This is a genomic window from Paenibacillus sp. FSL H7-0735 (assembly GCF_038008505.1).
GTDB classification, from domain to species: Bacteria; Bacillota; Bacilli; order Paenibacillales; family Paenibacillaceae; genus Paenibacillus_AQ; species Paenibacillus_AQ odorifer.
Map to the genome: position 1 here is coordinate 230686 of NZ_JBBOZH010000001.1, position 230686 is coordinate 461371.

The window sequence follows — 230686 nt, forward strand, 5'->3', positions numbered from 1 at the left end:
TATTGAGAATAGTTCTCATATAAAGGAGAAGAGTCAAATGGAAAAAGTGCTGAGTTTGGATGAATCTATATTCGAGATGGTATCACGGCATCCGGAGGTCATCGAGATTATGGTAGAGCTGGGCTTTAAGGATATTGCCAAGCCTGGCATGCTGCAGACCGCTGGCCGTTTCATGACCTTATCCAAAGGAATTAAGCTGAAGAAAATGGATCTCGAGCACGTGAAGGTAACTTTTGAACGTCATGGTTTCGAGATTATTTAATAAAGGAGTGTTAATATGAGCGAACTAATTAACAACCGTGAAGTTGATGTGCCGGAACAGACTCGTCGCCAGGCTATGCTTAAGGAAATTATTAAAGAGCTGCATGCAGGCAAAAGTGTAGAAGAGGTTAAGGCGCGGTTCGCCGAAGCTGTGGGTGATGTTACCGTAGCGGAGATTTCCGCGATGGAGCATTCATTAATGACCGAAGAAGGAATTCCGGTATCCGAGGTCCAACGTCTTTGTTCGGTGCATACAGCCATCTTTAAAGGCTCTATTGAGCAGATTCACCGCTCGTCTAAGCCCGAGGAGCAGCCAGGCCATCCAGTACACACCTTCAAATTGGAGAATCGTGAGATCGAAAGACTTGTTAACTTCCGCATGGATCTGCACGCAACAAAGTTTCAAAAGAACGATAGTGAGGAATTGATCTTCAAGTTGTTGGAGGATCTTAGCTTGCTGCTGGATCTTGATAAGCACTATAGCCGAAAAGAAAATCTGCTGTTCCCATACCTCGAAAAATACGGCATTTATGGCCCAACCAAGGTAATGTGGGGAGTGGATGATAATATCCGCCGTATGATTAAAGAGGCAAAAGCAGCGCTCAGCACTTATAGCGGAAACGCAGCAGAAATAGGCGTTCAGCTTGAGGAGATCATCAAGGAAGTTAATGAAATGATCTTTAAGGAAGAAAATATTCTACTGCCCATGGCCCTGGACAAACTGACGGAAGATGAATGGGTCAAAATCGCCCGGGAGAGCGATGAGATCGGGTTCTGCCTAACCGCACCGGAGCAGGAGTGGATCCCTGAGCGGGCTGCAGAGCCGGAAGGCGCAGTGCCGGAAGAAACAGAAGGAGCGACGCCGCAAGGCGGGTTCATCCGTTTTGAGACAGGGTTGTTGTCACTGCATCAGCTCGAGACCGTACTCAACCATCTGCCTGTAGATCTAACCTTCATTGACGAGAATGATGTCGTTCGATATTTTTCACACGGGAAGGAACGTATCTTTGCTCGAACTAAAGCGGTTATCGGCCGTACAGTACAGAACTGTCATCCCCCGCAAAGTGTTCATGTGGTAGAGAAGCTTTTGGAAGACTTTAAGGCAGGTCGTAAGGATGCTGAAGACTTCTGGATCAACATCAAGGATAAGTTTATCTACATCCGTTACTTCGCTGTACGAGACGAGTCAGGCCAATATATGGGCACGCTAGAGTTCACACAGAATATCGCTCCTATCCGAGCACTAGAGGGACAAAAGCGCATTTTATCAGAATAAATCGGTACGTTGGGTTATTTTCCAGATAATAATATAGGTACAAGACTCTCTTACTTAGGCGTAAGGGGGTCTTTTTAGAATATAATAGAGTATACTCTTAAAATAAGGAATTCCCGGGTGTGTTGTCTTTCCTTGACCACAGAGAGGGCTTCTATTATAGTTGGTACTTAGGATTAACTATTTTAGTATAAAAAAAGGTGGCTTGTTACATGTCTGAGAATATCTACGTTGGCGTGGATTTGGGTGGAACTGCAATTAAGGTTGGAATCTGTAATGCTGAAGGTACCCTGCTACATACTTATGAGGGACCTACAGGAACTGCAGAGGGTGTCGATACTGTTATCGATAATATCGAGAAGTATGTACGCCAAATTGTGGAGGATTCCCCGTACTCTTGGGATCAGCTTGCAGGTGTAGGAGCGGGTGTAGCCGGGTTCACAAATATTCGTGAAGGAATCATCATCCTTGCGCCTAACATAGGATTTAGAGATGTGCCGATCCGTTCCATTTTGGAAGATCGTTGGAACAAGCCTGTCAAAATAGACAATGATGCGAATGTGGCTGCACTGGGGGAAGCTTGGAGTGGTGCGGGACGTGGCGTTGATAACTGTGTCTGCTATACGCTTGGAACAGGTGTCGGTGGCGGAATCATTATTAATGGAAAGATTTATCAAGGTTTTGCGGGATTAGCTGGTGAGCTTGGACATATCACAGTAGTGCCGGATCTGGAAGCTATTCAATGCGGCTGTGGCAACATGGGCTGTCTGGAAACCGTTTCCTCCGCTACAGGTATTATCCGCATGGCTAATGATGCAGTAGCTCGTGGCGATCGTACTTCCCTCTCTATGGTAGAGAAGATTGCTGCGAAAGAAGTCTTTGATGCGGCTAAGGCTGGCGATGAAGTAGCTATCCGTATAGTAAATCGTGCAGCGTACTATCTGGGTAAATCCATGGCTTCTGTTGCGGCTGTGCTTAACCCTGAAGTATTTATCGTTGGCGGCGGCGTGTCTAAGGCTGGAGATATTCTATTTGATGAGGTTCGTCGTGTGTTTGCGAAATTGACACCGGCTCCGCTTCAAACTGGTGTTTCGATTATTCCAGCTGAGCTTGGCAATGACGCAGGTATTGTTGGGGCTGCCGGCCTTTTGCTGCGTTCTTAAAAGACGGGAAGTATTCATATACTAAATCTAGGGAGGGGACGCTTTTATGACCGAATTGGACAATACCCCAACGGCTGGAGCCACCCTGATTATTATTACGGGAATGTCAGGTGCGGGGAAGACAATTGCTGTACAGAGTCTGGAAGACCTAGGGTTCTTCTGTGTCGATAATTTACCACCGGTGCTGATTCCCAAGTTCGCAGAGCTAATTGAACAGTCGAAGGGTAAGATTGCCAAGGTAGCCCTTGTAATTGACCTGCGTGGTCGAGAATTCTTCACTGCTTTGTCTGAGTCTCTTGCCTATATCAAGGATGAGTCAACCATTGGCTGTGAGATCTTGTTTTTGGATGCTACAGATTCAGTACTTGTTCAGCGTTACAAGGAAAGTCGACGTCATCATCCATTAGCACCTAAGGGGCTGCCGCTTGATGGTATCAAGCTAGAACGTAAGATGCTTGAAGAATTGAAAAATTCAGCTACGTTATGTTTAGATACCAGCAGTATGAAGCCTGTGCAGCTTAAGGAGAAGATCATTTCACGGTTTTCGCATCTAGGAAAAAGTACGCTTTCCGTCAATATTACATCCTTCGGATTTAAGTACGGTATCCCTATTGATGCAGATCTTGTCTTCGATGTCCGCTTCTTGCCTAACCCACATTATGTGGACCATCTGCGGCCTAAAACCGGCCAGGATAGTGAAGTCTACGATTATGTAATGAAGTGGCCTGAAACACAGGTGTTCCTGACCAAACTGCTCGATATGCTTCATTTTCTAATTCCGCAATATCGTAAGGAAGGTAAGTCCCAGATTATCATTGGCATTGGCTGTACGGGAGGTAAACACCGTTCCGTAGCCATATCCGAGTATTTGGGTAAAATGCTGGGCGTTAGCGAGACGGAATCCGTAACCGTTAGTCATAGGGATTCCGAGCGTGATCGGCACTAGAGAGAAGGGGTCATAGTGGCTGAAGAACAAAGACAGCGTCCACGTATCGTCGTTATGGGCGGTGGCACGGGGTTATCTGTCATGCTTCGTGGTTTAAAAGAGAAGCCATTAGATATTACTGCTATTGTTACCGTTGCCGATGATGGGGGAAGCTCTGGTATTTTACGCAGTGAACTGCAAATGCCTCCTCCTGGGGACATCCGCAACGTATTGACAGCTATGGCTGATGTTGAGCCGCTCATGGCAGAGATTATGAGATACCGTTTCAACACGGGTGAGGGACTAGCTGGTCATAGTCTCGGCAACTTGATTCTTGCTGCGCTCACGGATATATCTGGCGATTTCGTTACGGCTGTTCGGGAGCTCAGTAGATTATTCGCTGTTCGCGGCCGGGTATTGCCTGCGGCCGGTGAAGCTGTAATCCTGCATGCAGAAATGTCGGACGGCACGATTATCACAGGGGAGTCCAAAATCCCTGAAGCTGGCGGGATCATCAGACGAGTGTCCTTGGAGCCGCCAGATGTAGAACCGTTGCCCGAAGCGCTTGAGGCGATTCGGAATGCAGATGCGATCCTGCTGGGTCCTGGCAGTCTGTATACGAGCATTCTTCCCAACCTGCTTGTTCCGAAACTGGCAGAAGCGGTTGTATCTTCGAATGCTATCAAAATTTTCGTCTGCAACGTAATGACTCAGCCGGGTGAAACGGATAACTATACCGTCAGCGATCATCTTCAAGCTGTATATGATCATATCGGGATCGATTTATTCGATTATGTTATTGTTAATGACGGTGAGATTCCGGAACAGGTCCAGACGAAGTACGCCGAGAAGGGCGCGCGCCCGGTGCAGCTTGATAAAGAAGCGCTGGATGGCAATGGATACAAGGTTATAGCCGATAAACTGGTTTTATTCCGAACTTATTTGAGACATGATACCGATAAGCTTAGCCATCACATTTATCAGCTTGTGCAGGATTGGATAAACAGAAACCCTAGGGTATAACTTATAGATGAGAATGAAGTACTTATCAAGAAAGAGGTGAGACCCTTGTCTTTTGCGGCCCTTACCAAAAAAGAGCTGACGATGGTGGAGAGTGAACCCTGCTGCGAGAAGGCGGAAATGTCAGCGCTTATCCGTATGAATGGATCTGTGCAGCTTTCAAGCAAAAAGGTTATTCTCGACATTTCGACGGAGAACGCCGCGATTGCAAGGCGGGTATATTCTTTACTTAAGAAATATTACCAGGTCCATATTGAGCTACTCGTGCGTAAAAAAATGCGTTTGAAGAAAAATAACGTCTATATCGTCAGAATTCCAAACCGTGTACAAGAGATCCTAAAGGATCTTAGAATTGTGTCGGAAGGATTTATTTTTACCGATGGTATTGATGATGAGATTGTTGGGAATAACTGCTGCAAGCGTGCTTATTTGCGCGGTGCTTTTCTGGCTGGCGGATCGGTTAATAATCCGGAAGGCTCCTCCTACCATTTGGAGATTTCCTCGATGTATGAGGAACATTGTAAAGCATTAGTGGATCTGGCTGGGGAATTCCACTTAAATGCACGCTGTATTGAACGTAAAAAAGGATTCATTCTTTATATTAAAGAAGGCGAGAAGATCATTGAATTCTTAAGTTTGATTGGAGCGCATCAGGCGTTGTTCAAATTTGAGGATGTAAGAATTATGCGCGATATGCGTAATTCCGTGAATCGGATCGTGAACTGCGAGACCGCAAATCTCAACAAAACAATAAGTGCTGCGGTGCGGCAGATTGAGAATATCAAGCTGTTGCAGCGAGAAATGGGACTGGAGAATTTGCCGGATAAACTGCGTGAAGTAGCAGAAATTCGAATGGCGCATCCAGATATCAACCTCAAGGAGGTTGGTGAAATGCTCAAAGGTACAGTCAGTAAGTCGGGAGTAAATCATCGGCTTCGTAAGATTGATGAGCTGGCGGACAAGGTTCGAGGCGGCTAATTACTTTTTTTCTAGTGTGGTTTACGTTATAATGATATAATAATATAAAATTAATGTGAAACTTTTGGGGAGAACTCAATTAGGGGGTAAGCGTTTCATGACAAAGCACCCGGTAGTTGTTCGGTTGAAGACAGGGCTTCATGCCCGACCGGCAGCATTGTTTGTGCAAGAAGCTAACAAGTTTTCGTCGGAGATTTTCGTGGAAAAAGATGATAAAAAAGTAAATGCTAAAAGTATTATGGGGATTATGAGCCTCGCTATCAGTTCCGGCACGGAGATTTACATTAGCGCGGACGGTGCGGATGCCGATCAAGCTGTAAACGCTTTGACAAGTCTGGTCAGCAAAGAAGAGCTTGAGAACCAATAATAGGAAGACAACATCGTTTCTGCTAGGAAGACTTTATTTATCGCATGACCAAAAGCCCTTCGGGGCTTTTTTTAATACCAAAAAATAGATTGAGACGTGCAACATTTACCAAAATGACTCGTCTAGAGGATAATAACAAATCACAAGAAATGAAAGGGGCTGGCAAATATGAAAGGTTTATTGAAGAAAATTGGTTCAGTGATGATCGTAGGGAGCTTGTTAATTGGAGGGATCAGCATGAGTGGTGTTTTCCAAGGTCCTGCAAAGGCTTACGCAGATGAAGTGCAGAAAAATGTCGTTAGTGTAGTAGGTAAAGGCGAATTGTCCCTCAAGCCGGATATCGTATACTTGACCATCGGTGTGGATACTACGGCCACAACTGCGCAAGAAGCGCAGAAGACCAATGCCGCTAAAATTCAGAAGATTATGACTTTACTGAAGAATACTTGGAAAATTGCAGATAAAGATATTCAAAGCACGCAGTTTTATGTGCAACCCAATTATAGTTACAGCGAAAAAGAAGGACAGCAAGTGAAGGGGTACAACGCCAATCATACGCTGTTAGTGTCTTATAGAGATCTGACCAAGGTTGGTGAATTGCTGGACGCTGCATCTGCGGCAGGGGCGAATAATATCGGAAATGCACGTTTTTCTGTGGAAGATACTTCTGCATTTGAAGCTCAGGTGATTGAAAAAGCGATGGCGAATGCAGATGTTAAAGCAGGGGCTATTGCTAAGGCAGCTAAACGCAGCTTGGGTCAAGTGATCACGGTCAGCCAAAATGATGGCGATGTCACTCCGGTTTATTTTGAACAGAATCTAAAAATGAATATGGCTGCAGCAGATGCTGGTGCAAGCACATCCGTGCAACCCGGAGTAGTTAAAGTTACAACTCAGCTAAGCGTAATGTATGAATTGAAATAGTATCAGAACAAGGTGAATGCAGAGAGGAGAGGTGATCTTCCACTAGTAATAGTGGGGGGCGCCTCTTTTTTTGTGTAAGTTCTCTACGATTCTGTTTAATAAATTGGAAAGGAGAGGAAAAATAAGATGATGAATATTATTTCAAAAGAATCAGTACGCAAATGGGGCATAGGTCTGATGTCGGCAGGTTTATTGTTTGGTGGAGGTCTGCTGCCCAGCGAAACGGGTTATGCAGCAGCTAGTAAAACGGAGAATAAAGCTATTGATTCGCGTATCGTTTTAAAGGCAAACGGGATAAATTCGTTACAGGAAGGTATTTTGAAGGAAGGACAGGCCTGGATTCCCATAACTTTTATGCGAGATGTGTTGGGATTACCGCTTGCGTATGATAAGAAGGAAAATGCATACATGATTGGAAAAGGATCGGCCAAGGCGAAGTTGATGTTATCCAGTTACGGTACTTCTGTGTGGGTGAATAACTATTTCATTCGAGAGTATGAAGGGAAGTTAATTAATAATCGCCTCTACGTTCCATCAGGTTTGTTAAATGATTATATGGGTTATAAGGTAGATTGGAGTCGGGCCGCCAGTAAGCTGAATGTGGTGAACAGACCGCAGAACGCGCTGACGGTAACCACGGAAACTTATGCTAAAGATCGGACAGAAGCTTTTATTCAGCTTGATTATCCGAAGATCAGTGGATTGGGCAATTCCAGTGCGCAACAAGCTATTAATAATACTTTGAAGGAAAGTGTTATGAAATTCGCGGCGGGTGCAGAACAGGATATCTCCGATCGAGATGGAGCAGAGCCCAAATACACCTATGATTCAGGTTATGTAGTGACCTACAATCAGAATGGTGTGATCAGCATAGTGATGCATCAGTATAGCGATACGGGCGGCGCTCATGGAATGACTAACCGTGAGGCATTCACCTTCTCGCTTAAAGATGGTAAACGTCTATTGTTGGGCGACCTGTTTGGAGCTAATCCAAACTACAAAAAACAGCTGAATGCTAAGCTGAGCAAGCTGCTGAAGGCAGAGGATAGTTATTTGGGAGGATTCAACGGATTGAATACGGAGAAATATTTCTATCTGAAGGATGACAAGGTTGTTCTGTTCTTCCAATTATATGAGTACACAGCGTATGCTGCAGGCTTCCCTGAGTATACCTTTAGTTTCAAAGAGCTTTTGCCGGATGACAGCAGCCCGTTTGCTGGCATGAAATAAATGGAGATACCTCGTCTCCGCTAATGTCAGCACAAGGCATCTCCCCCTTACCGGAGTTGTCTCTAGTTCATATGCTAAAGGGAGTAACTAGTTTATGAACGGGGGAGAGCTATGGGCTACCAATATACTGCAATTGGCGATTCCTTGACGACTGGATTTGGTGCTCTGCCAGGTAACGGTTTTGTTCCGGTGTACCGTAGAATGGCAGAAGGGAGACTGCGGACTACTGTAGCCTCTACGAATTTAGGCGTGAACGGAATGACTACTTCAGAGCTGGAGCAGCGGCTGCGCGGAAATTCCATGATGCGTGAGGCCGTTCGAGAAGCCGATATCATCACTGTGTCTATCGGTGGTAATGATTTGATTCACGCGGCCAAATCAGCAGCAAGACAGCAAGGGAACTTATCCGCAGAACTGCGCAGATCGCTTCAGGAATGCAAACAAAATTTCTCTGCAATTATGAATATCCTTATACAATTGAAGGCGAGGACGCGTAGACCTTTTATCATTAGAATTGTGGGATTATATAATCCCTATCCTCAGGTGGTTGGTGCGACAGAGTGGGTCAGACAGTTTAATCAATACGCAGCACAGTACAGCAGCCGAGTCTGTGGATTTGCTTCGATTTACAGTGAGTTCGCAGGAAATGAGAGAGGGCTGTTATCCATTGATCATTTGCATCCGAATGGCCGGGGTTATCGCGTAATTGCCGAGAAGCTGGATGCACTAGGTTATGGCGGGCTGAATTGATTGGATTTAGGTCTTCTATAAAATATAAAGAGGCTGTGCCCTATCCGTTATGGTTAGAGCACAGCCTCTTTATATTTTTACTTTATAGCTTACACACCGCTAGGCAATGTCTTCTCGATTACTTTATCTACGATACCATATTCAGCCGCGTCTGCAGCAGTCATGAAGTAGTCGCGATCTGTATCCTTCTCAATACGTTCTAGAGGTTGACCCGTACGTTCTGCTAGAATACGGTTCAGCTTATCGCGCAATTTGAGGATGCGGCGGGCACGGATTTCAATGTCCGTTGCTTGACCTTGAGCACCACCCAGAGGCTGGTGGATCATGATCTCGCTGTTAGGCAGTGCGAAGCGTTTGCCTTTGGCGCCAGCGTTTAGCAGGAAAGCTCCCATGGAAGCTGCCATACCCACACAGATGGTGGAAACGTCTGGTTTAATGTACTGCATTGTATCAAAAATAGCCATACCTGCAGTAATGGAACCGCCTGGGCTATTCACGTAAAGGTGAATGTCCTTGTCAGGATCTTCGGCAGCCAAGAACAGCATTTGTGCGATGATAGAATTGGCTACCACGTCATTAACCTCCGTTCCAAGGAAAATGATGCGGTCCTTCAGCAGGCGGGAATAGATGTCATAAGCGCGCTCGCCGCGGTTGCTCTGTTCTACTACCATAGGAATATAACTCACGTGGAAAACCTCCTTGATATTGGTTCTTCAAATGTATTCATTTTTACTCTTGCCGTATTACCCACATGATAAACAAATTCAAACAAAAAGTCAAAGAAAGTCAAACTTATATTCAAAAAAAAGAGCCGACAAGCGGCTCTTTGGTTAAGTAGTAGTATAGGCACTACTAAATTATGTGCAAAAATGAAATTAATGGCGCGCCCGCCAAGAATCGAACTTGGATCTCAGGCTTCGGAGGCCTACGTCATATCCATTGGACCACGGGCGCAACAAAAATGATTATAATACAATTTTTACACAATTGCAATGTAATATTAATACTGGACAAGCGCTCTAGGGGCAGGCATCGGGCGCTATATCTTTTTCTGACCTTATTAATGTATAAGAAGACAAGTGCTTGAGAATTCTACTCTCGGAAGACTTGCGCTTCGAGCAATATTTGGTTAGAATATGGGTGGGACTTAAAAAGTTTACCCGGGACGTTTTGAGACCATGAACAAGGGAATAGAGGAAGACGAAGTTGCAGGAGTGAAAGTATGCGTAATTTATTAGATATCCAAAAGCAGCTTCTGCCTGATCTCATGGAAACCCTTAAGAGACGGTACACGATTCTTCATCAGATCATGCTGTCCGATATTATTGGGCGCAGAACGCTAGCCGCTTCGCTAGATATGACTGAGCGGGTACTGCGTGCCGAGACGGATCTTCTGAAATCGCAAGGGCTTATTGAGATCGAGAGTGTTGGCATGCGCATTAGCGCTGCTGGACGTAGACTGCTTGATTTGCTAGAGCCGGTTGTTAAGAGCCTATTTGGTCTGGATGAGCTGGAAGAGAAAATTCGAGCAACGTATGGTCTGGATAAAGTTATTGTAGTACCGGGTGATTGTGAGTCATCGCCGTTCACCAAACGAGAGCTTGGCCGGGCGGGTGCGAAAGCGCTGCTGAGTATACTTCGCGCAGATGATACAGTTGCCGTCACAGGTGGATCGACGCTTGCCGATATGGCTGATCAACTGACACCGCCGTTGTCCCTTTCCTATAAGAACGCTTGGTTTGTTCCGGCGCGTGGAGGATTAGGAGAGAGTATGGAGATTCAAGCCAACACGATTGCCTCAACAATGGCAAAGCGGGTTGGAGCCAACTACCGGTTGTTGCATGTCCCTGATTTGCTTAGTGGGGATGCATACCAATCGTTGGCACTTGACTCTAATATTGGAGAGATTGTACAAACCATCCGCAGTTCGCGTATTATTGTACATGGGATTGGGGATGCCATTGAAATGACCCGCCGCCGCAAACTGGACGAGGCTACAGTCTCGGAAATCCAGGGTGAAGGGGCAGTGGCCGAATCTTTTGGCTATTATTTCAATGAAGAGGGTCAGGTTGTCCATACCATGCTTACGATGGGTCTACGTCTAGAAGATATTATTCGGACAGAGAAAGTCATCGGTATTGCAGGAGGCAAACCCAAGGCCAAAGCCATTCATGCCATGCTGCGTTTCGGGCAGGAGAATATTCTCGTCACGGACGAGGCTGCCGCAGTAGAAATAGGCAAGGAAATTGACAATCAACTACAGCTATCTTCGTAGTTTTTAGATTGCAGGCAATACAACATACTTCTTGCATCATACTTAACATTGTTGTCATGACAGACCTCACCGTCTGTTTTGAATAAATAAAACGAATTCTAGGAGGAACTATTCAATGAGTGTAAAAGTTGGAATTAACGGTTTTGGACGTATTGGACGCCTTGCTTTCCGCCGTATTCAAAATGTAGAAGGTATCGAAGTGGTAGCAATCAACGACTTGACTGACGCTAAGATGCTTGCTCATTTGCTTAAATATGATACAACTCAAGGTAAATTCCAAGGTGATGTTGAAGTGCATGATGGCTTCTTCAAAGTCAATGGTAAAGAAGTTAAGGTTCTTGCTAACCGCAACCCTGAAGAATTGCCATGGGGCGACCTAGGCGTTGATATCGTACTTGAGTGCACAGGTTTCTTCACAACTAAAGAAGCAGCTGAAAAACACTTGAAAGGTGGAGCTAAGAAAGTAGTTATCTCCGCTCCAGCTACTGGCGACATGAAAACTGTCGTTTACAACGTTAACGATGACATTCTTGATGGTACTGAGACTGTTATTTCCGGCGCATCTTGCACAACTAACTGCCTAGCTCCAATGGCAAAAGTACTGAACGACAAGTTCGGTATCGTTGAAGGCTTGATGACTACAATTCATGCTTACACTGGCGACCAAAACACTTTGGATGCTCCACATGCTAAAGGTGACTTCAGACGCGCTCGTGCAGCAGCTGAGAACATCATTCCTAACACTACTGGTGCTGCTAAAGCAATCGGTCTGGTTATTCCAGAACTTAAAGGTAAATTGGATGGTGCAGCTCAACGTGTTCCAGTTGCAACTGGTTCCCTGACTGAGCTTGTAACTGTTCTTGATAAGAGCGTTACTGTTGAAGAAATCAACGCAGCAATGAAAGCAGCTTCCGATCCAGACACTTATGGTTACACTGAAGATGAAATCGTATCTTCTGACATCAAAGGTATGACTTTCGGATCCCTGTTCGATGCTACACAAACTAAAGTATTGACTGTTGGCGACAAACAACTGGTTAAAACTGTTGCTTGGTATGACAATGAAATGTCCTACACTGCACAATTGGTTCGTACTTTGGAGAAATTCGCTAAAATCGCTAAGTAATTGACTTGATATAAGCAACATCTATAGAGCGGAAACAGAAATTCCTTGTTTCCGCTCTTTCTAAATGTATTTCTTGTTTCCTGCTAGAAACAATTTTGGGTGTGGAGGAATTAATCATGAACAAAAAAAGCGTCCGTGATGTAGAAGTAAAGGGTAAGCGCGTATTTGTACGCGTGGATTTCAACGTACCTGTAGAAGACGGTAAAATTACTGATGATACTCGTATTCGCGAAACACTTCCAACCATTAAATATTTGATCGAGAACGGTGCAAAGATCATTCTTGCGAGTCATATGGGTCGTCCTAAAGGCGAATTCGTAGATTCCATGCGTTTGACTACTGCTGCTGAACGTCTGTCCGAGCTTCTTGGCAAACCAGTAGCTAAAGCTGACGAAGCAATTGGCGAAGCTGTAAAAGCAAAAATCGCTGAGCTAGGCGAAGGCGACGTACTTGTACTTGAGAATGTTCGCTTCTACCCAGGTGAAGAGAAAAACGATCCTGAACTGGCTAAACAATTCGCTGAACTGGCTGATTTGTTTGTTAATGATGCGTTTGGCGCGGCTCACCGTGCACATGCATCGACAGAAGGTATCGCTCATTTCCTACCGGCTGTATCCGGTCTTTTGATGGAGAAAGAATTGTCCGTTCTTGGTAAAGCTCTTTCTAACCCAGAACGTCCTTTCACTGCGATCATCGGTGGTTCGAAAGTTAAAGACAAGATTGATGTTATTGATAACTTGTTGTCTTTGGCTGATAACGTCCTGATCGGCGGTGGATTGTCTTATACATTCACTAAAGCACAAGGCTTTGAAATCGGTAAATCACTAGTAGACAACGACAAACTTGACGTTGCTCTTGGATTCATCGAAAAAGCAAAAGCACTTGGTAAAAACTTCATGCTTCCTGTTGATGTTGTTGTTGCTGATAAATTTGGTGCTGACGCTAACACTAAGATCGTTGATTACAATGAAATCCCAGAAGGTTGGGAAGGACTTGATATCGGACCTAAGACTCGTGAACTTTATGCCGATATTATCAAGAACTCCAAGCTGGTTGTCTGGAATGGACCTATGGGCGTATTCGAAATCGATAAATTCGCTGAAGGTACACTTGCAGTAGCAAAAGCTTGTGCAACTACTGAAGGTTACACTGTTATTGGTGGCGGAGATTCCGCAGCAGCAGCAGAGAAATTCCACCTGGCTGATCAAATGGATCATATCTCCACTGGTGGCGGTGCATCCCTTGAGTTCATGGAAGGCAAGGCGCTTCCTGGCGTAGAAGCACTGAACGATAAGTAAGACCTAAGAAGGAGGCAACATAAGTCATGAGAACACCTATTATTGCAGGTAACTGGAAAATGTTCAAAACAGTTCCTGAAGCAGAAAGCTTTATTGCTGAAATTAAAGGCAAAGCAGAAGTAGAAGGCGTTGAGACTGTAATCTGCGCTCCATTTACTAACCTGCCTGCACTTGTAGCAGCTGCAAAAGGTACTAACATCAAGATTGGTGCACAAAACCTACACTTTGAAGATAACGGTGCTTACACAGGCGAGATCAGTGGTGTAATGCTAAGTGATCTTGGTGTGGACTATGTTATCATTGGCCACTCTGAGCGTCGTGCTTATTTTGGCGAAACGGATGAAATCGTGAATAAGAAAATGCATGCTGCATTCCGTCACGGAATTACTCCTATCGTATGTGTTGGCGAAAAGCTCGAAGAGCGTGAAGCTGATCAAACTAAAGCAGTATGTAAAGTACAAACTGAAGCTGCATTCCAAGGTCTTAGTGCCGAGCAAGCAGCAAAAGTTGTTATTGCATACGAACCTATCTGGGCTATTGGCACAGGTAAATCTTCCACTTCCCAAGATGCTAACGAAGTTATTGCTTACATCCGCAGTCTTGTAAAAGATCTGTATGATGCAGCAACAGCTGAAGCTGTTCGTATTCAATACGGCGGCAGCGTGAAGCCTGAGAATGTAACTGAGTACATGGGCCAAAGCGACATCGATGGTGCGCTTGTTGGCGGTGCCAGCTTACAACCGGATTCCTTCGTTCAATTGGTTGAGGGGGCGAAGTAAGATGTCAGCTCCAAAACCCGTAGCTTTGATCATCATGGATGGTTTTGGTTTGCGTGGAACGACAGAAGGTAATGCCGTTGCTCAAGCCAACAAACCTAACTATGACCGTTACCTGAAACAATATCCTAACACTACACTCACTGCTTGCGGTGAAGCTGTAGGCCTTCCGGAAGGGCAAATGGGCAACTCCGAAGTAGGGCATTTGAATATTGGTGCAGGCCGGATCGTTTATCAGGATTTGACTCGTATCGATAAATCGATCCGCGAGGGCGAGTTCTTCGATAACGAAACCCTGGTTAGTGCAGTGAGAAATGCTAAGAACACTGGCAAAAAGCTTCACCTATATGCGCTTGTATCCGACGGAGGGGTACATAGCCATATTAACCACCTGTTTGCTATGCTTGACCTGGCTAAAAAAGAAGATATGCATGAAGTGTATATCCATGCTTTTATGGACGGCCGTGACGTAGCTCCTGATAGTGGGAAGAAGTTTGTCCAAGATCTAGTAGCTAAAATCGAAGAGATTGGCGTGGGTACAATTGCAACGGTGTCCGGACGTTATTACGCAATGGATCGTGATAAACGTTGGGAACGTGTAGAGAAAGCCTACCGTGCTATGGTTTATGGTGAAGGTCCTAAATACACGGATGCTGTGCAAGCCATCACTTCATCTTATGAAAACTCGGTATTTGATGAATTCGTTGAACCTAGTGTAATTGTAGACAGTGAAGGCAAACCTGTAACGGCAGTAGAGAGCGGCGATTCCGTCGTGTTCCTCAACTTCCGTCCTGACCGTGCTATTCAATTGTCACAAGTGTTCACGAATCAAGATTTCCGCGGTTTCGACCGTGGTCCTTTGTTCCCGCAAAACCTGCACTTCGTATGCCTAACTACTTTCAGCGAAACGGTACAAGGTTATGTAGCCTACTCACCGAAGAACCTGGATAACACATTGGGTGAAGTGCTTGTTCAACAAAACAAGAAGCAACTGCGCATCGCGGAAACTGAAAAATATCCGCATGTAACCTTCTTCTTCAGCGGTGGACGTGACGAGGAGCTTCCTGGTGAAACCCGGATCTTAATCAACTCTCCTAAAGTGGCAACCTATGATCTTCAACCTGAGATGAGCGCATACGAAGTGGCTGCAGCCTGCGTAGCGGAAATCGAAGCGGAAAGACAGGATGCTATCATTCTTAACTTTGCCAATCCTGATATGGTTGGACACTCCGGCATGCTGGAACCAACAATCAAGGCTGTAGAAGTGACGGATGAGTGTGTGGGTAAAGTAGTGGATGCGGTTGTTGCCAAAGGTGGCGTTGCCATTATTATCGCTGACCATGGTAATGCAGATATGGTATTTGACGAGAACGGTCGCCCGTTCACAGCTCATACAACCAATCCTGTTCCGTTCATCGTGACTACTGAGAATGTTGTATTGCGTGAATCCGGTATTCTTGCAGACGTAGCACCAACAATCCTAGATTTGATGGGACTTCCTCAACCTGCGGAAATGACCGGACAATCCATGATTGCTAGCCGTAAGTAAGGTAAGGTATAACGCCTTTGATTTTAAGCTATACAAGTAAGACCAAAACAATGTTAAAAGGAGATTAACTTACATGACTATTATTTCTGATGTATATGCTCGCGAAGTCCTTGACTCCCGTGGTAACCCTACAGTAGAGGTTGACGTTTATCTGGAATCCGGTGCTAAAGGCCGCGCTATCGTTCCTTCCGGCGCTTCCACTGGTGCTCACGAAGCTGTAGAACTTCGTGATGGCGACAAATCCCGTTACATGGGTAAAGGCGTTCTGAAAGCTGTTGAGAACGTAAATGAAATCATCGCTCCAGAAGTTATCGGTATGGACGCTCTTGACCAAGTGGGCATCGACAAATTGATGATTACTTTGGACGGAACTCCTAACAAAGGTAAATTGGGCGCTAACGCAATCCTAGCTGTATCCATGGCAGTAGCTCGTGCAGCTGCAGCAGCTTTGGATATTCCTTTGTACGTATACCTGGGCGGATTCAACGCTAAAACTCTTCCAGTACCAATGATGAACATCATCAATGGTGGTGAGCATGCGGATAACAACATCGACGTTCAAGAGTTCATGGTTCTTCCTGTAGGAGCTCCAAGCTTCAAAGAAGCTCTTCGCACAGGTGCTGAAATCTTCCACAACTTGAAATCCGTACTTCAATCCAAAGGCCTGAACACAGCTGTTGGTGACGAAGGTGGTTTCGCACCGAACCTTGGTTCGAATGAAGAAGCAATCACTACAATCATCGAAGCTATTGAAAAAGCTGGTTACAAACCAGGTGTTGACGTATTCTTGGGTATGGACGTTGCTTCCACTGAGTTCTACAAAGACGGTAAATACACCCTTGCTGGCGAAGGTAAATCTTACACTTCCGCTGAGTATGTTGACCTTCTTGCTTCATGGGTTGAAAAATATCCTATCATCACAATCGAAGACGGTATGTCCGAAGACGACTGGGATGGCTGGAAATTGCTTACTGAAAAATTGGGCGACAAAGTCCAATTGGTTGGTGACGACTTGTTCGTAACTAACACTGAGCGTCTTGCAACAGGTATCGAAAAAGGTATCGGTAACTCCATCTTGGTTAAGGTTAACCAAATTGGTACATTGACTGAAACTTTTGATGCTATCGAAATGGCTAAACGTGCTGGTTACACAGCAGTTATCTCCCACCGTTCCGGTGAATCCGAAGATAGCACAATCGCTGACATCGCTGTTGCGACTAATGCTGGTCAAATCAAAACAGGTGCTCCTTCCCGTACAGACCGTGTTGCTAAATACAACCAATTGCTTCGCATCGAAGATGAGTTGGGTGAATTGGCTCAATACAACGGCCTGAAATCCTTCTACAACCTCAAAAGATAATCTGCTTTTATAGCAGACTTCTAAGACCCGCCGTTATGGCGGGTCTTTTTTATGATTTGAAGAAGATAGACTTCAATAGGTTTATCCTTATCTTGCAAGAAAAGCTACGACTTAACAGTCTAAGCTGTTGTATTACCGACAGCGCTATGATAAAATAAGAATACTGTTTATGTATCGTGATAACCTAAATTACCATAGATAGTGATGCTTAGGCGTAGGAGGTGGAAGTGAATGGATATCTTTTTGAAAGTTGTGCTCCTGATTTTTTCCGTCGGTCTTATTGCGGTCGTTCTTCTGCAAAAGGGGAAAAGCGCGGGTCTTTCCGGTGCCATCTCTGGCGGTGCTGAGCATCTCTTTGGTAAAACAAAAGCTCGTGGTATGGAGCTCGTACTACAACGTGTAACTGTTGGACTTGCTGCTGGTTTCTTTATCATGGCGATTCTAGCTGCAGTTCTAATCGACTAAAAGATCTACCGTAAGCCCTCGCTCTGTTCTAAATGGAATAGAGCGGAGGCTTTTTTGTTATATTAAAAGGAGTTAAAAAGCACCTAAGGGTGCTTTTCTTTTCATATTCGCAAAGAAAAAGGCTGGATCGATAGGAAGTAAACCTGAAGTCGGCATGGATGTATTTCAGCATTTAAAGGAAATTTTGTACTGTGTTAACCTTTGGATGACAGTAACAGGGATGCGCAGGATTGATTTCGTGTATACTAGGGTATGAAGTAGTAAAGGTAAAATTTACTTGGCATTACTGCAGGGCAGGACAAGATATACATATTTGCCAGCGGCTTGAAGCCGCGGAGGGCTGGGGTGACGAACATGATAACACAAGAAATATTACTCGATTTCATGCGGGAAACTGCATATAAACCAATGACTTATGAAGAGCTGGTGAGTCATTTTGCTCTAGAGGATAGCGAGGGGTTTAAAAAGTTCGAGGAACTGCTGATTGAATTAGAGCAGGATGGAAGAATTGTATTAACCCGTACTGCACGTTATGGCGTGCCAGAACGGATGGATTTGCTGCGTGGACGTTTACAAGCACATGCGAAGGGTTTTGCTTTTCTAATCCCGGATGATCGTGATCATCCTGACGTATATATCCATGCAAATGATCTTAAGGGAGCTATGAATGGCGATATCGTTCTGATTCGTATTACCTCTAAAAGTCCGTCCGGCGGACGTATGGAAGGCGAAGTAGTACGTATTGTAAAACGTGGCGTGTTGCAGACGGTAGGTGTATTTCAGAACCTGGAGACCTATGGTTTTGTGCTGCCTGATGATAAGCGGATTAATCGTGATATTTTTATTCCGAAACAATCCTTTAAAGGTGCTGTTGATGGTCAAAAGGTCGTTGTGCGTATTGTGAGTTATCCGGAAGGCCGAGCAGCGGCAGAAGGTGAAATTATTGAGATTCTCGGACATAAGGATGATCCGGGTGTTGATATTCTTTCCATTATCCGCAAACATCAATTGCCTGAGGCATTTCCAGCTGAAGTGATGGATGAAGCCGATAGCGCTCCTGATTCAATTACAGAAGAGGAGATTGCGGAGCAAGGGAGACGCGACCTGCGCGGACTGAACATTGTTACGATTGATGGCGAAGATGCTAAGGATTTGGATGATGCGGTAAACGTACAGCGCTTGGAGAATGGACATTACAAGCTGGGCGTCCATATAGCAGACGTAGGTTATTATGTGCGTGAAGGCTCTGAGCTGGATAAAGAAGCCTATGACCGCGGTTGTAGTGTGTATTTGGTAGACCGGGTTATTCCGATGCTGCCGCACCGCCTATCGAACGGGATTTGCAGCTTGAATCCTCAGGTAGACCGGTTAACAATGTCCTGTGAAATGGAATTTAACGAGCAAATGAAGGTTGTGAAGCACGATGTCTTTACGAGCGTGATTCGCACCAAAGAGAGAATGACTTACTCCAATGTTCGTAAAATTCTCGAAGACGAAGATCCAGAGCTGTTGGAACGTTATAGTCCACTGATTGACGATTTCCGCCTCATGAAGGAATTGGCGATGAAGCTGCGCGATGCGCGGATGCGCCGGGGTGCGGTTGATTTTGATTTTGAAGAGAGCAAAATCATCGTGGATGAGAACGGCAAGGCTGTAGATATCGTGAAGCGTGAACGTTCTGTAGCGGAACAGATTATCGAGGAGTTTATGCTGGCGGCAAATGAAACAGTTGCTGAGCATTTCCACTGGTTGAAGGTTCCGTTCCTTTACCGGATTCACGAAGATCCAGACCCAGAGAAGCTGCAGAATTTCATGGCTTTTGCGGCCAACTTCGGATATCACGTGAAGGGCCGTGGCAATTCGGTTCATCCACGTGCTTTGCAGGATCTGTTGGAGCAAATTCAAGGCACAAAGGAACAAACGGTCATCAGTACGATGATGCTGCGTTCCATGAAGCAGGCAAAGTATGATGCAGAGAGCACGGGCCATTTCGGACTGGCTGCGGAATATTATTCTCACTTTACTTCTCCAATTCGCCGGTACCCCGATCTGGTCATTCACCGCGTAATGCGTGAAGTGATTGAGAATGGAGGGGCACTGACCCAGAAGCGGCATGATTATTTGTCTAGCCGGATGCCTGACATTGCTCAGCAGTCTTCGGAACGCGAGCGTGTGGCGGTAGAAGCTGAACGCGATACGGAGCAACTGAAGAAAGCAGAATACATGCAGGATAAAGTAGGCGAGGAATTCGAGGCTATGGTCAGCAGTGTGACCAGCTTCGGAATGTTCATCGAGCTGGATAATACCGTCGAAGGTCTTATTCGTCTCAGTGCAATGAGCGACGATTATTATCACTTCGACGAAGGTCATATGGCGCTCATTGGCGAGCGCACATCGCGTGTGTTCCGCATTGGTGACGAGGTGAAGATCCGAGTCGCCAAAGTAAATATGGATGACCACACGATCGATTTCGAGTTGGTCGACATGAAGCCACGCGCGCCTGGTGAGCACCGCGGCGGTGGCTTTGCGGGCGGCCGCGGAGGCAAGGGCGGCCGCTCGGGCGGCAGCTTCATTAAGCCGGCCGGGGGCAAAGGCGCCGCGGGCAAGGGACGCGGCGGTAAAGGCAAGCCGGGCGGCGCTGCTGCAGGCGTGGGCAAGGGCAAGCCGGGCGCAGGTGTGCGCGCCGGTGATGGACCGCGCGAAGCGGCCGGTGTTGGCGCAGCGGGCGGACGCGGTAAGCGGAAGCGCGGGCGCGAGGCCGGCGAGGATGCGAGCCGGGTAGTTGCTGCGCCGGGCGCAGAGCGCGGAGGCGAAGCCGGCGGCAACACAGGCGCGCCGCGTGAGCGCAGCGGCGGGCGAGGCCGCGGCGGAGACACCGGCGGTGCCGGTGGTGGACGCGGCATCAGCTTCGGCTTTGGCTCCGGCAAAGGCGGATACGGCGCTCCTGCGTCCGACTCCTCCGGCGGCGAAGCGCGGGGCGTGGACGGCAGCACGAAGTTCCGCAGCCGCGAGGATCGCGGGGGTAACTTTGGCGGTGGAGAAGGCCGTAACGGCGCTCCTACAGGCAAAGGCCGCCGCAAAAAGAAAACCAAGGGCGGGGTGTTCATCGGCCAGTCCGTGACACCAGGCAACGTAGAGACATCTGAGCAAGTCACTTCTAAACGAAGTGACAATAATGGCGGCGCTCCAGAAGGAGCACCACGTAAGCGTAAAAAGAAATAAATGACGGTTATGCGCTGCATAACTCTATAACGATACTAAGCACCGTCCCTCCTGTGGCGGTGCTTTTTAACTAATAATCAACTTGGTTAATTGCATTATGTGCAGTTAAATTTGGGTTATGTAGTAAAAGTGGTGGCTAATTGCATTTTGTACATCTAAATCTGATCAGTTACCCATAATTGGTCTGATTTCGCTTTTTTAGCTGCAGAAAGTGCAACTAATTAGTTTTTTGGCGGTGATAAGGCTTAAATAGTTGCACGAAATACATTTATATAGAAAAACGTAGGTGATAGCAAGTGAATAGGTAGAGGATAGGATAGGTACAGTATAGGATTGCACAGTATAGGTAAAAGCAGCACTATTTGAATAGGCGTCGAATAGATGTATATCCAAGAAGAGGGAAGCGGATAATTGAGAACAAATAGGTAATAAGTAAATAGGGTAGATGGATATAGATATGTGGAGATTAGTGGAAAAACTCCAGATCAACTCAGCTTAATGCTTTTTTGTAACAAATGCTAGATATTGGGTAATGTTACTGACAACTCTATGACAAATTAGGTGAAGTATATTTGGTTGAAGGTTCCTTGCGCTCATTTGATTCCATTTGTTACAATATAGATCAGACGTTCGATGGCTGTGTCGTTTAAGATTAGACAGACATGGTTACTTTAACTTATGAATATGATTCAAGGAGTGATTCTCATGGGTAAAAAAGCAGACGGGAAAGTACTTGCCCAGAACAAGAAAGCTTCCCATGATTATTTTATCGAGGATACTTATGAAGCTGGCTTGGTGCTGACGGGTACAGAGATCAAGTCGCTGCGTAATGGCCGCGCTAATATTGGAGATGCTTTTGCTACGATCCGTAATGGCGAGATTCAGATTCACAACATGCATATCAGCCCTTTTGAACAAGGTAACCGTGCCAATCCTACCGATCCCACACGCACACGTAAATTGTTAATGCATAAGGAGCAAATTCATAAACTGCTGGGCTTGTCCAAGCGAGATGGGTTTACGATTGTGCCACTTAAGATTTATGTGCGGAATGGCTATGCGAAGCTGCTGATTGGTCTTGGTAAAGGTAAAAAAGAGTATGACAAACGTGACTCGGCTGCCAAGCGAGATGCTCAACGTGATATCCAGCGTGTACTGCGTGATAAGCAAAAGATCGCCAGATAATCTGGGAGAACTAGACGATTCAAATGAGTTCCAGTTTCAACCTTCAATTCCTTTAACCCACGTGTTAAAGTGTTGATAAATGTGCTATACTGAGTAAGTAAGTTAGTTATTGCTTCGTTACAGTTTTCTTGAATAAGAAGCTGTAGATTGGATCTCTCTTGCTTGGAAGATCCGCTTGATCCGAAGCGCCCTTTTTAATGAGGGGCCGTTCTTGGATTCGACGGGGGTAGTTCGAGCATGAGTAGCGAGTAGTGGGGACGCGTCCGCTTCATCAACGCTAAAGCCTATTAAACGGCAAACAACAAAACAACTACGCTTTCGCAGCCTAAGAAACTGTGTGCGTGCTTCTACTCTGCATCGCCCATGTGACAGGGATAGGGGCTAACAAATAGTGGGATACGCTGTCTCATCTCCGCCTGCGGTGAGCTGAAGAAGACAATCAGGCTGACCCAACGTATAGCCGGTTACGGGGCGATACTCGGGTGACATCAAAACTGTGACTACACTCGTAGAAGCTTATGTGCCGTTATCTTCGGACAGGGGTTCGACTCCCCTCGGCTCCATATGGAGTTTTAGAAAAAGCGACCTTTAGGGGTCGCTTTTTTGTATCCTCATAATTAAAGTTAGGCAATGCCTTTTAATGATTTCAGCCAATTCCTCAAATGTGTACTTGTGGTTTATCATGTCTACTATGTGGTCTCGGAATGTTTGGTATGCATATTTTTAAACTGCAAAAGATTTCTCTACCACCACGAATACCATCCGCATGAGGATGGTTCCCATACTATGGTTAACGGTACCCTTTTGCAAAGTTTCTTTGTTATAATTATTATAATAAATCTCTTCATTGGCTGGTGATTATGAATGAGTGAGAAATTTTGGTTAGTAGTACAGTATCCTCTAAAAAGTGAAAAAGGAAGCCAACGTGATAACTGGTTAAGAGATAAAGTCATGGAATACCTGGACATATCTCTAGTAGATACTAACTTAGGTTGTGTTGATGGCTTTGATATGGGTAAATGCATTTCCGACCCGAAAAAATATGCTCTTAATATATTTTGTATCATTACGGAAGAAGAACGAAGTATAGCCTTGATAAAGAGAGTGTTAAAAGATAGCAGGCTTGATTATACTCGTATTAAAATTGCTACAATGCCCTATGGAAAAGAAGAAACATATAGTCTTAAATTTTCCTATAAAAAGGGTGTTACCGATTTTTCGCTATAGCACAGTTTTGAGTTTAGAATTACAACTACACCGTAAACAATTTTCTGGCGGGAGTCATGAATTTTGTGACATCAAAACTGTAACTACATTCGTAGAAGCTTATGTGCTGTTATCTTCGGACAGGGGTTCGGCTTCCCTTGCTCCATAAACAAAAACCCGCTGAGATAGCGGTTTTTTGCTGTTTAGTGATTGAATTGTAGACCGAATGCAGACAATGAATTATGGGGAACTAATATATTCATTTTTGTAGACATGTTGTCTACATCTAAAATTAGATCATTCACTTTGAAGTTAATAATTAGTGGCACATTTTCCGAAACTACATCTATAAGAGCTCGAACTGATATAAGATTAGATTATGGCATTAAGCACTCAAAAGCAAAAATATTCGGAGGAATTACTATTATGAGTTTTACTATTGATTATGTTAAAAACAAAAACAGAATTATTGTAACATCGGACGGTATGGAAGTTGAGGATGCCTTTGCGTACGCAGAACAATTTCCGAAGGTACTAAAGAAAACTAAGCGAGGGTTTACAGGTATGACTGTAATCACTGGTGGCCTGGTATTTAAGCAAGAAGTGATGGCGATTCTTGCTCCAACTGGTGAAGATGCTGTGAAAGCTGGAATCTCTACAAAACACAAATGGGTGTATGTTGCGCCTACAGCTTTCTACAAAACGCAAATGAATCGTATGTTTAAAGATATTGCAAACTTGTACGAATCGATAGAAGAAGCTGAAGCGTATCTTGATTCTGCAGGGAATTAGCAACTATAAAAAAACTTTAGTAAACCTTCTGGTAGTATACATAAGGTTCATCGTTCTTCATTCAACGTCGTGGTTGGTGGTCATAATTGTTGCTTGGATCCAGCCATCATCTGTAGCGCCAAGGGTACTTTCTGAATATTGAAGAAACGCTGTTAAAAACCGATATATTCAGGATTAACTTATATAATTGCATCACTATACTAAGGAGTTATCTTTGATCAGTCTCCTTAATCAGAATGACTTATCAAATATTGGTTAGAATGCTTCTAGGGGAATTCAAAACTGTAACTACACTCGTAGAAGCTTATGTGCCGTTATCTTCGGAGAGGGGTTCGACTCTCCTAGGCTCTATTCGAAAGACCCGCTGACAAAGCGGTTTTTTTCTTGTTTATGGACTAAATTGCAGTCAAGGGATAAAAGGCTAACCTAAGATGTGACGAGTACATAAGGAGATAAATGAAAACCAGTACACTTATGCTATAATTTAATAAAGTGCTTCTGTGCTTTTAGAAAAATTGGAATAAAGGATGCATTGATCAACCATGTATGAGAATCAGACTTCTATGCACCACAAGCTGTTTATTATCGGCGCAGGTGCTGCTGGATTAATGGCCGCTGTTACTGCGCGGGATATGGGTATCGATACTGCCATTCTGGAGAGTAACGACCGGATTGGAAAGAAGATATTAATGACAGGTGATGGCCGCTGTAACATTACAAATGAATCCACTGCAACGGGTACAGATGAAGCAATCGCTTTATCGCGTAAGTATCACAGTAATCAGCCCGGATTTCCACTTGCGGTAGTACAGCAATTTGGCATCCGTCAGACCATTGATTTTTTCTCCTTTCTCGGGCTTCCGCTTACAAGATTGAAGGATGGCTTGATGTACCCGATGTCGCTGCAGGCAGCAGCGGTGCTGGATATTTTCCAGCTTGCGCTGGAGGATCGGAATGTTCCGGTGTACCTCAATAACAAAGTGTTGGATGTTACTGTTTCGAAGAATCATCCGCGCTTCAAGATAAAATGCCAAACGGAGACAGAGGAGGAGGTTGTTTATACTAGCGACTATCTACTTCTATCTGCGGGTGGCCTTGCCGGTCCAAATGCGGGAAAAGAACCTCCTGGGTATACACTTGCTGAACGTCTGGGACACACCCTGATTGAGCCTTTACCGGCCATTGTGCAACTGAAGCTGCAATATCCGAATATGAGAGCACTGTCCACTATCAAATCTCAGGGACAAGCTCATATTATTGTAAACAGTAAAGTCATCGGCAGTGAACAGGGCGAAATTGCCTTTACGGACTATGGTATTACTGGTCCGCCAATTCTCCAGCTAAGCAGGAAGGCTGCGTATCATCTTGCAAGAGGAGAACAGGTGAAATTATCGGTGGATCTGATGCCTGGCCGCACGGAGGAAGAGTTAGTTGAGTTTTTAGAAAGGCTCTGGGAGACTTTTGGACACCGGACGGTTGCAGATTCTCTCGTTGGCATCTTTAACAAGAAGCTTGTTACGGTCCTACTCAAGGAGACCGGCTTAGATCAGCAGCCACAGCTGCTTTGCCAGGCTCTGTCGTTGAAAACTAAGGAGAAATTTTATCGAATCTTGAAGCGCTGGGAATTTAAGGTGACGGATACTAATGGCTTTACGAATGCACAAGTGACAGCTGGCGGCATCGATACGTCGGAAATAATCGAAGGAACGCTGGAATCCAAGCTAGTACCTGGGCTTTATTTGGCTGGCGAAGTGATGGATGTGGACGGAGACTTCGGCGGCTATAACCTACAATGGGCTTGGAGTTCCGGATATGTGGCCGCCATGGCGCTAGCTAAGTCAATTCAATAAATTTATTAGGAAAAGGGATGCATCAATTAACATGTATAAGGATCAGACTTCTAAGCACCACGAGCTGTTCATTATCGGTGGGGGTGCTGCAGGTCTAATGGCTGCAGTTACAGCGAGGGATCAAGGTATTGATACAGCAATTATTGAAAGCAATGACCGGCTGGGGAAGAAAATAATAACGACGGGTAACGGGCGTTGCAACATTACGAACCAATCCACCGCCACCGGTACGGATGAAGCGGCCGCTTTATCACGCAAGTATCACAGTAATCAGGAAGGATTCCCAATACATGTATTGCGGCAATTCGGTGTCCGCCAAACGATCGAATTTTTCTCCTCGCTCGGGCTTCCTTTTGTAAGCTTGGAGAATGGCCGGATGTATCCGATGTCGCTGCAGGCGGCTTCGGTGCCGGGTGTATTTAAGCTGGCGCTGGAGGATCGGAATGTTCCCGTATATTATAAACATAAAGTGTTGGATGTTACCGTTTCGGCGGGACATCCGCGGTTCGCGATAACCTGCCAGACGGAGACAGAGGAACAGGTTGTGTATACCAGCGACTATCTTTTTCTATGTGCAGGCGGCCTTACCGCTCCCAAAACGGGAACGGACGGCTCCGGTTATACGCTTGTCCAACGTCTGGGGCACACCTTGATCAACCCGGTGCCAGGCATTGTACAATTGAAGCTGGATTATCCGTATTTGAAGGAACTATCGGGCATCAAATTTGAGGGAGAGGCCCATGTTATCGTAAACAATGAAGTCATCCGCACTGAGTCTGGTGAGATTCTTTTTACGGACTATGGTATCTCGGGCCCGCCCATACTTCAGCTCAGCAGAAAGGCTGCGTATAATCTCGGAATAGGAGAATCGGTGACATTGTCGGTTGATTTAATGCCGGAGCGCACGGAGGAAGAGTTAATTGATTTTCTGGAGATCCACTGGGGGATCTTCGGACACCGGACGGTTGCCGATTCCCTTATAGGTATCGTCAGCAAGAAACTGATTCCAGTTCTGCTGAAGGAGGCTGGAATTGATCAACAGTTGCACCTGCTTTGTCAGGATCTTTCGTGGAAAACAAAAAAAATATTTTATAAAATCTTGAAGCGTTGGGAATTTAAAGTGACCGATACCAATAGCTTTACTAATGCACAAACAACAGCTGGTGGCATCGATACGACGGAGCTAACCGAAGGAACGTTGGAATCTAAGTTAGTCCCTGGACTGTATTTGGCAGGTGAGGTGATGGATGTCGATGGAGATTGCGGCGGCTATAACCTGCAATGGGCCTGGAGCTCCGGCTATGCCGCCGCGATGGCGCTTGCTGATCGACGTGCTAGCACCACGTAAGGGGGCAGATGGTTGCTGACTCTTAAACGATCACCTATTACTAGGCAGAGGTTTGCTGTAACAAGTCTGGTTTTAGTAATGTGAAAGCGATGAGGGTTGTTTCTCATCGCTTTTTTGTGATTTTTTAAAGTTTGGTGCTCATTTAAAAATGATTGTTGGGGTTTAGCGAAATATCAATATTCGTTGCTTAACTCTGATGTCTTCATTTTACCTCAACTTTATTGTCGTCCCTTTATTAATCCTTAAGTTTATCAATTAGAGCTAGTATTCGTCTATTTTTTGTATCTTCCTTTTTAGCAAGCTCAATATAATTAATCTGCTCTCGTTTAATGTAATCAGGCTGGTTTAGAAATGTATTCAGCATGTGGTACTCTTCAAGGTTTGTAGTAATGTAATCTGGCACAATCAGTTTACGATTTTCCTCGCATTTCTTAAGTATTATATGTAATGTATCACCGAGCTCTTTTTGTAATGCTCTTCGAATAAATTCGTTATAAACAAAATAATGCCCATTCTTTGACGGCAATAAAGTATGGTCAAATTCGTACCCGTCAACAGAGATTTGAATAGGTACTTTACCATTAGTATTGAATATCTCCCTTACTGAATAGGGGAAATAGACTACTTTCCATTTCATTTTACCTTCCAGCAGCTTTATCTCACTATCAAATTCATAAACCATATTAAATAACACTCCTCGTGGTAAAGAAGCTGATTTCGGTCACTCATTTTATCATAGCCACTTTGCTGTTTCTAGGTGATTCGAATTCAATATGCTGTTGCAATAACCTATATGATGTTGAACATGCCTTATCTGCATGAGGATAACATCAGTTTTAGTTATTTCTTCGTATAGTACACATGGTTCCAATAATCTGCAGTCAGTAAGTTCATCAAAAAAATTACGAGCCACACTCAATATCTCCTCTAGGTACGTCGTCATTTCCTCCTTAGTAGGGTAGTCAGAGCATTCCTTATCTAAGTCTTCTGTTATATCTTTACCGAAGTCAGGTATTTTGAATTCTTCATCCTTCTGCTGCCTAAACCAAAATTTCATGCTGGTTGTAGCGTGGAATATATGCTTCCAGTATTTATGCTTGGCATTCTTCCAAAAATGATCAGGACATACTTCGATAAGATTCTTCAGCATTTCTACGGTTGGATCAAACTGTCTTCTTAAAACAGCCACCATCTTATCACTCATGTTCATCAACTCACTTCTTGAATTTTAGAATCTTAACTTTATTCTTGTTCTCAGCAACCAAAACCTTCCATTTTACGATGGTGCATTTGGAAAAATTGTGAAATATGCTCAATCATAAACCCATAAAATGTAAAAATGTCACATCATAATTTAATGACACAGAACAGCACGGAGTGCCCTCTGATGAAGGTGTTCTAATCGATTTGAAATTAACGCATCAACACCTGGCGGATATGACAGGAACGGCGCGTGAGACCGTGAAAAAATCATTGCTTGGATTACAGGATGAGCAGTTGATACGTATTGATTAAAGGAAATACATTATGATGCGGCTCCATAGGTAGTAAAAGAAAAGACACCTTGAAGGGTGTCTTTTTACGTTATTGCAGCTTAAAAAGAAGATTCCAACAGTATTCCCGACTTTAATGAAAGTTCCCGGTTTCATTTTCCGTGAATTTGCCGTCGCTGTCATGCTGAGATTGCTTGCGGCGATCATTACGGGCTTGTTGCTGCTGTTGGGCTTCCAGGCTGTTTACGGGCGTGGCTTCCAAATCTTTTACAGTGTTGATCAGATTCTTGTCTGGTTTATTTGCGCTCAATTGAAAATTCCTCCTTGTTTACCTAATGGTTGTGAATTTTATTATGTGCTGGCTACTGTGTGGCTATTCGTGTTGTATGATCACAATCCATTCGCTGTCCTATAATCATTAGCTCAGAACACGGTTAGATATGGGAGATATGAGTAAATGATTGTTTCGGAACCTTTTTTAGTTTTGATATGTTGAACGTGTTCTGGTTCCAGAATTTGTATTATTTTCGAAGGGATACAGGGGCTAGATGCAGGATCTCTTTCTAAATATTTAGGAGGTGAAAAGAGAAACTTCATTTTTTGCAAGCGGTTACAATAATATCTGCAACAAATTAAAATCGGGAGGAAATAAAATGAAAAAAAGAGTTGCAAAGGTAACCAGTATTGTTGTGTTGTTTTCTCTTGCTCTTTCTTTAATAGTAGGTGGATGGACAAATACGGTGGTGCATGCTGCTGGTCTTGCGGTAACAGGCAGTGGAGGCTGGAATGAAACGGCATATGCGGAATGGTCACCTGTAAGCAATGCGACAGGGTATAACGTTTATGTTAAATTGGCAAGTGCAGCGGATTCTGGGTATCAACAAATTAATAATGAGTTAATCCGCAAATATTCTTCCTACTGGAGAGCAGATGCTGTTGGGCTTGCAGCCGGTAATTATGTGATGAAAGTTGAAGCTACCTTGTCAGGGGGTGGGACGGTAAGTGCGGTTTCAAATCCACTATCCGTAACGTCATATGACCGCTCAGGATTTGCTTTTTCGACTAGTTCGCAATATGGTACAGGATCAGGGGCTTATAATGAGAATGGAACCCTCAAGAATGGTGCTCAAGTGCTGTATATAACCTCTCAGAATGCGCAAACCGTAACCCTTGGTGTGAAAATCAACAGCTCCGGCGCTGTACAAACAGGGGTTGGCCTGGGTGGTATTCTGACACTGAGACAAAAAGGTTATGATACAACTCCACTTGCGATCCGAATTATCGGAAAAGTTACAGCTGCTGATCTGAGTGGACAGCTTAACAGCAGTGGGTATCTTGAAGTCAAAGGTAAAAACAATTATTCGGAAATGAATATTACTATTGAAGGTATCGGGAATGATGCTTACGCGTACGGTTGGGGAATGCTTCTAAGATATGTAGGTAATGTGGAAGTAAGAAACCTGGGTGTAATGTTATTCCCTGACGATGGCATTTCAATGGATTCCGGCAATATGAATGTCTGGGTGCATAATAATGATATTTTTTATGGAGCTGCTGGAGGCGATGCAGACCAAGCCAAGGGCGACGGTTCCACAGACCTTAAAAATGGATCCAACTATATTACAATCTCTTACAACCATTACTGGGATTCCGGAAAATCCTCGCTAGTTGGTTTGAGTGAGCCGGCTGAATTTTTTGTTACCTTCCACCACAACTGGTTTGACCATTCGGACTCCCGTCATCCGCGGATTAGAGTGGCTTCCGTCCATATCTATAACAACTTTTTCGATGGTATCTCCAAATACGGTGTGGGTGTAACTACAGGTGCTTCAGCTTTTGTAGAATCTAATTATTTTAGACATGCTAAGTTTCCAATGATGATCTCCTTACAAGGTACAGATGCTTTAGGGGAGGGCACGTTCTCAGGCGAAAATGGAGGTGTGATTAAAGCCTATAACAATCTTATTGTTGAGGCTTCAAGTCTCATCTATGCGAATTCAAACACAGGGACAGCTCCTGCTAATGTTACCTCATTTGATGCTTACTTAGCTTCGTCCAGAAATGAAACCGTCCCAAGCTCATACAAAGCACTAAAAGGCGGAACAGCCTATAATAACTTCGACACGAGCGTAAATACAGGAGTGAACGTATCTAATATTGATAACGTAAGCAATGTTGAACAGATTGTTATGGCAAAAGCCGGACGTCTGAATGGCGGAGACTTCACATGGCAATTTAATGATTCAGTGGATGACGTTTCGTATGCGCTGAATACAGCGCTGATGTCTGCAATCAGAGGCTACACAACGGGACTTGTCTCTGTAGGGGGGAATTCAAACCCAACGAACCCGACTCCGACTCCCTCAGTAACACCTACGCCAACAGTAACTCCTGTGCCAACAGCGACCCCAGCTCCAACAGCAACTCCTGTACCAACGGCGACTCCAGCACCGACGACAACGCCAGTGCCGACAGCGGGAGCAACCGTTCACAACTTTACTACTGATGGAACAACAAGCAGCTTCTTCAATATCCAAGGCAATCTCTCAACAAGTAAGGGAACTGTGGCATATCAGGGTTTAACCCTATCCCAATGTCTAAAAATTGAGAGTGCAACCAGCATTCAATTCACTTCTGCTAAAGCTTCAACGCTAACCCTAGTGTTCAACACAGAGGGAACGAAAATCAAAGTGGATGGAACAAGTTACCCTATAACCAATGGCATTGCCACTGTCTCTCTGGCCGCAGGTGCGCATACCATTACAAAAGATAGTACGGCGAATCTGTATTATATGAAGCTGGAATAGGGAACTGACCGCCTCTACTTTAATATGGAGTATCAGAAAAGCGACCTGTAGGGGTCGCTTTTCTTTGCTTTTTCTTATGGTCTTATTACTTGAGTTATTGTCGATTGAAAAACTATCAATTTTGTGTTTATTTGATTAATCTTTATCATCAACCAAATCAATAATCTCACGAATATCCTCAATATTTAAAGCTTCTGCAATTTTGCTTATATGACTAAAGTTAATATTCTCCCTTTTTCCATTAGCTAACTCACTTAATGCAGCATGTCGGACATCGGATATTCTGGACAATTCTCGTAGGGAAATCTTATGTTTTTTAGTCAATTCTGATATTTTTACTATAACTCTCTTTCCCACTTCTAATCGCCTCACTAACTCTGAGTTTTCATCTTGACTATACGCATAAGACGGATTTTCTTTTCATGAGAATAAACCTCTCAGTTTTTAAGAAAGCTGCTGTAAGTAAAGTAAAAGACATCTTAACCGTGTCTTTTACTTTACTATATAAGCACGTTTCAGCGCTTCAGGATAGTTGACCAGCCTATACTAATTCTCGGTTATTCCCCATACCGGTCAATCGCCATAGCTGCGGATTTCAGCATGCGCCGCTTAAGATGCTCACCCTCGACGATTTTTACGCGCAGGCCAAGAAAACGGATTTTGGACAATAGGAATTCGCTGTCGTCTCTCATGTAGATGACTTTGATTCGATAGATGCCCGAATTTTCATCAAAGGACACGGATTTATCAAAACAGGAAAAGGCGTACAGAATTCGGGACAGCTCAGCATTAAAGGTGGGAATGACTTGAATACATGCACATTCTTTCTGATCCTCTAATAATCGCGTTATTCTTGCTTTTAAGTCATCAATCCGTTTGGCAGGGAAGGGAGCTACTTCAACAGAAACAATGTTTTTTAGTTTAGTGGACATAAGAGAACGTTGCCGGGTGCTGTACCATTGCAAATACCACTCCCGCTTATACATGTTGTATTCCAGCTTATGAGGGAACCCGGTTTGGTCAGTTCGTTGGCCTCCATGCTTAATATGGAAAGTAATAAGGATCGCTTGATTCTGCATGATTATACGGCGGAGTGTACGAAGCATTGGGTGATAGACCTGCCGCTCTTTGCTTTTAGCTTTCTCCATAATAATTCCCTGCACTTCTGTGGACGCTTCTGCCTCCAATATGGAGTTCAATTCACTTAAGGTATCCAGTGTAAAAGCTGCTTCTGAGGCCGGGTGCATTAACATGGTTTTCAGCCAGGAACGTTCCTGGGAGGTCAGCGCTAATGAACCCACTTCGTCGAGGCGTGAAATGATTTGGAAGTTAAATATTTTCTCAAATGGATTCATAATAGCTGTGAATCTCCTTCCACTCCGCGATAAATTGCTTACGCAGCCAAGGGGGTTCTAATACCTCGCAGCTCGAACCAAAGCTTCGTAACCACGGCTTAATTTCATAAATACCATTCACTGTGATCTCATAAAGGAATGTAGAATCGGACTCTTCCGTAATTACTCCCCACTGTCCCTGCGCTTCAACCCGCTCCCGAATAAAATTAACACCAGAGCGATTGGGGTTATAAAATCTCGCAGCCACTTTAATTGCACTGGTGGTATCTATAACCCAGCTGTTTGTCATCTGCTCTTCCAGATTGCTGAGTTTCTGAGCAAACTCTGATTCTTCCACAGTGTCGCCCTCCTCAATTTGAGTAAGGCCCTCCATTCGGAATTTCATGATGCCCATACGTGAATTATGTCCGATTAAATACCAGCGCCCATATTGATGGTCATAGATGACGCGGAGGGGAAGAACGGTTTCTGTGACGCCCCTTGTTTCCCGCTCAAAGAGAGGATTGGTATTCTGAGAGGCGTAGTTTTTGCCCTTTTTAGGGGATAGATATAGAAACTTAATTTTTTTTCGCTGCTGAATCGCTGCAAAAATTGTGTATAGGTGTGCCTCGTCAAGAATACGTGAATGATAATTATACTTGTATCTATGGGTTTCCGTAGCTTCGGGGTTATAACCCCGCTTCCGCAGGACCTTTTTTAAGGTGTCGCGCAGCAGGTAACCTTGCACCGACGGAGTCTGCGTGTTGGCGATGACATCAACATAGTCGTAAAGATCCAAGAGCTGATCGCCCGATAATTGATCAATCAGATCGTTAGCAGCCTTGTATCGATAAGGACGGCCCTCATTTACACGAAGAATAACGCCAACTTCCTCAAGATATTTCAGATCTCCACGGATGGTCTTCTCATCGGGCATTGGACAATCGGTTGGCATTTGCTCACTGCAGACATCCTGTAGATCTTTAGCCGTTAGCTCCTGAGTCTGAAGCGCAGTTAATAGTAGAGTAAGCCGGATGCTCTCCGTTTCCTTAAGCGACTTCGCCCGGAACAAGAACAGGAGCAGCGGGTCGGCAGATTCATAATAGTTATAGCGGAGCCACTCAGAGAGTTCCGTTCCTTGTTCTGTAGGCAGGTCTTGTTGTAAGACGGTTACCATGCCCTTCAGGTTGCGCAGCGTTTTGTCATAGGTATGTACAGAAATGCCGAGACGATCGGCGAATTGTTGTCTGCTGTAAGCTCCCCCCGCTAAAGAGAGCATGCGAAGAAATTGAATCTCCTTGTCAAAACTTTCCCGGGCCATTTGTATCCCTCCAGCCTGTAGCGAATCCATTAGAAATAGTAGTACTTATTATATTAAGCACCAGAGTTGAATAAAATGGAAGTATTTTTGGCCGCCGCCATACTTCCGCCCTGTTCGTTACAGGGAAGATGAGCGAAGATAGATCCATGAAGCCGAAGCAATTCTGAAGAGGCGTTCGAATAGTATCAATGGTAGAGAATAGGGAAGTAACCGATCTGGAGGGATGAAGATGGATCCTATAAACAAGCTTATCTGTGAGCAGCTGGAACAGATTGAATATGAGGAGCAAGTTACAATATTGTATGCCTGCGAATCAGGCAGCCGGGCCTGGGGATTCCCATCGCAGGACAGTGATTATGATGTGAGATTTATTTATCTGCATAAACCGGAATGGTATCTATCTATTTTTGATAAGCGGGATGTGATCGAGCGTCCTATTAACAATATGCTTGATATCAATGGCTGGGATTTGCGTAAAGCACTGAATTTATTCCGGAAGTCAAATCCACCGCTGCTGGAGTGGCTGCAATCACCCATTCAATATGCAGAAAAGTACAGTATAGCAGAGAAGCTTAGAAGCATCTCCCCGTACACATTTTCGCGGAAGTCTTGTATGTACCATTATTTAAACATGGCAAGAGGGAACTACCGTGATTATCTGCAAGGCGAACAGGTCAAGATCAAAAAGTACTTTTATGTGCTTCGTCCCGTTCTAGCTTGTGAGTGGACTCACCGATATGGAGAGATGCCGCCGATGGAGTTCGATGTACTGGTAGAGCGGCTTATTCCGAAGGATGAAGAGCTGTGGCAGGTGATTCAGCAATTGCTGGCACGAAAAAAATCCGGTGAAGAACTAGACTACGGACCGCAGCTAACCGTGATTAACGATTATTTAGAAGAACAGTTCCAAGTGTTGGATAAGGTGGCGGCGTCCTTGAATGCTAAGGAGAACAACAGAGATCATCAGCTGGATGCTCTATTTCGAGAAGCTTTACAGGAAGTATGGGGACGGGCCCTATAGAAAGATTGATAGGAGGAAGATGGTAGTGGCTATTGTACAACTGAAATCTACGAATCCAAAATTCACTTTTTTAATTAAAAAAAATCCAGTGACAGGTATGCAGCTTCGTCCGGTTCGTCAGGGAGTGGCTTATGGATGGTATTCTGATGAGGCAACTTATAACGTTTATTTTAAGGATGCAGATAACGATATATCCTACAAGCAAAACGGAAGCGAGAGCTTTGAGTATTTAAATGTCTCCCGGTTTAATACACCTCTATTTCCGCTTAATGCGGTCAATGAGTTTTTCTCTACACCCTTCAAAGCCCAGGATGAACGGGATGCGGAAGGATATGAGCATTCTTTTTTCATTAATATGGTTCAGGTTGAGCGGATACACTATATTGAATTTTTCCAAAAGCATTTAAAGGGATATACCTTCTCCTTGCAGCATCAGGCACATAAGAGCTATTCACTGACGATTACCACACATAAAAGCTTGTATCACCTCTTGCATGTTGTTGGTGTGCTGTCCTTGTTCTTATCCATATTTGGGGATGAGTACATAGATATTTCGGATGCTATTTTGGATAAATATATCCGCAGCCTTAACGTCATTGATGCACCCTTTTATATAAGAAGTCTATTTGCAAGGAATTTCCTTACCTCAAAGGAACGGTTCAAGCGATATAAAGCCTCCATCGAACAAACGGACCAGTATTCTATTGGGCTGGAGTATGGCGGTACTGCGATGCAGCGGCGTACTTTTATTTCGAGTGTGCTTCCATTCAATAAGCCGATTCTGGACATCGGTTGCGGAGAAGGTTTCTATGCAATTCCGTTTGCCGGGAAAATAGAGAGTACCTATTATGCGGTAGATATAGCTGAGGAGCTGCTGGAGGTTGTGAATCGGAAAGCGAAAGCTAAGGACATTGATAACATTGCAACCTTTGGCTCACTGGACCATTTTCTGGAGTCGTACAACGGGGAGCAGGTTGATGTGATTCTAACAGAAGTTGTAGAGCACATGAGTGAGGGTGAGGCAGCAGAGCTTATTCAGCAAATAATCGGTAATGTGAATTTTCAACAGCTTATTGTGACCACACCGAATGCTGATTTCAATCGTTATTATGAGCTGGAAGGATTCCGGCATGAGGATCACAAGTGGGAAATGGGACAGCAAGCGTTCGGGCAATGGGTTTTGGATACGATTCAAGGTTTAGCAGTCGAGGTCGAATATTTGATGGTTGGTGACCGGGTTGGCGAGATCCGTACGACGCAATGCGCTATTGTGCGAAGAAAGGAGGAATAGACAGTGGAAATTCAAACACGTGTACATACCATATTTCTGCTTGTAGGAGCAACGGAATGTGGGAAATCGACCTTTGCTAAAGAAGTTCTGATCCCGCAGTTAAAACTAGAGGATGTTTCTAAAGGGTTACGTACGAATGTGCAGTACTTATCCTCGGATAGTATCCGTCAGGAGATATTGGGCTATGACTATGATAAGTACGATCAGGTTATGCTGGAGCGAGTTCGCATACCTTTCAATTATTGTTTGAGAGATTGAAGTTAGTCACTTCTTTTCCGATTAATGCGGAGTTTGTGGTGATGGATACCATTGGGCTATCCGAAGATTATCGTAGTAAAGTCCGTGAGATCGCCGGGCAAAATAATTACAATCTGGAGGTTATTCTGTTTGATTACCGCAAACGGGAGGATTACTACGCCTCAGAGCGCTCGAAGAAGCTGATCTCCAATCATTTAAACCGGCTCAGAAAAGAAGTCTTGCCTGTTCTGTCACGGGAAGGTTACAACAAGATTCATAAAGTGCGTGCTAAAGATTTTATTCTCGAGGGTGAAGGGATACCTAATCCGGACTACCGGGTGATTATACAGGATTGGGATACTTATGCATCTACGGTACTTCTACAAGCACAAGAGTATATTGTGGTTGGGGATGTTCATGAGTGTGTCGAAGAGCTTCGGGGACTATTACGTAATTACGGCTACCGGGAGCACGAAGGTAAGTTAAGTGCAACAGATAAGCTCAGTAACACACGAGTCATTCTTGCTGGTGACTGGATTGATAAGGGTAAAAAGACGCGGGAGACGATTGAGTTCTTATTTGATAACCGCGAGCATTTCCTATTTGTTATGGGCAATCACGAGAACTTTGTATACAAGTACGTAAAGGGGGAGATTCAAGGAACCGATCCGGAACTGCTAAGAACGTACTTTGATTCCACCCAAGTGCTTAAGGAGGATCCCGCGCTTTTTAGTAAATTTTCGGCTTTAGTGGAGCAATCCCAGCCCTTTTACCGCTATATCGGTATGCAAGGTCCTTCTTTTTATGTTACCCATGCTCCTTGCCGTAATAAGTACATTGGTAAGCTGGATACGAATTCACTACGCCATCAGCGTAACTTTCGGCTGGATCGTGAGGTTTCCTTTGAGGAACAGCTTGATTTCCTAAAGCAAGAGGCTGTGAGTAATCACCCCTTTCATCTCTTCGGACATATTGCAGCCAAGCAGACTTTTCGGATCAAAAACAAACTCCACCTTGACACAGGGAGTGCGCAGGGTAATGAACTAACTTCTGTTCGCATGTCGTTTAAACCTTTCTATAAAAGTCAAAAATCGCATGTGACTACGGTGCACGAAGAGCTACCTATCCTGTTCCGGGAAAAGCAAACCGTATCCTTGCTGGAGCTTGATTACGAGTCTGTGCGCAGACTGCAGTATTCCTCGCAGAACCGGGTCAACTTCATCTCCGGGACGATGTCACCTGCGGATAAGGATGTGGCTGCCGGTGAGCTTGAGTCTCTGCAAAAAGGGTTGGATTATTTTGCCGAACGTCGTATTTCAGAAGTCGTTCTGCAGCCTAAATATATGGGATCACGCTGTAGTTTGTACCTTTATCGGAACTTAGAGCAGTGTTACGCAATTAGCCGGAACGGCTATAAGGTTCAGGCGGTCGATCTGACGCCTATCTACGAACAGCTGCTTCATAAATTCGGAACCTATATGGCTGAGCAGGAGATCCGTGTGCTTTTACTGGATGGCGAGCTGCTGCCTTGGAAGGCGCTTGGGGATGGGTTAATTGAGCGTCAGTTCCGGCCAATTGGCAAGGCGCTGGAGACAGAGCTGGATTTCTTAAGACAATATGGATTTGAGGAGTCACTGGGTAAACTGATACAGGATTTTGAAGTAAGCGGGTTTGAACAAGACCAGCACCATATGTCGAAAGAGACGCTTAGCAATAACTATGGGTCTCATGTTTACCAGACTTTTAAGCATGTCCGTGACATAAGAGAATCGTATGTAGATCTTGACCAGCGTGACGAAGCCTACCGAGTATACAAGCAGCAACTGGAGCTGTATGCGGGTGATGCGGAATTAGCATACAAACCTTTTGCAATCCTGAAGGAAGTGCTGGAGAATGGCGCTGAACGGTTACCTGACGGCAAAACCTCCGAACTATACAGTTTTTTAAATGATGATGAATTTCTGGTTCTGGACTTGAAAGAGCCTGATGCTTACATCAGAGCAGAGGAGTATTTCGCAAAGATAACGGTAGAGAAACATATGGAGGGAATTGTAATCAAACCGGAGCAAGAACAGAAGGGGGTAGTCCCATACATGAAGGTCCGCAATCCGGGCTACCTGTCGATCATCTACGGGTACAACTACAAGTTTCCACATAAGTATGCCAAGCTGATGAAGCAGAAGAATATCGCTCCTAAGCTTCGTACGTCCTTAATCGAACACCGGCTGGGCAGACAAATGCTAGAAGTGAAGCTGGATGAGATCTCGTCTGACAACGAGGACTACAAGCAAATTGCAGCAAACTTGTTATTCGAGGTAACGAAAGAGAAAGAGATCGACCCGAGGTTGTAGAGGATTGTTACAGGCGAAGAAACTTGGTTTGCCAATTATGAGAATGAGTTCAGGCTGTCGGGAAGGTCCCGGCAGTCTTTTTTTCGTTCGGGGAGGAAGCGGAAACAGCTATCTTGCAACAAACAGACAAATTAATGCAAGAAAACGTAAGATAGTGGTCATAGGCCTTTTTTGATAATAATATGAAACCTGAGAGGAGGCAGCACAACTTGGAAATCATTTTTGAAGAGGACATAGAAATGGACCGGGGTACTACGAAAGTAACAACCCACCCGGCTGAAAAGGAACATTGGGCAAATATCGAAGTAGCCATTCAAACATCGGAGAAACGGATCATGGTCATCAACGCCAAAAATGATCGCAATGTCTCGATTGTATCCAGCTCAATCGCGGTCATAGAGCCGGAAGGCCGTATGTGCAGTGTACGTGTAATTACGGGAGAAATGTTTCTTCTTAATACACGATTGAAATTTGTTGAAGAAGTTCTGAATTCACCTCAGTTTATAAAAATTAATAATCAGACCATAATCAACACCAGCTACATAAAAGAGTTCTCAGCAACGGATAATGCGAGAATAAAAGTGATTCTGACGAATGGTTCTTGTTATTTTGTCAGCCGCTATTATATTAAAAATTTCAGGAGGAACTATCATGGTTAATCAATTAAAAAATTCATTTTTTCAGGTGTTTACTTTAACTTCTTTATGGATAACGCTACTGTTAACTGTGTTTTTCAAGGATCAATCTATTGATATGTTATATCTATGGCGTATTGCAGGTATCGCCATTATTTCCGCGGGGATATTCGGAGTGATGTACAATGTGTTGTGGAACTATTTCACGTTAAGACCGCTTTGGAATATTCTGATTTCTTCGACCTTCAGTATATTTGGCGGAATGGGAATGGTGTGGTTATTCTCAAAAGAAATGTTCAACTTCATAAGCCCCTGGTTGCCTGGAATGTTGTTGTTATCGGTTATACTGCACACTATAGCTTTCTATTTCTACGCCAGAATTAATAGCAGGAAACAAGCTGAGGAGTTAAATAAAATTTTGAAATAACCTTGTTCTAATTGTAAAAACAGGAGGATGCACCTTATCGGTCCGTCCTCCTATCTATTCCTCATAAATACGCTTTAACCCATAATAACGAGCACGTTGTTTTCTGGCGCCATTTTGGCGACGGGGATCAGGTTGCCTTGAATTTCTTCACCGTTAATAACGATATGGGTAACCCCTTTTTGTACACCTTTCTTGTTCTCCACCTGGATGTTCAGCTTCTTCCCACGGAATTCCCGGACCATGGAAAAGTCTGTCCAGTCGGAAGGAACACACGGGTTGAGGCGAAGGCCATCAAATTGCGGTTGAACCCCCATAATACCTTCCACCAAGGAGACCATCACGGTTGAAGCGGTGCCGGTCAGCCAGTGGACATGGGCCCGGCCTTGATATGGGCTGTCCTTGGACTCGACAAACTGGCCATGTACATAAGGCTCGAGTTTGCGGATTTCGGCCTTATCGTTCATGCTGGCCGGACTGCAATTCAGGAAGTATTCGAACGCGCGCCCACCGTTGCCAATCATGGTTTCCGCCAGAATGAGCCATCCCTGCGGCTGGCTGAAGATGCCGCCGTTTTCCTTAGTTGAGGCGTTGAAAAGAGCCATCAACGCTACTGGAAAACCGTATTCACGGAACGGTGGGTAGAATAACATAGTGCCGTAATCGGTCCGCAGATTCTCATACACTTTGTCCATGGAGAGCTTCGCCTGATCCGGGCGGGCTGCACCGCTTAATACGGCCCAGCTTTGCGGATTAAGCCAAATTTTGGCCTCATCATTCTCCCAGGAGCCGATGGTATAGTTGTCTTCTGTAAATCCGCGGACGAATTGATCGTTCTCCCAAGCGTGCTTTTGAATGTTATCGTCCAGCTCATCAAGCAGGCCCTGCGCCCATTGAATGTCTTCAGGCTTGTTCTTATTTTGTGCAATTTCCATGAACACCTTGAATGCCATATACAGCTGGAATGCGACGAACAACGACTCGCCCTTCGCTCCAAGCCGTAGACAATCGTTCCAGTCGGCATGAAGCCCAACCGGCATGCCGTGTGCGCCCATACGATCCAGACTGAACTGAAGCGCCTGGCGCAAATGCTCGTACACAGTGCCCTCACCTTTATCCGAATAAGGGATTATTTCATCTGTAAAATCCCAGTTGCCACTTTCATTCAAGTATTTAATGACGGTTGGGAACAGCCATAAAGCGTCATCGGCCCGATAATGGGGATGACCAGTTTCCCGTACATATTCCGGATCATCCGGTGTGCCCTCATGCCCAGGATTGTGGTCAAATTTCACCAACGGAAGTCCACCGCCGTTGGAAACCTGGGCGGATATCATCAGTCTAAGACGTTCAAGGGCCATCTCATGATCCAGATGAATGATGCCTTGAATATCCTGCACCGTATCCCGATAGCCCAGTCCATTACGAAGACCGGAGTATTGGAAAGAGGCTGCTCGTGACCAGATGAAAGTGATAAAGCATTGATATGCATTCCAAGTGTTGATCATGTTGTTCAGGTTATCGCTTGGTGTCTGGACCTGGAAGCGGTTAAGCTTGCTGTGCCAGAATGCTTTTAACTCTTCGAGTTCTTTATCTACCACGGACAAGTCTTTATAATGGCTGAGAATCTCGGAAGCGCCTTTCTCATCATACTGTCCCAGTAGAAATGCGATTTCTTTCTCTTCTCCCGGCTGCAAATCTACGTTAATCTGCAGGGCACCGCAGGAGTTAGTATTGTAGTTTAATGAATTGGAGCATTGGCCGTTCTCGACAGAGGCTGGATTGCCATAACTGCGGTAATCGCCTAGGAACGTATCCCGGTCACCGTCATAAGCGGTAACTTCTGCACCTGCAGCGCCGAAGAATCTCCAGGTCTGTTCTTCGGGGGTGTTTTCATTGATGACTTGAAGGATCATATTATTTTTATAGTAGGTCCGTGAAATAAACAAAGTGTACTGAAGGTTGACGGTATCCTGCTCGTAGTTGTTATTGTTGGTTAATTCAACAAATCCGAAGAGAGCCAGCTTGCGTGCTTTGGAGTCATCATTGCGCACCTTCATGCGCCACACCTCGTAGGTTTTGTTCAGTGGCACATAATATAATGATTCTGTATGGATGTTATCGTAATCCGAGACGAGGTTCGTGTATCCGGTTCCATGATGGCATACGGACTTATATTGCTCCAGATCTTTACCCACAGGCTGCCAGGAGCCGGACCAATAATCCCCGTTCTCCAAATCTCTCACGTAAATATAGCGTCCGGGCTCGTCCTTAGAGTTGAAGTGGTAACGGATATGCCGCCCATTTGCGCCAGATTTTACAAAGCTATAACCGCCTGCGTTACCTGAGATGATCGCGCCATATTCCGGCGAGCCGAGGTAATTCGCCCAAGGGGCAGGCGTATTCGGCTTGGTAATGAGGTATTCCTTGTTTTTTTCATCAAAATAACCATATTGCATAACCATTCCTCCTATTAAGTGGTTAATGGGTCAATCTATAAACGCGCGTTCACAAAGGGGTAAAATATCCATGTGTAATTTTATTATAAGATACTTTTAGTAAATCGATAACCCTATATTTTAGCGAAAAAACGAACAAAAATGCTAACTTTTTTGGTAGGTGTAAAGCGAAAGACACCTTGAAAGGTGTCTTTTTTTATTTTTGCGGCATGTCTACTCCACTAAAACACCATTAACAAACGTCATAGATTTATCTTTGAATTCAAGAATAAACTTGTTTGGAAAATCCAGATCGGTATGAATCTCCGTCCCCAACATAACTTTTTTTCCTACATCATCAAAGGGATTATGAAGTAAACCTCTAGGCGTATACCTAGTTTCAGAACCGATTACATTATTATTCTCATCGCGGATAAATTTAGTTTTTCCTGAGAACACGAGGTCCTTGCCATTTTCCAAAGTTAGATGAACCTCCAAACGATCCTTTGTCTTCTGATAATCTATGACTACATCTTTAGAGGATACAGGGAAACCGATAACAAAAAATCCAATAAGGGCCGTAGCCAGTATAAGTACCGATAAGACGGAAAAAATGAGAGTTTTTATATTCTTTTTTTTCACTTTTTTAAAATAATTGAGTTTGTTAACTTCCTCTTTATCAATAATAGGCACACTTAGATTTGCTGTGGCGGTCATTTCATTATAGGATTGAAGGCAGCTTTCACAGGATTGCAGGTGTTTTTCGATTTCTTCGTTACTATGTACAGAGGTTAGCTTTTCAATATAGGAAGGTAATAAATCCTGAATAATCTCGCATTTCATGAAGATCTTCCTTTCATCAATTTTTGTTTTCCACGGTAAAAGGTAACTCTTGCCCAGGTTTCGTCTCTTCCAAGAATTTCGCCAATTTCCCGAAAACTGAATTCTCCGGTTAAACGCAGATATAATACTTCTTTGGTATTTGGATCAAGTAAATGAAGTTGTTTAAATAAATCCATTTTGTCCTGAGCAAAAATGAACTGGGATTCTGTTGAATTTGCGTTAGCCAAAGAAGCGTCTTCTAATTCCTCAGACTTCCGCTTGCGCTGCTTGTCCAGCTCCTGATACCACACATGTTTAGCAATTTGACAGAGCCATACGTATACTTTGCAGGTCCCATCGTATTTGTCTATCGATTTTATAGCTCTATAAAAAGTTTCTTGGGTAATTTCTTCTGCCAGCAAGTGATTATGACAAAGGCTAAATACGAATTTATATACTTGGGTTGAATATTCCCTGTATAATTGCTCGTTGTCCTGCATCCATTCACCTCCTCAAGTTATATATCCGTAAAAAGCTATAAACGTTACAAGTTTTTTTTAAAAAATTTGATTTATACAATTATCGCTTTCATCCCCGGTATGTGAGGGAATTAAGGAGGTTCAGCGTTAAGGCTGGTTTCACAGTAGGGTTACCCTTTATAATTACATGAGATCTTATTGTACAAGTTACAAGGGGGTTCATATATGATAACAAAGGTAAACCGGCAGTTAAATGAGGGTCCTAAAATTCAAAAAGAACAAGAGCTTGTTACCAAAATGATTCGTATATATTGTAAGAAAAAACATCATCATAAGGGGTTTTGTGAGGAATGTCAGGAATTAAATGAGTATGCGCTGAAGAGGCTAGCCTATTGTAAATTTGGTGAAGAGAAAACAGCTTGTGCCAAATGTCCTGTTCATTGTTACAAACCGGATTATCGCCAAAGAATTAAAGGGGTTATGCGTTTTTCTGGTCCGTGGATGCTGCTCTATCATCCCATTGAGTCGATTAGGCATATTCCGCTACCCAATAAATTGAGAAAATAAGTGAAAACCGGACATCATTTGATGCCCGGCTTAATGTGTTTTTAGATATCATTCTCCCAGTTTTTCAGCCTTCACCAAAATCTCTCGCAAAACCCGGGCAACCCGGCTTTTTCTTCTCTTTACTTTTACACTTATCCGTCTTAACGACTCTTGGTATACGGCGGTATCCTTGGGTTCATAGAGCTGTTTGGCGGCAATCCGTAACGTTCTTCTCATTAATATTGCTGATGAACGGGTTAACTTCGTTCGGTATCCTCTGCGCAAGACCCGTAAAGTATGTTTATACTTCTCTAAGTCTTCGTTTGGGGGAACAAGGGCGAACAGATTTAGGGAGGAGTCATTGAACCCGTAGCTTTTGAACATGATTTTTAGATTCTCAATATTTATGAGGTTTCCTCTGAAGTGGGTTGGATGTTCTTGGTGAACGCCGACAACTTCTTTGATGCTGTGAAAAGGGATTTTTAATCGATGCAGTCGATACCCAAGGTCCCAATCTTCGAGTCCATAGAGGATAAACTGTTCATTAAAACCTCCAGCACGAGTTAATTGGCTGCGTCTTATGGACACACAACGTGTGACGAGTAACATCCAAGGGGCTACATCTGTGCTGGCAAATTGTTTTTTAGTATTTGGAGGAACTCTTGAGGGAAAGGTGACTTTTGATAACGTCTCCGTCTGCTGAAGGATATCATTGGGTGTGATTAATGGGATGATTTCAGTCGCTGATTCGAAGTCGGGATTCCATAAGTTAGAAGGCGAAAGTGTATTGCGGCAATGCTCTTTTTCTTCAGGAGAAAAGTCTGGGTAGTAGTGGGTATAAGCGTCATCCCATGAGTGTGGAATACCTGAAATTATGGACTTAGGATATTTACGGTGATACTGGTTTACGATCCTAATGAAGTCAGGGAATACTAGAAAATCCGCATCGCAGAAGATGACGTATTTCCCTTTTGCCTGACTCAGCCCCAGATTTCTCACGGCAGAACGGCCGCGTTGTTCCTGCTGAGCGACATAAATAAGCGGATAAGAAGTTTGAAAGCTTTCGACCATTTCCTTGGTACCATCTGTAGAACCGTCATCTGCGACGATCACCTCGAATCGATCCTTGGGATAGGTCTGTGTCTCGAATGAAGTGAGTGTAAGTAGCAGCTGCTGAAGTCGGTTATAGGTTGGAATTATGATGCTGTAACGGATAGCCAGAATGATCACCCCCACCATTTAATAAAAGCCCTTGAATAGGATAAATAATAACAATATATTCAGGGACTTTAGCCTGGTCTAGTCAAACGCCTTTAAGGATCGAAATAGGCAGTGGACAGGGGCCAATATGGGATGATCTTTAAAAAAGACAGCCCCTAAAGGAGATCTATCGATTCCTTTAGGGGCTGCTCCTTTTTATTTTCTATTTTCCACTAGGTAATAATTTATTCAATAAGATCGCTGCCAATGAAGCAGCTAGGATAGGTGAGCCTAATAAATACTGCACGAATGTAGGTAAAGAGTTCAAGTAGTCACCAGGAATGAGTACCAACGCCAAGGTGATGATCATAGGTAAGGCAATAATGTACATTTCTTTTTCGCCGATAGTTACATTCTTCATTACTTGCACACCATTAATTGCGATGATGCCGCAGATGATGGCGAAGACGCCGCCGATTACAGCGGATGGAATGGAAGAGATCAAAGCGGCGAGTTTACCAGAACAACCAAAGAGGACAAACCATCCTCCTACAGCGAGAAAGACCCGGCGGCTGGCAACACCTGTAATGGAGATGATCCCTGCATTAGTTGAATAACCTGTAACAGGAGTCGAACCGAGCACAGAGGCAATAAGACAGCCAATTCCTTCTCCAATTACGCCGCGGTTAATATTTTTGTCTGTCAAAGGTTTATTGATTACATTGCTGACCGCAAACCAGGTGCCTGTTGTTTCAGCCAGCAGCACGATATAAATAATAACCATGGTGATAATAGCTGAAAAGTTGAAGGAAAAGCCGAAATCAACAAAAGCGATCCGCGGCATGCTAAACCATTTAGCGTTGCTTATCGCTGAGAAATCTAAAACGCCCATAATATTAGCGGAAATACATCCGACTACTAACGCCATCATTACGGAAAGAATTCGGAAGATAGATCCTTTATTACGGAACAAAGTACCGAGAATCACAAAAATAAGCAGTGTAGCGCCTGAAATAAGGGCTAATAATACGTTTTGATTAATTGAAGCGCCGGAGGCTCCGTAGATATTATCTCTGATCGCAACAGGCAATAAAGATAGACCTACAATGAAAATGATTGTGCCTCCTACGATAGGTGGGATAAAGTTTTTGACGATTTTATTAAAAATTCCAGCATAGCCCAAAATAATAACCAGGATGGCCCCGATTAAGCTGGCACCTAACACGGAGCTCCAACCGAGCTCCCCGCCACCACTAGCCGCATAAATACTGACGATCGCACCAAGCGGAACATAAGAAGGACCTTGAGCGATAGGCAGCTTCATACAGAAATAGGTTTGCACAATCGTTGCAAGTCCTGCGGCAATAAAGGTGGATTGGATTAACGCGCTGGACTGATTGGGTTGTAAGCCGATTAACATCGCAATAAGGAATGGCACTACATAGACATCCATAGCCAATACATGTTGAAAACCGAGAATGACGGATTTACTAAATGAAACTTTTTCATCGGGTAGGACAGTTAATAGCTGTGATTCCAAATGTGCTTGCTCTTGTACGTTTGCTTGTGTTTTCACTCCGATGCCCACCTTAAGTTTTTTAGTTTAATTAATCTTTAACGCGAATGAACTTTTTCACCCTGTACCCAGACTTCACGGATATTTTCAGGCCGGGCCAGATACATTATCTTTTGAAAAATATCTTGCAAATCCTCATTCTCATCAAAGATGGGCAATTTCGCCGACGGTAATTTCGTATCAATAATTTGAACATCCCAGGTATAACCTTCTAGTAACCGGCCGATAGGTAAGCTTAAGCTTTCCCCGCCGCCAGCGGTAGCAAGATAAAAGGATTCATGGATCGTAATCCGTGATCCGGGTACTCCGCGATTTGGTGCAGACAGGGAAGGATTCACACCATCCTCCAGCATTCTTGAAGACATTACGGCTTGTCTAATGTTATCGAAGAGACTAGGTGAAAAACCTCCGGAAATATCAGAGCCTAAACCAATCTCCACGCCTTTGGCATGGAAGTCAGCGATCGGAATAACACTATTGGCAAAATACGCGTTGGATATCGGACAATGAGCAATTGCTGTTCCTGTCTCTGCAAACAAATTCACATCATCTTCATCTAAAAAATTACAATGTGCCATTACAGATTTATCACTGAGCAGACCAAAATCATGCAAGGCAAAAGCATCGTTCTTCTGGAACCGTTCTTGCACATAACCGTGCGCCCAATCACTTTCACTACAGTGCGATTGAACATACGTATCATATTTAGCGGCTAGTTCTCCCAAGCCTTGTAAAGCCTCATTAGTGCAGCTTGGAATGAACCTTGGTGTCACTACCGGATATACGCCTTGTTTAGTAGATTTAGCGAGTTCTTGTACAGCTAGTATAAATTCTTCCGTATCCACTAGTGCGGTATGGGTGTCGGAGTCGCGGTAATTCTCAGGATTTCCCTGCGGATCGTCCATAACCACTTTTCCAACGAGTCCACGTTGCCCTTTTTCCGCACATATTTTAGCCAATAATAAACTGGCCTCTTTATGCACCGTTGCAAAATAAAGTGCTGTAGTTGTTCCGTTTGCGAGCAAAGTGCCAACCACGTCATCGTAGACTTTTTTTGCAAAAGCCAGGTCCGAGAATTTAGACTCCAGTGGGAAGGTATAAGTATTTAGCCAATCATAGAGTGGAATATCTAATGCAGTTCCAGATTGAGCCCATTGTGGCGCGTGAACATGCAGGTCGATAAAGCCGGGCAAAAAATACTGGCCTTCAGCTAATACATGAAAATTGTCCTGACCTTGATAAGCATCAAGCAAGGGTTGATAGTCGGGGTGCTTCGGTGCAACAATCATTTCTATCATCCCATCCGTGTTGATACAGAAGAGATGGTCCTTTAAAATTTGAATTTCTTTTGGGGATAGGCTAGAAAATGAAGTGCCTAGGAATATTTGCATATATTTTCTCATGATTTCCGCCTTAATGTTCGTCTTTTGGTGTGCATTCGTTATTATAATCCGTGAAAAAGGATAAGTCCAGACCAAAAGTCGAATAAAGGCGTAATTGACGGATAGGAGGAGCGGAGGAATTGAAACCGAATATGACGCATAGACGTCATGTTCGCTATGCTAGAATACAGAAAAAGATAGGGGGAAGCAAAATGCCAAAACATGAATATAGAAAGCATGAAAAGGAGTTATATCAACCCAAAGCTAAGCCGCAATTATTAGAAGTTGGGAAACAGAAATTCATCTGTATAAAAGGTAAAGGTGATCCTAATCATGAGGATTTTTCAGAAAGAGTCGGGGTTCTATACTCTCTGGCCTATGCGGTGAAAATGATGCCTAAAAATGGATTTACTCCGGAGGGTTATTTTGATTATACGGTATATCCACTCGAAGGATTATGGGATTTGACAGAGGAAGGTAGAAATCACAAGGATTTAATAAAAGATGAATTACTATATACAATAATGATAAGACAACCGGATTTTGTAACAAGAGAGACGGTAGAAAGAGCTTTTGAGATAGTAAATAAAAAGAAACCTCACCCCCTATTGAAAGAGGCATATTTTGATGAATTAGAAGATGGCTTATCGGTGCAAATCTTGCATATTGGTTCATATGATAGTGAACCTGAATCATTCCAACAATTAAAAATGTTTATAGATGAAAACAATTATGTGCTAAAAACGCTTGTTCATAGAGAAATTTATCTGTCGGATGCTAGAAAAGTAGAACACGAAAAGTTGAAAACCATTTTAAGATATAGAATTAATAAAAAATAGCAGGTCGGCTTCGATTCCTTTACGGTTATAGGAAATGAATGCGGTTACCATCTTGTGATATAATAGATGAAATCGATCGATAGTTTGAGAAAATTGGATTAGGAGTGTTGCCTGGATGAGAAGATACAACATTTGGCGCCCGTTGATGTTAATTATTGTTGCTGTACTTACAAAAAGCTTGGTCACTAACCTGTGCATTTTGTTTGGTATGCAGGCTGAAGCAGCGAGTAGTATGGGAACGCTGGGCATGGTCATTGCCGGTTTAGTGATGTACAATCGCATGACAAATCGCCGTCGTAAATAAGGTGGCCGGATAGATTATAAACGTCTGGTTATTATGTTATAGTAAAGATTGAAATAAAACTTGTATCGACCTGAAAAGGAGTACTTCATGACACAGTTTGTCTACAAACAAATTATTGATGACTTAAAAATGAAAATTTTTGCTGGGCAGTTCCCCGATATGAAATTACCGGATGAACGAACGCTTAGTGAAACTTATCAAGTGAGTCGTAGTTCTATTAAAAGTGCTCTGACTAAAATGGCAAATGCCGGAATTATTTTTAAAAAGCGTGGCTCAGGGACATTTATAAATCCTTTATACATAAAAAATGAATCTATTTTTAACTACGAAGGCTCTAATTTAGGTGTCACCGACAATTTTCAAATGAATGGGAAGAAGCCAAAGATTAAAGTTCTGAAATTCGAGGTCATTCCACCAACGGAAGAACTGCAACGGGATCTGTTTTTAGGACCACATGATTTTGTATACAAAATCGTTCGCTTGCGTCTTTTTGATGATGAACCCTTTATGATTGAAACGGGTTATATCCCAATCAAAATCGTGCAGAACTTAAATCAGACTATTATTGAAGGATCTATCTTTAATTATTTGGAGGATTCACGGAACCTGGCGGTAACCAAATCCTTTTTATCGATATCCGCAGAACCCTCTGAGGCTACGGATCAAGAGCTGCTGCATTTGCAGGCGAATGAGCCAGTAAGCATTATGGAAGGGATTTTCTTTTTAGATAATGGCACACCCTTTGAATTCTCCCATATGCGTTTCCACTATAAATACTTAAAATTTAATACCTTTGTGTCCGTTCATTAAAAGTAAGACTGGGGAATTTTTCTCGGTCTTATTTTTTTTATTTTGCGCAAAATAGATGAAGGAAAAGCAGCAAATATCTCCCGCAAACTTCAGCCCATATTTTTACATATATATTAATATTGACGTATTTTTACAGACAATTGACACCGTTTTTCATACTATGTTCATATTTTCACAAAATTGGACCGTATCATTTGTTGAAAAGGTTGAATTAATTTTTGGCGGCGGTATGATGTACTTGTGGAAGAAATTACGGCAATGTAGACACAGAAAAAATTTTGGGGAGTGGAAGAAATGGTATTATCCATGGATGTTGATTACTCATCAAAAACTTATTTAGAGAAGCTTGATGCATACTGGCGCGCAACTAACTACATCTCTGTAGGTCAACTGTATTTGAAAGATAATCCGTTGTTAAGAGAACCGCTGAAAGAAGCAGACGTAAAGATTAAGCCAATTGGACACTGGGGAACTATTCCCGGCCAGAACTTTATTTATGCCCATTTGAATCGGGTCATTACTAAATATGATTTGAATATGTTCTATATCGAGGGTCCTGGTCATGGCGGTCAGGTCATGGTTTCGAACTCCTATCTCGATGGTAGCTATACTGAAATTTATCCGGAAATTACACAAGATATCTCAGGTCTGAAGAAATTGTTCAAACAATTCTCTTTCCCAGGTGGAGTTGCTTCCCATGCTGCCCCTGAAACACCTGGATCGATCCACGAAGGTGGCGAATTAGGTTATTCTCTATCCCACGGTGTAGGTGCAATTCTGGATAATCCAGATTTAATCTCCGCTGTTGTTATTGGCGATGGAGAGGCTGAAACTGGCCCATTAGCGGCTTCATGGTTCTCCAACCGGTTCATCAATCCAGTTACTGATGGTGCAGTTCTGCCGATCTTGCACTTAAATGGTTTCAAAATCAGTAACCCAACGATTCTGTCTCGTCAATCCAAAGAAGAAATTACTGCATACTTTAAAGGTATGGGTTGGGAACCGTTCTTCGTTGAAGGCGAAAATCCTGATCTAATGCATCCAGAAATGGCTAAGGTGCTTGATACCATCGTAGAAAGAATTGAAGCGATTCAAAAGAATGCACGTGACAACAATGACCTTACGCGTCCGGTTTGGCCAATGTTGGTCTTCCGTTCTCCTAAGGGCTGGACGGGTCCAAAGCAATGGGATGGTGTTCCGAATGAGAACTCGTTCCGTGCCCATCAGGTGCCGATTCCAGTGGATCAAAAGAATATGAAACATGCTCCAGCGTTATTGGAGTGGATGAACAGCTATAGACCAGAAGAATTATTTGATGACAATGGTCGTCTGAACGCTGAACTTGCTGAGATTCTGCCAACTGGCGACAGACGTATGGGAATGAACCCAGTTACTAATGCTGGCAACCAGATTAAAGATCTAAACTTACCCAATTTCCGTAAGTTCGCACTTGATAATTCCAAACCAGGTGAAGTAATAGCACAAGACATGGCCGTTCTGGGTAAATACATGAAAGATGTTATCTCTCTGAACGAAGAGAACCGCAATTTCAGAATTTTCGGACCGGATGAAACAATGTCCAACCGTCTGGGACCTGTCTTTGAAGTGACGAAACGTCAATGGTTGGATCAAGTGATTGAGCCGAATGATGAATTCCTAGCTTCTTATGGCCGTGTTATCGATTCCCAATTGTCTGAACATCAGGCAGAAGGTTTGCTTGAAGGTTACGTATTGACAGGTCGCCATGGTTTCTTTGCAAGCTATGAAGCTTTCTTGCGTGTCGTGGATTCGATGATTACTCAGCATTTCAAATGGCTGCGTAAAGCAACAGATCAAAGCTGGCGTGCGGATATTCCATCATTGAATGTGGTAGCAACTTCAACTGTATTCCAACAAGACCACAATGGTTACACTCACCAAGATCCAGGTTTGCTAGGTCACTTGGCTGATAAAAAACCAGAATTTATCCGTGAGTATTTGCCGGCTGATGCGAACTCCTTGCTGGCTGTCTTTGACACCGTCTTAAATGACCGTCAAAAAATTAACTTGATCGTTTCTTCCAAACATCCTCGTCCACAATGGTTCAGTGCGGATGAAGCACAAGAGCTGGTGGATAAAGGACTGAAGATTATTGACTGGGCAAGCACCGATCAAGGTGGAGAGCCTGATGTTGTCTTTGCTTCTGCAGGTACAGAACCAACTATCGAAAGCTTGGCTGCAATCTCTATCCTGCATGAAAAACTGCCGAACCTTAAGATTAGATATATCAACGTGGTAGACTTGTTGAAACTGAGAAGTCAAAAATTAGATCCGCGTGGCTTATCTGACGAAGAGTTTGATCAATTTTTCACAAAAGATAAACCAGTTATCTTCGCTTTCCACGGATATGAAGGTCTGATTAAAGACTTGTTCTTTGATCGCCATAACCATAACCTGCACGTACACGGATACCGCGAGAATGGCGATATCACAACACCATTCGATATGCGCGTATTGAATCAAATGGACCGCTTTGACTTGGCGAAGGAAGCTGTTCTGAGCTTGCCTAATGCTAACGACTATAAAGCGATCGCAGATGAAATGGATGCTATCGTTAAGAAACATCACCAATTCATTCGTGAAGAGGGTATTGATTTGCCAGAAGTAGAGAACTGGGTATGGAAAGCTTTGAAATAAACGTATAGCCAGTACCATAGGAAGTAATACAAAAAGACACCTTTAGAGGTGTCTTTTTATTTGTTCAAGTAACCATACAAAACAATTATAATCATTTTTTCATCTTTACCACTGTAAATATATGTGAGTAAATAGGTGGGTAAAGAAAGGGGAGAAATGTATGACATCTATTGATAAACTTCCCAAGTCTATAGAAATACAGCTTGCAGAACAACCTTTATTTCACTCTGTATCTGATTTAATGAAAGATGGGCAATTCGGTGAGCAGTGGCTTGTATTGACTGAGAAGGAGGTTTCCGTTTGGGGGACGGACGGGAAACTGGTCTCAAAGCTTCTAGTCTCGAATATTACCGATGCCCGGGTAGTAGGCGGGGTAGGCGGCGGTTCGTTGCTTGTGGATACCCAAGAGGGGCCGATTATACTTATACGTTATACAGCATCACTTACCTCTATATTTGGTTTTGCTGCTAAATTAATTGGCGCTGTAGCTAAAGGCGAGGAACGGCCAACCGCTTCTGAAAAAGAGTTTCCAAGAAATTGTCCAAAATGCCGCAATCCGCTGCCGGAAGATTCACAAGCTTGTCCGGTGTGCAAGAGTAACGGCAAGGTTCTATTTCGGATGTTGAGTTACGCTAAGCCTTATAAGATCCAAATGATCGCTGCGGCGATTATGTTGATTTTTACTACATTGGTAGAGCTTGTTCCACCATTTTTGACGAAGATGATCGTTGATAATGTGTTGACAGAAAAGGATATGGGCTCGACGCTTCTATGGATTGTGATTGGGCTAGCAGCCACGTCCTTAGTAATAACTTTAATGCAGACTGTACGTGGACTTATAGGGGTATGGATTGGTTCCAAAATCATGGGTGATCTTCGTCATGATGTGTATCATTCCTTGATGAAATTATCTTTATCTTTTTTCGACCGAAGACAATCTTCGCAATTTATTGGACGGGTGAATAATGATTCAGAGGCGATGCGGCAATTTATGACTGACGGTGTAATCTGGGTCTCGGGTGAATCGCTGCGGGTAATCGCTATTTTCACTATTATGTTCAGTATGGATTGGAAGCTAACGCTGCTTGCTATGCTGCCTATGCCGCTTATGGTGGTGCTGTCGACCGTGTTATGGCCGATGATTGGCAGACGTTGGTACCAGCAGTGGAGATCTATTTTTAGATTAAACGCTTTGGTTGGCGATTCTTTGCAGGGGATTCGTGTAGTCAAAGCATTCGGCCAGGAAACAACAGAGATGTCACGTTATACGGTCGCCAATAAGGAGTTGGTGCGGCATAATATTCGGATCGAAGGCTTATGGCAGGGGATGTTTCCTGCTTTTGCGTTGGTTGCTGGTGTGGGTACGTTATTAATTTGGTTTTATGGCGGAAAAACGGTGCTGGAGGGTCAATTATCCATCGGTACGCTAATTGCTTTGGTGACCTACCTTGGGATGCTTCTCGGACCTTTGCAGTGGGTGAGCCAAATGATCAACTGGGCCAGCCATGCGATTTCAGCAGCAGATCGGGTCTTTGAGATTATGGATACTCCGTCAGATGTGCCTGATACAGTAAATCCAGCAGCCATCGGCCGCGTAAATGGTGAGGTTGAGTTTAAGCGGGTTACTTATGGATACGAAAAACATCATCCTGTGCTCAAGAACGTGGATTTAAAAGTGGGTGCGGGCGAGATGATTGGTCTGGTCGGACATTCAGGTGCCGGTAAGTCGACGTTCATTAATATGATCTGTCGCTTCTATGACACAGATGAGGGAACCATTACCATCGATGGTGTGGACATCCGAAATATCAGCCAGTCAGATCTGCGTAGTCAGATCGGTGTAGTGCTGCAGGAGACGTTTCTATTCGACGGAACGATTGCTGAGAATATTGCCTATTCTAAACCGGACGCTACGGAATTAGAAATCATGCGCGCTGCAAAAATCGCCAACGCCCATGATTTTATCGTTCAATTGCCGGATGGCTATGATACAAGAGTTGGGGAACGTGGACATAAATTGTCTGGTGGAGAGAAGCAGCGAGTGTCTATTGCCCGAGCAATAATTCACGATCCACGAATTCTAATCCTAGATGAAGCAACAGCTTCTGTAGATACAGTGACCGAGCGGCAAATTCAAGAAGCGATCTCGCGACTGGTAAAAGGCAGAACGACATTCGCGATTGCCCATCGATTATCCACGCTAAGAAATGCGAACCGGCTTGTAGTGCTTGAACGCGGTAAGATCATTGAAGTGGGTACACATGAGGAATTGCTTGCTGCAGAAGGTGCTTACTTCAAGCTAGTTGAGGCACAGAAGGAAATGTCGCAGATTAAGGGGGTTGAGATGCATGAGTGATCCGAATCTTGTTAACGGGGAATTGAATCCTAAAGATCCCTATGAGATTAACATTCTTGAACCGGGTGCAATCTCTTTTAGCCGCAGTCAAGGTGGCGTGTTTCAAGGAGTAGTGGAGGGTCAGGTCTATGAGGAATTAATTCTTTTTCGTATATTTCCATTCCAATATACCACGGAGTATATTTCAGTTCGTAACTCCAAGAGTGAGGAGATCGGAGTCATTCGTGACATTGATCAGCTCGATGAAGAAAGTCGCGTGGAAGTGGACACAGAGCTCCGGCTGCGGTATTTTCTTCCGGTTGTAACCCGCATTGATTCTATTAAGCAAAAAGCAGATATGTGGATTTGGGAGCTGCAAACGAATCTGGGCCAGACCCGGATCGTTATGCGGAACCTGCACGAGCATATGCAATATCCAAGTCATAAGCGAATCATTCTTACAGATATCAATGGGAAAAGATGCGAAATCCGTGATTATCTAGCCCTGGATGTTCAGAGCCGGAGCAAGCTGAAGGATGTTTTATAGTCTAGTTGTGAAAAAGCTCCGCAGCCATTTGTTGATGGTCTGCGGAGCCTCTTTTTTTTATCCGTAGATTCTACGAAGGAAAAAATTGATGGCGTTCTCTCATTGGTATGGTAATATATTACAACCGGATCTTTTCCATATGGGAGGTATGTGAGTGAAGCGTAAATGGATCAATTCGCCGTACACCTTTGCTTTAGGGATGTTTGCGATGATGGTTCCAAGTCAGGCATTTAGTTCATTTTACAGTTACTTTTATGTAGAAAAATTAGGATTGGGCATTGGACTTGCTACATTAGCCAGAACAATCTTTCTGATCTGGGATGCGGTAAACAATCCGTTATTTGGTTATTGGTCAGATCGCACAGATACTCGTTTAGGTCGACGCAGACCATGGGTATTTGGCTCAATTCCGTTATTTATGCTGGCATTTGTACTGGTTTTCTCCCCTCCCGGCGGATTATCTGAGAATGGATTGTTCACTTGGTTTTTAGTCACACTTATTTTCTATGAGGCAGTCGCTACTGTGTTGTGGGTGAACTATGGAGCGTTACTCCCGGAGCTCTTCCGAGGAGACCGTATTCGGGCAAAAGCTTCCGCGATTCAGCAAGGCTATCAGGTCGTTGCTTTGTTAATCGGTACTGCCTTAACGCCAATTATTTTTGCAGCTATTAATTTCTCTAATATGGCTATAGTGTATGCCTGTCTCTTTGGAGTATTTATGTTTTTATGTATGATGAATGTCCAAGAAAAGAAGGAGCCCACAGAGCAGGAACCCTTGAAGTTGATTCCAGCTTTTCGGGAGACCATTCGGAATAAAAAGTTTTGGGTGTTTAATATTTCGAACTCTTTTGCTCAAACGGTGAATGGACTTGTAAGCTCGATGATTCCTTTTTATGCAAAATATGTACTTCATATCTCAGAGGCTCAGGTATCGATTTTACTCGCAGCTGTGTTTGTTTCGGTCATTCCATTAGTATTCGTGTGGTACTGGATGATTCGTAAGATGGACGGGGTCAAGGCGTGGCGGTTATCACTGATCTTATATGCGTTATCGGTAATTCCGTTATGGTTTGGTTATGATCTCTTAAGTGGTGTGGCTGCTGGCGTAGTTGTCGGTTTCGGATTAGCCGGATTTCTAGTGACCCCAGCAATAGTAGGTGGCAAGATTATTGATGAGGATGCGGAAAAAACAGGTCTGAGAAGAGAAGGAATCTACACGGCTGTAAGCGGATTCATTACTCGTTCAAGCGGGTTAATCTCTGCGTTAGCTTTTTTCATTGTAGGTATGATCTTTGGCTATCAAGGCGGTGATGACCCAGGGTCCAATCCTGAAGCGACATTTAGGTATTTAATAAGTGTGGTGCCATTATGTCTGTTGGCCATAGCTGTTGTCATATCCTTCACAATGAAATTTACATTTATGGACTCTTTGAGAGGTGAGGCTGACTATGAACAAAAAATTAATCATCAATTGTGATGATTTTGGACAAAGTCCCCCCATGAATCAGGCGATTAAACATCTGCTGGAAGAGGAAAAAGTATCCTCCGCAACGATTATGGCGGTGGCCCCTGGGTTTGAGGAGGCAGCTGCATGGTGTAGTCGCAGGCAACAACGAAATGTGGGACTTCACTTGACGATGACTAGTGAATTTGAGGCTTTGCGCTGGGCGAGCCTGACGGGAGAGACTTCTCTTCACGACGAGAGCGGACATCAATATAGGACGGTAAAAGAGTTCGAACAGGGAGCGCAGACAAAAGCCGTACTAAAGGAGATAGATGCGCAGTACGAGCGAGTAAAACAGTCGGGAATAGTGATTAGCCATGTAGACAACCACATGGGTAGTTTATACGGAATGGAAACAGGACGCAGCTTGCTACCGCAGACGTTGTGGAAAATTTCGCGCTGGGGATTGCCCTCACGATTCTTCAGATACATCCATGCTGAGGATCCGCTTTTGGCATCGCTGAAAAATATTAAACGACCAGTTGCCCTTGGAGCAGGGCTGGCGGATACGTTTGGGGTGCCGATTCCCGACTATTTGCTGTCGCATCCTTTTGGTGTAGAGGAAGGCGAGACGTATGAAAGTTTTAAAAGATCTATTATTGCTAAGCTGTATTCGTTGCCGGATGGCGTTAGTGAGACCTATATTCATCCCGGGATAGACGATCCATGGATGCAAGCAAATATTCCGCACTGGAGTAAGCGCGTTTGGGAGTATAAGTTGCCCTTTGATGATGATTTTACCTATGCCCTCAGTGATGCTAAGGTTGAATTGACGAATTATCGTTATGTACAGGAGCATCTAAAACGTCCACGGTTAAGATCTGCAGGCAGATTGTTAAAGAACCTGATAAGATTATGAGCAAAAATAAAAGACACCTTGAGGGGTGTCTTTTGATTATCCCATTAATCCTTTTAGCCCGTTAAGGAAGGGGGAAATAGATTTAATCATATTGTAGCCCATCTTCATAACCGGCATAGTTTTTTGTACCATTCCAATAAAGTTGCCGATTCCCCCGAACCCCCCAAATCCGCCAAATCCACCGCCTCCAGAACTGGAAGCCCCTGCTCCTGCGGAGCCTAGAGCGCCTCCACCCATTCCGAAAAGTGAGCCGAATAAGGGCATTAATCCTGATACGTTTGCTTTCCGAGAGCGGGAAGAAGAGTGTTTTTTTGATTTTTTGTGTTTATTTTTACGCGGTTTGGAAAGGGTCAGTCCATTCTTATCGAGGCCGGTTATCCATCCTACATACGTACGTCCATCATGTAGCGTAATGCATACGGGTCTACCTTTCAGCTGTTCAGCACGTTTGCGAATCTTCGTTGTATTTGCCATTTGCGGATCACCTCATTGGTCTATTTACTTCTATATTACTCAGATATTTTTGTGTTGCTTGTGCTGGTTCATCATAAAAAAATATTTGGGAGCAGTGATTCTGTATGTACTGCTGTCTCTGGGACTGCCTTATGGGGAATTTGCAATGGGAGGAAGGCATAGAATTATGCCTCCACAAATGAGAGTCGCGTGTGGAGTTTCAGTAGTGATACAGCTAATTGCCATCCTGTACTTATTGCAGGCAGGTAATGTGATCTCTATTGGATTACCTTTTGATAGAAGGGTATGTTATTTTTTCGCAGTCTATTTAATTCTTAATACTATAATGAACTTATTGTCGAGGAGCATGAAAGAAAAACTTGTGATGACACCCTTATCTCTAATAACTGCAATCTGTTTTGGGATTACTGCTATGAATGGGTAAAAAGTAGTGCCGGATATAGATTCGACTTTTCTAGACTTTATATAGGATTGTTTTTAGGACACATCTGGTGAAGATGTGTTCTTTTTGCATCTATTGACTCTTGACCTATAAAAACGGATTCATAAGTTTAGGTCTTTCTTCTTATGTTATTATATTTAACATTGTTTTATATTATTTTTACAATTATATGATAATTGGTTATGTTTGTGTGATATAATATCACAGAAATTATGTGAAAATGATAGGGAGGACTAATATTATTATGGGATGGAAGACACGATGGAATAAGCCGATTGCTTCTGTATTAGCAACTGCAGTGCTTTCTTTGCAGGTGTTTGGAGGTATTGGTTTGGGTGCAGCTTGGGTTACAGATAAAGCTGAAGCAGCATCCGCAGCCACAGCCAAACTCCGGCTGATGAGCACGACGGACGTGCACACCAATGTCTACGGCTGGGACTATTTTAAGAATGCAGCTTCAGTAACTGTAGGACTTGATCGGACAGCTACGTTGGTTACTTATGCTAGGAGCGAATATCCTGATAATAATCTTCTGCTCGACAATGGGGACTTGATTCAAGGTACGCCATTGGGTACTTACATCGCGAATGAAAGTAATTTAGTAGAATCAGAGACTAAGCTACACCCTATGATTGCGGCTATGAATATTATGGAATATGATGTTGCGACTTTTGGTAATCATGAATTCAATTATGGGCTGGAATTCTTAAATCGGACTATTAAGGGCAGTGCTAATAACCCATTGAGTGGTGCGGACTTCCCCTATGTAAATGCCAATATATATATTGATGATAAAGATGGTAATCCAGATAATGACGTAAATGCTTTTGAACCTTATGTCATTCTTGATAAAAAAATAGTGGATAGCGATAACCAGCTCCGGGATATTAAAGTCGGTGTGCTTGGTCTTGTGACCCCGCAGATTATGGAATGGGACAAGGTTAATCTGGAAGGCAAAGTCATTGCTAAGGACATTGCTGAAACAGCAGCAAAATATGTTCCTATCATGAAGAGTGAGGGTGTCGATGTAATCGTAGCAATGGCACATACCGGCTTCGATGCAACCGCAGTTGCGGGTACTGGTGCAGAGAATGCTATCAATCTTTTAAGTAAGGTTGACGGCATTGATGCGATTACCTTCTCACACACTCACAAAGTGTTCCCAACAGTTGATGATAAATCCCTTGACGCTTCTTTCAAGGATCCCCTAACAGGGCAGGCGTATAATAACGCTCAATCTGTTGTTGATAATGTTTATGGCCACATTAATGGGACTCCAGCCGTGCAAGCGGGTTATGGTGGAGGTTACTTGGGTCTGATTGATCTCAAATTGGTGGAAGTAGGCGGCAAATGGGAAGTGGACAAAGATAAATCCATCGCCTCAACCCGCTCCATAGCCAATGCTATACCGGATGCTGCTGTTGATGCTGCTGTTGCAGCAGATCACCAAGCTACTATTGACTATACAGGTCAAGAGCTAGGTGTTACTACCGCTCCGATGAACAGCTATTTTGCAATGGTTCAGGACGACCCTACCGTGCAGATTGTTACCAATGCCCAGAAGTGGTATGTGGAGAAGTATATTGATACCAATCTTCCACAGTATAAAAATCTTCCAATTCTCAGCGTAGGTGCTCCTTTCAAGGCTGGACGTAACGGTCCTTCAGAGTACACGAGTATTGAGAAAGGTCCACTGACTATTCGTAGTGCAAGTGACTTGTATTTGTATGACAACACGCTGAAAGCCATTAAAGTTAAAGGCTCTGTTGTTAAGGAATGGGTTGAAATGAGTGCGGGTGCGTTTAATACTATCAAAGTAGACAGCACAGCTCCACAAAGTTTGCTGAATGGGGAGTTTGCTGTTTATAACTTCGATGTTATTGATGGCATTAAGTACACAATCGATGTAACCAAACCTGCAAAATATACTCCTACCGGTGTTATAAACGATGCTTCATCGAGTCGTGTGAAGCAAATTACGTATAAAGGAAAAACATTGGATCCTAACCAAGACTTCATTGTTGTGACTAACAACTACCGTGCGAGTGGCGGAGGGAATTTCCCAGGTGTGAAGGGTTCGGAGATTCTAGTCGATTCCCAGGATGAGAATCGCCAGATCCTTATGGACTACATCAAAGAAGTAGGTACAATAGATCCTTCTGCGGATGGCAACTGGTCTTTGGCTCCACTTTCGGATAACGTAAATCTCACGTTTACTTCGTCACCAGAAGCGGCGAAAGTTATGCCGGCCAACATTAAGGACACTGGTGAAAAAGATGTTAAGGGATTTAGTATTTATAAATTGGCTCTACCAGCTAAGGACGTAGAAGTTCACCTTCTTGGAATTAATGATTTCCACGGTCAACTGGATACGGTGTCTGTCGTCAACAATAAGAATGTGGGGACAGCTGCTATTCTTGCGACTTATCTGAAAGAAACACAGGCTAAATACGATAATTCTCTACTCTTCCATAACGGAGATTCCGTAGGTGCATCTGCTCCAGTATCTTCGCTTGAGCGCGATGAGCCGACGATTGAGTGGATGAACTTGATGAGATTTGATGTGGGCTCCCTAGGAAACCATGAATTTGACCAAGGTGTCGATGCATTGATGACACAGCTTTATGGCGGCGTGGACCCTAAGGACAGCAATGTTACCCACAAGGGTACCAATTTTGATTATGTTAATGCGAATGCAGTGGATGCCAAAACTGGCGAGCCAATTATTAATCCTTATGTAATCAAAGAAGTGGGCGGTGTGAAAATTGGCTTTATTGGTCTTGTAACAAAATCCACACCAAGCAAGGTAGCGCCTTCCGGTACGGCCGGCGTGCATTTCCTCACGCCTGATGAGGAAGTGGCGGCTGTGGAGAAATACGCTAAGGAGCTTCAATCTAAAGGTGTTGAGACGATTATCGTGCTTGCACATGATCCTGCAACAACCAAAGATGGTGTGACTACAGGTGAAGCGGCTGATCTAGCCAATGCGCTTCCTGCGGAATCCCCTGTTGATGTTATCGTTGCTGGTGATAACCATGCACTTGCAAATGGAACAGTAAACGGCAAGCTGATTGTACAAGCTTATTCTTACGGTACAGCATTTGAGGATATCAAGTTGATCATTGATCCTAAAACAGGTGATGTGAAGGACAAGTCTGCTGTGGTAACTTCCACCTTCCATGAGGGTGTAACACCAGATCCGGAAAGTGTGGCACTGGTTAATGCTTACCTTGAGAAGCATCCTGAGCTTACCCAACCAGTAGGTACAACGGACGGAACTATCACTCGTACCGATGCTTACAATAATGAGGCTGCACTTGGGAATCTGATTGCTGACTCTATGCGTAATGCTGACTTCGGCGATGGTGCAAAAGCTGCCGATTTCGCCTTTATGAATCCAGGCGGTATCCGTGCGGACCTTCCAAAAGGTCCTGTAACCTTCGGCGATCTGGCTAAAATTCAGCCATTCGGCAACACGCTTGTGAAGCTGACACTAACTGGAGCGCAAATCAAAACATTGCTGCAACAGCAATGGAATGTAAAAGCTGATGGAACACCAGATATCAAAACGCTGCAAATTTCCGGACTGAAATATACAGCGAATATGTATCTGCCAGTAGCCGATCGTATTGCGAGCCTCACACTAACTGATGGAACACCAATTAATCCTACGCAGAAATATACAGCAGTAGTAAATAACTTTATGGCTGCGGGTGGAGATAACTACAAGGTTCTGACTCAAGCTAGTGATTCATTGGCTGGACCTATTGATTTGGACGTATTCTACGACTACATTGTAAAAACGTTTAATGGCAAAGAGATTAAAGCGGCCATTGAAGGACGTATTATTAATAAATTAAAGGCTGATTCGGGATCGGGCAATGGCAGTGGAGGCGGTTCTACCGGTGTAACTCCAACGCCTACTCCAACCGCGAAACCAACAGCAACACCAGCGCCATCAACAGCACCAACGGTAACACCTGCACCAACTACTGCGCCAGCAGCAAACTTCAAGGATCTGGGTAAGGTAGCTTGGGCGCAAGAAGCTATTGAAGCATTGGCTGCTAAGGGCATTCTGAAAGGTCTGGATGCAAATACTTTTGCGCCAACCAAAACAGTGACTAGAGCAGAGTTCGTTACGATGCTGGTACGCGCACTGAATCTTACGGGTTCAGCAACAACCAGTTCGTTCAACGATGTTAAACAAGGAGTTTGGTACACGGATTCTATCGCCCTTGCGGTGAAGGCTGGACTTGTACAAGGCTCTGGAAATGGCAAATTTGAACCGGGTCGTGAAGTGACTCGTGAAGAAATGGCCATTATGGTTGCTAACGCACTGAAAGACAAACTACAGCCGATTGATAAAAATGCAGCATTGGGTAAGTTTGCAGACAAATCCAGTATTGCTCCTTATGCACAAGAGGCTATCGCACAGCTAACTCAATTGGGAATCGTCAACGGTGTTGATGGTGGGAAATTTGCACCTAAGGGTATAGCTAATCGCGCTCAAGCAGCGGTTATCATCTATCGCATGCTTGGACAAGCATCATAATTCTATTGTTCTAACTAAAAGTGTATCGATGATCCTCGTGAGGGCATCGATACACTTTTTTTAAATATAAGAAAGTATAAGTGGCACCAATACTCTTATAGTCTTCCCTTTAACGCTTACTGTCCTTACAAGGACGCCGATGGCGCTTTTACTTGTTAAATTTGTTGTTGCTCTTTCTGTGAAATCATGTTAACTTATATTCTGCACTGTATTTTTTAATATTTTGTGCGGTCGTGGCGGAATTGGCAGACGCGCACGGTTCAGGTCCGTGTGGGCTAACCCCCGTGGAGGTTCGAGTCCTCTCGACCGCATACCTAAGTGCATATAAACAGGCAATACTTTTGAATCGCTCTTCAACCTGAAGAGCCTTTTTCTATTTATACGCATAATTCAATTTGACAAACTCTATGTAAAAGAAGTGAAGCAAAGATGGAGCCTAATGTAGGTGTAAATACGAAGCAAAGTGTGCGGTTTCTGGAAAAGTATTTCTCTGGTGAATCGATAGATTATCGTCAGATGATTGCTTTATTCATCCCTATCCTAGTGGATCAGGCCTTTGTGGTGGGTCTTAATCTAGTGAATACAGCTATGATAAGCTCGTCTGGTGTGGCAGCTATCAGTGCGGTCAATATGATAGATTCTCTTAATATTTTTCTCATTAGTGTGTTTATTGCCGTCTCAACAGGTGGGACGGTTGTTGTTGCGCAGTATAAAGGGAGCGGCAATGACCTCATGGTGTCAAAAGCTACGGCAGGTGCTACGTCATCTGTTTCGCTGATGGCATTTGCTATTGGGATGTTCGGAATTCTTTTTCACAATCCGCTGTTAAATTTACTATTTGGAGCGGCCTCACCAGAGGTTATGGAGAACGCCCGAATATATTTGATTGGGAGCTGTATCTCTTATCTTGGTATAGCTGTTGTGGAAGCGGTATGTGGTGCTCTTCGAGGAATCGGTAGAACGAGGGCCTCGCTTGTGCTTTCGCTAATTATGAATTTAACTTACGTCTTATTGAATCTCGTCTTTATTAACCTGTTGCATATGGGTGTTCTGGGGATGACCATTTCTATAAATATTGCTAGATACCTGGGGGCGTTCTGCGCACTTTATTATCTATTCCGACTGGACAACGATCTGCATATCCGTATTCGCGATCTTGTAGCGGTTAAGCTGTCTATGCTGAAAAAAATAATGTTCATCGGGATGCCGTTTGCGGCGGAGCAGATGTTCTTTAATGGTGGTAAAATTCTGACTCAGATCTTTATCGTTAGTCTGGGTACGTATGCACTTGCGACTAATGCGATTGCCTCCTCCTTTGCAGGGATTATGCAAATCCCCGGGAATGCGTTGTCCTTAACGATTATTACAGTGGTGGGACAATGTATGGGAAGCAATAATGTTAAGGATGCTCGAAAATTTATTAAATCATTCCTTGTCACCTCTTCTCTTTCCCTGGTGGTAATGGGGTTGCTGATTATGCCTTTTTTCAATCCATTAGTGTCGATGTTCCATCCTCCTGCTGAGATTGTGAGAGATATCTTCCTGATTGTGCTCATCAATACGATTGCGCAAATTCCGTTATGGTCCATAAGCTTTATTACACCTTCGGCGCTTAGAGCAGCAGGGGATTCCAAGTTTACCTCCATGGTTTCGATGCTTACGATGTGGCTGTTCCGTGTAGTGCTCGGATACATCTTAGGTATTGTTCTGAACTTTGGTATACTCGGCGTTTGGCTGGCGATGAATTGTGAGTGGGGGATCAGAGGTTTGATTTTCCTGCGGCGATTTATGGGCAAGAAATGGGTTCAGCATCGTGTTATATAATAGATATAAAAAAATCAAAGGACACCCTGAGGGGTGTCTTTTTTGCATGCTCTGATGAGTGCCTTTGGAGAATGCAGCTTGAGTATTTCTTGGGTAGCGGGGTAATAATATGTAGGAATTGCGTCTTTATGCTTACTAAAACACACAACAAGGAGTCTTGCACAATGTCACATTTCGTTAGATCCGTTACTTCACCAAAGAAATTTATCTCCGGCCATAACTTACTTTCAGATCTGAATGAGTATATTAAGGCGTTTGGCGATCATGCCTATGTGATCTGTGATGAGTTCATTTTGGAACGTGCTAAGAAAGAGGCGGGAAGTTCCATCGAAGGTGCGGGGAATAAGGCTACTTTTGAAAAATTCAATTATGAATGTACTCAGGAAGAGATTAATCGTAATCGGGAACTTGCCCGTAAAGCTGGGGCGAATATCATCGTTGGTATCGGCGGAGGTAAAACACTGGACACCGCAAAAGCTACTGCGTATTATGAGAAGCTGCCTGTAGTTATTTTTCCGACGATTGCATCTACTGATGCACCATGTACAGCGCTGGCTGTCATTTATAATAAAGATGGTTCATTTGATCAATACTTATTCCTCCCAAGTAATCCGGATGTAGTCTTGGCTGATACAGCGATTTTAGCTTCAGCGCCTTCCCGTTTTTTCGCAGCTGGAATTGGCGATGCACTGGCTACTTATTTTGAAGCCCGTGCTTGTTATGCCTCTAATGGTGACAATCTCGTACTCATGAAACCCTCTACAACGGGTCTAGGTATATCAAGACTTTGTTATGAAGCTCTACTTAAGAATGCGGTAAAAGCTAAACGTGCGGTCGATCAGAAACTCTATACACGCGCGGTGGAGGAAACCATTGAAGCGACAATTTATCTAAGTGGTGTGGGTGCTGAATCTGGTGGTCTGGCTGCCGCACATGCTATCCATAATGGGATGACAGCCGTTCCTTCACTACACAAAGCTCAGCATGGTGAAAAGGTTACGTTTGGTCTTTTAGCCCAGTTAGTACTGGAAAATGCCTCAAATGAGGAGCTGGAAACTGTCATTAAGCTTATCAAGGATGTAGATCTTCCGCTAACCCTCGCCGATCTGGGGTGTACGGAATTTATCGAATCCGAATGGCGCCAAGTTGCTGAAGCTGCTTGTGCAGAAGGAGACACAATGGGCAATATGCCGTTCCCGGTTACTCCGGAAGATGTGTACAATGCGATAGTGGTGGCGAACTCGCTGGCAGAGTCTTATAAATAACTAGCACAACTAATATGCAGTGATAATGAAGGCGCCCTTGGGGGTGCCTTTTATTTTTATAAAGGGAAAGCTTTTGAGGTATTGTAGTGGTAAAATTTTTCATATAGATATTGGCTTCGGCACTTAATCGCGGGATAGGGGGACCTACAGAAATAAGATTATTGCTAATCGCCCCGTTGCTGTGCCAATATCACTCTATATAATAAGGAGGAAAGATGAGAAAAAAACATTCAGGTTATCTAATCCTTATTATCATAATTATTGGAGCGGTAATAATAGCAGTAATTCACGGAAACTCGGAGCGTCAGAACAAGCGGGCAGCAGGAAGTCTTGGAATGGATTATGTGCGCAAAGAGTACACGGAAAGTGCGTCGTTGAGAGTTGCAACGATTTGCAAACCCTTATTTGGAGGGTCAGGTTATCAGGTAGTGCTCGAGGATTCAAGTGGGCAATCGTATTATGTCATTATCGTTCTCGGAACTACACATAATCTTGTCACTATGGACGATCTGACGAAAGAGGTGCGGGAAGGAACATCTGTGTTTCCGTGCCACCAATAAAACATGATAAATGAATAGGATCTCATCTATATGATTATTGGGAGGCACTCCTGCGGGGTGTCTATTTTTGTTATATTAAATTGAATTTTGTTATTTATTTTCGGAATAACTAACATATGTGCTAACGTAAAAGATAAAATAATTATAACAAAAGGCAATATTTTGATTGTTTTATGCCAATGTAACCGCTATAATCTTGCATATACCGGAATGTGTAACGAAATAAGGAGTTTTTGTTAGCGTTTGTTATCAATAACAAAGTTGGAGATGTGGAGGTGAATAGTTAGCGAGTAGGTCTGTAATTGTCTTCTATAAGGACAGATAGTTATTGGGTTCATAACAGCTGGTTGGCTATTCTTATTATCAAATCCATTTATTTTCGAAGGAGAATTAGGAATGAAAAAAGCGAAAAAGTGGCTGGGGAGTATACTTGCCTGTGCAATGATAATGTCTCCTTTCCCATCTGTAATTTCTGCAGCAGCAGCACCATCCACTGTTGGATTCGGTGATACAAAGGGTCACTGGGCACAACAAAATATTGCGAAGTGGGTAGAAAATGGCGTTTTAAACGGGTATCAGGATGGTTCTTTTCATCCCAATGAAGGAATTACAAGAGCTGAGTTTGCTACGATCTTGAATAAGGTATTCGGTTTCTATATGAAGTCAGATCAATCTTTTTCCGATGTAAAAGCAAACGATTGGTATGCAGATCAGCTTTCGTTGGCACGATATGCTGGGTATTATGAAGGCTACTCAGAGAATAAAGCACAAGCTACTGATTATATAACGCGTCAGGATGCGGTGACGATGTTGGCTCGGATATTTACTCTTCAAGCTACTGAAAGCGCTTCATCATTGAGTGGATTTAATGATTCCTCTCAGATTCAAGCTTATGCTAAGGATGCAGTTGATGCGCTCTCAGGATTGATCACAGGGTATGAGGATGGAACCTTTAAGCCGCTTGGAAGGATCACCCGTGCCGAAGTTATAACGTTAATTAATAAAATAGTGAAGAGTTATTACTCGCAATCTGGGAGCTTTGAAGGAGGAATAGTTTCTGGAAATGTAGTCGTTAATCATGATGGTGTTGTGTTAAAAAATGCAACGATAAACGGAAACCTGTATCTAACCGCTGGGATCGGTAACGGCGAAGTGACCCTTGAGGGCATTAAGGTTACGGGCACCACATTTATTGCAGGTGGCGGGGTAAACTCCATTCTTATTAAGAATAGCTCATTAGGCAAAGTAAATATAAATCGTAAAGAGGGTGAGGTTCGTGTCCTCACGAGTGGTACAACCCAAATCTCTCAGCTAACGGTAGATAGTCTAGCAAGGCTGGAGTTTGGAATTGGGACGATGATCACCACGGGAATTCTAAATAGAACTGTGGGACTGATCCTAGGTGAAGGCGCATCGATTGCAAATCTAAACGTTGCTGATAAAGCGACTGGAACCACCATTTCTGGTCAGGGCGACATTGCAAAAGCGGACGTTAAAGCAACAGGAGTAACGTTGAACGGTAAGCCCATTGCTCCTGGCACAATTGTTATTATCAAAGGCAATCAAGGTCCTGTAGCAACGGCTACCCCAGCGCCTACCTCGGCATCAGGCTCATCAATAACGCCGGCAGGTCCGACTAATCCAACCGCGGCACCTACAGCGACAGCAACACCAACAGCAACGGAAACACCGACACCAACGGCAACACCAACAGCAACAGCAACACCGACACCGACCGCCCCGACGGGTCCTGTGGGACGTATCGAGAATTTAGCGGATGTTGATGCAAGTAGTGAGACTAAATCACTATTCGCCTACTTACAGGATATCCGCGGCAGTGAGATCTTGTTTGGACATCAGCATGCTACTACAGAAGGACTTTCTATTACTGAAAAGGACGGAACGCAGTCTGAGGTTGAGAATGCAGTAGGCGACCTTCCGGGCCTGTTCGGCTGGGATACGCTTAGTCTTGAAGGTTTTGAGAAACCAGGCGATCTAGGCGCAACCAAGCTGGAGAATCGTGATAAATTAATCGGCGTGATGAAATCTGCTTATGAAAAAGGCGGCGTGCTTACATTAAGCTCACATATGCCGAACTTCGTCACAGGAAAGGACTTTTATGACACCAAAGGGAATGTGCTTACGCATATATTACCCGGTGGTGACAAACATGCAGAATTTAATGCATTCCTGGATATGATTGCGGACTTTGCGAATAACTTAAAAGATGATAATGGTAAAGCTATTCCGGTCATTTTCCGTCCATTCCACGAGCAAAATGGTGGCTGGTTCTGGTGGGGTGCACCTTACCGTACGAAGGAGCAGTATGCTGAAATTTATCGTCATACCGTTGAATATTTACGGGACAAAAAAGATGTGCATAACTTCTTGTATGCGTTCTCACCGGGAAGTCCGTTTAACGGCACAGATGCGACCTTCCTTGAGACGTATCCGGGAGATGACTATGTCGATATCCTGGGCTTCGATAATTATTATGACGGAACCACTGAGGGTTGGTTTGATTCAGTCGTGAAGGATGCTAAGTTGATCTCGAAGCTGGCGGATGATAAGGGGAAAATTGCAGCATTTACTGAGTTCGGTTATTCGGGTGTGAAGCCAACCGGCACGAAGGACCTGAAGTTCTTTACCAAGCTAATCACTGCGCTGCAGTCTGATCCGGATGCTAAACGGATGGCCTACATGCAGACTTGGGCGAATTTCAATACAGATTCTATCTTTGTCCCTTATAGAAATGCTCCAAACGGACTAGGGGATCATGAACTGCTCCCTGATTTTGTGGACTATTATAATGATCCGTATACAAGCTTCAGCCATGAGGTGGCTGTTGCGGATGCTTATTCGAAACAGGTAACTACAGAAGCCGAGCAACCTTTTTTACACATTGCCTCACCAACGGCAAACCAAACAGTGCCCACGACAAAAGCATCGACCCTTCGTGTTCGTGTGTTAAATCAAGACGTGGATAAAGTAACCTACCTGATTGGGGATGACACAACAGAGTACAGCATGGCAGCTGACGCAGAAGGTTTCTATTACTTGGCAGATTGGACGCCAGGTGTAGCCTTCGACGAATCTGGCGTGATGCTTACTGTTAAGTCCTATGCAAAGGATGGTTCTGTACTTTCACAAACGATCCAAATCTTTGTAAGTGACGTGCAGGGCAATGGGGATCCATTGGTTGTAGATACTTTTGAGAATTACAAAGGGAATGATGAATTACTTCGTGCGGCATTAAGTCCTGCGGGCGATCTAAATACGATCTCACTTGATGCGGACCATAAAAATGATGGCAAGTATGGCCTGAGGTTCGATTATAATGTGGATGGTCAAGGTTATACAGGTCGTACCAAAAACATGAATAATGCCGACTGGTCGGACGCCAACAAATTGAAGCTCTGGATTGCACCTGATGGCAGTGACCACAAGCTTGTTATTCAGGTCAATGCAAGCGGCATCTCTTTTGAAGCTTATCCTTCACTGGCAGGTACGACACCTGGCATGGTGGAAATTCCATTCAGCCAGTTCGCTCCAGCGCCATGGGATACAGGAAATGCTGGTAAAGTAATCACTAAAGAGAACCTTAAGGACATTCGGGCAGTGTCTATCTACGTAAATAAAAAGGACACAGTAGCAAGTACGTCTGGTACGCTGTACTTTGACGATATTACAGCGTTTAATGATGGAACGGGTGGCGTCCCTAACGGGGGCGAAGGTCCTGGCAGCACGCCAGAACAGGCGAAGCTGTTGTATGGCTTCGAAAAAGATACTCAGGACTGGACAGTAGAGCAAAATAATGCCAGTGCAAGCGCGGCAGTGATCTCGACTGATGAGGCTGCTGAAGGAACTCATTCGTTAAGCTCCTTGTTCTCACTCGATTCAGGTGGAGCTTTTGAGCTCAGCAAAAATGGCAGTCTGGATCTGAGCGCGGTAGATAAATTAAGCGCACAAATTAAACTGTCGAACGGAACAGCGGATGCACGTTTGTATATTAAGACGGGATCAACCTGGGCTTGGGCTGACAGTGGAGCTGTGAAAGTAGATTCGAGTGGATTTACTACGGTTTCGCTCAACTTGGCAGGTATTGCTGATCTTAATAGTGTAAAAGCCATAGGTATCAAGCTCGAGGGATTCAGCGGTACGGGAACTTCTACGCTGTATCTGGATGATGTTCGGACCCTGAAGAATGGTACCGCACCTGAAGCTGTCGTCTATGGCTTCGAGGACAATACACTGCAAGGCTTCAGCATCAATGTGGATGAAAATAATAAATATAATACAGCACTGGCCCAGAATCTATCGGTGAGCAATGCTGTGTATGCTGAGGGAACTCATTCGATGCAAGCGGACTTAACATTAAATGGAGGGCAATTCCAGCTGCGTCGTATGGTGGTTACCAACTTAGCGAATGCATCAACAATTACGCTTAAAATCAAGGTTGTACCTATTGATGCAAGCGATGTTAGCGGTGTAATGGCTCAGCTGTTCACCCAAAGTGGCTCAAGCTGGGGAACATGGACTGCTTCTACGGCTGCACCAGTAGATACCAATGGATTTACTACAATAACATTGGATATCAGCAAGGTAGCGGATCGTAATTTGACCCAAGCGATTGGCGTTCAAGTCATGACCACAGCAACCGATCCGGTGGGTAGTGCTACCGTATATGTGGACGAAATCACGATTAAATAGAAAGTAGTAAAGCCGGAAGCGAACATTTTACGATGTTCACTTCCGGCTTATTTATTTAGCATCAAATTTATTCATTTTAAGGTCTACGAGAATCTGCTTGAAATTAACGAAGCTTAATAGATCCGCCATCTACCATGATAGTCTGGCCCGTAATATAATCGGAATCTTCACTCGCTAGGAATACCGCAACACGACCAATATCACTTTCCAGTTCACCCAATCTTCTCAAAGGAATTTTTGAAATCATGTTTTGGTAATACTCAGGGTTTGCTTCTGCCCATTCAATCATGCCAGGGGAATTAGCAATTGGAGCAATGATGTTTACGTTGATTCCAAATGGACCAAATTCATTAGCGGCTACCCGGGTAATTCCACGGATGGCTTCTTTTGCAGCAGCATATGTTCCTTGATTGGTGTCACCGTTGAGGCCAGCACCCGATGCAAAGTTAATAATTTTACCTTGAGTTTCTTTTAAATAGGGTAGTGCTGCTTGCATGAAATAGAAGGTTGGATAGAAGCCTGTATCAAAAGATAAATCGAAATCAGCCTGTGTAGTTTCTTCGATAGATTTCATTCTGGATGCGTGAGCATTGTTTACTAAAATATCTATTTTTCCGAATTTATCAGCTACTTGTTTAACAAGGTGAGCTATTTTATCGTGTTCCTTGAGGTTCGCTTGAATAAAGATAGATTCAGGTTGATATTCTTGTAATTCTTTAATTGTTTCTTTGCCGGTTTCTTCATTGAGGTCAATAATGGCTACCTTAGCGCCTTCTTTAACAAAAGCCAAGGCCATTCCTTTACCAATACCGCCTGCTCCACCAGTAATAATAGCTACTTTTCCTGCAAGTCTGCTCATGTTGTGATCTCCTTTTTGTGAAAAAATGTAGTATCTAACTCTTATTCGAGGTAAGGTGTAATTGTTACTTCGACTATATATTACCCAAAATAGTAGCTATATTTACCATGAAGTAGAAACGGCATCATTTACCAAGATGAATATAGAGGGTGATGATGAATGTTTCAGCAGCTGATGAGGCCTATTCCGGCTCTTATGTAGATGTTGAGCGATTGAATTAAGCGGCGCACCAAGTGATGCTGCAAGTGATGCAATAAGTGAAGTATTTATAGAGTAATTAGGGAATTTCTCCCTGAAATTCAGAGATTTCTGTTCATCAGACTTATAATTAGGGAAAACTTACCTGATTTTCGGCCGATTTAGTAACTAATTAAGAAATCCCCCTAATTATTAGGGAAGAATTCCCTGATTTCGTTCATTTAGAGCGAATATCGGTTATTTTCAGGGAGTTTTTCCCTAATTAGTTTAAACCCTACCGCCTACGCCTACCGCCTACGCCTACCGCCTACGCCTACCGCCTACGCCTACCGCCTACGCCTACCGCCTACGCCTACCGCCTACGCCTACCGCCTACGCCTACCGCCTACGCCTACCGCCTACGCCTACCGCCTACGCCTACCGCCTACGCCTACCGCCTACGCCTACCGCCTACGCCTACCGCCTACGCCTACCGCCTACGCCTACCGCCGCTCACCGCCCCACCGTTCCACCGCTCACCGCCCCACCGTTCCACCGCTCACCGCCCCACCGCCCACCGCCCAACCGCCCACCGCCCAACCCAATATCATAGAACACTACGCGTAGTGTCATATGGCACAGTAAAATCCATTACTTTTCTTTTCAATTCCATTCCATAAAAAAGAAGCTGCCCCCAAGTAGAATTCACTACTTTTGAGACAGCCTCTGAATATTTATAAAGGTAACCCCATCGAGATTACCGCACCGCCATTTCTTCGGTTGCCGGCGCTGATCTGACCTCCACAACGCTCGATGATTGCGCGGGAAATAGCCAGTCCAAGTCCGGATTCTCCGTCTTTTCCTTTTACAAACCGATGGAAGAGATAGGGGAGCAGATCGTCCGAAATTCCAGGACCATCGTCACTTACGGATAACAGGGCCCGGCCCTCCTTGACCGAAACATGGATATAGATATGTTGGTTAGCGTAACGTGTGGCATTCGATACTACATTAAGAAGCGCCTGTAGCAGCTTATCTCTATCCGCACGAATCGTAAGAGAATCTTGATGATCGTGGGAGATATGGAGGGTTAATTCTTTTTTCATCAATAGAGGGTTCATTCTTTCGATGGTTTCTGTAAGTAGATCTTTTAAACAAATATCCGTAGGCTTGAATATATCTTCCTCGCTGTCCAGCTTCGCAAGTAAAGTCATTTCGGACACGAGCTTCTTCAAGCGGCTGCTTTCGCTCATGATAATGTCTAGCCCTTTTACTACATTCTCACCTTCAAAAACTCCATCCTTGATTCCTTCAGCATAGCCGGAAATGGACATTAAGGGGGTTTTTAATTCATGAGACGCATTCTGGAAAAATTGTTTCTGCACATGGTTAAAACGGTTCAATTCATCTGCCATGTCATATACCGATTGTGCGACAGAGCCAAGTTCCCCTCCTGCCTTAATTAATTTAACATCTGAGAAGTGGCGTTCTTTGACTTTGCGGAGTTCTTGTTGCAGCCTCATTAGAGGTTGAATCAGCTTCTTGGTGATAAATAGGCCAAATAGGAACATAAATGCTCCCGCTGCACTGAAAACGATCAGCAGTCTTCTGAGCAAAGCTTGTTCAATAGCAGTGACTGCGCTCATAGGGGTTAGTAAAGTTAGCGTGCCTATAGGTGTAGCCTTCACTTCAGTAATATACCGTGTATCTGTTCCATTCCAAATGTTCTGGAGCTCAGTGGCTTGGCCTGTGACACTCTTGGCATCGTAGTTTATTGCAATTGAACTCATCTCTGATGATGTGGACAAGACTTTTCCTGTCTCATCGCTAAGAATGGCTTCGACGCCTGCAGTGCTTAGAGAAGGTATGGTCACGGGCAGAGCTTCCAGCTGAGTGCCAATCTCCCCGATGTATTTACTTTCTTCAGTCAATGTAGCTGACATCGCTGCACCAATGGTTCTTAAATCCTCTTTTTGTGTTCCGACAAAATGGTTGAGCAGTACAAAATGGATCACGACAGCAGTAATAGATAGTAGCAATACCAATGCAATACTAAAGGCTAAATTAATCTGATGTGCTAGTTTCATTCGTATGCTCACCCCCATCTGTTCTCATGCGGTATCCGTGTCCCCATACTGCCTCAATGGGCAAATGCTCCAGTTTTTTGCGCATCCGTTTAATTAGATGATCCACGGCGCGATCACTTCCAAAATAGTCGTCTCCCCACACATAGCTCAGCAGCTCATCTCTTGTAAATGCCCGGTTAGGGGCATCAGCGAATACTTTTAGCATGGTGAATTCCTTGCTGGTCAAGTCCACCTCTTCACCACACCAGAATACACGTCTTTCTTCCGGCAATAGTAGAAGCTGGTCAATTTCAAGACGGGTGGAAGTGGCCTGACTGTTCAATTTTTCGGCCTGATTACTCATTTTGTACCAGCGTTGAAGCTGCCGTTTGATCCGGGCGACTAACTCACGAGGACTGAACGGCTTGACTAGATAATCGTCACTGCCAAGCTCCAATCCTAATATTTTATCCACTTCATTATCTCTTGCGGAGATCATAATGATCGGTAATTCGGCTTCGTTACGAATCCTTTTACAGAACTCATAACCATCCATGCCGGGGAGCATAACGTCGAGTACCCACATATCCGGGGGGTTTGTCTGCCACAAGGTCCATGCTTCCTCAGCGCTGCCAAGGCCGATGGTGTGGTAATTTTCTTTTTGTAAATAAGCTTCAACAAGATTGCGTATATGTTCATCATCGTCGACTACGGCAATGAGGTATGGATTATTCATTTCGGGTTACCTCCAAATTATTCTCCTACAAGTATATCAATCCAGAGGTGGGTAGGGGCGGCTGCCATCGTTTTTCCACAAATTAACCAATGTTCTGCCACACCCCTTTTGTAAGCTTGGTCTTGTAAGATCATTCGAATCGACGAGGAGTGTTGTATTTATGAATCAACAGATGTTATTTAAAAAGTTAGCGCTGTCCGCCCTGCTAGTGTCCGCCGTTGCTGCACCGTCTGCAACGAACGCAGCAAGTGGAGCACAAGACGGAAACACGAAAACAACGGCCGCAGCCGTGGTTACTGCTGCCTCTAAAGGAACAATTGCCACTAAAGTAACCACTATTGATTGGGTAGATCCCCTGGAGTTGGCTAAGACCTACGCACCTAATACCCAAGAAGACTGGAAGAACACCTTGGATCAGTATTATAAGGTTGCTGGATTTAGTGTAACCGCACTTGCCGAGCTTGTGCCTGCGGAACTGGTGGAGGGAGTTCAATTATCAAAAGAAATACTATCCATCGAAGCTCTACCTGCGGGATATATTGAAGCTGGTCGTAACCTTGAAGTAGTACCTGTAGTCGATGATATGAAGGTAGATAGCAATATCACTACTTCAATTAAAGCTGTAGATGCGACTTCAATTGCTATTTCCATTCCAGATCTTAGCGACGCGGATAAAGCTTTTTTCAAAGCCCAAGATGATCTGAATAGTGCCGCTAAATCCAAAGATGCGACTGTGATCAAGGAAGCTTTAGCTAATCTGTTGGACCAATATAAAGAGAAGATCAAGGAGCTTGAAACAGCCAAATAACGGCGATTAGCGAGGCTTGATACAGAATAGAGATACTGAAAAGGGTAAAGATAAAAGACACCTCGCGGGGTGTCTTTTTTGTATGCATATCAATCTTCACGCTTTGCCTTTGGCCCTTACTTGCTTCCGCCAGTTCACACCGATCACCCCGGCGATGATCATCACTGTACCAGTCCAATGGTACCATTCCAGTTGCTCATTCAGCAGAAGTACACCACCGAGAATAGAGACAACTGTTGAAAGACTGCCGAAAATGCTCACGCGTGAAGCTTCCATCCGTGATAAAGCATAGTTGGAGAGGAAGGAGGTCACGAGGGAGGAGAGTACGCCGAGATAGAGCATGGAGAATATGAATTTTGGCTCTTGAAAAGGTGTGAAATACTGATCCAAGGTTCCTGCCGAACCATGCTTAATGATCGCCAGTCCATTAAAAAATATAAATCCGAATAAAGTAATCATATAGGTAAGTTCTTTGGGACTCCAGGTACGTGTCAGCTTTCGAGCCGCAACATTATAACCGGCAAGGGATAAAGCTGAGATTAGGATGAGCAAGACGCCCCAAAGACTAGAAGAAGAGATACTCAAACCTGGAATGGCAAAGATAAGAATAATGCCTGCAACTGAGATTAATGTAGAGATCTTTTGGAAGCTGCTCGTGGTTTCCTTCAAGAACATCGCCGCCAAAAGGATGGTGAAGATGGGCATTGTCGCCTGAATAATACCCGCTACAGCGGAGGTTGTATACAGAAGTCCATACGCTTGAAGGGTGAAATACAACGCTGGATACATTAAAGCCAGTGGGATTATCACTGCTGCCTTGGATATTCCAAAATTCACCCGCCCCCACCCTGGAAAAGTAAATAAAGAAGCGGCAAGGAAAGATAACGTGAAGCGATGAGCTAGCGTATCAAAAGGATCCGAGACGGTTAGGGCCATTTTTACAAATATAAAGGAAAACCCGACAATAATAGCATTCAAGACAGCTGCTGCTATCGCTTTTTGAGTAGAAGATGTATTCATTAGTAAAGACCTCCAAAGTGTTGCGCGCATTTAGGTACCGGTCCTGTTCTGCTCTTTATTCTAAGGCTAGAGTAGCTGTGCTACAATGTAATTATTATTCATCTGTACCGGTACAGAATAAGCTTGGAGGAAGGTGAAAGGGATGTATAAGTATTCGGAGTTAATCAACGAGCTGGAATTGCAAATTGCCGAGGATACGTATCGTGAGGGAGATAAATTACCGTCTATCCGGGAGTTGTCCTTACGTTATGGATGTAGTAAAAGTACGGTTATTCGCGCGTTGCAGGATCTTCAGGACAAACATTTAATCTATGCCGCCTCAAAAAGTGGTTATTATGTCATGAAACGAAGCGGACAGCGAAAAGACGAAGGTGCACATTGGATCGATTTTACGGTGTCTGCACCCGACCCGGATATTTTTCCGTATCTGGATTTCCAACATTGTATTAATAAAGCGATTGATATGTACCGCAATGACTTGTTCATCTATGGAACGCCGCAGGGGCTTCCTTCTCTTATTCGTGAAATGCAGCGCCATCTGGCTTCTTATCAGGTATTTGCCAATCCGGATCAGATTTTTATTACCTCAGGTGTGCAGCAGGCGCTTGGCGTATTGACCCGAATTCCTTTTCCGAATGGCAGGCAGCGAGTGCTGATTGAGCAGCCGGGTTACCCGTTGTTTATGGAATATCTGAAGACGTATGGCATTGAGACAGAGGGGATAAAGCGTTCGGACGCTGGGGTTGACTTGAATGAATTAGAGCGGTTATTTAAGACAGGCCAGTTCAAGTTCTTTTATACCGTCCCGCGATTTCATAATCCGCTTGGCGTCTCCTATACCCGTACCCAGAAGAAGGCGATTGCTCAGCTAGCAGCTAAATACGATGTGTACATCGTTGAGGATGACTACATGGCGGACTTGGAGCAGGATGCAAAAGAGGATCCGATCTACGCTTATGACGATGCTTCCCATGTGATCTATTTGAAAAGCTTTTCCAAAATTATTTTTCCGGGCCTGCGTGTCGGTGTCGCTGTACTGCCAGAGGTCCTGTGTGACTCTTTTAACCGATTCAAAAGACTGATGGATATAGATAGCTCTATGCTGTCTCAGGCTGCCCTGGAGTTGTATCTGAAAAGCGGAATGTTCGAGCGCCACCGAAAAAAGATGCGTTCCTGCTACGAAAAAAGATCCACGCTGCTCCATGAATCGATTATGAGAGAGTTAGATACAGCAACAGCACAGCATTATTCTTACCATCCAACCGGCCAGCTTGGCGTGCATACGTATCTGAAGCTTGGTGACAGCGTAAAGACAGAACAGATGATCAAACGTCTGCAAAAAAAGTTCATTCGCATCGAAATGGCGGACAGCGGTTATTTGCCCTCTTTTAATAAAGAGAAGATTCTAAAGCTTAATGTATCCAGTGTAAAAGAGCCGGATATTCGCTCTGGCATTGAACAGGTAATGCAAGAAATACGCTGAGAGCGCAGCGATAAATCAGTGGATAATAATGGTGGAAATGCTGGGAGCCATCTATAATAAAAGGTCAGTAATCCCTGGTTTCTCTATAAATATCCGAACACATTTTCTGGTGCAATCTTCCGCCGAGTCATGCGGACCCAGATGACGTTATTTGCTATTTTTTAGCCTTTGGAGCAGAGTTTCGGACCCCAGCGCCGCTATTCAAGTAGAAAGTGGTCATATTGAGTGGTGTTCACGCTAACAACGGCTATGGGGTCCGATAGCACTCTAAAAGTGGGAAAAAGCCGCTTTTAAGGTCAGCTGTGTCCGATATCGAATTGGCTAAGTGCAAATTACCAAGATGCTTTATCCATCTTTGCTTGGGTAGCGAGTATCAGCAACAAGCAAATTGAAAGTTGTCGTTCCTTTCGGTACAATCCATTCCAACATCGTATGATTCCATCAAAAAGGGTGATCACTTGCGTAAAGATACGAAAACCATCGGCGAGGTGGCTAAGCTGCTGGGCACAACTATTAAAACCGTTCGTTATTATGACGATATCGATCTATTGAAACCATCCAGCCACAGCGAAGGCGGACACCGTTTATATACTCCTGAAGATATTTCCCGCCTGCGGCTGATCACAACGTTACGTTATTTGGATTTCGGCATTGACGAGATTCGCCAAGTTATCGCTGGAGAAATCCAGCTCACTACAGCACTCAACTGGCAGATTGAAGCTTTGGAGACCCAGGTCAGTACGCTGACCAATATGATTTCGATTCTGCGCCAAGCCCAAGAGCATGTCTCAACAGGTGATTCCATGGATTACATGAATGAGCTGGTGGACTCTTTGTCCATGAATGCTGATAAGCGAACCCAGTTCATCTCCAGTAAAATAGAAGAAATACAGCCGCTCGGTCAATTGCCGTCCGAATGGCGGGATACCTTTTTATATTTGTTCAATAAATATATTATGAATGAAGTCAAAGTGACAGCCGCGCAAACCGTAGCTTGGAACGAACTACAAGCACTTATGAACGATACACAGTACATGGAGGAGCTTGTCCGATTTGAGCTGCCTTTTTTCAATATGGTTAGACATCCCCGCGTTCCCGCTGCGGTTTGGATTCGGACGCTGGAGAATATCCGAATTCGGGTAGAAGCAGCCTTGCAACAAAAACTATCAGCAGACAGCGCTGTTGTACAGGCAATTGTTGAAGATTTTGTGATGATGTATGCAGGTCCAGAGCAGTTCCGCGATAAAGCTGCCTTTTTCCGCCAATATGCTCATTTGATGCAAACTGCTGTTACCGAACGGATAGAACGCTTTAATAAACTATGCTTGCTCCTCAATCCCAAATGGGATGTTATTGTGAGAGGCAACGCCTTGCTGATGGAAGGGCTAGAATGGAAGCTTGCGCAGGAGAATTCTCATTCCGCACCTTGTTGAAGTGTATACTTCGGATGGTCTCCCAGGTTGTTATTCAAATATTGCAAGGGCTGTCCTTTTAAATAATGGTCAAAAAAATCCAGCGTATACTCATTAATCAGCTCATGTGTTCCGCGCACATCCACATGTTCCATCCATTCAAACAAGGGGGTAAGCAGATATAGATCTGAGAAGCTTATGTGCTTGCTTTGTTTGAAAGTCAGCCAATAGTTCCCGCCTGCAGTTACTGGCTCATACCGGGCGAATAGCTCATTATAGTAGGCTGTAATCTCTTTCCTATCCGTCCGTAGTGCGGCGATTTCAGCATCGCTGGTTTGGTCTACTCCTTTTAAGGTGTCATCGGCACTCATGAGCAAAAAAGGTTTCTTCAAGCCGTCTGCAGGAATCCGTTTTTCACCGTAAAGTACCCCATCCATATCAATGCCTGCTTGTATTCTTTGATCATCCATCAGCATCTGCACCGTCGTGGCTCCCCCAAAGGAATGACCGAACATACCCATATGTTCAAGATCGATCCGGCCTGTAAACAGACCACTAGGATCGTCCGCAGATAAGGTCTCCATTTGATCCAGCACAAACTTAGCATCTTCTACCCAGACTTCATTACGCCGATCCATAAAAGAATACTTCATTTGCTCATAGCCTGTTTTTCCTTCTGAATCAAACGTTACCACAGACTTGTCTGGAAATACCGAAGCTACGCTGCTATAAGCATGTTCAATCCCTACGACAATATAGCCGTGGCTTGCCAATTGCTCGACTTGAAAGGTGTTCTGATTCTTGTAGCCCATAAATCCATGTGAGAAAAGAAGCACCGGATATTTAGTTTCCGTATCTGCCAAACCGGCATTCGCAATAGCGTGGGTGTTGGCCAGTTTTAATCCTGAGAATAAAAACTCCGGCAATTGTAAAAATTCATGCAGCCCTTCTATATACGGAGTAGGATCAGATAAATATGGCGCCGGGCTCCCTGTAGACTCTGAACTTGCTGGATACCAGATTTGCACCATTAATTCGCGGGAGTCACCGGATGTTTCTGTGAACTTTTCTTCCCGTGCAGAATCGGTCCAATGGTAGGTGACGGTTCCTATCTTGTAAGGACCTGTGGGCTCCGCAAAAGAAAATACAGGGAACAGGAGGGGCAGAGCAATGGAAACGGCAGCATAAACCGCCCCAACTCCAGTCAGCACTAGTGTTTTCCAACGCCGTTGCGGTTTTCTTGCTGCCTTTGCTGCGGATCGGAAGAAAAGTCTTGTTCCGCCCACGATTGCCCATAGTGTGATCAGATACACTGGAATCATCGGCCACCGCAACCCTTCCACGAATGCATGGATAAGCAGTAAAGCAGTAGAAATCCCGCCGCCGATCAGCCACCCGCGCTGTGTTTTGGGCCGTCCTAAGGTTAGCCAACCCAACAACAATACATTAAATAAGACAAGTGTGATTTCAAGTAATCTCATAATCTATAATCCTCCTTGGTTTTCTTTTCTGGCTGCTGTACTGAATCCAAGTATAAAACCTCCTGTTAGGGGAGAATCAATTGCTCGCTGTGACTTCACTATATTTAGAGGATTATTTAAGATTTATAACAAGAAAAAAAAGAGACCGGGTTCGGTCTCTTTTAGTTATTTCTCGATAGGAGGTATGAATTAATTCGCAAAAAAGTTCGGCAGGAACTCTTTATTAGCTTCCAGCATTTCGTCCAGCATCCGAATCGCTACGTCCACGGACGGAACAAGCGGGTGATGTGCGAGCGCCTGAAGGGCAAGGGCGCGATCTCCGGTTACAGCGGCGTCAATCGCCAGCTGTTCATAGGTTTTGACAGCATGAATGAGTCCTTTAGCCATGGTTGGAATTTTGGTCAGTGGCAGAGGTAGCGGGCCGTTTTTGGTGACCACGCAGTTCACTTCAATGCTGGCGTCATCTGGCAGGAAGTCCAATATGCCGCGGTTAGCGACATTTAGGGTCTGAATGTCGTTTGATCCGTTATGGAGCGATCTCATGAGATTAACAGCTGCTTCTGAGTAAAAAGCACCGCCGCGCTGTTCCAGCTGCTTCGGCTTCTCGCTTAGCTCTAGATTGCCATAAAGCTCGAAGAGCTCTTCTTCTACACGTTTGACGACTTCAGCACGGTTAATGCCTTGTTTATGGGATTCCATCTGCTCTTCGAGCATGGCATCGGTCATATAGAAATATTTTAAATAGTATGAGGGCAGTGCATGAAGGGATTGCAGGAATTCCGGGTTCCATTCTCTTGCCGGTACGTTCTTAGCGCTGTAGCTGGTTGTATCTGCAAGCATATCATCCAGCTTGTCTTCACCTTCAACATCGATACGAGTAATCCAGTGCAAGTGGTTGAGGCCCACAAATTCGGCATATACGCGGTCTGCTGCTACATTATATTTGGCAGAGACTTGCTTGATCAGGCCGATAGGTGCGTTGCACAGGCCAATACTTTTAACCTTAGAATATTTCAGAACGGCTTCGGTGACCATCCCAGCAGGGTTAGTGAAATTGAGCAGCCATGCGTTGGGAGCCAGTTCCTCGATATCACGGCATACATCCAGAATAACAGGGATGGTGCGCAGTGCTTTCATCATTCCCCCAGGACCTGTTGTTTCTTGGCCAATAACGCCATATTTGAGCGGAATCGACTCATCACGGGCACGGGCATCAAGCATGCCGACACGCATCTGGGTGCTGACGAAGTCGGCGCCTTCGATAGCTTTACGGCGGTCTGTTGTCAGATGAACCTCAATCGGAAGGCCGGATTTCTCCACCATACGTTTTGCCAAGTTACCTACAATATTCAGCTTGCGAAGACCAGGCTCAATATCTACAAGCCATAATTCGCGCACGGGAAGTTCTTTATAGTGAAGAATGAATCCCTCTACTAATTCTGGGGTATACGAAGAACCTCCACCGATAACTGCAATCTTTAATCCTTGGTTAGCTGCCAAGATTAATCACTCCTGTCTTGTAGTTTGTTTGATCGATTCATAATCCTGAAATTTCCGCATTTTGTCATATACTTCACTACTAAGGGCCAATCCATCTTGATCCATAGCTGACCATACTGCACCGACTACAGGCTCTGTGGCAAGGGTAACCACGGTTGCCTGAGGGGCTGCAGCATGTACAGCTTTCTCGATAGGCTGGCGAATCCAACCGCGATCCCCTCGGGTTAGCAGACTTCCTGCCAGCACCACATCGAAGGTCTCCTGCTCCATGCCTAGCTTGTGAATGATAGCTGCCGCAGACTTACCTAGTTCAACCCCTTGCCGATGTAAAATCTCCAACGCTACGGCATCGCCTTCAGCTGCTGCTTCAAAGAGCAGGCGAGCAACATTTACAGGGACTTTTTTCCAATGATCGAGGAAATCGTGAAACAAATGCCCAACTTCCTCATAACCTAGCATTTTTAGCAGTAAGCCTGTTAAGAGGGTGGGCTGTTCCCGGCCGTCCCAAGCTCGGATAACGGAACGAAACACCTCAATATTGAGTGCGCCACCTCCGCCAAAATCACCGTACATATAGTCAAAGCCGCCGCATTGATAATGCTCTCCCTGCAGGTTTCTGCCTGCTGAATTGGTGCCGGTGCCGCAGATGAGCGCGACACCATATGGGCGATTCGTTCCGGCGCGTAGACCGATCATAGTGTCACAGTTAATAGTGTATTTGGTGAATCCTATCTGGCGTATCATCGGATGGAGAATAGCGTAGTCGGCCTCGCGATCAGCACCGGCAAGTCCGAGATAGGTATGCTGGATGTCTTCCAACCGGAGTCCGGCTTCAGCCAGTGCCCCGAATGTGGCCTCTTGAATACTGTTGGCGGCCTCAAGGGCGCCTGTCTGGTGGTTGCCGTTACCGCTCTTGCCTTTACCAAGAACATTGCCATGTTCATCGCTTAGCAGAGCATAGGTTTTCGTGCCTCCCCCATCGATCCCCAAGTAGTAAGTCAATGGTCGTCACTCCTAGTGTATAAAATTTAATCTACTCAGCTCCGGTAGACTCACGTACGATAAGTTCCGGATCAATCCGCATCCCGGCTCCGCGTTTCATCTTTCCAGAGATGCGTTTGAGCAGCATATCCGCGGCTGCCAGCCCGATTTTATCCGCAGGCTGACGTATTGTTGTCAGATGTGGATGAAGCTGTGAAGCAATATAATGATCGTCATAGCCGACCACTGCCACCTCTTCGGGTACCTGAATACCCGCTTCCATCAGGGCATTGATGACTCCTAGCGCGATATTGTCATCCCCGGCGAATACGGCGGTGGGCAGCTTTCCTTCCTTCAGCCAACGTTTGCAGGTATCGTATCCCATCCCAATATCGAAATCACCTGGTACGATCTCAAAGGGGGTCAGCCCTTGTTCCTGAAGCGCCTGTAGGAATCCACTGCGCCGCTCCCGCGTACTCCGGAACATTTCCTGACCGCAGAGATGAGCGATTGAAGTATGTCCCAGCTCCAGCAGATGACGCGTAGCTGCATATCCCCCCTTGAAGTTGTCGATCGTGATGGAGTAGGTATCATTTTCGGGCTTCTGATTATCTATCAGCACATAAGGGATACCCCGCCGTTTTAACTCCACAATATAATTGTCCTCTTCCATCGGAGAGAGCAGAATTAAGCCGTCTACACGATCCTCCTGAATTAAATAATGGCTGTCATCCGATTCGATGCCTGTTGAGATAGATATGGCTAAAAAATAACCATGCATCGCTAATATTTCATTCAGCTCTTTGACCACTGCGTCAAAAAAGGAATCTTGCAGGGTAGTGACAATAATGCCGATAATTCCCGTCTTACCGCTTGCCAGACTGCGTGCCGCAGCATTAGGGCGGTAATCCAGCTCTTTAATTGCCTCCAGTACCTTTTGGCGATTATTCTCACGCACCGATTCGGCCCCATTTAACACCCGGGATACGGTTACAACGGATAATCCGGATTTTTTGGCTACATCAAAAATACTCACTTTCATCTTTAATTCTCCTCACGGCAGATTTTCCGATCCTGTTTTCTACTTTCAGTATACAGGGTTGGCAGACTGTCCGCTAAACGTATGATTTCACGCAGGTATACCGTCCCTAAAGGGGGCGGTATACCTGCCAAACAGTTATCGCTGAATGATCTCTGTAACCTTCTTCTGAATCGTCGCCATCACCTCTTCAACCGTCTTATGTCCAGTTTCTACTGGCTGCAATTCATTAATGAACATGTCATTAATTTGCGAGTAGTTGGTGATTAAGTGGTTATAGGATTCGAAGCCGTAGTTAACAGCACCCTCGTAGACATTTTTGATATCCTGTGGATCGATACCGTCAAAATGTTTATAGTAAGCTTCTGCAGCTTCGGTGTTGACTGGCGGGTTACCGCCACTAAGCTCAATGGATTTCTCTTGCACTTCGCTTGTGATCAGGTATTTGATCCATTCAAAAGCTTCCTTCGGATGTTTGGAGTCCTTCAAGATCAGCAGCGGATCGACATAAAGGGTGCTGCGTACCTTATCGTTGCCTCCCCATGGGACAGCAGCAACGCCAATTTTGAAGGGGAAGTCATTTGCGCCTGCAAGGTTCCATGAGCCTCCGATAGACATGCCGATTTTACCAGCAACAAAGGGATCACCGTTCTGTCCAGCTACGCTTTTGCTCCATTCGGAAGAAGGAGAGACTTTATCCTTAAAGACAAGATCAAAAAGCTTGTTGTAGGCAGCGATCACCTCGGAGGAGTCAAAATAAGTCTCGGAAGGCACGCCGCCATTAGTCCATGTATCTTCTGAGTAAGGCTCCGCTCCAAAATATAATGGCCGCATATCGCGTTCGGACCAAGTGAAGTCTACGCCATATTGAGTTTTGGCAATATCATCGGATACAAGCGTCATTTGTTTAGCTTCTTCGACCATTTTTTCAAACGTCCAGCTCTTATCTTCATAATCGCTTGTTGGATAAGTCAGTTTGGCGGCATCAAACATGTCTTTGTTATAGAGCATTAAGGTGACATACATATTGACCGGGATGCCGTAAGTGTGATCTTTAACCTTGTAGATGCCCATCAGATTCTCTGGGATGCTGTAATCCTCTGCCTTGAAACCATCCTCTTTCATAAGGTCGGTCATATCGAGCAACATACCCTTATTGTAGTATTCTGCGAAACCTCCATACCCCCAGTGACTTGTCACGTCGGGCGATTTGCCGCCGGCAATTAGCGTTTGCAGCTTGCTGTCGAACTGCTCATATGGCGCTTTTTCCACTTTCACTTTAATATTCGGATGCTGCTTCTCGAAATCAGGGATTAACTTTTCGACAAATGTGCGGTCTTCTGAATCTATTGTGTAATGGGTAATCGTTACCGTTTCTGCTTTGCCTCCAGAATTAGTAGAGCTACCGTCTCCTTCAGATAGGGCGTTACCCGCCGATTTGCCGCCGCTACAGCCTGATAAGGCTAGAACAACGAGCATGGTTGCTGCAAGTAAAAGTGCAATACTTTTCCTGTTCTTGTTCATTAGCTAAACCCTCCATGATTTCAAGTATATTTGGCCGCCTTATGGCGGATTATTACTTAATCCCTGTAAGTACAATCCCTTCGACGAACTGTTTCTGGGCTACAGCAAACAGCGTAACGATTGGGACCATAGCTAGAACCGAAGCAACCATTAGCAGATGCCAAGGTGGAATGCGGAACCTCGATGAGGTAAGAGAAGCCATCCCGACGGGTAGCGTGAACTTATCTGATGAGCTTAAGTAAAGCACTGGCGTAAGCAGATCATTCCAGTTGTAGATAAAAGCAAAGATAGCTACGGTTGCAAGTGCAGGTTTGGAGAGTGGGATTGCTATGGTAGCCCACATCCGTATTTCGCCACAGCCATCAATGCGTCCCGCATCAAACAGCTCTTCAGGCAATGTGGAGAAGAATTGGCGCAGCAGAAAAATATTATAGGCTGAGCCGAAGAAAGCAGGCACGATCAAGGGTAAAAAGGTATCGATCCAATTCATTTGCGAAAAGAGTACAAATTGCGGAATCATAATGGCTGGATAAGGTAACATCATGGTGCTAAGCAGCAGGATGAACCACACCTGATTACCTGTACCTCTGAATCTGGCGAATCCATAGGCGACTAGCGCCGATGAAATCAAGGTTCCCACAACACTAAAGCCGGCGATAATCAGACTGTTTTTATAAAGTGTACCGAACTGCAGAGTATCAAATATTTCTGTGTAATTGCTCCACTGCCAGCTCTCCGGAAGAAAGGTGGGTGGGAACTTCAGCATCTCACGTTTGGACTTAAGTGAAGTGGAGACCATGAAGAACAAAGGAAGCAGCATCAGAAATGTTGTAACTACTAAAGTGATAAAGCTGAAAATCTTAACAGGCTCCGCTTTCCGGCGACGTTTTGTTCCTTTAGTCCGGGGGCTTAGCGCTCTGACTGTACTCATTTGCGTCCGCCTCCTTCATAGTGAACATAACGGTTAGACAATTTCATAATTAGTGCGGTGCACAGCATAACTACGATAAGGAGCACCCATGCCAAGGCTGAGGAATAACCGGCACGATATTCTTTGAAAGCGCTGGTGTAGAGATTATAGACATAGAACCAGGTAGAGTAATTCGGCCCCCCTTGAGTCATGACAAAAGCTTGGGTAAAGACTTGGAAGGAATCGATCAGTCCCATAATTAGTTGAAAGAGCAACACGGGAGAGATCATCGGTAAGGTAATGTTCAGGAAGATTCTGAAGCGCCCTGCACCGTCAAGGTTAGCGGCTTCGATCAAGCTTGCCGGTACGCCTTGCAGACCTGCGAGGAATAAAATCATTCCTGAACCTGCTGTCCAGAAGGTCATGATGATCAAGGCATATAGCGCAGTGTCTGGGTTCATCAGCCAAGCCGGTCCATGAATACCGAACCAGGAAAGGATGTAATTGAAGAGCCCGATCTGCGGGTTGAAGATCCAGTACCACAGCAGGGACATGGCCACGCCGGATACCATGCTTGGAAAATACATTGCTGTTCTGAAAAAGCCGCGTAGAGGAATGGTCTGGTGGAGCAATAGCGCAAAGCCAAGACCGAGCGCAAGCTGGATAGGTACACCGATGAAGGTATATCTCAACGTGACAACCACCGATTTCCAGAACAGGTCATTGTGAAACATCTCTGTGTAGTTAGCGAGCCCGATAAATTTAGGTGGGTGTATGATGTCATAATCAGTAAAGCTGAAGTAAAGCGATGATAAGATAGGATACAGGGCGAATACTAGGAAGCCGATAATCCAAGGAGAAATGAACAGATACATGTAGAACGTCTGCCGCCTGTTCTCGCGATTGATCATGACACACCAACCTCTCGTTTTAAAAGTATAAGCGCTTTAACTTTTGATCATACTAACACTATTAATTAGCAATAATAGTAGGTGAAAAGTTATTAAAGTTTAACCGCTTTAACTTTTTGATTCGCTTTAATAAGCTTATCATAGAGGATGATCACTAAATAATCAACACTTATTTTAACTATAAAAGCGCTATCAGTCATTAAACGTAACATATATTCTGCGATTTTTGTGAAAAACGGACCTAAAACAAGATTGGAGGGATGAATGTGTTAACTATTATAACGTAATATTATTATTTTTTATTGATATTTCTCATGCTATGATTAGGTTTGGTCATATTTTGTTAGAAATGAGGAAACTGAATGACGACTAGACCTTACTTAAAAATGATCCAGCATTCTGTTACAGCCTCAGGGATTGGCTTTGAGGAAATTACACCGAATTTCGTATATAGAGCGACAGATGGAGTGAAATCATTTGTGATGGTAGACGCTGAAATCGGACTAAATAACAGTGCTTCTACGATCATTGCCATGAGTAAATCTCTAACTTATGATGTTTTGCATAAGGCGAATATCCCAGCCGTAGAACATATTTATTTGCCGCATCCAGACTCCAAATTTAGCAATTTGAATCCATATCCATTGGCTGAGCGTTATTTCCAAGCGTGCAATGGGGAGGTAGTTATGAAGCAGGATAACGGGGCGCAGGGAAATCATGTGTACAAAATCAATGAGATAGCCGATCTGCATGAAAAGCTGGATTTATTATTTTCTTTACAGCTTAATGGGGCAATAGGTCCTTATTATGAAGCGGAGATTGAGTATAGAATTGTAACTTTTAATTATCAGGCTCGTGTATTCCTTGGCAAAAAAAGAGTTCGTTCGTGGAAGCATAATTTGATTAACGGGGCTGTTACGATTGAGGTGAAAGATCAGGCCAAACAAGAGGCACTGGCGGAGCTGGCCTCCCGGACCTCTAAAGCGCTGGGCCTTGATTTCTGCTCAGTAGATATCTTAGAGACAAATCAAGGCTTGATGGTGATCGAAGTCAACCATAAGGTAATGTTAGATGAATATTGCAAGCAAAATCCAAGTGAAGTACCTGGCCTCTCAGACCTTTACAGGGAAGTTATTCTTCAGCGTATGAATCAGTTATAAGCCGATATTCAGCAGCGATTGTCCGAATAATCTTTTGGCATTTCCGATTAGAGTTTGCGTACCCACGATTACAATAATCTCCGAAGGTGATTGTTCTTTAACATACGTAAGAGCATCCTCTAAACAAGGGAATTCGGAACTTTTTTCGAGAAAACTTTTAGCGATAAGCAGGGCATCCGTAGGGAAAATTAGATGGCTTATATCGGGTTTGGTTACGATTAGTTGATCCGAGACTGTGCTCATGACTTCGATGACCCCTGTGTAATCTTTATCCTTAGGGACACCGATGATGGATGTGACGGTACGGCTGCGCTCAAGATTCACTAATTGAATAAGTTCAGCCAGATAGCTTGCAGAATCTCTATGAATAGCTCCGTCAATAATCGTCAGCGGGTCATGACAGATAACTTCACAACGGCCCGGCCATTGTAATTGTTTAAAACAGTGGTGTACGATCTCCTGATCCAAGGGTCCCCCTGTAATCTCTTCACAAAGTGACACTGCACTGGCAGCATTGACCGCTTGAAACTGTCCCAATAGCGGGAGGGTCAAGGCTGGATAAAAGGCTTGCTTCGTCCGGACATCAAAAGTAGTTCCGATAGAAGTGGTTGTGATAGATTCAGCTAGAAACTGTTCTTCATAATATTGTACAGGGTTGGAGGAAAGGTTGTCCTTCATGATCGCAAGAACGTCGGATTTCTGTTTGCTAACATAGACGTTTGTTGTGTTGTTTTTGATAATCCCCAGCTTGTGTAATGTAATGCTGTTCAGATCAGGTCCCAAATGGGCTACATGCTCTTCCATAATCGGGGTAATGACAGCCCAGTCATTGCTCAGGACATTGGTGTCATCAAATCTTCCTCCTCTACCGCATTCAATCACATTGATATCTGTACCCTTCTCTTTAAAGTACAAAGCTGCAATAGCCAAAGCAACCCCAACCGGACCTTGATATTCGTCAGCAGCAAGCTGCTCCTCAAGCTGGTGGAAGCCCCTGTGAATTACATTACCTAATCGTACAAAATCTTCAGTGGCTATTGCCTGCCCATTGATCCGGATTCTTTCGTTGAAATCTACCAGGTGAGGGGAGGTGAATAATCCCACTTTATATCCCAAGTGACTTAGCAGAGAGGAAATAAATCTAGAGGTGGAGCCTTTACCTTTACTGCCGGTGACCAGTATGTATTTTTGATTACGATCCGGACTTCCAACTGCATCCAGTAATGCTCTGGTGAACTCCGGTTTTCTAACTTCTTCATCCAAAGTCTCTGTAATGTTGTTAATGGCCCTTAGGTAAGAGCTGTAGATCATATCTTCTACTTGGGATTGTGAAGTGAATTCCACGGAAATCCCTCCATTTAATTAATTTTGGCGCGTTCCTCAGATAGTGTTGTGTAGATGATAATCGGAAGTAACACAAGAGAAATGATGACGGTCAGAGCGATGCTCCAGTTCAAATCTTTATATAGCTGTACTATGGTGAACAACAAAGCGATAACAGGTAAGACCAGTTTGTTTAAGTGCTTTAGGAATAAGGAGTACATACTTCTTTTTACGGTAACTGATGTGCCGATGCTTGGGATTTCTAACTCGTTACGCGATAAGGCGGTGATCCCGATAAATAAGTGGCTGTCGATAAATTTAAGCTGCTCATTATCCGCATGTAGCTTGACCGACTGGGCAATATGCTCCGTATCGATGTCTAAGATGGGGATGGTGATTTGTTTTGAATTATAGGTGATCACGATCTGATCTGTTTCTTCCATGCCTAGCAGTTTTCTAACATTCGGATGAATTCTGCATAAATTCTGGTGCTCATCAAAAGGGTAAGGATGGCCCACTCTGAGGGTGAGCTCTCTTTTGCCAATAAAAAAGTTCCCTAATGCACTTAAGGACCGTTGGATCAGTTGATTTATAAGTTTATGTATGCCTGGCTTGGGTTGAGAACGCGTCCTAGCGCGAGTAATGATTAATGGGTCATGCCCCTCGGAATGGGTTTCCAGCAATAACATGATGTATCTGTTGAAGTAAAGGGTATTCGGTTTGGCTGTGCTATCTTCTCGTAAAGTTAGGTTTACCCGGAAGCCATTTTTGGGATTGATAAGTTCTACTTGATTCGTATATTTACGGACGAGTGCTGGACAGGCTTTTACATAGGGTTTAGCAATCTCGTCCACTTTAGGAATTCCCCGAAGAACTGTGTCGTATTCTGGCTTCGTTATAGTTAATCCTGCAGTGAGGCAGTCCCCAAGCTTGTCCTTTGCCCGCTTGGATAATTGGATTGAACCTCTTGGCACCTCATCTGCCGATAAAATTAAACAGCTGACTTTCACACCATTCTCTGCTGTAAGATCAACGAAGATATGCTGGACTAAACCTAATTCCTTTAACTCTTCAGAGTTCATTGTGATTTCTTCACGAGGTTGAAGGCTTTGTTTGTCTAGAATAGTAAAGGTTTGCTCGATAATAATGTCAGACACCGCCCAATAGTTTAATGATTTGTTCAAGGGAATGAATGGTTTTTTGGAATAAATCAAACGCATTCGGGTTACGATAATTTCGATTAATTTCAATTTGAATACTTTGAACTAACAATTCTTTAGCGCAATATGAAGTAATCGTTCCAGGATGGGATGCGGAAAATGTATGATTTTGTCGAACTTTGGTAATACCATTATTGTTAAAGATGCCTACGACGTCATTTAAATTATTTTCTCGTATAGAGGTTCCGTACAGAGTCCCTAGATCAATATCAAACTCTCGAAGTTTGGAAGCCCCGTGCAGATCGATCACAAACTGAATGCGATGTTCTTTGACAAGCGCTCGTAGCGCAGCCTTATATTCTCCGCCTAAGATGTAATTTGGGTCTTCTTTGGAGAAGCTATTTGAATAAATACAGTAGCAATTAGTGAGCTTTTGTAACAAGAGGGCAAGGGAGCCTGTATACATGTCAGCTGGTTTTACAGCATGTTCTCGAAAATGGTTAATGGCATGTGGAGCTGAGACAAGTACAGGAAGGGAGCCTTCTACAATTGAGTAGGAGGGATCTACCCCGATATCGCCAAAATAATTATTATTGGAGAATTGTAGCTCATACTGTTCGATCAGAGATAAAATATGCAATCACCTATTCATAGTTATTTAATGGGTCTTAACCATTAGTATGTCCTAAGCATTCACCATTCATGAATAAGGATGATCCTATTATAACGCTTGCAAGGTTTGCCGTGGGCAGTTTTTCCATAAAATGATTCTAAAAGATTGGCTATTGAAAAGTTCAAAATGGTGTGCTAATATTTCAATTGAAAACGTTACCGATAAGGATACCGATAAGGATACCAAAAAGTGGGCTGGGGATTACTTAAGCAAATGAAAACGCTGACATAATTTTCACTAACAGCATCGGAACGTCTTCATGCGAGGTAATCTAATAAAAAGTACGAGGGGGAAGAAGAATGAAGAATATCAAAAAATATTTAGGGCTCATGTTAGTAATGTCTATGGTTGTTGTCTTAGCGGCAGGATGTGGGAATAAAGAGAATAATTCTGCATCCAATGATGGAAACGCTACATCTGGTAAAAAAGGGTCAGTTTATTTCTTGAACTTCAAACCTGAGATTGCAGAAATATATGAAAAGATCGCTAAGGATTACGAAGCAGAAACAGGAGTTAAGGTAAAAGTTGTAACAGCTGCTGCGGGTACTTACGAAACTAAATTGAAATCCGAAATCTCCAAGTCTGAAGCGCCAACTATTTTCCAAATTAACGGACCTGTTGGTTTTCAATCCTGGAAAGACTACACCTTGGATTTGAAAGATACTAAGCTTTACAGCTATCTGTCCGACAAAAGCTTGGCTGTAACTGAAGGTGAAGGTGTGTATGGTATCCCTTACGTAGTTGAAGGATACGGCATCATCTACAACGACGCAATTATGAAGAAATACTTCGCTTTGGCTGATAAAGCGGTATCGATCTCCTCCACAACTGAGATCAATAACTTCGACACTTTGAAAGCAGTAGTAGAAGATATGACGGCTAAAAAAGACCAACTGGGCATTAAAGGTGTATTCGCCTCCACTTCCCTCGCTGCTGGTGAGCAATGGAGATGGCAGACTCACCTTGCAAACTTGCCGCTGTATTATGAATTCAAAGACAATACTGAGTTTGACAACACCGTTCTTGCGGGTCTAGCTTCTAAAGAAGTTGAATTCAAATACAACGATAAATTTAAAAACATCTTCGATCTGTATATCAAGAACTCTGTAACTAAAGAATCCTTGCTGGGTAGTAAATCCGTAGCTGACTCCATGGCTGAATTTGCACTTGGTAACGCAGCTATGGTTCAAAATGGTAACTGGGCTTGGTCACAAATCAACGATGTTGACGGTAACGTAGTTAAAGCTGAAGAAATCAAATTCTTGCCTATTTATACAGGTATGGAAGGCGAAGAAAAACAAGGTCTGGCTGTAGGTACAGAAAACTATTTCGCAATCAACAGCAAAGTATCTGCTGAGAACCAACAAGCTTCTATCGCTTTCTTGGAATGGTTGTTCTCCAGTGAAAAAGGTAAAGCTTATGTAACTAACGATCTGGGTTTCATCGCTCCATTCAATACCTTTAAAGACAGTGAAAAACCAGCAGACCCACTTGCTAAAGAAGTATCTGCTTGGATGGAAAAAGATCTTACTTCTGTAGCTTGGACATTTGCAGCATTCCCAAGTGAAGAATTCAAAAACGTTTTTGGTGATGCCCTCTTGCAATACGCTCAAGGAAACAAAACTTGGGATGAAGTTGTAACCATCTTCAAGGACACTTGGAAGGCTGAAAAAGCAAAATAATAAATGCATGGAAAGATGCTTGAATAACACTCAGTTGTCATACAGATAAAAGCTTAGTGCCACTGGGCTCCCTCGGGATTCAGTGGCACTAAGCAACAATTGGAGTGGATCTTGCTACATCTGTTTCATCATTTTCCATACTGAGATAGGAGAAGACTCCATGGAAAAATCGATAAAAAAATATTTTGCTCTTTTTGCATTACCGACCATAATAGCCTTTGGAATTGCCTTTGTGATCCCTTTTCTGTTGGGTATATATTTGTCTTTTACAGAGTTTACTACAGTCAATGATGCAACATGGATAGGGTTTGGCAATTACGCTAAAGCTTTTTCGAATCAAGAGTTTCTAAATGCATTAGGTTTCACTGTTAAATTCACAGTTTTATCTGTTCTTACTATTAATGTGTTCGCCTTCATCTTGGCGATGTTGTTAACTAGAAAGCTAAAAGGTACCAACGTATTTAGAACGATCTTCTTTATGCCTAACTTGATAGGCGGTATCGTATTAGGATACATCTGGCAGTTGATTTTTAATGGGATTTTGTACAAATTCGGTGTCACTTTGACCTCTGATGCAACGTATGGATTTTGGGGACTAATCGTTCTTATGAATTGGCAATTGATAGGGTACATGATGATTATCTATGTTGCAGGTATTCAGAATGTTCCTAAAGATATAGTAGAAGCCGCAAGAATTGATGGAGCTTCACGTTCTAAGATTTTGCGTAATGTGACTATTCCACTCGTAATGCCGTCCATTACTATTTGTTTATTCTTAACCTTATCCAATTCATTTAAATTGTTTGACCAGAACTTAGCGTTAACCGCTGGTGCTCCTTCTAAGCAGACCTCCATGTTAGCACTGGACATCTACAATACATTCTACGGAAAATCAGGATGGGAAGGTGTCGGTCAAGCGAAAGCCGTCGTATTCTTTGCTTTAGTAGCCTTAATCGCCTTAATACAACTTGTCATTACTAGAAGAAAGGAGGTTGAGAACTAATGCAAAAGACTAGAGCAAAAGATTACTCCATATTCACCATTTTGTTGGTCTTGGCCATTGCGTTCTTATCTCCTATTTTTATTGTTCTGATGAACTCCTTCAAGGGTAAGTTCTACATTAGTGATACGCCGTTCTTATTCCCTAATGAGACTACATTTGTTGGTTTAAAGAACTATACTAGTGGTGCAGCAAAGATTGATTTCTTCAGTGCCTTCGGAATGTCCTTGTTTATCACGGTATGCTCGGTGGCTGTGATCGTGTTATTTACTTCCATGACTGCATGGTACATTACCCGGGTGAAGTCCAAATTCACAGGTATGATGTATTATGCGTTTGTATTCTCGATGATCGTGCCTTTCCAAATGGTTATGTTCACAATGACTAAGACTGCAAACGTGCTGCATCTCGACAATCCGATTGGGATTATCTTAATCTATTTAGGGTTTGGATCAGGGCTGTCTGTGTTTATGTTTAGCGGATTTGTGAAGTCTATCCCGCTTGAAGTTGAAGAAGCGGTAATGATTGATGGCTGTAATCCACCTCAGGCCTTCTTTAAAGTGGTATTGCCCATCCTGAAACCTATTGCTGTAACTGTAGCTATCCTTAATGTAATGTGGGTATGGAACGACTTCCTATTGCCAGACCTGCTGATTGGTACAGAGTATAAAACGATTCCTATTGCGATCCAGTACTTAAAAGGTGGATACGGATCGATTGACATGGGAGCTATGATGGCGATGCTGGTCTTAGCTATTGTGCCAATCATCATTTTCTACCTGACTTGTCAAAAGTACATCATCGAAGGTGTCGTTGCAGGTGCGGTTAAGGGTTAAGCTTGATCTACCTCGTTAAATAAATTAATATTCATGTAAGAAGCGAGTAGGGTGTTTTTCTTGATGGGTGACCATCAGGAATCCCCTGCTTTCTTATTTTGACTATGAAGTTGAATAAGGATTAAGGAGTTTGATAGATACTAACAAGTAAAGGATAGATAGAAATGGAGAGACTGACTATTATAGACATCGCCAAATTATGCGGTGTTGGCGTGACTACTGTATCAAGGGCTATTAACAATCATCCGGATATTAACGAAGAAACAAAAGCTATGGTTATGAGGGTTATCAAGGAAAATCATTATGTCCCGAACAACAGTGCAAGAAATTTAAAACGTTCTGATTCGAAAACGATTGCAGTATTGATTAAAGGGATATCCAATCCATTTTTTAGCCCGATGATCAAAGTGTTCGAAAAAGAGATCCAACGCAAGAAATACTCCTTCATCCTACAACGAGTTGATGAGAATCAAGATGAGATCGAAGTGGCGATTGAGCTGGAGAAAGAAAAACGGTTGAAGGGAATTGTCTTTTTAGGAGGGCTATTCTCACACTCTCAAGAGAAATTACAGCAATTAACGGTTCCATTTGTCCTTAGTACGATTGGGATGACGGAAGAGTTTGATTTGAGCGACTATTCTTCTGTATCTGTCGATGACTTTAATGAGAGTTATAAAATTGTCGACTATTTATGTAATCAGGGGCATGAGAAAATTGCGGTCATTACTGCACCAGAAGAAGATGTAAGTATCGGTAAGTTAAGATATGAAGGTTATAAAAAGGCTTTAGCTGATCATGGAATCACTTATAATGAACGGTTAGTGCGGCGGATGAAAGAAGATATCGACAGTTACAGCATGGAGAATGGGTATGCGGTTACAAAAGAATTGCTAGAGTTAGGAGAAGAGTTCAGCGCTATTTTCACCTTATCAGATAGTATGGCTATCGGCGCCTGTAAGGCGATATTTGAAGCGGGCAAGCGAGTCCCGGAAGATTACTCGGTTGCTGGTTATGACGGATTGGATATTTCCTTCTATTATAATCCTTCTATTACTACCATCAAACAGCCGGTAGTAGAGATTGCGGAAGCGACGATTAAGATTCTTTTTGATCTCATCAATAAGAAGGTTAATCATGCGCATCAGATTTTCCCGGCAGAATTAATAGTTAGAGAATCTACGAGGTCTTTATTGTAGTTTCAACAAGTGAGTATGTTTAAGTTTATTTACGAATCGGGGTGGGGAGATAGAACCGCAAGAGATTAAACCTAACGATATCAACAGCATCACACGGTTTCTCACCGCATTTGGTGATCCTACTCGGATTCGGATTGTTACGTTATTAGGGAATAAAGGTCGGCTGAATGTTGGGGAAATTGCAGGTGAATTCGAAATAAGCAGGCCAGCGATTTCACATCATCTCAAAATCCTACGGGATGCCCGCATTGTTGACCATAAAAAGAGAGGCCAGGAAGTCTATTACTGGCTGGCGCGTGAACGGCTAGCAACAAACTTTAGGGCGCTTGCTGATTTGGCAACGTCGTTTAATCATGGGGACTAAGCCATCTCAAGGGAATGGTTCAGTCCCATTTTAGGATAACCAGGCATTTACCATATCCGAGACGGGTTTATAGATAAATATCATCCATCCCAGTGGGTTAGAGAACGAAATATGTAACGCATTAATAAGACTGAAGAAAGTTCCCAGCAACAGAAGAAATGAGAAAATCCACATCTCCTTGATTAATTTTTTCCTCCACATCAGGGGAACTTCAATGGCTGCTATAATGGCTACAACTATGAGAATCACTACTATACCCAATATTCACAACCTCCCAAACCATCTAGTTTCGTGATATTAAGTCTTTGCTCAGTGCTCTTCTGAACATTACTGCGCTTAACAAAACCAAGTGTAGTAATAGGTTAACACTCGATACTCAAAGATTCCACCTACAGATATGCGCCTTGCGATGTTATACATGGTTTTGTTCACTCCAATTCATCACTTCGTCTCTTCTAGGAAAGAGTTAGTCACTTTCCCTAACAGGCGAATCTTAATATCCATCTTTACGCTTATTGGAAGGTTAACAAAGGTCTCATCCCAATTGTTTCGCAGTTTCTTCCACGCCTGCGGGTTAGAACGATGGATGATTTCGCCGAATCCAAAAATATCGCTTTTGTATTCATTCTGTACCTTTTTAATAGTAGTTTTAAATAAATTTTGGACTTTTTTATTGGCGATTTGTTCTAATTCGGTGATAGTTTTTGTGTCTGTCAGTTCTAGATTTCTACACTGAACCTCTCCTATATCTGATTCTATATGTTGCTCAATACTGACTTCTGGTTTGTCACTATGGATGCTGCCTTTCATTTTGGAACGGGCTTCAAATACATCAAGCGAAACCTTTTTACCTTCGGGACATTGGATATAGAAAACAGTGCTCTCAACTTTATTGGTTAAATAGTTATACACTTTTGATTCCTCAGGATTTAGCCAACCAATCAATTTGTCCTCCTTGAATACGGCCAATCCGGAGTATTTCAATTCTGTTGGAGAGTCTACCGTTTCAACATTATCCGGAGTTTCTCCTACATCTAGACTCCCCTCGATGACAACACCTGTTAAGACTGGATTCTTACCCCTACTCACAAGTTCTGTAATTAGTGTTCCTAATGTCACAGTAGATGTAGGTGCCCAATTTTTCTCCGAGCTTTCCAGACTGAAAAACAATCGCACGGCAGGAATCTTTTCAAGACTGGTTAATATTTTCAACGCATCTTCTGCCTTTGCATCCTTTGCTACCACTATAAAATAATCATTTCGCGTATCGGTATCTCTTGACATGAAATCAAGAACATCACTAATTCCCTCTTTAGCCAAATCCTCGCCAAGGACTAGGATTCGTAAATGAGAGATATAAATTTTACGTGGACTAACGGTTGTGATTTTCCTAAGGGCTTCATATACGGTATGCCCCGTCGCTTTGTAAAGGTTGACTGGTGCCTGAGGAGAGCCTCCCTTTGAGCCAGCGATTTGACTGGGTAAGACCACTTGTGCAGAAACTTGATATTGATCTCCAATTTTATCGATACCTATTCCTACAGCAATCGCAAGATCATTTAATTCTCGGCGGCTCCAGCAACCTGTTACAAATATTTGCATGAGAATAAGAACACAAATCAGAAGCGATCTTCGTTTCATGGTTTAATCCTCCGTTAGATCTTTCGGTATTCATGACTCCCAGCCCATCTTTAGCTTCTAGATTTTAAGCCTTTGCTCAGTGCCCTTCGAAACATCCCCACACCTAACAACACCAAGGGTAGAAATAACCCGAAGGTTATAACATAGTACACCCAATAATTATCGAATACTTTGTTGTAATAGGTGTAATTTGGCGCAATAAGAGGTGCTAGTGTAACCAAAATTAATCCTGTGGGTAGAGTTAGCACTCGGTACTCTTTTAGTTTGAATAATTGAGACAACCCCAGAACGAAAGCATAGAAGTATAAGGTAACTTCTATAAACAAGGTTAACATCCAAAGTAGTGCTATCATGGCTTCCACCCGCTCGAAGAAACCACCAACGGATATGCGCCTTGCAATGTTATAACTGGGATAGATATCCCTGGTTGTCAGATCCGGACCCAGCACTAATATGGAAATAGTGATTGTCAGGAAGATAATAATACCGCCTAAGAAACAGCCCTGTAATAAGCCTTTGGTTATCTTTTGTTGTTGGTGTACATAAGGGAGAAACATTAGAAAAAACAACCGGTTCTAAAAAGGTGTAAGCCGTAATGGAAATAGACCCTCTCACCACTGGTTTTATGCCATCCTCCAATATGGGCAGTAATCTGACAATCTCCATCTGAGGAATAATTGCGACCGTCAGAATCAGAAATAGGATAATAATCATAGGTGTAAAGATCTCTCCAGCTCTTCCTATGACTTCAATACCTAGTCGTGTAGCCATAATCACGATCACCATGAATAAGATTAAAACAGCCGGAATAGGGGTTCTCGGTAATATTTCGGATGTAACGAACTCACTGAGTTCTCGCATGCTTCCAACGGTGACGATAAGAAAATACATTAAGGTCAAAAGCGATAGAATAGTCCCAATCCATTTTCCAAAAGCCTTTTGAATCACTTCAATAAGCGTTAGTTTGGGGTACAACTTTGCGAACTTGCTGTACATATAGATGGCTAGTAAACCTACGATCATGCCAATTAATGCGGAAATCCAGGCATTTTGTCTGGCGTAGTGTGTAGTGGAAGGGGGGATTACGAGAATGGAGTCCCCGATCGTAAGGAACATAACCAGTATGGTAAGCTGGCGAGTACTTATTTTACCTTTTTCGAGCATGGCTTTGTTCACTCCAATTTATCACTTCATAGGTCAAGGTTTCAGGGGCTATTCCTCTGTGAGATCTCCCGGTTTTTCCGGTGGTGTGCTCTTTTCCCGAACGATATTTTTTTTATTGATTAGCTTAGGGCGGGTAAACATAGCCCAATGCGGCATTCGGAAAAAGGTGTCCTTTTGATCGGCGAGATTATAGGGAGCAAATGGGCTCAAATAAGGAACGCCAAAGGAACGTAAGCTGCACATGTGAAGAACTATCGCAATAACCCCGATGATGATACCGAACAAACCAAAAGATGCAGCAAGGAACATCATCGGGAAACGGAGCATTCTGATGGTCAGGGCAAGATCGAAGGATGGCAGCACAAAGCTGGAGATAGCAGTAATAGCGACGACAATAAGCATGGCAGCAGAAACAATGCCGGCATCAACTGCCGCAGTCCCAATCACCAGGGTACCTACAATGGATACAGATTGGGCTATGGTTTGAGGCATTCGTACACTCGCTTCCCTTATAATCTCGAAGGCAAGCTCCATTAAGAGTGCTTCAATAAATGCTGGAAGCGGTACGCCCTCCCGTTGTGCAGCTAGACTGATCAGCAGGGTTGTGGGCAGCATCTCCTGATGAAAGGTAGTAATAGCTACATACAAAGATGGGGCTAGTAGTGAAATAAAAATACTGAAGTATCTAAGCATCCGTACTAAGGTGCTGACATCGGCACGTTGATAATAATCTTCCGCTGTCTGCATGAAGGAAACGAATAAGGTAGGGACCGTCATTACTATAGGAGTCCCATCTACTAATATGGCTACTTTTCCTTCCATAAGAGCAGCAGCTATAACGTCAGGACGTTCCGTATGATGGATGGTTGGAAATGGGGTATAGGTTTCATCCTCGATTAATTCTTCGATATAGCCACTTTCCAGGATACCGTCAATGTCGATCCGATCTAAACGTGAGTGTACTTCTTGCAGAATCTCATCACTAACAATGCCATTGATGTACATGAGGGCTACGTCTGTCTGTGTTACACGTCCAATTTGCTGTGTTTCTAACCAAAGATTGGGGTCTTTTATTTTCCGCCGGATTAATGCGGTATTCGTGCGTAAGCTTTCTGTGAAGGCTTCCTTTGGTCCACGAATCACCGTTTCAGTGGCACTTTCCGTTACGCCACGGTCTTTCCAGTCACGCATGCCTATGGTGAACCCTTTGGTATATCCATTGAGTAAGAGGATCACATCTCCGGATAATAGAGAGGTGAATAAAGAATTGAACTCCGTCGCATCTTTAATATCCCCTACAGTGAGCATGTGATCTTTTAATAATTGATAGTTGGCTGTTTGTGTATCAAGACTTGGATCTGGAAGTTCTAAGATTAGTGATTCCAGAATGAAATCCTGAATAGCTTTACTATCCGCCAATCCATCTGTATAGAAAATAGCTGCTTTAATCTGGTGTTTGGAACCAATAAAGAATTCTCTAATCACAAGATCTGTACTATTGCCGAGTGTTGTTTTTATATATTGAATATTATCTTGAAGTTTTTCTTTAATAGGTTCCTTAGGTAATTCTTTAGTGGGGTTGGGGTGCCCTAATGAAGGGTTCTTAAAAACTTTTGTTATTGTTCTGTTCAGAAATCCCATAGTTGTTATCCCTCTTCCGCTGGTGCTGTAAATATAGCTATTACCATAATGAGGTGGGATTATTCTGAACCATAGATGGGTTCATACACACCAAAAAAGCCGCAGAGAGATTCTCTGCAGCTAGCTAGAAGCGCTTAATTAAGACTTTAAGACGTCCAATCGTTATATAAATGCTTCTCCGTTAGGATGGACAACAACTGAATACCAACCTCATTATGGCCACCTTCAGGGATGATCAGGTCAGCGTATTTTTTGGATGGTTCGATAAACGCTTCATGCATAGGTTTAACTGTACTCAAATATTGATGATGGATCGACTGGATGCTCCGTCCACGTTCTTCAATATCTCTAAGGACCCGGCGGAGAATACGCACATCAGGATCGGCATCCACGAATACCTTGATGTCGAGCATTTCACGGAGATTCTCGTCAGAAAGGACGTGGAGTCCCTCAATGATTACAATATTGTTTGGCTTCAGTTCTACCGTCTCTGTAGTGGAGCGGGCATGGACTGTAAAGTCATACACGGGAGCGAATGCGGTCTGTTCTTCACGCAGAGATTTAAGATGCTCAATGAGCAGCTCGTTATCGAAAGCGAAAGGATGATCGTAATTAATGGATTCACGTTCAGCAAAGCTGAGATGTGAGTGATCCTTATAGTAGTTATCTTGAGATATGAAAGTTACCTTTCCCGTTCCAAGACGGTCAATGACGGAGCGGGCTACGGTTGTTTTTCCCGAGCCGGTGCCGCCGGCGATACCAATAATGAGCATGTGATTCAATAACCCTCCCTAAGATTGCCGTTGCAATTCCAATATTGTAGCACAGCGCTCATGTTTTTTCACCTTAGATCGGGTAAAATTAAGATGGGATTTTTGGAAATTCGTCTATATTAGGGACAAGGCAAATCCGGAAGGGGTTATTCAACGAATGAACGGAAAAAAATCAGTACAAGAGGCTTTTAATGAAACGGCCTATCGAATCGCAGGGAATGGGAATAGAGATGTGCAAGTGTTGAAGGAAGCCTTGGCAGCCGTAGAGAACAGTATGGCATCTGATATCTATGGAACGGGCGAAGTGATTGAAGATTTCCAGACGAAAATGGCGAATATCCTGGGCAAAGAAACCGCAGTTTTCTTTCCGAGCGGAACGATGGCGCAGCAAATCGCTTTAAGAATCTGGTGCGATGAAAAAGAGGTGAAAAAAGTAGCCTATCATCCCTTATGCCACTTGGAGATTCATGAGCAGGATGGCATGAAGGAATTACATCATATTGAGGCTATCTTGCTTGCGGATAAGGACCGATTAATCACTTTGGAGGATGTGGCGAATCTAAAGGACGATATCGCTTGTCTGTTGCTGGAATTACCCCAGCGCGAGATTGGTGGTCAGCTGCCAGAGTACACGGAGCTTGAAGCTATTTCTGCTCATTGCCGTGCACGCGGCATTAAATTGCATTTGGATGGGGCGAGATTATTTGAGATTCTTCCGTATTACGGGAAGTCAGCAGCTGAAATCTCTGCACTCTTTGATAGTGTGTATATATCCTTTTATAAAGGAATTGGAGGAATCGCCGGGGCAATTCTTGCAGGCAGCGAAGACTTTACGAAGCAATCAAAGATATGGAAACGGCGGCATGGTGGAGACTTAATCAGCTTATATCCGTACATCATTTCTTCTGATTATTATTTCCGGCAAAGAGAGGGCAGGATGCAGCAGTATTATGAAGGCGCGAAGGAGCTTGCTGCTTGGGTTAATCAATGTCACGACGTAACCACTCTGCCCGCTCAACCTGTCTCCAATATGTTTCACATGCATTTTCAAATGTCTAAGGAACAAATTGAACCGATCCTGTCAGCGGTGTATGAGGCGACAGGAATCGGTTTAAGCGCGGGTATAAGAGCTACCGGGGAACATACTTCTTATTGTGAGATCAGCATTGGAGACAAGTATGCCGACATCCCAAAAGAAAAGCTTAGAGAGTTTTTTCTGCTGCTCGATAAGCTAATGAGCGAATCATCTGCCGAGTAGCGTACGGAGTAAGGAGATTCGTAATAATTGTTTTTTAATAAGCTTCATGCGAAACTCATTTTTTAATTGATTGTAGATCAGCGGGCAATGGTTAAGCGCCCAATGGTACATGAATTTAAAGTCTGTAGCATCTTTTGCAGAATTTAATAAATAGTATGAGATCGTATCGTAAGCATTATGGTTGAACCATTCCGTCATTTCCTGTGCGTTATATCCATATTTCTGCACGGCCATATTCTTAATGAGTTTCTTTTCTTCCAGATTCTCAATTAAGAATCCTTGGCTCAGATTAAAGGTGATATTGTTCCCGTGTATTCTGTACACGCCGGCAATCACATCAATGAAGCCCGCATCACCTACCAGCAGGGAACGCAAATAGATGGAAGCATCGTTGACCATATTCATATCTAGGATATCCATAGCCATTAAGGCCTCTCGTTTAAAAACAGTAGTTAAAGTAGAGGCGGGTTTTGGATATTCTTTTTTCTCAAAATTCATGAAATAATCGCGTTTCTTAATAATGCTGCTAAGCTGCAGATTGGAGATTTTTAGTTGTTTGGCTTTGGAATACTCCAGGAATACATTCGCAGCTACAAATGAAATTTCGGGATGAAGGAGATGGAAGCGGACCGCTTTACTGAAATAATTCATGTCGATCAGATAATCATCATCATCGAGAAAAAGAACATATTCCCCATCACCATGTGCAGCGAAAGCTTTTCGGCGATTATTTCCAGGTCCGCTATTGGTAGCATTGCGCATGTAAATGACCCGTGGCTCCGCCCCAAAGTGTTGCTGCATTAACTCTTCCGTGCCATCTGTAGAACAATCATCAATCACTGTAATCTCTTTATTGGGATAGTCCTGCATTAAGATACTTTGGATCGCTTGGTATAGGAATGCTTTTCTATTATAGGTAGTGATAATGACACTGATCTTGGGGGAATCGGCTAAGGACTGGACCGTTGGATAGGAAATTTCCGTATCCGAAATGCGGCTTTCCATTTTAACCAACCCCTGAATTAAACCATCGATATCGCTGGCCACAATGCTGAATTGTTCAGATAAATAGAATTTCAAGGTATCCTCTGAAGCCCTCCCCGTGAGATAAGCATGAATAACTTCAGATAAGGTTTCCAGATAAGGTTTGATTTGTACATTTTGTTCTTGATCTATGATCTGGCGGCATCTTTGCAATAGTTCTGTATCATCTATTTGGATGGTGGGTGAATGGTTTATTTCATCATTTAGGTCATTTAAAAAGACGTAACAGGCTTGCTGCAAAACCTCGCTATGATCCATTTCCAGTCCTCCTGTTGTGTTATTTGGATAAACCACTTACCTCAGGCTGAGCGTTAATTTTATTTTTGAGTTTATATCGATACTTTTTGAGATGTTCCCATGTATAGAGGAAGACTTCCCGTTCCATTAAAGAGCCGATCACAAAATATACAGGCAAGATCACTAGTCCTAGAAGTACACCCCAGATCATAAGCCCCAGATAGGAATGGATCGGGATGTCGATGGCGGTGGTGATGAGAATAATACCTACAAAAACTACTGCATTCGTGAGCCATCTTCTAAAAGTGACCCAAGGACTGCGGTCCAGTAAATGTTTGCTGGCATAGATTACAATATCTATGGAGCGGTATAAGAGGGCAGCTATCGTTCCCATTAGTACACCGTAAATTCCCATGAAGATTACCAAGACAATAGAAGCCACCAGATTAATGGCGGATTCCAGAATGGAACGGTTTTGTGTTTTTTTGAAATGTCCAGCGATGGTAATCACATTATTGGAAGACGTTCTGGCATTGGTTAATAATTTGATGACTACGAACAGGATCGGCAGCCACATATCAATGTAATTCACGTCGTTTACCCCAGCCGTATACAATTTCATAAAGGGTAAAATCAAAATGTAAGCCACCGTTAGAATCGAGAAGATAAGCCCCATAAAATACACTTCGTAAGCATCATAAAATTTAATAAATGCTTCTTTGCTCTCATGGTAGCTTTGCCCGAGGGCAGCCTTCACACTTCCGTTTATGGTCTGGACGATATTATCCACGATCGTAAAAATCATATTGTACATAACATAGATACTGACGATTTTTAGATTCGTAAAGATGGTTAATATAAGTACGTCCGTATTTCTAAACACCAAGTAGGAGATTTCATGGACTAATACGGAATTCTTTTGGCCAATAGCTTCATAGTCTGGTTTAAGATTCAGGTTGATCCACTTGTAATTCTTATTCATATAAATATAGAAAGCGATAATTTGAAGTAAGGTTAAGATAAAATAGGAAGCTTGAACGGCAATAATGTCCACACCTTGCAGTAATAACAGAATCCGGATCAGGCTGTTCATAATATTAGCTACAGTGACAATAGAAGTCTCTACATAGCTTTTTCCCTCCGCAGCGAGCAGGACCTTGAATTTTCCCTGAAAATAATAATTGATCGCTCCGCCCATCCCTGTAAGCAAAATAATGACCATAATCGATAATTTATCGATCTCAGAAGAGATCACCAGCGGGTACACGATGGCGAGTAGCAGTACGGCGAAGAAATAGTAAATGCCTGTTTTTTTATAATAGCTGGAGGTGGCAGCCAGAATAGAGTTAATATTGTTTTTATTATTCGAAGCTACCGGCTTATAAAGCGCTTGGATCGAGGCCGCTCCAACACCTGCTTCCAGCAGCGCCAAATAACTAATAATCTGCACAATCGAAGCGATCAACCCATTGGCCTCAGAGCCATAGTTGACCATTATCAGTCTGGGTATAAAAAAACCGAGGATGATCGTGATGAGTTGACTTCCCAGTCCAAAGGATAAGTTAAGAATGCTCCGCTTGGCTTTCATAACGAATCCCCCTTTCGTAAAGCGATAAATACGTATCTAGATGCTCGAAATGCCTTTCGGCTTGTTTTGCTTGCAGTGTGACATCCATAGAGCAGGTGATCATACTTTCAAAAATCTGTGCAGGCTGGACCTGTTCCAGCGTATTGAAATCGGCATACAGACCTGTGAACCCAACATCTTTCATTACATTGATCATTTTTTTGCTGTAGGCTACGGGGAATACCGGTTTATTAAATACCCAGCCCAGAATCATTGCATGGAATCTTGAAGCCACAATAGATCTGGCATTAGCTAACACGGACAATACTTCTTCCATGTTCGTTTTATATAAATGCACTTGCATAGCATCCTTGTAGGAGGGACCGATAAGGCGCTGAATCTCTTCAATTGCCAGTTGATCGCCTTCGTGTTCGCAAAATGACATGAAATGAACCGCATAACCTTTTTCAATGAAATAAATTGCGAGTTCTTTCATTTTTTCATAATAGAGGTTGTCAAAACCGTTCAGACCTTTCGCAGAAGGTTTAATAACGGATAAGACGATGTAATCCTCCGGTTCGTTTGGAATATCTGGCGGGTCTAGCTGAAAAATAATATCTGGGGCTAAGCGGACATTATCCAGATCCTTAAATAAATCATAAGAGTACTGTTCTCTGAAACATATATCTGTATAATCCTTGAAAATCCGCTTGTGCTCATCATAGTATTCTTGATTTGTAAAAGGGCCAAAATTAGATCCTAACAGATAGTAAGGCTTATTTTGATTACGAATGACTTCTGCATTCTTGAAATGCTCTGCCCAGTGGTCTGCCTCCATGAAAATCGAGCCGCCGATATGAACGACGCCATCGGAGTGATCTGCCAGATATTTGTGAGCCACATTATGTATCTTTAGCTTCCTGCAAATATAGCCAATGCCTCTTAGAAGAAGGGAATCGGAAGGATACACTTTGAGGTTAGGGATCTCTTTGAAACATAGTTTATAGAGGCGTGGTGCGCAGATTCTGAATCTGGTATCCGGATATCTTTCGCACAGCACCTTAATAAATAGATCATCGCCCAGATTAAATTCAGTATAGGCGTATATCAGCATTTTTTTCATATTCTAGATTCCTTTCGGGTTCCGTTCCCTTTAAGTAGGTTTCGCTTGAACCTGGATAAGCCTCTCTCCACAGAGATGAATCTGTGATATAGAAGCGGGGAGATTAAAAATGTTCTGATATAAAGGGTTAATCTGCGATTATCTCCTCTATAACGTCTTATGAGTTCATCCATTTCTTGATTGAGCTTGGGATAGGTATGGTTGATGTCACGAAGTAATTCCTGAATGCTTACCCCTTCCGTACCATTTAGACAGGTTTTGAGGTTGAAAAAGTAGTTCTCAATCAGCTCCCGGTTCATTAACAATGGGGAAATCGTATCTAGTTCAGCAAAGGGATAGGTTTTGAAATATTCATCCACCCTTTTAAAAGCATCCACTACATCAAATTTATTCACGTTATAGCTGTTGGAGATGGAGGAGTTTCTCTGTAAATAAAATGATAGTATATCCGGGATTGAGATGACTCTGGCCGCTCTGGACAAGGCTTTGTAGATGAACTCTTGATCCTCTCCATTCACACAGCGTTCTGTATAACCTAGCTCGTGGAGAAGTAGGAATTCTCGCTTATAAGCGATACTCCCTGTCCATATTCGCAAGCTCTTGTTCACGAAAATCCGCGCCAGTGCTTCACTTCCCGTCACGTCGCTGAAATCAGAGGTACAGCTCAATAGAGTTTCTCTGCCTTCGGAGACATGATTATAACCCCAGCAAATAATCTCGGGTTGTTCATCTTGGGTATAAGACTGAAGGGTTGAGACCAAGTCTGCGGAGACATAATCATCTCCATCTACAAAAAGAACATAATTACCTGTGGCTTCAGCTAAACCCCTATTTCTAGCCGCGCTTACTCCATGATTCTCCGTTCGAATGACTTTACAGAAAAGGGCGGGATTACGCGAAAGAATCTTTTCTATAACGTTGTAAGTGTTATCCGTAGAACCATCATCTACGATGATGACCTCGAAATGCGGATCGCTTTGGTCAAGGAGTGAATTGAATATAGGGGTTATATACTGCTCTATATTGTATACCGGGATCACAAGGCTTAGATTCATGGGCTCGCTCCTTTCCTGTGTAAAACGGGACGATAAGCTATCTTAAGCTTACCCCTCGTATGAAAAGATTGTATATACTACTTTAGTTTACTTATTGCTGGCTCTACTCGTTGTAGCATCATGTGAATAATAATTATTACAATATGTAAAATGAAAATATTATGGTTTGGTTTAACATAGATAGAAAGCCAACAAAACGTTCGAAGCGGAGGGATCTGGGATGCAGCTGCAAAAAATATTCGTGAACGGTGAGAGACTGAAGAATACAATCGAGGCATTTGCCGATTATGGGCGTACAGATAAAAATGGCGTGACCCGATTATCGCTGGCCGAAGAGGATATTAAAGTTCGGGAGTATTTTCGTGCCTGTTGTGAAGAGCTCGGAATGTCTGTGAAGATGGATGATATGGGGACGATGTATGCCACATTGGCAGGCGAAACTTCCGGGCCTCCGATTGTGATTGGCTCGCATATGGATACTGTGAAAAAAGGGGGCAGATTCGATGGCGTCCTAGGGGTTATCGCGGGTCTAGAGGTTGTGCGGACGCTTGTAGATCACGGGATTAAGCCGAAGGTTCCGGTGACGATTATGAATTTTACGAATGAAGAGGGGGCACGTTTTGAGCCATCGATGATGGCCTCTGGTGTGTTGTCCGGAAAGTTTGATAAAAGTGTTATGTTGAACAAAAAGGATCCAGCGGGCATTAGCTTTGGTGAAGCGCTGGAGAAGAGTGGATATAAGGGAGAGATGAGCAATCGTATCACCGAAGCCACCGCTTATTTGGAGCTTCATATCGAGCAAGGGCCTGTTCTTGAAAAAGAGGAGCTGGCGATTGGGCTGGTTGACTGTGTAGTTGGTATGGCCTGTTACGAGATTGAGGTGACGGGAGAATCCGATCATGCGGGCACAACCCCCATGGCGATGCGCAAAGATGCTTTGTTTGCTGCCACAGACCTGATTATTGAGCTGCGGAGCAAGCTGGGGGCGCTCGATTCCGAGCTTGTGTATACCATGGGCAGAATGAATGTGCTTCCTAATATCCATACCGTCATTCCCAATAAAGTGATTTTCACTATTGAAGCCAGACATAAAGATATGGAGATTGTGCGTGAAGTGGAAGCCATTATTAACGGTTTGCCAGAGCAACTGCTGGGTTGTGAAGTAAGCAAAACTAAGCTTTGGGGCCGAGATACGGTGTGGTTTGATCAGAATGTGTGTGATTTGGTGGAGCAAGCGGCTCAAACCTTAGGTTATTCCAGTCGAAAGATCGCAAGTGGTGCAGGGCATGATGCACAGTTCGTAGCCAGCTTTCTGCCATCCGCAATGGTGTTCGTGCCTAGCGTGAATGGTAAAAGCCATTGTGAAGAGGAACTAACCTCTTATGAAGACTGCGAAAAAGGGGTAAATGTAGTGTTAGAAACAGTGATGTTGTTATTATCAAGATAGTCCATGTAACTTAATATAACATTATGCGATATGGTAGTCGCTTTAATTTCATACAAAATCGTCAAAAAGGCACTCTATAGGGTGTCTTTTTTTATGAGATAATAAAGATGGTTGTGTTGAGTACCAAAGTGGTTAAAGATTAATGGGCAGTTAAGTCAGATCCTTTGTGTAAAAACACAATCATGGTAGATAATATTTTAATTTTTTAACAAAATGGGAATGCTAATCGTATGTTATTATTCTTTACATAAGGGATCTACATTAGATGGGAGAGATGAATGATGATTATCGGAGTACCTAAAGAAATTAAAAACAATGAAAATCGTGTTGCCATAACCCCTGCGGGTGTAGTTAGTTTAATTACTGAAGGTCATCAAGTGCTCGTAGAAGCTGGAGCCGGTGTGGGCAGTGGATTTCCTAACGAAGAGTATGTCTCTGCCGGAGCACAACTGATTGAGGATGCAGCAAAAGTCTGGAGCTCCGCTGAAATGGTGATGAAGGTAAAAGAACCATTGGCAACGGAGTACCCCTATTTCCGTCCAGGCCTTATTCTATTTACGTATCTTCATCTTGCTCCAGAGCCTGCCTTGGCTGCTGCGCTTAAAGACAAAGGTGTCTTTGCGATCGGATATGAGACGGTTGTTCATGGACGCACCTTGCCGCTGTTAACACCGATGAGCGAAGTAGCTGGCCGGATGTCCGTCCAATTGGGAGCGCAGTTCCTGCAAAAGAACTACGGCGGACAAGGTATTCTTCTTTCCGGTGTTCCTGGCGTTAGCCGAGGTAAAGTGAGTATTATTGGCGGCGGTGTAGTAGGTACTAATGCAGCTAAAATGGCTATTGGCTTAGGTGCAGATGTTACGATAGTTGACCTCAGTGCGGAGAGACTACGTCAATTAGATGACATTTTTGGAGCACAGATCAATACGTTGATCTCTAACCCTTATAATATTGCGAAAGCAGTGGCTGAAGCCGATCTGCTGGTAGGCGCCGTGTTAATTCCGGGTGCCAAAGCACCGAAGCTGGTTACCGAAGAAATGGTCAAGACCATGAAGCCGGGATCGGTGATTGTCGACGTGGCCATTGACCAAGGTGGCATTGTAGAAACCATCGACAGAGTGACGACACATGATAATCCCGTGTTTGTGAAACACGGCGTGCTGCATTATTCCGTGGCTAATATGCCGGGCGCTGTTCCTAAGACCTCAACTATTGCCTTAACAAATGTTACAGTTCCATATGCCCTGCAAATTGCCAATAAAGGTGTGATCAAGGCGATCCAGGATAATGACGGCCTAAGAAGCGGCGTGAATGTAGCCAATGGCAGAATCACCTGCCAAGCTGTTGCCGAAGCGTTGGGTGAGACACCTTATACGGTTGAGCAAGCCATGGAGCAGACTTTCACATTGATCTAAAATAGACACGTTCCATAATGGAATGAGCCAAACAGCAAGCTCTCTGGGGGGAGCTTGCTGTTTGGCGTTTCTTGGGGAGGAGATCGGGTGGAAGTTTGTCAGTACGGTGTTAAAGTAAATAGATTGCGTTTCAGTGTGATTAGATACATTAGGTGTTTGCTCGTGTGGTGTGATGGTGGAAAGATTACGTAGTGAAGTTGGCTAGATCAGGTGGAAGTTTGTCAGTACGGTATTAAAGTAAATAGATTGCGTTTCAGTGTGATTAGATACATTAGATGTTTGCTCGTGTGGTGTGATGGTGGAAAGATTACGTAGTGAAGTTGGCTAGATCAAGCTAATTTTGATTAGTTTTTGCTTCTGCGACGGTGAAAGCTTTGATGAGAGATGTTTAGGGAAATTCTCCCTAAAAAAACGCAAAAATAGCTTTAAAATGCTGTTATTAGGGAATTCCTCCCTAAAAAACGAGGAATACGCCTGTTTATACGCAAAACGGAAGAAAATCAGGGAGGATTTCCCCAATTATGATCGTGTGATGCTTAAAGTGCAGAATATTAGGGAGGATTTCCCTAATTATGATCGTGTGATGATTAAAACACAGAATTTCCGGGCGATGTTCCCTAAAAACCATCTATAACATTCGGTAAACACCAACAACTATTAAACCTTCCCAAACACCCGACAAAACTCCCCACAAAACTTCCCACACCACCCCCAACAAAACCCCCACCAAACATCCCCGTCCCAAACACCTTCCTCAACTAGCCGATCTCGTCCCTCACCTAAACCAGCTATTTATCTTATAGTCAGTTAGGGGGATGCATACTATAATGAAATCACTCTAGAGTACAGGATTTGGTTATTCTTCAGGTGGGAGTGAAGCTAGTGACAGATAAAGATCCATTATTTGATCGTTTTTTCGACAGTATGGAATCATTGGCGGATACGATAAGTGAATCGCTACAGTCTCAAGTTACCATCGAGGACAGCAATCATCATGTGATTGGCTACAGCTCGCATGAATTTGAGAGTGACTCCGCGCGGATTTCAACGATTATCGGGAAGCGTGTACCTAACGCTGTGATTATTGGCTTGCGCAAAAAAGGGATTATGCAGCAGCTGGAGAGCGCGGCACATCCCATTCGAATTCCTGCGGTGCTGGAGGTGGGACTTGGTCCCCGGCTGGCCATTTGTATCAAACATCAGAAGGAAATTCTCGGGTACATATGGGTAGTAGATACAGGCAACCTGGTAGAAGGGCATGCCGAAAATATCGTTGAGAAAGCGGCAGGTATCGTAGGCCGTTATTTACTTAAGCAGCGAGGCTGGAAAACGAAGCAGGATAAAACGCATGAGGATTTTTTCTGGAAGCTGATTACCTCCCACTACGACAACGAAGCAAATATTAAAAAGGATGCGGAATTTTGGTCCATTCTTTTGCCGGAAAAATATTATATTAGCGTGTTTGAGAGTGACAAGGTAATCGATGATCATTTAATACTCCGGTTTCGGCAGGTTGTGGCTTCTTATTCCGGCCTGCAATTATTATTTCTGACGGCTGAGCATAATCGGCTGATTATTTTGTTTTCTTTCAGCTTTGTGATCGAAGGGGCGGGTGGATTATCTTCATTCCTGCATAAAACAATGGAGGATATGTATAAGAGTGAAGGCTGCACACTGGCTGCTGGCTGTAGTCTCGATTACACTGAATATATGTCCGCGGCTATTGCCTATTGGGAAGCGGTATCCATTGTGGAGATCAAAAAGCTGCTGCCTTTTCATGGGCGGGAGCTGCTATTGTACGAGGAGATTGGGTTTTGGGCATATATACCGGCTATTATGGAGCAAAAGCGCAGTCGAATTCGTAAAAGCCCGTTGCTATATCCGCTAAAAGAACATGATCGCGAGCATAAAAGTGATTTTCTCAAAACCATCGCTGTCTATTTATCATTAAGCGGCAATTTAAAGGAATCCGCGGCTTTTTTACATATACACACTAATACATTGCTTTATAGATTAAACCGAATCGCAGAGATTACGGGCAAAAGCTTGAAGGATACGGGTTATCGGACTTCTATTTTCCTCGATATTTTGACGGAAGAGACACGGCAGCTTAACCAATGGTTTGTCGATGCCTGGGAATCATGAGAATTAAGCACCAACCCGGTGACGAACACGTACAATAACCTATATTTAGAACCTATAACATTGGAGGGACTAAGCATGGTGAAGGAAGTTCGTTCACCCGATGCCCTTGACTTTGAACGCAAAATGAGAGAAAGCATCGTGGAATCGGCTGAAGCTTTAAATGAAAGTGGAGTGGATTTTGCAACATTTGATGATTCCCGCTGTAATCCGCTGTTTTGGACACGTACAGAGATTGGTGGACTTCAGCTGAACGCTGGCGTGGAACCCACAGTGGGGATTAAAGATATTTTTCGGAATGGACATTTATATGCCTTCGAATGCGCGACAGCCATGGTTATTGTTTTGTATAGGGCGACAATTGAAGCTATAGGTGAAGGAGCCTTTAATAAGTATTTTAAGGACTTGTTCTTATGGGACTGGAATTATGATGAGAATTTACGCTTAATCACAAACTACAACAAGGACCACACGCAGCGGGGAGACGTTGTATATTTCAAGAATCCCGATCATGCTCCGAGCAAGCCAGAATGGCAGGGCGAGAATGCAATTAAGCTTGAAAATGATCTGTTCTACGGCCATGGCATAGGGATTACTACTGGAGAGATCATCATAGACTCTCTGAATCAGGAAAGAGTATATGGGAGTGATATCTCGGCCTATTTAACGGATGAATCGGTGCATCCAGACTTTAATTACTTACAGCGGTTATCTGCAGGAACGGTTTTACCGGCAGCCAACAATAGAAGCTTCCGATACACTGTATGTTCAAGAATAGGGTCTAGAAACTATATTTATAAGATCTAGCGTCTGCCTATTGTATACTTACTGAGCAATGCAAAGAGAGGGCACTTTTGTATTGTTCATTTTTTTATTCACAAAAGAAAGGGATAGAGCTTCAGATAACTCTGAAAACTCTATCCCTCTTTTTTAATTAAGGACTACCACGTCGTTTCTAATTTGTTATAGCTCAATAAAATCGTTGCGGAATTTCTCGAAATCAGATTTTCTGCATTCCAGCTCAAGGCGTGTGCCTGTTTCTTCATAGCTAGTAGATTGAACATGGGCATGTTCATTGAAATAAGAGACTACATTACCCCGATCAAATGGAACCAGAATCTCGCACTGGACATAGTCCGTAAAAACATGGCTGCGGATCAGAGCGGTAAGTTCAGCCATTCCACTATTTTGCTTGGCGGAAAGGTAGACATTGTCACCTTCAATTTGCGGGTAAGGCAAATCAGTCAGATCAGCCTTATTATAGGCATAGATCGTTGGAATCTGGTCAGCGCCGAGTGCTTTAAGCGTCTCATCCGTAACCGCCATATGTTGTTGATGCTGCGGATCGGAAATATCGACTACGTGAATCAATAAGTCCGCTTCGGTAACCTCTTCAAGAGTGGAGCGGAACGCTTTGACCAGATGATGGGGAAGCTGGCTGACGAATCCGACAGTATCTGTTAATAAAAAGGTTTTGTGATCAGGCAGCTCAATGCTGCGAACCGATGTCTCTAGTGTAGCGAACAGCATATCCTTGGCGAATACTTGTTTATTGGAACCTGGATGGTAAGTCTCTACCATGACATTCATTAAGCTGGACTTTCCGGTGTTCGTATAGCCTACAAGGCAGACGACGGGAACTTCATTTTTATGCCGTTGTTTCCGCTGGATTTGACGTCTTGCTACTTGTTGCTGCAGTTCAACCTGTAAAGCAGTGATCCGCTCTTCAATTCTTCTGCGGTCCAGCTCTAGCTTGGTTTCACCCGCACCTCTGTTTTTAAGTCCAGCTCCGCCACCTTGTCTGCCCAGCGACTCACGAAGACCTGTGAGGCGCGGCAGCATATATTGCAGCTTGGCTACTTCAACTTGCAGCTGTGCTTCCTTGGTCTTCGCTCTTTCCGCAAAAATATTCAAGATTAGAATGGTCCGGTCAATGACCTGACGGTCCAGTGCGGACTCCAAATTGCGGATCTGTGAAGGTGACAGTTCGTCGTTAAAAATAACAATAGGAGCATCGTGTGCTTCTAAAAGTGCCGATAATTCCTCGATTTTACCTGTCCCGATATAATGGGAGGGGTTAATTCGACTTGCCTTTTGACTAAGCTCTCCTACGACTTCAAGGTCACAGGCAGCTGCCAGATTGCTCAGCTCTTCCATCGAATAGGCGAAATTCGTTTCGTTCTGAAGCTGGACACCGACTATAATTGCTTTTTCTCGTATTTGTTCCATATATTTATTCATCCTCCAATAGTAAATAATAAACGCAAAAAAACACAGGCAATCTGCCTGTGCTTACGGTTCGTTAGAGGACGTCAGAGTTAGGGCCTTCCATAGGTAGAATGAATTAAACAACAGTCCAGTCGCAGGGAAGAGGCACTTTGATCCCTTGCGAGCAGCAGTTGGCTAATCGGCTTCTATGGATGTTCAATTCTTAAAGGAATGGAGGTGAAGAGAATCCTCCCTACACGCTGTTGTTAAATTATCGGGTTACCTTTAAAAATGGGTAGACCAATCCTGAGTCCTCTGCACATGGGCAGAGCTTTAGCGCTATTCAATTAGCCGCGCAAAGTTCTAACTCGGATAAAGTCTATCACACGTAACCCTCCGTTCATAAAAAGTTAAGTCGAGTTTACCACATTCGTTATTTAGTGGCAAATCTCTATTTAGGCTCTGGAACATCTCTTGTATTTTAATTACATCCAATAATTCTAAACAATGTTTACATATCATATATGAATTGATATATAGGAGGTGTGATGACATTGCCTGTTCTGTCCACAAACACCATTATTAATTTACCTGTCGACGGTACTCGGCCAATAGATCAAGTAGTGATCAAAGTTGTTAACAATGGATCGGCTGGCGCGTTTTGTTATATTACGGGCTTATCCAATAGTGTCAGTCCCCAGGCCATTTTTGTTGAAGAGTTATTTGAGCTGCAATATCAGGAGACCTTAAGCAAGACCTATGTCATGGTAGAGGATTTATTCCAATTTAATTTTGTATATTCGCAGGAGCAGATGAAGATTCAGGTTTTTCTTGTTGATGTGGACGGTGTATGGACCGCCGTTGATCTTGAAGTGTTTCAAGTGAGCCGGATAACTTCGGAAATACGTGATAACGTGTCCGTTACATCGACTGACTTCGCAGCAATCAGCTTTATGAGGCGTCCCGGCTTTGCTATTCCACAAGGTCTTGCGGCTGAGATTCGACCGGCAGCTTTAGATGTTATGTCCAAAAGACCAGTGCGCTATATGATCGTTGCAGGCGGGACACTTGATGGGACCTTCGAGAATTATCCTACACCGACTACGAATATTCCTGCCACGGACACGGCACTGCTAGTGAACTATACCTGCACTACGGTCACGGGTGGAAAAGTTATTATGCAAGGTACAGGATCAGGGATTTCTGGTGCGTATGCGAATCTGGCGGTCAATTTGCTTAATGAGCGACTCTCATACGAGTTCCATGATGAACCTGTCACATTGGTGGTAAACTCCCTCTCGGGCGGGGATGATCTCGCAGTCACCTTTAAAATGTCCGAGCAATGGTAATTATTCTTGTGAAAAAGGAACATTCGCATCTACGCGAATGTTCCTTTTGCTAGTCATTTAAGTCTCTACGCAAGGTAAAGAGATCTTTCAGAGCCTCAGTGGACAGCTCGGTAATCCAGCCTTCTGAGCTGGAGATCACATTGTCGCTGAGCTGCTGCTTATTCTCCAGCATTTCATCAATCCGTTCTTCGAGTGTACCCAGGGCGATGAACTTATGCACCTGGACATCACGAGTCTGGCCCATGCGGTAAGCGCGGTCAGTTGCCTGATTCTCCACCGCTGGATTCCACCAGCGGTCGAAGTGGAATACGTGATTAGCTGCAGTTAAGTTAAGGCCAACACCCCCAGCTTTGAGTGAAAGGATGAATACATTCGGCTGATCAGACGGCGGTGCGTCTGGGCGTGTAGACCCATCTTCCGCAGCAGGGGCTGGTGTCTGAAACCGCTCGATCATACGGTCGCGCGCCTGTTTGGAGGTGCTTCCGTTCAAATAAAGGACAGGTTCGCTCAGCTCCTGCTGGAGAACCGCCTGAAGCATTTTTCCCATACCCACATATTGAGTAAAAATCAGGCAGCGCTCGTCTTCCGCGCGCAGCTCCTTGACCATATCCAGCAGTCTTTCGAGTTTGGAGGAACGGTTAATAAGAAAGCTGGTATCCAGCTTGTTGTCCGTATCCAGTTCAGGGATAGCCTCTTTTGTTACAAGCATCGGGTGATCGCATAGCTGCTTAAGCCCGGTCAGAGCTCCAAGAATTGCCCCTTTGCGCTCAATGCCTTCCAGCTTCTTCATCCGTTCCAAGAGTCCGTTTACGGTCTGATCGTAAAGCGCTGCTTGCTCGGCAGTCAGATGAACATAGGTTTTCATTTCGTTTTTATCAGGTAGATCGAGCTGTATATTAGGGTCTTTTTTCTTGCGGCGCAGCATGAAAGGTTTCACTAGATTTTGTAGGTCCGCTGTACGTTTCGCGTCGTGTTCCTTCTCAATAGCATTCGTGAATCGGTCATTAAAAGACTTGGCGCTGCCCAGATAACCTGGGGTTATAAAATCATAAATGGACCACAGCTCGGATAATCTGTTCTCTATAGGCGTCCCTGTTAAGGCAACCCGGTGTAGTGCTGGAAAACTACGTACAGCAGCGGATTGTTTGGTTTGGGCATTTTTAATATTTTGAGCTTCATCCAGGCAGATCGTCGCCCAAGTGAATTCCTTCAACAGCTCCTGGTCAAGCGCGGCAGTCGCATAAGAGGTGAGTACCACATCGGCTTGCGAAGCTGCGCCATAGAAGAATCCTGCGTCCAGACGGCGGCTTCCGTAATGAAGCATAACATTCAACGAAGGCGCGAAGCGTTGCAGCTCCTTCTGCCAATTGCCTAACACGGAGGTCGGGCAGATGATCAATGAAGGCCAACCTGGTGGGTCGGTCTGCCGCCGGGCTGAGCTTGCATCCGTGTTCTCTTGGATGTGTAGCAGATAGGCGATGAGCTGTACTGTTTTGCCTAGTCCCATATCATCGGCTAGGCAGGCCCCCAGCCCAAAGCGGCGCAGAAAGGTCAGCCAAGCGAATCCTTCATGCTGATAGGTGCGCAGCTCCGCCTTAAGGCTTGCAGGTACGGGCGGCTTAGGCCATTCTGAGCGCTGGCCCAGCTGACCGATAAGGCTGATCAAATGCTCGTTCAGCTCTACCTCCAGACGCAGACGCGCGGCATCCTCTTGCAGCTGCTCTTCCGTAGCTTCAGCGTCTGCCTCTTCACCAGCTCCTAGCAAGTGGAGCTGAAGCACGTCTTGGAAGGACAAGCCTTGCGACTTGTCCATTCCCGCCATGGCTCTTTGGATTTGCGCCAGCAGAGCCGGATCGAGCGAGACCCATTTGCCCTTGAAGCGGACGAGCCGTTCCCCTCTTGCGACCAGCTCGGCAAATTCCGCTTCAGTGAGATCCGCATCGCCGATGGAGATTCGCCAATCGAAATCGATGATCGAATCGAGACCAAACAGCGACTCGCCGCTGCTGCGTTTGTCTTCGCCGGAGCTGATCTTTGCGCGCAGGCGCGGCTTTTTCCGGCTGGCGGCTTCCCACCACGCCGGCAGCAGCACTTGCCAGCCTGCTTCCAGCAGCCGCTGGCTCTCGGCCGTCAAGAACCGCCAGGCGATGGCATCGCTGAGCGGCTCGGCCAGCACATCGCCGCCCGCCGCGAAGCGCTCGGGCGGCAGACTGCCGCGGAGGCGCTCCAGCCATCCCGCGGCCCGTTCATGCACGTGAGCCGACCACGCGGCCGGCCACAAGCCGTACGGCTCGCCGTTATCGGCGAGCCTGATGGGAACAAGCGCGGATTCATCGCGCTTGTCCTGAAGGATCAGCTGCAGCCGCCAATAGGATTCATCCTCATCGGGCTCCAGTAGCTGTAGCGCGGGCCGGAAAGGCGCGGTGTCCGCCTTCCAGCCAATGGCGATAAGCCACGCGGCGGTATCCATGCCCGCTGCAAGTGCTCCGCTTCTATCGAAGAGAAGCGGGAATTCGCTGCGGAGGTCGCCGGCCTCGGCCTCCGTGCTGTAATAGCGCTGCGATACGGCGGCAGAGAACGCCGCACGTAATCCGCGGCTAAATTCGCTGCCGCCATTTAGCGCCTCAAGGGCTCCCTTAGCAGTGTCACTGTCCACTGCCACCTGCGCAAGAGCCCCTTCGTCCCAAGTCCATTGCAGCCTCCCGGCGCGGTAGGCTGAGATGTCGGGAATATACTGTTTGTGCTCCAGACATATTGCCAAAAGTGGCGCCAGTTCTGTGAGCTGGGCGGCATCGCCCTCCCAGCTCCATTCGATATGCGCCAGAAGCTTCTGCTCGGCAAAGAAGGGGATGACCTGCTCAGCAGGAAGAATCACTAGCTCCACGCCTTCGCCAGCTGGCTGCACGGTTAACTCCGTACCATAAAAAGACGCTTCATGCCAGGCGAAAAGCCGCTGCTTAAGCTGCAAGCCCGGCACGAGATCTTCGCGCTCATTCATTCCAAATATTAAAGCATCGCCATACTGGCTTAATGCAAGCCGGATGGTCAGCGTGCGTAAATGCATGTTCATGGTATTAGCTTTCCTTTCCGAAGCTCCTCTTGCAGCGCACGGAGCCTGCTATGCCTAATGGCGAAGGCAGTGAGGAACTCTTCCCAGCGTTCTTCTTGTTTCAGCTTTTTATACAGCTTGGATAATCGTTTCAATAATTTCACAGCCGCTTTGTAGCTATGTCTGTTCTTATCCAGCACAAATCTTTCGGCGGCCTGATGGTAAAAGGGCAGCAGAACCTCAGGCGCATTCTTTTCCACCGGTTGGAGGTCTTTGACACGAAATTCGGAGGGCTGTTTACCGATGGACAGATGATAATCCATCCAGGTCTGCCATTTCTCATAGGTGATTAGCTTCTCTTCATAGACTTCGCCAGAGATAGGTAACATGGTGGCTAGTGTATCCCACATTTGCGGCTCAGCTTCAGGCAGGTGACGAACAGCTTCTTCCCAACTGGTTGAATAGCTATTGAGATTATAGAGTCTGCTGCTCAGCAGTGGACCGATTTGAGCAAGCCAACCCACCAAACGGGACCAGTCCCCTGCATCCAGCAGCGGAGAGGTGAAGCTCATGAGCTCATCGGGATGGAGACCCGGGCGCTCGGCCGCTTTATTCAATAAGTCCCAAGCCTTCTGGTCATCCATCAGATAGTAATACATACGGCTCTGAGCTAACAGCCACGCATGTTGTGAAAGGGAAGCACCTAATTCACCCTCTGCTTGCTGCAGCTGTTCGATTTCATTCAGGTAAAGCTTAGTTCCACCTGTATTTGGATAAATCCAGTTTCTCCACAGCAGATCATAGCTAAGAGAAAAAGAGGGTTGATCCCGTGAGCGATCCCGTGACTCCGTCAACATCTCGCGCCGCAGATAAGATAAAGTATCGATGACATACGGCCATAGATCCTGCTCTTGCTCGGGAGATAGCGGGAGTGTCTTTTTTAATAGACCTGTGATTACTTCCTGTAGTTCTGAGACCGCTACCTGTGTGTAATAACCAAGAGAAGGGGCGTAAGCGGCCTGACCGACGGATTGCGCAGAAGGCTTAGCAAGCTTTTCCAACAGAAAAAGATGAGCATGCAGAGTGAACAGCTTCTCCGTTTCCGGAAGCATTTTCGGTTTGAATTTATTGATTGCAGACAAGGCCCGACTCACATATTCAGGATTTCGGGTGGTATGGGCTAGAGGGGAGACACAGAATTCAAAATACTCCCGCCACTCCGTGATTTTTCCGCCAGCAATGCGGTTGGCCATCTCTTTCATTTGCTGCTGACGAGTTGCATCGGCTCCAATAGAGGCATTTGTTGCTGTGCTTGATATTTTGGGCAAAAAGGATGCAGCTTTAGCGTTGGCCAGAACCTGTACAGATCTATTCTGTTGTTCGGCATAATTCAGCAGCACAGCAGCCATATGTTTGCAATGACCTGATACTGGACAATTACAATGACAATTGGTGAAGCCGTCGAGATCAATGGTGACGCGGTAATCCTCTCTACCTTCAACTAGAGCGTTAATCTTACGAGGCTCCGTCATGGTAAACGGCTGCACTCGATTTTGTTTATAATATTGGAACCCTCGCTTGAGGGTAAGATCATCGAAATAATAGGCGACATTTTGGATGAGCTTACTCCACTGCGTATCATCCATAGCATAGGTTGGTTGCATACAATTGGTCTCCTGTAACGAAAATGGTCTTTATTTGTCTTTCATTATATCACTTCTGCAGGCTTCATCTTTAAATCGTTAAATTTTGATAGCTCGTAAGGAAACTCCGTTTAAAAGCTGGCGTGGAGATGATTAGAAGCTAATGGCTTGTATTGAACGGAAGGTCTGAACATATAATAATCGTACTGCAAGTTGGGTCATGATTATATAGGTGTCATTTACGAAAGATCAAACAAAGGTCAAAATTGGTCAAATAAATAAAAAGAACTAATTTTCTCGTGCGAAATCAGTTAATTCGCCTGAATTTGAGCGATAATCGGCTTAAATCGGTTTTGTTATTCCTCAGTTAGGGGACTATAATAAGGTCATAGGTCAAATAAAGTCAAAGTCAATGAGAGGAGAATGGATAATGTTTGATATGGTTCCTTTTGGTAAACGTAGAGATGATGCTTTTGGTATGCTGGCTAAGTCTTTGAATGATGTTTTTAATGATGATTTTTTTGCACCGATTAAGAGTTCCACGATGTCCTTCAGAACAGATATTCATGAGAGTGAGCAGGCTTACCTGATTGAAGCTGAACTTCCTGGTTTGAAAAAAGAAGAAATCGACATTGATTATGCCAGTCCTTATTTGACGATTAAAGCGGTACGTAAGGAAGAAAATGCCGAGGAGAACAATGAACATCAGATTGTACGCAGAGAACGCCGATATGGTGAATATGTGCGCAGATTCTATGTTCAAGATATTGCAGAGGAAGAAATTCGCGCGTCTTTGAAAGATGGAGTGCTGAAGCTGGAAGTTCCCAAACGGCAAAAAATGCAAGGTAAACGCATCGAGATTCAAGACGGAGATTCTAATTCTACGGGTTCGCAGTCTGAATAAGCATAAATTAAGCGGGATGAACTTCCGCTCAGTCTTTTAGAGATGGCAGCGGGCTTTTAATATAGTGTTATGAAATAGAAGGCGCATTGTAGTGGAGGATTCCGGCTATGGTGCGTCTTTTCTCGGAGTGCAATGGTGGTCGGTATGAGATTAGGGATGGAAAGGAGGAAGCGCGAGTGGCTAGTAAAAGCTATTATGATGCTTTGGGCGTGAGCAAAAAAGCTACTAAACAGGAAATTAAAAAGGCTTATCAGAAGCTTGCCAAAAAGTGGCATCCCGATGTTAACAAAGCCCCTGAGGCAGAGGCGAAATTCAAAGAAGCAGCTGAAGCCTATGAAGTACTTGGTAATGAGGATAAACGAAAACTCTATGATGAAGAGCTGCTTTATGGAGCTCAACGTGGCAGAGCTAGTGGAGGGGCGGCGAGTGGAGCCTCTTCTTGGGATTCAAAATTTGGTGGAAGTGGAAGTGGAAGTGGAAGTGGAAGTGGAAGTGGAAGCTGGAACGGTGGGACTTATTCAACGGGAGGTTCTGGTATTTCGGAGGAAGATTTATTCGGGATGTTTTTTGGAAATCGGGGCTCGGCGGATCGGGCTGGCTTTGATTTTTTCTCGGGAAGTGGAACGGGGCGTGCGAATGGCAATCCGTGGGGCGAGGCCCGCAGTACTATGCAGGCGCAGCTGGATATTACCTTGGAGCAGGCTTATAAGGGCGCCACTGTAAGAGTACAGGTCAGCGACAAAACGGTGGATGTGAACATTCCGCCCAGATCCCATGAGGGTACAATTATTAAAATCGCGGGAAACACTCCGGGTGGCGATGTGCTGCTGGCACTTCATATTCTTCCTCATGATATTTATGAGATTCGCGATGGTGACTTATATGGCATGGTTGAAATTGCTCCTTGGCAAGCGGTATTGGGCGGAGAAGTGAAGGTTCCATTACCGGGTGGCGGCGCCGTGAAATTGAAGATTCCAGCAGGAATTCAGAGCGGTAAAACGCTACGCATCCCCGGCAAGGGCTTAAAACGTGAGAATGGTGCGAACGGCGATATTTTATTTGGTATTGAGATTGTTATCCCTGAACCCACCAGCGAAGCGGAGAAAAATCTGTACCGAAAGCTGGCAGACTCCAGCCCTTTCGAAGCCAGAGCTAAACGTCAAAACACTGGCACCCAGCGGCAGAAGGCGAAAGTGGGTAATTAATAGATAGGTAGAAGAGGTAGAGGTGAGGTGATTTCACTCGTTTGTGATCAACTCTGATTGGTGAATAAGGTGATTTGAATGCTAATTGCAGAACAGTAACTTATTTAGCCACTAACTATAAAAGAGCTTTTCGCTCAAACGGTGAAAGTCGGCACTATACTATGGTGGGAAAAGAAGTGTCTTCGAAAGTGCCTTCGAAAGTACCAAACTGGGATCGATGGTCGAAAAGAAAGTCAAAAGTGCCTTAGAAAGTGCCGAATGGGGCTCGATGTGCAAAAAGAGAAGCAAAAGTGCCTTAGAAAGCGCTGAATTAGGCTCGTTGTTCGAAAAGAAAGTCAAAAGTACCTTAGAATGTGACGAATGGGGCTCGTTGGGCGAAAAGAGAGGCAAAAGTGCCTTAGAGTGCGTCGAATGGGGCTCGATGTGCGAAAAGAGCGGTAAAAATCCCGTAGAATGAGCGCAAATCAGCTAGTTACTCGAAAAGAGCGGTAAAAATCCCGCAGAATGAGCGCAAATCAGCTAGTTACTCGAAAAGAGCGGTAAAAATCCCGTAGAATGAGCGCAAATCAGCCAGTTACTCGAAAAGAGCGGTATAAATCCCGCAGAATGAGCACAAAGCGTTTAGTTACTCGAAAAGAACGGTAAAAATCCCGTAGAACGAGCGCAAAACTGCTAGCTACTCGAAAAGAGCGGTAAAAATCCCGTAGAATGAGAGCAAACCAGCCAGTTACTCGAAAAGAGCGGCAAAAATCCCGCAGAATGAGAGCAAACCAGCCAGTTACTCGAAAAGAACGGTAAAAGTCCCGTAGAACGAGCGTAAACCAGCTAGTTACTCGAAAAGAACGGTAAAAATCCCGTAGAATGAGAGCAAACCAGCTAGTTATAAGAAAAGAACGGTATAAATCCCGTAGAATGAGCACAAAGCGTTTAGTTACTCGAAAAGAACGGCAAAAATCCCGCAGAATGAGAGCAAACCAGCTAGTTACTCGAAAAGAACGGTATAAATCCCGCAGAATGAGCACAAAGCGTTTAGTTACTCGAAAAGAGCGGTATAAATCCCGTAGATTGAGCACAAAACGGCTAGTTACTCGAAAAGAGCGGTAAAAATCCCGTAGATTGAGAGCAAATCAGCCAGTAGTCCGAAATCAACGGTATAAATCCCGCTAAATTAACCTATCCCCGGCCAAAAAGGCCGATTTAATATAATCACTCTTAAATAGAAAGGTGAGAGAGCTATGGATTTCAATAAATTAACTCAAAAGCTGCAGGAAGCAGTGGCTGCGGCGCAGTCGCTGGCATCAGACAGCGGTCATCAGGAGATCGATAATCTCCATCTGTTAAAAGCGTTGCTCCAGCAGCAAGAAGGATTGCTGCCAAGATTGCTGCAAAAGATGAATATCCCTGTGGCTGAGCTGATGCGCAGCACGGATGAATTGCTTCAACGCAAGCCGAGCATCAGCGGGTCAGGAGCAAGCACGGTACGGCGTTACGCCTCGCAATCGCTGATTCATCTGCTGGAGCAGGCGGAGAAGGAAGCGGCGAAGATGCAGGATGAGTTTGTTTCTGTGGAGCATGCTGTGCTGGCCATGGTGTCAGATTCGAGCGGGGAGAATCGTGAGCTAAGGGATCTTTTTGTCCGCCGTGGGCTGACCCGTGAGAAGCTGATGTCGGTGCTTGCTGAGATTCGTGGACATCAGCGGGTAACCAGCCGGGAGCCAGAAGCTACTTATGAGGTGCTGGAGAAATACGGCCGTGATCTTGTAGCTGAGGTTCGCGCGGGCAAGATTGATCCAGTCATTGGTCGTGATGGCGAGATCCGCCGAGTAATCCGGATTTTGTCCCGTAAAACGAAAAATAACCCTGTGCTGATCGGTGAACCAGGTGTAGGGAAAACAGCCATTGTGGAAGGCTTGGCACACCGGATTGTACGCAAAGACGTACCGGAGGGTCTGAAGGATAAGACGATTTTTTCACTGGATATGAGTTCACTTGTGGCAGGCGCGAAGTTTCGTGGTGAATTCGAAGAACGCCTGCAGGCGGTATTGAGAGAGGTTAGCGAAAGCAACGGCCGCATTATTCTTTTTATTGATGAGCTGCATACAATTGTGGGCGCAGGTAAAACCGAAGGCTCGATGGATGCGGGCAATATGCTGAAGCCGATGTTGGCCCGGGGTGAGCTGCATTGTATCGGTGCCACAACGCTCGATGAATATCGCAAATATATAGAGAAGGACCCTGCGCTGGAGCGCCGTTTCCAACAGGTGCTCGTGAGCGAACCCGATGTAGAGGATACGATCTCCATTTTGCGTGGTCTGAAGGAGCGGTTTGAAGTCCACCACGGGGTCAAAATCCATGACAGCGCCCTGGTAGCCGCAGGGGTATTGTCCAATCGTTATATTACGGATCGATTTTTACCGGATAAGGCGATTGACCTAGTGGACGAGGCTTGCGCCATGATCCGCACAGAGATAGACTCCATGCCGGGTGAGATGGATGAAGTGACCCGCCGCCTGATGCAGATGGAGATTGAAGAAGCGGCGCTTAAAAAAGAAACTGATGACGCCAGCAAACGCCGACTCGAAATATTGCAGCGCGAGCTCGCTGACCTGAAGGAGAAGCAGCTAGGGATGACGGCGCGCTGGGAGAAAGAGAAGTCGGCCATCCAAGGGATTCGCGACCTCAAAAAACGGCTGGAGCAAGCACGTAAGGATCTGGTCGATGCACAGGAGGAATATGATCTTAATAAGTCAGCCGAACTGAGCTACGGCATTATTCCTGATCTGGAGCGTCAGTTGAAAGCAGCGGAAGAAGCGGCACAGCAGGATCAGGATACAAGATTGCTACGTGAGGCTGTTACTGAAGAGGAAATCGCAGATATTGTCTCCCGCTGGACCGGCGTTCCGGTTAGCCGACTGGTAGAAGGCGAACGGGATAAGCTGCTGCGTCTGGAGGATACGCTGCATGAACGGGTAGTGGGCCAAGACGAAGCCGTCAGCTTGGTGGCCGATGCGGTGCTTCGGGCAAGAGCAGGAATCAAAGATCCGAATCGCCCGATTGGTTCATTCCTGTTCCTTGGCCCGACGGGTGTAGGGAAGACTGAGCTGGCTAAGTCGCTTGCGGTATCTCTTTTTGACCGCGAAGATGGCATGATCCGTATAGATATGTCGGAGTATATGGAAAAGCATAGTGTCTCCCGTCTCGTCGGCGCACCTCCAGGATATGTTGGATATGAGGAAGGCGGGCAGCTCACGGAAGCTGTGCGGCGTCAGCCTTATACTGTAGTGCTGCTCGATGAAGTGGAGAAGGCGCATCCCGATGTGTTTAACATTCTGCTGCAGCTGCTTGATGATGGACGGCTGACTGATTCACAAGGCCGAATGGTTGACTTCAAGAATACAATCATCATTATGACTTCTAATATCGGTTCACCTCATCTGATTCAAGGCACCGATGAAAAAGGTCAGCTCACGGAAGCTGCCAAGGATAGAGTGATGAAGGAACTGAGTGGTCATTTCCGTCCAGAGTTCCTGAACCGGGTGGATGACATTGTAATGTTCAAGCCGCTGACACTGGGTGAGATCAAGAAAATTGTGGACAAACTGGTGGATGGATTGCGTCTACGTCTGGCAGAACGGGAGATCGGGCTGGCATTAACTGAATCGGCGGTGCGTTTTATCGCTAAGGAAGGTTTTGATCCTGTGTATGGAGCAAGACCGTTGAAAAGATTCATCCAGCGCAGCTTGGAGACACGTGTGGCACGTGCGATTATTGCTGGTGAAGCCGCAGAGGGATCAGTTATTCAGGTAGATGAATCCGGCAACGAGCTTGCGGTAACCATTCTGAAGCCAGAAGTCGATGGGCCACAGAGTTCTGAATTGAGTTCTGAATAAAAAAAGCGTCCACAAAACCGTAACGGCTTTGTGGACGTCCTTTTTATTGTAAGCCTCACTCCACCCAAGGGATTAGATGAGGCTGTTCATCCAAGATGGACATATATTGCTCTTTCCAGCCGTATTTGCCGTCGGGGTCGAGGAGCATATAACGCAGATATTTTTCGAGCCGGAACTCGGCTTTGGACCAACCGAGATGCTTGAGCCGCAGGTTGCTTAGCTGATGAGACAGCTCGAAGATATTTTCCGGGAATCGCCCACAGTGCTGTGGGGATTCATTCCATACATAGTTGAAGTCTTCTTTATAGCGAAGCAAAAAAGGGCGGTAGTTCAGATGAGAGCGCCAGTAGGTATCCTCCCTGTAATGGTTCGCGTTCCATAAATCGTAAAGGCGGAAGCAGAACAGATCGACCCCATCAGCAAACAGCAAGGTATCTATATTTTCCGCGAAGCTGGCTTCAAAGATCTCATCCGCATCCAGACTCAGAATCCACTCGGGATTTGTCTTTAGGACTTCCTCCCACTGCTGTTTTCGCAGCTCAATTTCATTGCTGAACTTGGATTCGGTATTATGCATGAGATGAACGGGAATGCCGTCAAGTGCTTCCAGACAGACAGCTGCTGTATTGTCGGTGCTGCCGTCATCAATAATGACAGCCTCATCGATATATTTGCGGTGTTCCTCCAGAACCTGTCGCAGGAAGCGCCCGCTTTCATTTTTTACAACCATGGTAAGGGTTAGCTTGGGGCGTTTTTTGGTTATAGGAGCAGCTGCAGCCTCATTGGAATTTTCCTCGATGGGTGTGTGCGTCGAGTCAGCCTTTACCCCTGTTGTTTCCCGGATGAAATCTTCAACCTTGCTCAAATCACTATCTCTGTACAAATGAAGGGCAGGATAATGGGTATCAACAAATAGTGGAATGCCAAGGGCTGCGGCACGAATGCAGAAATGGCGATCCTCGCCCCAGTATGAAATGTTCCGGATCTGATTGTAGCTTACCCCGGCTTTTAACGCATGCTGGCTAATCAATGTACAAGCGCCGAGACCCCCCACTTCATAGATTCCAGGATTGCGGAGTTTGGCTATGAATTCATGAAATCTGCGGTTGATCTCCTCGGGTTGCAGTTTTTCGCCGGGAAGTATCTCCCACTGATTGTATTCGTCATGCATCCAGACCTGCGGCTGAAACATGGTATCTGGCTGCCACTGTGTCCAAAATACTTCTGAAATAATATCTTTGTTCGTCCCTATTAAATGTCTTAGCGTATCTGGGTGGAGGATGAGGTCAGAGTCGATCAGGAAGAGGTAGTCATAGTTCAGGGTTTGCGCTCGGTTAATCATGAGGTTTTTGAAGTTGGCGACTTTCCAGACTAAATCAGAACTCCAAAAGTGGGTCGTATCATTGCGAATGTACGCATCGTGAAAGCCGGAGCTTTGAATAAAAATATGCTCACCCTTGCTTTTGAATTCCTGGAGCAGCCGGCTGGACGCTTCATCATCATTGTCATCAATCAGATGGAAATCCAGTTCGATTTGCTCGATATTCAGGCGCAGCAGGGAATTCAGAAATTCTCGCAACACATTGGGCTTTTGATGGATCGGGCTGCCGATTAATACGCGTGTCTTATTCATTGCGGCCTCCTTGGGGGACTCTCCCTTTCTTCCGAGAGGTATAGGTATGTTCTCAATATATTTACAGTTAGATAGTAATAATCCTTATTTCGCAAAGTTCTTATAGTAAATGAGAAATGAGAGTTGGATAAATTGAACTTTTTAGATATATTAATTTTTATGGATCTGCTGTACAATTACCGGATAATTAGATAAGAATGCCAGCCAGATGAGCACAGGAATGAGACAATGGATAAATCACCACAAAAAGCTCAGTAGTTAATCAATCTGTTACTGGCCATGAATCCTCGTGCGGATGTGTTCTGGTATGATGCAAAGGGTAAATACCGACCTCTGCTGGATGGGGATGTTGAGGAAATATACGTACCGGAAGAGACAGCGAAGACTGAAGCTCATATTGGTGGCTGAACAGAGTTTAGGAGAGTAGTCACGATGAAGCTGGTCCATCAAGGTTTTTATAACGGTCTGACTTTCCAACGTGTGGTTCGTGGATTTATTGTCCAAGGGGGTATTGCGACCCTTGGCATACTGTATTCGGAAGAGTCATTTCAGGTATGGACCATGTGGATACTTTAAAGCGTGGGGATGAGTCATGAAAAAGGTCGGAATTTTCAGTTCCCTCAATATTACATTAATGTGAAATGCTATCCATTGTAATTCCTAGTATCCCGATATACAATATAAAAAACAAACAAAGACAATATAGACACGGGGGAGAAACTTATGCGTAAAGGATTATCTGGAGTTATTACTTTGGTTTTGTTAACATTTTTGATTAGCGCGTGCTCCGGGGGAAATAACGCCGCTTCCACAAATACAAATCAGACGCCTACGGCTACTGAAGGATCGACAGCAAGCACTGAACCAAAAGATGGTGGCAACTTAATTATTGGGGTCGCTGCAGATCCTGTCATTCTAAATCCGAACTATGCTGGTGATCGTGTCAGTCTGACGATTGACCAAGCGCTCTACGCGCCATTGTTCCAAGTGAATAACGGAGAGAAGACCTTCTACTTGGCAGACAGCCTGACACTTTCCGAAGATAACCTGACTTATACATTGAAACTGAAAAGTGGACTAACTTGGCATGACGGAGAAAAGCTTACAGCTGACGATGTCGTGTTCACGATTGATAGCATCCTCGATGAGAAGCAAAACAGCATGTTGAGAGCGAACTTATTCATCGGTGATAAACCCGTTAAGGCAGTTAAGGTGGATGATCTGACTGTAGAGTTCAAGCTTCCGCAGGTCAGCCCAGCTTTTGAAGCTACACTAGTGCAAGTATTTCCGATTCCAAAGCATATTTTTGAGAATGAGACGGATCTAGAGAAAAGCACCAAGAATGCTGCTCCGGTTGGATCTGGCCCATTTAAATTTAAAGAATACAAAGCAGGCGAATATGTTACACTCGAGAGATTTGATAACTACTTTGGTGGCAAACCACATCTTGATTCTATAACGTACCGGATTGCTAAAGATACGAATGCTGCGAATCTCGCACTTCAGAATGGTGAGATCAACATTAAATATCTAGATCCACAGGATGTTGGAACGATTGAGGCTTCGAACAATTTTGAAATCCTGCCTTATAGTGAAGGCCGATTGTCCTACCTGTTGTTCAATGCAAACAGTGATAGAGGTGCTCTTGCTAAAAAAGAAGTTCGTCAAGCCTTGTCTCTAGCCCTAAGTCGTGATGAAATCATTCAGGCTGCTTATACCTCTAACGAGTATGCAGACCCGGCGAAGTCCTTTTTGACTCCGGATGCATTGTTCTATACTAATGACGTACCTTCTTTTGATAATGATGTAGAAAAAGCCAAAGAGCTTCTGCAATCGGCAGGGGTTAGCGATCTGAAATTGAGATTGATTGTATCGAGCGGTAATAAAGCTCAGGAAGCCATTTCACTATACGTGCAGCAAAAGCTAAAGGCCATTGGCGCTGAAGTTGAACTGCAAAATATGGATGCCTCGGCATATGGTCAGAAATTCAGTGATATGAATTCAACAGATTTTGAACTTGCGATTGCAGGTTATATTATGGGTTACGATCCTGATGCTTACAGAATTTTGTATACATCTACTGCAGACTCTAACTACTCGCATTATAATAATGCTGAAGTCGATAAGTTGTTCAATGATGGTGCAGGAGAAGCAGATGTGACTAAACGTGGTGAGATCTATAAGAAGATCCAAGAGATCATTGCTGACGATGCACCGATTTATCCAATTGCTAATACTAAGACTATTGTAGCTGTCTCCAAGAACTACGGCGGTCTAGAAGAAGCAGTCTTGAAGCCTGTCGTTATTTTTGAAGATTTATCGAAAATCTACCTTAAATAAGAACGGGAAAAAATAAGCTGGTCAATCCAGCTTATTTTTTTACCGATATAGAACTGGGAGAATATACGTATGAGACAACTTATCGTCCGAAGATTACTGCAAACCCTGCCGATGCTGTTTTTTGTCTCGGTTGTGTGCTTTGCGATGATTAAGCTGGCTCCGGGGGATCCGGTACTATCCTTCGTTACGCCGAATATGCACGCGGATGATATTGAGCGCATCCGGCATAACCTTGGGCTGGATAAGCCAGCCTACATTCAATATTTTATATGGATCAAAGAAGTACTGCAGGGCAATTTCGGTTATTCCCTTGTGAATCATCAGCCTGTATTGGAGCAAATTCTAGAACGTTTACCTGCAACAGCAGGTTTGATGGGCAGTGCAATCGGCTTAGCCGTTCTGTTGGCGATCCCGATGGGTCTGCTTGCTGGAGCTAACCGGAACCGCTGGGTGGATAAACTAATTAACTTTTTATCCTATATCGGAATTTCAGTACCTTTATTTTGGCTGGCCATATTACTTATGTACTTATTTGCAATTAAGCTGCACCTGCTGCCTATTATGGGGATGCGAACCATTGGTGTGGAATCAGCGGTTGATGTATTGAAGCATGGTATTCTGCCTTGCGCCGTATTGGCTTTTGGATTTCTGGCCGGTTACGTACGATACATCCGCTCTAGTACGATTGGACAGCTAAAAGAAGAGTATGTGCAGATTCAATATGCTTTTGGATCCAGCAAGACAACGATTCTGTTCCGTCACGTGCTTAAGCATGTACTGTTGCCAGTAATTACATTGCTCGGGATGTCGATGGGTGATCTGGTGGCGGGTGCAATTGTAACGGAGACGGTATTTTCATGGCCGGGTATTGGCTCTTTAGGGATGACTGCGGTTAAAGGGATGGATTATCCCGTAATTATGGGAATAACTTTGTTCTCTTCTTTAATGCTGATCATCGGCAATCTGGTCGCGGATATTCTATATAGCTTCGTGGACCCACGAATTAAATTAACGAGGTGACCTCATGAATCGCAGTAAATGGAAAAGTGTTGGAGATGAGCTATTTACGAATAAATTGGGTGTCGCAGCCCTCATTACTTTAATCGTCTTCACACTAGGCTCTATATTTGCTTTTTTGTCCGGACATGATCCGAATGCAATGGATGTTTTGGCACGTTTGAAAGCGCCCGGAGCGGATCATTGGTTTGGTACGGATGATTACGGCCGGGATTATTTTGCCCGAGCTTTGTATGGCGGCCGGGTATCTTTGCTAGTTGGTTTTGCTTCAATGATCATTGCCACGGGTATAGGTGTGACGGTGGGCGTAATCAGTGGATATTTTGGCGGATGGATTGATAATCTATTGATGCGGATGCTTGATGTAGTGATGTCCATTCCATCTTTCCTTGTGCTGCTGCTGCTCAGCGTATTTCTGAAGCCGAGTGTAGGAAACATCATTTTAATTATTGCTCTATTAATGTGGATGAACATTGCCCGTGTGATTCGTGCGGAGACGATGACGATTAAAGAACGGGAATATGTACTATATGCAAAAGCTTCCGGCCAGAGCAACTTCGGAATTATTTGGCGTCATATTCTTCCGGGGCTAGTACCTGTTGTGATTGTAGGTGCGACGAATAATATCGCTTCCGCGATTATGATGGAGTCGTCCCTAAGCTTCCTTGGGTTCGGGGTACAACCTCCGAATGCCACTTGGGGCAGTATGCTTAACAATGCACAGGGATATATCGCTCAGGCACCTTATTTGGCATTGTTCCCGGGGTTATTGATACTATTAACGGTTCTGAGCTTTAATGTTCTGGGCGATATTTTGCGGGTTGGCTTTGAACCGAAGCTGATCCGAAGATAGGAGTGTGAAGACATCATGACGGAACGGCTATTGTCTGTTGAGAATTTGAAGGTTTCCTTCCAAACTCGAGATGGGGAGAATCAGGCAGTTCGTGGCGTTAGCTTTCATATAGATGCTGGAGAAACGGTAGGGATTGTTGGTGAATCCGGAAGCGGGAAAAGTGTAACTGCGAAGGCGATTATGTCGTTGATTACACCTCCGGGTAAAATTATCGCTGGAAATATTAATTTTCGTGGTGAGAATTTATCTAACCTTTCGGAAAAAGAGTGGAGAAAACTACGCGGCAACCGCATAGCGATGGTGTTTCAGGATCCCATGACTTCTCTTAATCCTGTGAAAAAAATCGGCCAGCAGCTTACGGAGGTCATCCGGCGGCATCGCGGCTTAAATAAGGAAGAAGCGCTCAAAGAAGCAGCAAGTATCCTGCGGCAGGTGGGTATAAATAATCCTGAGCAGCGGCTGCAGCAGTATCCGCATGAATTCAGCGGCGGGATGCGGCAGCGGGTCATGATCGCCATGGCTCTTTCCTGCCAGCCAGAGCTATTGATTGCGGATGAGCCGACAACTGCGCTTGATGTAACGATACAGGCCCAAATTCTTGATCTTTTTAAAGAGCTAAAAAATAATACCAGTACAGCTATAGCACTGATCACCCATGATTTGGGTGTGGTGGCTCAGGTATGTACACGGGTTATCGTAATGTATGGTGGACTAGTGATGGAGGAAGGTACGGTGGAGGATATTTTTTACCGCCCACAGCATCCTTACACGAAAGGTCTGCTTCGCTCGATCCCGAAACGTGACGGCAAATCGCGTGAACGTCTAATTCCAATCGAAGGCACACCTCCGGATTTGTTGAATCCTCCTTCTGGCTGTCCCTTTATGGAGCGTTGCCCTAATGCTTTTGCCCGTTGCAGCGAACGTCCTCCGGTAATCGAATTATCGCCCGGTCACCGTTCGATGTGCTGGTTAGCAGATGGTGTGCAGGAGACTTCAGCCGTAGCTGGCGTTGAAGGGAGCGGTTCGGTTGAGTGACAATAAGATTCTAGTAGACGTAAATAATCTCAAAAAACATTTCTCCAAAGGCAAGGATATGTGGGGACGCGATACATCGGTGCTTAAGGCAGTAGATGGCGTAAGCTTTCAGATTCGTCAGGGAGAGACCTTTGGGCTGGTTGGAGAGTCAGGAAGCGGCAAGTCCACGGTTGGACGCTGCTTGCTGCGCTTATATGATTACACAGACGGTGAAGTGTCTTTTGACGGGCAGCCGCTGAGCAAGCTTGGAGAGAAGCAGTTAAAACCTTTTCGCAGACGCATTCAGTCGATCTTCCAAGATCCCTATTCTTCACTTAATCCAAGCTTAAATGTGCTTGATCTGATCAGTGAGCCTATGAAAATCCACGGCATCCACGAAGGTGAAGAACGCAAAGAAGCTGTTGCGGCATTGCTGGAAAAGGTAGGTTTAAAAAGAGAACATCTCTACCGCTTCCCGCATGAATTCAGCGGTGGACAACGCCAGCGGATTTCGATTGCCAGAGCATTGTCCGTAAGACCTGAGTTTGTCGTGTGTGATGAGCCGATCTCAGCGCTGGACGTGTCTGTCCAGGCCCAGGTAGTGAACATGCTGGAGGATTTGCAGTCCGAATTTGGCTTGACCTATCTCTTTGTCGCACATGATCTGTCGATGGTACGGCATATTTCTGACCGGATCGGCGTGATGTATGGCGGTCGACTAGTAGAGGTAGCCGAAAGTGATGAGCTGTACGATAATCCTATTCATCCTTATACAAAGGCGCTGCTGTCTTCCATCTTGGAGACGGATCCCCGGCGGGCCAATCAGAGAATTATTTTAGACGGATACTCGCAAGAGTACGGCAGAGCTGAGACTTCTACACTACAGGAAGTAAGCCCGGGCCATTATGTTGCTTATGATTTTACGGTATGATTAGACTCTATATATAGATTGGGAGGGATCAGAATGTCAGAGAACTTAAACCGGGTAAAGTTATCCCAGTGGGATGCGTTATTGGTGGAATCACTCCGCTCCTTGGGGTGGTCTGATGAGGATATTCTTCGTAAAGTGGCAGAGGGCGATTTGCCCGTTGACGAGAGCGAATACCAATTTGATTATAAGCAGCTGACCACGTTGCAGTCAGAGCAGCCGGAGTTGTTCGGGCAAGCGGTGAAGACAGGCTATCAGATCAAATACAATACGATTCGTGGGATTCGCAGCTGGATATGGGTAGCTCTGGACAAAGAAGCGGCTCTGGAGCTTGAGGAAGGTAAGGAAGCCGCTGAGGTGGCTTTAACCTTGGCCGAGAAGGAACGTTTGGCCTCTGTGTTGTCCTTCGGTTGGCAGATCGAGAGCGATACGAAGGCAGCGGATGGAGATACAGCTGTCTACCGGATTGCGCCCATTGGACGATAAGCTGAATAGCTACAGTAAAAAACGATTGTTGCGGGGAAGGACTCCCTGTGCACAATCGTTTTTTTTTGTTATATTTCTCGCTTAAATGCTTATCATTAATATACGCTTACCGCTGGGTAAGCTACCTCATATTGTGCAGCCTCAATCCAGCTTCCTGTCTTAAAATCTCTGCCCCGGACAAGCACTTTATCGCTATACACTTCCACATAGAAGCCTTGGCTGCCCGTCTTATGTTTATCTTCATTAGTCCAAAGATAGGCGACAGAAGCAGCATTAAACATCGTTGCGATCTCTCCATGGCCAGGGAACATAGTGTTGTTTACCTCCAGCTCCCAATGGGTATGTCCAGTGAATAACAAGGTCTGGGGATATCTCGACAGAATTTCTTTTAATTCCTTATCTTGTGTGACACCATACCAATCTTGCGATTCCAGTGATCCGGCTACGGTGTCTTTAAGCGGTTGATGCAGGAAGAGAAAGATAGGCTGCTCTGGTGAAGCTTGCTCTCCAAGCTTATGCTCCAGCCAATCAAGCTGCTCAGAGGAGAGATCACAGAACTTGGGCAATCCTTGCTCCGTCCCTAGCAAAATAAAATGATAACCATTGATCCAGTGATCATGATAGGGTCCGGACATTCCGGTCTGTGACGTATACATTCCTAAACGTGATTCCCAATTTCCGAGCCCCACATCATGATTGCCTAAGGTAAAGGTAATCTCGGGCAGGTCGGTTTTATATTGTTTGAGGATACGAAGCATTTCTTCGTATTCAGCAGGGAAGCCGTGGTCTGTGACATCACCGATATGCATAATCCCGCTGCTGCCTTCCCCATGCGCTGCTATATCACGGAGTGCCAGCTCGAAGTTAAGATTGTACTCATGATTGCGGTCAGCAGTGACATGGGTATCCGTAATGATCTGAAAGGTGATAACTGGTTTATCTTCAGGTGATGTGTTCGTACTCATGTTTGGGCATCCTCCTTCATCTATGAACCTATCCAATACTGTTGCTGTTCGCTAATGCGTCTTGCCGCTAATGTTCAGTCCTATGATCCCGACAATGATGACGGCTATCCATAGTAGTGAGGATAGGGTTAGCTTTTCTTCAAAGAACAGGGTTCCTATGAAGGAAATCAGAATGATTCCCGCTCCTGACCATATCGCATAAGCTACGCCTACCTTAATCGAGGTGAGAGCATAATTCAGGGAGGTGAAGCTGGCTCCATAGAACAGGAACATAAGCACGGAAGGCCAGAGCTGGGTGAACCCCTGAGATATTTTCATTGAGATGGTCCCTGAGAGTTCGAACACAATAGCCAGCGTCAGAAACATCCATGCCCACATTCCTTCTATTCTCACAGGGAAGTAACCTCAATTCTGAGCTCAGCATAAGATTGTACAATGAGATCTGCATCCGGGAGAATATGTGTTGAAGCACTAGTACCTTCGCTTTCTGCTAGGCCGATAGCTACCTGTACACCCGCTGCTTTAGCCATTCGCATATCCCCGTTAGTATCGCCGATAACCGCTGTGTACGCGGGTTCCACGGCTAACCTTTTGCAGGCCAGCTGCACCATGTCGGGGAAAGGTTTACCCTGATCCACAAGATCTGTTCCAATTACTTCGGAGAAATAATGCCGTATGCCCAGCCATTGGAGATGTTTGTCTGCGGCCTCTGTTTCATCTGCGGTCACCACGGCGAGAGGGATGCCTGCACTCACGCACTCATCAAGAAAACGATGAAGTCCCGGAAGGGAGTGAACAGGGCGTTTCTCTTCTAACATAACATCCGCTTCGAGACGGCATTGATGGACAAGCTCCATGGACTCCGCCCAAGATAAACCTTGCAGATAATCCTGCCATGACAGAATGGCATAAAGATCACTCATAGTCCCCATAGCCAGCGGTCCGTTGCGATCATAATCGGTAATGCTCCCCTGGGCATTGTGTATAGTTCCCATTAATGCAGGGAGCTGCTCTTCTGCAATCTGTAGTCCTTTTTCCTTCATATACTTCGTGAATCTCTCTAAAAAACATTCGCCCCAGCTGCCCCAGAGGGATACGAACTGGAGCAGCGTACCATCCTTATCGAATAGAATAGCTGCTACAGTGTATCTGCCTTGCGGAGTGATGAGCTCAGACATGAAGTCCACCGCCCTTTATTTTAATTTATCAAGCGCTGCTTGTGCCGTTTCTTGTGCTTCCTTAAGTGCTTGTGCTGCTGGGATATTCTCAATTTGCACCTTATCTGCGGCGATTGTCAACGCATCGTTAATTTTGCCGCCAGTTGGGTCTTGGAAAGGTGCAGAACCATGAGAAGCTTGCATCAATGGGACCTTAATCTGTGGATTGCTTTCGCTGAATGACACAAATGCCGGGTCTTGCAATGCGGATTGGCGCACCGAAATATATCCCGTATTAATGGACCAGGACGCAGTATTCTCAGCATTTGTGAAGTAGGTTAGCCATTTCATAGCTGCTTCCTTTTCACTGTCGTTAGCTTTGGATAGAATGCCGGCCATAAGTGCTTGGGCTACGGGTTTGCCCTCACCGATCCCTGCCCAGCCTGGCTGCTCCATAGCCGAAACAATGCTGAAGTCCAAGTCTCCCTGATCGCCGCTGGAGCCGGTGTAGCCTGCGGATTGACCCTTCATTACATCGTCAATCGTCTTGTACCAATACTCCCAGCCTTGACCGCCGGAATGAATTCGCATGATCTTATCCTCGTGAATCCACTTGCGGAACAAATCCCAGGTTTCAATCCACTCTTTAGAGTCGACCATAACTTGTTTTCCATCCTCACTAAGGATAGTGCCTCCTTTGCTGAGTACGGCATCAATCATGTTCCCTGAACCCCACATAGGCTCCCAACCATAAAGGGTGGTTTTGCCGCCGTCCTTCACTGTCATTTTCGCAGCTGCGGCAGCTAGATCTTCCCAAGTCTTTAGTGTGCTCGCATCAATCCCATTCTTCTCAAAAACATCTTTGCGATAGTACATGACCTGCGTTGTTCCATACATCGGCAGGAAGTATTGCTTACCATCAATCTGGCCCTGATTTAGAAAGGTTTGGACAAAATCCTCTTTATTAAAATCTGGCTGCAGTGCCATAAGCTCGTCTATCGGAGCGAAATATCCTTTACGGGCCCAATCTACATTGGAGGAGAGAGCAGCCGCAGGCACTTTTCCTGTAGCGATAGCTGCTTGCAGCTTCTGTTCGGTTTCCGTGTAGTCTGCCTGCGCGATACCTTTGACGATGACCTCTTGCTGAGAGGTATTAAATTTCTGAATCAGTGCCTCCATATTCTCACCAAGCTTGCCGCCGAGACCATACCAGAATTCAATCGTTACCGGCGCATTTTGTGTGGGTGCAGCCTCTGTGGAGGGGGAGGAAGAAGCTCCATTTGCCGCTGTAACATTGCCTGTATTCGCATTTCCTCCGCAAGCTGTTAACATTGTAAATCCGGCAACCAAAGACAGGGTGGACAGTCTCTTCAATACGTTCATCATCATTCTCCTCTTATTAAAATAGAATTGTTAGCTTATCCTTTGCTGGAACCAGCGGTCATGTTGACACTTTGCATGATCGTTTTCTGAGCTAGTAGAAATACTAGCAGCAACGGGGCGATGGTGAATGCGCTAGCGGCCATGATCAGCGGCCATTTTAATCCGTAAGCACCTCCTTGAGTAAAGAAACTACGCAGACCCGCCGAGACTAGCTGGAGATTAGGGTCTTTGGTGATCAGCATCGGCCAGAAATAGTTATTGTACTGATCAATGAAGGTGATCAGGGCTAGCACAGCAAAGGAAGAACGTGTAATGGGGACAAGAATGGTCCACAGAATCCGCATATGTGAGGAACCGTCCACTTCTCCAGCCTCCACCAGCTCATGGGGAACCTGAAGGAAGGCCTGGCGAATTAGAAAAATGGAGAAGACACTTACACAGTTGGATAGAATTAATCCGGCATATGAATCCAGTAGATGGAGCTGGGACAATACCAAATATCCGGGAAGATAAACAGCGGTGGCTGGAACCATGTAGCCGAAAAGAATAACGCCTGAGAACAGCCCTCTGAAGCGGAATTTCATATGCGTAAGCGCATAGGCCATCATCCCGGAATTTATTACCTGCAAAATAACAATCGACACAGCGACAAATATGCTATTGCCCATATATCTGAAGAAAGGGGCTTCGTGCCAGGCGGCTGAAAAATTACTCCACAGCGGATCCTTAGGCCAGATTGTGGGCGGAGACTGCCAGATTTCATCATTGGTTTTTAAGGCGCTGGTGACCATCCAATAGAAGGGGAAGGCCATGATCAGTGCAATAGCTGTAAAAAATAGATGGCGGGTCAGCTTGCCCACGCGTACGATCGTTGCATTCATCAGTCGTTCTCCTTTACAGCAGTTGTTATTGATAATGGGTTGTCCGTTTACTAACCTCTAGCGAGACTACGGATAGCAGCATACATATAAATACCAGAACCATTGCGACACTAGAGGCTTCTCCAATCTGGAAGGCTTCAAAAGCAGACTGATAATACATATAGAGCAAGGTGCGTGTTGATCCTGAGGGTCCACCTTGTGTAAGTACGTTAATCTGGTCGTAAGCCTGTAACGCCCCGATGATCTGTACGATGAACAGAAACAGTGTCGTTGGTGAGATAAGCGGTAAGGTAATGCGGATGAACTTTTGAACAGCATTTGCTCCATCCAGTTGAGCAGCTTCCAGCAGATCCGTAGGGACATTGCGTAGTGCTACCAAGTAAAAAATCATCGCCCAGCCTACCGATTTCCATATCGTCACGAGCAGAACGCCGAGCAGCGCCCATTTAGGATCTTGAAGCCAGCCGATTTTTTCTAGACCTAATAGATCAAGTACAGTATTGGCAAGGCCGATTTCGGGTTCATAGATCCAGGACCACACAATGGATACAGCCACGGTCGGCGTGACCCAAGGGGAGAACAGCAATACCTGATAGAGGGTGGAGCCTTTCAGCTTCCCGTTCATCAGGAGTGCTAGTCCAAGTCCGATCAGAATAACGGGCAGCACACTTCCCGCACAGAATAACAGAGTCACTCTAAGTGCTTTATAGAAGGCAGGATTGCTGAACAGATCCAGATAGTTGGTTAGTCCGACAAAGGTTTTCTCGGGGCTCATGAAGTCCCATTCGGTAAAGCTGAGATAAAATACATAAAGTAATGGCGCTAGCCAAAATACAACGAATGGAATCATTGCCGGCAAGGTGAAGAGCACCGGTTTCAACTCCCCTATAAATCTCGAACGTTTCATTATTCTGTCGATACCCCATTCCATCTTCTGTTTTTTGCGGTATAATTCTGAGGAAAGCTCTTCCGTTCAAAAAAAATTGTACACTCATCGAGCAGCTGCGTGGTCAAGTGGACGTAAAGATCGATGCGAGATTATGTAAAAATTTAAGAGATTAGCGCAGGTAGTTGCTATTTTGTGTAAAATAGAAGGGTAGATTATAAGTGGAATGAAGGTGCAGCTATGAAACAGGTAGCCTTTGGTGAAGAGAATAAAGACTTATCTCCGCGCGAGCAGCTGCTGCGTCCGATGATCGATGCGATTGCTCAGACGATGGACCTATATGGTGCGAATTATTCATTCGGGCAGCTGTATGGAATTATGTTCTTTGAAGACCGTCCGATGACGCTTGAAGAGATGAAGAATGTGATGAATATGAGCAAGAGTAATATGAGCTATGGGGTCCGTTCTTTGATGGCTTCCAAGATGGTCACTAAGCTGGAGGAGAAGCGGGACCGAAAGGATCTGTATGCAGTGGAGACAGATTTCTTTCAGACCTTTAAGAACTTTTTTGGGATGAAGCTGCAGCGGGAGATTGATGTCATGAAGCAAGCCTTGGACGTTGTCATTCCTGAGCTGGAGGGACTGGTTCAAGCCGTGGATACGTCTGAGGAGGAGCGGCAATTCTGCCTGAAGGATCTGGAGAAGCTGGAGCATGCCGTTCAATATTATCATTGGCTGCAGCAGTTCGTGGACGAGCTTGGGGAAGAGAATTACTTCGCAGATAAGAGAAGGTCCTAGACCGTCTACAATCACATATAGATGTACATAATTGTATATAGATCTCCATTTTTGCGGGGTGTTCCTTAAGCCGGTTCAGGCTTGAGGTTCGCCCTCTTTTTTATGATAAAGAAACAAAAATAAGAAGAAAATGTAACCAATAGCAGGTGGAACTTCCATAAAATATATAGTTACATAGGGACAAGAAATGTTGTTAAGGAGATTCTGAGATTGAAAACGAAAAAAAATATGCTGCTTGTTATCATAGTTCTACTGTTAAGCCTTGCTGCTATTTTGAATACACAACGTGAACCTTCAACAATTACTATTAACGTAAATGGTCAAATGATAAAGACGATAGCTGCCAACCCAGCCTCGTCTGATGATCTTATGATCCCGAAGGCAGTAGCTGAACAGGCACTAAATACACAAATCGGCTGGCAGAAATCCGGACCGCTTCCGAAAGGCATTTACTACAGAGATCAGGTGGCTGTGCTGATGTATCATCATCTTTCCGAGAAGCCCATGCCACAGTTTCCTTGGGTGTTATCGGTTGATCGGTTTGACGATCAAATGAATCTGCTGAAGCAGGAAGGTTTTCATGTGATCACCATGGCGGAATACCGCGAATTTATGCTGAATAACGGCGCAGTTCCGGACAATGCAGTGCTGCTGACCTTTGATGATGGATATGAAAGTTTTTATGAATTGGCGTTCCCCGTTTTGCAAAAATACGGATATACAGCCGTCAATTTTGTTATCGTATCTACAATTGATCACCCAGATCCGAATAGCGTGCCGAAGCTCACTTGGGAGCAAATGCGGGAAATGAAGCATGCTGGGATGGGATTTTATAGTCATACCTATGATTTACACCATTATGGGATTGTGGATGCCGAGGGCGGGCAGCGGCCAGCTGCAAGTGCTTTGTTATATGTTGATGATGAGAACAGGAATGAGATGAATGTTGAATACTACAGCAGAGTTACACGTGATCTGGCCAAGGCGGAGCAAAGGCTGAAAGAAGAATTGGGCAATACGGATTCGGCAATTGCTTTTCCTTATGGGTCCTACAATGACAGATTGCTGGCTGTTTGTGATTCGCTGGGGATTTCACTGACCTTCAAAATTGAGGATGGGATTAACACTAGAGCGGATCGGAATGCCGCACGAATTAACGGGGGAAGTGAGACACTTACTGCTGCGTTGACGCTTGATCAGATGAAGCATATCGATTTGCCCATGGAATTGACCTTGAACAACCAAAAGGTGAATATGGTAAGGAATTCTCCTGAAATGAGGAAGGGAACCTTGATGGTTCCGTTTCATCAATTATGCAAAGATCTGCATATAGATATGAAATATGATCCGAAACGCCGAATCGTTGAATTGACTCATATGGATGCAGGAGCATGAAAAGTGTCACTTTTATTGATGATGAGATTACAAAAAGTGAGTAATTTCGTCATTTTAGGCGAATCACTAGTTGCTATAAGTGAATTCCTTACTGTAGACTATAAACAGAGTACTAATTGGTAGGCGAATGGAGAGAACTGATGGAATTGTTTAAGCGTTATTACGCAAATTTAACGGTCCGGCGTTTTTTGATTTTAGGATTGGTTGCTCTACTGCTATTCAGTATTAGAGATATGCTTAATTTGGTACTGTTGACGTTTTTGATTGCGTATGTAATGAATAGCTTTCAAGTGCTGCTCACGAAACGCATTAACAAATATGTAGCAGTTAACAGCAAAGTGATTATTGTTATTCTATACCTTGCCTTAATCGCTGTAATTGTCATAACCCTCGTTAATTATCTGCCTAAGGTTTTCATACAGATTAAACAGTTAACGAATTTTTTGACCAATTTGACCCCTGAGAACATCCCGCAGAATGATATTGTGCAGTATATATTCGCCCAGCTTAAGGATTTGAACTATCAGTCGTACATGAAAGACGGTATTGAATATGTCTTGAAAATAAGCAATTGGGGCACCAGCTTTGTTTTATCAACCATTTTGAGCTTTGTATTTATACTTGAGAAAAACAGGATCGTTAGCTTCACTTCCCGCCTTAAAGAGAGCAAAATCTCTTGGTTCTATGTAGAGCTTGAGTATTTTGGCAGAAAATTTATCTCCTCTTTCGGAAAAGTGATCGAAGCACAAATTCTGATCGCGTTGTTTAATACATGCTTTACGGTGATCGGACTCTGGATTTTAGGTTTTCCTTACCTTTTCGCATTATCCATTATGATCTTCTTGCTTAGTTTAATTCCGGTTGTAGGTTTTGTTATCTCGCTAATCCCACTTTGTATTATTGGTTACAATATTGGTGGCCTAGTCATGACGATATACGTACTGGCAATGATTGCCGTACTGCATTTTGTAGAAGGCTACTTCCTAAATCCTAAACTGATGTCATCCAAAATGAATTTGCCTATGTTCTATACGTTTATCGTGTTGTTATTCTCTGAGCATTATCTCGGGGTATGGGGTCTGATTCTGGGGATTCCGATCTTTGTATTCTTCCTTGATATTCTGGAAATTAACAGAGAGAACAAGATAGGAACTTAGGGATTCTGTTATAAAATAAGTATTAAACATTCAAAACCCGGCTAAATGGAAGGTCCATCTAGCCGGGTTTTTTGTGTATGTTACAGCGTCGCTGTATGTATTCCCTTAACCGAAGGAAGTATGGACACTATCTGAAACGATGTCCCTCAGCTCCGCTTTATATGCCGCATACTGCTCGGTTGTTATGCTTCCAGCGGCTAACCGTGAATCCAGTTGATCCGTTAGCTGGGCAACTTGTAGATCGATTACAGCTTCAATATCTTGGCCTTGTTCTGATGCAATATCTTGAAGTGACTTACCGTCATATATGGCCTCGTATAGATCCTCGTCCGTTGGCTGGTTAAGTACCTCCAATAATTCGTCTTGATCCGCGACCTCTGCGGTGGACCATTTTACAGGCGAACTTGCATTAGCGGTAAGACTAGTCCAAGCATTTCCAAAAGACATCACTACAACTACCGTTCCGACTATGATCACTCTTTTTATATCCATTAGAGTCCTCTTTTCTTGTTCTGCAATAACTTATCTTGCTTAAGCATCCGTCTAAAGTATCGTTTAAAATGGGTTCTAACTAGTTATATTGTAACCCGTGAAGCTGAACTGAAGCTTAAGCAATATTAAAAATAACCTAAAGATTTAACACGGCTATGATATAGCGATAATACACCACAGGTATACTTTCCAGATGAGCTTCAATGCATATTTATGCATTGAATCACAATCAAACAAATGGGGAGTGTTCGGAGTTTTGAGAATAACAGCAAAAGCTAAACGTTTTCTATCCAGCGTAATTGCCAGCAGTCTGATGTTTGGAATCATGGTTCCAGCAGGATATGCCGAGGAGCAGCAGCTGGAGATGGAGCAGACATCTTCCGAATTAGAGGCGCATTTTGATGAACAGGTTGAGCTCGACACGCTTTTAAGTCAACCGACTGTAATGGCAGATGTGTACGCGGTACCTAACCATCCAGGAGCATTACTGATTACAGAAGTTGTTCCGGATACTAAAAATGTAAAAGGGACAGATGGAACCTCTGTAGATGGTTACGAGTTTGTTGAGATCTACAATAATACGGACAAGCCGGTTAATTTTAAGGATTATTATTTCTTTTATAATGACAAAGATACATGGGCACCTAATGGTGATGCTGTAATACCGGCGCATGGAAATATTGTTTTCTGGATTATGAACGGCAATAATCTGAATGTTCCTACGGAGGATTTCATCAAAAACTTTAGTCCTTCTGCAGCTTTGCAGGAAGGAGTGAATCTGTTCCGGATCAACGGTGGCGGGGGGATGGCTAATACTTCTGCGCGTAATTTACAAATTAAAAGCAATGCAGGAGATACGCTAATTGTTTCTGCTTCCTATGGAAAAGAACAGGTGAAGGAGAATAACGGGATCTTCTATCAATATTTGCAGGCAGATAGCTCCGTTATGAACCTCATGGCGAATTCGGGAACGGTTGTGGCTACGCCTGGAACCGTAGAGGCAGAACAAGTGCCTGAGCTAGTTCCTGGGGACAAGCAGCCAGTGATTGAACATATCGCACAGAGTAGTGTTGATCCAGCCGATCTTCCTATCAGTGCGAAGATTACTAATCTGGAAAGCGGGGCAGATGGATCACTACCCGTAGTGAAGCTACAGTATGGCTCTCCTTCTCAGGTGAAAGATACGGTAATCACCATGACCTCAAAAGGTGGGGACGATTATGCGGCAATGATTCCTGCAGCTGCGCTGGAAGAGCCGGAGCTGCATTACAGCATCCGCGTTAACAATGTGACAGAGAGTTATTCTGTTCATGTGAATCTGCCGGCGTTCGATCCGAACAATGTGCCACCATTGTTAATCACAGAGCTGCTGCCAAACTCGACGAATGTAAAAGGAACGAGCAGCGACGCTTTTGAATTCATTGAGGTCTATAACAATACCGATGCACCAGTTAATTTCAAGGAATACAAGGTCTATTATCGTTATCCCGATAAAGGTAACGCTTCTGATGTGAAGTGGCCTTCGACACCAGAGAACTTTCTGATTCCTGCACAGCAGTCCGTGGTGTTTTGGGTTATTAATAGTGCAAATAGCACTTACACTGCTAATGATTTCAATACAGAATTCAACACAAACTTAATTGAAGGCACCAATCTCTTTTTGATCAAAAGCGATGGTATGGCGAACTCAGGCCGCCGGGCAGTCGTAATCAAAAGTAACACGGAGAAAGAAATTTCCTCCGCGTATTATGATGCAGACCTCACCTACGATGGTGGAGCTAAAGGTGACGATACTAAAGAAAATAAAGCCCTTCTATACAAGTATCCTGTCAATGGACTAAGCAAAATGCTCAAGATCAGTACGGGCTCAGCCGTTCCGTCACCAGGCCATACAGATGTAACACAACTTCCAAACACGCCGATCCATGTGGAGCCGGATACAGAGAAACCATCAGTAGAAGATCTGACGGGCGTAACGGAGATTGACCAGTCGATGGGTCTCGATTTGAAGGCTTTTGCTGATGACAATAAAGCTGTTACTTCTGTGGAGGTTAGAGTATCTTCGGACAAGCAGCCGGAGGCTGTTAGCCACAATCTATCCCAAGACTTCAACGACAGCTTGTATCACTTTAAATTGACCTCTGCTGATTTGATTGGCAGAAATGAAATTCAATATTACTTTGTCGTTTCTGATGGAACGAATGAAACACAATCTCCAGTAATAAAAGTAAAAGTTACAGGAGGACAGGATCAATCCCCACTTCGTTTGAACGTGAAGGAGGGGCAATTGATCAATGGTTCTGTGACCGTAAAAGGAACCTCTGCCACCGCTAAGGCTGATGATTTAGGCTTGAGCATCGACAGTTTGCTACTGGGCAATAACGAGGCATATACTGCACTTGAGAATGATGCCTACTTTGTATTTGAAGCCAAAAATGTGGATTATTATTTTAAAAATGCCATCACGATGGGACCGGAAGAACTAGGAGATGCCAGTATTCTGTATACCTTTCTGGACCCGATTACTACGTATACTACATTGACTTTTCCTATTTCTTCTGCCGCTTTACAAGTGGGTGCGGATAATGTGATTTACATTCGGGCGGGCTCTAAATCTTCCCCCTTTGATCCTCGTCCTGAGGAGAATAAGGATGATTTTGAAGTGAAAAATGTTCGTCTCCTGCTGGCAGACGGTACCGAAATTTGGGATCCGGCTTATGCAGAACGTGATAAGGAAATCAAGATGGGGGACAGCGCAGGTAAGCACGAATCCCTCGGCTTCCAGTTCGATCTGAAAGCGGATTTGTTCCGTTCAAAGGCGTATAACTGGAATACTAAAGAAGTACCTGACGGAGAACATAAAGTAACGCTTACCGAAGGTGGAACGAAAGTATCATCAAACGTGATTGTCGATAACACGCCACCATCCATTAAAGCATCGATAGAAAAAGGACAAACTTACCGTGGCAATTTTGAAATTGCTGCTGAAGTTAAGGATACCTATGCGGGTGTAGATAAGGTCAGTGTGAAGCTGGACGGTAATGTCATTGAACTGCCCTATGCTACTTCATCCGGGAAGTTATCCGCTGGGGATCATACGCTTTCTATCACAGCCTTGGATAAGATCGGCAATCAGGCAGAAAAGGTAATTGCATTCCATGTGCTGAATGAGAATCCATTTGCACCTCTGCTTATTTCTCCTACGAACTGGGAGACTGCTGTAGGTACTAATCCGACTTTAAAGGTTAAGGTTGAAGATCCTAATCAGGATAAGATAAACGTTACCTTCTTTAGAGGATTCAAGTACGATGCTAACCATCCAGAGCACGGCTTTGCTGGGTTTATAAACGCATCCGATACAGAGCCGCCGAAACAATCCGAACCTGCGGGCGAACAAGCGCTTAGCGGTGACGACTACAGTAAAATAAGTGCGGTGGACGGACAATATTTAATTAATGATGCTGTTGATCAATTCCCTTATCAGCGTTATGAAATTAAGCTGGATGAGTCGGTTAAGGCGTCAGATCGTGTAGATATTGAATGGAAAGGGAATTCGTTGCCGGGACGTAAAGTAAGTCTCTACGCTTGGAGCCCTGCTCAACAAAAATGGGTACAGCTGGATCATTTAATCGCTGGAACAGAGGATTTTGAGCTGAAATCCACGGTTACAGCTGGAGCATATGCTAATGGAAATAGCATTGCCGTAATGGTTCAGGACGAAATTGCTTCTGTGGCTAAGACAGCACCTACAGTAACACAAGATACGTATGATTTCTCTTTTGTATGGATGTCTGATACACAATATTATTCACAGAGCTACCCTTACATTTACCGTAAAAATGTAGAATGGATAGCTGACAACAAAGAGAGCTTGAACCTGAAATATGTAATCCATACAGGAGATGTCGTGGATAAATCCTATCAGGAGTATGAGTGGAAGGAAGCTGACCGGAACATGAAGGTTCTGGAGGAAGCTAACATTCCTTATGGTGTTCTTGCGGGTAATCATGACGTAGGCCATCAAACCGGGGATTACACGAAGTTCTGGGAGTATTTTGGGGAGTGGAGATTCAAGAATATGCCGACCTTCGGTGGCTCTTATGACAACAACAGGGGCCATTACGATTTAGTGTCTGCGAACGGAAATGATTTTGTTATTGTATACATGGGCTGGGGATTGGCTGAGGAAGAAATCGAATGGATGAATGAGATCGTTGCCCGTTATCCAGAGCGTAAAGCGATTCTTTGTCTCCATGAATATTTGCTGGTTTCTAATAACCGTGCACCTATTGCGGATAAAATTTTTGAAATGGTTGTGAAACCTAACAAAAACGTAATCGCAGCACTGTCCGGCCATTATCATGATGCTGAGCTTAAGGTGGACGAGCTGGATGATAACGGTGACGGTATTCCAGACCGCAGTGTCTATCAAATGCTGGCAGATTATCAAGGTGCTGAAGAAGGAGGCCTTGGCTATATCCGTCTGCTTCAGTTCGATGTTGCTAATAACAAACTTCGCGTGAAGACTTATTCGCCTTATTTGGATGATTATAACTACTATGATGAAGACGAATATCCAGGCAAAGATGAGTTCGTTCTGGATCTGGATCTACAGCCTGTGACTAAACGTGTGGCTACCGACTATATCGGAGTCAAGGTTTACAGCGATCAGGAAATTTCGGCCAATCAACAAGTAGAGAGTGGCGCGGAGACTCAGGTCATTTGGAGTAAGCTAAATCCGGATAGCTACTACCAATGGTACACAAAGGTTGAGGATGATCACTCCGGCAGTGTGCTTTCAGATATCTGGGGCTTTTACACTGGAAAAGAGGATGTGACGCCGACACCAGAGGTGACACCAACACCGTCGCCAGAGGTAACGCCGACACCTGAGGTATCGCCATCGCCAGAAGTGACGCCGACACCAACACCTGAGGTGACAACGGCACCTCCAGTAGTTTCACCAGTGCCAATAGTGACTCCAACGCCTACCACCACACCGGTAGCGGAAAAAGGAAACATTGAACTTACATTAGGAAGTAATGGAACGTATACAGCTGATCCGTCAGCCTTGAAGAAGCGGATAGAAGAAGCTGCTACAGGGGGAAGCCTAAAGATTAGCATAGGCGGAGCCGCTTCGGCTCAAGATCAGATTAGAATTGCTCTTGATGCAGCGAGTATACAACAGGCTATCGATAAGAAGCTGAACCTGAATATTGTGTCTTCTAACGTTACATTGAGCGTACCGACAAGCTCCTTACCAGCCATCCCGGCAGGCAGTGATCTGCTGCTACTAAGCATTGATATGAGTATGATTTCTGTACAGGCCAATGTCGCTGGAATGGGTCCAGCTAGAGCTACCGTTACGATGAACCTCAGTACATCAGCAGGCGGCAAAGAAACAGCTATCCATCAGCTTAAAGGTGCTGTTACGGTTACCTTGACGCTGACTAAGGAACAGTTTGCTAAGCTCGATACGGATTTTGCGGGTGTCTATTATGTAAATGGCAGCACGTTGGAATATTTGGGTGGAGTGTTTAAGGATAATACCGTTACCTTCACAACAAATCACTTTTCCTCCTTTGCGGTGCTGGAATACCATAAGCAATTTAGGGATACTGCTGGCCACTGGGCAGAGTCGTATATTTCCAAGCTGACTGCTAAGCATGTGATTAAAGGGATTGACGATACGCATTATGGACCACAGGCGAATGTAACCCGCGCAGACTTTGTTACACTGGCCATTCGTTCTCTCGGATTGGATGAGGCAAGTGGAGCTATCGCCCAGAGTGCTTTCGCAGATGTATCTAAAGATGCTTATTATGCACAGTCGATAGACAAAGCTGTCCAGCTTGGATTGATCCAAGGCAGTGATGGCAAGTTCCGCCCTAAAGATGCAATTACCCGTGAGGAAGCGGCAGTTGTCTTGCAGAAACTGATGCAGTATAAAGCTGGATCGCAAGCTTCCGTTGCTGCTACTGCAAGCTTCAAGGATATGAATAGCGTATCTGAGTGGGCGAAGCAAGCAGTCATTGATTTACAGGCTAAGGGAATCCTTGACGGCAAGGGCAACAATAACTTTGACCCTCGTGGTAAAGTAACCCGCGCTGAAATCGCAAAACTGTTATATGGAATAATTAATTTATAAGATTGGATGGCAAAGGCAGGCAGAGGTGACTCTGGTCTGCTTTTTGTCATTTTTGGCGTGTAGTCTTCATGTTCTTCTATGAAAAAAAGGAAATTCTCACTACTCATATGATTTTTCATATATAATATTTTGGATTAATTTTTAATTTTCAAATTTTTCGAAATAAAAGATAGATTGCAAGGAGTGCAAGTGAAATTAAATATCTCCAATCTGCCACTTCAGGAATCGGGTAAAATATATTTACCGGTTAGAGCGTTATTTACCGGCCGTATAATCTTTTATGCAGGTTTATGATGAAGACAGTCATGCGCTTGTACTGGAAAGTGGTCAATAAGCTTACAAGTTGGAGGGCACCTTTGTGAGTGCTCTTTTTTTGAATTCTTAAAAATACGCACTTGACAGGTAGGAATAAAGGGGTATATGATATCACCAATACTTAAACAGTAATTAAATGAACAGTGAAATAATTCAACCGAGCTGATTGGACCACCAAAGGCTCCCGTACTTTTCCCTTGTCAGGGGTAGGTGCTGGGAGTCTTTTTTTATGGGCTGATTGGGAGAAAGCAGAGGTAAGCATGAGCGAACAATATTGGAGACAGCTGGAGGAGACAGATTGGGCATTTCGCAAGGCGGTTCGCAGATTCGTGAAAGAGCGGGATAAGGTCGCCGTAGCAGGCATCTCCTTACCAGGCATGCTGATTCTGCACAAAATCATTCGCGATGGTGAGCAAAGACTAGGAGACTTAGCGGATGAACTAGACTTCACCTCAGGTGCGATTACCGCATTGAGCGATAAGCTTGAGGCGGGTGGATATACCGTGCGCAGACGTAAAGAAGGCGACCGTAGAACGGTAATGCTGGATATTACGGATAAAGGCCGCAAGCTGGCGGAGCAGAACAGCAACATCGGAGAACGATGTATTTCGCTTTTGTTTGAGGGGTTTACAGAGGAGGAATTGGCGCAGCAAAATGACTTTTATCAGCGGATCATTAGCAATTTAGAAGGATTCTCGGATATCCTGCTGAAGCTCGCCAAGGAGAATGCAGAGACCTCTCCAACCCTTGAACAGAAGCCACGAACAACCACCAAAAAAAGTAATTATCTTAGCTACTAAAAATTGAAAATAGGAGAGATGAACGATGGGACATTCAACCATTTATCCAACTGGAGCAACCGTATATAACCCTGACAAAGCCTGGAGTGGCTATACTGTATTTCAAGCTGGTGAAGAAGGTGTTGTACTGATAGATATGAACGGTAAAGAGGTACATTTGTGGAAGGGGCTGCTTGGATTTCCGGCTAAAATCTTCCCGGGTGGTTATGTGCTGGGCAGCACAGGAAGAAGAGATCCCAAATTCGGCATACAGGATAATGTAGATCTGGTACAGGTGGACTGGGATGGGAACATCGTGTGGAAATATAACAGCTATGAACATATAGAAGATCCGGGTTATGAACCCCTCTGGTATGCCCGCCAGCATCATGACTATCAGCGCGAAGGCAATCCGGTCGGATATTTTGCACCAGGGCTTGAACCCAAGGTAGACAGTGGCAAAACGCTAATTCTTGCTCACAAAAATATCTACAATCCTCAGATCTCCGACAAACAATTGCTTGATGACACGATCCTTGAGGTGGACTGGGAGGGGAATATCGTCTGGGAGTGGGCTCCAAATGAACATTTTGATGAGCTAGGCTTTGATGAAGCTGCCAAAAATGTACTATTCCGTGATCCTAACTCACGCTCTTTCGGAAATCTAGGTGGCGGTGTTGGGGACTGGCTGCATATCAATTCGGCTTCTTATGTAGGACCCAATAAGTTTTACGATGCAGGTGACGAGCGTTTCCATCCGGATAACGTGATCTGGGATGCGCGGGAAGCAAATATTATTGCGATAACGGATAAGCGTACCGGAGCCATCGTTTGGAGAATCGGTCCGGATTACTCGCTGCCAGAAGTGAAGCATATCGACTGGATCATTGGCCAGCATCATGCGCACATCATTCCGAAAGGTTTGCCGGGAGAAGGTAACTTACTTGTATTCGATAACGGGGGCTGGGGCGGTTATGGTCTTCCAAATCCATCTTCTCCTTTTGGGCAAAAAAATGCACTCCGCGACCACTCGCGAATTCTGGAGATTAATCCCGTGACTCTTGAGATTGAGTGGCAATATACAGCGGCAGAAGCTGGTTTCTCTGTCCCAACCGATTCTTATAAATTCTACAGTCCATATATCAGCTCAGCTCAACGGCTTCCGAATGGCAATACCTTAATTACAGAAGGTTCTAACGGCAGACTCTTTGAGGTTACGCCAGAACATGAACTGGTATGGGAATATATCTCGCCATTTACGGACTCCAGAAATACCAACATGGTCTATCGTTCCTACCGTGTGCCTTATGCCTGGGTACCACAGTTGGAAGCGCCAGTTGAACAAGCGATTGAGCCAATAGACGTAACACAGTTCAGAGTCCCGGGGGCTGCACCTAAAGGATCGGATTCTGTGGTAAGTGTGGCGACAACCCTGCCCTTTGTTGAAGGAGCTGCTTGTGTGGCGACGACGGATGAAGGCAGCAGCCGCAAGGTAAATTAACAAATTTGAGGAGATGTGTCGGTTGAAAAAATCATGGATCAGCTCAAGCTTTCTGCTCTTATCTTTATCAGTGGTTATCCTTTTATCGGGCTGCAGCTCCAAGGGCGATGCGGCTGCCTCTAATGCCTCTAAAGAGGGAGCGGCGAACAGCAAAGATGAGATATTAAAGATAAAAATTGCTGACATCAATACGAATCCCACTTTTCGGGTGGCATTAGATAAAGGCATCTTTGCCAAACACGGGATTGACGCTGAACTAGTCAACTTTGGTTCCCCTGCGGAAGGTGTAAATGCCCTTTTTATTAAACAGGTGGATGTGGCTTTCGGGGCAGACTTCCCCTTGCTGAACGCAGTGGCGAAGGGCGATTATGCTATTATCGCCTCGGCGGGATTAGCGACTGATGAAGCGTCCACTGAATGGAAATTGTTCGTACAGGACGATATTCAGAAGGCTGAAGACTTGAAGGGAAAGAAGCTGAGTTTCATACGCGGCACCTTCATTCCGTACCTTTGGGATGAATATTTGAAAGAGCATAATGCCGCTCTCAGTGATGTGGAGTTAATAGGACAGGGTGCCTTTGATGAAGCTTATATCGCTTTGAAGCAAGGTGCTGTGGATGGAGCATGGTTTTATGGTTCGGTTCTGAATGATAAGCTCTATGCGCTTAAAGGTGTTCATGAACTGACGGATATGTCTAAAACCACGGTTCGATTGGGGATGGGGATTGTAACTGGAAATGATTTTGCGGCTAAGAATCCGCAAGGTATAGCGAATTTCCTAGCAGCGGTGGATGAAGCTGGAGCCTATGCTCAGGCTCACCCAGATGAGGTTGCTGATCTGATGTATAAGGAAGTGAAGCAGCCTAAGGAATCTACGATAAAAGACCTGCCGAATAATCCGTGGGCACTAGGATTTACTCAAGCAGCGTATGACAGTTTGACCAAGCAGAAGAAATATATGGTCGACAACGGAATCATCGAGAAGGATTTCGATCTGGATAGCAAGCTGAATCTTGAGCCGCTGGCGAAGGCATTGCCAGAAGAGGTTACGTACAAGAAATAGGGGGAGTTCAGAATGTCATTACCTGCTAAGCAGCATACCATTCATATTGAGCAGCTCCGTAAAAGCTACAGCGAACCAACTGCTGGGGACATTCACTACATTATAAAAGATGTAGATCTCGTAATTAAAGGTGGGGAATTCTTCGTTCTGCTTGGGCCGAGTGGTTGCGGGAAATCAACACTGCTGAATATGATCGCCGGGTTTGTCTCCAAATCTGGTGGGCATCTACGGGTGGATAATGTAGAGGTGAATAAGCCCGGCAGAGATCGGGCGGTTGTGTTCCAGCAGGCGGATTCCTCCTTATTCCCTTGGTTAACCGTCCGGCAGAATGTGGAGTTCGGATTGCGGATGAAGAAAATCGCAAAGGCGGAACGGCACACAATATCGGATAGGTTCATCGGGCTTGTTGGGCTGAACGGGCATGAGGAGAAGTTCCCGAAGGAGCTGTCTGGGGGTATGAAGCAGCGTGTTCAGCTGGCTCGGGTGCTGGCGAATGATCCAGCGATTCTGCTAATGGATGAGCCATTTGGTGCGCTGGATGCGATGACGCGCCGAACGATGCAGAAGGAATTGGTCAACATTTGGCGCCAGACACATAAGACGGTGATTTTTGTAACTCATGATATTCAGGAGGCGTTATTGCTGGGAGAACGAATTGGCATTATGTCAGTAGGACCGTCCTCTAATATTACAGATATTTATGACAATACACTGGCGTATCCGCGGGACGTAACCTCACCGGAATTCTACTCGTTATACAATCAAATTCAAGGTCATTTCGAAGAATAGGATAGGGTGAGACAGATGAGGAAATGGGTGGAGAAGAAGTGGGTTTCCGTAACCCTTCTATGGATTACCGCGCTCTGCGTCTGGCAGCTTGGAGCTGTAATCTATGGCCCCGATGTGATCCCCGGACCATGGAGTACACTTAAGGGCGGACGGGAGCTGCTGGAAGACGGAACCTTGCTGCAATATATAGGGATTAGCTTTTATCGGGTGCTCATTGGTTGGGTACTCGGCAGTTTACTGGCGATTCCCGTAGGACTAATCATTGGGAAGGTGAACTTGATCCGTATTTTTGCGGAGCCTTTCCTGAACTTTATCCGTTTTATCCCGCCGATTGCATTCATTACTTTGTTCCTAGTATGGTTTGGTATTGGGGAGCAGTCGAAGATTGCGTTAATTATGTACGCCACCTTTTTTATCGTGGTGCTGAATACTTTAACCGGTGTGATGTCCGTGGAAGAGGACAAAATCCGCTCAGCCCGCAGTATGGGCGCCAGTGAGTGGCAAATTCTGATTCATGTGGTCGTTCCGGCGACGATCCCTTATATTTTTACGGGTATCCGGTTAGCGATGGGCACCTCATATATGGCGATTATCGGCGCGGAAATGATTGCTTCGAACGAAGGTGTAGGTTATCTGATCTGGAATTCCCGGTTGTTTTTCCGTACGGATTGGATCTTTGTCGGGTTGTTCTGCCTTGGCTTTATGGGCTTCTTTACGGATCGGCTTTTTGGCTGGTTCGGTAAGAAGGTGCTTTACAGATACGGTGTTGTCAGTGTGGCAGCGCGTAGACGGTAGTTATATTCATACATGTAAAACTGCCTGGAAATGTCGGGCAGTTTTTTACTTGGACTGAAGTTTATACGAATATTTCTTGTCATTGTAAGTAAATTGTATTTCTAAGGGAAACGGCGGTCATCTAAAAAAGACGACAGGTCGTTTCTTTTTATTTACAAATATTCCTATTCTCCTTAATGCCGCGAAAATAGTACACGCCTATACTGCAATTGGGTGCCTAACAGTTGGAGCATAAAGAAGCCCGCAAATAAGAAATAGGAGTGAAGGGGAAATCATGAAAAAAGGGATCAAAAATCAATTATCAATGGGTCTAATGTTATCCTTGCTCGTCCTGTTGCTTGCTGCTTGTGGAAATTCAGCCAAGGCTGAAGAAACAACGAATGGAAAGGCTGGCACCAAAGAATTAAGTCTGACTGAGATCGAGAGTAAAGCTAAAGAAGAGGGCAGTATCGTCAGTGTAGGAATGCCGGATTCTTGGGCGAACTGGAAAGATACATGGAGTGATATGGACAGTAAGTATGGTCTTACACATTTGGATACCGATATGTCGAGCGCGGAGGAAATTGCCAAGTTTGATGCGGAAAAAGACAAACCAACGGCCGACATCGGAGATGTGGGGATTGCGTTTGGATCGGTTGCCGTGGAGAAAGGGGTAACACAGCCTTATAAAACATCCTACTGGGATGAAATCCCTGATTGGGCTAAGGACAAGGACGGAAATTGGATCGTCGGCTATCAAGGCACCATCTCTTTTCTGACTAACACTAAGCTCGTGGCGAATCCGCCGAAGAGCTGGGAAGATCTGAAGAACGGCAATTACAAAATCATCGTTGGTGATGTAACCAAAGCTGCTCAAGCACAGATGGCTGTATTGGCCGCAGCGATTGCCTTTGGTGGCGACGAGTCGAACATTGAACCAGGGATTGCTTTTTTCGAGGATTTAGCTAAAAAAGGACGTCTCTCCAATGCAGAGGCTTCCCTTGCCAACATTGAAAAAGGTGAAGTGGAAGTTACCCTGCTGTGGGATTTCAACGCTTTGAATTATAGAGACCAGATCAACAAAGATGGCTTCGCTGTAGCCATTCCACAAGAAGGCAGTGTCGTGAGCGGGTATGCCACGATCATCAACAAATATGCGCCGCATCCTAACGCGGCGAAGCTTACACGCCAATACATCCTTAGTGATGAAGGACAGATTAATCTTGCCAAAGGTTACGCTCGTCCGATCCGTGACAGTGTAACGTTGCCGGATGATGTTGCAGCTAAGCTGCTACCAAAAGACGAATATGTCAACGCTAAGCCTGTTGGTGATTACAAGGTATGGGAAGAGACGGCAAAAACCATTCCTCAATTGTGGCAGGAACGTGTGCTTGTACATTTGAATTAGTATTCATTTCTCCCCAAAAAAGAAGCAGGGCGCCTTCGTCATGATGCCGTAAGGCGCCTTTGTTCTATTCCCGCGACAAGGAGCGAGTAAGATGAAACAAAGAAGCCGCGGTGTGATCCTGGCACTTATTCCATTTGCACTAATGGTGTTAGCCTTTCAACTGGTACCTATAATATCCATGCTGACGGGAAGCTTACGCACAGCGGACGGAACGGGATTTACGTTAGGCAATTATCTGCATGCGTTGCAAAGTGCCTATTACATGCAGGCGATTAAGAACAGTCTGCTAATCTCCATAACCTCAAGTCTGATAGGGATCATTATCGGACTTTTTTGTGCTTATTGCATTACCCGGTTTACCCCGAGAGTACGCGATAGACTTCTAATGCTGTCGAATATGACCTCTAATTTCGCAGGTGTTCCGCTGGCGTTTGCTTATATCATTTTGCTCGGAAATAATGGGGTGTTTACACTCTTATTTAAACAGTGGGGCTGGAGTGTTTTTGCCGATTTTGATCTATATAGCTGGTCAGGTCTAATACTGGTGTATGTATACTTTCAGGTTCCGTTAGCCTTATTGCTTTTGTACCCGTCCTTTTACGGAATCCGTGAGCAGTGGAGAGAGGCAGCGTCTTTACTGGGGGCTGGGCCTTGGCAGTTCTGGAAGACGATTGGCCTGCCTATTCTAACTCCAGCGATCTTTGGCACACTTGGAATTCTTTTTGCTAATGCAATGGGTGCTTATGCCACGGCTTACGCATTGGTTGGCGGAAATTACAATCTGTTGGCGGTACGTATCGGTTCACTGGTTGCCGGAGATGTGGTTACACAGCCACAAATGGGGAGTACGCTTGCTGTTCTTCTTGGTCTGACTACGATTTTGGCGGTTTATCTGAACCATTTAATGGTGCGGCGCGCGGAGAGGTTCGGAACGAAAGCGCTCAGTAAACCGGATGTGAAAACCACAGCTCCCCGGCGTTTATGGACAGCTCGTGAGGAGGTAGGGCAATGAATATACGTAAAGCAGGCTTTGCTCCACGCACCTTCATGCTGCTGCTCATGGTATATTTGCTGCTTCCTCTTTTGGCAACGGGCATTTATGCTTTTGCACAAGATTGGCAGAATACCTTGCTGCCCCGAGCTTGGACCTTGAATTGGTTTGGGGAAATGTTTGAGGATATTCGCTTTCTGGAGGCGCTTTGGACCTCGCTTTATTTATGCCTGATCAGCGTGGTGCTGAGTCTGGCCGTGATGCTGCCAGCTGTTTTTGTCATCACCCTCTATTTTCCGCGCTGGGAGAGCTTTATGAAAGGTATTGTTGTTTTGCCTTATGCGGTGCCTGGTGTTGTGGCTGCGGTAGGTCTTATTCGTACCTATTCCTCTGGTCCTTTTGATATCGCTGGAACAGCGTATTTATTGGTGGGCGCATATTTTGTGGTCATCCTTCCCTATATGTATCAGGGCATTCGCAATAGTCTGTTAACGGTTAATGCCGTAGAACTGCTGCATGCTGCGGAGCTGCTTGGTGCCCGCCGAAGAACGGCCTTCTTGAATGTGATTTTGCCTAATATATGGCCTGGGGTTATCGTCTCTACACTGTTATCATTTTCAGTTCTATTCGGCGAATTTGTTCTTACGAACATGTTAGTTGGCGGACATATTCAGACGATTCAGGTATATCTATATCAAAGGGTTGGTGAAAGTGGACATTTGGCCAGTGCGATTGCGATCTCTTATTTTCTGTTTATTCTAATTCTTTCGATGGTACTAATGAAGCTCGGTAAAAAGATGGGGGGAGGTATTAAGGGATGAATGATTATCTAAAGCTGCAGGGTGTACGCAAAATGTTTGGGAATACCTGTGTGTTAGACAATGTTGATTTGGAGATCCGTGAAGGTGAGCTTGTGACACTGCTAGGCCCCTCCGGTTGTGGAAAAAGCACATTGCTACGCTGCATAGCCGGTCTTTCAGAGCTGGATGGCGGCAGAATTCTTTTGGAAAATAAAGATCTGGGAAGTTTGCCGCCCCGTAAGCGCGAGGTAGGAATGGTGTTTCAGTCTTATGCCTTGTTCCCCAATCTGACGGTGAGCCAAAATATCGAGTATGGAATGAAAATGCGGGGACTATCGAAATCAGCCCGCCATCATCGCTGCGCGGAATTGCTGGCATTGGTCGATCTGGAGGATAAACGGGATGTATATCCGCAGTCCCTCTCTGGTGGACAGCAGCAGCGGGTAGCGCTGGCTCGTTCTCTAGCGGTGCAGCCCAAAGTATTGCTGCTGGATGAACCTTTAAGCGCACTTGATGCTAAGATACGCAAGAATTTACGTGCTGAAATTCGTGATATTCAAAAAAGGTTTAACATGACGACACTATTCGTGACGCATGATCAGGAGGAGGCGCTGATTCTTTCAGACCGCATCTGTATTATGAACGGTGGCCGGATTGTGCAGGATGGCACACCTGAGGGGTTGTACTCCGCACCACGAACAGAGTTCGTTGCCCGGTTTATGGGCAGTTACAATGTATTGACCCGATCAGAAGTGATGACGTTGTTCCGGGGGATAGATAGCATGAAGGACCGCTTTGCTATTCGGCCTGAGGCGGTTACGCTGCTGCATGAGGGCGCGGGACTTCACGAGGTTGCTGCCGGAGTGCAACTGGTGGATGGCATCATTAAATCTGTCTCCGTATTGGGCAATATTATTAGGTGTACGGTAGAGGTGGAAGACATTTGCTTAACGGTTGATCTTTTAAATGACGGACGCTGGCTGAGGCTGGTGGAAGGGGCTAACGTCACCTTGGCTCTGAACCCTTCTGAGCTGCTGCATCTGGAACGAGAGGGAGCGTAATAAGATGACTGAAATGAACAATAAACTTATTGTGGTAGTGTTGGACGGACTTAGATATGAGGCCGCACGTGAATATATGGGGTATATGGAGCATCTGGTGGAGCAGGGGGAAATATCATGTCACCGAGTGAAATCGGAATTACCCAGTCTGTCACGCCCGCTTTATGAAGTGCTTTTGACGGGTACACCCGTGTCCAAAAATGGAATTACGGCTAACCATATTGTGAGACCAAGCCATGAAGAGAGCGTATTCCATCTGGCAGTGGGCGCTAATTTGCGCACAGCTGCTGTCGCCTATCATTGGGTCAGTGAGCTTTATAATTCGGCCCCTTTTGATCCGCTTGCTGATCGCCATCAGCACAATGTGATGAAGCCCATTCAGCATGGCAGTTTTTATTTCGAGGATCACTATCCCGACAGTCATGTGTTTGCCGACGCTGTGTATTTACGGAGTGCCTATGATCCGCATTTCCTATACATTCACTCCATGAATATAGATGACGCCGGGCATCGTTATGGCGGAGAGAGCAAGGAATATGAGTTTTCAGTGCGTAATGCTGACGGTCTGTTGGCCACTGTTTTGCCTATTTGGATGGAACAGGGCTATAAGATTATGATTACGGCAGATCACGGAATGAACGCAAATGGGTACCACGGCGGGATAACTCCTTCCGAGCGAGATGTGCCATTATATACGTTTGGGGTAGATGTATTATCTTCGGAAAAAGAGGAAGAAGTACTGCCACAGCTGCGAATGGCTCCTTTAATGTGCCACTGTTTGGGGCTGGCCCCTTCGGCAGCAATGAGTAAGGAGGGCTTGCCTCCACTTGTGCAGAAGCAATCCCATGACAAAGTGGAAGAACCTTTGCCGTTGGTATGAAATAAAATAATTAGCACGAGAAAAATCATATATTTCAACTAATTAGGAGGTTGTCTATTGAGCGCTTCTAAAGCTATGAAATGGATTACGGGTTCCTGTGAAATTATTTTGGCAATTCCAATCCTGGGTGCTGCTATTGTTATTGGCACGGGGTATTCCGTTCTGGGGTTGATGTTTATTCTACATGTGATTACATTGATTTTATCTTCAAGAGACCGTGAGTCTATCTACGGTTCAGTACTAGGAATTATAACTTCTTTATTGGCATGGATTCCTTTTGTGGGCTGGTTCTTGCACTTAATTACTGGGATTCTGTTGATGGTGAGTGGAGGACAGAAGTCCCGTTATCCTTCGAACCATATCTATCCACAGTGATGTAAAATGACTTCAATACAGCCCAATTCGGACGTTTGTCCGGTTGGGCTGTATTCATGTTATAATGAGGGCACATTTTAGCAGTAAGCACAGAGAGGAGGCGCATCCATATGGAAATAACCGCACAAGAAGTAGCAGAATGGATGGTGAAGGAGATTCGTTTTACGGGTACCTTGCATCAGACGGCGGCGATTGAATATGTGAAAGAGAATTTTGGAGAACAATTTGTATTTGTGAATGAGAACGGCAATGCCTCACTCTCCAAAGAAGTGAAGAAAGCTTTCCGGAAACTCCATGGCGGGAGAATTGCTTGGGATCGAGACGGGTTCTTGTGGGCTTGGACCTAAGTTTGGCGCTTACAAAACATGTACAAACTGTTCAACTTATATAATTAGATAAAAAACGGACCATGCATGTACTGCAATGGCCCGTCTTTTTGCATTCTTTTTAGTTAGATATATTCTGTCATTCCCTGTTCCTTTAGAAGTTCCACGATATCTTTGACTGACTGCGCTTTATCCTTGGGACAGATTAATAGTGCATCCCCAGTATCGGCAATGATGAACCCGTCTACACCAATGGTCGTGATAAGTCTGCCATTTCCATAAATGATTGAGTTATGGGTATCTATTCCCACATGATTTGCTTTTATAATGTTGCCTGCATCATCCGGAGGGAAGATTGAACCCAGTGCATCCCAGCTACCGATATCATTCCAGCCAAATTGTCCGGAAAGCACAACAACTTCATCAGAGCGTTCTAAAATGCCGTAATCAATCGAAATATTCTGAAGCGTTGGGTAGATGGCATTAATAACTTCCTCTTCCTGATCTGTACCCAAACAATCACTGATGGGCAGCATGGTTTTGTAGAGTCGAGGTAGATAACGTTTGAAATTATCAATAATGACAGAGGTCTGCCAAATAAAAATCCCACTATTCCATAGATAATTACCGGATGCCAGATAACTCTGTGCATTCTGAAAGTTTGGTTTCTCTACAAATTCATCTACATCATATACAGCCACTGGGCTTGTCGCAATCGGCGTCTTATCAAAGGCAATATAGCCGTAGCCAGTAGATGGGAAAGTAGGCTTGATTCCGATGGTTACTATCTTGTCTGACTCCATGGCAACAGTACAGGCTTCGTCTAGTGTAAGACGGAATTGTTCCTCATCCGTTATATAGTGATCGGAAGGAAGGACGACCATTAAAGAATTGCCATGAGACTTCTCTATAGATAATGCTGCAAAAAGAATGCTAGCGGCTGTATTTCGCGCCACAGGTTCAATTAGAATATTAGCTTTGAGAACGCTGCTGTGCATAATACTCTCCAACAATACTGCTTGGGTACGATTAGTAACGATAACTGTATTCTCCTGAGGAATAATCCCTTTGAAGCGTTCAATCGTATCGTTTAACATAATGTCGTTGCCACTAATGTTCAGCAGCTGCTTTGGGATTTCTTGTCTGGACAGGGGCCAAAACCGTGTTCCGCCCCCGCCGGCTAGGATCGTAGCATATTTATTCATGATGCATCACCAACCGGGCAATTGTGAAGGATATAATGCTCTCCGAGCCTTGATTCAGGTTGAGCCCCGCCGCATGAATACCGTCATAACAAGCACCAGTCTGCGGATCGATTAGGGGGATTCCCAAGGAATTATGCCCTAGATACCAGTTGTAGCATAATTCTGCCTGCGCAAGATAAGAGGGGTCCTCAAGAACAACAGCTGCTTCCCGGCAGGCCAGCAGCATCTCGCAGGCTTCAATGGGCTGTTCATCATAGGGTGCAGCCAGCCCATCGCGCAGCAGCCAGCCATGGCTGCCGATCGGTTTATAGTAGCCTTTGCTGGAGAAGGTGGTGGAAGCTAGGAAATCCAGGCTTTCCTTGGCGGTCTCCCGCAGGTTTTTATTCCCGGAGATTAGGTAGGCCCGAAGCAGAGCCCAGGGCAGCATGGAATTGCCATAAGTGATGCTGTCCTCGAACCAATTCCAGCCGTGCCCCTTATAGCGGGTATATTGATTATGCAGCCGAACCGCAATATTTTCGATCAGACTCTCAATGGTTGCCCTTGGCAGAAAGGCGGCTTCTTCGGTCGTGTTTTCAGTATGCGGGTATGGAAAAGCATAACCTAATGGGCCGGGTGCTTCGGTAAGATAACTTAAGCCGATGATGGCATAGGCTCCGGCCCGAGGTGAGCCCAAGGCTTCCAGATGCGGCAGTGCCTGATTGATCAAATACCGGCAGGTATTCATCAGGTTGTCAGGCAGGGAAGCTGCATGCGACAAGGCGAACCCTAGTGCCCACAAGGTACGTCCCTGGCAATCTTCAGAACCTTTATCCTCTATAAAGGAGCGGTTATAATCCATGAAATTGCGAAAATTGCCGTCCGCTGTCTGGGAATGATAGATAAAAGAGATATACGTATGAATGAGATCGAGTGCCACGGCATCCCGGGAATTCTCGTACATTAAGACCGCAGCAATCAGGGCGCGGGCATTATCATCGGTAGTGTAGCCCTTGGAACGGTCCGGAACCCCAAACTTGGTATGCTGAAAGATTCCTGTATCGTCCGTAATTCTGCGCAGATAGCCTGGTTTAGACTGTACTGTGGTGGAGGTTTCCATTAAATCACGCTCCGATCAGCTGACGCCGAGCTCTGGATATGGCTGTGGAACAAGGCGGCATAGATTTTGGCGATTTCGTTCCAGCGCATAGTGAGCCCGAGCTTCAACGTGCGGTCTTCCATTGTTTGCACCAGAGCAGGGCTGTTCAGCAAGCGCAAAATGCAGGCTTCCAAGGAAGCAGAATCATGAAAATCAGCCAGTAGACCGCGGCCTTCTGCCAGCATTTCCTGGGCGTAGCGGTAAGGGGTCGACACGATGACCCGGCCATAACCGACTCCGTAGGCCAGGGTGCCGCTGACGGCCTGATCCTTACCCAGATAAGGAGTCACATAGATATCTGACATGACCAAGGACTCTATTACTTCTTCTTGGGTCAGCAACTTATCGACGAATTGGACATTGTCCTGCAAGTCAAACATTTCTACGAGGTCCGTCAGTTTCTGGCGGTAAACTTCCCCGGATTCCAGCTTGACGACCGGATGGGTCTTGCCCCAGACAATGTAAAGTGCTTCGGGATGGCGCTTGACCACGCCGCGCATGGCTTCGATGCTGTATTCAATCCCTTTGCCGGGACTGAGGAAGCCGAAGGTGGAGAGGATCTTGCGGTCTGGATAACCGTATTGTGCTTTAAGGCTGGTGCGTGAGGCTGTGCTAACTTGAGGGACACCGTGATGGATGAATGTGATTTTGGAAACTGGGATCTCATAAATAGTAGATAAATCGGTAAGGGTTGATTCTGCCATCGTCACGACCTGCACGCTACGCTCGGCCAGATATCGGATGATCTGATGCTGCTTAGGGGAGGGCTTGGTCAACACTGTGTGAAAAACAACAACATACGGAATGTTCAAACGTTCGACAAAGGGGAGCAGGTATTCACCGCTTTCTCCGCCGTAGATGCCAAATTCATGTTGGATGACCAACAAATCGGTATCAGAATTGTTGAGGAAATCGGCCGTATCTATATAATCTGCGTAATTATGCTGGTCGATCTGCCGTATTACCTGCTGATCGTAAGCGTAGGTTTCATTGTTGTTTATGGCAATAATCCGGGGCGGGTTAAAGCCGGGAAGGTGGATAAGTTCATCTAGCAGATCCTGTGTGAACGTGGCGATACCGCACTCTCGCGGCAGACTGGTTCCCAGGAACACGATGTTGTGATTACGGACTGTATTTTTCATTCAAAGAGCCTCCCTAATGGTCTTGCGATTGGTCTGGATACAAAAAAAGAAAATAAAGAAGACTCTATTTTCTGAATAGGGAAAGGTATTTGGTTTTCTAAAATTAGAAATGTTGCAAATTATTTCCTAATCCAACTGTAACATGACCGTTTTATCTTGTCAATTCGATTGACGCCTTGGGGTTAGTACGGATATATTATTGGAGGAGGTGTATGAATGCCAGTCATACGCAGTAAACTGAGTGAGGTCATGGAGAGGCATGATCCGAAATTATCGATCCGCAAGCTTGCTAAAGAGATCAATTACCATTTTGATTCGGTACGCCGAATGTATAAGAATGAGATGGTGCAGTATCCAAGGGATCTGTTGCTAAAATTATGTGTATACTTTAATGTCCAGCCCGGCGAGCTGATTGCCATGGATGCGGAAGACAACGATTGGGTGATCGATCGTTCAAATGATTATGAGGAGGACGGCGATGACAAGGAACCCGGCACAGACAGCCACCTGTAAGCAGCTTCTGGATACATATCATGCCGGACGCGGTACAACCACTGTAAATAAATTGACGTTCACCGGTGTTGGGCACCGGGATGTCTATAATATAACCGCCCCGTTTATGTATAACGGGGAAGAGGTACTAATGGGAAGAGTTGAGGAACGGGACAGTGAGTTCTCTCAAGTCTTCTTTTTTACATGCCATGATGGGGTTTGGAGACCTCGTGCGCATACGCATACGTACAATTTACAGGACCCGTGCTGGACCCGGATCAGGGGGGAACTTATTGTGGGCGGGGTGGAAGTGATTACGGCAGCGGATGATCCGCATCGGATTATCTCCTGGGTGACCCAGTTCTACCGGGGTTATCACATCGATTCTTTGACCCACTTTTCTTCAGGCCCCGGCACGATGAAGGATATCCGGCTTATCGAGCTTGATAATGGCAGTGTAGGCGTATTTACCCGGCCGCAGGGCGAACGGGGTGGGCGAGGGCAGATTGGGTTCACAGTGATTCCTTCGCTGGACGAACTGAATGAGCAGACCTTTATTGATGCCGAGGTGCTACAGGATCAATTCGTGCCCGAAGAGTGGGGTGGAGCCAATGAAGCTCATCTGCTGCGGGGTGGGAAGGTGGGCGTGTTGGGCCACATTGCTTGCTTCGATAGCGCCGGAAACAAACACTATTATGCCATGGCTTTTTCGCTGAATCCTGAGACTTATAAGGCAACTCCGGTCAAAATAATAGCAGTCCGCAGTGATTTTCCGGCGGGCCCGGGCAAGCGCAAAGAACTGGAGGATGTCATCTTCAGCGGTGGCTTGAAACGTCTTGGAGGAGGCCGGGCGGTATTGTCTGTAGGGGTGAGTGACGCAGAAGCGTATCAGATTGAGATCGCGGACCCGTTTGACGAATATGAATCCTAGCGTTCTTTCAGTTGGTTTGACTAGATTATATGGTCATGTTACACTTAGTGTGACAAGAATTTATGGTCAAAGAGAGCGGGAAACCCAATGAATAAGTTTATTCAATTCAACACACGTAAGACTGACACCAAGTCCAACATCAATCAGGCGCGTAAGCAAGGACGTATTCCGGCTGTATTATATGGTATTGGTAAAGAGACTCTGACGTTGGAAGTGAATGAAAAAGAACTTCTGGACATTCTCAAAAAGAATCCGCGCGCAATTCTGCAAGGTAAGGTATCGGAAGATCTAGAGGTTCCGGTCGTGGTTCAGAACATTCAGAAGGATACCCTGTCCGGCAAAATTCTGCATATTGATTTTCAACATGTAAATATGAAAAAGAGCATGGACAGCAAGGTGACTATTCATTTTGCAGGTGAAGCCGTAGGTATTAAAGCAGGCGGTACGCTTCAGGTTGAAATTTATGAAGTGGAAGTTCGCTGTATGCCTGAAGATCTTCCTACCTCCATGGAAGTGGATATTAGCGGATTGGATATTGGCGACCAATTGCTTGTCTCTGATCTGATCTTTAAGGACGGGATTGAAGTGTTGACCGAACCGTCAACCGTAATGATCCAGATCAAGACCGTGCATGAAGAAGAGGAAGAAGAAGCGGTAGTAACTCCAGCCTAAACCTATATTTTTATATAAAAAAGCAAGTTTCCAGTGAAGAGGAAACTTGCTTTTTTTTGCGTTGAATCATACAGGAACTTCTCGTTGGTCTTTTGACATAGGAGAACTGCATAGCGGGCAGGGCTTTGAGGTTAAATGATCCTCAGCTCCGCCAGCTTTCATGCGTGTCCAGCCAGGACAGGTATTGCTGGTACAATTCCATACTGGAACGACATGGGTTCTTGTCGCAGTTGTGCGACTGGTAGGTAAGGATCTTGTTGTTACTGTTCTGCTCACCGTAGTCGTTGCTGTGGAAGAAACAGCAGAGCGGAAGGCTGATAACATGAAGCGGGAGACCTCTGCTTTTTTGCCCCGATGCCTCGCAGGTGAACTGATAAATAGCTCTTCCCGGGCTCTAGTAACAGCTACGTAAGCCAGTCTTCGCTCCTCTTCCAGGGCAGCCAAGCTTGAACTTCCGCTATTTGCAGCGGCCAGCTTGCGGTCCTTGAGCCGGTCGCCCTCCAGTGCGGAGCTATGCGGAAGAATTCCTTCAGAGGCTCCAATCAAAAAGACCACAGGAAACTCTAAGCCCTTGGATTTGTGAATGGTCATAAGCGCGATCCGATTCCCTTGTTCTTTGGTACCCGGCTGACGATTATGTTCATTACGTTCCGTAACATTATCTATGAAATCCAGAAAGGCAGGGATACTATCAAATCGCTCTGCAGACGATTCTAGTTCATCTAGCATTTCTTTTAACGTCTCGCGATGTAAGGTTGCTTGATGCCGCTCATTCGCTTCGATGAAATAATCGTAGAATTGCGTGCGGATCTGGCGAATCGCTTGGACTGGGGTTAACTCGCGCATATTGCGAATTAGATCCAGCCGCTCTCTAAGCTTAGTGCCCTTGAAATCCTCCATGCCGGGCATGGACAACAGATGGATTAGTGGGCCTTGCTTTGGTTGTCTGGCTTCCATCTGCCGGATGTGATTCATACCTTTTTCACGGTTCATATATAGAGTAGGCAGGATGTTCTCCATAGCGGCAAAATTCCGCCGATTCACGGAGAGACGCATATGATCCACGACCGGGGAAATTAGCCAGTGTTCGTACAGTAATTGGCCTTCTCCATAATCAATATAGGGAATATCGCGTAAAAGAAGTAATTCCAGAACGGCCCGGTTGCTGCTGGACGCTCTATATAACATGGCGAAGTCGCTATATTCTCTTTTGCCGCTCGAAACCTCGTTTAAAATATGCTCAACCATCTGCTCAGCTTCCTCGTCTGCTGTCTGCGGACGCATATACCGGGGCTGACTCCCGCTGCCTTTGGCAGCTTGCAGGGTTTTGGAACGCCGGCGCGTATTGTGCCGGATAATACCGTTGCCGAGCCCGACTATAGCTGGACCAGAGCGGTAATTAATATCAAGTGTAATAACCCTTGCTCCCGGGTACAGCTTCTCGAATTCCAGAATGAATTCACTGCGTGCCCCGTTGAAGGAATAAATCGTCTGGTCATCGTCGCCAACTACCATCAGATTATGCTGCGGGTGAGCAATCATTTTGACTAACTCATACTGCAAGGCATTGGTATCCTGGAACTCATCCACCATCACGTATAGATATCTCATCTGCAATTCCTGCAAAAGCGTTGGACGCTCCTTCAGCATCCGATAGGCGATTAAGAGGACATCATCGAAGTCGATTTTGAAATTGTCTAGTTTCCATTGTTCGTAGATTTCCAGAATGGATTTCATTTCTTTTTCAGCGGTGGTTCCTTCAGGCAAGCCTTCTACGGTACCCATGTTCATCTTGCAGGAAGAGAGCAGGGAGAGTAGCGTTTCCGGTGGATAGGCATCTTTAGGTAGCCCGAGCTCACGCATGATTTGTTTCAACAGAATGTGCTGGCGCCGCGTCTCACTGAAAATTTCTTGCTGCAATCCTTGTCTGCGCAAGAAAAATAAGAAAAAGGAATGAAACGTGCGGGCCTGCAGCCGCGCGACGTCCGCTGGGCCTACTCCCGGTAATAGGGCGATCCGCTCGCGCATTTCCGCCGCAGCTTTACTCGAAAAAGTCAGCAATAGCAGCTGACTTGGCGAGACGCCGCGCACGGACAACAAATAACCGGTTCTGCAGATCAGAACCGAGGTTTTGCCGGAGCCTGCGCCGGCCAGTGTTAGAAGCGGCCCTTTATGATGCCGTACCGCAGAAATCTGCGGACGGTTGAGCAGGATGCCGCCTTCTTCCAGCCTGCGGAAATAAGCGGAGTCCTCATCCTCTCGCTTCACCAGTTCTTGGCTTGTCTGCGCTGAGGCCACAGCCGCTTGCGGGATCCGCTCACCAGTAGCTCCCAGCGGGATAGTATGAAATAAAAGCTTATTCAATAGATTCACCTTCATTATTTCTGTATAGAGTAGTGATCTCAACAAACCTAGTTCTATGATGTTTGAGTTCATCTTAAAATGTGCCGAAAATTTAGCCAATCTACAATATACCATCCCAAGCTTTTTGCTGCACAGGAAAAGTGTTGGATATTGAGCCAGTAAAAATCTGGGGATTGGTGTGGGAGTGGGACACAACGGTGGTATAAATCCCGTAGATAGGTAGGGTTGTGGCTGCGCGGACGGAATGTACGGTATAAATCCCGCAGATTGGCTGGAAAGTGGCTGCGCGGGTGAAATGTACGGTATAAATCCCTTAGATAGGCTGGATTGTGGCTGCGTGGGTGAAATGTACGGTATAAATCCCGTAGATTGGGTGGAAAGTGGCTGCGCGGGTGAAATGTACGGTAAAAATCCCGTAGATTAGCTGGAATGTGGCTGCGCGGACGGAATGTGCGGTATAAATCCCGTAGATAGGTAGGATTGTGGCTGCGTGGGCGGAATGTACGGTATAAATCCCTTAGATAGGCTGAATTGTGGCTGCGTGGGCGAAATGTACAGTAAAAATCCCGTAGATTGGGTGGAAAGTGGCAGTGTCGGCGGAATGTGAGGCATAAATCCCGCAGATTAGCTGGATCGTGGCTGCGCGGGTGAAATGTACGGTATAAATCCCGTAGATAGGCTGGAATGCGGTTGCGCGGGTGGAATGTACGGTATAAATCCCGTAGATTAGCTGGAATGTGGCAGTGTCGGCGGAATGTGAGGCATAAATCCCGCAGATTAGCTGGATTGTGGCTGCGCGGGCGAAATGTACGGTATAAATCCCTTAGATAGGCTGAATTGTGGCTGCGCGGGTGAAATGTACGGTAAAAATCCCGTAGATTAGCTGGAATGTGGCTGCGCGGACGGAATGTGCGGTATAAATCCCGTAGATTAGCTGGAATGTGGCTGCGCGGACGGAATGTGCGGTATAAATCCCGTAGATAGGCTGGAAAGTGGCTGCGCGGACGGAATGTACGGTATAAATCCCGCAGATTAGCTGGATTGTGGCTGCGCGGGCGGAATGTACGGTATAAATCCCGCAGATGGGCTGAAATGTGGCTGCGTGGACGGAATGTGCGGTATAAATCCCGTAGATTAGCTGGAATGTGGCTACGTGGGCGGAATGTACGGTATAAATCCCGTAGATTGGCAGGAATGTGGCTGCGTGGGCGGAATGTGCGGTATAAATCCCGCAGATTAGCTGGAATGTGGCTGCGTGGGCGGAATGTGCGTTATAAATCCCGCAGATTAGCTGGATCGTGGCCGCGTGGGCGGATTGTACGGTATAAATCCCGTAGATTAGCTGGATCGTGGCTGCGTGGGCGAAATGTACGGTATAAATCCCGTAGATTAGCTGGATCGTGGCTGCGTGGGCGAAATGTACGGTATAAATCCCGTAGATTGGCAGGAATGTGGCAGTGTCGGCGAAATGAGAGGCAAAAATGCCCTAGAAAAGGATGAATCCGCCTCCGTAAGCGAAATGAGAGGCATATTCGCCCTACTAAAGGGCGCTGGGTGCAGGTCTGTTTCTATTTTTATAATATAAAAATTTCCGCCCCGCGCATCGCAGACTTGTCCAGCGCACATTTGCCACTCTCCTGAACAATTCTGTGATGCCCATTCCCTTTTCCTATCATGCTCATATCCTAAAGCAAAAACATGATATGGAGATGACCCTATGCCCTCGCCCAGTAAGGTCCGCATCAGACATGCCGTTACTATAGACGTACTGATTCCCGCGATTGAAAAAGATTTACAGACCCTTCCCCATGTGATTGACGCTGTTAGAAAGCATGTTAAGCATCCCATCGGCCGGATATTAATTGTTGCTCCCAAAAAGAAACGGATGATTGAGTTCTGTCGCACAAAAGGCTGTACCTTTATTGATGAGAATACGGTGCTGCCGATTACGAAAAAAGACATTCATTATCGCTCACGCACCTGGGAACGTTCCGGCTGGCTATTCCAACAGCTGCTGAAGCTGAATGGCGACAAGCTCTGCACGGCGGATTATTTTCTGGTTATTGATGCCGATACCGTTCTGATCACCCCCCACCGTTTTCGGGCGGACGGCAAGACACTCTTTTACAGCCGGAACTGGAGCCAACCACAGTATTTTGTAACCTATAGGAAACTCATGGGCCGCAAGGTGACCGCAAAATCGTCATTTGTGACCCATTATATGCTGTTTGAACGCAGTCAATTGGCTCAAATGAAAAGAGAGATAGAAGCAAAACACCAAATGCCTTGGTATCGAGCTATTTTACACAGTATGAACCGTTCCAAGCAATTTGCCTTTTCTGAATTCGAAACCTATGCCAATTACCTGTATTCGAAGAATCGCGAGGGAATGAAGATTCAAAAAGCGCGTAATAAAGGTCTCCATATGAATGCAGGACAGCTATCCAAGCAGAGAGTGAATCAGCTGGCTGAGAAGTATAGATCATTGTCTTTTCATAAACGAAAGGGGTATGTGAGGACACCGGGGGCTAAATCCAGCGCAGGGGGGCGATAGGATTGCAGATCGTACTCCTTTCAGGGGGATCGGGGAAGCGGTTATGGCCGCTATCAAATGAGATCAGGTCTAAAGCTTTTTTAAGGCTGCTTCCAACAGAAGCTGGCGGTGTGGAGTCGATGATCGAGCGGGTATGCAGAGGGCTGGAAGAAGTAGGCTTGTTGGATTCAAGCTGCATTGTGACTCATCGCAGTCAGGTGGAGATTACTCGCAAATCCGTTGGTGCTCAAGTCCCTTTATTAGCGGAGCCGCAGAAACGGGGGACTTTTACTGCAGTAGCTCTGGCGGCGAGTTATCTGCATTCTGTGAAGGGGATGGACTCAAAAGAGATCGTAGTGGTCATTCCGGTGGATTCGTATGTGGAGACTTCTTTTTTTAAGCAGCTTCATCAATTTCCTAGTGTACTTGCCGAATCACAAGCAGATATTGCTTTGATTGGTGTTTTACCTGAATTTCCTTCTACACAGTTCGGTTATATTCTGCCTGGTGAAGGGTCAGGGGTAGGAGGGACGTCTTTTTTAAATGTTGAGCAGTTTGCAGAGAAACCGAACGAATCGACAGCGGCTGAGTTCATTTCTCAGGGAGGACTGTGGAATTGCGGCGTGTTTTCCTGCTCATTAGGATATTTGCTCTCAAGTATGAAGGAACGGAATCTTCCAGTAGATTACATGGAATTTATGGAGCATTATGATCAATTGCCAGAACGAAGCTTTGACTATGAGGTGCTGGAACACACGCGGCGTGCGGTAGTCATCCCTTATATTGGGGTATGGGCGGATATTGGCAGCTGGGATGCGCTTGTTCCCCATTTGCAAGGAACGGTGATTGGCGAGGGGAGTATCTCAGAGGATTCAAAAGGTACCCATTTGATCAACGAACTCTCTTGTCCTGTGCATATCATCGGCGCTCCTGGTTTAATCGTGGCGGCAGGGCCAGATGGTATATTGGTTGCTGGGATAGAGCAGGCAAAACGAATTAAGCAGAAGCTGGAGGGCCATGCAGCGAAGCCGATGATTGAAGAAAAACGCTGGGGCACCTCACGCATTTTGGACTTCTCTCGCACGGCAGCCGGTATTGAGGTTACGACCTCAAAAATAACCATTTTGGCAGGTGAGCACACCAGCTACCATTTTCATCGGCATACTAAAGAAGTTTGGTCTTTTCTTTCTGGGAATGGAGAATACCGGATGAATGGCCATCTTCATGCGGTTGCCGCCGGGGACACGGTCACGATTCCTGCTGGTACGAAGCATGGGCTGCGGGCCATTACAGCGCTCGAATTGATTATCATTGAACTGTTGGAATTTCCTGAGGTGGATGACTACGTACGAGTGTCTGCCGAATGGGAGGGGGAGGACAGCTTCCTTGATGATTTGGGATAAATGGAAAGGTAGTTCGCTTTAACCCGGAGGCTGCTATAGATATGGATAGATTGCGTGGCTGAAGTGAAATAGATGTATTCAGTGCAACTATTTCGTGGAGTAGCGAATGTCTTGCGATTTAGATGTAGTTTGTACAGTTAAAAATCGCGAATTTTTGCGTTTTGAATAGATTTGCTGAATATAAGTGTACAGAGTGCAATTAAATCCGAATTAGCGCCTAAAAGAGGGCATTTAACTGTACGAAGTACAACTAATTCTTGAGAGGGACGGGGGATGCAATAGGCACGCCACAAGCTAAACCTAAACCTAAAGTGTAAATGAGAGACCCCTGCCTAACAAAAATAAACCCACAAATAGCACCGTGAGCAGAACTGCCCACGATGCTATTTGTGCATTCACTGCTTTATACAGAAATTATTCTTTAGAATTTCTATTCAAAAGATGCTCAATTCCTGCCGCGACTCCGTTTTCCTCATTGCTGGTGGTAATGAATTCCGCCATTTCCTTAAGGATTGGCGCAGCGTTAGCCATAGCAATCCGGTAGCCGGCCTTCTCGAACATCGGCTGATCGTTATAACTGTCGCCCATGACAGCTACATCCGCTAGCGAGATACCATAATGGTCAGCAAGCATGGTTACACCGGAGCCTTTGTTGGCCTCTTCATGGTTAATCTCGATATTATTCACATGGGAGGCGGTGATAATTAAGCCCGGAATAGCCGCGAAGCGGGTGGAGGCTTCCTTGAGCAGCTCTCGGTTTAGAGAAAAAGCCAATGTTTTATAAATAACATTTTCCTCCTTGCTCCACACCTCTTCCATACTCTCCACATAGGTTACCGCTGCTTGTTGAAACTGTTGATCGATCATTGCTTTCAGCAGCCAGCTGACTTCTTCAGGAACTTCTTCATCGCTTAGTGCAGATAATTTCTCTAACCGTACACGTTTGTTCAGCTCTACATAAACGTTATCCTCAGTGTAAACCTCGTAATACAAGTCCGGAATTTCGTTCATCCAGCGCAGAGCGGGAATGATGTCCGCTTTATTCAGCGGCGTGCTTGCCGCGAGGGTGCGATCAGATAATGTGACGACTGCGCCATTTAGACTGACTACAGGACATTCCAGATCCGCTAGCCGAAGCTGACGTTCTGCATCCATAAAAGAGCGCCCTGTAGCAATGATAACAATGTGACCTAGTTTCTGAGCTTTTATAATAGCTTCGCGGTTTTTTGGACTGATGTTTCCTTCTTCGTTCAGTAATGTTCCATCCATATCTAAAGCAATCAGCATATTGTATGAGCTCCTTTTCCAGGTAAAGTGGTACTTTTTAAGGGGTATTGAAACGTTACTTGTATCTTATCATTAATATTCTGAAAACCAAAAACCATTTTCATGCAACTGTACAATAATGAACGTCCAACAGGAGATAAAAGGTTTTTACAGTATATTTTTAGAAAATAGTTCAGTCGTGGTACAATAGTTGTCAAACTAACCGACTAGCCGAATCTATCGTCAGCTTATGTTCGAGGAACGTGACCGACGGTATTTTTCCTGCGTAAGGACATCGGCAGCTGCTTATGTAAAGGGGACTATTTATGAGATCCAAAAACTTAGCCACCATGTCACTCGCCTTTATGGCATGTGGGTTTCTGATTACACTGTTTCTACCTGAAAACCTTGCCGTGATTCTACTGAGAGGTGGTTTCGAGGCCGGTTTGGTGGGGGGGATTGCCGACTGGTTCGCGGTAACGGCGTTGTTCCGCCATCCGATGGGATTACGTATTCCACATACCTCACTACTGCTCAAGAATCGCGATAAGATCATCCAATCACTAATCACCGCGATGGAGACTGAGCTTCTTAACAAGGAAAGCATTGAGAACAAGCTGCGTAAGTTTGGCTTTATATCAATGGGCTCCAAGCTGCTGACAAAGTTTTTTAGTAAAAAGAAGGCAAGAGTACAAATATTGGAGCAGCTTGGCGAATTCGTGTCTCGTCTTCCGGTAGAGAAGGCAGTACCGTTTCTGCAAAAGGCAGCCTCCGAATATGTTCGTGAAGCTGAGCTTGGCGCTGCGGCCGATAAAATAGTTACTAAATTAATGAATGACGGTAAAGATGTAGCTGCTCTGGACTATGCGCTGGAAGGGGTATCTAATTGGAGCGGACGTCCTGAAACGAAAGCTATGCTTGGCAAGATCGCCAGCGAGAAATTGGCTGAAGTGAAGCTTGGCGGACTTAAAGGCATGGCCTTTCAGGCTTTTGTCGGGTTTATGGATGCAGATATGCTTGGTGAAATGCTGCAAGGTATGTTGCAGTCCGGTATCCGCGATTTTCGGGAAGAGGATAGCCCATACCGTGAAGAGATTATCCGTGAGATTCGAGTGGCCCTGTTCCAGATTGTTAATGATGAGGCTAGACTGGCTTCATTAAAAGAATGGGCACTAAATGAGCTTGAAGGCGAAGCGGCAACCGTATTTCTGCATACGCAATTGGAGAACATTCGCAGCAAAGCAATTTCCCTACTGGAAGAAGATCGGGCGGCTGGCGGACGCAAGCTGTTCACGTTATATACCCTGCTTGTACGTCGTATTGGCAAGGAACAAGAATGGATCAGCAGCTGGGAGGAGCGGATTCGCGCTTCATTAATTGCCTTTGTAGAGGCTAACCACTACAGAATAGGTCTTTTGGTAAAAGAGAATCTGGACAGCATGGATGACGCTAGTCTAGTGAATATGCTGGAAGATAAAGTGGGTAAAGATCTGCAATGGATTCGTGTGAACGGAGCTTTATGCGGGTTTGTCGTAGGGCTTGTGCTTACAGTTATTCAATTGATTTGAATGAAACTTACCTATGTAATGTAAAATTCACAAAAAAAGCAGAGCAGCGATTCTCCCGTGTTGGAGGATCGCTGCTTTTTGTTGTTGCTTATGGCCTGTCTGCATCGTGGAGTAATAATCCTTCTCTGAGGCTTACGGACCCATATGACGTTATTTGTTAGTTTTGACCCTTGGAACATGTTTGCGGACTCCACTGAAGTTATTCCTATGGATGCGTTCATATTGGGCATTTTTCATGCCAATAGTGGTTATAGGGTCCTTTAGCATTGCAAATGTGGGATAAAGCTGCGTTTGGGGTCAGCTGTGTCCGATAGCTACCTTTTATACGCATATATGACCTAATTCAATCGGAGATTGGTGTTTGTTTAGCTCAAGCAAACACCAAAAAGAAGGGAACCCAGCAGCCAGTTGATGGCTTATGGGCCCCCCTACTTTTCTTGAGTCTACAATTGCATTCCGCCTGCAAGAGTTCTGTACGCCTGCTGTGGTGATGTAGAAGCTTGGTACAGCTGTTCTAAATGGTTTGCTGTACGCAACCAATTGAAGGCTTCAAGCGCATCTGTTCTCCCTTGTGATCCGATGGTAACTGCCAATTGTGGATTGCGGGCTATCCGCAGCAAATGTCGGGCAAAGGGTAAAGCCTCGCGATATCGTTCTACCAGATAACCGTTATGGCCAGAGGCGACAATCTCTCGGATTCCCCCATTATTAGAAGCGATAACAGGTAGACCGGAGGCCATAGCTTCTACATTAACAAGCCCGAAGGATTCATGATTCTGGGAAGGGCATACAAAGCAGTCTGCTGCCTGATAAAGGGTGTGAATATTCTCATGAGCTACATTTCCTAGAAAAGTAACCGACACTCTCAGCCGCCGTGCAAGTAGCTTCAACTGCCGTATGTACGACGGTTTGCCCTTGCCTGCGATGACGAGATGAGCGGGGAGGTGTTTGTTTAAATGCGACATAGCACGTATTAATATAGGCACTCCTTTGCGGGGTATAACCCGACCAACGAACAAAACGGTAAAGGTCTGCGGAAGTCTGTAAAAACTACGAAGCTGTTGTTTTTCAGATGTCTGCACAGGGGTAAACCGATCAAGATCGGCTCCCAATAAGACAATGTGAATCCCTGTGGTCAGTTGAGGGAAGCGGCGATCCAATCTTCGCTGTAAGGAGTGGCTGTTGGCAATGATCAGATCTGCTTTTGCCAAGGCATTTGCCACTTTATCTGTACCCGGTGTGAAGGTAAGAGAGTGCAGGAACAGAAATACCGGGATATGAGGAAGCTGTTTCTTTACAGCAGACATAAGATGGGGGCGATTATCAACCTGAATGATATCAAAGGATTCTTTCTGAATGTATTCTAATACCGAAGTAAGATAATGGGCTGGGGTGCTTGCGGGCAACCGGATAATTCTGACCTGCTCCAATATAGTGGCAGCAGGTAGTCCAGGTAACTTCCGACTTACAATGGTTACCTTATGTCTCTCCGCGAGCCTTCTGGCAATGGCCCAAATGCAGATTTCTACTGAACCGTCTCCCGGAACTGGGAACTGCTCCGGTGCAATGATACAAATGTGCATGGTTCACGCCTCCTTTTATCCGCTAATGGATATCCTCTTCCACCATATGCAACACAGTAAACAGTAGATACATCCGAAAGCGGAGAGGGCGTTTCACTCATGCCATTTGTACAGTTGCAGCATAAAATACTAAGGCTTACTAAGGTCGTGATTATTTTCTGAGGGACAGGGGAGAGGACAGTTGGGAAAGAAGTTAAAGTCTGCATTGACCAGCAAATGGATTAAAACCAAGGTGCTCATGCGAAGCACTGAAATTTCACCGTTGATTCCCGAAACAGTAAAATTCAGTAAAGTCAATCTGAAAGCTATGCTGCTGAAATATGGAATGGTTTATGTCAAACCAGAATACGGTACCTATGGCAATGGTGTGATGAAGGTTGAACAGAGTAGAGAGACTTATGGAACAGAATACAAGTACCAAAGTGGAACAAGACTTAAGACTTTTAGAACCTTCGACGCCTTCCATTTATCCTTAAAGAAAGCGACGCGTGGACGTAGTTACCTGATCCAGAGAGGAATAGTATTGCTAAAGCACGGGAAACACCGCTTTGATATCCGTGTGATGGTCCAGCTCAGCCCGCAGGGCAAATGGGAAACTACCGGTCTGATTGGTCGGGTAGCTGAGAAAGGTAAGATTGTTACCAACTATCATAGCGGCGGCAAACTAACTGCTATGGAAAAGCTGCTGTCTCCTTATCTGAACGAAGCTCAGCAAGCGCAAATGCTTAGGATACTGAGAAAGCTAGGAGAAGATACCGGACGTTTCTACCATAAGAAATATCCTGGGTTTAGACAGATTGGTGTCGATGTAGGATTGGATAGATCCATGACGCCTTGGATTATTGAAGTGAATACTAGTCCGGACCCATATATTTTTAAACATCTTTCTGATAAAAGCATGTACCGCAAAGTAATGGCTTACCGCAGAGCGAATGAGAAGAAAAAAAATACTAAATGATCTGTTTCCTCGTATTAGCAATGACAACAGAAATCTTTTGTTCTAATTCTATGATCTTTTGCTTGTGCGTTGCGATTTGGCGGTAACCCGAGACGAGTGAGGACAGAGACTGAGTGGTTAATGTAAGGTTTTGCTTGCGAATTGCTGCTTTGAAGTCACTCCAATCTGCGGAAATCCGTTTATTCAATGAGGTGACTACGCTTTTGTTAGATTTAATTGAGACTTGTGGGCTATCAATGCCAGACAAGGTTTTGCGGGCATAGGTTATCTTTCGGGTACGTGTCTGTTTGGCTGCATTCAACTGATTCTGTTTTTCGCTAATCTCTTTGCGAGCCAACTGAACCAGGACCTTCATAGCATCGCCTTGGGCTTGTAGTACGGTATTCAAAGTCTTATTTTTAAGACCCTTGGCGATCTTGATACGTTTATTAAGCGCATTGTATTGGTCGAATAAGGGCTGATAGTGCTGTTTACAGCTCTTAACGGTGACCTCCAGCTGAGCTACGGCTTCTAAATCAATCTCTTTAATTTGCTTACGTACCGCAATCAGTGTTTGCTCATTGTTATAGTGAAGGGTTCGGATCTGCTCCTCACGGTTATTGTATTGCATCTTTAAAGTAGATAATTCATTGTACAGATTAGTCATCTTCATCCTTGCAGGAGCCTCGGCAGTGGCAGCTGTTAGATCAAAAGCCGCTTGAATTGAGGGCGTTAATTCAGTCGTTGCTGCAGCAAAAGCTCTTGTTGATGTGCTTAACGATAGCAGGATCACCAGTAGTAGTAAGGGGAATGACTTTAGTGCGTTCATTGATTCGCTCCTCCTTTTGTCCGTATTCCTGAAGACAACAAAAAAGCACCCGTAGCAAAGGCAAAAGCCTTTATTACGGGTGCTTCCATCGTAATAGGTCACGAACGATATATTTATTGTTAAATATAAGTTGTTTATTTGCTTGCGTCAATAATTTAAATTTAAATATTTCCAATTTAAAATAATGCGCTAGACATTTCTTTCCCCAGTTCTCTTATCGTATACTGACATAAGAAGGTATGAGAGCTTTAGCGCTAGCAACAAAGGAGGTCTGGCTTAAATGGGCAGCTCGGTAGAATTTAACGCAATTCTGGATCATGCATTTATGAGGTCTCCAGAAGGAATGGCCGTACTGTTTTCGAATAACGGCAATTTCAACTGGATAAAAGTCAATCCGGCTTTTTGCAATCTACTTGGCTTTACGGAAGCCGAGTTTCTTGCCGGGGCTCTTTTTACAGAATCGGAAAATAGAGAGGCACATTCAAAAGAGCTCTCCTATAGAGTGGTAATGGATGAGCTTCAGAAATCGCCAGCGGGCAGCTGGAAGAAGGAGCATTGTTTTTTAAACAAAGAAGGTCAACCCGTCTGCCTGTTTCTCATGTTCTCTGGGTTAGGAGCAGAAGAAGGACAAGCCCCTTCATATATTATAGTATATGCCGAGGATATTACGGAACTAAAGATCGCAGCTCAGGAAACGGTGGATCATCGGGATCAGCAGCAGCAAATGGAAGAACAAATTCGTCAAAGTGAACGCAATTATAGATTAATGTCCGAGAATTCACTGGATTTAATCTCGCGTCATGCGGTCAAAGACAGTATTTTCTTATATTGTTCTTCGGCTAGTCGTACCCTGCTTGGTTATGAGCCTGAAGAGATGGTTGGGACAAGCGCCTATAATTATCTCCATCCGGATGATCTAGTTATGATGCAAGGTTTAATGGAGCAGAGCCGCAGCTCTGGCGTTATTCCGGCTGTAGCTTACCGCTACCGCCATAAGAACGGCACCTATGTCTGGTTCGAGTCGAGCAGTCGTTATACCTATGATGATGAGGGAAATATCATGGAGATTATAGCGATTGGACGGGAAATTACGGAGCGTAAGCAGTTCGAGTTCAAGCTTAAGGAGAGCGAGCAACGGTATAAATCATTGTTCGAATACAATCCATCTGCTGTGTACTCTATGAATTTGCATGGAGATTATTTGACCGCCAATGCGAATTTGGAGAAGTTGACCGGGTATTCGCTGGAGGAACTGATCGGAATGTACTTTGGCCCCATTGTGCATGAGAAGGACATAGAGAAGACGTTGTATCATTTTAACTTAGCCGCCCAAGGTTATCCTCAAAGCTATGATCTAACGCTTATTCATAAAGACGGACACTTTGTAGAAATTAATACTACCAATATTCCGATCATTGTAGATGACCAAGTAGTGGGTGTGTATGGGATTTCCCGTGATATTACAGAGCGCATCCGTTATACAGAACAAATTGAGAAGCTTAGCAATGAGTATACCCTTATTTTAAATGCGGTTTCAGAAGGCATCTTTGGACTCGATATGGAGGAGAAGGTGACGTTCATTAACCCTGCTGGTTTGCAAATGCTGGACTATGAACATGATGAAATTATGGGCCATCCTTATTTGGATCATATTCAGCAAATAGCGCTTGATGGGAGCCATTATCGGCCGCAGGAATCTCCACTGATGAAGGCTATTAAGTCAGGTGTATCTTATCAGAGTAATGATGCGGTCTTGTGGCGTAAGGACGGTTCTAGCTTTCTTGCGGAATACCAGGTAACCCCTCTGTTTGATAAGGGGGAGCCGAAAGGTGTTGTTGTAGTGTTCCGGGACATCACGGATGAGAAGGAAATTATTCGTGCGAAGGAATCTGCGGAAAAAGCAGACCAGGCTAAGTCTGAGTTCTTAGCTATTATGAGCCATGAAATCCGTACACCGATGAACGGAATTGTAGGGATGACGGATCTCCTGGCGGAAACGGAGCTTGATGAAGAACAGCTTGGATATACAGACATTATTAAGGAGAGCAGCAGCTCGCTCCTATCTATTTTGAATGAAATACTGGATTACAGCAAAATTGAAGCCGGAAAAATGATGATTGTAAATGAGCCCGTGCAGCTTCAAGCCGTATTGGACAGCGTAATCGATCTATTTACAGCTAAGGCTTTGGAGAAAAATATTCAGTTATCATGCAGCATGGCACCTGGAGTGCCGCCACTGATTATGGGCGATGCCGGGCGGTTGCGTCAGGTATTGGTCAATCTGGTCAGCAATGCAATCAAGTTTACAGATCGGGGCAGCATCAGTATTTACGTAGAGCAGAAGCTGTCCGCAGATCAAAAGAAATTAACTTTGAAATTTAATGTTAGAGATACGGGGATCGGCATTCCTATTGAGAAGCAGCATCGGCTGTTTCAGTCCTTCTATCAGCTGCATTCCTCGTTTAATCGCAAATATGGAGGGACCGGATTGGGGCTGGCGATTTGTAAAAAGCTCGTTGAGCTGATGGGTGGAGCCATCGCTGTAGAGAGCAGTGAAGGAGAGGGCTCTAATTTCTATTTCACGCTGCAGATCCATCCTGATAGTAAAGCTGAGATAGATGTGGAAGATACAGTGCAGACAGAAGAACGGGAGACAACTATGTTAGGGGCAGCAGCTGCAGAAGGAGAATTGGATGCCGGTGCAAATGTAATTCTACTTCCGGAGGCGACTCCACATATTACTCCTAAGTCTAGCCCTTTAAGAGGGGATCTATCCGAATGAAGTATAGACAGCCTCGTATTAGTAAGAAACTGCCTGCGGAGCCATATACACAGTGGGAGGTTGGGGTCAAATCCCCGTCCTCTGCGTGTGGCCCAGCTACGATGGCAGCGTTAACGGAGTATTGGAACACCCATACAGGAGCGGACTTTATTCGGGGGAAAGGTCATTTTCCTTCCAAAGCCGCTCATATTAATTACATATACAGCCATCACGGCGGAAGACCTTGGGGGATGGGTGTGCGCCGTTTTACCAAAGGACTGAAGAACTATATCCATTCAGCGACTTTACCGAAGGATCAGCAAAAGTTACTTATTACTACGTTTAATGATTTTGAAGTATATAAAGCAGAGATTGATGCAGGCCGGCCTGTGGCTGTTAAATTTGATAAGTGGTTTCGTTTGCGGTGGAGAGGCAAGTTTACTTACGATTACCATTGGGTACTAGGTATAGGATATGAGGGATTTGATGATGGAGAGCGTCCTACCCTGATTGTTCACGATAATGGTGTGCGGTACAAGGACGGTAGAGTCACTCTAGGGAAAGAACGGCGTATTCCGTATTTTGCAAATAAAGACATTATTACGATGGTCGGGCTAGATATTGCAGATGCATCGAGGTAGAGGGATTGTCCTGACAAAATAGCTTGAAAAATTTGAGTCCAAACGTTTGCACTACTTAGACGATCATACTATAATCCAGTTAATAACTGGAAAAGGGGATAGGTGCTTTGTCCGTACAAAGGGAAATGAAGGAACCCATTTATTATGGGGATCCTGCGGCTACTAGAGGGGTTTCCGTGTTTGCTCAGGAGTTTGATCAGTTATTCAGCTATGATGGGGACGATCTCGGCCTGACATACTCTCCGGGGAGTTCAGCTTTTTGTTTGTGGGCGCCCACCGCTCAAGAAGCGGAGCTGGTACTCTATAATTCATGGCAGGGAGCAGCAGAGTGTAAGTATTCTATGATCCGTGATGTCCGGGGAACGTGGAGAATTACAGTTGACGGTGATTTAGATGGCAAGTTCTATACCTACCGAGTACGTCTTGGAGAACAGTGGAATGAGGCGGTTGATCCTTATGCACGTGCTGTAGGAGTGAACGGTGATAGGGGAGCTATTTTAGATTTACGCAAAACAGATCCTGAACGGTGGACGGAAGATAAGCCGCCCTTGGATGATCCTGTGGATGCCATTATTTATGAGCTTCATTTGCGTGACTTATCCATTCATCCAGCAAGCGGTATGACCCATAAAGGACAATATCTTGCTTTGGCGGAAGAAGGAACCCGCGGACCGGAGGGTATTCTCACTGGACTCGATCATATCGCGAACCTCGGTGTAACCCATGTGCAGCTATTGCCTGTTTATGATTATTCTACAGAGAGTGTAGATGAGACGAGGCTGGATGAACCGCATTATAACTGGGGTTATGATCCGAAGAATTATAATGTGCCAGAAGGCTCCTATGCTACAGATCCTTATGTGCCAGGAGTGCGTATCCGCGAACTAAAAACATTGATTCAAGCACTACATGATCGGGGTCTCCGCGTCATTATGGATGTGGTTTACAACCATGTGTACGATGGCTACCGCGTGAATTTCACCAAGCTGGTTCCCGGCTATTATTTGCGTTACAAGCAAGACGGAAGCCTGTCGGATGGCTCTGGCTGCGGGAATGACGTGGCTTCAGAACGATTGATGATGTCCAGCTTCATCGTGGAATCCGTAGTTTATTGGGCCAAAGAATACCATATCGATGGTTTTCGTTTTGACCTGATGGGCTTGATTGACCTCGACACGATGGAGGAAATCCGGCGTCGTCTGGATGGGATTGACCCGTCTATCATGACGATTGGTGAAGGTTGGATGATGGGGACAGAGTTGCCGATGGAGCGGCTCGCTCATCAGAAGAATGCTGCGCTTCTGCCGGGAATCGGACATTTTAATGATGATTTCCGGGATGCAATTAAAGGGAATATTTTTCTGCAAGATCAACCGGGCTTCATCAGCGGAATGATGGGACTGGAGCTTGCGATAAAGGCAGGGGTCGCGGGAGGCATTGCTTTTGCCCCAGGCATTGGACAATTTGCCGTGGAGCCTCAGCAAACCGTCAATTATGTGGAATGTCATGATAATCATACGTTATGGGATAAGATATTACTGTCCACACAAGGGCAGACGGACAAACAGCGCCAATCTATGCATAGGTTAGCTTCTGCTATAGTATTCATGAGTCAGGGAATCCCCTTTGTCCATGCGGGTCAGGAATTTATGCGCACGAAAAACGGGGTAGAGAACAGCTATAAATCCTCGGTAAAGATCAACCAATTGGATTGGGAGCTGTGCGCCGCGCATCAGGACGATGTGGATTATCTGAAGCAGCTAATTGCCTTGCGTAAAGCGCATCCGGCTTTCCGTATGCGAACGGCAGATGACATTCGGAATCATCTAGTATTTGAAAAAGCACCGGTAAGTTCGGTAGCGTATACATTGCGTGGCCATGCTGGAGGCGATGCGGCGAAGCATATCTATGTGCTTTTTAATGCTAATGTAGAACAGACGGCTTTGGTTCTGCCACAGCTTGGTGCATGGAAAACAGTTTTTGGAGCCGATCTTGTGCAGAATCTGACGGGTAATAAGCTAACTGTAAGCGGGATTGGAATGGTAGTGTTGACGGTGGAGTAGATGTTTTTTTACAGATAATCCTTCAAAAGCATGCAGTGTATTGTGCTCAATGAGTGCAGTACACTGCGTGCTTTTTTGTGTGGAACTTTCTTTTGAATGGATGCTCTTATTTTACATAAAAAGGTGACATTACTCATTTTCGTTAAAGATCTAGGATGCTAATATTAAGGCATTTACTTTGGCGCTTTAGAGTGGCATAACAGCAGAAAGTGACAGAGAGTACTTTTCTTTGGTGAGAGGATGAAAGAGATGGGGAAAGCAACCGGATTTTTAGAGTTTGAACGACAGACACCCTCCGAGTGTGAGGCGTTGGAGCGAATTAAGAATTGGAATGAATTCTCGATACCTATGGATGAAGAAAAGCTGCGCGAGCAAGGGGCGCGTTGTATGGATTGCGGTACGCCATTTTGTCATGTAGGACGTCTGTTGTCTGGTATGGCTTCCGGCTGCCCTTTGCACAACTTGATTCCTGAATGGAACGATATGGTCTATCGTGGAAATTGGGAGATAGCGCTGAAACGTCTGCATAAGACTAACAACTTTCCTGAATTTACAGGCCGTGTCTGTCCCGCTCCTTGCGAAGGCTCTTGTACGGTAGGGATGAATGGCAAACCTGTCACCATTAAATCTATTGAGAAGTCGATTGTAGATAGAGGTTTTGCGGAAGGTTGGATTGTGCCTGAGCCGCCGCTTCATCGCACGGGTAAAAAGGTAGCTGTAGTGGGTTCGGGTCCGGCAGGGCTTGCCTGTGCGGCACAGCTTAATAAGGCTGGACATACGGTAACTGTGTATGAACGGGCGGACCGGATTGGTGGTCTGCTTACCTATGGTATTCCCAACATGAAGCTGGATAAAAAGACTGTGCAGCGCCGGGTGAATCTGCTTGCGGCTGAGGGCATTACCTTCGTAACTCGAACAGAGATTGGCCGAGATCTCCCAGCTTCACAGCTCAAGGCAGAGCACGATGCTGTAGTACTGTGTGGTGGATCTACACAGGCACGTGATCTGCCGATAGAAGGACGCGATCTGCGTGGGATTCATCAAGCTATGGAGTTTTTAACGCTGAATACAAAGAGCCTGCTGGATTCAGGGCTTGCCGATGGGGAATATTTATCAGCAGCAGGTAAGGATGTAGTTGTAATCGGCGGTGGGGATACTGGAACAGACTGTGTAGCCACTTCTATCCGTCACGGCTGCCGCAGTGTGACTCAGCTTGAGATTATGCCACAGGCGCCGCTGACCCGTCAGTCTAACAATCCTTGGCCGGAATGGCCAAAGGTGCTTAAAGTGGACTATGGTCAGCATGAGGCCGCTTCACTGTATAAAGAAGATCCACGCCGTTATCTGGTTTCGACGAAACGGTTTGTCGGCGATGAGGGCGGGCAAGTGCAGGAGCTGCGTACAGTGCGCATTGAATGGAGAAGTAATGAACAGGGACGAATGGTACCGGTCGAAGTGCCGGGCAGTGAGGAGACCCTGCAAGCGCAGCTGGTATTGCTGGCTTTGGGATTCACAGGGCCTGAAGAAACTGTACTGGGCGAGCTTGGGGTGGAACGCGATGAGCGGGGGAACGCCAAAGCAGAGTTCGGAGCACAAGTAACCAATGTAGAAGGTGTGTTCACAGCAGGTGATATGCGGCGCGGGCAAAGCCTTGTAGTATGGGCTATTGACGAAGGGCGTCAGACTGCGCGCGAAGTAGACCGCTTTTTGATGGGATCCTCGAATTTGCCGTGAGTGTTAAGATATAGCGAGCAGGGCGTTCCTTTGGGAACGTCTGCTTTGCGTTGTGGTATGTTCAAGGTTAAGATTATTGTCTAAGCACATATTTACTTAAGTTAAGTTGAAAAGGAGAATACATGATGAAGTTAATGTTTATTTCCGACATTCACGGATCTTTATTTTGGCTGGAACGGGCTTTGGAAAAGGTAGAAGAAGAGCAGCCGGACAGTCTTATTATTCTAGGAGATTTCCTATATCATGGTCCAAGAAATCCGCTGCCGAAGGACTATAACCCACAAGAGGTTGCTAATAAGCTTAATGCATATAACAAAAACAAGCCGATAACCGCAGTGCGTGGAAACTGTGATGCCGAGGTAGATCAAATGCTGCTGGAATTCCCGATGATGGGCGATTATGTAATGCTTTTGCACGAAGGCAAACGGATTTACGCTACACATGGTCATGGCTTTAGCATTGAGCATTTGCCGGCGCTTTCCGAGAAGGATATTTTTATTCAGGGACATACCCATATACCAGTTGCCGATGTAAAGGAGGGAGTGTACGTGCTGAACCCCGGCTCCATATCGCTGCCTAAAGAGAATAATCCGAATTCCTATGCTGTTCTAGAGGGCGGGGAATTTATCGTTAAGGATTTTGAAGGCAATGTGGTAAAAAAGATTACCGTATAGTGAGAGGGATCGTTTAAAGGAACTCCTGAAGATTGAGAGATTGAACAAGGGAGACAATGCCAAAGGACAACATTACCAATCCGGATAGTTTGTTGAACATGAGCTGTTTCGAACGTCCTGACATTATGTTGTTTCTGAACAAAGCGGTGCTCCCTGTCAAACCCATCCACCATAATGCGGAACCCAGAAAGACGCCGCTAACTAGAAACGGCATATTGGAGCTGCTATGAGACAGAAGGACGCCAGATGCGCTGAATACGCCAAGGGAAAAAATAATTGTCATGGGATTAGACAACGTCAGCAACAGCGTTACCGTGTATGAATTCAGTGAGCTTTTTGGGGAATTGGGTTCTGTTAGCTTCGTTGTAACGGATGAAACTTAAATTTTTTAACTGTAAAATGGGGGCTGCGAAAAAAAATTCCTTCCAACATTATTAATGTCCCAGGGAATTGAGCACTAGAACATATTATTGTATGATGAGGAAGGAGTTTTAAGGGTAGGAATGGCTCCAAATATATTAGTAAAGGTAGTTAACACATGAATCCTAAAGATTTGAACTATACAATGCCACCGGAATGGGGCAAGCATGAACGTACTTTTATCTCCTGGCCGGTGCAGGAATCTATGTGTTTCCCGGACAACCACGAGTCAGTGTGTCAAGGTTATGCTGACATTATCACAGCCATCGCCGAGTTTGAACCGATCACGGTCATTGTGAACCCGGAGGACGTGGAGCGGGTAGAACATCTGGTCGGCGGACCGAATGTAACGCTGCTGCCTATTGCGCATAGCGATGCTTGGCTGCGTGATAACGGACCTACCTTTATTGTTAATAAAGAAGGACAAATGGCAGGTGTGAACTGGAAGTTTAATGCTTGGGGCGGTAAATATTCACCTTGGGATCTGGATGACGAAGTGGCTCCGCAGATTCTGGAGCATGCACAGATCACCCGTTTTGATGCACCGCTTGTGATGGAGGGTGGCTCGATTCATACGGATGGAGAAGGCACTTTGCTTACTACAGAAGAGTGTCTGCTTAACCTAAACCGCAACCCGGAGCTGAAGCGCGAAGAGATCGAAGAGTACGTGCGGAACTATACAGGTACAGAAGCTATTATCTGGCTGAGACGTGGTCTTAGCGGCGATGAAACCGATGGTCACGTTGATAATATTGCTTGTTTTGCTGCACCAGGCAAAGTTATTATCCAGGTCTGTGAGGACCCGCAGGATGAGAACTATGAGATTACGCAAGAAAATCTGCGTATTCTGGAGAACGCTACAGATGCCAAAGGGCGTAAGCTGGAGATTATCAAGATTCAGCAGCCACCACGGGTCGATCATGACGGCAGTCGTCTGACGCTCAGTTATTTGAACTTTTATTTCGTGAACGGCGGAATTATCTTGCCTGTGTTTGGCGGCACCGCAACAGAAACGGATACACTTGCTGAGAAAGTGCTCGCTGGTTTGTTCCCGGATCGCAAGATTCGTACAGTTAACGGAATGGCCGTTATCACCGAAGGCGGGAATGTACATTGCACTACGCAGCAAATGCCTGCACAGCAATAATTTGAAGGAAACTAAACGTCCAAAGGGACATTTATATACAAGGAGGACAGATTCTTGAGAAATGTAAAAGTAGCTGCGACACAAATGAGTTGTTCCAGCAATATTGATGAGAATATCAGCAAAGCCGAGACATTGGTCAGAGAAGCGGCAGCACAGGGTGCGCAAATAATTTTGCTGCAGGAGCTGTTTGAGACTCCGTATTTCTGTCAAAAAGAGAAAGCTGATTATTACGCATATGCAACAGAGCTTGAGCATAACAAGGCGATTAATCATTTCAAAGCAGTAGCCAAGGAGCTGCAAGTGGTGCTGCCAATTAGTTTTTATGAGAAAAAGAATTACGCGCGTTACAATTCACTTGCTGTAATCGATGCTGATGGAACGGTGCTTGGTAAATACCGCAAGAGTCATATTCCAGATGGCCCAGGTTATGAAGAGAAGTTCTACTTTAATCCGGGAGATACTGGCTTTAAGGTATGGAACACTCGTTATGCCAAGATTGGCGTAGGTATCTGCTGGGATCAATGGTATCCAGAAGCGGCTAGAGTAATGAGCCTGATGGGAGCAGAAATTCTGTTCTATCCAACGGCTATTGGTTCTGAACCGCAGGATGGATCGATCGATTCCAAGGATCATTGGCAGACCTGTATGCTTGGACATGCAGCTGCTAATCTTATTCCAGTCGTGGCTTCCAACCGTATTGGTGAAGAAATTGATGAGGATTCGAGCATTAATTTCTACGGTTCATCATTCATTGCAGGTCCTCAGGGCAATAAAATCGTTGAGGCTGGACGTGATGAGCAAACCGTGCTGGTAAGCGAATTCGATCTGGATGCTTTGGAAGTTGGACGGATCGAGTGGGGAATCTTCCGTGACCGCCGGCCGGATTTGTATAAATTGATCGGTTCTTATGATGGAGATATCACACTTTAATAGGTTTAAGGTTTAAGGTTAAATCTAAAGGCATTGCTAGGGAGAATACAATCTCTGGCAGTGCCTTTTTGTGTCTGATGGTAATTTTTTGAGAGTGATGTACGTATAAAACTTATAAAATAATAATACTATGTTATATAACATTACATAAAATAGAAAAGTTAATTGTCATGAATCCTTTAATCTGTTAAAATCTCTTTAAGTTATTTCCGAAAATAGGGGGTATGGAGATATGACAATAAAAAGTCGCGCTTTAATGTCAGTTTTTATCGCATTGGTGGTGGTTGGATTGGTAGGTTGTGGAGCAAATAACAGTAAAGCTGGTAACGAATCCCCGGCAGAGAAAATTAAGTTTGCCAGTGATGCGAGCTACGCTCCTATGGAGTATATGGACACGGATAAAATCAAAGGATTCGACATCGATTTCATTAAGGCGGTTATGGAAGAAGCGGGAATAGACTATGACGTAACGAACACAGGCTGGGAAACGATGCTGCAAAGTGTGAAGCAGGGAACGGAGTATCAAGCAGGGCTATCTTCAGTATCGATTACGGATGAACGTAAAGAAACCTATGACTATTCCATCCCTTATTTCGAATCTGCCAATATGATCATGGTTAAAGAAGGCAGCGACATCAAAAATGCACTTGATCTTAAAGATAAAGTAGTTGCAATACAAGGGGCCACAACTGCAGATGACCTGATGAGCGGAATAATGGGTGTCGACAACCCTAACTTGAAACGTTTCGACAGCAATGCGGTGGCATTGATGGAACTGAATGGCGGCGGAGCCGATGCGGTCGTAGCGGATATTGCTATTGTACGTGAGTACATGAAAAACAATCCTAAGCAGAAGCTGGTGGGGATTGTAGACACGGAGAACTTCGGAGCGGAATATTACGGCATTCTTTACCCTAAGGGCAGTGAGTTAAAAGCGAAACTGGATCCGGCTATTAAGAAGGTATTGGAAAACGGAAAGTACACGGAAATCTACAAAACTTGGTTCGGCGAAGAACCTAACCTGGATAGCTTATTGAACGCAAAATAAGGAAAGAACCTAATAAGCATGCGTAATGATAGCTATTGCGCATGCTTATTTTTTTAAAGAGAGATGACATAAAGAAGAGAAGGGGAGAGTCCTATGGATTTTAGAATGGACATTATTATTCATTATTTGCCCGTCCTTTTAAAAGGGACATTGCTGACTATCGGTATTTCTGTAGTTTCTATTTTATTTGGTTCTATTTTGGGACTGGGGATCGGATTTGGCAAAATGGCTCCTAAATGGTATTTGCGCTGGCCTTTTCATTCATATATCAATTTCTTTCGAGGAACACCACTGTATGTGCAGATTCTGATTGTTCACTTTGGAATGATTCCCCCGCTTTACGGCAAAACCAATGCTCTAATTACTGCGTTTGTTGCTCTGTCGCTTAATTCGGCTGCTTATTCGGCTGAGATTTTTCGGGCAGGCATTCAGTCGGTTGATCGTGGGCAACGGGAAGCGGCTATTTCACTGGGGATGACTAGTCGGCAAGCGATGAGATTTATTATTTTACCGCAAGCGATCAAACGGATGGTTCCGGCTTTTGGTAACGAGTTTATTGTGCTTGTGAAAGACTCCTCTCTTCTGGCTTTAGTGGCTGCACCGGAAATAATGTATTGGACCAACACGATGAAAGGGCAATATTTGCGGATATGGGAGCCTTATTTGACAGCGGCACTTATTTATTTCATTCTTACCTATTCTCTTAGCAAGCTGCTGAATTACGTTGAACGGAGGCTGAAATAGGATGGAGCCTATGATTTCAGTACGGAACTTACATAAATCATTTGGAACAAATACGGTGCTGGCCGACATAAGTATCGATATTTTCAGTCAGGAGGTAGTGGTGGTTATTGGGCCGTCCGGATCGGGTAAATCCACCTTTTTGCGTTGCCTTAATTTACTGGAGCAGCCGCAGGGGGGCGAGATTGTAATTGAAGGCACTTCTTTGATGGCGGCGAGTACGAAGATTAACGATATCCGTACAGAGCTTGGGATGGTGTTTCAGCAGTTTAATCTATTTCCTCATATGAAGGTTATAGAGAACATTATGCTGGCGCCGGTTCAGGTGCGTAAATGGTCTCCGGATAAAGCACGGCAAAAAGCGCTGGAGCTGCTGCAAAAAGTAGGCCTAAGTGAAAAGGCAGAGATGTATCCAGCCTCATTGTCTGGGGGGCAGGCTCAGCGGGTAGCGATTGCAAGGGCGCTGGCTATGGAGCCCCAAATTATGCTCTTTGACGAGCCAACCTCAGCGCTTGACCCGGAGATGGTAGGGGAAGTGCTGGCGGTGATGAAGGAACTGGCCCGTGAGGGGATGACGATGGTCGTGGTGACACATGAGATGGGATTTGCGCGTGAGGTGGGGGATCGTGTGCTGTTTATGGAACAAGGTGAGATTGTGGAAGAAGGAAGTCCGGAGCAGCTGTTCGAAAATCCTAAGCAAGAACGGACACGATCCTTTCTATCAAAGGTACTGTAATTTAGTGGAAAGTAGAATCTTGTTATTTTATCAGGTATATTAGAAGAGTAACGGTTAATTCAGGGATTTATATGCAAAATCTGTCGGAACGTGGAGAGGAGGCTCTGGAGATATCTTTTGTTATCATAATCTTGCAGTGATAGAGGGAGAAATACGATGAGCACATTTAAAAACTGGTTAAACACAACCAAAAACGGACTAACAGATCAAGTGAAAAAATTCAAAAATAAAGACTTCATGAACGCGATAGTTGCAGGCTGCGCTTTGGTGGCTGCGGCTGACGGTAAAATAGAAGATGCAGAGAAAAATAAAATGGTTGGTTATATAAATCTAAGTAATGAATTGAAAGTGTTTGACATGAGAGATGTCATTGCTCAATTCAACCATTATGTTAGTAACTTCGAGTTCTCTCCGGAAATAGGGAAACAAGAGGCTTTGAAAGCCATTGCGAAGTTTAGCGGCAAGCCAGAAGCGGGACGTCTTATCGTGGGTGTATGCTCGGCAATTGGTTCGGCTGATGGTGATTTTGATGATTATGAAAAAGCAGTTGTGCGGAATATTTGTGGCGTCTTAGGATTAAACCCTAGCGAATTCAGTTTATAAATTAGGTGAAGTCATAGATAAAAGTTCGTTGAAACGTAATTTATTCTTTATCGTATCACTGATATAACACCTAAAAGCTAGACTAACAGATAATAGTTTTATCGGAAACGGAGGTACGTTGATTTGGCTGGAATTAATCTGGTAAAAGGTCAAAAGATTGATTTGACTAAAGGTAATGCGGGCTTATCCAATGTAATAGTTGGCTTAGGCTGGGATCCGGTAGAGGCTAAAAAGGGATTTTTCGGTGTCAAAAAGCAGGCTAACATTGATTGTGATGCTTCAGCTTTGCTGCTGAATGAGGATGGTAAGCTAACTAAGAAGGGTAACCTGATCTGCTTCCACAACAAGCAAAGTCCTTGCAACTCGGTCATTCATTCCGGAGATAATCTGACGGGTGAAGGCGACGGAGATGACGAGCAAATCATGGTTAATTTGAAAGCTATTCCTGCCGATGTTCATAAGGTTCTGGTTGTCGTTAACATTTACGATGCGGTGAATCGCAAACAGGATTTTGGAATGATCAAATCAGCGTATATTCGGGTAATAAATGCTGCCGGGAATAGTGAGTTGATTAAATTCAACTTGTCAGACAACTACACAGGTTTTACGGCACTTATTTGTGGAGAGCTTTACCGCCAAGGTGGAGAATGGAAGTTCGCTGCAATTGGTGAAGGCAGCCACGCCGCTCATATCAATCAACTTGCAGAACGCTACGTATAATCCAAATATAAGAAAAGAGGTATGTAATCATGGCAATTAATCTATCCAAAGGTCAAAAGATCGATTTAACAAAAGGAAACCCAGGTCTATCCAAAATCACTGTAGGTCTTGGCTGGGATACTAATAAATATGATGGCGGAAAAGATTTCGATTTGGACGTATCCGTCTTTTTGACCAATGCTAGTGGTAAAGTTGATAAAGAAACCAACTTCATTTTCTTCAATAACAAGCAAAATGAGAATGCTTCTGTTGTTCATACCGGAGATAACCGTACAGGTGAAGGCGATGGTGATGATGAGCAGGTTCAAGTGGATCTTCAGAACATCCCTGCTGATGTGGACAAAGTAGCTTTTACTATTACAATTTATGATGCTGAAGCAAGAAGCCAAAACTTTGGACAAGTCTCCCGTTCATACGTACGTATCGTAAACGATCTGAACAATGAAGAATTGATTCGTTTCGACCTCGGCGAGGATTTCTCCATTGAAACTGGCGTAGTTGTTGGTGAATTGTATCGTAACGGTGCAGAATGGAAGTTCAATGCTATCGGCAGTGGCTACAAAGACGGCTTAAGCGGTTTGACTCGCGACTACGGCCTGCAATAAATTTCGTTCTGCATGCTAAAGTTGAATTGAATTAATAAATGAAAGAAGGTTTTGTCAGTGACGATCAGTCTCTCTAAAGGGCAACGGATTGATCTTACCAAGACTAATCCGGGTTTGACGAAGGTAGTGGTAGGATTGGGCTGGGATACTAATAAGTATAGCGGCGGCCAAGATTTTGACCTTGATGCTTCAGCCTTTCTACTGCATGAAGATGGCAAAGCCAAGGGCTCCGATGATTTTGTATTCTATAACAATCCATCGGGTGGCAATGGCTCCCTGACTCATACAGGTGATAACCGTACGGGTGAGGGTGATGGAGATGACGAGCAAATTATTGTGGATTTTAGCAAAATCCCTGCTCATATCCAGCGTATCGGAATTACGGTAACGATCTATGATTATGAAACTCGGGCACAAAACTTTGGACAAGTCTCCAATGCTTTTGTACGTGTAGTAGATGCTTCTAACGATCGTGAAGTGCTCCGCTTTGATCTAGGTGAAGACTTCTCAACTGAAACAGCTGTTGTATTCTGTGAGTTCTACCGCAATGGTGCGGATTGGAAGTTCCAGGCGATTGGTAGTGGCTTTGCCGGCGGTCTAAGCGCTTTATGCAAAAACTATGGACTGGACGCGCAATAACATCCAAGTGGGCGGGGTCATTACCGATCCTGCCCTTTTTCTAAATATTTAGAGCAGTACAGACTCCACTTTGTGGGGTTCTTTTTTACAAAATTATTAGTTGGTTTACTCCATTTATAAAGGTGGCGTAAGAATGAGTGTTAACGTAGTCAAAGGGCAAAAAGCTGATCTGACCAAAGGAAATGCTGGACTTCATTCTATAATCGTAGAGATCGGCTGGAATGCTCCGGCTGCTCTGGAGATTGACAGCTCTGCTTTCCTGCTTGGATCAGAGGGTAAAGTAAGTAAAGACGAGGATCTGATATTTTATAATAATCCAGCCACATCTTATATTAGGTATAAGGATGTGCCAGGATTCAATGACCGCAAGCAATTCGAAGTTCAATTGGATAAGATTCCTTCCGATGTGATGAAGATTGCCTTTACGCTTACCATCTATGATGGGGAGAAAAGGGGTCAAAGTTTTGGGCAAGTTAGTCAGGCCTATTTTCGGATTCTCAATCAAGTGACAGGTGCGGAACTGCTCCGATGTGATCTCGACAATCTTTTCTCCGTGGAAACGGCCATTGTGGTAGGGGAATTATATAGATATAACAGTGAATGGAAGTTCAGTGCCATTGCAGCGGGGTTTGCCGGAGGTTTGAAAGAGATATGCAGCAACTTCGGTATTGAAGCGAACGAGGAGCCTGCTCCTGCTGCTGCTCCACAGCCGGAGGTTAAGCCGCAGATTCCACCACAAATCTTCGCAACGCCGCCTGCGCAGCCAGTGAAACGTGAAGAGAGCTCTCCACCGACACCTCCGCCTTCGCCAATGAATCTCAACTTGAAGAAAATCGAGCTGAAGAAAAAAGGCGATTCCATCAATTTGAAAAAATCAGCTAGTGGTGATCTAGGGGAACTGTTGATTAATCTCAACTGGAACCAGAAGCAGGGCGGACTCTTTAGTCGTAAAAATGGTATAGACCTAGATCTTGCTTGTCTGTATGAACTGAAGAATGGCAGTAAAGGAGTGGTACAAGCGTTAGGTAATGCCTTTGGCTCACTAAATCAACCTCCTTATGTCATGCTTGATGGGGATGACCGGACAGGCTCCGTAACTACTGGTGAGAATTTGCGTATAAATGGTATCAAAATTTCCGAGATTGAACGCATTCTAGTGTTTTCCTTTATTTATAAAGGGGTAACTAACTGGTCAGAGGCCGATGGAGTTGTCACCATCAAACAAGGCGGAGGACCTGATATCATTGTAAATTTGGACGAGCATAACAACCGAAAAGGGATGTGTGCCATTGCGTTATTCCGGAATGTAAGCAATGAAACATTTAGTGTTGAACGGCTGGTGCAATATTACAGTGGTCATCGTGAGATGGATGAAGCCTATGGCTGGGGGCTGCGCTGGGTTGCGGGCAGCAAATAATCGATTTTACCGGAGGCGCAAAGTGTAATGGATTGGTTCGCAGATTTTTTTAGAAATATTAGTGAGAATTACGGGCATTTTTTCTCATGGAGTGATGTAGTAGGCACGCTCTCTGATCCTGTGAGCTGGGGGATTATCGGAAGCTTAATTCTACTAGAAGGTTTGCTCTCAGCAGATAATGCGCTTGTGCTTGCCGTTATGGTTAAGCATCTACCTAAGGAGCAGCAGAAAAAGGCTCTTTTCTACGGTATCTTAGGGGCTTATTTGTTCAGATTCCTGGCCATTGGACTAGGGACATTTCTTATTAAGTTTACTTTGGTTAAGGTTCTTGGTGCACTGTATCTCTTTTATATCGCATATAAAGGTTTATTTAAGGGCAGTGGCGAAGAGCATACGGAGAATAAAGGCACTTCTTTTTGGAAGACGGTTCTCCTTGTTGAATTAATGGATATTGCTTTCAGTATTGACAGTGTTATTGCAGCATTTGGACTTAGCGATCAGGTTTGGGTTCTCTTTATGGGTGGTATCTTAGGGGTTCTGATGATGCGCGGAGTAGCGCAGGTATTCTTGAAGCTTATTGATAAATTCCCTGAATTGGAACAGGCAGCGTTCCTGCTTATCGCCATTATTGCGGGTAAGATGCTAGCGGGTGCTTTTGGTTTTGAATTGCCGCATGTCGTATTCTTTACAATCCTTATAGCGGTATTCGTGGGTACGATCCTCTATAGTGCTAGACGTAAGAAAAAAGATGCCCATAAAAGTGCATGATTAAAAAAGTAATTGCACCATAGAGAAGTCGGAGCCGATCATGCAAGAATAGAAACGCCTGCTTCTTTCAGGTAATCGTATATGTTATAGCGTAGGCCTTCACTTATATTTGAGAGAGCCAAGATGCCATCCCCAAGGGAGAGTATTGCCGGTTCTGACACTCTCTATGAGGAGAGGTCTACGCTTGTTTTGCTTGGCTTCGCAAAACTATAAGGGGGAACCGATTTGAGATACTTCGATTACCTGACGAAAGAACAAGAAATCTCTTTGTTTTACACTCCGCCTATCTCATTTGATCATACCACGAACAAGGAACTGCTAGCCTACGCTGTCGGCGCTGCCCTCTATATGCCGGCTACCCGTGCAAGTGTTGCAGAAGACATCATTAAGCTCAAAAATGCAGGTCTAGTGACGGTTATTATAGATCTGGAGGACGCAATCGGAGATGACCAGGTTGACAATGCAGAGGAGTCTATTATCCAACATCTCATTTATCTAGCTGCTTACGCAGAAAATGAGCTGGATTCATCGAACAGCCTCCCGCTTCTTTTTATACGAGTACGTAACCCGGACCAACTCCGGCAAATGATTTTCCGCTTGGGATCCTTGGTAACGATGTTAACAGGGTTTGTATTTCCTAAGTTCTCTGTAGACAATGGAATTCAATATTTTGAAACGTTAGCTGAGTACAACAATACGCGTGGTTATAATGATCCTGTGCTTTACGGGATGCCAATCTTGGAAACTGCACCTATTATTTATCGGGAAAGTCGAGTGGACAGTCTGCTATCTATCCGTGATTTACTCCGTAATTACCGTGAACTTGTCCTAAACGTCAGAATTGGGGCAACGGATTTCTCCAGTCTGTTCGGACTGCGTCGCAGTCCTGATGTTAGTATTTATGATCTTACCCCTATCCGTGACTGTATCTCGGACATTATCAATGTGTTTGGGCGGGTTGAAGAGGGATATGTGATCTCAGGACCCGTCTGGGAGTATTTTGCGAATAAAGGTCATCGAGTTCTCCGGCCGCAGCTGCGGCAGACGCCATTTGAGGATACTTACGGCAAAAACGGCCGTGATATGCGGAATAGCTATATCTCGAGCAGTGTGGACGGGCTAATTCGTGAGGTTATTTTGGATAAAGAGAATGGAATTGTGGGTAAGACGATTATTCATCCTTCTCACCTTAGACCTGTTCAGGCGATGTATACGGTGATGCATGAGGAATACGTTGACGCTTTAAGCATTGTAGAAAGTAATGATGGCAGTCTGGGCGTGTTTAAGAGTCAATATTTTAATAAAATGAACGAAATTAAGCCCCATCTGAATTGGGCAAGACGAATTTTACTACGATCTCAAATATACGGGGTGTTACATGAACAACAGCATTTTGTCGGATTATTACCCGAAAACGAATTTACGCACGTATAACATAGTCGAGAACCTGCAAGTGAATGTAACCGAAACCTTTAACCCCTTTCATATGCCTCTGGATTCTTTATTTTCTATGGCGGCGCGAATTAATAAAAAACGAACTTTTCTGTTTGTCAGTAAGGTGCTTGGCAAGCATATCCCCGTCGATCCGTATACTTCACTTCTAAGCGGAGCAGCGTTGGCGCTGCTGTTATATCAGGAGATGAACGGCGATTCCGTGGATAGTGATCGTATGACAGAGTTATTGGATATGGCGGTTCATGGGCTGATTCATCCTGAATTTGCTAAGGAAGCCTATCAACAATTGCTAGCGGCCCGACTGGTTTTGCCCAAGCCTGTGGTTTTTATTGGATTCGCAGAAACGGCAACTGCATTGGGTCACAGTGTGTACAACATCTTTGCTGAGCAGGCATCCTATATTCATACTACGCGTGAGCATATTCCTGATTTGGAGTCTGTTGTAAGTTTTGTAGAAGAGCATTCCCATGCAGTTGATCATCTATGTTATGCCTTGGATACGGAACTCTTATCTGGGACAGAGCCCATTATATTGGTAGATGACGAGATTACGACCGGAAAAACCGCGATTAATACGATTCGAGATATTCAATCAAAGTTCCCGCGGGAGGAATATGTGGTAGTCTCTCTTCTGGACTGGAGAAGCGGCAGCAATCTTCAACACTATAGTGAGCTTGAACAGGAGCTGGGGATTCGCATTAAGTCGTTATGTCTGCTACAAGGGAATATTGAAGTGATAGGTTCACCGGTGTTTAATAAGGATACAGAGCAGCTGGATAGAGAGGCTGCTTTAGAGTGTGAGGTTGTAACCACTTATGCTCAAGATGGAATGGAACGACTGGAGGTATCCTCTATGGATTCTTATGGTGAGATCAACACAGCGCCGTATATGAAATATAGTGGACGCTTCGGAATTGAGTCACGGGATAATCTGGAGCTTGATCAGGGTGTGAAACGAATAGCTGAGCAGCTGCGGCAATTGCGTAGAGGACCGAAAGCCTTGGTAATGGGTGTAGGAGAATTTATGTATCTTCCGATGAGAGTGGCGGCGGAAATAGGGGAAGGGATTGCTTACCAGTCTTCCACAAGAAGTCCAATCCACCCTGAGCGTCGGCCGGATTATGGGGTACATAGTGCTGCTGCGTATCCTTCAGCTGGTGACCCGGAAATCACAAACTTTATTTATAATATAGCTCCTGGTCAATACGATGATATATTTGTGCTGATTGAGCGTGATGTACCGCATGAGCGTATGAAACCTATGCTTGATATACTGAAGAAACTGGCCCGCCATAAAGTGCATCTTATTGTACTGACCTCGGAAAGAAGAAGTGGAGGCCCTACCTATGAAGGGAACAGTAACTGAAGAAATTCTAAATAGAAGTATAGCCGAACCGGTTCCGCTAGGCAGCTATTCTCCGTCAGATGTTATATTTTTGCTTAAGGATCTGAGCGATGTTTCACTGGAGCGGGCGACTGACGAAAGAGAGGCCGCCATTCAATCAGGTGTACACTACTCTGAGATGCTGCCCGTGGAATATCAGCCTACTGAGCAGTATATTGAGTTATTTCACGAGACGCTGGAGCAATCTGCGGAGAAGGTCGCTCTAGCAGTAGCGGTAGTCTCTGAGATGATTGTCGCTCAACGGGGACTTGATACGGTGTTAGTCTCTTTGGCAAGAGCGGGAACACCAATTAGTGTACTGATTAAGCGTTATATCCAAGAGCGATATGATGCTGATTTGCCGCATTATAGTATCTCTATCATTCGGGGCAAGGGGATTGATGAGAACGCAATCCTCTATATTCTGCAAAAGCACGGGCTTGACGCTGATTTGCAGTTTGTCGATGGATGGACGGGGAAAGGAGCTATTCGCCAGGTATTGATTGAAGCGTGCAACAGCCTGTATGAGAAATATGGCATTCGGCTAAATGATGACCTGGCCGTATTGGCTGATCCCGGGAACTGTTCAGGCACGTTCGGTACTAGAGAGGATTATCTTATTCCTAGTGCATGCCTCAATTCTACGGTGTCAGGGCTGATGAGCCGGACAGTGCTACGCGACGATTTAATCGGTCCGGAAGAATTCCATGGGGCTAAATTCTACAAGGAATGGCTCGATACGGATGTATCTAATGTATTCATTGCGGCGATCTGCCCGTATTTCTCCTCCGTTGCGGAAGAAGCACAAGCGATTGCTGAACAGATGCAGCAATCCCCGCCAGAAATTACATGGCAGGGGCTGCGTGATATTCAGAGTATTCAAGAAGTGTTCGGCATAGATAACATCAATTTGGTCAAGCCCGGAGTCGGAGAAACAACCCGAGTGCTGCTGCGCAGAGTACCGTGGAAGATTCTTGTCGATACTATGGATAATCCAAATCTCCGTCATATTATTCTCTTAGCAGAGGATAGGGGGGTTCCAGTAGAAGTATTCCCTGGACTCACCTATTCCTGTTGCGGGATTATTAAACCGCTGAGAGGTGAGACGGAATGATCTATGCCAGTGATTTGGACCGAACGTTAATCTATTCCCTAAATGCAATCGGTGTCCCGGAGAATACTCCGGGCCTGGTTCCTGCGGAGGTTGTGGATGGCAAGACGGTTTCATACATTTCCCAAAAAGCATTGGCTGATCTGATGGAGCTTACTTCCCGTATTATCTTTATGCCCGTTACAACACGTACAATCGCGCAGTATAAGCGTATTAATCTGTTTCAAGACACGATTATTCCAGACTACGCGATTACTAGTAATGGCGGGAATATTCTGATTGGTGGCGAAGTGGATAAGAGCTGGAGAGCTTCTGTGGGCAGGCTTGTTCAAAATGAATCGGCTGCGGCAGAAGAAGTTAGAATGCACGTTAGGTCTGTAGTGCACGAGGAATGGATCATTAGTGAGCGGTATTGTGATGATTTATTCTATACCTTTGTGGTAGTACGTGATTTATTACCTATGGATGAGATTACGAATCTGGCAGAGCGATTATACGATTTGGGCTGGCGGGTATCCTTACAAGGGCGCAAGCTATATGTCGTTCCTGCCGCTGTAAATAAAAGTGATGCGATTGTTTATGTACGCCGGACGGTTCGGTCAGAACCGATGGTAGCATCGGGAGATTCCTTGTTGGATAAGAGTTTACTAGAAAGTGCGGACTATGCGATTGCTCCTTGTCATGGAGAAATATTTGCAGAGCAGCAGAGTGGTCTTGTAAAATCAAGGTATCCCTTTACGAAGCAAGCGGGTGTTTTTGCTGGTGATGAAATTCTACAGTATGTAAACATGATCTATAATAACTTAACCGTATTGGGAGTTGGGCCACTATGAAAAAGGTAAACATTTATTTCAATCGCTGGTTTTCCGTCGCTTACCATTATATGAATCTCATCCGCAATAATGAGGATGGCGTTCCTGTACAAATCTTCGCCACGCACCCAGATATTCACCATATGTCACTTCAAGGGGCTGATGTTGCTGGGACTGAACCGGCACTGACTGGAATAGAATATGTTCAATTTTGTGTGGATTTCTGTCGCCGCAATGAGATCGATATCTTTATTCCACGGTTACATATGCTGGATATAGCTTTGCATGCTGCTATGTTTGATGCGATTGGTACCAAGGTTCTGGTCTGTAGAGATTTGGACTTGTTGGAGACCATCATGGATAAGGGTAAGTTCTACGAAAGTGTTAAGGAAACCGGGATTATGACAATTCCTGATTATCATGTGGTCAGTACAGCAGAGCAGTTCAAAGAGGCTTATCATGATCTTGTAGCCAAAGGGCATCGCGTATGCTTTAAACCTACGGAGACAGAGGGGGGCCTCGGCTTCCGTATCATTGATAACACACGTAGTCCTCTGCAGGAGCTGTTTGGTCATGTAACACCGCTGATATCCTTCGAAGAGGCTTATCGTATTCTGGGAAGTGAAGCTACATTCCCTGAACTTATGGTGATGGAATTGCTGGAAGGTTATGAATACAGTATAGATTGCTTGTCAGATGAGAACGGCAGACTGTTAGCGGCTGTGCCCCGTCGTAAAGCTGGCGGCCGTCTGCGGCTGATGGAGCATATTCCGGAGCTGGAGGAGATCGCTTCTCGGGTAGCAGAGGTATATAAAATACCTTTCAATTTCAATATTCAAATGAAGTATAGTGGTGGAATTCCTAAACTGCTGGAGATTAACCCCCGGATGTCTGGAGGTCTTCATATTTCTTGTCTGTCTGGAATTAACTTTCCATACCTGGCTGTCAAAAGTGCACTCGGCGGAGAGGTACAGCCTGCGGAGTTCGGCGATAATGTGCTTGCCAGCCATGTAGAGCAGCCGCTAATTATGAAAATAAACGGCGAATCCGTAATTTCGGATCCCGTGAATTGAGCGTTCGCAATCTCGCTCACAAGAGGTGAGAAAAATTAAATTTAAATCGAAAATATTGCTGTATGCCGGTATTGGCTATGTTGTCGCTGTATTAACGAGCTCTTTTCTGCCTGAGTTACTCTCCTTGCTGTTGCCTGTAGCAGGTGCTGCTGTAGGGGTTCTTGCAACGAGAAGTCCGAGAACCAACCTTCCGGCTGAGGTGCTGCCAGCAGGTCCAGAGACGGTACCTATTGCTCCAGCTCCCTCTGCAAATGCTCCGCAATTAAATAGTGCGGCAAATAATGCTGCACCATTTAATCCGGGCAATAGTGGTAGAACTGAGGCCGAACCGACGAAGATTGGACCGGAATTTGCTCCGGTAGTTGAGTATCTTAGCATTCTGGAAGATATGATTATCTCCGAAGGGCAGAAGGATACACTGGACAATGAAATTGTCGAGAAATCACTGGCGCTTTTTGCGAGACTTCAACGTGTAATTCCGCTGCTGCAGGAGCTCAATAATGGCGATATTAATCACACGGTCCGCAGATTGATTCTGAAGGATTTGAATGGTGTGATTAACCCATTTTTGCGCCTAAGTGGTGAAGCAAAGACGAAGAATCGGAGAACGCTGCTGAACGGTCTAAGAGATGTTGATTCCAAAATATCGGATATTGCTTCGACGATCGAACATAAAGACCTGATGGAACTTCAGACGAAGGCGGAACTGATTCATCAGCGGTATAGCAGTTCCGAATTATAGGAGGGAAACCCATGTCCACGCAGTTGATCCAATTAAAAAAAGAAGATGAACAAAAGGTAGTCGAAGAAGCGGCACAATTGATCGAGAAGGTATCCCAAACAGATACAGTCACACTGGATTCTTTAATGGATGATATCGGGAAGCTTGGGGTGAAGACGCAGGAAAAAGCAGGCCAAACCCTCAAACTGCTGGATCGTCCGGTAAATGACCTGATGTCCGGTAAGCGTGTTGAAGTGCCTAACATGATTATGAAGCTGCGGAATGAGTGTGAAAATCTGCAACAGAGTAAGAATGTTAGCTTTTTCGGCAAAATGTTGCGGAAGAGTCCGATGAAGAACTATGTGTACAAATATCAGTCTGTCCGCACGAATATTGATGCGATTGTTACCGGCCTACGCGACGGCAGAGATACCCTCGAAGAGAGTATTGTAAATATGCGCCAGCTGAAACGTACCTCTATGGAGGAGATCTATAACCTGCAGACCAAAATTGCCTTCGGCAATAAGCTAAAAGAGCTGTTCGAGGTGGAGATTGCGAAGCCTGAGAATGAGTTCCGTAAAGCTTATCTGGAGCGTGGTCTACGTAAAGTGATGGTTCGTATTCAGTCCATGACAGAGATGATTCTATTGTACAATCAAGCGATCGCTGCTACAGATATCATCAATGACAATAATGATAAACTGATCGATTCCGTGAATAATGCGATTGATAAGACCTCTAATCTGATCACAGTGTCGGCAATGATTGCGATGTCGCTGGCCGATCAGGAGAATGTTATCAATGCTGTAGAAGCAACAAATAAGACGATTGAAGATCAGTTTAAAGAAAATGCACGCTTGCTGCGTACGACTACAGAAAAAACGACCGAGCTTCTATCCAAACCTTCCATGTCTATGGAAGCCGTGAATCAAGCGATCGGCGATCTGCTTAGCGCATTAGACACTTCGGAACAGTCAAACCGTCGTATTATCGAGAGCTGCCAGGATTATACATCCAAAATGACGACGATCAATACCCAATTGGGCAATCGTCTAGGTCTCAATGAAGCGGACAAGCCTGAGGCGCTGAAACAAGGTGAAGCAGAGAGCCAACTGAGCAGTTTCTTGAACTAATTAGTTAAAAAAAGACCGTAAAAATATAGCAGAGCAGTGAGCCTTCGTTTCTGGGGGCTCGCTGCTCTGTTTTTTTTTGGTTATGGGGTAGTTTGCTTCACCTGCTGTATAGGCGTAAACGCGATCTAATCAAACGAAGTTTGCTGTAGCCAAACATAAAGCCCTATCCACATACATAAGTTGTCACAAGACTACATGTGGAGGAAGTGGGGATAGGCTATGGTTTTAGGCTGTTTGATACTCGTGCTTATCATCGTCGCCAGCAGTGAAAAAGCAGAAGCCATTGCTAAAATGAATGAAGACAATTAGCAAGAGGTAGCTTCGCTTCCCCGTAAGTATTCAGGGATTTTTTGGCGTGAATTGGTTCAAGTAATTTCCAGCGGGTTATTGGGTATAATAACGCAAGGCTGTACGATTAGCCCATAATCAGCTGGAAATACCAAAATCCCTAAGGAGGTCACATGGAGAACGAGGCGCTGCTTCAGGTTGAACATTTAGCACTTAAGAAACAGAAGATATTCCGGCAAAGCGTAATGCGCTATATTGCCAGAGCCATGCTGGCCAGTATGTTTATCGGATTCGGTGTAATTGTAGCATTTAAGACAGGCAACTATTTCTTTATGGAGCAATCCCCCTTTGCTTATCCAATGGCTGCGATTACTTTCGGAGCGGCTATTATTCTAATTTCTTTTGGTGGCGGGGATTTATTCACCGGAGATACTTTTTATTACACATACACGGCACTTAGACGGAAAATGAAATGGTCTGAGGTTGTCCGGATGTGGATCATGAGTTATATCGGTAATATTCTTGGAGCTGCCGTTTTTGCCTTGCTGATTTTTTTGACAGGACTGTTCTATAGCTCAGATGTAAACGGATTTTTGCTATATGTAGTGGAGCATAAGATGGAAGCCCCGGCAGGTCAGCTTTTCTTTCGGGCTATTCTTTGTAACTGGCTCGTTTGTATGGCTTTTTTTATACCGATGAATATGAAAGGCGATGGGGCCAAAATGTTCGCAATGGTCTTATTCGTATTCTGTTTTTTCATCTCCGGCTATGAGCATAGTATTGCCAATATGTGTACCTTTGCGATTGCGCTTGTACTTGATCATCCCGGAACGGTATCGTGGTATGGCGTGGTGCATAACCTTGTCCCCGTTACGATCGGCAATTTAATTGGCGGTGGCGTACTGATGGGGGTAATGTATTATTATGTGAATAAACCTTTTTTGGATGACACTAAGCATTAACAGAAAAACAGAAAATAATAATCCTCCAAAACTTCGCTCTTTTACAGGGGTGGAGTTTTTTTGTGCAGAAAGTTATTTTTTAACATTGGGATTATTTGATTTTTAAGGATTGAAAAGGATTAGAGGGAGAGAGGTAGAATACATAATTATGCAATGCAAAATTGAAGATTCATACAGAATGGGGTAAGGGCTTTGGATGAGACAACAGGGATACTGACGGATGAGACCATTATTAAGGCTTCCAATCAGCATTGTATAGACCAAGGAATTGATCCTGAGCAACCGCCTGTCTTTGCAAAGGGATATTCTGCTGATGAATTGGGAGCGCAGCTTAGCGTATATAGTGAAGTGATTGAGGTTATCGAATTTTTTGTCAAAAAATTTCTGTCCTCAGTAAAGGGGAACCCGATCCTAATTACGATTTCGGATGATGCAGGTTATCTATTGGCGTTCCAGGGAGATGCGACGATTATTGATCTCGTAGGACAGGTAGGCATCAAAGAAGGCGTGCAGATGAACAAAGAGGTGGGTACCAATTCAATCGCTTTAGCCCTTGAATATCAGAGGCCATTCCAGCTGACAGGACGAGACCATTTCCATCATATTTTGCATCATTTAGTATGCTGTACGGCTCCATTTTATAAAGAAAATGGGCAGGAAATCTTAGGTACAATTTCATTTATGGCAGATATAGATGTAGCCCATCCCCATTTGCTGCCTCTGCTCTGTACGATGGCTGACTCGATTGAACGTGAGATTTTGTTGCGGAGAGGAAATTCTCAGCTGCAATTATTAAATCGGATTTTGCTAGAGACCAATTACTTAGGGGTAATTATAACAGATCAATTCGGAACAGTCGTGAATATAAATGAGAACGGTTTAGCCATGCTTCATTTGGGTGGTGAGCATCAAGAGTCTGTTGTTGGAACTAGTGTCTTTGAAATTAGGAATGTGGGCGCATACTTTCAACATGTCATCATACATCATGTCGCATGTGCCGGGTTAGAAGTGATTCAGGAGAAAAACGGGTTGTTCGAGCATTATATGTTAGATGTACTACCCGTTTACGATGCGAATGGTTACTTAGCGCGTGTGATTGGAAGTTTGCGCAACATCACGGAGATGAAAAGAACGGAAGAAGTGCTACGCAATACAGAAAAGCTAGTGGTCGCAGGACAACTGGCCATGAGCATTGCACATGAGATCCGCAATCCCCTGACTACGGTGAAAGGGATGCTTCAACTGGCTAATAAAGATTCACGTCTGCTGCATTATGATCTCATTATGTCAGAAGTGGAAAGAATGAATCTCATTGTGAGCGAGTTTCTTATTCTGGGTAAGCCGCAGGCTGCGCATTATATGACTGAACAATGTAGTACGATCCTTCTGGAAGTATTGAATATCTTCGCGATTCAGGTGGAGATGAATAATATAGCGTTGAATACAAAGATCCATTATGATGCTGAGATCGAATGTGACCGCAATCAGATTAAGCAGATTTTCCTGAATATCCTAAGAAATTCAATGGAAGCTTTGCCTTTTGGCGGGAGCATTACAGTAACTCTTGATGTGAAGGATGAATTCCAGGTGATTACCTTTACCGATAATGGAGAGGGTATGAACAAGGAAGTTCTGGAGAAATTAGGGGAGCCCTTTCACACGACCAGAGGTGATGGGAATGGACTTGGCTTCATGATTGTCAAAAAAATCGTGACTGCCCACAGAGGATATGTGGCAATAGCTAGTGAAAAGGGAGTGGGCACAGCCGTTACAATTTATCTTCCAATGGCACATTCATACCACAAATGAAACAGCAATAATTCATAATTAAAAAGACTCTTCCGCCCGGTATAGGCGAAAGAGTCTTTTTGTATATCCATTTGCATCTAATGGTGAGGAATCACCACTTTGAGCCACCCGATGAATTTCCACCGGATTTGCCGCCGCCACCGCCCCAAGAAGAACCGCCGGAGGATTTGCCGCCACTGCCGCCTCCGCCCCAGGAAGAGCCGCCGGAGGAACGTCCCCCACCGAATCCACCTGAAGAAGGAGGACCAGAGGACATTCGTTTACGGGCTTGTGCACGCCGCTGTTGCTCTCTCATCATGGCTAGCTGGGCCAGCCGTTCTTCCTCTTCCTTTTGGCGAATGATTCGGTTCGCTTCATTCACAAAGGAAGTGATCTGAGCGTCATAAGCGCGGCCAATCGATTCCAGTTCCTCTAGGTTGTAAGGCCGGGATGACAGCCGTTGCTCCAACTGGCTATATTCCGGCAATAAGGACAACTCAAAGCGGATTCTGGAAGACAAGCCTCTGCTGTGCAGCATTCGCTGGGTCGTCTCTACCCGGCTTTGTCCTTCGGAGAAGAGACGTTGTACTTTATCAAGTCTTTCATTTAATACATTTAGACTTTCAGAGACACCGTCATATTGCCGGCCAGCTTCATCCTGCAATGACAGCAAGCGCTCCAGCGCATCGTGGGCCTTGTCATATTCGCCCCGTTCATCACTGGTCCAGTTCTCAATTTGCGCCACTTCACCTGCGCCTTCCCGAAGACGTGTGCTCCACTCCGTCAGAATATTCTCTATAGTAGCTACATGCTGTTCTTCGAAATGTACACGTGCTTCTGTAATTCGTGCCTGCAGCTCGTCTCGCCGCTGTTTCAAATGGCTCCATGTGGTGCGGAATGTCTCTAGATCTCTACGGTTATTCTGCCGCAGCAGTGCTTGCTGCTCTGTCATAGCAATAGCTTCATCCAGAAGAAGGTCTAGACTGGCGCCGATTCTGCGCACCTCATCCATATCTCCTATACGCAGTGGCGCTTCAAGAGTCAACGATTCTGCGCGGGCCTGCTCCAGGTGATCATATGGCTTAACCTTCATATTGTGCAGTGAATTCTGTTCAATGATCCCGGTGATTTTGGCACGTGCCGCAGCTAATACCGTAGGGAATTTGTTTAGCTTATCATCATAGAGATCAACATCCTTCAGATCCTGTTCGATCTTTTCCTGACGTTCCTGTGCATCCTCGGTAACCTCTTGTGCAGCAATGGGATCAAAAAGCTCTAATTGGTCTGCCTTAGCTGTCTCCTCCGCAAGCTCCTTAAGTTCTTCTACAATTTCTTGAAGTTCATACCCGGTTTCTTTAACTGCACCTTGCAGTTGCTCTTCAAGCTCCGGCGTATCCTCTTTCAGCTCTGTAATACGCTGTTTGACATTGCGGTCAGCTTCGCTGATGACAGCAATGTGTTTCTCTTCCTCTTCAAGCGCTGCGCGGAAGGAAGCTTCGGTCAGCTGTAATTGTTTCACAGCTGTCTTGAGGGCAGCCAAGCGATAAAATGCCGGCTGAACGCCTTGACCTTCGCTTTGTAGTGCAGAGATTTCAACGAGCTTGGCAGACAGCCGCTTAGAAATACCCTCGACTAGCTCTCCCGTCTTGCCTTGAACGATCCCTTGAAAAGGATTTAGCGATTCCAGTGCCCGATTTGCCTGGACCATTAAATTAGATAACTGTTTCTGTTGCTCGCTAAGCTGCTTGCGACGACGCAGGCCCGTAACCACTACAAAGAGTACAAGGAGGATTAGAAGGGCTCCGATAAGAATCGCTGCAATCATAAACATGGAGCTGCTGGAGCGGTTTACACCATTCCCGGCGCCGACTGCGCTCCCGCTTCCTGCGGTTCCTCCAGTATTGCCGGCACGATCTCCAATAGAATGGATGGCATTAATCAAAGTCTTTGTCCCGCCAGCGAAGTCCCCTTTTTTGGCATAAGGAATGAAATAAGTGTCGAGCAGTTTTTGGATGGCTGAACTTCCCGAGGACCCTCCCTGATTCTTAGACCAAGTATTTAACGAGCTTTGAAAGTCTGGATTTAAGAAATTTAGCTCAATGGACTGGTCACCAGCGGAGATCAGCAGTAGAAGATCCCGCGTGGACAGTTTCCACGAGTCGTAAACCTTGTCTGCATACTTATCAGCTGGAGTACCGTCTGTGGAATCTACAGTGAGTACGTGGATGGTCAGGAGTTCTCCAGTAGCGGTAGCAGAAATAGACGCGGCTTCTGCGGAACTGAACATTTCAGCGTTATCGGTAACGAATCCCTGCTGTGCAGGAATTCCAGCGGCATATGCACCGGGTATCCATAACAGGCTGAGCATTAAGAATAAAGCTATATACTTTTTCAAGCTGACACGCTCCGATCTGAAGGGCTTTTTATTCTATATATTATGCTGATAATTATACTATATCATTAACCATCAGGTGACCTGGAGATACTCCTATTATTATATAGCTATGTCGGCATACCAACAAAAAAAGCCATGCTCCCAATAAGGGAACACGGCGTATATTCAGAAGCATTATCTTGTCGGCAGACAGAGAATGTATTGCAGTCTGGATTTAATTTCTTTTTGCCATTTCAAATCTCCAACTTTAACGGCAAGATTGAGCAGATCCAGATAATCGTCAACCTGTAATGTTGTTCGGGTAGAGGTAACGTTCATGGGTGATCAGTCTCCTTTTAACTTAAATATAGTAAATTGAAATTATTAACGCTTATAATAATGATAATCATTATCATCGTTTGTCGTTATTGCTATTATCCACATTTTCTATGTAAAAAGCAATATAAAAATCAAGACTTCGTAACTTTTATCATTTACAAATAAAAGAGTCCATCGAAAGATGGGGATTTGCGTATAATGTGTGGTTTTAGGAAAGAATTAGCAGGAATCTTACCATATTTTGTCGAATACTTTTTAGAATAATGCTTTAAATTCTAAATTTTTGCAAAAAGGGGAATTGGGCAATGAAGCGGTGCACAATGTTGCTTCTGATTATTTTTCTGCTTTTGCTCGTACCTCCTACAGCCGCTCACGCCGAAAGAGAGGATATAAGGTACCAAGTAGAACTGGAATATCCACCGTATAAATATGTAGAAAATGGGTATTTGACCGGGTTTGATATTAATTTGAGCACGATGATTTTTGAGAAGCAGGATTATCTTATTCACTACAGTACTGGGCAATGGGATGAAGTTTACAGTCGGCTGATTCAAGGAGATATTGAGATAGCAGGTCTTATGGCAATTACGGAGTCGCGTAACCAAGAGGTGTTATTTTCAGATCCAGTTATTAAAAACTATATTTCCATCTATGCAAGGCGAGAGCTTGAGGATGAGATCGATCTAAAGACGTTGGGAAGTTATAAGATTGGGTTAGGGAATGGACAGTATTCTGCAACCGTGCTGAACAGCAAGGTGGGGATTACAAATTACATAGAGTATGCAACGACTCCTGAAGCTTTAATGGCTCTTGAAAAAGGGGAAATCGACCTTCTATTTGAGAATCAGGAAGTGATCGATTATCTGATTGCTGAACAGAAATTGAAGGGGAGTATTATCAAAAAAATGAGCAATCTCTACCCTAGGGATGTTGCTTTTGCAATAAGTAAATCCGCTCCGGAGCTAGTAACTTATGTTAACGAGAGATTGGATCGCCTGCATCGTTCCGGTGCTTTTGAAGAGCTGTATCAGCACTATTTCTTCGTTCATTCAGATTATTATAAAGTTATGATGCGCAATAGATTTATTGTGGGAGCCATTATTCTGCTTGGTCTTCTAATCATTAGTGCGGTTTTGCTAAAAATGTATATTAATCACTTACGGCGTGCGGTTTATTCGGAACAGCAATTTTTTGAGGATGTAATAGAGCATAGCGGTATGGTGGTTTGGGCTGTGCAGGCGGATAAAAAGGTAGTTCGGTTTAACAATTACGCTGAGCGAATGACGGGCCTATGCGAGAATGAAGTAGTGGGCAAAAACATTGAGGATATCGAGGGTCTGGCAGGCAGTACGGCGGCTATTCGGAATCTGCTGGAAAGGGCAGTTCAGCTTGACTATGTTGATAATATTGAGCATAAACTTCCGGACAATTCGCCAGCAGCGCGGTATTTTTCATTTCGGACCACCTTGTTAAAAGGATTGGATAAGCAGGCAGCTGATATTTTTGTGCTTGTAGGAGTGGATATCGATGAGCGCAAACAAAATGAGCTAAGGCTTCAGCAAAGTTATGAGGAACTGGAAGCTACTTACGAAGAGCTGTCAGCGACAGAGGTCGAGCTACAGGAGCAATTTGCTAAGCTGCAGGTAGGTGAACGACGGTTCAGTCTCGCGACAGAGGGTTCTGGTGCTTACATGTGGGAGCTTGATTGGGAGACAGGACTGTATAATCTATCGGATCGCTGGTACAAGCTCATGGGCTATACGGAGGATGAAATTAATTCATTCGAAAATGGGGTGCTTAGTATTATTCATCCCGATGACCAGCCATCATCCCAAAAGGCAAGACATGATCATCTGGCAGGTTTAACACCTATCTACGAGACGGAATACCGCATGCGGACCAAAGATAATCAATTCGTCTGGTTTGAGGTAAGTGGTAAAGCTATCGTTGATCCAAAGGATGAAGTTGTGTTATTTATCGGTTCACTGATTGATATTAGTAAGCGGAAGCAGGTAGAGCTAAAGCTGAGCAACAGTTATCAGGAGCTTGAGGCAACCTATGAACAGCTAACAGCCACACAGCAGGAGCTTGTAGAGCAATACGATATGCTGGTGGAGAATCAAAAACACATGCATCGTCTAGCTTATGTGGATGAGCTTAGTAATTTACCCAACCGTGTATGTCTACTGGAATCTATGGAGAAATATCTGCAATGTTCAGGAGGCAAGGCGGCGCTGTTGTTCGTAGATACCGATAATTTTAAATACATCAATGATACCTTAGGGCATAAATCCGGTGATGTTCTCATTCAGAAGGCTAGCAAAAGGCTGCAGTCGTTGGTGCGTGAAGGGGATATGCTCTCTCGGCTCGGTGGGGATGAATTCGTGATTTTTATTAAGGATATAGAAGACCACGAGGATGTGTTAGACCTGGCGGAGCGTATCATGAGAGCGTTCAGGCAGTCCTTTTTAATCGGAGAGAGTTATTTGTACGTTTCCGTAAGCATCGGAATTTCCTTTTATCCGGAAGATGGGGAGACCACCGAGCAAATCTTAAAAAATGCGGATGTCGCTATGTACCGGGCAAAAGAGGATGGCAAGGGGACTTATGTGGTATATGACAAATCCATGCATACTGCGTTTAATGAACGGATGAATATAGAGAAGCATTTGCGCAGTGCCATGAATAATAATGAGTTTGAGCTATATTATCAACCGCAGGTGGATATCCAGTCTGGATTAATCTCTGGTTTTGAGGCTTTAATTCGCTGGAATAGTCCAACGCTGGGCTTTGTATCTCCACTTTCTTTTATCAAAATCGCCGAGGATTCCAGGCTGATTATTTATATTGGAGAATGGGTGCTTAGGGAATCGTGCATCTTTATGAAGGGCATTCAAGATCGTATGGGCATTCCTTACAAGATATCAGTTAACATTTCCATTATTCAACTATTGCAGGATGATTTCGTCGAGATGGTGCAGGAAAGTCTGGCTGAAAGCGGGCTAAAGCCTAGTTGTCTTGAACTGGAAATCACCGAGTCTATCTTTATGGAATCGTTTGAGAGTATCGTGAATAAGCTTCAATTCCTCAAATCCCAAGGCATTCGTATTGCGCTGGATGATTTCGGAACGGGGTACTCATCTCTTAGTTATTTGCAGCAATTGCCGATTTCTACGCTTAAAATGGATAAAACCTTTATCGATTCGCTTTCGGAAAAAGCTTACAGCCAGTCTTTTGTGCAGACCATTATACAGCTGGGCCACAATATGGGGCTGGAGGTCGTTGCGGAGGGAGTGGAAGAGATCAGCCAGCTGGATTTCCTCAGAAAATCGGGGTGCGATAAGGTACAGGGATATCTGGTTAGCAGACCTGTTCCTAAGCAGGAAGTGGTAGAGCTTTTGGAACCGCAGAAGCGTTACGGAATATAGCAGTTGATACACAGCCCTCATCTGCAAGGTGGGGGTTTTTGGTGTGAAATGCTTCTGAAATTAAGGCTTTGCAAAAAAAACAAGCTCCGACAGATAAACAGTGTCTGTGGAGCTTTCCATTAGCTGATAACAATTTTATTCTTCCCGGTGTTTTTAGCTTCGTAAAGTGCATCATCAGCCTGCTGAAAAGTGGTATTTTTGGAGTCTTCGCCTGTGTAATCATGCATCCCGATACTGACGGTTATGCTTTTTCCTTCCATTTCAGCAAAAGGGGTATCGGCGACTTTGGCTAGAATTTGTTGCATGATTCCATAGGATTGCTCAAATGTTTTGGTAGTCAGAATGACAATGAACTCCTCGCCCCCGTACCGTGCGGCGAAATCATCAGGACCGATATACTCGAGCAGGATCGCTGCGACTTTTTGTAATACGATATCTCCAACGGAGTGTCCATAGCAATCATTTACTTTTTTGAAATTATCGATATCCATAACGGCAAGCTGCATGGAGAATGGATTACTCTGCTGATGCTCGATTAGCCAACCCAAATATTCGTGAAAAGTCTTGTGATTATACAGATCAGTCAGGGGATCTATCTTAGATAGACGATCCATGATTATATTCTGAATGCGTAATTCCTGTTCTGACTTGACGGAGTTCTGCAGGGATTGCATCAAATCACGTCCGCGAACGATTACTGCAAAACCTGCCAAAGCAGTACCTGCAAAAATAAGAGCGATAATGATTGTTTGGGTGATCGGGAAGTACTCGTGAATGGATGTCTTGGTGAATAAAATGATCGTGTACAGTAGAGAAATAGCAGAAGTGGCTATCATATAACTGCTCTTCAGATAGATCATCGAGACTAGTAGCGGGAACAGCATAATTAATGATTTAACATGCAACTCATCGCTGAGATTGACGATAATCAAAACCGCAAATAGATGGCTTGCAACCGTAATGGAGAGTTGGGCCCACAGAGGCCTCCATCTATAGATTACTTCTAGAATAATGATCAAACTCACTATGATGGAATCAGAAATCAACGAGTGCTCAATATAACCGTTCCTGGTTGGGGTTTCCGGACGCTGGCTCCATAAGGATAGAGTCACAATGAACTGAATACTTAAATACACAATCAGGATAATCCAGAATGAATTGAGAAGCACACGATTCCAATAGGTCTGACGAGGAGTTTGAGGTGTGGCGCGCATAATGTGATCCTCTTTTCCAGTGGCAATATGCTTATATATTCGACAATAAGCTCAGGTTTCCTCTTGATGGCTTTCTTGGAAGCGGGAGTTCAACAAGCATCTTTATAAGGGGAGATTGCCTGGCCCGGGGAATGATTGATCGAAAAGGAATACTATAGAAAGTATTTCCTTTAATTAACTCTGCTGATATAATGTTAGAATACATAACATCAATCGAGTGGAGTGGGAATAAAGATGCAGATCCGTCGAAACCAGATTTTCGTAGTCGTCCTGTTGCTTCTTGTCAGTGTGTACAGCTTATTGATTGATATGCTCTGGATGCATAAGCTGGTGATTATTCTGCTTATGGGTTCTCTAGGATGGTTCTCGCTGAATACATCCCGCTACGGTTATCGCAAAGAAGCGCTGCTGAAGGAGTCACAGGACAAAGTGGAGCTTCTTGGCAATGAGATTGTAGTTACCTCGGATCGGCTGCATGGTGCACTTGAAGAAATCAGCCGCCATACAGAGCAGCTGCAGCAGACTGCAGATTATTCACACGCGTATGAAACGGATTTAAGGATTCGCAGCAACGAGGCTAAAGCCAATATTGAAGGGGCCTATCAGACGATGGGCGGTGTAGCCTCAGTTACAGCACATATCGAAGAATTGACGGAAAAACTAGGCTCGAATATGCATTATGCTCGGCAAGGAATGACAGCAATGGTAGATTCCCTGAGCATTGCAGATGTGGTGATGAAGGATCTGCAAACACAGAGTGGGGACATGTTAGCTAAGTTTACTACCCTGAGTAATCATATTGCGATGGTAGAGGAGATCAATACATTGATTAACTCCATTGTGAATGAGACCTCATTGCTCGCGCTGAATGCTTCTATTGAAGCGGCCCGGGCCGGTGAACAGGGCCGCGGATTTGCAGTAGTGGCCAGCCGGATTCGGCAGCTGGCTGATCAAAGCAAGAGCTCGGTAGACCGCTCCTCAGGCATCTTGCTTGACATTAATAATGGAGTACAGCAGGTGCTGGAATCCGTTACGAAAGAGCAAGTCTCAGTGGAGCGTGGGGTGAACGAGGTCGGCACGGTGAAGCTTCGACTCGATGATATCGCGTCGAGAGTAGATGAAGTAGGCAGCGCCGTGACGGAAACAATCGATGCTGCCGCGAAGCAGGGCAAGCTGATTGTAGAAGTGACAACGGAGCTGAGCGGTGCGGTGGCGATCGTGAATGAGACGATTGCCAATGTAGACCTTACGCTGGAGCAGGTGACACGGCAGCGGGATCAAATTGGGCAGCTGAACGAAGTCAGCGCCAATCTGTTAGCGGAGTCGCAATCCTTGCAGCAATCGGTTACTAGCATTGCGGGCAGAGCGGAAATTGAGATGAGCCAATATGCAGCCCGGCTTCAGGAAATGCAGAGTCTCTTGGAGACGATTTCCGCCAAGGAAGAACTTTACGCTCCAGATACTGAAGTTCATCAAGGTGTTTTGAACGCTTACATTAAGAAAATTCCAGATGTACAAGCCATTTGGTCTAATCGGACGGATGGAACCTTTATCTACTCCGAGCCAGCGGCTGGCTTGTTGAATGCTAAGCGGCGTGATTGGTGGAATGGGGCCATGAATGAAGGTGAATATGTCTCTAAACCTTACGTATCTGCGATTACGAAACGTTCTTGTATTACATTATCTAGAGCAATCCGGAATCGTCAGGGAGATGTAGTAGGCGTGGTGGGTATTGATTTAGCGGTGTAATAAAGCAACAGCAGCAAGCCCTTCTGTAGCAGAGGCTTGCTGTTTTTTTTATTCCGATGCTAACACAACTTAGCTTTAGGTAGCGCTGACCTGCAATTGCTTCCACGTTGCCTGCCAGTTTTTTTGTGCAATTCGTTTTTCATAAATAGGGAGTAAGCTTGGATTATTGTTGAAATGAGGGGTAGCCCGCAACACTACATTAATAACATCCGCAATCCCATGCGGAGCGGTTAGGATAACCTTACCGTATTCATCTAAGGAAAGCCCAAGCGCTGTAGCTGTTTCCGGAAACTTGGAGATGGCATCTACAGATGACGTATAGGGTGCAAGGTTGTTAATGGTATGCATTCTTGCTTCATTCTTAACGGACCATGGCACATGGGGATTTAAATCTCTTAGTTTTGCCTCCCATTGCTTTTCCACTTCCTCATGAAGATTGCTGCCGTCATAATAAATAACATCAATATCTGGCAAAGGGGTCCGTTCTTCAAATCCATGTAAGGTATCCCAGATTTTTGAACGTACAAACCCCGCACAAACCCACCAGTCAGGTAACTGTAGCGATCTGGCATTTTCTAAAATATCCATCATCCAGGGATCATTATGTACAAGCTGAATGATATCTGCCTCGTGTTCTATCTTGCGCAAACTGCCACCTCCTAATATTCATGCTTCCAATCTGTTAATATCATACAACAAGAGTTTCAATAGAGGTATAAAGGGACAGGCTGAATGGACAGAGGCATGAACTATCTTTATAATGAATCGACATCGAGACCTTTGGAGGCGGTGACCGTGCAATATACGTTTACTATATTACTGCAATTGTTGGAAAGAGCTGCGTTATTGCTGATGTGTCTATTTGTATTGACTCGTCTGCCGCGGTTTAAAGAGGTTTTTCAAAAAGGGAGTTACGCTCCGCAAGAGCTTGCTATTGCAACGATGATCTTCAGCTTATTTGCCATTTTCGGCACTTATAGCGGAATTAATGTGGAAGGTTCGCTTGTGAATGTACGAATTATCGCCATCGTATCTGGCGGGATTTTGTTCGGGCCATGGGTTGGACTTATAACAGGCATCATCTCAGGGGTTCACCGTTTTCTGATTGATATCGGAGGGGTAACCTCTCTTCCTTGTCTGATTACGAGTATCACCGCGGGCATAGTGTCTGGGATAATCTATCGCCGCACCTCTGGTGAGCGTCGCTGGATAGCAGGCATTTTGGCGGGAATGGCCTGTGAGGCACTGACGATGCTGCTCATTCTAGCGATGGCTCAGCCGATGTCGCTGGGTGTGGATATCGTGTCCAAGATCGCTTTTCCGATGATTATGAGCCAGATTAGTGTCGGCCTGATTGTCGTGTTAGTGCAGAGCGTGGAAGGTGAGAAGGAACGGATTGCGGCTAAGCAGTCCAAGCTGGCGCTTGATATTGCCAATAAGACCTTGCCGTATTTTCGCAATATTAACCAGGAGTCGCTGCACACCATCTGCCAGATCATCAAAGAGGATATCGGTGCAGACGCTGTAGCGATTACTGATACTCGGTTTATTCGTGCCTATGTTGGTGTGGGTGAGGAGGATTATGAGACAACTAACGATATTATCAGTGAGGAAACTAAAGTAACGTTGTCCAGTGGTGAAATTACGATCCGTAATGATGATAGTGATTACGTGAATCCGCAGATCAAGTCGCTGATCATTATTCCTTTAAAGGAAAAGGGTGAGGTGACGGGAGCGCTCAAAATCTATTACACCAAAGCCCACAAGATTACCTACTCACTTCAAGCTATGGCCGTGGGTCTGTCGCAAATGATCTCTACCTTGATGGAAGTGTCGCGGGTGGAAGGCATTAAGGAAATGGCGAACAAAGCGGAGCTGAAGGCACTGCAGACCAGCATTAACCCGCATTTTTTATTCAATGCACTGAATGCGATTGCGTCCTCGATTCGAATTAATCCGGATAAGGCGCGTGAGCTGATTGTGAATCTGTCCGGTTATATGAGATACAATCTGGAGCTTACCGATGAATTCATTGATATCAAACGAGAGCTACAGCAGGTCCAGCAATACGTAGAGATCGAAAAGGCGCGTTTTGGAAGCCGGCTTAACGTGCTTTATGATATTGATGAGGTTCAGGTTCGGATTCCGAGTCTGATCATTCAGCCGCTTGTAGAAAATGCGATTATACATGGCATACTGAAGGTAAGAGGGACAGGAACAGTAACGATTTCTGTAAAAGACCACGGGGATACCGTACGGGTGGGCATTCGCGATACCGGAGCTGGCATCAGCGAGGAAACGATAGAGAAGGTCTATACTGGCGATATGCCGGAGAATAAAATCGGGCTGTTTAATGTACACCAACGGGTAAAGCTGATCTATGGGACTGGACTTACCATTCAGAGATTGGATAAAGGGACGAACATCTTTTTTGATGTTAAAAAGGAGGACCAATGAGAGCGATCATCGTAGAGGATGAAGAGCTGGCAAGACAGGAGCTGGCTTATTTAATAGAGACGCACAGCGGGATCGATATAACGGCACAGTTTGAAGATGGGCTGGACGCGCTTAAATTTTTGCAGAGTGATACGGTAGATGTGATTTTTCTGGATATTAATATTCCCTCTATCGATGGGGTGCTGTTGGCACAGAATATCAGTAGATTCTCGGTAAAACCCTACATAGTGTTCATCACTGCGTATAAGGAGCATGCCGCTGAGGCGTTTGAGATTGAAGCTTTTGACTATATTCTTAAGCCGTATAGCGAGGTTCGCATTAAAGCCATGCTGCACAAGCTGGAAAATGCGTTTGCCAACCGTGGACGACAGGGGGAAGAGGAGCGTAATCCGGTCAGTGACAAGGTTAATCTGTGGAAAAATGAAAAGATTATCGTAGTGAATGCCGACGATATTTATTACGCCTCCGCGCAGGAAAAAAGTACAAGTGTGATGACTAAAGGTGAGGAATACAGCATGGCACTTAGTATTAGCGATTTCTTTCAGCGGCTGCCGCAGGATCGTTTTTTTCGCTGCCATCGTTCCTATATTGTTAACCTGTCCAAGATCAAGGAAATCATCCCGTGGTTCAACAATACGTATTTGCTGCGCCTGCATGATTTAGATTTTGAAGTGCCGGTAAGTCGTAGTAAGGTAAAAGAATTCAGGCAGATTATGCGCTTATAAATGCAATTCATTCTTCATTTCCGTCATCTCATGCCGGATTTCTCTCAACATCGGCTGGTTTAGCTACAATAAAGAGGCGATAGAAGCTCTTGTAGCAGACAACGAGAGAGAAAGAAGGAAAAGACCATGACTACGACAATGGACAGCAAAAGCACCAAACGGTGGCTAATCGTATTAGGTACAGTAATTATGCAAATGGGTCTAGGTACCATCTATACATGGAGTTTATTTAATGCGCATCTGGTAACAAAATTTGGCTGGGAGCTTAACTCCGTTTCGATTACTTTTTCTATAACGAGCTTTGCACTCGCTTTCGCGACCTTGTTCGCAGGGAAGCTGCAGGATCGTTTCGGGCTTCGCCGTTTGACTGCTACTGCTGGGATTGTGCTCGGACTAGGATTGATCCTTAGCTCGCAGGCCAATTCACTCTTCATGTTCTATTTATTGATTGGGGTGATCGTTGGTTTTGCGGATGGGACAGCTTATATCACTTCATTATCTAATTTAATTAAATGGTTTCCGAATAATAAAGGTTTAATCTCCGGCGTATCCGTTGGTGCTTATGGAACAGGGAGTTTGATCTTTAAATATATTAACGGCGGGTTGATTGACTCAGTGGGTGTGTCTAATACATTTATGTATTGGGGTTTGATTGTTATGGGCATGATTGTAATCGGTTCCTTGCTCGTAAGAGAAGCCCCGGTTCAAGCGGCCCCAGCACCAGCGGGTTCAACGACAGCTGCAGTAATGAGTTCACCGAAAGACTATACGGTCAAAGAAATGCTGCGGACAAAAGAAGCGTATCTGCTATTTATCATCTTTTTCACCGCCTGTATGTGTGGTCTGTATTTGATCGGTATTGTAAAAGATATCGGCGTGCAGCTGGCTGGACTTGATGTACAGACTGCAGCTAGTGCGGTGGCTATGATTGCGATCTTTAATACAGCGGGACGTTTAATTCTGGGTGCTTTATCTGACAAAATGAGTCGCTTGAAGCTGGTAGGCGCATCACTTGCTGTAACTGCGGCGGCTATGCTGACCCTCAGCTACGCGACCCTGAATTTCGGACTTTTCTTCACTTGTGTAGCAGCCATTGCGTTCTGCTTTGGCGGGAATATCACGGTGTTCCCGGCCATTGTCAGCGACTTCTTCGGACTGAAAAATCACAGTAAGAACTACGGAATCGTCTACCAAGGTTTTGGTATTGGTGCCCTTTCCGGTTCGTTTATCGCCGTCTTCCTAGGCGGGTTCAAACCAACCTTTGTTATCTTTGGCCTCTTGTGCCTGCTGGCCTGCATCATCGCGATTTCTCTGAAACCGCCAGTGGCGAAGTCGAAAGAGAAAAAAGCGCTGCGTCTCAAAGCAACGGAACGTACGGCTTAAGGTGTAATTGAAGTTAGAGCCAGGCAGCGATTCTCCGGTTAGTGGAGAATTGCTGCCTGTTTTTTTGATTTGCGGTGGCTTGCTGAGCTGAGACTTGTTTGGGCGGATTATCTTCAATTGGGAGAAGGAGTTTTGCTGGGATCTGAGAAGTAACTGCATTCTGTACAACTATTCCGTATGAAATAGTGAATCTTCGGACTTTAGCTGTATTCTGTACAACTAAAACCTCGAGATGTTGCTTAGAGGCGAAAAAACCAAGGAAATAGTTGCACCAAATACAGCTATATCTAATGGTGGCGTGATGCGTGAAAAAATAGTTGTATGAAATACAGTTAAACGTGACTACCCTTGCACCAGCACCAGCACCAGCACCAGCACCAGCACCAGCACCAGCACCAGCACCAGCACCAGCACCAGCACCAGCACCAGCACCAGCACCAGCACCAGCACCAGCACCAGCACCAGCACCAGCACCAGCACCTATATCACTACGAGCGCCTAGCACCTACATCACTAGGAGCACTTAGCACCTACATCACTAGGAGCACCTAGCACCTATATCACTACAGGCACCTACACCAGCACCTACATCAGTACCTGCATCTGTACCAACGTCTGTGCGCCTGCACCATCACTTTTGCCATTCCTTTCCCTTCGTCTCTCTTTTGCGTCTAAACATTGCCTCCGTTACTGCTCAATATGTTTATTTAGAGGGTGGATAGATTTGTCGGACGCACAGCGGATTTTTTGTAACTAGGTAAGCAAGTACATCAATAGGACAGTGTGGTCGAAGCAGTGTTGGATGTGATCTGATTCTTGCGGAACTCGGATGGGGAGACCCCGCTAAGTTTATTGAATATGCGGTTGAACTGGGAGAAACTGTTGAATCCGCATTGCCCGGCGATCTCGGAAATCTTCAGGCGGGTGTAAATCAGCAATTGCTGGGCATTACGGACCCGGGTCATCTGAATATATTCTGTCAGCGTGGAGCCGGTAATTAACTTAAATTGGTGTGATAAATAATAGGAGCTGATAAAGAACTCTTTAGCGAGGAAATCAAGGGATAACTCGCTGTTGTAATGGCTATGGATGTATGCGGTGATCGAGTAGATTTTTTGCATAATGGCATTTCCGATCTCCTCTGGGACATAGCTGTTCTGATCCCTGCGCTGGTATAAAGCACATAGAAACTGTTGGAAAAGGCTGTGAATCAGTACTGGATTTAATGGTGAAGTGCTGTGTGATAAGGTGAAGATAGCGTTAAGAGGATCAAACACGGCTTTGCGCAACTCTTTTGGCAAACGGTAGATCGGTATTTCTTCCCAAAATGAGAGAAACATACTTTTGTAAGCGTTCTCTAAACCGGGTATATCCTTGGGCATGGCGAAGTTTATGATCAGCCGCTTAAACGGCGGCCCTTCCGGATATTGTGTCTTATGCATCCGATAAGGACGCAGGAGCACGATGTCATACTGCTGGAGGGCGCAGACATTCCCATCGATAATATGAGTGGCTCGGGAATCCATTAAGATATGAATCTCGTAAAAATCATGAAAATGCTGAAACTCCATATTGATATCGTGAGAACGCTGGTCATAATCAAAATAGTAAAAAAGGGGATCAACGGGCGTGTTGATACGTACGCTATATCCTTGTTCGTACAGTAAGTCGCTTTCAAGCAAATGCTCTCACCGCCTTATTCTGTAATATGCACTTATTATATGTTCAGAAAAGCAAGATTTGCAATATATGAGGGTTATTACAGCAAATATAAAGTAGTTTTTGTATGGAATGGTTTGATATATTACGGGTGAATGGAACTAGCCAACATGAGGGAAGACCCAAAATGGCAGGCGAAGGGGCGGAAAACAGATGAACAACAGCCGGATTAGTAAAGTTGAGATCATTGAAAAGCTGAACCGCGTGACGGATAAGCTGCTGAAGCTGGAGCGGCCGGAAAACGAAGCCGAACTGCAAAATTTAGGGGAGGATGCGGGACGACGGGGGTATTTTGCTCGTGATTTTGGCATGGAGGAATGGGATTGGCCGCAGGGAGTGGGGCTTTACGGACTTCAAAAACTTGAGCAGCATTTCAAGGATGAGCGTTATCAAGAATATGCCAAGCTTTGGATGAGCAAGCAGCTGGGCAAGGGGCTGCCGAGCCGGAATATCAATACAACAGCGCCGTTGCTGTCATTGATGGAACTGAAGGAATCGGAGGAATTAAGCCTGGAATGGGTACAGTGGTTGATGCATGGCCTGCCGCGGACGAAGGAGTCTGGTTATCAGCATGTCACAACAGGAGCGAGCAAGGATGAAGTTACGCTCAACGATAATGAAATCTGGATTGATACGTTATTTATGGCTATTTTGTTCACGGCAAAAATGGGTGTGAAATACGATAATTCCGCATGGCGGCAAGCGTCGCTTTACCAACTGCTGCTGCATATCAAATACCTGTATGATAAAAAGACAGGGCTGTTTTTTCATGGCTGGCATTTTGGCGGCCGGCATAATTTCAGCGAAGCCTTCTGGTGCCGGGGTAATAGCTGGTTTACACTCGGCCTGCCTGAATACCTGGATTTGATGGGGCCGTATCTGGACAGTGGAGTGTTTGAATATCTCCAACAGATCCTGAACGCACAGGCAACAGCTTTATTAGCCTGCCAGAGCGGAGACGGATTATGGCATACGCTGCTGGACGACTCTAGCAGTTATACTGAAACGTCAGGCTCAGCAGCTATCGCAGCGGGTATTTTGCATAGCGCACGCAGGGGGTTGTTGCCGGAATCGTATGCAGGTCATGCCCTGAAAGCGATCCGGGCGGTGCTGGACAGAATTGACGATGAAGGCACGGTGCTTGGTGTATCCGGCGGCACTCCGATTGGTGCTGCAAAAGAAGATTATAAGCAAATCATTATTGCCCCCATGGCCTACGGGCAGGCCATGGTTTTAGTCGCACTAGGTGAAGCGTTACATTACTGTTGAGGTTGAGTAAATAGCTAAGGCGAGAGTCAAAAAAGCTGGAGAAATATTTGCTTGTAACTTCGCTGGTGCTTGGAGTATACTATTTTCGGGATGGTTAAGCGCTTACCTTGAAGGAGGATAAGCAAACATGGTAAATCCGATCGTAGTTGGCATTATTGGGGCAGGCAGAATTGGCCGGCTTCATGCAGATAATCTGCGTGTAATGCCGTCGTTTAAGTTGAAATCCATTGCGGAGGCTGTGGTAAGTGAGGAATTGCTGGTCTGGGCAGAGAGCCGGAATCTTGGCTCTGCATTTGTGAATGGGCAAGACCTTCTGAATGACCCTGAGATCGAGGCTGTGTTTATCTGCACACCTACGGATACCCACGCCTCTTGGATTGAGCTAGCAGCCCGGGCTGGGAAACATATTTTCTGTGAAAAGCCGATCAGCCTGTCGTCGGAGTTTACCCACCAGGCACTGAAGATAGTGGAGGATGAGGGTGTATTGCTACAGGTCGGCTTCAACCGGCGAATGGACCCTAGCTTCCGCAAACTTAAGCAACTGGTTCAGTCAGGAGAGCTAGGCAGTCCACATGTTGTGAAGATCACATCACGTGATCCGCAGCCTCCGGGTGAGGCTTATGTGCGGTCTTCCGGCGGGATGTTTATGGATATGACGATTCACGATTTTGATATGGCCCGTTATCTGATGGGTGAGGAAGTAACAGAAGTTTATACCCGAGGTGCCAATCTCGTTGATCCGATGTTTGGGCGCTGCGATGATGTGGATACAGCTGTCATCACGCTGACCTTTGCCAGTGGCGCAATCTGCGTCATTGATAACAGCCGTAAGGCTGTATATGGTTATGATCAACGTGTGGAGGTGTTCGGTTCCTGCGGCTCAGCCACCGCCGACAACTGCCGTCCAACAACTGTAGAGGTTTCAACCGCTGCTTCGGTCACACGCGATCAGCCGCTTCATTTCTTTCTCGAGCGGTATAACCAGGCTTTCGTGGAAGAGGTTGCCGCATTTGCCCGGGCAATCCGCTTGCAGGAGCCTATCATTTGCAGCGGGCTTGATGGGCAACAGGCGGAACGGATTGCCGAAGCCGCTAAAGAATCCTATCTTACCGGGCTTCCGGTCAAGTTGTCTTCTTGTGCCGGAGAGGGAATATCGGCGACACATGCTTTGTAAGCGGATGCAGATGCTGAAGATGGGGGAGGTCTGTGAAGATGTCCAATCTAATCATAAAAGCCGGAGCACCCGGCAAAGATGGACTTGTAGCGGCAGTTAGCAAGGAGAGCGCTGGATGGGAGTATGTAGGTTTTGAAGTGTACCAGCTGCAGGTTGGGGATACGCTGAGCCGCAGCGCGGAAGGGAATGAAATCTGTCTGGTGCTGCTGGCGGGCAAGGCGGATGTGAGAGCAGGCGCCCAGTTGTTCGCCGGGATCGGTGAACGTATGTCTGTATTTGAGGATTTGCCGCCGTATGCGGTGTATATTCCGGCGGGAGGGCATTATGAAGTTACGGCCTTGACGGAGCTGGAACTTGCGGTTTGCCTTGCACCAGGAACGGGCAAATATGCGCCACGTTTGATCGCTCCGTGCGATACTGTAGCCGAAGCCCGCGGTTCTGGCAGCATGTCACGGCGAGTGGTCAACATTTTGCCTGAGCAGAGTGAAGCCGAGAGCCTGCTGGTCGTGGAAGTACGAACGGGTGGCGGCAATTGGTCCAGCTATCCTCCGCACAAGCATGACTGTGACAATCTACCTGCTGAGTCTTATCTGGAAGAGACATACTACCACCGGGTTAACCCGGCTCATGGTTTTGTAGTGCAGCGGGTGTATAATGATGACCGCAGCCTCGATGAGACGATGGCGGTGTCTGACCGCAGTATTGTATTGGTTCCAGAGGGCTATCATCCTGTATCGGCACCGCCGGGTTATGATTCTTATTATCTCAATGTGATGGCAGGTCCGGTCCGCACATGGGTTTTTCATAATGATCCGGAACATGAATGGCTGTTCGAGATGCAGCAACACCAGAAGGATAAGAAGGAATAGTGTAGCAGCACGCACGAAAAGGGGGCTTCCGCAAGGCGGAGGCTCCTTCTTTGTGTCGATGTATTGACCAAATGTTCGCCACAGTAACAGAGTCCCTTGCACCGCTTAATAGACACTGTCAGAAGAGTTCCTTATAATCTAGGTATAGGATTGATTGTACGAACGTAAAGGCGGGCTCACTAACGATGAAACCTACGATATATGATGTGGCACGGGAAGCGGGAGTCTCCATCGCTACGGTGTCCAAGGTGTTGAACAAGAACGGGAGAATTAGCGATAAGACACGGGAGAAGGTTCATCGGATCATGGAGGAGCTGAATTACCAGCCGAGTCTGGTGGCCTCTGCGCTGACGAGTCGCCGAACGGGAACGATCGGGCTGATGATTCCCGATATTTCCAACCCCTTTTTTGCTGAGGCGGCCCGAGGTATTGAGGATTATGCTCAGGAGCAGGGAAGCGACTTGATTGTATGCAGTACAGACCGGGATGATGAGAAGGCGGCCCGGTATATCTCACTGCTCCTGCGCAAACGGGTGGACGGTATAATCATTGCTTCTCATACAGGGAATCCGGATATGGTCCGCCGCCTGCTGGCTGATCACGTGCCGCTTGTGTTATTTTCGGCTGATATCCGGATGATGGAGAGCAACAGCGTCACGGTGGATGACTATAAGGGAGGCTATCAGGCGACAGAATATCTGTTGTCCTTGGGCCATCGCAGGCTCGGCGTTATCTCTGACAATTTACCGGGGAGTAAGCTGCGCGTGGAAGGCTTTATGGATGCGCTCAAGGCAGCAGGTGTTGGCTTTGACAATCCGGCTAATCTCACGCATACCTCAGCCACGCTGGAGAACGGCCGCAAAGCGGCTGCCGCGATGCTAGCTCAGGCGCAGGAAGACCGGCCGACCGCGATATTCGCTTGCAACGATCTGCTCGCGATTGGGATATTGAAGGAGGCGCGCAGCGCAGGCTTGTCAATTCCCCGTGATCTGTCCGTAGTGGGTTTTGACAATACAATGCTGGCTGAAATTTGCCATCCCACCTTGACCAGTATTGCTCAGCCTCTGCGTGAGATGACGGAACAGGCGATGATTCTGCTGAACGAATCTATCGACAATCCCGATAGTCCTAAGCGCAAGATCATGCTGATGCCGGAACTGATAGTCCGCCATTCCACCGGACCGGCACCGCATTAGGAAGACACAAACTCTACAAACGGAGTAAGAACGCCGACTCCTATCTGAAGACCTGTACTTCGCTTAGCGGCGAGATACAGGTCTTTTCTTTGCTTTTTTCTGATACATGAGTTCAGATCCCAACTTCGTTTAAGTTCAGGATTGCCAAACTCCAATTTCTAAACTATACTAATGGAAATTAGGTTAAGCGCTTAACCCATCCCCCGATGATTGTTGTTTCTCATTAATCCATTTCACTGAAGTTTTCTCAAGGAGGCGTCATAATGAACGGTTTACAGTTCGATCCTGCACGACCGCTGGA

The 230686-nt window shown here is 44.9% G+C and carries 193 protein-coding genes, 2 tRNA genes, 1 other RNA gene and 2 pseudogenes (1 of these 198 cut by a window edge); 133 read left to right on the top strand and 65 right to left on the bottom strand.

Annotated features, from left to right (window positions below; genetic code table 11):
• The first annotated feature begins 37 nt into the window (after window positions 1-37).
• The 10 genes from NSS82_RS01125 (at window position 38) to NSS82_RS01170 (ending at window position 8891) form a co-directional block, all read left to right on the top strand.
• Window positions 38-262 (top strand): DUF1858 domain-containing protein, encoded by a 225-nt coding sequence (locus NSS82_RS01125; protein ID WP_076272821.1) that lies wholly within the window; start codon window positions 38-40, stop codon window positions 260-262.
• Window positions 263-277: 15 nt separating this feature from the next.
• On the top strand, window positions 278-1537 hold the full coding sequence (locus tag NSS82_RS01130) for a DUF438 domain-containing protein (protein WP_076105203.1): 1260 nt from the start codon (window positions 278-280) through the stop codon (window positions 1535-1537).
• Window positions 1538-1746: 209 nt separating this feature from the next.
• A complete protein-coding gene (locus NSS82_RS01135) occupies window positions 1747-2697 on the top strand; it encodes an ROK family glucokinase (RefSeq protein WP_036687097.1) in 951 nt (316 codons plus the stop codon).
• A 46-nt stretch (window positions 2698-2743) separates the two neighbouring features.
• The gene (gene rapZ / locus NSS82_RS01140; protein WP_036687099.1) at window positions 2744-3643 is read left to right on the top strand and encodes an RNase adapter RapZ; all 900 of its coding nucleotides are present in this window, start codon (window positions 2744-2746) and stop codon (window positions 3641-3643) included.
• 54 nt (window positions 3644-3697) lie between these two features.
• A complete protein-coding gene (locus tag NSS82_RS01145; RefSeq protein ID WP_169744815.1) occupies window positions 3698-4645 on the top strand; it encodes a gluconeogenesis factor YvcK family protein in 948 nt (315 codons plus the stop codon).
• Window positions 4646-4690: 45 nt separating this feature from the next.
• Window positions 4691-5620 carry a DNA-binding protein WhiA gene (gene whiA / locus NSS82_RS01150; RefSeq protein WP_036687104.1) on the top strand — a complete coding sequence of 310 codons (930 nt, stop codon included), beginning with the start codon at window positions 4691-4693 and terminating at the stop codon, window positions 5618-5620.
• A 97-nt stretch (window positions 5621-5717) separates the two neighbouring features.
• On the top strand, window positions 5718-5987 hold the full coding sequence (locus tag NSS82_RS01155; RefSeq protein ID WP_036687106.1) for an HPr family phosphocarrier protein: 270 nt from the start codon (window positions 5718-5720) through the stop codon (window positions 5985-5987).
• A 168-nt stretch (window positions 5988-6155) separates the two neighbouring features.
• Complete coding sequence (locus NSS82_RS01160; RefSeq protein ID WP_036687108.1) at window positions 6156-6911, top strand: SIMPL domain-containing protein; 756 nt, start codon at window positions 6156-6158, stop codon at window positions 6909-6911.
• Window positions 6912-7037: 126 nt separating this feature from the next.
• Window positions 7038-8141 (top strand): PdaC/SigV domain-containing protein, encoded by a 1104-nt coding sequence (locus NSS82_RS01165; protein ID WP_076272820.1) that lies wholly within the window; start codon window positions 7038-7040, stop codon window positions 8139-8141.
• Window positions 8142-8252: 111 nt separating this feature from the next.
• The gene (locus tag NSS82_RS01170) at window positions 8253-8891 is read left to right on the top strand and encodes a GDSL-type esterase/lipase family protein (protein WP_036687110.1); all 639 of its coding nucleotides are present in this window, start codon (window positions 8253-8255) and stop codon (window positions 8889-8891) included.
• Between the two features lie 89 nt (window positions 8892-8980).
• On the opposite strand, the gene clpP is transcribed toward NSS82_RS01170, so the two are convergent.
• Window positions 8981-9577: an ATP-dependent Clp endopeptidase proteolytic subunit ClpP gene (clpP, locus tag NSS82_RS01175; protein ID WP_036687113.1), complete on the bottom strand. Its 597-nt coding sequence runs from the start codon at window positions 9575-9577 to the stop codon at window positions 8981-8983.
• A 193-nt stretch (window positions 9578-9770) separates the two neighbouring features.
• Window positions 9771-9845, bottom strand: a tRNA-Arg gene (locus NSS82_RS01180).
• Between the two features lie 268 nt (window positions 9846-10113).
• Between NSS82_RS01180 and NSS82_RS01185 the strand changes: the two genes are divergently transcribed.
• The 15 genes from NSS82_RS01185 to NSS82_RS01255 all read left to right on the top strand — a co-directional run bounded on the left by NSS82_RS01185 (window position 10114) and on the right by NSS82_RS01255 (window position 27343).
• Window positions 10114-11166, top strand: a complete 1053-nt coding sequence (locus tag NSS82_RS01185) for a sugar-binding transcriptional regulator (protein ID WP_036687118.1) — start codon at window positions 10114-10116, stop codon at window positions 11164-11166.
• A gap of 115 nt (window positions 11167-11281) precedes the next feature.
• Window positions 11282-12292, top strand: coding sequence for a type I glyceraldehyde-3-phosphate dehydrogenase (gap, locus tag NSS82_RS01190; RefSeq protein WP_036687120.1), 1011 nt, complete (start codon window positions 11282-11284; stop codon window positions 12290-12292).
• A gap of 116 nt (window positions 12293-12408) precedes the next feature.
• Window positions 12409-13590 carry a phosphoglycerate kinase gene (locus tag NSS82_RS01195; protein ID WP_036687122.1) on the top strand — a complete coding sequence of 394 codons (1182 nt, stop codon included), beginning with the start codon at window positions 12409-12411 and terminating at the stop codon, window positions 13588-13590.
• 26 nt (window positions 13591-13616) lie between these two features.
• Window positions 13617-14369, top strand: coding sequence for a triose-phosphate isomerase (gene tpiA, locus NSS82_RS01200; RefSeq protein ID WP_036687124.1), 753 nt, complete (start codon window positions 13617-13619; stop codon window positions 14367-14369).
• Window position 14370: 1 nt separating this feature from the next.
• Window positions 14371-15915 (top strand): 2,3-bisphosphoglycerate-independent phosphoglycerate mutase, encoded by a 1545-nt coding sequence (gene gpmI / locus NSS82_RS01205; RefSeq protein ID WP_076101073.1) that lies wholly within the window; start codon window positions 14371-14373, stop codon window positions 15913-15915.
• A gap of 73 nt (window positions 15916-15988) precedes the next feature.
• Window positions 15989-17275 carry a phosphopyruvate hydratase gene (gene eno / locus NSS82_RS01210; protein WP_036687130.1) on the top strand — a complete coding sequence of 429 codons (1287 nt, stop codon included), beginning with the start codon at window positions 15989-15991 and terminating at the stop codon, window positions 17273-17275.
• A gap of 231 nt (window positions 17276-17506) precedes the next feature.
• Complete coding sequence (gene secG, locus NSS82_RS01215; RefSeq protein ID WP_036687153.1) at window positions 17507-17740, top strand: preprotein translocase subunit SecG; 234 nt, start codon at window positions 17507-17509, stop codon at window positions 17738-17740.
• 354 nt (window positions 17741-18094) lie between these two features.
• Complete coding sequence (gene rnr / locus NSS82_RS01220) at window positions 18095-20962, top strand: ribonuclease R (RefSeq protein WP_340962144.1); 2868 nt, start codon at window positions 18095-18097, stop codon at window positions 20960-20962.
• 705 nt (window positions 20963-21667) lie between these two features.
• Complete coding sequence (gene smpB / locus NSS82_RS01225; protein WP_036687155.1) at window positions 21668-22147, top strand: SsrA-binding protein SmpB; 480 nt, start codon at window positions 21668-21670, stop codon at window positions 22145-22147.
• A 201-nt stretch (window positions 22148-22348) separates the two neighbouring features.
• Window positions 22349-22713: a transfer-messenger RNA gene (gene ssrA / locus NSS82_RS01230) on the top strand.
• A gap of 298 nt (window positions 22714-23011) precedes the next feature.
• Complete coding sequence (locus tag NSS82_RS01235; protein ID WP_076105206.1) at window positions 23012-23374, top strand: hypothetical protein; 363 nt, start codon at window positions 23012-23014, stop codon at window positions 23372-23374.
• Window positions 23375-23381: 7 nt separating this feature from the next.
• Window positions 23382-23522: a hypothetical protein gene (locus tag NSS82_RS01240; RefSeq protein ID WP_169744730.1), complete on the top strand. Its 141-nt coding sequence runs from the start codon at window positions 23382-23384 to the stop codon at window positions 23520-23522.
• Between the two features lie 257 nt (window positions 23523-23779).
• Window positions 23780-24145 carry a hypothetical protein gene (locus tag NSS82_RS01245; protein ID WP_036687158.1) on the top strand — a complete coding sequence of 122 codons (366 nt, stop codon included), beginning with the start codon at window positions 23780-23782 and terminating at the stop codon, window positions 24143-24145.
• A 542-nt stretch (window positions 24146-24687) separates the two neighbouring features.
• Window positions 24688-25995: an aminoacetone oxidase family FAD-binding enzyme gene (locus NSS82_RS01250; protein WP_178944225.1), complete on the top strand. Its 1308-nt coding sequence runs from the start codon at window positions 24688-24690 to the stop codon at window positions 25993-25995.
• A 31-nt stretch (window positions 25996-26026) separates the two neighbouring features.
• Window positions 26027-27343, top strand: coding sequence for a BaiN/RdsA family NAD(P)/FAD-dependent oxidoreductase (locus tag NSS82_RS01255; RefSeq protein ID WP_036687159.1), 1317 nt, complete (start codon window positions 26027-26029; stop codon window positions 27341-27343).
• Between the two features lie 235 nt (window positions 27344-27578).
• Here NSS82_RS01255 and NSS82_RS01260 read toward each other — a convergent pair whose 3' ends face one another.
• Both NSS82_RS01260 and NSS82_RS01265 read right to left on the bottom strand, forming a co-directional pair.
• Window positions 27579-28025, bottom strand: coding sequence for a YdeI/OmpD-associated family protein (locus tag NSS82_RS01260; protein WP_036687161.1), 447 nt, complete (start codon window positions 28023-28025; stop codon window positions 27579-27581).
• 51 nt (window positions 28026-28076) lie between these two features.
• Window positions 28077-28547, bottom strand: coding sequence for a DinB family protein (locus NSS82_RS01265; protein WP_162164288.1), 471 nt, complete (start codon window positions 28545-28547; stop codon window positions 28077-28079).
• Window positions 28548-28720: 173 nt separating this feature from the next.
• Here NSS82_RS01265 and NSS82_RS01270 point away from each other — a divergent pair, with 173 nt between their 5' ends.
• Window positions 28721-28858 (top strand): helix-turn-helix domain-containing protein, encoded by a 138-nt coding sequence (locus NSS82_RS01270; protein ID WP_081386638.1) that lies wholly within the window; start codon window positions 28721-28723, stop codon window positions 28856-28858.
• Between the two features lie 111 nt (window positions 28859-28969).
• Here the strand turns inward: NSS82_RS01270 and NSS82_RS01275 are convergent, their stop codons facing one another.
• Window positions 28970-29146, bottom strand: coding sequence for a hypothetical protein (locus NSS82_RS01275; protein ID WP_169744731.1), 177 nt, complete (start codon window positions 29144-29146; stop codon window positions 28970-28972).
• Window positions 29147-29489: 343 nt separating this feature from the next.
• Between NSS82_RS01275 and NSS82_RS01280 the strand changes: the two genes are divergently transcribed.
• Window positions 29490-31643: a pectate lyase family protein gene (locus NSS82_RS01280; RefSeq protein ID WP_076272819.1), complete on the top strand. Its 2154-nt coding sequence runs from the start codon at window positions 29490-29492 to the stop codon at window positions 31641-31643.
• Between the two features lie 135 nt (window positions 31644-31778).
• Here the strand turns inward: NSS82_RS01280 and NSS82_RS01285 are convergent, their stop codons facing one another.
• From NSS82_RS01285 to NSS82_RS01295, 3 genes are all read right to left on the bottom strand, one after another.
• Window positions 31779-32000, bottom strand: coding sequence for a helix-turn-helix domain-containing protein (locus tag NSS82_RS01285; protein WP_036687168.1), 222 nt, complete (start codon window positions 31998-32000; stop codon window positions 31779-31781).
• Between the two features lie 200 nt (window positions 32001-32200).
• Window positions 32201-32998 (bottom strand): WYL domain-containing protein, encoded by a 798-nt coding sequence (locus NSS82_RS01290; RefSeq protein WP_076105208.1) that lies wholly within the window; start codon window positions 32996-32998, stop codon window positions 32201-32203.
• On the bottom strand, window positions 32985-34298 hold the full coding sequence (locus NSS82_RS01295; RefSeq protein WP_038568144.1) for a helix-turn-helix transcriptional regulator: 1314 nt from the start codon (window positions 34296-34298) through the stop codon (window positions 32985-32987). Before NSS82_RS01295 ends, NSS82_RS01290 begins: the two co-directional genes overlap by 14 nt.
• A gap of 229 nt (window positions 34299-34527) precedes the next feature.
• Between NSS82_RS01295 and NSS82_RS01300 the strand changes: the two genes are divergently transcribed.
• The 5 genes and pseudogenes from NSS82_RS01300 (at window position 34528) to NSS82_RS01320 (ending at window position 40260) form a co-directional block, all read left to right on the top strand.
• Window positions 34528-35319 (top strand): nucleotidyltransferase domain-containing protein, encoded by a 792-nt coding sequence (locus tag NSS82_RS01300; RefSeq protein WP_076105209.1) that lies wholly within the window; start codon window positions 34528-34530, stop codon window positions 35317-35319.
• Window positions 35320-35344: 25 nt separating this feature from the next.
• Window positions 35345-36610 carry a class I SAM-dependent methyltransferase gene (locus tag NSS82_RS01305; protein ID WP_036687179.1) on the top strand — a complete coding sequence of 422 codons (1266 nt, stop codon included), beginning with the start codon at window positions 35345-35347 and terminating at the stop codon, window positions 36608-36610.
• A gap of 3 nt (window positions 36611-36613) precedes the next feature.
• Window positions 36614-39198 (top strand): annotated as a pseudogene (locus NSS82_RS01310) (metallophosphoesterase).
• Between the two features lie 209 nt (window positions 39199-39407).
• The gene (locus NSS82_RS01315; RefSeq protein WP_038568151.1) at window positions 39408-39857 is read left to right on the top strand and encodes a LytTR family DNA-binding domain-containing protein; all 450 of its coding nucleotides are present in this window, start codon (window positions 39408-39410) and stop codon (window positions 39855-39857) included.
• Window positions 39850-40260: a hypothetical protein gene (locus tag NSS82_RS01320; protein WP_036687183.1), complete on the top strand. Its 411-nt coding sequence runs from the start codon at window positions 39850-39852 to the stop codon at window positions 40258-40260. The genes NSS82_RS01315 and NSS82_RS01320 overlap by 8 nt, the downstream gene beginning before the upstream one ends.
• A gap of 74 nt (window positions 40261-40334) precedes the next feature.
• Here NSS82_RS01320 and NSS82_RS01325 read toward each other — a convergent pair whose 3' ends face one another.
• From NSS82_RS01325 to NSS82_RS01335, 3 genes are all read right to left on the bottom strand, one after another.
• Entirely contained in the window at window positions 40335-42716 is a 2382-nt protein-coding gene (locus tag NSS82_RS01325; protein ID WP_076272818.1) for a GH36-type glycosyl hydrolase domain-containing protein, read from the bottom strand.
• A 213-nt stretch (window positions 42717-42929) separates the two neighbouring features.
• A complete protein-coding gene (locus NSS82_RS01330; RefSeq protein WP_076105213.1) occupies window positions 42930-43538 on the bottom strand; it encodes a zf-HC2 domain-containing protein in 609 nt (202 codons plus the stop codon).
• Complete coding sequence (locus tag NSS82_RS01335; RefSeq protein ID WP_038568157.1) at window positions 43535-44017, bottom strand: RNA polymerase sigma factor; 483 nt, start codon at window positions 44015-44017, stop codon at window positions 43535-43537. Before NSS82_RS01335 ends, NSS82_RS01330 begins: the two co-directional genes overlap by 4 nt.
• Window positions 44018-44221: 204 nt before the next feature.
• Between NSS82_RS01335 and NSS82_RS01340 the strand changes: the two genes are divergently transcribed.
• Window positions 44222-44563 (top strand): nitrous oxide-stimulated promoter family protein, encoded by a 342-nt coding sequence (locus NSS82_RS01340; protein WP_036687189.1) that lies wholly within the window; start codon window positions 44222-44224, stop codon window positions 44561-44563.
• 48 nt (window positions 44564-44611) lie between these two features.
• Here the strand turns inward: NSS82_RS01340 and NSS82_RS01345 are convergent, their stop codons facing one another.
• The 3 genes from NSS82_RS01345 to guaD all read right to left on the bottom strand — a co-directional run bounded on the left by NSS82_RS01345 (window position 44612) and on the right by guaD (window position 48721).
• Window positions 44612-45763: a glycosyltransferase gene (locus tag NSS82_RS01345; protein ID WP_038573993.1), complete on the bottom strand. Its 1152-nt coding sequence runs from the start codon at window positions 45761-45763 to the stop codon at window positions 44612-44614.
• A 202-nt stretch (window positions 45764-45965) separates the two neighbouring features.
• Window positions 45966-47318, bottom strand: coding sequence for a uracil-xanthine permease family protein (locus NSS82_RS01350; protein WP_036687191.1), 1353 nt, complete (start codon window positions 47316-47318; stop codon window positions 45966-45968).
• A gap of 38 nt (window positions 47319-47356) precedes the next feature.
• Window positions 47357-48721, bottom strand: coding sequence for a guanine deaminase (gene guaD / locus NSS82_RS01355; RefSeq protein ID WP_038568158.1), 1365 nt, complete (start codon window positions 48719-48721; stop codon window positions 47357-47359).
• A gap of 119 nt (window positions 48722-48840) precedes the next feature.
• Between guaD and NSS82_RS01360 the strand changes: the two genes are divergently transcribed.
• The 8 genes from NSS82_RS01360 (at window position 48841) to NSS82_RS01395 (ending at window position 58574) form a co-directional block, all read left to right on the top strand.
• Window positions 48841-49539: a GyrI-like domain-containing protein gene (locus NSS82_RS01360; RefSeq protein WP_256715495.1), complete on the top strand. Its 699-nt coding sequence runs from the start codon at window positions 48841-48843 to the stop codon at window positions 49537-49539.
• A gap of 115 nt (window positions 49540-49654) precedes the next feature.
• Entirely contained in the window at window positions 49655-49843 is a 189-nt protein-coding gene (locus NSS82_RS01365; RefSeq protein ID WP_076101096.1) for a hypothetical protein, read from the top strand.
• An 87-nt stretch (window positions 49844-49930) separates the two neighbouring features.
• Window positions 49931-50653, top strand: a complete 723-nt coding sequence (locus NSS82_RS01370; protein ID WP_036687196.1) for a GntR family transcriptional regulator — start codon at window positions 49931-49933, stop codon at window positions 50651-50653.
• A gap of 294 nt (window positions 50654-50947) precedes the next feature.
• On the top strand, window positions 50948-53329 hold the full coding sequence (locus NSS82_RS01375; RefSeq protein ID WP_174890031.1) for a phosphoketolase family protein: 2382 nt from the start codon (window positions 50948-50950) through the stop codon (window positions 53327-53329).
• A 160-nt stretch (window positions 53330-53489) separates the two neighbouring features.
• The gene (locus NSS82_RS01380) at window positions 53490-55685 is read left to right on the top strand and encodes an ABC transporter ATP-binding protein (RefSeq protein ID WP_076105214.1); all 2196 of its coding nucleotides are present in this window, start codon (window positions 53490-53492) and stop codon (window positions 55683-55685) included.
• On the top strand, window positions 55678-56211 hold the full coding sequence (locus tag NSS82_RS01385; protein WP_051491493.1) for a DUF1854 domain-containing protein: 534 nt from the start codon (window positions 55678-55680) through the stop codon (window positions 56209-56211). Before NSS82_RS01380 ends, NSS82_RS01385 begins: the two co-directional genes overlap by 8 nt.
• 154 nt (window positions 56212-56365) lie before the next feature.
• A complete protein-coding gene (locus NSS82_RS01390; RefSeq protein ID WP_036687199.1) occupies window positions 56366-57688 on the top strand; it encodes an MFS transporter in 1323 nt (440 codons plus the stop codon).
• On the top strand, window positions 57660-58574 hold the full coding sequence (locus NSS82_RS01395; RefSeq protein WP_076105215.1) for a polysaccharide deacetylase family protein: 915 nt from the start codon (window positions 57660-57662) through the stop codon (window positions 58572-58574). The genes NSS82_RS01390 and NSS82_RS01395 overlap by 29 nt, the downstream gene beginning before the upstream one ends.
• Before the next feature lie 36 nt (window positions 58575-58610).
• Here the strand turns inward: NSS82_RS01395 and NSS82_RS01400 are convergent, their stop codons facing one another.
• On the bottom strand, window positions 58611-59048 hold the full coding sequence (locus NSS82_RS01400) for a hypothetical protein (protein WP_076105216.1): 438 nt from the start codon (window positions 59046-59048) through the stop codon (window positions 58611-58613).
• A gap of 686 nt (window positions 59049-59734) precedes the next feature.
• Between NSS82_RS01400 and NSS82_RS01405 the strand changes: the two genes are divergently transcribed.
• From NSS82_RS01405 to NSS82_RS01430, 6 genes are all read left to right on the top strand, one after another.
• Window positions 59735-64042 (top strand): bifunctional 2',3'-cyclic-nucleotide 2'-phosphodiesterase/3'-nucleotidase, encoded by a 4308-nt coding sequence (locus NSS82_RS01405; RefSeq protein ID WP_076105217.1) that lies wholly within the window; start codon window positions 59735-59737, stop codon window positions 64040-64042.
• Window positions 64043-64269: 227 nt separating this feature from the next.
• Window positions 64270-64353: transfer RNA gene (locus tag NSS82_RS01410), tRNA-Leu, on the top strand.
• A gap of 118 nt (window positions 64354-64471) precedes the next feature.
• Window positions 64472-65866, top strand: coding sequence for an MATE family efflux transporter (locus NSS82_RS01415; RefSeq protein WP_076105218.1), 1395 nt, complete (start codon window positions 64472-64474; stop codon window positions 65864-65866).
• A 164-nt stretch (window positions 65867-66030) separates the two neighbouring features.
• Complete coding sequence (locus NSS82_RS01420; RefSeq protein WP_076101108.1) at window positions 66031-67131, top strand: glycerol dehydrogenase; 1101 nt, start codon at window positions 66031-66033, stop codon at window positions 67129-67131.
• A 215-nt stretch (window positions 67132-67346) separates the two neighbouring features.
• Complete coding sequence (locus tag NSS82_RS01425; protein WP_076272817.1) at window positions 67347-67691, top strand: hypothetical protein; 345 nt, start codon at window positions 67347-67349, stop codon at window positions 67689-67691.
• A 396-nt stretch (window positions 67692-68087) separates the two neighbouring features.
• On the top strand, window positions 68088-72401 hold the full coding sequence (locus tag NSS82_RS01430; RefSeq protein WP_081386637.1) for a glycosyl hydrolase: 4314 nt from the start codon (window positions 68088-68090) through the stop codon (window positions 72399-72401).
• Between the two features lie 103 nt (window positions 72402-72504).
• Here NSS82_RS01430 and NSS82_RS01435 read toward each other — a convergent pair whose 3' ends face one another.
• The 3 genes from NSS82_RS01435 to NSS82_RS01445 form a co-directional block, all read right to left on the bottom strand.
• Complete coding sequence (locus NSS82_RS01435) at window positions 72505-73260, bottom strand: SDR family NAD(P)-dependent oxidoreductase (RefSeq protein ID WP_038568170.1); 756 nt, start codon at window positions 73258-73260, stop codon at window positions 72505-72507.
• Between the two features lie 911 nt (window positions 73261-74171).
• On the bottom strand, window positions 74172-75524 hold the full coding sequence (locus NSS82_RS01440) for a sensor histidine kinase (RefSeq protein WP_076107298.1): 1353 nt from the start codon (window positions 75522-75524) through the stop codon (window positions 74172-74174).
• Window positions 75502-76239 (bottom strand): response regulator transcription factor, encoded by a 738-nt coding sequence (locus tag NSS82_RS01445; protein ID WP_076107299.1) that lies wholly within the window; start codon window positions 76237-76239, stop codon window positions 75502-75504. Before NSS82_RS01445 ends, NSS82_RS01440 begins: the two co-directional genes overlap by 23 nt.
• 160 nt (window positions 76240-76399) lie before the next feature.
• Here NSS82_RS01445 and NSS82_RS01450 point away from each other — a divergent pair, with 160 nt between their 5' ends.
• Window positions 76400-77047 carry a hypothetical protein gene (locus NSS82_RS01450; RefSeq protein ID WP_076107301.1) on the top strand — a complete coding sequence of 216 codons (648 nt, stop codon included), beginning with the start codon at window positions 76400-76402 and terminating at the stop codon, window positions 77045-77047.
• A 96-nt stretch (window positions 77048-77143) separates the two neighbouring features.
• On the opposite strand, the gene NSS82_RS01455 is transcribed toward NSS82_RS01450, so the two are convergent.
• On the bottom strand, window positions 77144-78067 hold the full coding sequence (locus NSS82_RS01455) for a DMT family transporter (protein WP_076274141.1): 924 nt from the start codon (window positions 78065-78067) through the stop codon (window positions 77144-77146).
• A gap of 142 nt (window positions 78068-78209) precedes the next feature.
• Here NSS82_RS01455 and NSS82_RS01460 point away from each other — a divergent pair, with 142 nt between their 5' ends.
• Complete coding sequence (locus NSS82_RS01460) at window positions 78210-79550, top strand: aminotransferase-like domain-containing protein (protein WP_076107303.1); 1341 nt, start codon at window positions 78210-78212, stop codon at window positions 79548-79550.
• 395 nt (window positions 79551-79945) lie between these two features.
• On the top strand, window positions 79946-80983 hold the full coding sequence (locus NSS82_RS01465; RefSeq protein ID WP_249267709.1) for a MerR family transcriptional regulator: 1038 nt from the start codon (window positions 79946-79948) through the stop codon (window positions 80981-80983).
• Here the strand turns inward: NSS82_RS01465 and NSS82_RS01470 are convergent.
• The 7 genes from NSS82_RS01470 to NSS82_RS01500 all read right to left on the bottom strand — a co-directional run bounded on the left by NSS82_RS01470 (window position 80965) and on the right by NSS82_RS01500 (window position 89308).
• The gene (locus NSS82_RS01470) at window positions 80965-82443 is read right to left on the bottom strand and encodes an alpha/beta hydrolase (RefSeq protein WP_076107304.1); all 1479 of its coding nucleotides are present in this window, start codon (window positions 82441-82443) and stop codon (window positions 80965-80967) included. The genes NSS82_RS01465 and NSS82_RS01470 overlap by 19 nt on opposite strands.
• A 189-nt stretch (window positions 82444-82632) precedes the next feature.
• The gene (locus tag NSS82_RS01475; protein ID WP_076101120.1) at window positions 82633-83943 is read right to left on the bottom strand and encodes a 6-phospho-beta-glucosidase; all 1311 of its coding nucleotides are present in this window, start codon (window positions 83941-83943) and stop codon (window positions 82633-82635) included.
• A 6-nt stretch (window positions 83944-83949) separates the two neighbouring features.
• On the bottom strand, window positions 83950-84945 hold the full coding sequence (locus NSS82_RS01480) for an N-acetylglucosamine kinase (protein WP_076107306.1): 996 nt from the start codon (window positions 84943-84945) through the stop codon (window positions 83950-83952).
• 31 nt (window positions 84946-84976) lie between these two features.
• Window positions 84977-85966, bottom strand: a complete 990-nt coding sequence (locus NSS82_RS01485) for a LacI family DNA-binding transcriptional regulator (protein WP_076101123.1) — start codon at window positions 85964-85966, stop codon at window positions 84977-84979.
• A 135-nt stretch (window positions 85967-86101) separates the two neighbouring features.
• Window positions 86102-87487: an ABC transporter substrate-binding protein gene (locus NSS82_RS01490; protein WP_076274140.1), complete on the bottom strand. Its 1386-nt coding sequence runs from the start codon at window positions 87485-87487 to the stop codon at window positions 86102-86104.
• 52 nt (window positions 87488-87539) lie between these two features.
• Window positions 87540-88418 (bottom strand): carbohydrate ABC transporter permease, encoded by an 879-nt coding sequence (locus NSS82_RS01495; protein ID WP_038568194.1) that lies wholly within the window; start codon window positions 88416-88418, stop codon window positions 87540-87542.
• Window positions 88415-89308, bottom strand: a complete 894-nt coding sequence (locus NSS82_RS01500; protein ID WP_036687229.1) for a carbohydrate ABC transporter permease — start codon at window positions 89306-89308, stop codon at window positions 88415-88417. Before NSS82_RS01500 ends, NSS82_RS01495 begins: the two co-directional genes overlap by 4 nt.
• 362 nt (window positions 89309-89670) lie before the next feature.
• Between NSS82_RS01500 and NSS82_RS01505 the strand changes: the two genes are divergently transcribed.
• Window positions 89671-90468, top strand: a complete 798-nt coding sequence (locus NSS82_RS01505) for an ATP-grasp domain-containing protein (RefSeq protein WP_076274139.1) — start codon at window positions 89671-89673, stop codon at window positions 90466-90468.
• Here NSS82_RS01505 and NSS82_RS01510 read toward each other — a convergent pair.
• Genes NSS82_RS01510 through NSS82_RS01520 form a run of 3 tightly spaced genes read right to left on the bottom strand, consistent with a single transcriptional unit; the run spans window position 90463 to window position 93591 of the window.
• Window positions 90463-91812: a bifunctional folylpolyglutamate synthase/dihydrofolate synthase gene (locus NSS82_RS01510; protein WP_076274138.1), complete on the bottom strand. Its 1350-nt coding sequence runs from the start codon at window positions 91810-91812 to the stop codon at window positions 90463-90465. The genes NSS82_RS01505 and NSS82_RS01510 overlap by 6 nt on opposite strands.
• Window positions 91813-91826: 14 nt before the next feature.
• Window positions 91827-92975, bottom strand: a complete 1149-nt coding sequence (locus tag NSS82_RS01515) for a hypothetical protein (RefSeq protein ID WP_143766701.1) — start codon at window positions 92973-92975, stop codon at window positions 91827-91829.
• The gene (locus NSS82_RS01520) at window positions 92941-93591 is read right to left on the bottom strand and encodes an N-formylglutamate amidohydrolase (protein WP_076135409.1); all 651 of its coding nucleotides are present in this window, start codon (window positions 93589-93591) and stop codon (window positions 92941-92943) included. Before NSS82_RS01520 ends, NSS82_RS01515 begins: the two co-directional genes overlap by 35 nt.
• A gap of 332 nt (window positions 93592-93923) precedes the next feature.
• On the opposite strand from NSS82_RS01520, the gene NSS82_RS01525 reads away from it, so the two are divergent.
• The 5 genes from NSS82_RS01525 (at window position 93924) to NSS82_RS32605 (ending at window position 98702) form a co-directional block, all read left to right on the top strand.
• Window positions 93924-95306 carry an ABC transporter substrate-binding protein gene (locus NSS82_RS01525; RefSeq protein WP_076107314.1) on the top strand — a complete coding sequence of 461 codons (1383 nt, stop codon included), beginning with the start codon at window positions 93924-93926 and terminating at the stop codon, window positions 95304-95306.
• A gap of 160 nt (window positions 95307-95466) precedes the next feature.
• Entirely contained in the window at window positions 95467-96309 is an 843-nt protein-coding gene (locus NSS82_RS01530; RefSeq protein ID WP_036687240.1) for a carbohydrate ABC transporter permease, read from the top strand.
• Window positions 96309-97142 (top strand): carbohydrate ABC transporter permease, encoded by an 834-nt coding sequence (locus NSS82_RS01535; RefSeq protein ID WP_076126965.1) that lies wholly within the window; start codon window positions 96309-96311, stop codon window positions 97140-97142. Before NSS82_RS01530 ends, NSS82_RS01535 begins: the two co-directional genes overlap by 1 nt.
• A gap of 164 nt (window positions 97143-97306) precedes the next feature.
• Window positions 97307-98338 carry a LacI family DNA-binding transcriptional regulator gene (locus NSS82_RS01540; RefSeq protein ID WP_076274137.1) on the top strand — a complete coding sequence of 344 codons (1032 nt, stop codon included), beginning with the start codon at window positions 97307-97309 and terminating at the stop codon, window positions 98336-98338.
• An 88-nt stretch (window positions 98339-98426) separates the two neighbouring features.
• Window positions 98427-98702: an ArsR/SmtB family transcription factor gene (locus tag NSS82_RS32605; protein WP_367946839.1), complete on the top strand. Its 276-nt coding sequence runs from the start codon at window positions 98427-98429 to the stop codon at window positions 98700-98702.
• Between the two features lie 30 nt (window positions 98703-98732).
• Here NSS82_RS32605 and NSS82_RS01545 read toward each other — a convergent pair whose 3' ends face one another.
• The 6 genes from NSS82_RS01545 to udk all read right to left on the bottom strand — a co-directional run bounded on the left by NSS82_RS01545 (window position 98733) and on the right by udk (window position 103921).
• Window positions 98733-98963, bottom strand: coding sequence for a hypothetical protein (locus tag NSS82_RS01545; RefSeq protein WP_235219548.1), 231 nt, complete (start codon window positions 98961-98963; stop codon window positions 98733-98735).
• Window positions 98964-99143: 180 nt separating this feature from the next.
• Entirely contained in the window at window positions 99144-100343 is a 1200-nt protein-coding gene (locus NSS82_RS01550) for a Ger(x)C family spore germination protein (protein WP_076274136.1), read from the bottom strand.
• Window positions 100344-100393: 50 nt separating this feature from the next.
• The gene (locus NSS82_RS32610) at window positions 100394-100828 is read right to left on the bottom strand and encodes a GerAB/ArcD/ProY family transporter (RefSeq protein WP_445668226.1); all 435 of its coding nucleotides are present in this window, start codon (window positions 100826-100828) and stop codon (window positions 100394-100396) included.
• Window positions 100746-101507, bottom strand: a complete 762-nt coding sequence (locus NSS82_RS01555; protein ID WP_081386808.1) for a GerAB/ArcD/ProY family transporter — start codon at window positions 101505-101507, stop codon at window positions 100746-100748. Before NSS82_RS01555 ends, NSS82_RS32610 begins: the two co-directional genes overlap by 83 nt.
• 48 nt (window positions 101508-101555) lie before the next feature.
• Window positions 101556-103148, bottom strand: a complete 1593-nt coding sequence (locus tag NSS82_RS01560; protein WP_076224507.1) for a spore germination protein — start codon at window positions 103146-103148, stop codon at window positions 101556-101558.
• 146 nt (window positions 103149-103294) lie between these two features.
• Window positions 103295-103921, bottom strand: a complete 627-nt coding sequence (gene udk / locus NSS82_RS01565) for a uridine kinase (protein WP_036687251.1) — start codon at window positions 103919-103921, stop codon at window positions 103295-103297.
• Window positions 103922-104078: 157 nt separating this feature from the next.
• Between udk and NSS82_RS01570 the strand changes: the two genes are divergently transcribed.
• Window positions 104079-105179, top strand: coding sequence for a threonine aldolase family protein (locus NSS82_RS01570; protein ID WP_076274135.1), 1101 nt, complete (start codon window positions 104079-104081; stop codon window positions 105177-105179).
• Here the strand turns inward: NSS82_RS01570 and NSS82_RS01575 are convergent.
• From NSS82_RS01575 to NSS82_RS01590, 4 genes are read right to left on the bottom strand one after another with little or no spacing between them, the layout of a single operon-like run.
• A complete protein-coding gene (locus NSS82_RS01575; protein ID WP_076274134.1) occupies window positions 105165-106481 on the bottom strand; it encodes a glycosyltransferase family 2 protein in 1317 nt (438 codons plus the stop codon). The two genes, NSS82_RS01570 and NSS82_RS01575, sit on opposite strands and share 15 nt — an antisense overlap.
• Before the next feature lie 19 nt (window positions 106482-106500).
• Entirely contained in the window at window positions 106501-108048 is a 1548-nt protein-coding gene (locus tag NSS82_RS01580) for a sugar isomerase (RefSeq protein WP_076274133.1), read from the bottom strand.
• Window positions 108023-109150 (bottom strand): polysaccharide pyruvyl transferase family protein, encoded by a 1128-nt coding sequence (locus tag NSS82_RS01585; RefSeq protein ID WP_076141422.1) that lies wholly within the window; start codon window positions 109148-109150, stop codon window positions 108023-108025. Before NSS82_RS01585 ends, NSS82_RS01580 begins: the two co-directional genes overlap by 26 nt.
• Entirely contained in the window at window positions 109147-110205 is a 1059-nt protein-coding gene (locus tag NSS82_RS01590; protein ID WP_076274132.1) for a glycosyltransferase family 2 protein, read from the bottom strand. The genes NSS82_RS01585 and NSS82_RS01590 overlap by 4 nt, the downstream gene beginning before the upstream one ends.
• 220 nt (window positions 110206-110425) lie before the next feature.
• Here NSS82_RS01590 and NSS82_RS01595 point away from each other — a divergent pair, with 220 nt between their 5' ends.
• From NSS82_RS01595 to NSS82_RS01610, 4 genes are all read left to right on the top strand, one after another.
• Window positions 110426-111652 (top strand): Zn-dependent hydrolase, encoded by a 1227-nt coding sequence (locus NSS82_RS01595; protein WP_076274131.1) that lies wholly within the window; start codon window positions 110426-110428, stop codon window positions 111650-111652.
• Window positions 111653-111933: 281 nt separating this feature from the next.
• On the top strand, window positions 111934-113067 hold the full coding sequence (ald, locus tag NSS82_RS01600; protein WP_076274130.1) for an alanine dehydrogenase: 1134 nt from the start codon (window positions 111934-111936) through the stop codon (window positions 113065-113067).
• Between the two features lie 882 nt (window positions 113068-113949).
• Window positions 113950-115212: a PucR family transcriptional regulator gene (locus tag NSS82_RS01605; RefSeq protein ID WP_076274129.1), complete on the top strand. Its 1263-nt coding sequence runs from the start codon at window positions 113950-113952 to the stop codon at window positions 115210-115212.
• Window positions 115213-115287: 75 nt separating this feature from the next.
• Window positions 115288-116016 carry a hypothetical protein gene (locus tag NSS82_RS01610; RefSeq protein ID WP_036687267.1) on the top strand — a complete coding sequence of 243 codons (729 nt, stop codon included), beginning with the start codon at window positions 115288-115290 and terminating at the stop codon, window positions 116014-116016.
• Between the two features lie 156 nt (window positions 116017-116172).
• Here NSS82_RS01610 and hflX read toward each other — a convergent pair whose 3' ends face one another.
• The gene (gene hflX / locus NSS82_RS01615; RefSeq protein WP_036687269.1) at window positions 116173-117438 is read right to left on the bottom strand and encodes a GTPase HflX; all 1266 of its coding nucleotides are present in this window, start codon (window positions 117436-117438) and stop codon (window positions 116173-116175) included.
• Window positions 117439-117965: 527 nt separating this feature from the next.
• Here hflX and NSS82_RS01620 point away from each other — a divergent pair.
• Window positions 117966-118766 (top strand): hypothetical protein, encoded by an 801-nt coding sequence (locus tag NSS82_RS01620; RefSeq protein WP_036687271.1) that lies wholly within the window; start codon window positions 117966-117968, stop codon window positions 118764-118766.
• Window positions 118767-118815: 49 nt separating this feature from the next.
• Here NSS82_RS01620 and NSS82_RS01625 read toward each other — a convergent pair whose 3' ends face one another.
• Together NSS82_RS01625 and NSS82_RS01630 are read right to left on the bottom strand one after the other, a co-directional pair.
• Window positions 118816-121836, bottom strand: a complete 3021-nt coding sequence (locus NSS82_RS01625; RefSeq protein ID WP_076274128.1) for a DEAD/DEAH box helicase — start codon at window positions 121834-121836, stop codon at window positions 118816-118818.
• On the bottom strand, window positions 121833-123479 hold the full coding sequence (locus NSS82_RS01630) for an SWIM zinc finger family protein (protein ID WP_076274127.1): 1647 nt from the start codon (window positions 123477-123479) through the stop codon (window positions 121833-121835). The genes NSS82_RS01625 and NSS82_RS01630 overlap by 4 nt, the downstream gene beginning before the upstream one ends.
• A 409-nt stretch (window positions 123480-123888) precedes the next feature.
• Between NSS82_RS01630 and NSS82_RS01635 the strand changes: the two genes are divergently transcribed.
• Both NSS82_RS01635 and NSS82_RS01640 read left to right on the top strand, forming a co-directional pair.
• The gene (locus NSS82_RS01635) at window positions 123889-124362 is read left to right on the top strand and encodes an Hsp20/alpha crystallin family protein (RefSeq protein ID WP_076101144.1); all 474 of its coding nucleotides are present in this window, start codon (window positions 123889-123891) and stop codon (window positions 124360-124362) included.
• A gap of 176 nt (window positions 124363-124538) precedes the next feature.
• Window positions 124539-125567 carry a DnaJ C-terminal domain-containing protein gene (locus NSS82_RS01640; RefSeq protein WP_178944358.1) on the top strand — a complete coding sequence of 343 codons (1029 nt, stop codon included), beginning with the start codon at window positions 124539-124541 and terminating at the stop codon, window positions 125565-125567.
• A gap of 566 nt (window positions 125568-126133) precedes the next feature.
• Here NSS82_RS01640 and NSS82_RS01645 read toward each other — a convergent pair.
• Entirely contained in the window at window positions 126134-126640 is a 507-nt protein-coding gene (locus NSS82_RS01645; RefSeq protein WP_143761429.1) for a hypothetical protein, read from the bottom strand.
• A gap of 162 nt (window positions 126641-126802) precedes the next feature.
• Here NSS82_RS01645 and clpB point away from each other — a divergent pair, with 162 nt between their 5' ends.
• Window positions 126803-129457, top strand: coding sequence for an ATP-dependent chaperone ClpB (gene clpB / locus NSS82_RS01650; RefSeq protein WP_076274124.1), 2655 nt, complete (start codon window positions 126803-126805; stop codon window positions 129455-129457).
• A gap of 55 nt (window positions 129458-129512) precedes the next feature.
• On the opposite strand, the gene NSS82_RS01655 is transcribed toward clpB, so the two are convergent.
• Window positions 129513-131090 carry a glycosyltransferase family 2 protein gene (locus tag NSS82_RS01655; protein WP_076101149.1) on the bottom strand — a complete coding sequence of 526 codons (1578 nt, stop codon included), beginning with the start codon at window positions 131088-131090 and terminating at the stop codon, window positions 129513-129515.
• 279 nt (window positions 131091-131369) lie between these two features.
• Between NSS82_RS01655 and NSS82_RS01660 the strand changes: the two genes are divergently transcribed.
• From NSS82_RS01660 to NSS82_RS01695, 8 genes and pseudogenes are all read left to right on the top strand, one after another.
• Window positions 131370-131498: a hypothetical protein gene (locus tag NSS82_RS01660; RefSeq protein ID WP_256718652.1), complete on the top strand. Its 129-nt coding sequence runs from the start codon at window positions 131370-131372 to the stop codon at window positions 131496-131498.
• 27 nt (window positions 131499-131525) lie between these two features.
• Window positions 131526-131686 (top strand): annotated as a pseudogene (locus tag NSS82_RS01665) (peptidylprolyl isomerase); the annotation flags it as partial.
• Window positions 131687-131813: 127 nt separating this feature from the next.
• On the top strand, window positions 131814-133430 hold the full coding sequence (locus NSS82_RS01670; protein WP_076141416.1) for an ABC transporter substrate-binding protein: 1617 nt from the start codon (window positions 131814-131816) through the stop codon (window positions 133428-133430).
• 69 nt (window positions 133431-133499) lie between these two features.
• Window positions 133500-134450, top strand: coding sequence for an ABC transporter permease (locus NSS82_RS01675; RefSeq protein ID WP_036687292.1), 951 nt, complete (start codon window positions 133500-133502; stop codon window positions 134448-134450).
• Window positions 134451-134454: 4 nt separating this feature from the next.
• Window positions 134455-135300 carry an ABC transporter permease gene (locus NSS82_RS01680; RefSeq protein WP_036687295.1) on the top strand — a complete coding sequence of 282 codons (846 nt, stop codon included), beginning with the start codon at window positions 134455-134457 and terminating at the stop codon, window positions 135298-135300.
• 15 nt (window positions 135301-135315) lie between these two features.
• Window positions 135316-136335, top strand: a complete 1020-nt coding sequence (locus NSS82_RS01685; protein ID WP_038568246.1) for an ABC transporter ATP-binding protein — start codon at window positions 135316-135318, stop codon at window positions 136333-136335.
• On the top strand, window positions 136328-137245 hold the full coding sequence (locus NSS82_RS01690) for an ABC transporter ATP-binding protein (protein WP_280513446.1): 918 nt from the start codon (window positions 136328-136330) through the stop codon (window positions 137243-137245). The genes NSS82_RS01685 and NSS82_RS01690 overlap by 8 nt, the downstream gene beginning before the upstream one ends.
• 33 nt (window positions 137246-137278) lie before the next feature.
• Entirely contained in the window at window positions 137279-137728 is a 450-nt protein-coding gene (locus NSS82_RS01695; RefSeq protein WP_076274123.1) for a hypothetical protein, read from the top strand.
• 95 nt (window positions 137729-137823) lie between these two features.
• On the opposite strand, the gene NSS82_RS01700 is transcribed toward NSS82_RS01695, so the two are convergent.
• The 6 genes from NSS82_RS01700 to NSS82_RS01725 are packed head-to-tail and all read right to left on the bottom strand — an operon-like array spanning window position 137824 to window position 143021.
• On the bottom strand, window positions 137824-138693 hold the full coding sequence (locus NSS82_RS01700; RefSeq protein ID WP_036687304.1) for a metallophosphoesterase family protein: 870 nt from the start codon (window positions 138691-138693) through the stop codon (window positions 137824-137826).
• A 51-nt stretch (window positions 138694-138744) separates the two neighbouring features.
• Complete coding sequence (locus NSS82_RS01705) at window positions 138745-139071, bottom strand: DMT family transporter (RefSeq protein ID WP_038574002.1); 327 nt, start codon at window positions 139069-139071, stop codon at window positions 138745-138747.
• An 11-nt stretch (window positions 139072-139082) separates the two neighbouring features.
• The gene (locus NSS82_RS01710; protein ID WP_076274122.1) at window positions 139083-139871 is read right to left on the bottom strand and encodes an HAD family hydrolase; all 789 of its coding nucleotides are present in this window, start codon (window positions 139869-139871) and stop codon (window positions 139083-139085) included.
• A 15-nt stretch (window positions 139872-139886) separates the two neighbouring features.
• Window positions 139887-141233: an ABC transporter substrate-binding protein gene (locus tag NSS82_RS01715; RefSeq protein ID WP_081382605.1), complete on the bottom strand. Its 1347-nt coding sequence runs from the start codon at window positions 141231-141233 to the stop codon at window positions 139887-139889.
• A gap of 35 nt (window positions 141234-141268) precedes the next feature.
• Window positions 141269-142114, bottom strand: a complete 846-nt coding sequence (locus NSS82_RS01720; protein WP_051491496.1) for a carbohydrate ABC transporter permease — start codon at window positions 142112-142114, stop codon at window positions 141269-141271.
• A 25-nt stretch (window positions 142115-142139) separates the two neighbouring features.
• Window positions 142140-143021 carry a carbohydrate ABC transporter permease gene (locus NSS82_RS01725; protein ID WP_036687311.1) on the bottom strand — a complete coding sequence of 294 codons (882 nt, stop codon included), beginning with the start codon at window positions 143019-143021 and terminating at the stop codon, window positions 142140-142142.
• Between the two features lie 219 nt (window positions 143022-143240).
• On the opposite strand from NSS82_RS01725, the gene NSS82_RS01730 reads away from it, so the two are divergent.
• The 3 genes from NSS82_RS01730 to NSS82_RS01740 all read left to right on the top strand — a co-directional run bounded on the left by NSS82_RS01730 (window position 143241) and on the right by NSS82_RS01740 (window position 146350).
• On the top strand, window positions 143241-143798 hold the full coding sequence (locus tag NSS82_RS01730; RefSeq protein WP_036687313.1) for a GbsR/MarR family transcriptional regulator: 558 nt from the start codon (window positions 143241-143243) through the stop codon (window positions 143796-143798).
• A 210-nt stretch (window positions 143799-144008) separates the two neighbouring features.
• A complete protein-coding gene (locus NSS82_RS01735; protein WP_081384015.1) occupies window positions 144009-145193 on the top strand; it encodes a polysaccharide deacetylase family protein in 1185 nt (394 codons plus the stop codon).
• A 140-nt stretch (window positions 145194-145333) separates the two neighbouring features.
• A complete protein-coding gene (locus NSS82_RS01740) occupies window positions 145334-146350 on the top strand; it encodes an AI-2E family transporter (protein ID WP_036687315.1) in 1017 nt (338 codons plus the stop codon).
• 105 nt (window positions 146351-146455) lie between these two features.
• Here the strand turns inward: NSS82_RS01740 and NSS82_RS01745 are convergent, their stop codons facing one another.
• On the bottom strand, window positions 146456-146842 hold the full coding sequence (locus tag NSS82_RS01745) for a hypothetical protein (protein WP_038568262.1): 387 nt from the start codon (window positions 146840-146842) through the stop codon (window positions 146456-146458).
• Window positions 146843-147098: 256 nt separating this feature from the next.
• On the opposite strand from NSS82_RS01745, the gene NSS82_RS01750 reads away from it, so the two are divergent.
• The 13 genes from NSS82_RS01750 to NSS82_RS01810 all read left to right on the top strand — a co-directional run bounded on the left by NSS82_RS01750 (window position 147099) and on the right by NSS82_RS01810 (window position 164073).
• Complete coding sequence (locus NSS82_RS01750; protein WP_178944357.1) at window positions 147099-152990, top strand: S-layer homology domain-containing protein; 5892 nt, start codon at window positions 147099-147101, stop codon at window positions 152988-152990.
• 575 nt (window positions 152991-153565) lie between these two features.
• Window positions 153566-154105, top strand: a complete 540-nt coding sequence (locus tag NSS82_RS01755; RefSeq protein WP_036687318.1) for a MarR family winged helix-turn-helix transcriptional regulator — start codon at window positions 153566-153568, stop codon at window positions 154103-154105.
• A gap of 25 nt (window positions 154106-154130) precedes the next feature.
• Window positions 154131-155585, top strand: coding sequence for an aryl-sulfate sulfotransferase (locus NSS82_RS01760; RefSeq protein WP_076107352.1), 1455 nt, complete (start codon window positions 154131-154133; stop codon window positions 155583-155585).
• Window positions 155586-155607: 22 nt separating this feature from the next.
• On the top strand, window positions 155608-156648 hold the full coding sequence (locus tag NSS82_RS01765) for an ABC transporter substrate-binding protein (protein ID WP_036687322.1): 1041 nt from the start codon (window positions 155608-155610) through the stop codon (window positions 156646-156648).
• A gap of 12 nt (window positions 156649-156660) precedes the next feature.
• On the top strand, window positions 156661-157437 hold the full coding sequence (locus NSS82_RS01770; RefSeq protein WP_036687325.1) for an ABC transporter ATP-binding protein: 777 nt from the start codon (window positions 156661-156663) through the stop codon (window positions 157435-157437).
• Between the two features lie 15 nt (window positions 157438-157452).
• Window positions 157453-158232 carry an ABC transporter permease gene (locus NSS82_RS01775; protein WP_036687327.1) on the top strand — a complete coding sequence of 260 codons (780 nt, stop codon included), beginning with the start codon at window positions 157453-157455 and terminating at the stop codon, window positions 158230-158232.
• Window positions 158233-158506: 274 nt separating this feature from the next.
• The gene (locus NSS82_RS01780; protein ID WP_076274121.1) at window positions 158507-159619 is read left to right on the top strand and encodes an ABC transporter substrate-binding protein; all 1113 of its coding nucleotides are present in this window, start codon (window positions 158507-158509) and stop codon (window positions 159617-159619) included.
• A 91-nt stretch (window positions 159620-159710) separates the two neighbouring features.
• The gene (locus NSS82_RS01785; protein WP_036687331.1) at window positions 159711-160631 is read left to right on the top strand and encodes an ABC transporter permease; all 921 of its coding nucleotides are present in this window, start codon (window positions 159711-159713) and stop codon (window positions 160629-160631) included.
• On the top strand, window positions 160628-161431 hold the full coding sequence (locus NSS82_RS01790; RefSeq protein ID WP_051491499.1) for an ABC transporter permease: 804 nt from the start codon (window positions 160628-160630) through the stop codon (window positions 161429-161431). Before NSS82_RS01785 ends, NSS82_RS01790 begins: the two co-directional genes overlap by 4 nt.
• Window positions 161428-162471 (top strand): ABC transporter ATP-binding protein, encoded by a 1044-nt coding sequence (locus NSS82_RS01795; RefSeq protein ID WP_076274120.1) that lies wholly within the window; start codon window positions 161428-161430, stop codon window positions 162469-162471. The genes NSS82_RS01790 and NSS82_RS01795 overlap by 4 nt, the downstream gene beginning before the upstream one ends.
• 4 nt (window positions 162472-162475) lie before the next feature.
• Window positions 162476-163351: an alkaline phosphatase family protein gene (locus NSS82_RS01800; protein WP_081386806.1), complete on the top strand. Its 876-nt coding sequence runs from the start codon at window positions 162476-162478 to the stop codon at window positions 163349-163351.
• Window positions 163352-163408: 57 nt separating this feature from the next.
• Window positions 163409-163726 carry a hypothetical protein gene (locus tag NSS82_RS01805; RefSeq protein ID WP_036687337.1) on the top strand — a complete coding sequence of 106 codons (318 nt, stop codon included), beginning with the start codon at window positions 163409-163411 and terminating at the stop codon, window positions 163724-163726.
• A 110-nt stretch (window positions 163727-163836) separates the two neighbouring features.
• Window positions 163837-164073 (top strand): DUF6953 family protein, encoded by a 237-nt coding sequence (locus NSS82_RS01810; RefSeq protein ID WP_036687339.1) that lies wholly within the window; start codon window positions 163837-163839, stop codon window positions 164071-164073.
• Between the two features lie 104 nt (window positions 164074-164177).
• On the opposite strand, the gene NSS82_RS01815 is transcribed toward NSS82_RS01810, so the two are convergent.
• Genes NSS82_RS01815 through NSS82_RS01825 form a run of 3 tightly spaced genes read right to left on the bottom strand, consistent with a single transcriptional unit; the run spans window position 164178 to window position 167537 of the window.
• A complete protein-coding gene (locus NSS82_RS01815; protein ID WP_036687341.1) occupies window positions 164178-165257 on the bottom strand; it encodes a mannose-1-phosphate guanylyltransferase in 1080 nt (359 codons plus the stop codon).
• Window positions 165250-166356, bottom strand: coding sequence for a glycosyl transferase (locus tag NSS82_RS01820; protein ID WP_051491501.1), 1107 nt, complete (start codon window positions 166354-166356; stop codon window positions 165250-165252). Before NSS82_RS01820 ends, NSS82_RS01815 begins: the two co-directional genes overlap by 8 nt.
• Window positions 166356-167537 (bottom strand): glycosyltransferase family 4 protein, encoded by a 1182-nt coding sequence (locus tag NSS82_RS01825; RefSeq protein WP_076274119.1) that lies wholly within the window; start codon window positions 167535-167537, stop codon window positions 166356-166358. The genes NSS82_RS01820 and NSS82_RS01825 overlap by 1 nt, the downstream gene beginning before the upstream one ends.
• Before the next feature lie 216 nt (window positions 167538-167753).
• Between NSS82_RS01825 and NSS82_RS01830 the strand changes: the two genes are divergently transcribed.
• The 3 genes from NSS82_RS01830 (at window position 167754) to NSS82_RS01840 (ending at window position 169632) form a co-directional block, all read left to right on the top strand.
• Window positions 167754-168050, top strand: coding sequence for a helix-turn-helix domain-containing protein (locus NSS82_RS01830; protein WP_051491502.1), 297 nt, complete (start codon window positions 167754-167756; stop codon window positions 168048-168050).
• Complete coding sequence (locus NSS82_RS01835; RefSeq protein ID WP_038568279.1) at window positions 168016-168960, top strand: DUF1861 family protein; 945 nt, start codon at window positions 168016-168018, stop codon at window positions 168958-168960. Before NSS82_RS01830 ends, NSS82_RS01835 begins: the two co-directional genes overlap by 35 nt.
• 87 nt (window positions 168961-169047) lie before the next feature.
• Window positions 169048-169632, top strand: coding sequence for a 50S ribosomal protein L25 (locus NSS82_RS01840; RefSeq protein ID WP_052096720.1), 585 nt, complete (start codon window positions 169048-169050; stop codon window positions 169630-169632).
• A gap of 66 nt (window positions 169633-169698) precedes the next feature.
• Here NSS82_RS01840 and NSS82_RS01845 read toward each other — a convergent pair whose 3' ends face one another.
• On the bottom strand, window positions 169699-171996 hold the full coding sequence (locus NSS82_RS01845; RefSeq protein WP_076274118.1) for a UvrD-helicase domain-containing protein: 2298 nt from the start codon (window positions 171994-171996) through the stop codon (window positions 169699-169701).
• A 244-nt stretch (window positions 171997-172240) separates the two neighbouring features.
• Here NSS82_RS01845 and NSS82_RS01850 point away from each other — a divergent pair, with 244 nt between their 5' ends.
• The 4 genes from NSS82_RS01850 (at window position 172241) to NSS82_RS01865 (ending at window position 175932) form a co-directional block, all read left to right on the top strand.
• A complete protein-coding gene (locus NSS82_RS01850) occupies window positions 172241-172420 on the top strand; it encodes a hypothetical protein (RefSeq protein ID WP_340962119.1) in 180 nt (59 codons plus the stop codon).
• 617 nt (window positions 172421-173037) lie between these two features.
• Window positions 173038-173496, top strand: a complete 459-nt coding sequence (locus NSS82_RS01855; RefSeq protein WP_178944356.1) for a hypothetical protein — start codon at window positions 173038-173040, stop codon at window positions 173494-173496.
• A gap of 217 nt (window positions 173497-173713) precedes the next feature.
• A complete protein-coding gene (locus NSS82_RS01860) occupies window positions 173714-174550 on the top strand; it encodes a DUF6492 family protein (RefSeq protein ID WP_076101176.1) in 837 nt (278 codons plus the stop codon).
• Between the two features lie 2 nt (window positions 174551-174552).
• Window positions 174553-175932: a sugar phosphate nucleotidyltransferase gene (locus NSS82_RS01865; RefSeq protein ID WP_076274117.1), complete on the top strand. Its 1380-nt coding sequence runs from the start codon at window positions 174553-174555 to the stop codon at window positions 175930-175932.
• Between the two features lie 414 nt (window positions 175933-176346).
• Here the strand turns inward: NSS82_RS01865 and NSS82_RS01870 are convergent, their stop codons facing one another.
• A complete protein-coding gene (locus tag NSS82_RS01870) occupies window positions 176347-177219 on the bottom strand; it encodes a Cof-type HAD-IIB family hydrolase (protein ID WP_038568287.1) in 873 nt (290 codons plus the stop codon).
• 305 nt (window positions 177220-177524) lie between these two features.
• Here NSS82_RS01870 and NSS82_RS01875 point away from each other — a divergent pair, with 305 nt between their 5' ends.
• On the top strand, window positions 177525-178766 hold the full coding sequence (locus NSS82_RS01875; RefSeq protein ID WP_036687400.1) for a DUF445 domain-containing protein: 1242 nt from the start codon (window positions 177525-177527) through the stop codon (window positions 178764-178766).
• A gap of 443 nt (window positions 178767-179209) precedes the next feature.
• Here NSS82_RS01875 and NSS82_RS01880 read toward each other — a convergent pair whose 3' ends face one another.
• Window positions 179210-180349 carry a glycosyltransferase family 4 protein gene (locus NSS82_RS01880; protein WP_076274116.1) on the bottom strand — a complete coding sequence of 380 codons (1140 nt, stop codon included), beginning with the start codon at window positions 180347-180349 and terminating at the stop codon, window positions 179210-179212.
• Window positions 180350-180530: 181 nt separating this feature from the next.
• On the opposite strand from NSS82_RS01880, the gene NSS82_RS01885 reads away from it, so the two are divergent.
• Window positions 180531-181307, top strand: a complete 777-nt coding sequence (locus NSS82_RS01885) for a YheC/YheD family protein (RefSeq protein ID WP_036687402.1) — start codon at window positions 180531-180533, stop codon at window positions 181305-181307.
• Here NSS82_RS01885 and NSS82_RS01890 read toward each other — a convergent pair.
• On the bottom strand, window positions 181300-182115 hold the full coding sequence (locus NSS82_RS01890; protein WP_076274115.1) for a hypothetical protein: 816 nt from the start codon (window positions 182113-182115) through the stop codon (window positions 181300-181302). The two genes, NSS82_RS01885 and NSS82_RS01890, sit on opposite strands and share 8 nt — an antisense overlap.
• A 280-nt stretch (window positions 182116-182395) precedes the next feature.
• On the opposite strand from NSS82_RS01890, the gene NSS82_RS01895 reads away from it, so the two are divergent.
• From NSS82_RS01895 to yfcE, 5 genes are all read left to right on the top strand, one after another.
• A complete protein-coding gene (locus tag NSS82_RS01895) occupies window positions 182396-184897 on the top strand; it encodes a PAS domain-containing hybrid sensor histidine kinase/response regulator (protein WP_076274114.1) in 2502 nt (833 codons plus the stop codon).
• Window positions 184894-185517, top strand: coding sequence for a C39 family peptidase (locus NSS82_RS01900; RefSeq protein ID WP_076134795.1), 624 nt, complete (start codon window positions 184894-184896; stop codon window positions 185515-185517). Before NSS82_RS01895 ends, NSS82_RS01900 begins: the two co-directional genes overlap by 4 nt.
• Window positions 185518-185624: 107 nt before the next feature.
• A complete protein-coding gene (gene pulA, locus NSS82_RS01905; protein ID WP_076134796.1) occupies window positions 185625-187580 on the top strand; it encodes a type I pullulanase in 1956 nt (651 codons plus the stop codon).
• Between the two features lie 249 nt (window positions 187581-187829).
• Window positions 187830-189314 (top strand): glutamate synthase subunit beta, encoded by a 1485-nt coding sequence (locus NSS82_RS01910; RefSeq protein WP_076274113.1) that lies wholly within the window; start codon window positions 187830-187832, stop codon window positions 189312-189314.
• 125 nt (window positions 189315-189439) lie between these two features.
• Window positions 189440-189988: a phosphodiesterase gene (gene yfcE, locus NSS82_RS01915; RefSeq protein WP_076141403.1), complete on the top strand. Its 549-nt coding sequence runs from the start codon at window positions 189440-189442 to the stop codon at window positions 189986-189988.
• Window positions 189989-190001: 13 nt separating this feature from the next.
• On the opposite strand, the gene NSS82_RS01920 is transcribed toward yfcE, so the two are convergent.
• Entirely contained in the window at window positions 190002-190316 is a 315-nt protein-coding gene (locus tag NSS82_RS01920; protein ID WP_081386805.1) for a LysE family transporter, read from the bottom strand.
• A gap of 210 nt (window positions 190317-190526) precedes the next feature.
• Here NSS82_RS01920 and NSS82_RS01925 point away from each other — a divergent pair, with 210 nt between their 5' ends.
• The 20 genes from NSS82_RS01925 (at window position 190527) to NSS82_RS02020 (ending at window position 210510) form a co-directional block, all read left to right on the top strand.
• Window positions 190527-191555, top strand: a complete 1029-nt coding sequence (locus NSS82_RS01925; RefSeq protein WP_038568299.1) for an agmatine deiminase family protein — start codon at window positions 190527-190529, stop codon at window positions 191553-191555.
• A 54-nt stretch (window positions 191556-191609) separates the two neighbouring features.
• The gene (gene aguB / locus NSS82_RS01930; RefSeq protein WP_036687411.1) at window positions 191610-192485 is read left to right on the top strand and encodes an N-carbamoylputrescine amidase; all 876 of its coding nucleotides are present in this window, start codon (window positions 191610-191612) and stop codon (window positions 192483-192485) included.
• A 238-nt stretch (window positions 192486-192723) separates the two neighbouring features.
• Window positions 192724-193533: a transporter substrate-binding domain-containing protein gene (locus tag NSS82_RS01935; protein ID WP_445668227.1), complete on the top strand. Its 810-nt coding sequence runs from the start codon at window positions 192724-192726 to the stop codon at window positions 193531-193533.
• Between the two features lie 93 nt (window positions 193534-193626).
• A complete protein-coding gene (locus tag NSS82_RS01940; RefSeq protein WP_076274112.1) occupies window positions 193627-194277 on the top strand; it encodes an amino acid ABC transporter permease in 651 nt (216 codons plus the stop codon).
• A 10-nt stretch (window positions 194278-194287) separates the two neighbouring features.
• Window positions 194288-195010 (top strand): amino acid ABC transporter ATP-binding protein, encoded by a 723-nt coding sequence (locus NSS82_RS01945; protein ID WP_076274144.1) that lies wholly within the window; start codon window positions 194288-194290, stop codon window positions 195008-195010.
• Between the two features lie 156 nt (window positions 195011-195166).
• A complete protein-coding gene (locus tag NSS82_RS01950) occupies window positions 195167-195613 on the top strand; it encodes a tellurite resistance TerB family protein (protein WP_076185595.1) in 447 nt (148 codons plus the stop codon).
• A gap of 123 nt (window positions 195614-195736) precedes the next feature.
• The gene (locus NSS82_RS01955) at window positions 195737-196333 is read left to right on the top strand and encodes a TerD family protein (RefSeq protein WP_076134802.1); all 597 of its coding nucleotides are present in this window, start codon (window positions 195737-195739) and stop codon (window positions 196331-196333) included.
• Window positions 196334-196362: 29 nt separating this feature from the next.
• Window positions 196363-196938, top strand: coding sequence for a TerD family protein (locus NSS82_RS01960; RefSeq protein WP_076134803.1), 576 nt, complete (start codon window positions 196363-196365; stop codon window positions 196936-196938).
• Window positions 196939-196995: 57 nt separating this feature from the next.
• Entirely contained in the window at window positions 196996-197577 is a 582-nt protein-coding gene (locus NSS82_RS01965) for a TerD family protein (protein WP_076134804.1), read from the top strand.
• 133 nt (window positions 197578-197710) lie between these two features.
• A complete protein-coding gene (locus NSS82_RS01970; protein WP_076274111.1) occupies window positions 197711-198994 on the top strand; it encodes a TerD family protein in 1284 nt (427 codons plus the stop codon).
• Window positions 198995-199021: 27 nt separating this feature from the next.
• The gene (locus NSS82_RS01975) at window positions 199022-199762 is read left to right on the top strand and encodes a TerC family protein (protein WP_036687425.1); all 741 of its coding nucleotides are present in this window, start codon (window positions 199022-199024) and stop codon (window positions 199760-199762) included.
• A gap of 225 nt (window positions 199763-199987) precedes the next feature.
• Window positions 199988-201196 (top strand): HpcH/HpaI aldolase/citrate lyase family protein, encoded by a 1209-nt coding sequence (locus NSS82_RS01980; RefSeq protein WP_232061116.1) that lies wholly within the window; start codon window positions 199988-199990, stop codon window positions 201194-201196.
• Window positions 201141-202583 carry a phosphoribosyltransferase family protein gene (locus tag NSS82_RS01985; protein WP_081386804.1) on the top strand — a complete coding sequence of 481 codons (1443 nt, stop codon included), beginning with the start codon at window positions 201141-201143 and terminating at the stop codon, window positions 202581-202583. Before NSS82_RS01980 ends, NSS82_RS01985 begins: the two co-directional genes overlap by 56 nt.
• Window positions 202564-203715: a cysteine protease StiP family protein gene (locus tag NSS82_RS01990; RefSeq protein WP_076274110.1), complete on the top strand. Its 1152-nt coding sequence runs from the start codon at window positions 202564-202566 to the stop codon at window positions 203713-203715. The genes NSS82_RS01985 and NSS82_RS01990 overlap by 20 nt, the downstream gene beginning before the upstream one ends.
• Window positions 203712-204545, top strand: a complete 834-nt coding sequence (locus NSS82_RS01995; RefSeq protein ID WP_038568311.1) for an HAD family hydrolase — start codon at window positions 203712-203714, stop codon at window positions 204543-204545. The genes NSS82_RS01990 and NSS82_RS01995 overlap by 4 nt, the downstream gene beginning before the upstream one ends.
• The gene (locus NSS82_RS02000; RefSeq protein WP_036687430.1) at window positions 204542-205597 is read left to right on the top strand and encodes an ATP-grasp domain-containing protein; all 1056 of its coding nucleotides are present in this window, start codon (window positions 204542-204544) and stop codon (window positions 205595-205597) included. The genes NSS82_RS01995 and NSS82_RS02000 overlap by 4 nt, the downstream gene beginning before the upstream one ends.
• Before the next feature lie 25 nt (window positions 205598-205622).
• Entirely contained in the window at window positions 205623-206339 is a 717-nt protein-coding gene (locus tag NSS82_RS02005; protein ID WP_370510591.1) for a hypothetical protein, read from the top strand.
• 11 nt (window positions 206340-206350) lie between these two features.
• Window positions 206351-207451 carry a toxic anion resistance protein gene (locus NSS82_RS02010; protein WP_036687432.1) on the top strand — a complete coding sequence of 367 codons (1101 nt, stop codon included), beginning with the start codon at window positions 206351-206353 and terminating at the stop codon, window positions 207449-207451.
• A gap of 461 nt (window positions 207452-207912) precedes the next feature.
• Complete coding sequence (locus NSS82_RS02015; protein ID WP_076101186.1) at window positions 207913-208701, top strand: formate/nitrite transporter family protein; 789 nt, start codon at window positions 207913-207915, stop codon at window positions 208699-208701.
• 192 nt (window positions 208702-208893) lie between these two features.
• Window positions 208894-210510: an ATP-binding protein gene (locus NSS82_RS02020; protein ID WP_036687435.1), complete on the top strand. Its 1617-nt coding sequence runs from the start codon at window positions 208894-208896 to the stop codon at window positions 210508-210510.
• A 91-nt stretch (window positions 210511-210601) separates the two neighbouring features.
• Here the strand turns inward: NSS82_RS02020 and NSS82_RS02025 are convergent, their stop codons facing one another.
• Both NSS82_RS02025 and NSS82_RS02030 read right to left on the bottom strand, forming a co-directional pair.
• A complete protein-coding gene (locus tag NSS82_RS02025) occupies window positions 210602-212884 on the bottom strand; it encodes a TPM domain-containing protein (RefSeq protein ID WP_076274109.1) in 2283 nt (760 codons plus the stop codon).
• 174 nt (window positions 212885-213058) lie between these two features.
• Entirely contained in the window at window positions 213059-213202 is a 144-nt protein-coding gene (locus NSS82_RS02030) for a hypothetical protein (RefSeq protein WP_167348483.1), read from the bottom strand.
• A gap of 305 nt (window positions 213203-213507) precedes the next feature.
• Here NSS82_RS02030 and NSS82_RS02035 point away from each other — a divergent pair, with 305 nt between their 5' ends.
• Window positions 213508-216630: an EAL domain-containing protein gene (locus tag NSS82_RS02035; RefSeq protein WP_076274108.1), complete on the top strand. Its 3123-nt coding sequence runs from the start codon at window positions 213508-213510 to the stop codon at window positions 216628-216630.
• A 119-nt stretch (window positions 216631-216749) separates the two neighbouring features.
• Here NSS82_RS02035 and NSS82_RS02040 read toward each other — a convergent pair whose 3' ends face one another.
• A complete protein-coding gene (locus NSS82_RS02040) occupies window positions 216750-217844 on the bottom strand; it encodes a GGDEF domain-containing protein (protein ID WP_076274107.1) in 1095 nt (364 codons plus the stop codon).
• A gap of 234 nt (window positions 217845-218078) precedes the next feature.
• Between NSS82_RS02040 and NSS82_RS02045 the strand changes: the two genes are divergently transcribed.
• Window positions 218079-219593, top strand: a complete 1515-nt coding sequence (locus NSS82_RS02045) for a methyl-accepting chemotaxis protein (RefSeq protein WP_076274106.1) — start codon at window positions 218079-218081, stop codon at window positions 219591-219593.
• 75 nt (window positions 219594-219668) lie between these two features.
• Here NSS82_RS02045 and NSS82_RS02050 read toward each other — a convergent pair whose 3' ends face one another.
• On the bottom strand, window positions 219669-220184 hold the full coding sequence (locus tag NSS82_RS02050; protein ID WP_051491511.1) for a nucleotidyltransferase family protein: 516 nt from the start codon (window positions 220182-220184) through the stop codon (window positions 219669-219671).
• A 261-nt stretch (window positions 220185-220445) separates the two neighbouring features.
• Between NSS82_RS02050 and NSS82_RS02055 the strand changes: the two genes are divergently transcribed.
• From NSS82_RS02055 to NSS82_RS02065, 3 genes are all read left to right on the top strand, one after another.
• Window positions 220446-222050: a sensor histidine kinase gene (locus tag NSS82_RS02055; protein ID WP_280513476.1), complete on the top strand. Its 1605-nt coding sequence runs from the start codon at window positions 220446-220448 to the stop codon at window positions 222048-222050.
• Window positions 222047-222775 carry a LytR/AlgR family response regulator transcription factor gene (locus tag NSS82_RS02060; RefSeq protein WP_036687441.1) on the top strand — a complete coding sequence of 243 codons (729 nt, stop codon included), beginning with the start codon at window positions 222047-222049 and terminating at the stop codon, window positions 222773-222775. The genes NSS82_RS02055 and NSS82_RS02060 overlap by 4 nt, the downstream gene beginning before the upstream one ends.
• Before the next feature lie 138 nt (window positions 222776-222913).
• Window positions 222914-224158: an L-lactate MFS transporter gene (locus tag NSS82_RS02065; protein ID WP_076274143.1), complete on the top strand. Its 1245-nt coding sequence runs from the start codon at window positions 222914-222916 to the stop codon at window positions 224156-224158.
• Window positions 224159-224500: 342 nt separating this feature from the next.
• Here NSS82_RS02065 and NSS82_RS02070 read toward each other — a convergent pair whose 3' ends face one another.
• Window positions 224501-224638 (bottom strand): hypothetical protein, encoded by a 138-nt coding sequence (locus tag NSS82_RS02070; protein WP_341056186.1) that lies wholly within the window; start codon window positions 224636-224638, stop codon window positions 224501-224503.
• Between the two features lie 290 nt (window positions 224639-224928).
• The gene (locus tag NSS82_RS02075; RefSeq protein ID WP_038568333.1) at window positions 224929-225840 is read right to left on the bottom strand and encodes a helix-turn-helix transcriptional regulator; all 912 of its coding nucleotides are present in this window, start codon (window positions 225838-225840) and stop codon (window positions 224929-224931) included.
• Between the two features lie 190 nt (window positions 225841-226030).
• On the opposite strand from NSS82_RS02075, the gene NSS82_RS02080 reads away from it, so the two are divergent.
• The 5 genes from NSS82_RS02080 to iolC form a co-directional block, all read left to right on the top strand.
• Window positions 226031-227146, top strand: coding sequence for a glycoside hydrolase family 88/105 protein (locus NSS82_RS02080; RefSeq protein ID WP_076274105.1), 1116 nt, complete (start codon window positions 226031-226033; stop codon window positions 227144-227146).
• A 127-nt stretch (window positions 227147-227273) separates the two neighbouring features.
• Window positions 227274-228320, top strand: a complete 1047-nt coding sequence (gene iolG, locus NSS82_RS02085) for an inositol 2-dehydrogenase (protein WP_052096728.1) — start codon at window positions 227274-227276, stop codon at window positions 228318-228320.
• Window positions 228321-228358: 38 nt separating this feature from the next.
• Window positions 228359-229189, top strand: coding sequence for a 5-deoxy-glucuronate isomerase (gene iolB, locus NSS82_RS02090; RefSeq protein WP_076134818.1), 831 nt, complete (start codon window positions 228359-228361; stop codon window positions 229187-229189).
• 185 nt (window positions 229190-229374) lie between these two features.
• Window positions 229375-230385 carry a LacI family DNA-binding transcriptional regulator gene (locus NSS82_RS02095; RefSeq protein WP_076101202.1) on the top strand — a complete coding sequence of 337 codons (1011 nt, stop codon included), beginning with the start codon at window positions 229375-229377 and terminating at the stop codon, window positions 230383-230385.
• Window positions 230386-230648: 263 nt separating this feature from the next.
• Window positions 230649-230686 carry the start of a 5-dehydro-2-deoxygluconokinase gene (gene iolC, locus NSS82_RS02100; protein WP_038568343.1) on the top strand. The gene runs 973 nt beyond the window's last position, so 38 of the gene's 1011 nt are visible here — the first part of the coding sequence; the start codon lies at window positions 230649-230651; its stop codon lies beyond the right edge, outside the window.

Coding starts and splice junctions, on each gene's coding strand:
- NSS82_RS01730 (WP_036687313.1), top strand. CDS start 143,241: ATGAAACAGGTAGCCTTTGGTGAAGAGAATAAAGACTTATCTCCGCGC.
- NSS82_RS01235 (WP_076105206.1), top strand. CDS start 23,012: ATGAGTGAGAAATTTTGGTTAGTAGTACAGTATCCTCTAAAAAGTGAA.
- NSS82_RS01680 (WP_036687295.1), top strand. CDS start 134,455: ATGAATCGCAGTAAATGGAAAAGTGTTGGAGATGAGCTATTTACGAAT.
- NSS82_RS01525 (WP_076107314.1), top strand. CDS start 93,924: ATGAAGAATATCAAAAAATATTTAGGGCTCATGTTAGTAATGTCTATG.
- NSS82_RS02035 (WP_076274108.1), top strand. CDS start 213,508: ATGAAGCGGTGCACAATGTTGCTTCTGATTATTTTTCTGCTTTTGCTC.
- NSS82_RS01160 (WP_036687108.1), top strand. CDS start 6,156: ATGAAAGGTTTATTGAAGAAAATTGGTTCAGTGATGATCGTAGGGAGC.
- NSS82_RS02050 (WP_051491511.1), bottom strand. CDS start 220,184: ATGATGGATATTTTAGAAAATGCCAGATCGCTACAGTTACCTGACTGG.
- NSS82_RS01790 (WP_051491499.1), top strand. CDS start 160,628: ATGAATATACGTAAAGCAGGCTTTGCTCCACGCACCTTCATGCTGCTG.
- NSS82_RS01580 (WP_076274133.1), bottom strand. CDS start 108,048: ATGAAAGCCAAGCGGAGCATTCTTAACTTATCCTTTGGACTGGGAAGT.
- NSS82_RS01490 (WP_076274140.1), bottom strand. CDS start 87,487: ATGAACAAGAACAGGAAAAGTATTGCACTTTTACTTGCAGCAACCATG.
- rnr (WP_340962144.1), top strand. CDS start 18,095: ATGATAACACAAGAAATATTACTCGATTTCATGCGGGAAACTGCATAT.
- NSS82_RS01715 (WP_081382605.1), bottom strand. CDS start 141,233: ATGAACGTATTGAAGAGACTGTCCACCCTGTCTTTGGTTGCCGGATTT.
- NSS82_RS01970 (WP_076274111.1), top strand. CDS start 197,711: ATGAGTGTTAACGTAGTCAAAGGGCAAAAAGCTGATCTGACCAAAGGA.
- NSS82_RS02000 (WP_036687430.1), top strand. CDS start 204,542: ATGAAAAAGGTAAACATTTATTTCAATCGCTGGTTTTCCGTCGCTTAC.
- NSS82_RS01800 (WP_081386806.1), top strand. CDS start 162,476: ATGACTGAAATGAACAATAAACTTATTGTGGTAGTGTTGGACGGACTT.
- NSS82_RS01875 (WP_036687400.1), top strand. CDS start 177,525: ATGAGATCCAAAAACTTAGCCACCATGTCACTCGCCTTTATGGCATGT.
- NSS82_RS01370 (WP_036687196.1), top strand. CDS start 49,931: ATGACACAGTTTGTCTACAAACAAATTATTGATGACTTAAAAATGAAA.
- NSS82_RS01470 (WP_076107304.1), bottom strand. CDS start 82,443: ATGAGATTACTTGAAATCACACTTGTCTTATTTAATGTATTGTTGTTG.
- NSS82_RS01945 (WP_076274144.1), top strand. CDS start 194,288: ATGATTTCAGTACGGAACTTACATAAATCATTTGGAACAAATACGGTG.
- NSS82_RS01820 (WP_051491501.1), bottom strand. CDS start 166,356: ATGGAAACCTCCACCACAGTACAGTCTAAACCAGGCTATCTGCGCAGA.
- udk (WP_036687251.1), bottom strand. CDS start 103,921: ATGCTCATTATTGGTATCGCCGGCGGCACCGGCTCGGGAAAAACAACC.
- NSS82_RS01880 (WP_076274116.1), bottom strand. CDS start 180,349: ATGCACATTTGTATCATTGCACCGGAGCAGTTCCCAGTTCCGGGAGAC.
- NSS82_RS01590 (WP_076274132.1), bottom strand. CDS start 110,205: ATGAATCTAAGCCTTGTGATCCCGGTATACAATATAGAGCAGTATATA.
- NSS82_RS01530 (WP_036687240.1), top strand. CDS start 95,467: ATGGAAAAATCGATAAAAAAATATTTTGCTCTTTTTGCATTACCGACC.
- NSS82_RS01870 (WP_038568287.1), bottom strand. CDS start 177,219: ATGCTGATTGCTTTAGATATGGATGGAACATTACTGAACGAAGAAGGA.
- NSS82_RS01420 (WP_076101108.1), top strand. CDS start 66,031: ATGTCACATTTCGTTAGATCCGTTACTTCACCAAAGAAATTTATCTCC.
- NSS82_RS01375 (WP_174890031.1), top strand. CDS start 50,948: ATGGTATTATCCATGGATGTTGATTACTCATCAAAAACTTATTTAGAG.
- NSS82_RS01785 (WP_036687331.1), top strand. CDS start 159,711: ATGAAACAAAGAAGCCGCGGTGTGATCCTGGCACTTATTCCATTTGCA.
- NSS82_RS02015 (WP_076101186.1), top strand. CDS start 207,913: ATGGAGAACGAGGCGCTGCTTCAGGTTGAACATTTAGCACTTAAGAAA.
- gpmI (WP_076101073.1), top strand. CDS start 14,371: ATGTCAGCTCCAAAACCCGTAGCTTTGATCATCATGGATGGTTTTGGT.
- NSS82_RS01385 (WP_051491493.1), top strand. CDS start 55,678: ATGAGTGATCCGAATCTTGTTAACGGGGAATTGAATCCTAAAGATCCC.
- NSS82_RS01155 (WP_036687106.1), top strand. CDS start 5,718: ATGACAAAGCACCCGGTAGTTGTTCGGTTGAAGACAGGGCTTCATGCC.
- gap (WP_036687120.1), top strand. CDS start 11,282: ATGAGTGTAAAAGTTGGAATTAACGGTTTTGGACGTATTGGACGCCTT.
- NSS82_RS01365 (WP_076101096.1), top strand. CDS start 49,655: ATGAGAAGATACAACATTTGGCGCCCGTTGATGTTAATTATTGTTGCT.
- clpB (WP_076274124.1), top strand. CDS start 126,803: ATGGATTTCAATAAATTAACTCAAAAGCTGCAGGAAGCAGTGGCTGCG.
- NSS82_RS01890 (WP_076274115.1), bottom strand. CDS start 182,115: ATGAACGCACTAAAGTCATTCCCCTTACTACTACTGGTGATCCTGCTA.
- NSS82_RS01825 (WP_076274119.1), bottom strand. CDS start 167,537: ATGAAAAATACAGTCCGTAATCACAACATCGTGTTCCTGGGAACCAGT.
- NSS82_RS01425 (WP_076272817.1), top strand. CDS start 67,347: ATGAGAAAAAAACATTCAGGTTATCTAATCCTTATTATCATAATTATT.
- NSS82_RS01320 (WP_036687183.1), top strand. CDS start 39,850: ATGGTTAATCAATTAAAAAATTCATTTTTTCAGGTGTTTACTTTAACT.
- NSS82_RS02010 (WP_036687432.1), top strand. CDS start 206,351: ATGTCCACGCAGTTGATCCAATTAAAAAAAGAAGATGAACAAAAGGTA.
- NSS82_RS01405 (WP_076105217.1), top strand. CDS start 59,735: ATGGGATGGAAGACACGATGGAATAAGCCGATTGCTTCTGTATTAGCA.
- NSS82_RS01700 (WP_036687304.1), bottom strand. CDS start 138,693: ATGAGTACGAACACATCACCTGAAGATAAACCAGTTATCACCTTTCAG.
- NSS82_RS01675 (WP_036687292.1), top strand. CDS start 133,500: ATGAGACAACTTATCGTCCGAAGATTACTGCAAACCCTGCCGATGCTG.
- NSS82_RS01670 (WP_076141416.1), top strand. CDS start 131,814: ATGCGTAAAGGATTATCTGGAGTTATTACTTTGGTTTTGTTAACATTT.
- NSS82_RS01260 (WP_036687161.1), bottom strand. CDS start 28,025: ATGGTTTATGAATTTGATAGTGAGATAAAGCTGCTGGAAGGTAAAATG.
- NSS82_RS01460 (WP_076107303.1), top strand. CDS start 78,210: ATGTATAAGTATTCGGAGTTAATCAACGAGCTGGAATTGCAAATTGCC.
- NSS82_RS01130 (WP_076105203.1), top strand. CDS start 278: ATGAGCGAACTAATTAACAACCGTGAAGTTGATGTGCCGGAACAGACT.
- smpB (WP_036687155.1), top strand. CDS start 21,668: ATGGGTAAAAAAGCAGACGGGAAAGTACTTGCCCAGAACAAGAAAGCT.
- hflX (WP_036687269.1), bottom strand. CDS start 117,438: ATGGAACAAATACGAGAAAAAGCAATTATAGTCGGTGTCCAGCTTCAG.
- NSS82_RS01595 (WP_076274131.1), top strand. CDS start 110,426: ATGCAGCTGCAAAAAATATTCGTGAACGGTGAGAGACTGAAGAATACA.
- NSS82_RS02095 (WP_076101202.1), top strand. CDS start 229,375: ATGAAACCTACGATATATGATGTGGCACGGGAAGCGGGAGTCTCCATC.
- NSS82_RS02045 (WP_076274106.1), top strand. CDS start 218,079: ATGCAGATCCGTCGAAACCAGATTTTCGTAGTCGTCCTGTTGCTTCTT.
- NSS82_RS01695 (WP_076274123.1), top strand. CDS start 137,279: ATGTCAGAGAACTTAAACCGGGTAAAGTTATCCCAGTGGGATGCGTTA.
- NSS82_RS01170 (WP_036687110.1), top strand. CDS start 8,253: ATGGGCTACCAATATACTGCAATTGGCGATTCCTTGACGACTGGATTT.
- NSS82_RS01400 (WP_076105216.1), bottom strand. CDS start 59,048: ATGGCAAATACAACGAAGATTCGCAAACGTGCTGAACAGCTGAAAGGT.
- NSS82_RS01925 (WP_038568299.1), top strand. CDS start 190,527: ATGAATCCTAAAGATTTGAACTATACAATGCCACCGGAATGGGGCAAG.
- NSS82_RS01450 (WP_076107301.1), top strand. CDS start 76,400: ATGAATCAACAGATGTTATTTAAAAAGTTAGCGCTGTCCGCCCTGCTA.
- NSS82_RS01290 (WP_076105208.1), bottom strand. CDS start 32,998: ATGAATCCATTTGAGAAAATATTTAACTTCCAAATCATTTCACGCCTC.
- NSS82_RS01760 (WP_076107352.1), top strand. CDS start 154,131: ATGGGACATTCAACCATTTATCCAACTGGAGCAACCGTATATAACCCT.
- NSS82_RS01900 (WP_076134795.1), top strand. CDS start 184,894: ATGAAGTATAGACAGCCTCGTATTAGTAAGAAACTGCCTGCGGAGCCA.
- NSS82_RS01840 (WP_052096720.1), top strand. CDS start 169,048: ATGAATAAGTTTATTCAATTCAACACACGTAAGACTGACACCAAGTCC.
- iolB (WP_076134818.1), top strand. CDS start 228,359: ATGTCCAATCTAATCATAAAAGCCGGAGCACCCGGCAAAGATGGACTT.
- NSS82_RS01560 (WP_076224507.1), bottom strand. CDS start 103,148: ATGGGATTTCTGAACAGAACAATAACAAAAGTTTTTAAGAACCCTTCA.
- NSS82_RS01295 (WP_038568144.1), bottom strand. CDS start 34,298: ATGGCCCGGGAAAGTTTTGACAAGGAGATTCAATTTCTTCGCATGCTC.
- NSS82_RS01990 (WP_076274110.1), top strand. CDS start 202,564: ATGAAGGGAACAGTAACTGAAGAAATTCTAAATAGAAGTATAGCCGAA.
- NSS82_RS01660 (WP_256718652.1), top strand. CDS start 131,370: ATGAATCCTCGTGCGGATGTGTTCTGGTATGATGCAAAGGGTAAATAC.
- NSS82_RS01655 (WP_076101149.1), bottom strand. CDS start 131,090: ATGAATAAGACACGCGTATTAATCGGCAGCCCGATCCATCAAAAGCCC.
- NSS82_RS01280 (WP_076272819.1), top strand. CDS start 29,490: ATGAAAAAAAGAGTTGCAAAGGTAACCAGTATTGTTGTGTTGTTTTCT.
- NSS82_RS01485 (WP_076101123.1), bottom strand. CDS start 85,966: ATGAAAGTGAGTATTTTTGATGTAGCCAAAAAATCCGGATTATCCGTT.
- NSS82_RS01340 (WP_036687189.1), top strand. CDS start 44,222: ATGATAACAAAGGTAAACCGGCAGTTAAATGAGGGTCCTAAAATTCAA.
- NSS82_RS01495 (WP_038568194.1), bottom strand. CDS start 88,418: ATGAGTACAGTCAGAGCGCTAAGCCCCCGGACTAAAGGAACAAAACGT.
- NSS82_RS01940 (WP_076274112.1), top strand. CDS start 193,627: ATGGATTTTAGAATGGACATTATTATTCATTATTTGCCCGTCCTTTTA.
- NSS82_RS01125 (WP_076272821.1), top strand. CDS start 38: ATGGAAAAAGTGCTGAGTTTGGATGAATCTATATTCGAGATGGTATCA.
- NSS82_RS02060 (WP_036687441.1), top strand. CDS start 222,047: ATGAGAGCGATCATCGTAGAGGATGAAGAGCTGGCAAGACAGGAGCTG.
- NSS82_RS01265 (WP_162164288.1), bottom strand. CDS start 28,547: ATGAGTGATAAGATGGTGGCTGTTTTAAGAAGACAGTTTGATCCAACC.
- NSS82_RS01775 (WP_036687327.1), top strand. CDS start 157,453: ATGAGGAAATGGGTGGAGAAGAAGTGGGTTTCCGTAACCCTTCTATGG.
- NSS82_RS01720 (WP_051491496.1), bottom strand. CDS start 142,114: ATGAATGCAACGATCGTACGCGTGGGCAAGCTGACCCGCCATCTATTT.
- NSS82_RS01635 (WP_076101144.1), top strand. CDS start 123,889: ATGTTTGATATGGTTCCTTTTGGTAAACGTAGAGATGATGCTTTTGGT.
- NSS82_RS01725 (WP_036687311.1), bottom strand. CDS start 143,021: ATGAAACGTTCGAGATTTATAGGGGAGTTGAAACCGGTGCTCTTCACC.
- NSS82_RS01960 (WP_076134803.1), top strand. CDS start 196,363: ATGGCAATTAATCTATCCAAAGGTCAAAAGATCGATTTAACAAAAGGA.
- tpiA (WP_036687124.1), top strand. CDS start 13,617: ATGAGAACACCTATTATTGCAGGTAACTGGAAAATGTTCAAAACAGTT.
- NSS82_RS01815 (WP_036687341.1), bottom strand. CDS start 165,257: ATGAATAAATATGCTACGATCCTAGCCGGCGGGGGCGGAACACGGTTT.
- NSS82_RS01755 (WP_036687318.1), top strand. CDS start 153,566: ATGAGCGAACAATATTGGAGACAGCTGGAGGAGACAGATTGGGCATTT.
- NSS82_RS01505 (WP_076274139.1), top strand. CDS start 89,671: ATGACGACTAGACCTTACTTAAAAATGATCCAGCATTCTGTTACAGCC.
- NSS82_RS01455 (WP_076274141.1), bottom strand. CDS start 78,067: ATGAATACATCTTCTACTCAAAAAGCGATAGCAGCAGCTGTCTTGAAT.
- NSS82_RS01330 (WP_076105213.1), bottom strand. CDS start 43,538: ATGAAATGCGAGATTATTCAGGATTTATTACCTTCCTATATTGAAAAG.
- NSS82_RS01440 (WP_076107298.1), bottom strand. CDS start 75,524: ATGAAACTAGCACATCAGATTAATTTAGCCTTTAGTATTGCATTGGTA.
- NSS82_RS01575 (WP_076274134.1), bottom strand. CDS start 106,481: ATGGATCATAGCGAGGTTTTGCAGCAAGCCTGTTACGTCTTTTTAAAT.
- NSS82_RS02065 (WP_076274143.1), top strand. CDS start 222,914: ATGGACAGCAAAAGCACCAAACGGTGGCTAATCGTATTAGGTACAGTA.
- NSS82_RS01705 (WP_038574002.1), bottom strand. CDS start 139,071: ATGTGGGCATGGATGTTTCTGACGCTGGCTATTGTGTTCGAACTCTCA.
- yfcE (WP_076141403.1), top strand. CDS start 189,440: ATGAAGTTAATGTTTATTTCCGACATTCACGGATCTTTATTTTGGCTG.
- NSS82_RS01380 (WP_076105214.1), top strand. CDS start 53,490: ATGACATCTATTGATAAACTTCCCAAGTCTATAGAAATACAGCTTGCA.
- NSS82_RS01250 (WP_178944225.1), top strand. CDS start 24,688: ATGTATGAGAATCAGACTTCTATGCACCACAAGCTGTTTATTATCGGC.
- NSS82_RS01165 (WP_076272820.1), top strand. CDS start 7,038: ATGATGAATATTATTTCAAAAGAATCAGTACGCAAATGGGGCATAGGT.
- NSS82_RS01630 (WP_076274127.1), bottom strand. CDS start 123,479: ATGCAACCAACCTATGCTATGGATGATACGCAGTGGAGTAAGCTCATC.
- secG (WP_036687153.1), top strand. CDS start 17,507: ATGGATATCTTTTTGAAAGTTGTGCTCCTGATTTTTTCCGTCGGTCTT.
- NSS82_RS01795 (WP_076274120.1), top strand. CDS start 161,428: ATGAATGATTATCTAAAGCTGCAGGGTGTACGCAAAATGTTTGGGAAT.
- NSS82_RS01435 (WP_038568170.1), bottom strand. CDS start 73,260: ATGAGCAGACTTGCAGGAAAAGTAGCTATTATTACTGGTGGAGCAGGC.
- NSS82_RS01550 (WP_076274136.1), bottom strand. CDS start 100,343: ATGAAACGAAGATCGCTTCTGATTTGTGTTCTTATTCTCATGCAAATA.
- NSS82_RS01850 (WP_340962119.1), top strand. CDS start 172,241: ATGTACGGTATAAATCCCGCAGATTGGCTGGAAAGTGGCTGCGCGGGT.
- NSS82_RS01770 (WP_036687325.1), top strand. CDS start 156,661: ATGTCATTACCTGCTAAGCAGCATACCATTCATATTGAGCAGCTCCGT.
- NSS82_RS01185 (WP_036687118.1), top strand. CDS start 10,114: ATGCGTAATTTATTAGATATCCAAAAGCAGCTTCTGCCTGATCTCATG.
- NSS82_RS01835 (WP_038568279.1), top strand. CDS start 168,016: ATGACAAGGAACCCGGCACAGACAGCCACCTGTAAGCAGCTTCTGGAT.
- NSS82_RS01860 (WP_076101176.1), top strand. CDS start 173,714: ATGCCCTCGCCCAGTAAGGTCCGCATCAGACATGCCGTTACTATAGAC.
- ald (WP_076274130.1), top strand. CDS start 111,934: ATGATTATCGGAGTACCTAAAGAAATTAAAAACAATGAAAATCGTGTT.
- NSS82_RS01710 (WP_076274122.1), bottom strand. CDS start 139,871: ATGTCTGAGCTCATCACTCCGCAAGGCAGATACACTGTAGCAGCTATT.
- NSS82_RS01910 (WP_076274113.1), top strand. CDS start 187,830: ATGGGGAAAGCAACCGGATTTTTAGAGTTTGAACGACAGACACCCTCC.
- NSS82_RS01780 (WP_076274121.1), top strand. CDS start 158,507: ATGAAAAAAGGGATCAAAAATCAATTATCAATGGGTCTAATGTTATCC.
- NSS82_RS01570 (WP_076274135.1), top strand. CDS start 104,079: ATGAACGGAAAAAAATCAGTACAAGAGGCTTTTAATGAAACGGCCTAT.
- NSS82_RS01415 (WP_076105218.1), top strand. CDS start 64,472: ATGGAGCCTAATGTAGGTGTAAATACGAAGCAAAGTGTGCGGTTTCTG.
- NSS82_RS01540 (WP_076274137.1), top strand. CDS start 97,307: ATGGAGAGACTGACTATTATAGACATCGCCAAATTATGCGGTGTTGGC.
- eno (WP_036687130.1), top strand. CDS start 15,989: ATGACTATTATTTCTGATGTATATGCTCGCGAAGTCCTTGACTCCCGT.
- NSS82_RS01950 (WP_076185595.1), top strand. CDS start 195,167: ATGAGCACATTTAAAAACTGGTTAAACACAACCAAAAACGGACTAACA.
- NSS82_RS01145 (WP_169744815.1), top strand. CDS start 3,698: ATGGGCGGTGGCACGGGGTTATCTGTCATGCTTCGTGGTTTAAAAGAG.
- NSS82_RS01535 (WP_076126965.1), top strand. CDS start 96,309: ATGCAAAAGACTAGAGCAAAAGATTACTCCATATTCACCATTTTGTTG.
- NSS82_RS01620 (WP_036687271.1), top strand. CDS start 117,966: ATGACATTGCCTGTTCTGTCCACAAACACCATTATTAATTTACCTGTC.
- NSS82_RS01585 (WP_076141422.1), bottom strand. CDS start 109,150: ATGAAAAAAATGCTGATATACGCCTATACTGAATTTAATCTGGGCGAT.
- iolG (WP_052096728.1), top strand. CDS start 227,274: ATGGTAAATCCGATCGTAGTTGGCATTATTGGGGCAGGCAGAATTGGC.
- NSS82_RS01335 (WP_038568157.1), bottom strand. CDS start 44,017: ATGCAGGACAACGAGCAATTATACAGGGAATATTCAACCCAAGTATAT.
- NSS82_RS02080 (WP_076274105.1), top strand. CDS start 226,031: ATGAACAACAGCCGGATTAGTAAAGTTGAGATCATTGAAAAGCTGAAC.
- NSS82_RS01430 (WP_081386637.1), top strand. CDS start 68,088: ATGAAAAAAGCGAAAAAGTGGCTGGGGAGTATACTTGCCTGTGCAATG.
- rapZ (WP_036687099.1), top strand. CDS start 2,744: ATGACCGAATTGGACAATACCCCAACGGCTGGAGCCACCCTGATTATT.
- NSS82_RS01740 (WP_036687315.1), top strand. CDS start 145,334: ATGGAATTGTTTAAGCGTTATTACGCAAATTTAACGGTCCGGCGTTTT.
- NSS82_RS01555 (WP_081386808.1), bottom strand. CDS start 101,507: ATGCTCGAAAAAGGTAAAATAAGTACTCGCCAGCTTACCATACTGGTT.
- NSS82_RS01810 (WP_036687339.1), top strand. CDS start 163,837: ATGGAAATAACCGCACAAGAAGTAGCAGAATGGATGGTGAAGGAGATT.
- NSS82_RS01830 (WP_051491502.1), top strand. CDS start 167,754: ATGCCAGTCATACGCAGTAAACTGAGTGAGGTCATGGAGAGGCATGAT.
- NSS82_RS02040 (WP_076274107.1), bottom strand. CDS start 217,844: ATGCGCGCCACACCTCAAACTCCTCGTCAGACCTATTGGAATCGTGTG.
- NSS82_RS01445 (WP_076107299.1), bottom strand. CDS start 76,239: ATGAATAATCCATACCTCATTGCCGTAGTCGACGATGATGAACATATA.
- NSS82_RS01685 (WP_038568246.1), top strand. CDS start 135,316: ATGACGGAACGGCTATTGTCTGTTGAGAATTTGAAGGTTTCCTTCCAA.
- NSS82_RS01895 (WP_076274114.1), top strand. CDS start 182,396: ATGGGCAGCTCGGTAGAATTTAACGCAATTCTGGATCATGCATTTATG.
- NSS82_RS01245 (WP_036687158.1), top strand. CDS start 23,780: ATGAGTTTTACTATTGATTATGTTAAAAACAAAAACAGAATTATTGTA.
- NSS82_RS01500 (WP_036687229.1), bottom strand. CDS start 89,308: ATGATCAATCGCGAGAACAGGCGGCAGACGTTCTACATGTATCTGTTC.
- NSS82_RS01995 (WP_038568311.1), top strand. CDS start 203,712: ATGATCTATGCCAGTGATTTGGACCGAACGTTAATCTATTCCCTAAAT.
- NSS82_RS01300 (WP_076105209.1), top strand. CDS start 34,528: ATGGATCCTATAAACAAGCTTATCTGTGAGCAGCTGGAACAGATTGAA.
- NSS82_RS02030 (WP_167348483.1), bottom strand. CDS start 213,202: ATGAACGTTACCTCTACCCGAACAACATTACAGGTTGACGATTATCTG.
- NSS82_RS01135 (WP_036687097.1), top strand. CDS start 1,747: ATGTCTGAGAATATCTACGTTGGCGTGGATTTGGGTGGAACTGCAATT.
- NSS82_RS01745 (WP_038568262.1), bottom strand. CDS start 146,842: ATGGATATAAAAAGAGTGATCATAGTCGGAACGGTAGTTGTAGTGATG.
- guaD (WP_038568158.1), bottom strand. CDS start 48,721: ATGAGAAAATATATGCAAATATTCCTAGGCACTTCATTTTCTAGCCTA.
- NSS82_RS01975 (WP_036687425.1), top strand. CDS start 199,022: ATGGATTGGTTCGCAGATTTTTTTAGAAATATTAGTGAGAATTACGGG.
- NSS82_RS01395 (WP_076105215.1), top strand. CDS start 57,660: ATGAACAAAAAATTAATCATCAATTGTGATGATTTTGGACAAAGTCCC.
- NSS82_RS01195 (WP_036687122.1), top strand. CDS start 12,409: ATGAACAAAAAAAGCGTCCGTGATGTAGAAGTAAAGGGTAAGCGCGTA.
- NSS82_RS01625 (WP_076274128.1), bottom strand. CDS start 121,836: ATGAACATGCATTTACGCACGCTGACCATCCGGCTTGCATTAAGCCAG.
- NSS82_RS01325 (WP_076272818.1), bottom strand. CDS start 42,716: ATGCAATATGGTTATTTTGATGAAAAAAACAAGGAATACCTCATTACC.
- NSS82_RS01610 (WP_036687267.1), top strand. CDS start 115,288: ATGGTGAAGGAAGTTCGTTCACCCGATGCCCTTGACTTTGAACGCAAA.
- NSS82_RS01985 (WP_081386804.1), top strand. CDS start 201,141: ATGAACAACAGCATTTTGTCGGATTATTACCCGAAAACGAATTTACGC.
- NSS82_RS01255 (WP_036687159.1), top strand. CDS start 26,027: ATGTATAAGGATCAGACTTCTAAGCACCACGAGCTGTTCATTATCGGT.
- NSS82_RS02055 (WP_280513476.1), top strand. CDS start 220,446: ATGTGTCTATTTGTATTGACTCGTCTGCCGCGGTTTAAAGAGGTTTTT.